Source organism: Vibrio pomeroyi, assembly GCA_041879425.1.
In the GTDB taxonomy this organism is placed as follows: Bacteria; Pseudomonadota; Gammaproteobacteria; order Enterobacterales; family Vibrionaceae; genus Vibrio; species Vibrio pomeroyi_A.
In genome coordinates this window covers 980,415-1,211,100 of record CP090854.1, presented here as the reverse complement: position 1 = coordinate 1,211,100, position 230,686 = coordinate 980,415, and the positions used below count along the sequence as shown (strand labels likewise).

Here is a 230,686-nt window from a genome sequence, read left to right as displayed (position 1 = left end):
GACAACCGGTTCGCTTGCGAATCAAACGAGGTTCATCACCCGAATGCTCAGCTGGCGTATTTTCATCTAGAACGAGGGGATAATTTGGCGCTTTAGCTCCATAACCTCGAGACACCACACCAGGTTTAAAACCATTGGCTTGCAGCATCTCAACCAACCAGATCACGACGGGTGTTTTGCCATTCCCACCAGCAGTTATGTTACCAACAACAATCACTGGCAGAGGTGGTCGATAGGTCTCTTTTTTACCAGAAAGGTACGCATCACGACGTTGACTACTGATCATTTTGAACAGCTGACTCAGTGGCCACAGAAGTGGCCAAAGAAGATATTTTAGCGGGTGATTGTTAAACCAAATCTTTTCGATCACAACAAAGACCTAATCTTATCCGCTGAACTGAATTCGATGCAGCTGCGCGTAAGCACCATCATGTTCAATAAGTTCTGCGTGTGCGCCTCTTTCTACAATTTGGCCATCATCAACCACTAAGATCTCATCGGCTTGCTCGATAGTCGATAAACGGTGAGCAATCACCAATACAGTCTTATCTTTTTGCAGTTCTTCCAATGCAGACTGAATCGCTCTCTCAGATTCAGTATCCAATGCAGACGTCGCCTCATCAAGAATCAGCACAGGTGCATCTCTTAATAGAGCACGTGCAATCGCAATACGCTGCCTTTGACCGCCAGAAAGGCTTGCGCCATTTTCACCCACAACAGTATCGATGCCATTTTCCATGCCTTCAATAAACTCACTTGCATGAGCAAGTTTAGCTGCATGTTCAATCTGTTCGCGAGTATATTGCTCTTCTGCTGCATACGCGATGTTGTTCGCGACCGTATCGTTAAACAGGTGAACATTTTGAGAAACAAGAGCAAAGTGCTCACGTAGGTTTCTCAATTCGTAATCACGAATATCGTGTCCATCCAGTTCGATAGAACCTGAGTCGACGTCATAGAAACGAGTAAACAGGTTAGCAATGGTACTCTTACCCGAACCTGAGCGGCCGACAAGTGCGACTGTCTTACCTTTCGGAATATTGAAACTCACCTTATCAAGTGCTGGTTTCTCTGCACCATCATAAGTAAACGTCACATCTTTTACTGCAACTTCACCGGTTACGGTTTCAGGTTTCAACGTGCCTTTGTTTTGTTCTGTATCTAGATCCATCAAGCCAAATAGCGTTGTACTTGCTGCCATACCGCGTTGGAATTCAGACGTTACATTAGTTAGCGCTTTTAGTGGACGCAACAAACCAAACATAGCAGAGAACACAACAGTGAATGTACCCGGTGTTAGTTCTGCTTTAATAGAGTCGACACTCGCCAAGAAAAGAACCACCACAATCGCAACCGAAGCGATCATTTGAATGATCGGGTTCGCAGCTGCTTGAGCGGTGATTAACTTCATACTTTGCTGACGCATCTGGTTACTTACTTTGTCAAAGCGGTGTTTTTCTAGATCCTGACCACCGTAAGTTAGAACAACCTTGTGGCCTTTCAACATTTGTTCGGCTGAAGAAGCAACGTGGCCCATGCTAGTTTGCATGTTTTTAGAAATCTTTCTAAATCGCTTCGATACGATGCTGATCGCCCACGCAACAAGAGGAGCAACCGCAAATAGAACCAAAGACAACTGCCAGCTGTTCCAGAACATCAAGGTCAATAAACCAATGATGCTTGCACCCTCACGTACAATGCTGACTAGTGCTTTACTGGTTGCAGCAGAGACTTGTTCTGAATCGTAAGTAATTCGAGAAAGCAGCGCACCCGTCTGTTCTTTATCGAAGAAAGACACAGGCATGTGCATGAAATGACTGAAAATTTTGCGACGAATTTCCATAACCACATTGCCAGAAACCCAGCTCAAGCAATAGGTTGAGACGAAACCACTGACACCACGAATGAACATCATGGCAAAGATAATGATTGGAAGCGTGCGTAAAAAGTCAGATTCAGCATTACCAAAACCTTCATCAAGTAACGGCTTTAGTAAGGAAATCATATAGGTATCAGAGACGGCATTTATAATAAGCGCAATAACCGCAACACCAAGGCCAGCCTTATATAGTCGAATATAAGTCCAAAGTCTTTTAAACGTGACCCAGGTAGTTTCATCTGTTTGTGTTGACATAGAATCGCTTAATTTTCTCACAATAATCTATCTATTCTACTCCCTTACGGAGCATCTGCCTATACCACTGCCTGCCTTGTTCCTCTCTAATCGTATGATATTGCCAACCTTCTTGAGTGAGAGTGATGGTTATTTGTCCGCTTTCTCCTGTATCAAGCCATGTGCTCCCTACATCTTGATAGCGTGCAATCACAGATTCGTTCGGCATTCCCCATTGATTCCCTTTAGCTAGAGAAGCTATCGCCAACTGAGGTGACACAGCTTTTATAAACGGCTTAATCGATGACGAATCACTACCATGATGCGGAACCAACATGGCATCACTCTTTAGCTGTTCTCCTTCGCGAGCAAGTAACCACTCACTTACCAGTTCAATATCACCCGTTAGCAGCATCGAAAACTCTGAGTCTGGTTCATATATTCTGACAACACACGAATGTGGGTTATATGCCCTCTTCACTTGTTGAGGAGGCCACAGCACCTCAAACTTAATGCCCTGCCAGTTCCAAGCCTCTCCAATAGTACATGCTTGAATATTAGACTGAACTTGAGTGGTAGATTGGGCCTGTTGGCTAATATTCTGACTGGTTCTTATCCACTTAGGATCGTAGATCTCAAGTAATGCCGGATAGCCACCAGCATGGTCGGAATCAAAATGGCTGATTATCACACCTTCGATATCTCTTATGCCTCTGCTATTTAAGGTAGGGATCAGCAAAGATTCGACAATCGACCCACCCGGCCATGCATTACCAAGGTCATAAATCACAACTTGATTGTTCTTTTCTAAAACCAAAGACAATCCATGCCCAACATCCAATACATCGATGGAGAAACTATCTGGTTTGGATTCGCCAAGTTCCCACCACAATACAAATACAGTGACGGTTAATATTGATAACTTCGATTGGATGTATCGACCGACAAAACCGAAAAACACGATCAGGAATACAATTAGCTCACTCGTGTGGTTATCCACCTGAATCCAAAACTGTCCAGAGAAAGGGAGACTGAAGACCAGAGGTTCCAGTGATAAATCAACCAGCTTCCACAACTTGAAAGCAAAGCCATGAATTAAAGTACTCGCTCCAAACAAAAATTCGGAGAATAAGCTGAAAAACATCGCCAGAAACAGCAATGGAATAGTCACTATCGACACCCAAGGCAACAGAAATAAGTTATAGAAAACAGAGACCAGACTCACCCCTTGGAAAAACAACATCGAAAAAGGAGCAATTAATAACGTCAACATGAACTGTATCTTGATGAGCGTGAACACTCTGCCGATAAAGGTGGGGCTTGAAGAAGACGAGTTATTGTTCAGAGCAATATAGAGCACCGCGCCCAGCGCACCAAAGGATAACCAAAAGCTACTCGATAATGCTGAAAATGGCCAAATTAACAAAACCACACACAAGCTCAATGCCACATAGCGAGTCAAACTGATACTTTGCCCACGCCATAAAAAGTAACTCGCGAGAACACACATCACCAGAGCTCTGAGTGTCGGTAAGGTAAATCCTGCCAACCAACTATAGAAAAAGGCCAAACCAAGACCAAACAGAGTTGGCAACCAAATCAATGAAGGCGACATCAATCGAACTACCTTCCCCAATTGATAGCCAACACCAAAAGCAATCCCAATATGGAGCCCTGAAATAGCCATCAAGTGAATTAGCCCACTACTTTTAAGCAAGTCCCACCGCTGAGGATGAATGAGCTCTCGATAACCAAAGCTCAGAGCCACAATAAGATCGGTGTTGGCCAGCCTATTTAGCCGTTGTAGGCTGTTCTCAAACCACTGAGAACGCAAGTTGGTGCTAGAGTGAATCCGATATCTTGTACCTGCTCGGTAAGTGACATTGGCCACAACACCCTCACTGAACAAATACTTTTCCAGGTCAAAGCCCGCCTCGTTGAGCTTGCCCCATATGGGCTTTATTGAAGCCGACAAATAGACTTCATCTCCGAGCGTTAACTTAAAAGGTGTAAACAACCGCAATTTTATCAATTGAGGAAAGATTAATTTTTCGCCGCCAATTGATCTGACTACTATTACGCTTTCAAAACCGTGGCTATTTTCACTAAAAAGGCTAACAACCGACGCATTTATGGTAGTATTCTGCCCTGATTGGAATAATCGATTCGTTTGTATTTCAATTGCATTCCCTAGGCAGATAACTAGTATCAATGCTGTTACTGGACCTCTTGCACTCCGGAAAACGCTATATTTTATTGATGCTATCAGTAACAACAGCATCAATGGTGCCCAAACCCAATGTGGCATCACAGGCCAAAAGCTGGCAGACACAACTGTCGCAGCGAATGAAATCAAGAACCAAGTGTTAAACAAGAGAGTAGCTTCCTCCTATGCCAAGAAAGTTTATCAAACGATTTATGCCTGACCATGAGCTCATCAAGCGTCAGAAAGCATTGAAAGTTTTTGGCAATGTTTTGTACAACCCCAACTTATGGTGCCTTAATCGTCGCTCTGCGGCTGGCGCGTTTGCTGTTGGGTTATTCATGGCGTTTGTCCCTCTACCAAGTCAAATGATTATGTCTGCAGGCCTCGCTGTCGCATGTGGCGTTAATCTGCCGTTGTCTGTCGCTCTTGTTTGGATCAGCAACCCGGTCACCATGCCTGTACTCTTCTACTTTGCGTATAAAGTCGGGGCGTTTGTGATGCATGTGCCACCTCAAGCCTTTCACTTCGAGCTGTCCTGGGACTTTATTTTGGCGCAAATGAGCACGATAGGACCTCCATTCCTACTAGGTTGTCTGATTTGTGGCGTGGTTTCAGCGATGATTGGCTACTTTGGTATTCGCGGCTTATGGCGTTACTCAGTAGTGAGAAGCTGGAAGAAACGAAAAGCAAGGTACTAAGCGACCTACTCTGTTTTTAGATCTACCTTTGGATCCAATCCGAGTGAAACGAAAACAAGCAAAAATCAGATGAACAGCTTACCTCTGCAACATTCGCATGTAAGAAAAGTCGTAAGAAATGCAGTTTGAATTCAATAAAAAAGGATCCCATTAGGGATCCTTTTTTGTATCTGGAGAAATAGGTTTTGTTGGTTATTAAAAACCAATGTGATTTAGAGCTACCATTATTTAGAACTTAACACCGAGGCAGGGTTCAACTTCGCCGCTCGTGATGCTGGGTACCATGTTGCCAGCAAGCTCAACACAATCGCTGTTCCTGAAACGACAATTACATCCATCATATTCAGTTGTGATGGCAAGAAGTCGACAAAGTAGATATCACCCGACAAGAACTGGTGATCGACCAACTTCTCAAGCCCTTTGATAAGCGTGGTGAGATTAAGTGCCACTAACACGCCTATTGCACTACCCACCAAGCTGCCTAACACCCCCGAGAATACGCCCTGCCAAACGAAAATACGTTTTACAAGGCCGTCCGACGCGCCCATGGTTCTTAATATTGCGATCTCTGATGCTCTGTCTTTTACTGCCATCATTAGAGTCGAGACAATGTTGAAACAAGCCACACCAATAACCAGTACCATCACCAGATACATAATGGTGCGAACCAGTTGGATATCTCGATATAAGAAACCAAATTTCTGTTGCCAACTGCGCAGATACACATACACATCTAGCTGATTACCCACTTCACGCACAATCGAATTGGCATTCAGTACATCGGTTACTTTTAAAGAAATCCCTGTCACAGCCTCACCCAAGTTTGCGTAAACCTGAGCATCACCAAGAGGGATCAAAGCCAAGCTGTGGTCAATCTGGCCATTAAGAGTCAGCAAACCCACCACTTTAACTCGAACACGCTTGGGCGCCTGAACCTTCACCGTACCATTCACAGTCGGAATCATCAGGGTTAGGTAATCGCCGACTTTTGCGCCGAGCACATTCGCGACACCAGAACCTAAGATGATCTGCTGTTGCCCTGCCTTAAATTCACTCCAAGCTTGTTTATCGATAAACTTAGACAGGCTTGATACTTCTTGCTCACGCTTAGGATCAACACCGCGCACTTCGATCGCTTTCAGCTCTTTGCCCTTTTCAGCAAGCGCTGTAATTTTCACATAAGGCGCTGCTGCCACAACCTTGTCGTGTTTCTCGGACTGTTCAATCACATGCTCCCAGCGAGTGACTGGTTCATTCACGCCCTCAAACTCACCGTGTGGAATAACAGAAAGCACGCGTGATTCAAGCTCACGCTCAAACCCATTCATGGCTGACAAGCCAATAATGATCACCGCCACACCAACCGCAATGCCAATTGTCGAAGACAAAGAGATGAACGACACCATCTTGTCTCGTTGTTTGGCTCGGCTAAAGCGGCCGCCTATCAATAAAGATAAAGAAGAAAACACTTAGCTCTCCTCTTTTTCTACGTTAACCAACAAGCCATCTTGCATATGAAGTTGACGATCCATCTTGCCTGCAAGTTCACCATCGTGGGTTACTACCAAGAAAGCAGTATCGTATTCACGGTTCAACTCACGCATTAAGTCGTAAATAGAAAGCGCTGTGTTGTGATCGAGGTTACCCGTCGGTTCATCAGCTAAAACTAAAGCAGGTTTATTTACCAATGCACGAGCAATTGCCACACGCTGTCTTTCACCACCAGAAAGCTCTGAAGGTCGGTGATCAACACGATGACTCAGCCCGACTTTATCAAGTAACAATTGTGCTTCTTGTTTTGCTTTCGCAGGTTTCTCGCCGCCGATAAGTAATGGCATAGCCACGTTTTCTAGTGCAGAGAAATCAGAAAGCAGATGGTGGAATTGATAAACAAAACCGAGATGCTGGTTACGCAGCTTGGCTTGCTTATTCGAACTTAAAGACGCTAAGTCTTGACCAAGAAAACTCACACTGCCCGCAGAGGCATCATCTAAAGCGCCTAATATATGCAGTAGCGTACTTTTACCTGAACCAGAGGTACCAATGATCGAGACCAGTTCCCCTTTCTCAATTTCAAAGCTAACACCTTTAAGGACTTCGGTATCCAACGAGCCTTCACGGTACGTTTTACGGATATCATTACATTGAAGAAAATTACTCATAACGAAGGGCCTCAGCAGGTTTCACAGACGATGCACGATAAGAAGGGAAAACAGTGGCAATCAAGCTAAGTGCAATAGCCAGAACCACAACAACGGCGATTTGAATTGGGTTAATCATGATTGGCAATTGCCCACCAAACGAGAACAGAGCAACACCCATCGCCTCTAAAATAGTATTCAAGTTCATGGCTAAGACAACGCCTAACACGCCACCCGATAGCGCGCCAATCACGCCGCTACTTGCGCCTTGAACCATAAAGATACCCATCACTTGACCATCGCTCATGCCTTGTGTTTTAAGAATCGCGACCTCAGATTGCTTTTCCATCACCACCATAATCAGCGCAGAGATAATATTGAATGCAGCAACACCGATGATCAGCCCAAGCATCAAGCCCATCATATTCTTTTCCATACGCACGGCTTGGAACAGCTCGCCGCGTTGGTCACGCCAATCACTCCACAACCAGCCATCTGGCAACGGTTGATTTGACAGTTCCGCGACTTCAAACGGGTCATCAAAAAACAATCGCCAGCCTGAAATCGTGTCCGACTTGTAACGCATCAATCGTCCTGCATCTTGGATGTTGCTGACCATTAGCTGAGCATCAATATCCGAACCCGTATTAAAGATACCGGCTACCGTGAAATTTCGTTGGCTTGGAATACGCCCAAATGGTGTGTATTGACTCGCGCTGGTCACCATTAAACGAACTTTATCGCCCATGGATACTTTCAAGTTTCTCGCCAAAGTATGACCAAGGAACAGCTGATATTGCCCAGCTTCGAGTGAAGACAAGCGGCCTGCAATTAAGTGGTCCTGAAGTGGGTCATCGGAATTTGGCTCTATACCGATTAAAAGGCCAGCCGACAATTGAGCCGGGCTCTGAATCACCGCCTCACTGCGTACAATCGGTTCGACGTGGCCATTAAGCGAGATTTGTTCTGCGAAGCTTGGGGCTTTTTCAGAAAGCGAGGTCGTGCCTCCTTGCTCATAAACCACAGCTTGAGGAAGAACGCCGAGAATTCGGTCTTTTAATTGCGCTTCGAATCCATTCATTACCGATAAAACAGTAATCAAAGACAGCACACCAATGGTGATACCTGCCGTCGACATGTAAGAAACAAAACGGCTAAAGCGATCACCTGAACGGCCTTTCAAATAACGCAGGCCAACAAACATTGAAATAGGATGAAACATACTTTGAACCATCAAAAAGGGATGCGGGTTAATGTAACGGGTATTGCTGTTACTGTGTAGGGGGTAATTGAAAATATAGAGTGAATTAACTCAATTAGTTAGGCCTAAAAAACAGAACCCTGTCAAAACACCAAATTTCAAACAACTATTTGATAGTTTCAATTAACTGACCTTGATTACTGCGGCCACATAGCGATAATCAATAGATCACTTCAAGGAACTAACGCATGACAGAACAAGAGTTTTTCACCGTTCACCACAGCCTTACCGCTAATATAGAACCAATGGAAAGTAACTTCACTTTACCTTCTCAAATTCAGTTCGAATCGGAGATCCCTGCCCCTTTCGTTGTGGCGAGTGAATTTAGCCAATTGGACCTGTTAGCCGACAGTGCTCGTGCTGAACTGAAAAACAGCGACTTGAAGAATGTCACCAGTTTATTGGATGCACAAAACTCTAAATTAAACCTGTTGTTGAGCTTTATGTTATCGCAGCAAGATGAAGAGAAGTTTCGCACTCACACCTACTCTTTCGGTGCGAGTCAATTTTCCTGTTTTTCAAAAACAGATATCGAAGCAGGACGTTTGGTAAAAGCTAAGCTGTTCCTCGAACACCCTGCCTCAGCCATTTATTGCTATGCGGAAGTGTTTGCGAGCCAACCTAAAGATTCAGGTTTCGAAATCAACTTCAAATACGCTCACCTTCGCGACACCGACCAAGACCTGCTAATCAAAGCGGCACTTCATCAACAACAGAAACTTTTGCGTCAACGCTCTCTAGAACGAGATAACAAGTAAATTAACATGACCAAACAATCTATTTTTACACTACCTACACTCAAAGGAGCCGGTGACAAAAAGCACATCGGTAACCTAGTCGGTTCGTCTCTCGCTCTAGCTATCGCTAAACTCGCAGAGCAGCATAACAGCCATACAGTACTTGCAGTGCCAGACCCACAAGTCGCACTTAAGCTGCAATCTGAAATTGAACAGTTTACGGCACATGAAGTCGCACTATTCCCAGACTGGGAAACACTGCCTTACGACAGCTTTTCGCCGCACCAAGAGATCATTTCCGATCGTATCGCGCGCCTTTATGCCTTACCTACATTAAAAGACGGTATTACGATCGTACCGATCAGCACGCTACTTCAACGTCAATCACCGCGTGACTTTTTGCTGCAACACACCCTAATGGTGAAAACGGGCGATCTCTACTCTTTAGAGAAACTGCGCCTGCAGCTTGAAAAATCTGGCTATCGTTACGTAGACCAGGTGTTTGGTCCGGGTGAATACGCGAGCCGCGGTTCTATTCTCGACCTTTTCCCAATGGGTAGTAAAGACCCGTATCGTATCGACTTCTTCGATGATGAGATCGATACCATTCGTACCTTCGATCCTGAAAACCAACGTTCTATCGAAGACATCTCTGAGATCCGCCTGTTACCTGCTCACGAATTTCCAACCTCAGAAACGGCGATTGAAGATTTCCGTATTCGTTGGCGTCAACAGTTTGATGCCCGTCGTGAACCAGAATCGGTTTATATGCAGGTATCTAAAGGTACATGGCCGGCTGGTATTGAGTATTGGCAACCACTGTTCTTCGATCACACAGAAACACTTTTTGACTATGTTGCCGATGAAGCGCAACTCTTGGTTCTCGGTGACGTAGAAACCGCTGTTGATTCATTCCTTGCTGATGTCGCTCACAGATACGAACAGCGCGGTGTTGATCCATTACGACCACTGCTGACACCTGAACAACTTTGGTTAAAGAAAGACGAGCTGTTCGCTCACTTCAAACAGAAGCCACAGGTCAACCTGAGTCTAGACTCGATTGAAGAGAAAGCAGGCCGCACTAATTTGCCTGTCGTATCATTACCTGACCTCAGCGTTCAACATCAAAATAAAGAGCCTTTAGCTAACCTAAGAAAGTTCACGGAAGCCTTCGAGGGCAAAGTGGTATTTTCGGTTGAATCAGAAGGTCGCCGTGAAGCTCTGAGTGAACTGCTTCGTGGTATTAAAGTTCGACCAAGCGAAGTTGAAAACCTCGATGCCGCAATTAAAGGCAAAGACAAGTTCAGCCTAATCCTTGGCTCAGCTGAACACGGCTTTATCCATGAAGAGCAAAACATCGCGCTTATCTGTGAAAGCGACCTACTTGGCGATCGCGTTGTTCAGCGTCGTAAGAAAGATAAGAAAAGCGTCAACAGCGACACCGTAATTCGTCACCTTGCGGAACTTAAACCGGGTCAGCCTGTTGTTCACATTGACCACGGTATTGGTCGCTACATTGGCTTGCAAACACTCGAAGCCGGTGGAATGAAAACCGAATACGTAACGCTTGAGTATCAAAACGATGCCAAGTTGTACGTACCTGTTGCTTCTTTGAATCTTATTGGACGCTACTCTGGCGGCGCTGAAGACTCTGCACCACTGCATAAGCTCGGTGGCGAAGCATGGCAGAAAGCGCGTAAACGTGCGGCAGAGAAAGTCCGTGACGTGGCCGCAGAATTACTGGATGTTTACGCCAAGCGTGAACTGAAACCGGGCTACAAATTTGTATTGGATCGCGGTCAATACGCAACCTTCAAATCTGGCTTCCCGTTTGAAGAAACCGACGACCAAGCGATGGCAATTAATGCGGTTATGTCTGACATGTGCCAAGCAAAAGCCATGGATCGCTTAGTGTGTGGTGATGTTGGTTTTGGTAAGACAGAAGTGGCGATGCGCGCGGCATTCGTTTGTACGGATAACAGTAAACAAGTGGCGGTGTTAGTTCCAACCACCCTACTTGCTCAGCAACACTTCGAAAACTTCCGCGACCGTTTCGCCAACTTGCCGATTCGTGTTGAAGTTCTGTCTCGATTCAAATCAGCCAAAGAACAGAAATTAATCATGCAAGATGTCGCAGACGGTAAGGTCGATATCTTGGTCGGTACTCACAAGCTGCTTTCTAGCGATATTAAGTTCAAAGACCTTGGCTTGCTGGTTGTCGATGAAGAGCACCGTTTTGGTGTACGTCAAAAAGAAAAAGTGAAAGCGATGCGTGCGGATGTAGACATCCTAACGTTAACCGCAACGCCTATTCCACGAACGCTAAATATGGCGATGAGTGGCATGCGTGACTTGTCTATCATCGCAACGCCGCCTGCACGACGCTTAGCAATCAAAACCTTTGTTCGTCAAAGTGATGATGCAGTGGTGAGAGAAGCGGTACTTCGTGAAATCATGCGTGGTGGTCAGGTGTACTTCCTGCACAACCAAGTCGATACGATTGAGAAAACGGCTGAATCACTACAGAAACTAATTCCAGAAGCGCGCGTGACTGTGGCCCATGGTCAAATGCGAGAGCGTGAACTAGAGCGCATCATGAATGACTTCTACCACCAGCGCTTTAACCTTCTGGTGTGTACAACCATCATTGAGACCGGTATCGATGTTCCAACAGCGAATACCATCTTAATGGACAGAGCCGATAACCTTGGTTTAGCACAGCTGCACCAATTACGTGGTCGTGTGGGTCGTTCTCACCACCAAGCTTATGCTTACTTGTTAACGCCTCACCCTAAAGCAATGACCAAAGATGCAATCAAGCGACTAGACGCGATTGCCTCTCTGGAGGACTTGGGCGCGGGCTTCACCCTAGCAACTCACGATTTAGAGATTCGTGGTGCAGGTGAGCTATTGGGTGATGAGCAGAGTGGTCAGATTCAGTCGGTTGGCTTTACCTTGTACATGGAGATGCTTGAACAAGCGGTTGAAGCATTGAAAGAAGGTCGCGAGCCTTCACTTGATGACCTATTGCGTGAGCAAACCGAGATAGAAATGCGCTTACCTGCACTATTGCCAGACGACTATATCCCAGACATCAACACGCGTTTATCAACATACAAACGTATTGCGAGTGTAAGTGATACCGATGAGTTGGCTGAACTTAAAGTTGAGTTGATCGATCGCTTCGGTATTCTTCCAGATGCCACCAAGAACTTGTTGTCAGTTTCTGAGCTTAAGTTAGCGGCAGCGTCTATTAAAGCGAAGAAAATTGAGGCTCACGATAAGGGCGGATTCTTAGAATTCTACCCGGATGCTGACATAAACCCGGCCTACCTTGTTAAACTGTTGCAATCTCAACCGCAAAAGTTTTCAATGGAAGGACCAACTAAGTTCAAGTTTACGATACCATTGGTCGACAGACGGAAACGAATTCAATTTGTTAGTGATTTATTGGGCGAATTCAGACAAAACTTGCTGCCTTCAGCATAAGACCCAATCCACTTGCACATATAAATTATCCAGCCGGTAGTTCGGCTGGAAGACGGAGTAAAAATGAAAAGACTGATCCCACTGCTACTATTGTTCGTCTCACTGCCAAGTTTGGCGCAGAGACAATTTGATATAGAAGTGATCATTTTTAAGCGCGCTGTTGATGCAGAAAAAGTAAATGAATCTTGGCCAAACACACAGCCTAAGATTTCACTTGAGCGCGTTGGTTCATTTCAAGATACCCAGTACCGAGCGAAGAAAGGCGTGCAGATGCTTCCTTACTCGGAATACAAGTTAACACCTCAGAAAGACAAACTACGCAAACACGCAGGCTTTGAAGTTCTGATGCACACTGCTTGGCGTCAAGGTGACCAAGGTAAGAGCTCAGCACCTGTTTTCCACATTCAAGCAGGTAAAGACTTCTCTAAACAGTTTAATGCCGACGGCTCTGAGAAAGGCGCTGTGACTGCTTCAAATCCAGATGGCTTCCAAGAAGAGACCATTGATAAGCCGCTTTACGAATTAGATGGCAAGCTACAAATCTACGTACAGCACTATCTATATGCTGAAACGACGCTGGATTTGAAAGCGCCAAGCGTTCGTGAAGTGACGCTTCAAGAACAGCAAATTGAACTAGATTCGCCAGTAAGTGGTGCAGAGAGCAATGTTCAGGTGGGTAACCTTACTGAGATCTCTCCGACCGTTGAAGTGCAAGAGTTCCTTAAAAGCTACCGCATGGAACAAAAACGTCGCATGCGCAGTACAGAGACTCACTACCTAGACCACCCACTTCTTGGCATGGTGATTCAAGTGCGTCGCGTCGCTCAATAAGCCACGTAATCAGTCTTCAGCTAGCAGCTCAACTATTCTTATAGAGAGTGGAACTTGATATAAAGAATTGAAGTTGTATTAAGCATTGAATACGCCCTCCATTGTGAGGGCGTTTTATTAGCCATTACATGTTATTTGGTGCGTCTTATGAGCCCTGACTTTCAGATCAATACTCAGAATCTAAGCCTCAAAATCATTGAAGCCTCAGATGCTCAAGAGTTTGCTCAGCTGATCAAATCTTCACCGAGCTTATTACCTTGGGTAGACTGGTGTCATGATGAGTTTTCTATCGTCGAAGCCGAAAAGTTCATTCTGGCAACTCGCCTGAACTGGGTGAAAGCCGATGCGTTTGGTTTTGGTATCTTTGAGCGAAAAACCGATAAACTGGTCGGAATGGTGGCCATCAATGAGCTTTACCACACCTTTAACATGGCGAGTTTAGGTTATTGGGTCGGTGACGAATTTCAAAGGAGAGGCATTGCCAAAGAAGCGATGCTGGCCTTGTTTGAGTTCTGCTTTGCTCAGCTTAAGCTAACGCGCTTAGAGATCGTTTGTGATACCGAAAATCTACCAAGCCAAAAGCTGATAGAAAAGTGTGGTGCAGAGCGAGAAACCATCGCTAAGAATCGATTTCTCTTTAACGGAAAACCGAAAGATGGCGTCGTTTACTCGGTATTACCACCAACGGCTTAACCGCTACAACTCAGTGATAAGCGCAAATATCACTTAACTGGGTAAATATCACTTAACTGGCACGATCAAAAAAGAGCTCCGAAGAGCTCTTTTTTATTATCAGCGTGAAGCCATTTATCAGGCTTACCTGATTAGTGAAGCTTTAGGTTTGGACGAAGTACACGGTTAATACGACCAACCAACATCATAAGTGATGTTTTGATCAAGCCGTGAAGCGCCATCTGGTGCATGCGGTACAAAGAGATGTAAACCACACGAGCAATACGACCTTCAACCATCATCGAACCTTTAGTCAGGTTACCCATCAAGCTACCTACAGTAGAGAAACGGCTTAGTGAAACCAGTGAGCCTTTATCTTTGTAGATGTAGTCTTTCAGGTCACGACCGTTTAGCTTAGCAATGATGTTGCTGAATGCGCAGCTTGCCATTTGGTGAGCTGCTTGTGCGCGTGGTGGAACAAATGAACCATCCGCTTGTGTACATTGTGCCAAGTCACCGATAGCAAAGATGTTGTCATCCAGTGTCGTTTGCAGCGTATTTTTCACGACCAGCTGGTTGATACGGTTAGTCTCAAGACCACCAATATCTTTCATGAAATCAGGCGCTTTAATACCAGCAGCCCATACCATGATTTGCGCAGAGATCTTGTCACCGTCTTTGGTTGTTAGACCATCAGCATCAGCTTGCGTCACCATAGTATTCGTACGAACGTTAACACCAAGCTTCGTTAGCTCAGAGTGCGCTGCGCTTGAAATACGAGGAGGAAGAGCTGGAAGAATACGCTCACCCGCTTCCACTAGGTTTACGTTCAGCTTGCTTGAATCTAGATCACCGAAACCGTAAGTGCGAAGCTCTTTAACCGCGTTATGAAGCTCTGCAGAAAGCTCAACACCCGTTGCGCCCGCACCAACAATCGCGATATCTACGGTACCTTGACCGTTCTTAGCATGAAGCTTTAAGAACTGGTTGTTCATTTCAGTACGGAAACGGTGCGCTTGTTCTGGGCTATCAAGGAAAATACAGTTATCACGAACACCAGGAGTGTTGAAGTCGTTCGACGTTGAACCGAGTGCCATAACAAGAATATCGTATTCAAGTTCACGGCTTGGCATCAGCAGTTCACCGTGTTCATCTTTCAGTTCGCTCAGTGCAATCACTTTACGTTCACGATCGATGTCGTTCAGGCTGCCCATTTGGAAGTCGAAGTAATGGTTTTTTGCGTGTGCGCGGTAGCTTAATGCATCAACACCTTCATCCAGTGAGCCTGTTGCTACTTCATGAAGTAATGGTTTCCATAGGTGGCTTGCTTTACGGTCTACCAGAGTGATCTGGGCACGTTTCTTACGACCTAAAGTTCGGCCTAGCTTAGTTGCTAGTTCTAAACCACCAGCACCGCCGCCTACTACGATAATTTTTGTCACAATGACAATCCTCTACAAAATGAATAAATGGGGTTCGGTCCGATTGCTCCAACCGATAAATTCTATGTATCTACTCGGCCTTGTTGATAAGGCTGTGACATATTGGATAACCGCGAAAAAGAATAACGACAGCTCACCGAGTAGTTAGAGGGATTACAAACAACAAACATTCGTTTGTCGCTCTGCTCACATGGATAAAAAAGGCGTCTAGCTGAGAGATAGAACGCAAATTATGGGCAAGTTTTTCACTCGCTCTCAATTTTTTTTGATATTTGTCAAAATATTTTGCTTGGGAACATTATATATAGCAAAAAGATGACCGCAACAAAAATCCTTACCCGCAATGAGGATTCGCGGCTAATTAGTTAACGTTTGCGCAAACTTATCTATAAATGCACAAACTGAGCAATAAAACATATACAACTGTTTTATCAATACCGATCCCCAAGATTCAGATGTGAAAAAGCAGCACCCAAATGAGCACTGCTTTTATAAAATAATCGGAATGATTAGGCGTTCTTAAACGCTTTCATTGCCTGAAGGTGCTGAGAGATCTTTTTGAATTTATGACTCTCTTTTTCGTCCCAGATGACATCGTAGTAATCTTCGAGCTCAGCGGCTGTTTTGCTATTGTCATGAATCTCATCTTCACGAGAAAGCACCACTAAACAGCGACCTTTGTTCTTCATACGATATTGAGCGACACACTTAGTGGCGATGTCTTCGTACTCTTCTGGACGGTCAATGCGACCCACCATGTTGTTCTCAGGATGCAGATTCGGGTTGAAGACCACCTGCTTAATACCACATAAGAAACCAATACGCTCAGACCAAAAACCACCTAAACCAACACCACAAATAATAGGATGCGGATCATCGGATTGCTCTATCACTTTATGCACTTCTTTTAGCAAATGCTGCATATCGTGTTTTGGATGCAAAGTACTGTAGTTAATGAAACGAACGTCATCATCAATGAATTGCAACTGCAGTATTTTTTCGTGATTGCCCGGGCTTGTTGAGTCGAAGCCATGTAGATAGATAATCATTGTACCTCCCCCGTTGAATATTGGTACGTTTTGATCAATCTAACACGAAAAACAAGGTTTTAAAGGGAAGACCACCGAAATTATATTTTTCACTTCCTAAACGTGATCCTAGCTACATAAAGTGTGACTTAGAGCCTCTGCTTCGCGCAGATAACTTTCATCACCCCATAGCTGGTGAGCGAGCAAATACCACAGCATCGCCATCATTTGGCTTCTTGGTAACCATGCTTCAACCCCATCGAGCCAAGGCTGAACATCATGAATGCCTCGCAGCTGACAATACTTGTTAACCGCTTCCGAAACTGGCACACCTGCAACCGCAATGGTTAAAGTTAGATCAAGCCTAGGGTCGGCTAGCGCTGCGTATTCCCAATCAATAATCTTAATCTCATCACTGCTTCTTACTAAGTTGTAACCACCTAAATCAAAATGGCACAAAGATAGATCAACGCTTGGAATACTTGGAGCGGTTCGCCATTCTCGATAAATCTTGGTGCAGGTTTCCGTCTTATGAATCGCATCAAGCTGCAGCCAGTAATGGTCAACTCTCGCTGTAAAACTGAAAGGTTGGAGCGGCAATCGCGCAGTGTTAACCAGATGCACAGAGATAAGCGTTTTCAATAGGTCATCAATGCCTAACCCTTCATAAAGAGTCTCACCATCAATCCATTCAACCAGTAGCCCGTGCTCATTCACTACCATCGGGCTTGGACCAATACCAAGACGCTCAATCGTCGAGAGCACTTGATACTCTTCATGACGAGAGATAAAGAAGGCTTTGGTGATCGGTGTGATTGGGCGCCACACATAGGCTGTGCCATCGGCTGAAACCAGCTTCCAACATCGATTGGTCAAACCGCCTGTCAGAGTCTGCGCCCTAACTGGGGGCTCAGAAAAGTAACCATCAAGCGAACTCAAACTGGTATCAAGAAGCTTAGCCTCAGACCAAGAAAAAATTGCCATTGCTTATTCCCTATAAACGTCTTTGTTTCCCTACAAAAAAGACACTGACCAAAAGCCAGTGTCTTTTCATTAACAGCACATCATGTACTGCATTGGCGTGTGACCAACCTATGCACTGTCAAGCTCAAACGCAGTCAAGATTAAGCGCAGTTCATATTGAGCGCTGCCAAGACTAGACACTGTCAAAGCTGGCTGCGCTCAGTTGGCAAGTAAGCGAAATTAAAGACCCAAAAGGCTCTTAGATTGTTGCTTACGGATTTCAGTCTCGTCAGCCCACTCAATCAAGCCAGACTCAAGATCCATTAGACGCATAGTCATTTTGTAGTATACGTCTTCATCGCTACCGTCTTTCTTAACGATGCTTGATAAGTTGCCGTACAACATGTACTGAGCACCAACCATTTTACCGAACTGGATTGCTGAGCTTTGGTTTACTAACTCATCATTGTTTTGGAAGTTAAGTTGGTCACGAACAGACTCTACACGGTCCATATCAACGAAACGGAACTTACCAGAGTTCAGCATTTTAGTACTGATTGTGTCAGTGATTGACTCAGTATCGATGTGCTCGCTTGTTTTGTTCTTGATACGCTCAACGAACACGATTGGACGCTGTTCACGAGTAATGTAAGACACTGAACCAGAAGCCATCATGCTATCGACCATTTCACCCGCAATCGTTTGAAGGTCAGTTGAACCGAAATCGATTGTCGTGGTTTCTACTGCTTGTGCATCACCGTAGCTTACCTTGTTCGAACAACCGCCTAAAATAACCGCTAAACCTAGTAGCGCAATGACACTCTTTTTCATTTTTTTTCCTCAACTTATCATTGAGTGGGGTTACCCACACTCTTAAATTCTTGTCTTTGCGAATCAATGAATCCGCTTTCTGAAACTCTATTCGATGTTAACTAAAGCCAGTTGTCACTAAATCTATTCTAATCGAGCTTACTGCTCTCGGAACTGAACTCGGAACTGAGTCGCTTTAGGGTTTACCGACACTTCCGACAACGAAAGACTTTCAAAACCACGAACAATCGCTTGTTTCCAAGGGCCTTGTTTTAGGTTGACCTCAAGCCCGGCATCGTCGTACCAGTAAAAACGATAAAGGATATGTTGGTCGCCTTTATAGTTACTGTTTAAACGCACGATTCCTCGCGTATGACCGTCGACTAGATCGGTGCGGATATCTTCAACCTGTAAACGGCTACCCAATACTTTGTCACCAAAGAAAACGTTCTGAGTCAGGCTATCAACCCTTACGCCAGCTGTATTATCAGCACAACCAGCCAGAGCCATAACCGCTGCTAAGCTCACTAACCACTTTTTCATTACAGCCTCCCTAGCTGTTTATGCCACATTGTTGCGTTATTCCCTTGTCGAGAAATCCAAACCAAGGTGGTCTGCCCTTCTCGAATATCAAAGTCATACGTTTTAGCGCCCGCTTCTAACGTATATTGACCGCTATTTGCTACAAACGTGCTGCTCTTAATCTCAGCAGGCAAAGATTGCCAACTGCGTGTGTCTGGTTGCTCTGTCAGTGTGTTCCACACATTGAACAAGATGTTACCGACATCATCGCCCTTGGTTGCCTCTTTACGAATGCGGTCTTTCGCGACCACACGCAGCGCTTGGCGAATAACAATTGTCGTCATGCGCTCAGATAAATCGTTCTGAGCCATCACGTTTACATCCGTAATCAAGTGTTCTTGTAACGGTTGTCCGCTGATTCGTAACGCAGAAAATCGCTCTACGTTTTGGCTCGGGTAATATGGCAGCGCAAGAGAATATATTGCCCCTTGATCGCGACTGTCATAAACAGGTAAATCCAATCGCCAACTGTCCATAGCTTGAACCGCGCTTTGCTCTTGAAGAACAATCACACGGCCTTGACCACTACCTAGCTTCGATGATTGCTTATAGCGCTTTTCAAGTGTCTCTAAATCTTGTCTCATTCCTAAACGAGCGGCTGTCGCCATCGTTCTGTCGATGATCTCTTGGTTCTCCGGCATAACCGCCAAGGCACGTCGATAGTCGACATATGCGCTGTTTAAATCGTTCGACGCCTCATATAGCAATCCCGACAAAAACATCAAATACGCATTTTGAACCGATTGCAGCTTCTTACCCGCATCCGGATAATTTGCAAGGATACTACCGACATTGGCAGACAAGCCTTGCTTCTTCGCATCGTTAGCGGCTCTTTCTAGCTCAGCTTCACGTTGCTTCTTTGCTTGTTCTTGAACTTGGTTGGCGCGACGCATTTCAATCACCGCACCTTCTAAATCGTTTTTCTTGAGGTAGTTCAAACCGAGATAGAGGTGAAGAAAGCCTAACTCGTAATCAGGCGGCACATACTCGGTAATGTTGTCGTTAAAAGCCAACGCACCTACGCTGGTTGCACTGTCTGAAATAGAGATCACGGCTTTGTTTTGTTGATCTTTTACGGCCTGATCAGCCAGTTCAAACGAAGACTTACTCTCAGGGTACTTTTGATCCAGCAGGTTAATTCTGCCTCTTTCAAAGTTATCAAGGATGTCGCCTGCTGCGTAATCTGGTAACTCTTGTTGAGCCTCTGAATAATCCCCAGATTTCACTGCTTGATAGATAGCTTTGTTTTGCGCGCTGTAATGACTGAACAGGCTGCCTGCAGACATACTCGCACAACCTGCAGTCAACGCCGATAACAGGGCAATGGAAGCGAATCTAAACTGTTGCTTCACTTATCGTCTCCGTGCATGTTTAAAATGCCAACTTTAGTTAGTTGTCTCATTATCAAAACGAAACGTGTTGTTAAAAGGATCTTAAGCAAGTGGATACCTTGCTTTTTAGGCTCTACCTAATCGATGCCGATATTCAGACAACAGATAAAACTTAAAGTTGGCATACAAACTACAAATTTTCCAACTAGCGATTTATGTTACTTAACTCGTTAGCTTTTTTGGCTAACTCATTAATTAACGTACTAGCTCATTAGCAGAGGGCCAAGCGGACGGCCGCCCACTAAGTGCATGTGAATGTGGTAAACCTCTTGGCCACCGTGAGAATTACAGTTCACGATAAGACGGTAACCATCTTCTGCGATGCCTTCTTCTTTTGCTAACTTACGAGCAACAGTAAACATACGTCCCATCATCGCTTCATCTTCTACTTCAACATCATTGGTCGTTGGAATCAGCTTGTTCGGGATAATTAGGATATGACTAGGAGCGCGAGGGTTAATATCGCGAAACGCCGTTACTAAGTCGTCTTGGTATAGCAGATCTGCAGGAATTTCTTTATTGATGATCTTACTAAAGATGGTTTCTTCAGCCATGTTTTTCTCCGATAAAACATTTACTTTTTAATGTTTTGAGTATGCGCTATGCCGCAACAAACCACAATAAATCCGCTTTAAAGCATAATAAAAAACACCGTTCAAATCAAAGAAAACCAGTGTTAGCTCTCAAGAATGGCATGTTGATTATAACTGAGGGTTATTTTTGCCGTATGCGTCATAAAATGCGTAAGCGGAGCTCAATAGAATGCTGACAATTTTGTTAGTTTTACTTTGACCTGACATTAGGTCTGCATTTTTATTAGGGAGAAAGCCATGAAGGGATCTGTGATCAAGCGTATGTACGCTGGCTTCGCACTGATCATCATCATGTTCGCAGTCACGATAACCATCATGATGAACAGCATGAATCAGATACACAGCAATTTTGAGAGTGTCTCAGAAACCTCATTACCGCTTGTTGCGCTTTCAAATCAAACAAGTGTTCAATTGCTCTCTGCTGACAAGTCATTCAAAGACTTCTTAACCACACAAAACGCTGAACGCATGTCTGCAATGCGCACAGAGTTTGCTGCATCACAAAACTCTTTTTCTGAAGTTCTAAGCAATCTAGAAGCGGCAAGCCAGAACGACTCAACACTCATCGAACGCATCGCACAATTACGAGCGATGGAAGAACGCTACTTTACAGAAGCAGACGAAGCGATGAACAACTACGTCGCGATGTTTGAAGCACAAGAACAAGTACAAAAAGCATCACGTGACTTCCAACGCCTGCATTCAGAATTAACGGTTGGCATGAAAGAGTACGTTGCTGACCAAAAAAGTATCTCTGTCAAAGTGATGGCCAAGAGCTACTTCATCAAACTGCAAGACGCTGAGGTAATCACTTCAGATGCGCTAGCAAGCTCGGATGTTGCCTTCGTACAGAAAGCCGTAAACCAAAACAAGAAAGCAGTGACTCACCTAAACTACGCCTACCGTGGCTTGGCGACACAGCTTCCTGCACTTAAAAATGTCTTCGATGAATCGGTTCAAAAATTTACTAAAGACGTCGGCCAAAAAGGCGGCGTGTTAGACAAACACAACAACTATCTACAAGCGAAACAAGCGCTGTACGTCAACATCGCAAACCTAGCGGTTGAAGTTGACCAAGCAATGGCGGTATTGGATTCATTCAACGTGACTGCCGAAGAGCAACTTAACGCTTCACTGGCAGACGCGAGCAGCATCTACGACAAAGGCCTATTCAACGCAATTGCGATTGGTATTGTTGTCACGGTATTCGCTGCTGCAATCGGCTACCACATTGCACACAGTGTAAGAGAGCCACTAACTCGTATTCTAGGGACATTAGAAGGCCTAACTGAAGGTGACATGACTCAGCGTATCGACATTCGTTACGACAACGAATTCAGCCGCGTGAGCCGTCACATCAACACCTTGGCCGATAACCTACACAATATCCTTGTGAAGTTGAATGACGCTTCAGATGACTTAACTAAGACCGCAAGCGTAAACCAGAAGACCTCTTCTGAAACGCAGGCTCAACTGAATAGCCAACGTGAACAAACCGCGACCGTTGCAACAGCGATGACAGAGATGTCTCATTCTGTGCAAGAAGTGGCGAACAGTGCGCAAAACTCATTAACCATGGTTCAACAAGTAGAATCAGCGTCTGAATCTGGTCGTCAGATCATGAACACCAACATAAGCACCATTAACCAACTAGAGGTTCGCTTAAACGAATCGGTAGGTGCGGTGGGTGAACTGCAACAGATGAGTAGCCAAATTGGTTCAATCCTAGATGTGATTCGTGGCATCGCGGAGCAAACCAACCTACTCGCACTCAACGCAGCCATCGAAGCAGCGCGTGCGGGTGAGCAAGGTCGTGGCTTTGCGGTCGTTGCCGATGAAGTTCGAGTGCTTGCTCAGAAAACGACGCAATCGACGTCTGAAATCGAGACCATGATCAGCAACTTACAATCAAGTTCGAAGACTGCAAGCAATGTGATTGAAAGCTGTATGAGCGATATGGACATGTCGGTTCAACAAGCATCAAGTGCAAACAGTGCAATGGAAGAAATCCAAGCATTGATTCTAGAGATTAGCCACATGAGTACACATATATCTCAAGCAGCCGCTGAGCAGAGTGAAACGTCTAGCGATATTGCACGCAACATCGAAGACATCAACCACATCGCAGATAAGAGTTACCAAGCGATGTCATCGATTGCAGAAGCGAGCCAAAACCTAACGATTCTGGCAAATCAGCAGGGTGATTTGGTACATCAATTCAAACTATAGATAAATGAAGAATCGATAGATATTTAGTGAGATTGTTGAGACTTCTTACCCAATAGTGGTAACTAATTGAGCTAGGGCAACTTTTATCAAGGGTTGCCCTTGTTTTTTATGAGCTTTGTCATTATATGATTATTAAGGCTTGCTGCTTCCCGTTTTTTCTTTCACCTTTATGAGCGAGCCGCTATTAAGGAATTTATATGGCTGTTCATGTTGGCATTATCGATCAAGACCCCATTCGCTTGCTCACCCCTTTACTTGATAACCGAACGGTCAGCACTCACATCGTGTTTATCGGCGACAAAAATCAAGTCAGTATGTACAAACGTTTAGACAGCGTTTTGCAGAAGCGCGACATTACCAGTGAGTTTTTCGAAATTCCGACCATCGTAAACACGTCCGTTATCAAAGAATCTATCCAAACCCTTGCCGAAGACCTCAAAGCACGCGGCCAAGAAGTGAAGCTCAACGCAAGTTGTGGCCTACGTCACCGCCTACTTTCTGTTTACGAAGTATTCCGCACTTACCACTGGCCAATCTTCGTGGTTGAACCAAACAGCGACAAGCTTTGCTGGCTTTACCCAAATGGCAAAGAAGACGCTCAAGTTCAAGACCGCATTACTATCGACGACTACCTAACGGTATTTGGTGCTCGTGGTGAATTCAGCGATGTACAGCTGTCTCCGCAACTTGATCAGAAACTTTATGAACTGGGTGAGCGTTGGGCAAGTAACGCACTCGAACTAGGCCCTGGCCTTGCGACCTTGAACTACCTAGCAACGACCTGCCGTAAAGAACAGAAACTTGATGTTGGACTATCTGAGAAGCAACAAGGCTACCGTGAACTGAACATGCTACTGAGCGATTTGGTTGAAGCTAAGATTGCGACTTACGACAACGGTATTTTGACCTTTGCCAACGAAGATGCACGCCGCTTCTCAAACGGTGAATGGTTAGAAACTCTGGTTCACAGCACAGTGAAACAAATTCAAGATGACATGCCTACGATCCAAGACCGTTCGTTGAATGTTCAGGTATACCGTCAACTTGGTGAGCGTGAGGTTCGAAACGAGCTTGATGTTGCATCAGTAGTGAACAATAAGCTACACATCATCGAATGTAAGACCAAAGGCATGCGTGATGATGGTGATGACACCTTGTACAAACTGGAATCGCTGAGAGACCTGCTAGGTGGCCTACAAGCCCGTGCAATGCTGGTGAGCTTCCGCCCTCTTCGCCATAACGACATCACTCGAGCAGAAGATCTTGGTCTTGCATTGATTGGCCCTGACGAACTGAAAGATCTTAAAACACACCTAACGGCATGGTTTACAGCGGCTGGCGGTAATGAAGATCTAGAGTACTAATAACCAATAGACTCTAAGAGTCATACTCTCTTAAGCAAATCTAAAAAAGGCGAATGACCATTAAGTCACTCGCCTTTTTTGTTGTCTGTTTTCTCTATCGATTACTTTCAGACGACACAAAAAAATGGCCGCATCATTCGATGCGGCCATTTTCAAAATTTGAAGTCAGTTTAAGACTTAATGCTCTCTAAGACTTAGAGCACTTTAAGACTTAAAGCATTTTACGAGCAGCTTCTACAACCACTTTGATTGAACGTGCTTCAGTTACTTTTAGTGTGTCGTGATCAGGCGTCTCTTTTTGAGTACGGTTGATGATTACACCCGCAACACAACCCGCTTTCAGACCAGAACTTGCACACATAGTTAGCAGCGTTGCAGATTCCATCTCGAAGTTTAGCACGCCCATATCTTGCCATTCTTGCATAGAACCTTGGAAACGCTTAACAACACGACCAGAGAACGTGTCGTAACGCTCTTGACCTGGGTAGAAAGTGTCACTTGAAGCCGTTACGCCCATGTGAACTGCAGCGCCAGACTCTTCAACGGCTGCTTTCATTGCTGTTGCCACTTCGAAGTCAGCTACTGCTGGGAACTCCATTGGAGCAAAGTGCAGGCTAGCGCCGTCTAGACGAACAGAACCAGTAGAAACAATCATGTCACCCACGTTTACGTGAGGTTGGATAGCACCAGTAGTACCAACACGAAGGAAAGTGCGAACACCCAGTTGAGCTAGCTCTTCTACAGCGATAGAAGTAGAAGGACCACCGATACCTGTTGAACATACAACAACTGGCTTGCCGTCTAGTTCTGCGCGGTAAAGTGTGTATTCACGATGGCTAGCAAGAAATACTGGGTTCTCCATCTCTTCTGCAATTTTTTGTACACGAGCAGGATCACCTGGGATGATCGCAAGAGTAGCACCGTTAAGATCTGCTTCAGTAACACCTAAATGGAAAACAGCTTGAGACATAGTTCGCTCCTTTTGGCTTATTGGGCTTTTTACCCTTATTTAAGCTCATAGTAAATTCGTGGGGTACGAACACACTCTAACCAAGCTCACCACAAAATGAAGTGACGCCCGTCACATGAATGATCGCAACAAGATTCCAAGTTTCACGAAAAACCGATTGGCATCACAAAAATAAGCAATCCATACGCCTGTGTTGCATACTAATGAGACAAAAAGCGCCTTTAACGTATTACCGCTAAAGGCGCTTTTTATATTAAGAATGCTCTATGTCGGTGAGCTCGATTTAATCGGCTTTAGATTTGAATCGCAGCAGGCGCAATGCGTTCAATGTCACCAATGCAGTTGCACCACTATCGGCTAACACCGCAACCCACAGACCGGTAATACCGAACAAGCTCGTCACCAAAAACACACCTTTCAAACCGAGCGCGAGAGCCACGTTTTGACGAATATTGTTCATGGTTGCTTGCGATAGCTCAATCATCGCTGGCAGTTCCGTTAAGCGGTTATGAGTCAGTGCTGAATCCGCCGTTTCCAAGGCGACATCAGTCCCCCCGCCCATCGCGATACCCACGTTGGCGGTTTTCATCGCTGGCGCATCATTGATGCCATCTCCGACCATCGCAACGTGCGATTGTTGAGACAGCTCTTCAACATAAGATACTTTGTCGCTTGGAAGTAGGCTCGCTTTGTACTGCATGCCAATCTTACTACTGATCGCAGCCGCACTGCGTGGGTTGTCACCCGTCAACATGATAGATTGAATACCCAAGTCGTTAAGTCGTTCAATCGCAACCTTAGCGTCACTGCGTAACGTATCTTGCCACGCAATCAAACCAATAGGTGTCACTTGATCTGCTGATTCTTCTTGATGCTTAAGCTCTAAGGCAATAACAACCGTTTTACCCTCGCCTTCTAGAGCTTCCACCTGAGACACAACATCAGTATCAAGTTCGAAACTTACTTTAGAAGGTGCTAGAACTTGGTATTTAACACCATCGACATCGCCTTCCACACCACTGCCAATCAGCGCCTTCTTGTTGTGCGATTCTGGGATATCAATATTCAGCTCGTTTACTTTCGCCACCAGCGACTGCGCCAATGGATGAGTAGAGCCCACTTCGATAGCACCAACCACACGAAGCATCGCGTCTTGTTGCCAACCCGATAGTGTCTGAATATCGGTTACCTGAGGTTTACCCTCAGTCAATGTACCCGTTTTATCAAAAGCGATGGTTTGAATCTTACCAAGCTGCTCTAGTGCTGCACCGCCTTTAATTAGTGCGCCACGTTTCGCTGCTGCAGCCAAGCCTGAAGTAATCGCTGCTGGAGTCGAGATAACCAAGGCACACGGACAAGCAATCAACAATAACGCTAGGCCGCGGTATACCCATGTTTCCCAAGGTTGAGCAAACAACAGTGGCGGCGTGATGATCACCAACAAAGCAACCAACATCATTAACGGTGTGTACCAACGGCTGAACTTATCAAGGAAGCGTTCCAGTGGTGCTTTACGAGATTCCGCCTCTTCAATCAGATGAAGAATACGGTCAATTGCGTTCTCGCCCTGTTTTGAAGTGATAGTGATACGCACAACTTTATCGACGACTACGGCGCCTGCCATGATGCTGTTACCTTCGATATGTTCAACAGGAACAGATTCACCCGTTAACGCGCTTTCATCAAAGCTCGCGGCATCAGTCATCAGCTTGCCATCAGCTGGCAAGCGAGAACCTGCAGCGACTTCAATCACATCACCAGGAACAAGTTCGCTTACCGCTACTTCAACACGCTCACCGTTGATAATCTTGGTCGCGTTCTCTGGCACTAATGCCATTAAAGCTTGAACGCCACTTCTTGCTCTTGATGACGCAAACGCTTCTAGGCGCTCACCAATCAAGAACAACAGCAACACCATCGCCGCTTCCGCAGTTTCACCAAGATACAAAGCACCGAGCGCAGCGACACTCATTAAGGTTTCGATGGCAAAAGGCGTACCCGAACGAGCCAATTGCACGGCTTTCTTAGCTACTGGGTATAAACCAAGTAAACAGGTAACAGTGAATAAGCCTTCACTTAATTGAGGATAAGTACTTTTCAGAAGCGCAGCGAACAGCATTGCAGCTGCAATCGCTATGATCTGTAAATTAGGTTGAATATGAGCTTGCCAAAAGGTCTCTGGTTGTTGTTTTTCTTTCTTAGAACCCACTTCCGTTAATGGGAAGCCAGTTTTGATAGAGACTTGTTCAATGGTGTCGGCAAGACTTTCATTATCGAATTTCACAACCAGTTTTTCGGTAGCAAAGAGAACCTTCGCTTGAATCACACCGTCAATGTTACTGATCGCGTTTTCTATTTTTCTTGCACAAGCTGGGCAGTCCATTCCGGCAACCAACCAACTTTTGGAAAATTGGGCATCGAGAGATAAGGTTGAGGGCTGACTGTCTTCTTCTCCACTGTCTGATCCACAGCAATCATCTCCAGACGACGATGACGCCGCGGCAGAAGAGCTGCAACATCCTGACGAAGTGCCAGCTGCAGTGATGCTTGAAATTTTAGGGCTAGAGCAACCAGCTCCCACCGCTTGAGGTTGAACGTCCACTTTTGCTGAGCGGCACGCTGCATGTTTTGCGCACATAATGTATCTCCTTAATACTCAAAAGCCTTGAGGCCGCTGCCGTTTAAGTACAACAGCGGAACCTTAAGTTCATCGAAAGTATAAACCTTGGAGGTAGCTCCAAGGTCAAGGAGAAGTTATCGTTTAATGCAATTTATTTAAGAGTCTCAAGCAAGTAGGCTGCTCTTATTGAGGCTTAAGCTCGGCACACTCTTCTCTATTTGCGGATACATCATCAATCAGAACGGCATCGTGTGAACAGAAAGGCTGTGTATTCAAACTCACAATAGACACATCATCTTCGACAGGGTCGACCTGAGATCCTTCCATCAACTCTGATATATGGTAACGAAGCACCAAGATACCCAACAAACCGAACAAGATATTACCCAGCGCTTGTCCGTACAACACGCCTAACGCGCCATACCATTGTGAACCCAAGTAAACGAATGGCAGAGTGCCCAGTGTCGCCTTACCTAAGTTCAACGCCGTTGAGTAAAGAGGCTTACCTAGATTATTGAATGAAGTGTTCGCGACAAACAGTGCACCGTTAAAAGTGAAGGTCAGCGCTACATAAGTACAAAACGCAGCAACAATAACGGCCGCATCACCTTGCAGGCTGAAGCCTTGAATCACATAGCCTTGCATGAAGTACAAAAGAATACACACAGCGATGATGTACACCGTGGTCACTAACAGCGAGTTATTCAGCGTCTCTTTGACTCTGTCCATGCGCTCAGCACCGAAATTCTGACCAATGATTGGCCCGACTGCGCCAGACAAGGCAAAAATCACAGCAAAACACACGGGCGTTAAACGGCCAATTACGGCAAAGCCTGCGACGAAGTCTTCACCGTATTGCGCAATACCCGTCGTCACAATCGCATTACCAATCGGAGTTGCAGTATTGGTGATAATTGCGGGAATAGCGATGGCCAGAATTGGACGAATATTGATGCGCCACTGCACCATCGAAGGCGGAGCCACCAGCTCATGACTGCGAATCAAAGGATAAAGCGAGAAGAAGAGAACCGAAAAGCGTGCAACGACAGAAGCGATGGCCGCCCCTTCGATGTTCCAACCAAAACCAAAGATAAAAAGAGGGTCCAAGATCGCATTCACAATGCCGCCAGACAAGGTTGCCCACATTGAACGCTTCGCATCACCTGCCGCTCTTAAGCCGGCACCCGCAGCCATAGCTAAGGCTAGGAATGGTCCACTAGGGAGCAAAATCTGTAAGTACGCTTGTGCACGTTCTGCCGCCAAACCTTTCGCACCAATCGCCGCGAGCAGTTCAGGGATGTAAGCATACATAATCGCAGTGACCGTCGAACTGATCACAAACGCGGTTAACATGATACTGGTGCTGAGATTTCTTGCGTGGTCTCTGTCTTTAGAGCCAATCGCCTTCGAAACCAACGCGCCCATTGCAATAGAGGTACCGATAGAAACGGAGGTAGAGAAGAAAGTGAGAGTACCTGCAAAACCAACTGCGGCGGCCAATTCGACTTGTCCCAACATACTGATAAACAGCATATCGAGTAAATCGACCACAAACAGTGCCATCAAGCCAACAGAGCCAGCACCCGACATCACCAAGATGTGGCGCATCGTTGAACCTTCTACAAACTTTGCAGTTTGGTTTGACATGAAACCTCCAAAAGCTGGAACACCACAAGTCAAAGCTTCGACGTTTGAGCTCTATGACAACAGATCTACAAAAACTCTACGAAGAAAAAGGCGCTAGTGCGCCTTTTGTCATTTATGGGTGTTGAGAAAAATAATCGTTCTTAACACGTCACTATACAGGATGTTTGAAGCATTCATCTAAGTTCTTGCCAATTGCTCTCAAAACATCTGTTCTGGTGATAATTCCAACCAACTTTCTGTTGTCGATCACAGGGTAAGCTTTTGGTTTACCTACTTGCATCATGTCTGCCAATTCAATAATGGATAGATCTGGCGATACCGATAACACCTCTTGGTACATGCAATCACCAACAATGTGTGTGTCTTGACAGAAGTAACTGACCTTAACCAGTTTTTCTAATAAATCTTGCTCTGAAAGGAAACCAATTACTTGCTCATTATCATCAATAACTGGGCCGCCCATGTGATGACTGCGCATCACTTTGTCTAGCGCTAGACTTAACGGCATATCAGGAGTGAATGTCACAACCTGCTGCGTCATGTAATCTTTCACTTTAATTGAATGCATTGCGTTCTCCCTAAAATACTTTTCGTGATGTCTTTATCTATCTCGTTAACTTAATTGTTGTCTAAAATCTTGATTTTACTAAATGGATTTCAACAATTTTATTGATAGGCAAAACCTAACAAGCCTTAAAAACGAGACAGCAAAAGGCTCGAGAGAGTTTTTGTGGCACAGAAAAAAGAAAAAAAAGAGCCCTTACAAAGCCTTACTTTCTCTTGCTTAGGCTTACTTAGCCGAACTAGCCTGAATAGATAAACCCTGTAATCTTCACCACACTAATAATTAGAAAGTCCCGATTTAGGTAGTTTATGCAACACGACAACAACATGTACGCGTACGTTTATTCAGGTAACGATGGTACAGAAAACACACTCATCGCCACTGTCGATAACCAAGAGCAGCCACTTATCTCAAGCTGTGTTCACGAGATAAAACGCATGTCGAGCTTAGCGATCGATTTGGCGGCGCAACACAACCTGAAAGTAAAGCTCATTAAATATCAGAGAGAGCAAGAGATCGACTTCGGTCTCTTCGTAAAGTAGTTCGTCAAAAGCACTCGTTTGCTGGAATGATCATAGGCAGTCGTTGTAGTTGCGCTAAAGCATTAGTTGCGCTAGCGATAACAATGGTGCGATAGCCACGGCTGCCTAATTCGGTCTGACAATCTTAACTGTGAAGCGTTATAATAAAGACAACGGTGCCTTTGCCGCTTTTCATTGTCTCAACACGGTTCATTATGCCCTCTCCAGCCTCAAATCAAACCTATGTCACTAAGTATCGCTCAAAGTTAAAGGCCTACTTCAACGAGTTATTGGATTTCCAATCGCGTATTTGGGTTGTGCATATTTTTGAAGATTCCATCACTGATCAATCATTTGTGATCAACGAAGATGGCTTTAAAGAACCGTTAGAGTGGATGAAAAAACGCGATTACCAAGCCAACATGCTTGATCGTGTTGATAAGATGAAAATCTCACAAGTGATTGAGATTCAGTTTGAAGATAAGATACACCGACTGATGCGAGTTAAATAACCTCTAGTTTCGGTTCATTGTCGGTAATGCCTATATCAGAAAGGTGCTCACGACCAATCATACGCAAATGAACCAGACACAAATGAATCAGGGACAAAAAAGGCCAGCACTCGCTGACCTTCTCTTAATAACTATCCGAACCGCTATACAATTATGACCGAGTGCTAGCGAGCACAGTACGCATCCCAAAGGCGGATGGCTTTTGTGTAGGCTTCGGTTTTATCGTGCGTTTCAGCGAAAAGAATCGCCGTCATGCTGTCGACAACAGTGTTTGCCATCAATTCCATCTCATCTTCCGGCGTGCCCAGAACACACTCACTCGGCAATGAAATATCAGAGTTCATCATCTCTTCCCAATAGAAAGATTCGACCTTATCAGGAGAACTCATCCACACCGTTTGGCTAACCTTAGGGTTGTATTCCGACTCGCCGTTCATGCCTTTAAATGAAATCACCGAGTGGGATTTATTGCCAATCACATTCTCTACTTCAGCATGAAGTTGTGGGAAACCAGGGTGGAAACTGCCACGCAAACCTAAACGACCGCCGCCAGGGTTTAATGCACGAACCACAGTGTTGATTGGCGTACGCAAACCGTAACGGTGTTTCCAGCCGATCATCGTTTGAGCTTCCGGCGCAAAGTTAGCGAGAGGTAAGTAAGCAATATCATCCTCTTCCAGAATTTGCTTGGCCTGTTGCGGATCAGCTGCACTGCGTACACCAACAAGATCGAGGTGAGTCTCTACGTGTGTACGTCCACTTGGCTTATCCATGTAGCCATGCATCAATACCTTGTAACCATCGTCAGCCAGTATCTTCGCTGCTAGCAAATTCCAAGGCTTACCACTCACAGTGTCGTTACGCTTACCCGCGTAACAAGGCCAATCAATGTCAGCTCCTAAGTCAGGCACACGAGATTGAAATGCTTTCACAAAGCCTGCAATTTCTTCATTGGTTTCATTCTGCACACGAATCAACATAAGTAGCATTGCCATTTGGTCGTCGCCGACCTCACCGCTTAAATACTCATCCATGATGCGATAGGCTTGTTCGAACGATAAAGGCTTGCGCCCTCTTTCCCCTCGTCCAACAGTACGAATACACTCTAAAATACTACTCATTGACTATTAATTCTCTTCCGTAGACATCAATAAAATTTAATACCTCTTCGATTCTATGACACCGATAGCGCGTTGCAAAGCGATTCAGGTACTTATCATCGCCATACCACTCCACTTCCTCAATCTAGCGGCAACTGAATTAGGAGTCGAAAAGGAAACGGACTGCGGTTCTAAAAGTAAACTTAGTGGTGTAAAATTGGCGTATGCAATACTAACCGCCAGATTGAGTAGTACCCAAATGACTGTCAAAAAAACACTGAGCCAGAAGAAACGTGAATCTATCGTTGCTGCCGCTATCGCAGAGTTTACCGAGCGTGGTTATAAGGCCACCAGCATGGATAAAATCTCTAGCCGAGCAGAAGTGTCGAAGCGCACGGTGTATAACCACTTCGCCAGCAAAGAGTTACTACTGGATGAGATATTAGACAGTATTTGGAGCAAAACACTCGCGGCGACTCATTTCCCATACCAAGCCGAACAACCATTGGCCGAACAGCTTGCGTCTATTGCTAATCAAGAGCTTGAGCTTTTAGAGTCCGAAGGCTTCATCGACTTATCTCGCGTGCTGTTCTCTGAGTATTTCCATAACGCTGAACTTGCTCATCAAGCAATGGAGAAATACTCCCAAGCCGAGAGTGGCCTAACGATTTGGATCAAAGCCGCCTTGGCTGATGGTCGTTTAGTCGAGCTCGACCCACTGTTTGCCTCAACTCAATTCATCGCCTTGCTTAAGTCGTTCGCCTTTTGGCCGCAGATCATCGGCCACGCTCCGTCACCGGACGCACAGCATAAGCAAGTGATCATAAACTCAAGTGTCGAGATGTTCCTTAAACAGTATCAAGCGTAATACTGGCGGTTGATGGGAATTCAACCACAATGAAACCATCACTGGTATCCGTGGTTATTTTCCCTATACTGCAACCCAATTTCGTGACTCACGATTCAACAATTTCAACTTTAGGTAGCCCTATGATTACTTTCACCACCAACTTTGGCGATATCGAGATTGAACTCAACCTTGAGAAAGCACCAGTAACCTCGAAAAACTTCCTGAAATACTGCCAAGATGGCTTCTATGAAGGCACGACATTTCACCGTGTTATCGAAGGTTTTATGATTCAAGGTGGCGGCCACACTATCGACATGACAGAAAAGCCAACGCGTGCACCTATTGTCAACGAAGCGAACCGTGGCCTAAAGAACGTGATTGGCTCTGTAGCAATGGCTCGTACCGACGCACCACATTCGGCAACGGCGCAGTTCTTTATCAACCTTGATGACAACGATTTTCTAGACCATACATCGACCACCAACGCTGGTTGGGGTTACGCTGTGTTTGGGAAAGTGTCGGCAGGAATGGATGTGGTAAACAAGATCGCAGCCGCGCCAACGACCATCCGTTGGGGACACGAAGATGTGCCATGCGAAGACATTGTGATCTCGAAAGTTACTATTAACGACTAAGTCGTACTCGAAGACCAAGAAACACCCCTCAAATGGTGGGAACCCTCCTCACCATTTTTACTGTCCATGTTATCAATTGCTCTTATTTTTGTACGGTATATTTCCAACACCTACCATTCCCCGGCTATTAATCAGTATTAGTGACGTGTTATTATCGCCGCTCGCCAAATATGAAAGTTGATTGCGATTCACGATACATTGGACGTAACACCAACCATGACTCGACTCTCTTTGTGGACAACAGCGCTCTTATCTTCTGTTGCCAATTTCTCTAGTTCAGCTTTCGAGGTTGATACTCGAGAATCACAAGAACCTGAACTGGATGACCAATTTCGTGTCATTGCGATCCCCTTTTACGATCCAAGTGTCGATACTGGGCTTTCTGTTATTCCCATCTATAACTTCTATGCAGATGGCGAAACCAAAAACGCATCAACGCTATCGGCCGACAAGGACGAAATGCTCAACGCGGTTTTGTAGCGGACGACCACATAGCCTCGCACATGACCAACCTTGAAATGGAATATCGCTACTCGATTTCTGGATCGTCTATTAACTTCTTGAACAACGTAGCCGTCGTTGGTTTAACGGGTGTAGGTAAGGTGTTTGGTGAAAGGCTTAACCCGAAAGACCCATATCATAGCTTTGACGATGGAGACCTTCTGACCATGGTTGGTCTCGGATTGCGCTATCGCTTAATACGCCAAGAACGCATAAATGTACGTATGGACTTCACCTACAACAACGAAGATGAAGTGCTGGCGTATTTTAGTTTGGGTGAGAACATTTAACCCAACCTATCTAACCTAAGCTCAAGCGTACGTGCTTAATTATTTGCATACCGTACCAAGCCTGTCGCGATTCGACTCGTACAGGCTTGATTGTTTTTAAAGCCTCTCAAGATGACTTACCAACGCGAACGATAAGTACGATGACACGCTCGGCATGTGTTGTTGGCCGCGTCTAAACCACGTTCAGCCTTTCTGAGGTCCTGCTCAATACTCGCTTGCTGTAACTCCGTAAAACCTTGGTTCATCTGTAACATCAGTTGGTTAAATTTCTCTGGCTTACTCCACACCGTTTCTTTTGCCTTACCGCCCATATCACTCTCAGCAAAACTACTGTCCAGTACAATTCCATGCTCAACCAAACTCTCACTCAACTCCCCAACCTTTTTCCAATCTGTATTTCGGTTTCCTAATTCTGAAGACACTTGTTTATTGAGTTTTTCAATGGAGCTGAAAGCCTGTTGGCGATTATTCACAGCTTCAGTTGCAGCAATCGCCATTACAGGCACGGCGATAAGCAAAGCGATAGTCAGTTTTTTCATAGTGTTACTCCTATTCATTGGTCGGTTGATTTGTTGATCTTTCAATCGCGAATCGATGAGATGCACTTAATTTACACAACAATAGTTGCACGCGCAACTATTGTTGTGTAAATTAATCTCACTTCGTAAACGACAACTGGGAAATGAACTATGAAAATTTGGGATCTACCAACTCGACTCTATCACTGGCTGCAAGCCGCTCTGTTTATTGGCCTTGCTGGTTCAGGCTTTAGTGGCAATGGCCCGCACATTTATCTAGGGCTAGCACTGTTTAGTTTGATTCTATGGCGCTTGGTCTGGGGAGTAATTGGTAGTGATACAAGCCGTTTTTCGCAATTTGTTAGCTCTCCTCGCTCTGCTTTCCAATATTTACGAGGCCGAGTTCAACCTAAGCCGGGGCATAATCCATTAGGGGCTTGGATGGTTGTAGGAATGATTGCAACCTTATTCATCCAATGCATCACTGGCCTTGCGATAGCAGGATTCTTCGACACATTGCCGTACTCAGAAATCATCATCACAGACGATGTTTTTGACCTACTCGGCACAGTTCATGCTATTGCTGCACGTATGCTAATTGCTTTTGTAGCACTGCATTTATTAGCTATCTTGGTCTACAAACTGCGCTCAAAGCCTTTAGTGCTCGCTATGATCACAGGTAAACAAAATCAATCGTTATCTACCGCTCATTTCGGAAATGGCACTCAATTGGCTTTTTCATCGAATAGCAAAGCGTTATTGGTGCTAATTGCGTCGGTATTAGTTACGATGGCAATAGTTGTTATGTCATAAAAATTAGGGACTAACCAATGCCAGAAGAGTTTGATAGACAGAATAGTTTTGGATGGATGATCAATGTGATCGCCAACAAAGCGACCAAAGATTTCGATCTTGAGCTAAAGAAACACGGCTTAAGCATCGCATTGTGGCCAACCCTGATGTGTTTATGGGAAGAAGAAGGCGTTACCCAGCGTGATATTGCCGCTAAGTCGAAAGTAGAAAACTCAACGACAACACGAACCTTAGATAAGTTGGAAAAGCTTGAACTGGTAGAACGCAGAGCGGACCCACACAGTCGCCGCTCTTTTAGAATCTACCTAACAGAGAGAGGCAAAGCACTTGAAGAAGTGTTAATACCCATCCCAGTTAAGTTGAATGAAGAGCTAATGGCAGCACTTGATGCAAAAGAGCAGCAACAGATGATCGGCTTGCTTAAGAAAATGGTCGCGGCTGTTTAGCTTGAAGCTAACTCAGCAACGACCACTCAGTACCCTAGTTCAATAAACCCTCGCCACAGGTGAGGGTTTATTTTTTCCGCGACGATTTGATGTAGCAAAACAGCGAAGCAATGATCACCGCTCCACCGATCAGTTTTTGCACCTCGACCGTTTCACCTAGCATGCTCACACTGAGTAACAGTGTCCATACTGGCTCTAGAATCATGATAAGTGCCGCCACTTCCATGTTCACAGAGTGCTGGCCTACCGTTTGTAATAGGTAGCGAATAGACGTCGCAACAACCGCCGACACGATGAACCAGAACACTAACGTTTTCGTGATTTCAAATTCCGGCTGTGTCGTCATAGAGGCAAACGCCAAACCGCTGACTCCGACTACGAAAAGCTGAATACAAATCGAGGCAATTGGCTTGATGTTGGTGATCACACGTTTGTTCATCACAAAATGAGTGGAGAGCAACATCGACGCTAACAAGAAGTAGATCTGGCTTTGCTCAACGTGCCAACCGTTGGTGAGAGTAAGCAGTAACATACCAAGGATCGCGATAGGAAATGACATCCAGAATGCACGATTTGGCTTAACTCGAAATAGAATCCAAGAGACAAATGGCGCAATGATCATTGCTAAACTCATAATGAAAGCCCCTTCCGACAGGCTCTCCGTGACCGAAACGGCAAACACCCACACCTGAAGTGAAGCAGACAAGAGTAAACCGACACCGCACAATGACAGGATCTGCTTAAATGACAGCTTGCGAATATGATGAATACAGAATGGCAGTAGAATCAGGCTCGCGACAACAAAACGCACACCAATGAACACAGGCCCCGGCATTTCCATGACCACCAGCTTAGATGCAATCCATCCTACCCCTGCCAGTAAAGTGGCACACAAGAGGTAAAGCTCGCCACGCATCGCTTTTACGTTCATCATTTTTATTCGTTCCAATAACAAAAAAGCAACCCGACTCTGCAAGGTTGCTTTTTATAAACTCTTAACAGGATCAAGATACTATCTTAATACTCTGTTTCAGGCAGCAGTTTTTAGCCTGCGTATTCTGGGTAATCCGTTAAGCCTTTTTCAGCACCGCCAAACAGCGTGTTTGGATCGTGCGGAGCGAGAGGGAAACCATTTTGAATACGCGCTGGTAAGTCTGGGTTTGCTACGAATGGACGCCCAAAGCCAACCATATCTGTCACGCCTTCTGCGACGGCTTGCTCGCCACGTTCACTGTCGTATTTACCTGCATAAATCAGTACACCTTTGAATGCTTCACGAACCGCAGCTTTGAATGCTTTTGGCGTTTCAGGCGCATCGTCCCAGTCTACTTCTGCGATGTGCAGGTAAACAATCTTGTACAGGTTTAGGTACGCTGCTGCCGCTGTGTAAGTTTCAACGGGCGTCGCGTCAACTGTGCCATTTAGCGAAGTAAACGGAGCAAGACGAACACCAACACGGTCAGCGCCAATCGCTTCAACCATAGCTTCAACCACTTCACCTAAGAAACGCAGGCGGTTTTCAGTTGAACCACCGTATTCATCGGTACGGTTGTTTGCTTCAGAATCAATGAATTGGTTAATCAGGTAACCATTTGCTGCGTGAAGCTCAATGCCATCAAAGCCTGCTTCGATTGCATTAATGGCTGCTTGGCGATATTGCTCAACCACTTCTTTGATGTCTTCTTTGGTCATTTCACGAGGTTCAACCACGTCAACAAACCCCGGCTCATCAGTGCCGTTATCGATGAAGACTTTTACGTTTTCCGCTTTGATAGCAGAAGACGAAATTGGCTGTTCACCACCGATGTTGTCTGGGTGTGTTACACGACCTACATGCCAAAGCTGAGCGAAAATAACACCGCCTTGTTCATGTACGGCATCGGTTACTTTTTTCCAACCCGCGATTTGTTCTTGAGAGTAGATACCCGGTGTCCAAGCGTAACCTTGACCCAATGGCGAAATCTGTGTGCCTTCTGCGACAATTAGCCCCGCAGAAGCGCGTTGAGCGTAGTAAGCCGCCATCATATCGTTTGCTGAATTACCAGGTTGTGTTGCACGAGAGCGAGTCATCGGAGGCATAACAATACGGTTTTTTAGTTCGATGTTACCAAGTTGAATTGGTTGAAATAGTGCGTTTGTCATTGTTATATCCTCGATTAACCTAGTTGAATCAGTTCGATTTGGTAGCCGTCTGGGTCAGTGATAAAAGCGATGTGTGTTGAACCGCCTTTTACTGGACCCGCTTCGCGAGTCACATTGCCACCCAGCGATTTAATCTCGTCACACGCCGCGTAAATATCTTCCACACCCAATGCTAAATGGCCAAAAGCGTTACCCATTTCGTATTCGTTGGTATCCCAGTTATGAGTCAGTTCGATGGTTGTGCCGCCTTGCTCGTAACCAACAAAAACTAACGTGTAGCGGTAATCGTTATTGTCATGGCGCTCAAGCTCTTTCATACCTAATACCTTGGTGTAGAACTCAATAGATTTATCTAGATCAGCAACTCTAATCATTGTGTGTAGGAATTTCATATTTCACCCTTTTTAGCCCATCAACGTGGGCCGATATAATCGTGAGTGGAGGTTATCCACTTCTTTCTTAGGGTTAATATACGGACTGACACCAAATAAATGAAATTATCAAAAATTCTCATTGTGATAATTTTTTGTTATTAACATATAGCTAGTACCAACTAAGCGACACAAAAAAGGGAAGCCAATGCTTCCCTTAGAGTTAAATTCTCAATTAAAACCGCAAGCGCCTATCTTTAAGCGCCTTCGACATTGCATCTGACGTACTGATGACTTGTTCTCTGAACCATTTATGAGCGGGGTCGCTGTTCTGCTTCTTCAACCAAATCAGGTAATGAGACATCGGCTGATATTCAAAGGGTGGCTTGAACAGCTGCAAACTTAACTTTTCTTGGAACTGCACGGCCATAGATAAAGGCACAACAGTAATGTAATCGGATTGGCTACACAGCAAGATATTACTGAACAGCGAGCGTCCATGAAACACGATTTTACGTTGGGACAGATCCAAAGAAGTATAGTGATTTAAACTGCGAACTTTGCGTCGTGTTCTGTCTAATACGGCATGCTTTTCACTTAGGAACTGAGCTTCACTGATTTCACCTTGGATTCGTGGGTGATCAGATCGACACACGATCACAAACTCGCCTTCATAAAGTGTTTCACTGACGATACTTGGGTGTTCAGGCACCACAATATCGATCATCGCATCAAACTCTTGAGTCAAAAGATCTTCGTAAATGCGCTCATCACTGTCTGGTTGATCAAAGACTTCTAACGACAAGTTTTGATTAGGAAGCGCTGCGAAACTATTGAGAAGCCCCCACTGCAGATGCTCAGGTGCAGAAATCACAAACTTACGTTCGGAGGCTTGCTCATCAAAATTCGCCATCGACTGAAACACACCATTGAGTTCATTGATCGGCGCTTTAATTTGTTCATACAAGCTTTGCGCATAAGACGTAGGCGCAACACCTCTTCCTTTACGGACAAAAAGCTCCTGGCCAATCTCTTTTTTTAAACGAGCTAACGCGGTACTGATGGTCGATTGGTTGGTACTGAGTTGATCCGCAGCTTTACTTAAACTGCCCTGCTCCATCACCGCAGAAAACACGGCAAGTAGATTGAAGTTGGGGATGTCATTACTCATATGTCATTACTCATATGTCATTACTCGTTAGGCGACCATGAGCACCATGCTATCGTAAAAACGATAGAATGAAATAAGAATCCCTCGTTTAAAGTCCAAAATTGAGACACTAACATCCCGCGTAACTAGTTTCTCAATAGGTTTCCCCATGAAAAAACACTACCTTGCCATCACTATTGCGATGATGACGAGTAACGCGATGATTTCAAACCCAGCACAAGCTGCGGCTCACCTTCTTCCTGAACTTGGTTCTCTCAACGCAAGTACCGCAGGCGCAGGGTCGGCAGCGTTAGCTGAAAGTGCGTTAACCGCATGGACTAACCCTGCTGCTATGTCTCAGCTAGAAAACCCTGAACTCACCGTCAATCTGGCAGGCCTCTACACAGACATCAACTATTCAGACACAGACCCCACAGAACGATTTGACAATAACATTGATGTTGGCGGTTGGGCTCCAGTAGGAAGCTTCTACTTTGTTGCCCCTATCAACGAAAAGTTTCACGCTGGTTTTGCTTTGGCTTCTCAAGGTGGTTCTGGAATCGATTATGGTGATAACTTTTCTGGGCAGCGTTTATTAAAGAATGTTGAATTCATGACAGTTCAACTGATGCCTTCGATATCTTACAAAGTGAATGAGCAGCTTTCGTTGGGTGTCTCTGTCAATGCGGAATACCTCACTGCGAACGGCGAGTTGAATCCTTTTATCGGCACTGGCGACATTGGATCTGAGCACTTATTCGAAGCAGACGCGGATGATTTCACGGTTGGCTACTCTCTTAGTGCCTTTTACCAACCAAACAAACAACACCGTTTTGGCTTTATGTACCGCTCTGAACTTGCTCATTACGGTGAGGGTGATCTTCAACATTCAGCTCGCGACACCAAGCGTGATGTTGGGCTCGACTTTATCATGCCTCAACACGTCCAAATTAGCGGCGTGCACGCCGTTAATGACCAATGGGACATGCTGTGGAGTGTGACTTGGTATGATCTATCAACATGGACAGACCTCACGCTAGACATCAATGATGACTCCGTGAAAGTTGTCGACCGTAGCTTCGACGATGTGTGGAACCTAGCCATAGGTACTCATTACCAAATGACCCCAACCTTGCGACTAGAAACAGGCATCAGCTACGAGACTTCTCCTCAAGATGACGCAACTCATCAATATATGGATCTTCCTGTAGGCGAAACCAAACGTATTGGCGCCGGTGCCACCTATGCGCTCAATAAGAACTGGGAGCTGCGCGCTTACTACGATTACATCGATCTGGACGAGCCTGAGCTCAATTACTCAAAGGGGCAAGTTATCAATGTTCAAGGCGCTTATGACAACAGCGCTCACTTCTTTGGCATGCAAGTGAACTATCGCTTCAAGTAACATTCAGCCCTGAATAACACTCACTCAGATAAGAATTAAATTTAGTCATCTGGCTAAATCTATATTACTTACCTGAAATTTTTAACTAAATATTAAGCTTAGTGCCCTACGCACTAAGCTTTTTTATTTGGGCTAAGCATTTCAATTAATTTTCTTTCTGCTCTCAATCGACAAGTCATTTATCGCCGTTTTGATTTACATTGATTATCAACCTAATAAACCCAACAAACAAGGGGTTATTGTCTCATTTTTCGTGACACTGTTTCACAGCCGCTTTCAGCTACTTAGTAAAGCTCTTTGTCTTTTTCACAGCGCAGGCTGAAAATTGTGCATTTCACAAAACACTGTTCTTTCAACTAAACCTATTAATTTTCGAGCGTTTTAGGCTTCAGCCCTTATTCAGCCTAATGAAGAGGTTTGGAGGAACGCTTTCTCCGCTCGCTATTTTCCTAAAGAACGACAAGCACATTAGTTCAAAAAGCAGCCCTTTATTTTTATAAAACTCACTACTAATGAATAAAGATCATTAGCTATCGTATTTGCGATGATTACAAAACGAAATATTACGTAGATTCATATTATTCACATCTTCTATATTTCTCACCAACGAATAAGCACTTCATGACTGTGAAGATGAAGTGAATGCCAAACAAGTTATGACTAAGAGTATAGATATGCTTAAAATTAAAAAGAATTTCCTTTCTGTTGCCATTACTGCAGCAGCATTACTTTCAACAACAGCAAGTGCACAAGAAAAATTATCAGTACAAGAAGCGGCAAAAAAATCAGCAAACCCAGTATCAGATGTATGGATGCTAATTACTCAAAATGATTATACTTTCCTAGAAAAAGAAGATGGTCACCATGAGATGCAAAACCGCTTCAGCTTTCAACCAGTAATGCCTGTACCTATCATGGATGGTGAATGGAACTTGGTGAACCGTTTGGTTGCCAACCACTACAGTTCACCAGGCGATCGTGAAAACGGTGACTTCTTTGAAGGACGTACAAACGGTATGGGAGACACTGTCTTTCTATCAATGGCAGCCCCTAACCGTGATGATGGGTGGATTTGGGGTGTTGGTCCAACGATGATCATGCCAACAGGTACTGATGGTTTAACGCAAGACAAGTGGCAAGTCGGCCCTGCAGCAATGGTCGCTCGCCTTGGTAAAGAAACAGGTAACCCAACCAGTATTGAAAGCTGGAACGTTGGTTTCTTAGCTCAGCAATGGTGGGACGTGGGCGGCAGTGACAGCGTTACTGAGTCAACTAATCAAGCGGACATCCAGTATTTCTTAAACTATCGTGTCAGCAACACCGCGTTAATTGGTATGACACCTAATATTCAAATTGATTGGACAAAAGATGGTTCCGACCAATTTACTGTACCTGTCGGACTAGGCTATATCGATATGTTTAAGGTTGGGCCAATGCCAGTTCGTTGGGGTGTAGAACTTCAATATTACGTAATGAAACCAGACGCAAATGTTAATACAACCAATCCAGCTGAGTATGTGCCATATGCACCAGATTGGAACCTGAAATTCTTTATTGCTCCTGTTACATTAAACCCGTTCAAATAATCGATTAAAATCCCCCTACAGGCTGGTCTAATTTATTTAATATTTTAGGCCAGTCTTTTTAGCACTTTTCATCGACTTCTATGATCCAAACCAAGTTAATGAACAATGTTTTCTATCTGTATATGAGCCTTTTCAAATAAATCGACCTACCGATTTAGAGTAATAGTGACTCATCGTAATTACGATATTATTAAATCGTAATTCTGGGTAGATACTGCTCAAAACTCTTCCTATTATCCTGCTAACAAATCAATTCTTAGCCCAAACAGAATGCTGACAAATGTTTTACAACACTATGTCAATTGCCATGGAAGATCCCCTCGACAGACGAGGTATTACACGTAAAGAAGACAATAGCTAAAAGAACGATCCTACTATTTCGTTCGACAGTGCATCGTCATTCAACCTGCGTTTCAGGCTAACAATAAGAATTGGTTTGTAGGGAAGCATATTCGCTTCTTGATACCGAGAATCGGTTGTCTGGACTGAGTAGTATCACTTTAAATACCATCTATTACTTTTGTTTATTATGCGCACCAATCTATCCACATAATAGACATCTACTTTTTAAGATGTCATTAAAAGTTAAACTTCTAGGCTGCAAATTCTCTCTTCTTATTGATGTAGGTTGAGATATGAACTTTATTAAAATCGTTTTCCAGAAAATCTGGGCCGTAGTGATGGTCTTGATTAAATTCTGCCTGTTTATGGCAGTGATGTTTGCTGGAGCCTGGGCTCTTGCACCATTAGGCACTATCCATTCTAAAGACATCGACATGTCTCAATTCAACAATCATCCCAATGAAATGATGATGAACTTCTTCCAGATGGAGTCCTTCTCTGGTTACTTGTTCTCAGTGACCATTGCTGTGGTATTAGCCGGTGTTTACGGCATGTGGCAGTTGCATGAACTGGGTGTGCATAAAGCAAAAGAGCACAAAAGCGCTCACGTTCAAATCGTGTTTGCACTGTCACTTTGCGGACTCTTCATCAGCAAAACATTCTGGGTTATCGCTTTGGTTATCGCATTGGCGAACTGGAAACATATTGGTCAATCACTGAGTGATGTAATTCGCCGTGGTGTACAGCCTAAACAAGACGCAACCAATACAGAGACTGCCGCAGTCCACGTATCACCTGAACAATCGGTAACAGAGCCGTCTTCAAAAGAAAAGACTCCAACAAAACCATCCGCTACAGAAAAAGAGGTCGCATAATGAAAGAGATGATGATTCCATACATCCTAATTGTATGGTCACTATTTGCGACAGGCGCACTTAAGAAGAACTTCAAGAACTACACATGGGCTGCCATTGGTGGCGTAACAATTCTTGCGGTGTTAGCGGTTATCTCTCGCTTGTGGGCACCCGTTGATTTAACCAACTCAACCACAGTGAAAGCACCACACGCGGTAATGTCACCAATCTTTGGCCAGCAGATCGACCAAGTGCTTGTTGATCACAACCAAATGGTTAAAGAAGGCGACGTAATTTACACACTCGTCGACATTGACTCAGCCGCAGACAAAGCAAAGATCGAATCTTCAATTGTTCAAAAAGAAGAAGAGATCAAGCAAATGGATCGCGACTTAGAGCGTGCTGAAACGTCACCTGAAATCTTCAATATGCGTGACGTAGAAAAGTACGACTCCGATCTTCGAGTGTTGCACGCTGAACTTGTGTCGTTAAAAGCCGATCTACAAAAAGTAAATTGGGCGCAAGAAAAGAAAACCATTAGAGCTGAATTTGACGGTCAGGTCTCGATAGTGAACATTGCTGAAGGTTCTGTTATGGGTAACATGCACCTCTACAACACCAGCAAAAAATTCCTTGAGATGCGCATTTCAGACCAAACTTATGGCTATGTTCAAGTAGGAGACTTCGCAGAGTTCTTCGTTGATGCCTACCCAGGGCATGTGTTCCGAGCAAAAGTACACAGCTTTAATGCCGGTACGGGTGAGTCGAGTATTTCTCCACTTCAGGGGCCACAAAGCGTCGGTCAACACGTAGTAAGAAACGGTAACGGTTTAGGCCGTACCATCGTACTTGAGATCATCGAACCAGAGGGTTACAACATCCCAATTGGTTCAACTGGCGCGGCTTGGATCTCGGCTGAGAAGCCACATCCGTTCTGGGGCTTCATTGATGTAATCGGCGCAGCAACGGTTCGTCTACAATCTTACAAGTCATACTTAGGTGCTTGGTAAGTACTAAGGTTCTCGGTAAACACTTATATAACACCCATTAATTCCAAATTAAATGCCCTGAATGTCAGGGCATTTTTGTATCTGTTACAAGCTCTAGTGACTAATTGATTTAGATCAAATTAAATCGTCAATATAATCATTAAATAAATTAAACATCGTAAATTCGATAGATTAAAATCCTATTAGCTCGTAGATAGCGACCTCTCCCACCTCTATCATTTGGCTCAAGAAATCCAATTCCTGTATCCAAATATAAGGTCACGACCATGACTAATACATTCAAAAAAATGGCACTTCCTGTCGCTATCGCGAGCGCTTTACTTGCTTCTGGCTTTGCATCTGCAACACCGGTTGTAGAAGCGACATCGAAAATAGGCCAAGAACTTCAGACATCAAATGCTGCGCAATACCAAAACATTGACCTTGATGCTCGCTACAAGAGCGAGGTTCTATTCGAACACAAATCAAACATGTTCTGGGGCAAAGGCGAGCGTATCCAAGTTGTATCTAAAACTGGTAACTCTCTGGCTTACACAGAAGAATCAGACCACGTTCATCCAACTCTAACTAAGCATGGCCGAAAAATGGACCAAGCAATCATCAAAGTAGATGACAACATTTACCTTGGTTACGGTTTTGGTCTCGATACACCAGTAATGATTGAAGGCACTGACGGTATCATCATTGTTGATCCAGGAGAGTCAGTAGAAATGGCTCAATCGGTTAAAGAACAGTTCCGTCAAATCACAGACAAGCCGGTTAAAGCAATCATCTACTCTCACAACCACATCGACCATATCTCAGGTGTTCGTGCATGGGTGACTGACGAAGAAGTGGCGTCAGGTGAAGTAAAAATCATCGCTGAAGAAGGCCTTACCGCGGCAGTGGCTAACTGGTCTTCAAACCTAGGTACTCTATTTGGTCACCGTACTTCTTACACCGGCGCTAAGCACGTAGAAGAAGGCGAGCACGGAACAGTAAACGACGGCCTTGGTCCACGCTTCATGCAAGGTGCTATCTCGTTCATTGAACCAAACCTGCTTGTGCCAAGCCAAAGCCACATCGAAATCGAAATTTCTGGCGTTAAGATGCACATTGAGAACGTGCCTTCTGAAACCAAAGATGAGCTAGTGGTTTACTTCCCAGAGCAAAAAATCCTGCACGCGGCTGAAGTACTTCAAGGTGAGAACTTCCCTAACCTTCACACCATCCGTGGTACCAAATTCCGTGACCCATCAATGTGGTTCAAGGGCATCGACGTAATGCGTAAGTTCGACACTGAGATCATGATTAACTCTCACGGTCGTCCTGTTGAAGGTAAAGAAGCGGTAGCTGACGTACTAACGGCTTACCGTGATGCGATTCAATACACCCATGACCAAACTATCCGTTACATGAACAAAGGTATGACGCCAGACGAGCTAGTTGAAGTGGTTAAACTTCCTAAGCACCTTGCAGAACACCCTTGGTTAGGTGAGCACTACGGCACTGTTGCACACGCCGTGCGTCAGATTTACGTAGGTTACAATGGTTTCTTCGAAGCGGATCCATGGCAGCTAGAGCCGATGGCTTACGAGCAACGCGCTAAAGCATTCGTAGAGGTCATGGGCGGTCGTGACAACATCCTTACTACTGCACAAGCAGCAATTAAAGCTGAGAACTACACATTTGCAGCAGAAATTCTTTCTTACCCAATCACGGTCAACAAGCAAGATATGGAAGCTCGCGAGATGAAAGCACAAGCTTACAAAGCATGGGCTGCAGACCAAGTGAACATCAACTGGCGTAACTGGGCGCTTAACGCGGCGGCTGAACTTGAGAACAAGCGTGACTTCTCTAACATGATCAGCTTCGCTTCTGTTGACGTTCTTACTGCGCTACCAAGCAAACAGATCTTCGACATGATGACTTCAACGCTTATCGCAGAAAACTCGTTAGACGTAAACATGATGCTAACGTACAACTTTTCTGATACGAACGAAGCATTCACTATCGAAATTCGTAACGGTATAGCTCAGTTACACGAAGAAGCAGTGAAAGGCGCAGACGTTCAAATCAACACCACTCGTGCAGTATTGAACCAAATCTTGATTGCGGGTCCAAACGCTCAACAAGTGATTGGTACTAACCTACAGTCTGGTGCATTTAAGTTCTCGAATGGCGACATCAAAGGCTTTGGTCAATTCATGAGCTACTTCGATAAGCCAATGACTCCAGAAGAGATCATGCTCATCGTTCGTTAATTGGATATACACTAATCAAAGGCAGCTAAGGATAGCGAGTCGATAACTTAGGGACCCATTGTGGTCCCTTTATCGTTTATTTATTGGTACAGCTCGCAACCTTCACTCAACGCTCTAGGTCTATTGTTGGAGTAAGGAAACTGCCCTACTTCGTTTAAGGTTCACACATGCTAAAACGTTTTGTTCTATTGCTTTCACTCAGTTCTTCTCTGGTATTCGCTTGCGAATTACACCAAGAAACCGGATTTAGCTTAGTGACAGAGCCCGGTTCACTAGAGATATTTGGCAATGTCATCACAGCAAGGCAAGATGACGAGTTCAGAAACCTAGATAAACCGGATCATTTCAAACTGTTTTCGATAAAGTCAGCACTCGCAAAGGCGCATCCGAGTAAGATTGAATTCAACTTATTTGAAGCGATTAAAGGTCACTACAGCCAAATCAGCATTGAAAAAGGCGTGAACGTTTCAGGAAGAGACACTTTGCCGATAGAGAACGATTTATTGCTTATTACAGAGCTCGATGTGTTCGATGCATTGGCGAACGGAACGATCTCTTGGGATCAAGCGACACTGAATGGATTAGTGGTAATCAATGGCCCTCAAGACAAGCGAGAGCAACTTGAAGATTGGTTTAGTGATATTTTCGAAGGGCTGTAGTTCTCAGCTGAACTGCAATATAGATGACAAGATAAACAGACAATCAGATAAAAGGTCGTTGAACCCTCGGATTTAAAAACATTGAGGGTTCAACGACAAAACTAAATCAAAAAAGCGTAGGCAGTGGAATCAGTTCTAGCCCGAGGACGCCGCTGATGCTCATCACCACCAGCAGAGAGACCTTGAAAACGGTCTTTGACCATTGGATGTAGTTAAGACAATCAACCTTACGGAACGTCACTTTGGTCCAGATAAAGCAAACGCCTGCCGACACGGCAAGGTATTCATAACCCGCCTCTCCGAGCAAAAATAACCCCAGAGCAACCGCACCAAACGCCACCACATAAGCTTTCATGTGCTGATGTGCTTTATCAACGCCCTCTTTCACTGGCAACACAGGAATGCCTGCATCTCGATAGTCTTGAAGGCGGAACATCGCGATCGCATACGAGTGTGGCATTTGCCATAAGCAGAACATGATGAACAGCAGAACGGCTTCTAAGCTCAAGTAATTCGTCACACCAAGGTAACCAACTAATGGCGGAACTGCGCCAGAGATACTGCCCACTAAGGTGCCGTAAACCGAATTGCGCTTGTACCACATGGTGTAGAAAAAGACGTAAAACACATAGCCAAGCAACACCACAACCGCAGACATCGGATTAACAAATTGAAACAGCAACGCTGTGCCTGCCAACAACATAACTAACGCATAGATAAATGCGACGTCTGTGTTGATATTGCCCTGAACCAATTCACGGTTCTGGGTACGTTTCATTTTCTGGTCGATATCTCGGTCAAAGATGTTGTTCACCACGCAACCTGATGCAATCACAAGCCCTACACCCGCTAAAGTTGTCAGTAACAACATCGCACTGGCTGGTTCTGTTTTTGCGGCGAGGAAGAACCCCGCCGCAACAGAAATCAGGTTGCCGAAAATGATGCCCGGTTTGGTAATAGACAAATATTTTTTCAGCATACCTTGGCCTACAACTTCATGTTGACGTTCATGTTGTAGATGATCCATACCGAGCCAGCGATAAGAATCAATACAACAATGGCAGTAAACATCAATGACACCAAGTTCCAACGCCCATCGGAAGATTTCGCTTCCATATGCAAGAAGTACTTAAAGTGCACAAAGATTTGCACCAGCGCACAACCAAACAAGATCACGTAAGTTTCCGTGCTTGGTAGCGCATGTGACCACACAATGTAGAACGGAATAATGGTCAGAATCAGTGACGCAATAAAGCCTTTCACATAATCCGTTGCACCGCTGTCTAGATGCTGTTCCATTACATCACCCCCATTAAGTACACGATGGTAAATACACAAATCCAAACGATATCAAGGAAATGCCAGAACAGGCTTAAGCACTGGAAACGCATCGACATGTTGTCATTCAAGCCTTTGGTTAAAAGTTGGTGATACGCCACCGCCATCCAAATCAGACCAAACGTTACGTGCAAACCGTGTGTGCCAACCAAGGTAAAGAACGCAGAAAGGAATGCGCTTTCTTGAGGGCCATAGCCTTCTGCAATCAAGTGATGGAACTCATACACTTCCATACAGATAAAGGCTAAACCCAATACGAAAGTAACTTTGATCCATCGCTTCAATCCGGTAACGTCTTTGCGCTTCATTGCAATCATGCCAAAGCCAAAGGTGATACTACTGAACAACAGCATCATAGTTTCGACAAACACGAACGGCAGTTCAAAGATGTCTTTGCCTGTAGGCCCTGCGATTGATCCACTCTCAAGCACGGCATAAGTCGCGAAAAGCGTGGCAAACAGGACACAGTCACTCATCAGGTAAACCCAGAAGCCAAACAACTTATTGCCCGCAGCTTCGTGGTGATGATCATGCGAGTGTGCAAGATCATAAGTGTGTGACGGAGTATTAGCTTGCATACGTCGTCTCCAAATCATCTTTATTGTCGTTGTTATCACTGTCAGCGCTGTTACCACGACCAGAGTTGTCGCCTTTCACTGACTGTTTCTTTGCTTCTTCAAGCTGCGCACGTCGAGCCGCTTCAATCGCTTTGATCTCTTCAACTTCCACGTAGTAGTCCACATCGTCGTTGTAGCTGTGTTGAATACACGTCACCACGATGCCCACTAGACTTGCTGCTGCTAACCACCAGATGTACCAGATCATCGCGAAGCCAAATGCCAATGCCCATGCAGACACATAAATGCCTGTCGGTGTGTTCTTCGGCATGTGAATACGTTCGTATTCTTCTTCCTGAGTTGGGTCAAACTCACCACTTTGCTTTTGATACCAGAACGAATCGATCTCATCGCCCTTAGGCAATTTTGCAAAGTTGTAGAACGGCGGTGGTGAAGACGTTGCCCATTCAAAGGTACGTCCGCCCCATGGGTCACCGGTTAGATCTCGGTTTTGGTCGCGGTCACGAACACTCACGTAAATCTGAACGAACTGACAAACAACACCCATCGCAATCACGCCCGTACCTGCAGCCGCAACCGCCAGTAGTGGGAAGAATTCAGGGTTGATGTCTTGGCTCAAACGACGCGTCATACCCATAAAGCCCAGAGCGTAAAGCGGCAAGAACGCCATCAAGAAACCGATGATCCAGCAATAGAATGCGCGTTTGCCCCAAAGCTCGTTCAGAGTGAAACCGGTCGCTTTCGGGAACCAGTAACCAATCGCAGCAAAACAACCGAAGACAACGCCACCGATGATTACGTTGTGGAAGTGCGCAATCAGGAATACAGAGTTATGCAGAATGAAATCTGCGCCCGGTACCGCCATCAATACACCCGTCATACCACCCACGGTAAAGGTAATTAGGAAGCCCACTGTCCACATCATTGGCGTGGTAAAGCGGATACGACCTTTGTACATGGTGAATAGCCAGTTGAAGATCTTAACCCCGGTTGGGATAGAGATAATCATGGTCGCAATGCCGAAGAAGGCATTCACATTGGCGCCAGAACCCATGGTAAAGAAGTGATGCAGCCAAACCACAAACGCTAAAATAGTGATAGCCACCGTCGCCCAAACCAGTGAGGTATAACCAAACAGCTTTTTACGAGAGAAGGTTGCTGTCACTTCAGAGAACACACCGAAGATAGGCAAGATTAGGATGTACACCTCAGGGTGTCCCCATGCCCAAATCAGATTCACATACATCATCACGTTGCCACCAAGGTCGTTGGTGAAGAAGTGCGTACCGATGTATCTATCCAACGTCAGTAGCGCGATGGTTACCGTTAGGATTGGGAAAGAGATGATGATCAGGATGTTGGCACACAGAGATGCCCATGTGAACACTGGCATCTTCATCATTGGCATAGACGGAGTACGCATGCGCAAAATAGTCGCGAAGAAGTTCACACCCGTTAATGTGGTACCCACACCGGATATTTGCAGCGCCCATATCCAATAGTCGACCCCGACTCCCGGACTGGCCTCAATGCCAGAAAGCGGCGGATACGCCAACCAACCCGTACGGCCAAATTCACCTAAGCCCAGTGACATGTTGGTTAGGATGATACCCACCACAAACAGCCAGAAACTTAGGTTATTCAGATAAGGGAATGCTACATCACGAGCACCAATCTGCAGCGGCACGATGATGTTCATCAAACCGATAACCAAAGGCATCGCAACGAAGAAAATCATGATCACGCCGTGAGCCGTGAAGATCTGGTCGTAGTGATGTGGCGGTAAATAGCCCGTCTCACCCGCTGCAGAAAGCAATTGCTGACTACGCATCATTACTGCATCGGCAAAGCCACGAACTAACATCACCATTGCCACAGCAATGTACATGAAGCCCAATTTTTTGTGGTCTACAGACGTAAACCATTCATTCCAAAGGTATTGCCACTTACCGGCTTTTGTTACCGCATACACCACTAAACCACCCACTAAAGCGATCATGGTTAACGTGACCAAAATAATGGGTTCGTGGTAGGGAATAGAGTCTAGAGTTAATCTTCCAAACATGACGATTATCCTTGGGTTTCCGGCAAACAGTTCATTGAACCAGGGTGCTGGGTCACGACATCGGTGAATAAAAATGGTGGGATACTGGAGAACAAAGTGACGGGTTCAGCCACACTTGGCGCTGCCAATGAACGGAACTGCTCCCAATCTTCAATGCGATCAGGGCTTGCTTTCACTTTTTCCACCCAGTTAAGAAATGCCACCTGATCAGGCATGGCTGATGCAGTGAATTTCATCTGTGAGAACCCTTTACCACTGTAGTTGGATGCAAAACCTTTGAAGTCACCTTCATGGTTAGCAATCAAGTTCAGCTTGGTCACCATTCCCGGCATCGCGTAGATCTGAGAACCAAGACGCGGGATAAAGAACGCGTTCATGATGTTGTCTGAAGTTAACTTAAACGTCACCGGTACATCTTTCGGGAATGCAACATAGTTAACCGTCGCAATGTTTTGCTCCGGATAGATGAACAGCCATTTCCAGTCCAGAGAGACCACTTCGATCACCATAGGTTGCACATCACTTTCCAGAGGCTTGGAAGGCTCTAGTTCGTGTGTGGTTCGCGAAGTGATGGTGGCTAGAATCGCGATGATGATGATTGGAATCGTCCATACCACCACTTCGATCTTGGTTGAGTGCGCCCAGTCAGGTGCATACTCTTCTGTGGTGTTGCTTTCACGGTATCTATAAGCAAAGTAGATGGTCATCAGGATCACGGGGATGACGACAATCAGCATCAGCAACAGAGCAGTAATAATCAGCTCCTTTTCCTGAACGCCAACGCTACCTTTTGGGTCGAGCAATGCGGAGTTACATCCTTCGAGCATCAGGACGGTTCCCACCAAACCAATCCTCGACAGATTTGCTCTCGATAAAATGCGTTTATATCTTGAAGCTTCCATTAACTTTCTCGATGGTTATCCAGTCTCAGAACAAACTCCCGAGTACTGGTTGTCATGGTCATTAGAATATTTATGTGTTGAGCATGTGAAACGACGCATCTCAAAGCGAAACGGAATTAGCCACGATTTTAAACAGTCGACCGTTGAACAGTTGAACTGACAAGTTAAAACGACAGTGCTGCGCAGCCGAAACATTGCCGCACGGTTAAAACCACACAAAAAATATGACTTAATTGTTACACTTTGAAATACATTGTTACATTTGGCGCATTATGAGGAGTTGAAATTGAAAGCTCACCAAACAAACTTGGAAACTAACCTTCCAGTTATGAAAGTAAGATGTGAGAAATTGTTGTAATTCAGACGCACAGCATGAACGTGCCACACGAGTTGAGCCATGTACGGAAAAGGATTAAAGCGAAACGGGAGAGATCAAAGTAAACACGCAGTAGAAACAACAATGATTGATTACATTAGAAAGAGCGAATTAAGCAAAGTGTGATGGCTATCAAATTTATGAATTCACATGCGATTTTAAAGGTATTTAGAAAAGGCATCACTTCAGACAGCAACCCATCAGATATTCAAATAACACCCTGCTTTTTATGATAATCATGTCAGTTATACGCAGCAGAAAACGAGCAGAAATGGGGATAAAAAGCCGATTTCATGAGTATTTTGATGTGTTTTAAGTGGGCCTTACTCCCCTCAATAGAGAGGAGTAAGTGTTACCAAAGAAGAGATTATGCTGTTGGCTCGACGACGGTTTTTCGCTGATTTTTAGTCATCAAATGATAAACCACCGGCACAAAGTAAAACGAAATAAGCGTGGTTAACACGGTACCGCCGACAATAGCGACCGCAAACGGAGGCCAGAAGCCACCACCAGCAATAATCAACGGCATGAAGCCACCAACAGTTGTGATTGTGGTTGAACTGATATGTCGAGTACACGACATAACAGCATCAACGACTGCATCAACATTCCCAGAGGAAGCCTCCTTGTCTAGCTTCAATTCGGTCAGAATGACAATGGCAGCGTTAATCGCTAAGCCCGCAATCCCGAGCATAGCGATGATCACCGTAAAGCCGAACGGATAACCGAAAATCCATACCGACAACAGCCCTAGGCCACCAGCCAATCCTGCTACCATGAAGATGATGCTACTCATTCGGAACGAGTTGAACGACATCACCACCACCAACACCATCAATACCACCACAACGGCGACATTCGAGATCAGGCTATTGACTGAATTGTCTCGCTCCGCGGATTCGCCACCAAAACCAATCGTGTAGCCTGATGGCATCTCATAGCTTGCTAAGCGTTTTTGGAATTCATTTAGCACAGTTTGAGGTAAGACACCCGCTTCAATGTAACCCTCGATGGTATTGACACGCTGCCCGTTACGACGAGTAATCGCACCACGACTCGTCGTCAATTCAAGCTCAGCCAGAGTCGACACATTGATGCCGGTTGAGTAGACATCTGAACTGATCGGCAAACGAATATTACTCAGGTGCGAAAGATCCTCACGAGCCTCATCCGCGACACGAACACGAATCGGCACCGATTCACTGCCCTCAATCACCGAGCCACTTTCACGACCAGTCAACGTGGTTTGCAACATGCCTGCGAACTGGTTCAATGAAATACCGTTAAGTTTTGCGGTGTCTTCATCGACTTTCAACCACACCTTAGGTGTACCCGGTTGCAGTGTTTCCCTTGTGTGAGTCACATGAGGAACACCTGCCAGAATCAAGCGCACATCCTCACCAATCGCTTTCAACTTATCAAGGTTTTCACCATACACACGCAGTTCAACGGGCGCGGTAAATGGAGGGCCTTGGTTAAGCTTTCTCACCAAGACTTGCGCCTGTGGTACTTCTTTATCTAGCACCTTTTGAAGTTCTGGAATTAGCGCATTGGCTTGATCAAAGTTTTCTGTTTTCACCATCGCTTGTGAGAAGTACGGCGCGTTGTTTTGTCTAGCTTGTAGGTTGTAATAGAACGATGGGAAGTTCGCGCCCACTAGCCAATCAATGCGCTCCACTTCTGGATAGCGATGAATGATGTCGTCTATTTTCTCAGAGGTGTTCTTCGTAGCATAAATGCTGGCTTGAGGCGGCATGTACACCTGAATCTCAAACATGTCTCGGTCCGATGGTGGGAAGAATTGCTCAGTCAGCTGAGACATACTCCAATAACCAGTAAACGGAACCAACAACACCAAAGCAATAGTAATGACTGGATGCGTGACACCAAAGCGAACAGAAGACGAGAACCAACGTGTTAATGCAGGAATTCTTAAGCCTGTCATATACCAGTGATGTTGGCCTTTCTTATCCACATCACTGAGTTGTTTCGGCAGTAACTTGGTCGCTAAACCTGCAATTAAGGTATGCGAGATCACATAAGAACCGATCAGTGAGAACGACACCGTAATCGCGATACCACCGACAAATTCACCCGATGCACCCGGCATCAGAATGATCGGCGCAAACGCCAATACCGTGGTTAATGTTGAACCCAGCAAAGGCACCCACAAGTGCTTCAACGCATTCATGGTCGCTTCCGCTCTTTGTTGCCCTTTCAAGCGATACGCCTGAATGGTATCGACCATCACCACCGCGTTATCCACCATGATCCCGAGTGCAACAATTAAGCCCGTCACCGACATCTGGTTGATTGGCACACCGGTCATCTTCATGATCGATAGCGTCAGCAATGAGGTTAATGGAAGAGATATCGCCACCAATATTGCGGCACGCACACCTAAGGTCACGAACAGAACAACCAAGATCAAGCCAAAACCGATCATCAAGCTTTTGCCTAAATCGTCTAAACGAGTTTCGGTATAGCCTTGTTGATTAAACAACACGGTGACATCGATATTGCTTGGCAGCTCTTGTTGAAACTTCTCAATAAGAGCATTCGCTCGTGACGTCCAGTTATCGACTCGGAGATCAGGATGCATTCTCGCTGCGACAATCACACCCGGCTCACCATCAATAATGGCAATCTGATCTTGTGGGGTTTTCTCGCCACGCCTCACTGATGCAATGTCTTCCATGCGGATGATGTGACCATTGCTGTCAGTCGCGATTGGGACTTGTTTAATACGCTCAATCGAATCAAGTTCCGATTCAATCTCTAAACCAAAACGAGAATAAGCACTGACCAATTCACCTGCCGAGTTCTTAGCGTCTGCCCCTTCCAGAGATTCGGCAATATTAGCACTCGAACGCCCAAGCGCTGCAGCATCAGCCGTTCGTAGACTTATCTGGATTTCTTCTTGTGGCATCCCGTATTCATCTACGAATTCAGTGCCCGAAAGGGTTCGTAGCCGCTTAGCCAGTTCTTTGGCATAACGCCCGAGGGTCAATCGGTCTGGCTCGCCTGCACCCGACCAAGTCAGGGATGCGATGGTGGTGAAAGCGTAGGTATGGTCGCTGTCGAGATCGGGAGAATGCGCACCCGCAGGTAAAATGGATTCGATGTCAGACAGTTTGTCACGCGCTTGCGACCAAACCGGTTCAGGCTCGGTGATGGTGTCATTCAATTCTAACGTGACAATCGACACGCTCGGCCTTGAAGTTGAGCTCACCAGTTTAACTTCACTCAACTCACGTAGCTTGCTCTCAATCACCTCAGTAACTAAGGTTTCTACACGTTCGGCACTGGCACCGGGAAAGCTGGTTGTGATGTTTGCATAACGGTTGATGATCACTGGATCTTCTGCGCGCGGTAACGTCATGAACGCAGAAATACCACTCACCATCAGCAGCGCAGTCATTAAGATGAGCAGTCGAGTATTGGAAATAGTCTCTATGATTTTCATACTATTTCCTATTCAGCCGTCACGTTGGCTGGCTTCACGGTTTGACCGGGAACCAAGCGATGTAAACCACTCGCGATCACCTGTTCGCCGTCCTCGATTACACCACTCACATACGCTTGTTGATTGTTGGCAAACAGCACTTGGACACTGCGGCGTTCAACCTTATTGTCTTCACCGACCACAAAGATGTTCCACACACCGCGTAGACCATCAATCAAACCCGTTAATGGCACCCAATAACCTTGGTCGTCGATTTGCTCGTCAAACTTAAGATACGCAAGTTGACCTTCTAAAACAGTCGCTTGTTCAGGGAAAAGATAACGTAAGCCAACACTACGAGATTGCGTGTCGACCATGGCACCCGGATTCAGCAGCGTCACTGCATAATCATCTCGCCCAACACGAATGCTTGGCGAAGAGAGTGAGGTTACCTTTGTCATCTGATGTGCAGGAATACCAATGAACGCTTCTTTACCTTCAGAGGCAAGCAGTGTCAGTGTTGGGTTGCCCACATTCACTACATCTCCCAAAGAGACAAAACGCGTTGCAATAGTGCCCGAATAAGGCGCAAGCACTGTCGATTTCACCAGCTTCAATTGATTGCCTTTTACCGAAGCATCAATGCGCAGTAAGTTGGCTTGCAACACGCGTTGTTCACTGGTTAACGAATCAATTTCCGCCTCAGCACTGAAGCCTTTTGCTTTCAATGAACGCTGACGCTTTAAGTTCGCGGCAACAAGGCTCAGTTGAGCTTTCACTTCTTCGGCTTGTGCTTTCAATTGACTAGACTCGGTTTCCAATAGTTGGGTATCCAATCGAATCAACGGCTGACCAATTGTGACTGTGTCACCGACATCCACCAGAATCTCGTTTACTTTGCCCGCCAGTTCGAAGCCTAAATTGGCTTGCTGACCCGCCTTAACCACACCCACATATTCACGCTGCACTGCATAAGATGAAGACAGCGCCAAGGCCATCGTTTCCACAGTTAAAATGGTTTGGACGCTCGAAGCCGTTTGATTGGTTGAATCAACCGACTCTTGGGCTTGTTCCTTTTCGCCACATCCAACAAGAAATGCCGACAACGCTACTGCCACTGTGCTTCCCTTCATCAGTTTATACATACTTCCTGTTCCTATGCGGTACTCAATTATGTTCTTTTTTTAGACTAACCAAATCAAACTAGACTGTCTAGTTTGATTGTGTTAAAAATAAGTTTCATGGTTAATGATTGATAAAACCATCACAAAAAGCATAATGCTTAGCGCTAAATGAGATACCTATAGCGGAGTATCAATAGGCACTAAGCAAAGAGACAAGCTAGGTAACGAACCAACACCAAGTAACGAGAAGCAAGCACGTGACTAAAATCATCAAGAGTGAACAGAAGAGATCGCAGATCTTAACCGCAGCAAGCCAGCTTTTCTCTGAGCATGGCTTCAAGATCAATATGGATCAGATAGCCAAAGCGGCGAACGTTTCCAAGCAAACGGTCTACTCTCACTTTAAAAACAAAGACGAACTTTTCGAAACCTGCATGCAAACCAAGTGTGCAGAGCGCGAACTTAGCCCTGCTGCCTTTGATATGAATGCAGCGGTGGGTGATGAGTTGGTGAAATTTGGTGTGAAGTTTCAGGATTTGTTACTTGATGAACAGTCTCGACAAACCTTTCAGAACGCGGTGAGTCAATCCAACACGCACCCAGAAATTGCCTCTATTTATTTAGAAACCGGTCCACAGAAGACCACTAAGTTACTCGCCGATTATTTACAGTCGAAAATAGATTCGGGTGACTTAACACTCTCTTCTACAAGCTCGCCAATCATAGCGGCGCGCCAACTGCTGCTGATGTTTCATGGCAAGTCGGCGTATTGGTCATTCTTCGGCCACGATAGCGGAGAATCCGAAGAAGAAAGACTCCACTACACTCGAGAATGTGTCGCGCTATTCTTGAATGGCAATCAGCCTCGTTAATTGCTCTTAGCTCATAAGTCATAGCTCATAAATCATAACTAAGTTTCTCGTAGCACTTAGTCCGTATTCTGGGCTGATTCAAGAAGCAGTTCATAAAAACGTTTTGCAGCTGGGCCTGTCTTCGCAGCTTTCGGCAGAGTCAGATGCAGTGGCACTTGATAGCCACTGCCATTTTCCACATTTAACACAGTGAGCTTGTCACTTCCTCGGCTATCAACAATATGTTTAGGTAGCCTGCAATACCCTACACCCTGCTCTACCGCACCAAAGGCATGGTCAAAATTATCGACCGTAATACGCTGGCTCGACTTCAACCAACCCACATCCTTCTTCTCTCCCAACTTTTCAACCGAGCCTAAATCTCTCACCACAATTTGTGGCAGCGACGACAGCTGATTAAGCGATATGGATGACATGCTAGCCAACGGATGCGAATTCGCCAAAACGGGCTCCATCTTAGTAAACCCAAAAGCTTCAGCCGAGTAATTGGTAATTGGCAAGTTGATGATGGCAACATCGGCACGTTCTTGAGTGACCATTTCAGTGGTCTTCGACAAGGATGTTTCAACCACTTGGATTGAGGTGGTGTTGTTCTCTGCCATAAACGCAGCCATCGGCTTATAAAGACGCTCAAGGCAGCACAAATGATCAACGGCGACCACAATTTCAGATTCGACACCCTTTGCTAACTGCTCACTGATCAGCTCAAGCTCTCGCGCTTGTTCCAGCATGCTGCTCGCCCTGCGCAATAAGGCTTTGCCATCTTCCGACAACACCGCCCTTCGACCTTCAACCTGCACCAAAGACACACCCAATTGATCTTCCAGTTTTCTCAACGCATAAATCAGCGTGGTGTGGCTCTTATTCAATTGCAGTGCCGCCGCCTGAATGCTGCCTGCGCGGTCTATCTCATAGAGTGTTTGCCATTGGTCTAGGGTGGTCTTTAATCTCATCGGTCTAAAATCCTGACAGTTAATGGCGATATTATGAACTTTTCTGTCTGTTTTTTACAGGTAATATCTATTTCAACAGGCAATATAAATCTCAACAACAAACGAGAATGGCTTGTTTGTCTTAAACACCTATTTTTTATAGCGGATTTTGTTAAACGAAATTTGTTAAACGGAGAAACACCATGAAACTACTACAAGTTGATTTTGAATTTAACGGCCCTTTCGGTGAAGAGATGTCGAACGCACTCGTTGACCTAGCTAAGTCCATCAACAACGAACCGGGCATGATCTGGAAAATCTGGACAGAAAACCAAGCCGCAAAACTGGGCGGTGGTGTCTACCTTTTTGAAGATCAACTCAGTGCTGAGGCTTATTTAGACATGCATGCCGCTCGCTTGAAAGAGATGGGCGTAGAAGAAGTACGTGGCGTGATTTTTGACGTAAACCAGCCGTTAACTACCATTAACAAAGGCCCAATCAACGGCTAATAGAATGAATCAAGAGTTAGCGAAAGGCACGAGATAGAGAGATAACAGATGAACAATAAAACGTTTTTAAGCCTACACGGCATCATTTACGCAGGGTTTGCCTTCGCGTTGTTTTTCCTACCAACGGTCATGTGGCCTATGTACGGCGTGGAAATTAATGACAAGTACGCTTACTTTCTCTCTCAACACACCAGTATCTTCCTTGGTGGTATTGCAGCGATAACATGGTTACTGCGAGATATTGAAGCAGGAATCAGTGCTAAGAAACTCATCCAAGGCTTGGTTGTCACCAATATGCTAGGTGCAATCATCACACTGTATGCTGCTTTCACCGGTATATTTGTTGGCTTTGGTTGGAGCGATCCTGCTTTCTTCCTTTCGCTATCAGTACTGAGCGTGTTGCAGGTTCGCAAGCAAGCTTAGTGCGTATGATTTATAGGTAGCACAAACAAAAAACACTCGGTATATGCCGAGTGTTTTTATATTCACCTTTCAACCAAGACCAAAGTTAGATTCGTTAAATAAGAGATAATCTTGATGTCTGATTTTGCTATTTACTAGCAGGCGATGAACGACCAAGCATGCGGCTCAGTGTGCCATCTTTGTCCACTAGTTGGTGTTTCAATGCACCCAAAACATGCAGAACAAACACCACTATAATCAAGTTCACCGCATTAACGTGAACGAAAGAAGCCGCAGACTGCAACCATTCCGTTTTCTCACCAGCAGCAATCAACTCAATGCCGAATAGCTCTAATGCTCGCCCACCAGCAACACTCATCACCGCACCAGAGATTGGCATCGCTAACGTCACTAATAACAAGAAATGATGAACGCCTTTCGCGGCAATCTCTTGTGCTCTTGTTAATACAGCAACACTCTCAATCGCCCCTTCTTTCAAACGCCAAACAAAGCGTGAAAGTGCGACAACTAAAACAATCAAACCTAACGATTTGTGCAGCCCCATTAACTCGCCTTTTTCGGGACCTCGAGGCATGCCTTCGAATTGAAGTCCAATAACAAACACAGCGATGAACAAAATGCCGGTAAGCCAATGGAAAATAACCGTCTGTTTCGATAATGATTTATTCATAATGACCACTCTATGTCTCTGACCTAGGTGTTATTTTGACTCATTATCATTACACTTAACATGGTCTTTACGTAAAGTTACGTAAAGACCAAGAAACCACTACATACCGTTATTTTGAGTGCTCCACATAAATCAGTTCATCGGTGTTAAAGCCACGCTCTTTCGACATCGCTTTAAACTTCTCCATAACCTCAGATGAGACTTCTGGGGTTCGAGAAAGCAGCCATAGGTAATCGGTATCTGGGCCAGAAACAAACGCGTATTGGTAGTTCTCTTTATCCAACTCGAACACTACATAAGCGCCATAGAATGGACCAAAGAACGACACTTTCAGATAACCCTGATCGCTGCCTTCAACAAAATACGCCTTGCCTTCCGCTTCATTCCATTCGCCATCTTCATCCGAATAGCCACGGTTAATCACCTTCACGCCACCATCATCACGCAGGCTGTATTCGGCGCTGATACTATTTAGACCACGCTCAAACGAGTGGTCCAAACGAGCCACCTCGTACCATTTACCTAAGTATCTATCCAATTCAAACTGTTGAACGGGCTTTACTGTTTCGGGCATGCCCACGCATCCACCCAACAGAATGACACTCAGCAGCAATAATATTTTCTTCATCCTAACCTCGACTTGTTTTCATAGTAGTTCGAGTAAGTCATGTGAGAGCCCTAACTTACATCCTTGGTAATACGTTAAATCCATTTTTATAGTTCATATAACAGTAAATTATTCATAAGCTTATGGGAATTGTTTCGTTGATGAATAAATCAGTGATGTTTCATTGCCGCGCGATATTGAGTCGGTGTTACCTGCTTATAGGATTTAAACTGGCGATTGAAATTAGCTTGGTTGTCGTAACCCACCTTCTCCAGAATCAAACTAATAGGTAGTGATGTGTTGAGCAGCAAATCACACGCCACGTTCAACCTAATTTTCTTTAACCGCTGGCTAAAACTCTCATTGTAGTGCTTTTGAAATAGCCGCCTAACACTACTCTCACTGATATAGAGATGCTTGGCTAAATCGTTAACTGAGATATCGCGAATAAAGTTGTTCACCAAAAAGGCTTCAACCTTGTCCAACTTATCGCTGACTTCATCTTCATCATCCGAATTAAAGGCAGGGTTTATCAACTGCGCCACGCCTTGATCCTCAAGCAAAAGCGCAAACAGAGAGAACAAGGTCAGCAGTTGTTGATGTGGCGACTGATCCATCACCTTGTTCAACAGTTCCGTCGCTTTCTCTGCAGTAACAAGCGAAAACTGCAGCCCTTTCTTTGAATCTTCCAACAATGCGCGCAGAGGTTCTAGCTCGCGGCAGCACGCGATTAATTGCTCTATCCAATCTTTGCGAAACCAAACCACATGCGTTTCACAGATTCTCGAATCATCTGCACTCTCTTCTGAATAGATAGCATGAGGTAAATCTGGGCCAACCAAAATCATATGGTTGTGAAACACATCGCTCTGGTGATGGCCAATAAAGCTGTGTCCAGCAAAGTGACGATGTATCGCTATCTCGTACTCTTCATGTCTATGCCAACCGTAGCTTTTACTGTTCTCGACAATTTTCTTATAGCGCCATGATGTGCCAATTCGTTGTGGCACTTTTTCCAAGTAACCCTTCATTGCGATGCTCAGTGACTTTTTAATATTGAAAGTATACGCATCAAACCATTCAAATGAGCACATTGACTGAAAAGTATTGAACATTGCGCTAACGATACTCATCCGGTGGTCACCGCTAAATATACTGCAGGTGAACTTAATCAGGAGAGCAACTATGGACACTTTATTATTAAAAATCCGCGCTATGATTCTTGCCACACGTCAACAGTGGATCGGAGAGATCACCTACAACCACAACATTAAGGGTGATCACACTTGGAAACTCTATGGCTATAACTCATATGACGAGTACAAAAAAGATCTGCGTAAAAGCTTAAGACAAGAGTCGTAACTAAAAGCTCGTTCAAACGACAGCTTGTTGATTAAACGCAGTTTTTATTTGTCATTCATGTAGAGTTTCACACTGGCCACTCGCTTTCTATACTTATTAAACAGTGGAACATGGAAGACAGAAGAATGAACAACAAGCTCACTTTGCCACGCACTGCATGGATCGCTTTACTCACTAGTTTAGGCGCTGTCTCGCCCGTATTTGGACAAGACAACACCGTTGTGCAACAGAAAACAACTGCCCAAAGCCAAACTGCTGATCAAATCTTTACTAATGCGGACATCTACGGACATCGTGAATCTGACTCGATCGTTACCCACAATGGCAAGATCATCTTCATTGGTAACCACTCGCAAGCGAAAGCTTTTCAAGGGCAGAATACCGATGTCATTGACTTAGAAAATGCCTTTGTTCTTCCGGGCTTCATTGATAATCATAACCATGTTTTCGAAGCTGCCTCTGAACTGGGTGGCAATTGTGAACTGGATTCTGAAGCCACATTAGAAGAACAAATTCCCTACCTAGAAGCGTGTAAGATCAATGCTGATACCAATGGCAGACGTTGGCTAATGGGTTATGGTTTTTCTTTGGAATCAACTCTCGACAGCGATTCTGAATACACACCACTAGAGATCATCGACAGTGTCTTCCCAAACCGCCCCGTGGTGATCATGGAGCAAACCTCGCACTCGATGTGGGTCAACTCTAAAGCACTGAAAATCGCACAAATCAGCCAACTATCTCCAGACCCACAAGGCGGTGTATATTTAAAGGATCCTGAAAGCGGAAAGCTTAACGGCATCTTATTGGATAACGCTGGCGACCAGGTCATGGAAATGGCGTGGAACAGTCAAAGCGAGTTGTTTGAGCAAAGTTACCAAGGCTTAATGTTCGGACTTGAACAAGCCGCTGCACACGGCATTACCACCATAGGTGACGGTCGGATGTATTGGAAACGAGGTTGGTATGACGTTTGGCTAGAGGCAGAACAAAACCAAGATTTAACAGCTCGAGTATCTTTGCGCCCTTGGGTTTACCCATCAATGGCGATCCCGTCTCAACTCGAAGTATTCGAAAAAATGTATTCCGATGACAAAAGCCGTCTGCTACTGGTCGATCAGGTCAAAATGTACAGCGATGGCATCTTCATTAATGGCACAGCAAAAACACTCGCACCCTACTTGGATACTTATCTGCCGCAGTCGCCGAATGGCTTGAACTACATTCCACCAGCACAGATGAAAGAGTGGCTCAGCGCGCTCGATAAAATCGGCTTTAGTGCGCACATTCATGCGATTGGTGATGGTGCGGTTCGTGAATCCCTTGATGCAATAGAAAGCGTGCGTCAACAAGGCTCTCAAAAACCTTATACCTTAACCCACGTTGAATTAATCAATGATGAAGACGTCCCCCGCTTTAAACAACTCAATGTCTCAGCAGATTTCCAGGTCGGGTCTGATTACATTGCAAGGCATCAACACCAATGGGCCGAAGCCTTCCTTGGCGCTCGCCGTGCCAAAGCCATGATGAACCTAGACGCGATACTCAAAACCGACGCCAACATCACTCTAAGTAGTGATTGGAACGTACACGACATAAACCCTTTAGTCGGTATCGCGAACAGCCTAATCATGGGCAAAACAGGCCTAACCGATATCTACACCGCAATAGATGCTTACACGATTAATGCCGCTAAAAGCCTTGGAATTGAAGACGTAACAGGTTCTATTGAAGTTGGTAAGTCAGCAGACTTCGCCATTCTCGACCGAGACATCACCACAGTATCGGCAAGACAAATAGCCAAGACTCAGGTGTTGATGACGGTGTTGCAAGGGGATGTGGTTTATGAGAAATAAACCAAAAGCGCATCGAATTAGTTATACGCCACACAAACGAAAACGAGCCAGTAATTAGCTGGCTCGTTTTTTATGTCAGTCTCGATTGGGCGATGGACTCGCCTTCAATTATGATTGCGCTACTGGTTTGCCTTCAGCGGCTTTATCATCAAGTGCAAAGTAGATCTTCGATACAATCACTTCAGCAATCAGAATCGTAAATACCACAGCGAAGAACGCCACCACACCATTCCAAGGGCCAGTAAAGCTCACCTTCTCACCAAACAATAAGTTAATCGCTTCTAGCATCACGAACTTTGAACCCACCAAGATGATGTAAGTAGTGATTGCTCGGTAAACCTTAGGGGCAGTGCCCGGCTTACTTTTGAAGTGCTCAGCAATCTTGTGTTCTAAACCAATAGAGAGCTTCAACAATAGCTGTAGCAATAACGCCGCTATCAAAGAAATAGTGAAAGACTCAATGTTTACGAAGTCCCAGTACTCATCGAAGAAGTTAAGGACCACTAAGTCCACCAGCACAGCTAACGTGTAACCTACGAATAAACGTTGTGGTGTATTGAATCCGTAAACTTTGTCTGATTTAGTCATTCTGTTTCTCTCTAATTGGATAAGTAGTCTCGATTTGAAATACATCTTAGCGCTCGAATCGGAGCAAAACTTACCATTTGATGACACCACCATACTTCGCTACTGGTCAATCATTTATTTTAAGTCTAAATAGTCAAACCTTAGGCTAGTTTCAGAAAATCGAAACAATCACTATTTAAAAATATGGAGTTACTTCTAAATAGTGATTTTTACCATGAAAGGTCTAGAAAGTTTACATTTCATTCGATACTGAAAGAGTAAAATCCCAATTATTATTGATTAAAAGTTGAATGGCCGAAAGGTCTCTTAAAACATAGTGCTTTCCATAAAAATCCCAGTCGAGCCAACCTTCAGTTTTAGAGTTATCTGGCCAACTAAAAGTAGCTTTATAAGTCAAGGAACCAGAAATCATCTCATTAGTACGCTGTCCGAAAAAGAACTTCTCATTAGAGTTAGTTCCAGAAATAGCACGCCCAACATAAATTTTATCAACAGGACTACTTAGATACTCTTCTCCCAAAGTTATCGAATTGTGACCCATTATTCCTTCTGAGTAACCTAGGTATTCGGTGTCAATACCGTTCACTTCATTAACATACCGTCCAGTTAAAACTGAAAATGTCATAGAATGAGGGAGCGTAACAGTCAATTCGGCACTGTCTTCAAAATTGTAATCATTTGATTGAAGCTTTGCAGTAACAGACGTAACTCCCACATTTACACCAGTGACCAAACCTTTAGTGGCAGTAGTATTAGATACATTAGCAACACTGGTGTCGCCTACAGCCCAAGAAAGGGTATCGGCGCTAGTCACGTCAATTCTTTCCTCGTCTGACATGACCATTTCTGCTTTAAATTGTTTTTTAGCCCCTGTCGGTATTTGAGGAGTATCTAAGCTTTGTTGTGGTTTCGGTGTGACAACGACTCCTACAACAATGGCTTCAGAAATATTGAGCGTAGCAGTACTTGTCACCTCGTGATTATTGACTTCAACAAATGCAGTTATAGTAGTGTCACCAATAGATACTCCAGTAGCGGTACCTTTATCTAATAATGAGTTAGATATAGTTGCTAAATCAGTATTACTGCTACTCCAACTGATCGCTCCATCGCTTGTTGCATCAACGATTGTTCCGTCAGACAGATGAGCAAATACGCTGAATGCTTTCTTCAGGCCGACAGGTACTGATTGATATTTTGGCTCGATCTCCAACGAGGTAATAACTGCTTCAGTTACATCCAAACGTGCTAGTCCATTCACATACTCACCGTTGACTAAAGCCGATGCCATGACATTGACTGAACCAACCTTAATCCCTGTAGCTTTTCCTTTTGAGCCTATGTCATTTGAAATAGTTGCAATATCAATATCACTAGTCGACCAAGTAATGGAGCCGTTGTTTGTTATATCAAGCCTTTCACCATCCGACATCAGAACCGTTGCTGAAAAGATCTCATCTAGCCCAACAGAAACACTGTGCCTACTTGGCGAAACATCAACTGCAACTGCAATTGCTTCAGTGACATTGAAAGTGACTGAGTCAGTAATAACCTGTTCGCCTTCAATATCGATAGAGGCCGTAATAATTGAAGAACCTATCGATTTTGCTTCGACAATACCCTTATTACTAGTATCTTCCGAAATTACCGCGATATTTACATCACTACTGCTCCAAATTATAGAGTCATCATTTGTTACATCAACTGTTTCTCCATTCGAAAAATTCGCCATTGCTTTGAACGAACTTGTCAGGCCTACAGGTGCCGAATCGATTTCAGGCATGACTTTAATAGACGTTATGATAGCCTCTGTAACATCAATAGTGACTGAGTCTGTAAAGATCTTTCCGTTAAAAGTAGCGATTGCACTTATCACAACACTACCCACTATTTTTTTGGTTGAAACCAGTCCATTATCATCAATAGTGGCAATCGAAGTATCAGAACTTATCCACTCCACATCGCCACTATCCGTTACATTAATAACCTTTCCTTTATCGAGTACTTTTTCTGCGGTGAGTTGAAGCTGTAAGCCTGCAGGGACACTCGAGTGCTTAGGTGTGACAACAAGTTCACTAACACCATGACAGCCACTAAGTACGAATAAACTAACAAACACTAAAATCATCGACCATGATATTTTAAAATTCACAACTTACCATCCTAATAATTTAATTTTTAATGGTTAATTATGACAATAAATAAAAATCCGGATACTGGCATTTATTTCCTATTATACGAGAAAATGCCTATTCAAGAGATGATGGTGTTATTAAGAATTGTAAAATAGCTAGAGGCTACCTTATAAAACAAAAAAAACAAAATGCCATTTACTTAACTCGTCACTTTTTAAATATTAAAGTCGTTATTTTATTAAATTTGGGTACAGCCAAAGAAATAACAATCTTAATTTCCATACCAAAGTAACATTAGGAGTACGATCTTGTTATCACTAAGAAAATCAATTACAACTAAAAGTATTTTATGTCTAGCCATGACGTCGTTTCCGTTGATTGCAGAGGATGTATTTGACCAACCTCATTCTCTTAACGTGAACCTATTTGATGCTAGCACCAGTTTACCAATTGATGATGGAATCCATTATATTGAGGTTGATATCATCGATAATTTTAGCGGTCTAAGTATCGGTAAGGAGAGCTCTCATTGTATGTTTTTGAATGGTCTTTGCTCAATTTCAATCCACGAAAATAATTTATCGGTTTTAGATAATTTACAAGGCATCTCATTCGTATTAAACGTTCCAGGTTTAATTGATGAGAACTCTATATCCTATGATGTGTCAAATGTGTCGTTGAGTGTCAAAGTCCCCAACCCTGACGGCTCGATTAATTATGAAGCAAAACCAGTTTTGTATGCTCGGGTCGCGGAATTAGCATCCAATGTTATCGGAGATATAACACCCAATTCTGTAGATACTTTATCTCTTAGTATAAAAGGTACGGAAGTCATTAATGAGAGTGGTGAATGGGTAGGTAACGGCGCAATTCAAGGGGAGAAAGGCGAAACAGGAGCTACCGGACCAGCAGGACCAGCAGGAGCTACCGGACCAACAGGAGCTACCGGACCAGCAGGACCAGCAGGAGCTACCGGACCAACAGGAGCTACCGGACCAACAGGAGCTACCGGACCAACAGGAGCTACCGGACCAAGAGGTTATAGAGGATATACAGGCCTTCGTGGTGCTACAGGGGCTACCGGACCAGCAGGGGCTACCGGACCAGCAGGACCAAGTGGAGACTCCAATATGGTTTGTTCAAGTAATACTAATTGGTTCGGTGTATCCGCAACAAATATATTTGGGAATACGCCTAAAGCTATGAGTTTAGAGTTTGTTGGTCGTTCTGGAGTCAATGGACAAGACTTTTATATCAAATTATTTATAGATAGTTTTTCAGTTACTGGCAATGGTGTTGAGAATATCCAACTACTAGAGTCATCAATATCTGGAATGGAAATTGAAGAGTTTTCTGGAGGTAATATACCTTCAATTAAATTTGATAGACTTGGCAGTCTCAGCTTTACATTCACCCCTCGAGGCAGCGGCACAAACAGAGTTTACGATATTAAAGCAAGTAGTACACGCTGGTTACAAGGTTGCTTCAAACCTTTTTCATGGTAATTGATGAACCAATAAGATCTTAATACGTCTTGAAAATTGACCATTTCCCCCAGTATCCGCCGCTTCAGAAGGCGGATATTTCATATCCTCGACAACCAATTTTCATTTAACTCCTTAAAAACATTCATTACCTTATAGGGGAATTATACCGCGAGTATATAAAGCACTCTTCATCGCTGTCACCAAATGGCCATTTTTCAGATGCTGCCCGCCATAAGATAACTCCATCAGCGACACACACTCATTTCCAAAAGGTGCAGACTATGAAAAAGCTAATCACTAACGCGAACGTATTTAACGGCGTTGATAACAACCTAATCGAGAACGTATCAATTCTTATTGAAGACAACTTGATTACACAAATTGGCGAGGTTGATGAAACGTTAGCGGATGAAACTATCGATGCTCAAGGTGGTACGGTAATGCCAGGTTTGATTGATGCGCACGTTCATATCACGCTATCTGCACCTTTCAATGTGATTGATACCATGACACGTGAAGAAGTGGCGATTCGCTCAGCAAAGATTTCAGAAGAGATGCTGATGCGCGGCTTTACCACCATTCGTGATGTCGCGGGTAACACGCTTGGCCTTAAGAAAAGTATCGATAACGGCTACGCAACTGGCCCACGTATTCTGCCTTCAATGGCGGCTATTTCACAAACCAGTGGCCACTCAGATTACCGCCAGAACCAAGCGCAAGAACGTTTGACTAACGGGCACGAAGACTCGCCAATGATGAAGCTTGGCGCAATGCGAGTGGCCGATGGCCGTTCAGAAGTTTTGAAAGCGGTGCGTGAACAACTGTTTATGGGCGCATCACAAATCAAGATCATGGCAGGTGGCGGTGCATCATCAACCTTCGACCCGCTAGACACATTGCAGTTTACTTCTGACGAAATGGAAGCCGCAGTGCAAGCCGCTTCAGACTACGGTACTTATGTTGCTGCGCACATCCACACTTCTGATGCGATGCGCAGGGCAGCGGAAGCAGGCGTGATGTCTTTCGAACACGCGACCATCATGGATGACGACATTGCCGAGATCATCAAAGAGAAAGGCATCTGGGTGATTCCGTCTTACTTTACCTCTTCACTGATTGCAGCGCGTAAGATTCCGCTACCAAACGAAGAGACATACCGCAAAACAGAGCGTGTAGGCAAAGCCATGTTCAAGTCGGCAGAGCTTATCAAGAAATACGATATCCAAAACATCGCCTTTGGTACCGACTGTGTGGGTGAAACCAATGTACATGCAACTCAGCTGAATGAGCTTGGTGCGATTGAACAAGTGTTCGATACCATCACAGCACTTCGTATGGCGACATCGAACTGCGGACGCTTGTTCGAGATGTCGACTTACCAACACCCTTACCAAGAAGGCAAGCTAGGTCAGATTGTTGAAGGGGCGTATGCCGACCTATTGATTATCGACGGTAACCCACTGGAAGGTGTAGCATGTGTGGCAAATACAGAGACACAAAAGCTGATCATGAAAGACGGCAAGGTGTATAAAAACAGCCTTTAATCGAAAGTCTAAAGATTAAAATAACAGCGGTGCTATGGCGAATTCGTCATAGCGCCGTTTTATTTAAAAATCATCGCTCAAAGCCGTTCAATTCTTGATTTTCCCCCTGATTATCCCGCGGCACACTCACCCGAATAGATCCCATCATAAACCGCCAAAATTCACCAAACATAGCCACCAAATTTAGCTCATTTGACTAAGACGATACAGCGCCTAAAAAGACGAAGAAATTGCCCGTCATTCTGAAAAATAGCTGCAAAACACACCCGGAAAAGCGCCCGTTTTTTAATTTGAAAATTAATTAAGATTTTTTGCCGTCTTTTTTTATCAAGCTCCGTCTTACAGGTATTCCTTCACTGGACAACGCTTCAAACCTTGTGCGCCTTTGGTAAAAACACCTCACACACATTCTGCGCCTCGATCCAGTGATTTTAATTAGCTGTAAATAATAGGAGCTAAAATGAGCTTAACCTTACTGGCACTGAGTGCCATTTTCCTCGGCTTTTACGTCGTGCTATCGCGCTTTAAAAAACAGAAGAAAAGCTTCAACTTCCGTGTGCTTAGCGCACTGGTTGGCGGCCTTTTGTTTGGTGGCATTATTCAAGTTGCACTAGGAACCGATAGCGCAGTTGGACTGCAGTTTTCTGATCTTATTTCTCTATTCGGGAACGGTTACGTCAAGTTGCTGCAGATGATAGTGATACCGCTGGTGTTTGTTGCCATGACAGCGTCCATCATGAATGTGGAAGGCACTAGCGCCCTCTCGAAAATCGCGCCTAAAGTCATCGGTGTGTTGATTTTTAGCGTGACGATCTCTGCGGTAATTGGTATTGCGAGTATCTACTTATTCAACATCGACGCGAACAGCTTAGTTCATGCGATGGGCACGAATACGGCCATTGAAGCGCGCAGTGATAGTTTGCTTTCGACTCAAGAACTGATGTCTAGCAACACCTTCACAAGCTTGGTGCTGTCTATCATCCCTGCCAATATTTTTGAGATGCTGACGGGTGCAGAAAGAACCTCAACGTTATCGACGGTTCTATTCGGTATGTTCCTTGGTTTCAGCATCTTGCAGGTGAAAAAGCGCAAGCCCGAAAAAGTACAAAGCTTTGTTGATTTCATCAATGCTGCGAAAGAAGTCGTTCTATCGATGGTTCGAGAAATCCTAAAGCTTACCCCTTATGGCGTGTTCGCTTTAATGACCAAGTTCATGATGAACAACGATTTGTTCGCACTCTCTGAAATGGGTCGATTCGTAATCGCAAGCTACGCAGCAATCGCAGTGATGTTTGTGGTTCACCTTGTACTTGTTGGTTTGTTTGGTTTGTCTCCAAAGACATTCGCAAAAAAAACTTGGCCTGTGTTGGTGTTCGGCTTCGGTTCTCGCTCAAGCATGGCCGCTATTCCACTAAACGTAGAAACACAGACTCAACGCCTTGGAGTGGACGAAGAAACAGCCAATATGTCGGCAACATTCGGTACCAGTATTGGCCAAAACGGTTGTGCCGGAATTTACCCAGCAATGCTCGCCATCATGGCCGCACAAGTCATGGGTATCCCAATTGACCTGAGCTTTCTTCTACAACTGATCGCCGTGATTGCCATTGCTTCATTCGGTATTGCAGGCGTCGGCGGAGGCGCAACCTTCGCAGCCGTTGCCGTGCTAACCATCATGGGCTTAGACATCACTATCGTTGCGATACTGGTCTCGATTGAAGCCTTGATTGATATGGCGCGTACCGCTCTTAACATCTCGGGTTCAATGCTCTCTGGTGTACTAACCGCCAAAACTAACGGTTCATTGAACGCTGAACAGTACAAAACACAAGCCCCATCGAATACAACCAATAGCGAGATTCCTGCTTAACGCAAATCGCTCAAGTTATTCAGATTCATTCAAATAAACACAGGGCGTGAAACAGCGCCCTCATAAGAAGATGTACCACTATGAAGATCGTAATTTTAGGTGGCAGTGCCGCAGGTATGAGCTTTGCTGCCAAATACAAAAGAAACCAACCCACTGATGACGTTATCGTGATCGAAAAACGCAGCTACCTGTCGTTTGGTGCGTGCGGCCTACCCTACTTTGTTGGTGACAAGTTTCAAACTACAGATCGCATGATCTCTCGCACACCACAGCAAGCCATCGATTCAGGGCTCGATATTCACATCAATACAGAAGTGATCGCGGTGAATGCGGCCGAGCAAATCATCACAGTCAGCACGCAAGGCGAGTCACAAGATATTCCGTTTGATAAGTTAATCATTGCGACAGGTGCGCGCCCTTTAATTCCAGATTTCGCGACCTCTTTTCGTGTGGGTAATCATGAGCGTGCTGATTCTAATAGCACCGAACACGTTTACACACTCACTAGCATGGAAGATGGCGTTGCCGTGAAACAAGCCATGCTCGCAGTAGATAAACCTCGCGTTGCAATCATTGGTGCAGGTTTTATTGGATTAGAGATGTTCGATGCGGCACATGACTTAGGAAAAGACGTCACCATTATTGAGCGCGAAGCGCACATCATGAGCCGCCAATTCAGCCCAGAGATGGTCTCCGACGTCGAAGATGCCATTCGTGACACTGGAACCAATCTGCTAACCAATACCCAAGTCGAACACATCGAGCGTTTTGCTTCAAAAGACAGCGGCGAAGGAAATAATAAGAAAACGAGTTATCTGCTTACGGTGAGCAAAACTCAATCCACGACCAATAACACCAACGAAGCCATTAGCTATACGGCAGAACCTGAATACACCACGATTCAAGCCGACATCGTAATTTTGGCGCTTGGCTTCAAACCCAATACCGAATTGTTTGATTTACCAAAGCTCCCCAACGGCGCTTTGTTAGTCGATAAGTTTGGGGCGACATCCGTAGCCAATATTTACGCCGTAGGTGACTGCGCGACGGTTCATCACTTAGCGCTCGATCAGCCCGTGTATTTACCACTTGCCACCACAGCCAATAAACAGGCTCGAATGATGGCCGACAGATTAGCAGGCAAAGAGACCTTCCTCGATGGTTTCTTAGGTTCATCGTCTTTGAAAGTGCTTGATTACGAGCTTGCTAGCACGGGCATTTCTCATTGGATGGCAAACCAATATGCAGTGCCAACCAGTACCTCTGTCATTAATGACAAGAACCAAACGGATTATTATCCCGGCCAAGAAGACATCAAGATAAAACTTGCTTACGACCCTGAATCTAAACGCCTTTTAGGTGGAGAAATTGTCGGCAAGAAAGGCGCTGTAGGTCGGCTAAATGCATTAGGCGTTGCGATTACTGCAGGCATGACGACTCAACAATTGGGTTACCTTGATTTCAGCTACGCTCCTCCTTTTGCACGAACATGGGACGCGCTGAATGTGGCGGGCAATGTTGCGAAATAACTGTCATCTAACTTAATAAAATGCACTTAATTTAATCACCATCACCCAATTTAATGAGAGAGAAAACCATGGCACAAACCATTACCAAAGGCATTAAAGCCCTCAAAGAAGAAGCCTACCAAGTCGTTGAGGATATGTCGGTCGAAGAAGCAATAGCGCTATTCAACGGCAGCGACGACAAGCAAAACACACTTGATGACTACGTGTTTGTCGATGTAAGAGAAGCCGAAGAAAGAAACAAGCTTGGCATTATTCCCGGCGCTTTTACTTGCCCAAGAGGCATGCTGGAATTCTTGATTGATCCAGAATGCCCCGTTCACAATAAAGTATTCAACCAAGACAAAACCTACGTGTTCTATTGTGCCCACGGTTTGCGTTCTCTTTACGCTGCCAAGATGGCCGCGGAGATGGGGTTAAAGCCTGTTAAAAACCTCGCAGGTGGCTTTGCTGCTTGGGCGGAGCAATCTGGTGACATTGAAATGCCAACTCAATAAACATCCAACTCAATAAAATCGTACTGAGTTAAATCGAGCGTAGCGCTCAACTGTCCTACGCTAATTCCTGCTACTCAGTATGTATTCGAGTATCGATCCTGCCCGGTGATACTAGACGTTATATTCTGTGCTTGCCTCGCATTCACAGAATGTAATGCCCGAATAACCCGCACATTCCCACTGTCTCATTATTATTTTTCAAATAACTTGTCTTACTTTCACTCTCTATCCCTCGCCTTACATGAATAGTTTAAGCTATTGATTTTTAGAAGTTAAAACAATTAAAGACACAACTACCCCGAAAGAAAACCATAAACTACAAGCACGCTTAACCGAGTCTATTTTCAATTAGCTTAAATATACACACTTGCACGATTGTGCATGTGTGTATATAATTCAACCTCTTTTCACTTGCTAGAGATTCCAATTGTGGATGCTAAATTAGTTATTGCGTTAAATGAGTTCTTTTATGTGGCCAAAGGTCTAGTCGTTATCATCGCTATTGTGTCGGTACTGACTGGCATCATGCGAGAGTATATTCCTCAAGATAAGCTCCAAGCGACGCTGACCAAACACGATAAATGGGGAACCTTGTTGGGCGCATTGTTCGGGATGCTGACTCCGTTTTGTAGCGCAGCTGTGGTTCCGGTGACCATGGCGATGGCGTCGATGGGTGCATCATTAGGTACGGTGATGAGCTTCATCATCTCCGCGCCACTGTGTAACTTCATCGTATTGGCGATGGTGTACGCCGCGTTCGGATTGAAGATCACCGTGGTGTACTTCTTGGTGACCTTTACCGCCGCGGTTCTTGGTGGTTACTTGATATCCAAGTCACCTTGGAGAAGCGAGATCAAACGCGGTGCTGAGCTAGAAGACACCAAAGGCAAAGGCTGCTCAGGTTCAAGCAATACCAAAAACACAGGCAACACCTGTGGCGCGGCTACTTCTTCAGCATCAAGAATGCGTAATGCAATGGGCGGAGCTTGGGCTTTGTTCAAGCGAATCATCCCGTATGTACTATTGGGTGCGGCGATAAGTGGATTCTCGGCGGCTTACTTGCCAGCAGACTTGGTAGAGAAATACGTGGGTGGTGATAGCTTCCAATCTATCGTAGTCGCTTCCTTGATTGGTATCCCGCTTTACCTACGTATCGAGATGGCAATTCCTCTGCTTAACGTGTTAATTGCTAAAGGAATGGGCTTAGGCGCGGCATTAGCACTTATTATTGGCGGTACAGGTGCCAGTTTGCCTGAAATCGCGCTAGTATCTGCAGTTCTAAAAAGAAAAGCCGTAATCGCGTTTGTCGGAATCGTCTTAACGACAGCCATCATTGGTGGCGCTATCTTCCAATACGTTGTGTAAAATCGGTTACTCAGAACAAAATAAAACTTCGCGCCGCTCATAAAGAGTGGCGCTACTCAGTTGGAAGGGTAAAACCATGATGGATGAAAAATACATTGATTCGCTAAAAGCCTTATCAGAACCTAATCGACTGCGATTGTTCTGGTTGTTCCTGCATGTGGATGAATGCATGGCAGTGGCTGAAGCAATGGACATCATTGGTGAAACTCAATACAACGTGTCTCGTAATCTAAAAATGCTCTACAAAGCTGGCCTACTCAACCATGAGAAGAAAGGCAAATGGGTGTTCTACACCTTAAAAGAGCAAACCGCTCCGCACTGCAAAGCCTTGGTCGATTCAGTAAGACACTTACCTGAAGACGATTTTAAAGAAGTGGTCAAACGCTGCCTGATTCGTTTATCAATGAGAGTCGATGGCGAATGTGTTGTCGGCCCAGACAGCGAGATTTGGCACAGCAAGATTAGCTAGCTCTCGATGCTCAATAGATAGAAGCTCGATAACAAAAGAGAGACAGCGAGACACACAACAAAGGGATGCCCAATATCAGTATCCCTGTTGAAAATGGTGGTGTGAACTATGAATACCTACACTCAGCAAGAGCTTGATTCTATTCTTCAACAACACAAGCTGTGGCTAGAAAACCAAGGCGGCGAAAGAGCGCAGTTACGTAATGCCGACCTAAGCAACTTAGCGCTTCAAAACCTAGACCTGCGTTGTGCCAACCTAATCCGAGCCAACTTTAGTGGCGCCGATTTATCAGGCACAAACATGAATGAGGCTGACATCACCTACACCAATTTCAGCCACGCGAACCTGAACAACGCGACATTCCGTGATGCTGATTTGCGAAACGCAGACATGAGCCACGCACAAATGCTCAACGTTGATCTGTATCGTGCGGATCTATTCCGTACCGATTTCAGTCACGCCAATCTCGATTATGATGCCCTCAACCGTATCGACCCAAGCCAAACGATCATCAAACTGCGTAACCCGAACCAAGAATGTTTCGCGGCCTCGTTAGGCAAACAATAAACCACGTAGCTTTATTAATGGAGGAAGCCGAGAAGCAACTCGACGCTGACGTTATCTTCGTGATGGGCGAACCGTTCCACTACGGCAACCGCTACAACACGCCACATAACGTGCTTCCACCAGTAAGAACACTTGCACCTTTAGAGTGCTGGTTCGCTAAAGCACTGACCCCTGGCGCACTAGACGGCGTGGGTGAATCAACATCAAGCGTCACTGGCCCTTACGCAAGCGAGCTAATGTGGGGACACCCAAGCGAGCAAGTTTAAGGTAAATCAGATACGAAAAATGGAACGCTCAGGCGTTCCATTTTTGTTTGGGTGAAGCGAAACTCGTGTCTGAGTTGAGAGAGTTGATATCGCATACGTTCGGGCTGATTTCGAACACCCTCCCCCTCTAACTCCCCCTCATGTTCAGTTCATCAACCCCTTTAAATTGACGACCGAGGGGGAGAATCTTCTTTGGCGCTGGATGTGTAACTGCACATATAACGTCCGACATTCTGTTCCTCCCCTTTTCAAAAACCACAATGAATCGAAGATGCAGATTAAGGGGAGGTTAGGAGGGGATTTAGTTATGAGCTAACACGGATTTGCCCAAAATGAGTTACGGAACTGAATTGTTACCGTTTAATTCTTACGTGCTACTCATTGTGTTGTACCTGAAATGCGAACCTAACTTTTTCGGATACGGTTTGGCAGAGTTTGAGTGCAGTCAATTGGTTATAACAAATGACTATAGATAAACGTTAAACAGCCATACGTCTGTACTCGTTTGAAATTAGTTAAATCTAATTAAGGTACCGAGAGTTGACGTAGTAAGCATAAACGATATTTTGCGAGTACTTTTCGTGGCAATTGTTACATCTGCTCTTGATGATTCCATCGCGTTGAGATATTTATCCGTATGCTATTAGTTTAAATTAATTAGGTTGCATAAAATGACGACTAAATCAACAGCAGTATTGGATCACCACGGACAACCTGAGACTTTGGCGTTTAATTACAAACGAAACAAAGCTAAAGCAATATTAACACTCAAAGGAATTCTGGATGGTATTCATGCTGATAAGCATTTGAGTGAACTCGAGGAAGTCTATCTTCGTGCATGGAAGGATAACGACGTATTCAACTTAACGGATGGAGATTTCATTGATATTCATGAACAAGTAGAAGATATCTTAGAAGACAGTGTGATAACAACATCTGAACTTATTGATATGCAGGAAATGCTGCAAGACATACTGAATTATGGTGACCTTGAAGATGGTGGCTATGAAGGCACTGTCAATCATCTTCTCGGGTTTCTAAGTGGTATAAGCGCTGACGACACTTTATGTGATGCAGAGATCGAAAAACTAGCAAAGCTACTTAGTAAAGATAAACACCTTGTCAGTAAGTGGCCTGCAAACGCAATAAAAAAGCGTCTTGATATGATACTGGAAGATGGGATCGTTGATGATAGTGAAAGATGTGACTTATTGAGTCTTATCAAGGCTATTTCCGGTCAGTCTCTGCTGGAAACAGGCCTTGCATATGGTATGTCAGCTGACTTTTCGACAACTCAAGATGGACGAATTTGCCTCAAGGGGAAACAAGTTTGTTTTACTGGTAAATTTTTAAGTGGTTCAAGAAAGGTTCAAGAGCAAAAAGCTTTATCTTTAGGCGCCCAAGTAAAAGGCAATATTGTGAAGAGCCTTGATATACTTGTGCTTGGTGCAGTTGCGAGTCGAGATTGGCGGTTCACGAGTTATGGTAGAAAAATTGAATCAGTCTTAACCTATCGCGTAGAAGGATGCAAAATTGAAATTATTAATGAAGAGCTGTGGAATGCACTAACAGTTTGTGATGAACAGTGATGCTCTTCTTGTACAGAAATTGGGTACAAAGCTAAGAGTTATAATGAAATTAAGCTATTGATATTAATTAAATTTAAATTCATCAACTTGTGCTCGCGAGTTCGAATGTATAAAGATGTCTATGTACTTTTTTGACACATTTTATGCACCGCTAACACATTTCTGTCCAACTCCAACTTAGACGCCCCAAAAAAAGGGATTGGTATCTCTACCAATCCCTCTCCCAAACTATCTTTATGCTTACAAGCTCTCAATTGCCTTTTGCACTGCAGGGCCAATCTGGCGCTTACGAGAAGTGACGCCTTCCAGAGTTAACATGTCGCTTGTTGGTTCAACGTTGAAAGCCGATTTGATAACTTGGTAATCGTTTTCATCCACCCACAATAGGTTAGCTTCTTTATTCTTAGTGTCTGTGATTGAGAAGAACAGATGATCTAAGCCGTTCTTTTCTTTATAAGACTTCATCGCAGCCAAAAGCTCGTCTTTACGGTCAATCAGTTGTTGAGCGGTTAGCGTTTCAGCAACGCCGATGCCCACCTGTTTGCCACCGTACTTAAAGTTTTTGTAATCCAGCGTCAGAATGGTTTCAGAAGAAAGATGGCTAAGATCTGATTTAGCAATCAACATTTGCTGACCGAAATCTTCGATATCTGAAATGCCTGCAACCTTCGCCAGCTTCTCTGCGTACTCACGATCGTGCTCAGTCGTCGTTGCAGATTGGAATACCACAGTGTCAGAAAGAATCGCACCCAAACCAACACAAGCAAGGTGTTTAGGTAACGTCACATCAAGCTTTTCAGCGTTATCAGCCAGAATAGTTGCAGCTGAACCCCAACCTCGAATATCCATCTCGACAATCTGTGGTGTGTTAATTGGAGAGCCACCAATCGCGTGGTGATCGACCACAGCCACAATAGATGATTGATCGATGGTTGGCGCTAGTTGAGTCACTTGGTTGAAGTCCACCAGCCCTACTCGGTATGAAGAGTAATCTGTCTCTACACGTGGTGATTCCGCATTACAGTAGTTCAAGATAAACGTCGATTCAGGATTTATAGGTTCAGGCACTGTCGCCGTACCGCCATAGATATGAGCCGCGAGCATCGCAGACATTACCGTGTCGCTATCTGGGCTAAGGTGCCCCGTCCATACGAGATCTTCACTGTTTTCATGGGCTGATTGTTGCAAGCTAAAAGCAAAACTTGCTGAGCTGAAAGACATGATTACGGCGGCAACGACAGGTGTTAGCTTCACGGGTATTTCCTTATTTGGATTCGTTTTAGAACCCCATACGCTAGCCCTCAAAAATTTCAAGACCGTTTCATCGATGTTTCAGATTTACTTCAATGAGTAACGAAATGTAATTCCCCTTTCCTTTCCCATTGTTAGCTAAGTTACACATCATTTAGGATTAGGTCAGCTTTTCATTATTTGACAATGAATTTTAATGAAGCTTGGTGAACTGACATTTAAACCACTGAACTAACGAGATATAAAAGACCCAATTAAAATTCTTAGAATTAGCTAATCTAATTAAAATGATACTAGGAAGGATCAAAAAAGGCTGCAAACGCAGCCTAATCAAGTAAGCATAAATGTACTGTACATTCCTCAAGGTCGACAGTCAGTTCCTCCCCTTTCCATTGCAGGTAAGGGATTGGAGATGTAAACCAAGGGGAGGCTAGGAGGGGATTCTAGTGCTTGTACCTAAAGGTATTACTGTCATCAACAATCTCGATTTTGACAGGCACGGTGCCTTGTTTAACATTGCCGATTTTTGCAAATGCCTTATGAGAAAGATCAATCACTCGGCCTTTTACGTAAGGGCCTCTATCGTTAATTTTTACATCAACAGACTTGTTATTGGCTGTATTGGTCACTCTCACGATAGTGCCAAAGGCTAAGGTTTTATGCGCTGCCGTATAAGCATTCATATTATACGTCTCACCACTTGCTGTGAGCTTTCCATGGAACTTATCACCATACCAAGAAGCTTTACCAGTCAAAGCATGTGACTTGGCATATTCCTTTGTTTTAGAACTGCCGACAGCCGACGTTGAGGTGCAACCAGCTAATATCATAAGGATAAGAGCGGTAAAGATAATATGTAATTTTTTCATGTGATTTGGGTGCGCTAATCTCTGCATGTTTCTCTGTTTTCGTTGTTATTGGTTAGCCATATCGTGCTGAGTATAGTCGCTGCTCAGCCAAGGCTACCATTCGGTATGATGGCGCAATGTTTTCATGAACAACGCTTTATTCCGTCATATTCATGAAAGGTTTTATCTTCAAAACGTCAACTTTAACAACGCCTTAAACCTGTATCTTTCTTAATCACTTCATATGGATAAGTCACTCAGCCAAGTATCCAAATACAAAAAAGGATTGGTATCTCTACCAATCCTTTTTAGGTCGCGCCTCAGTTTATACCTTATGAAATACAGATAACTTATTACTCGTAATCAGTCGAAGAATCTATTCGTAAGTGTAGGAACTACGCTTTACTGGTTTGTACTGTGTTCGTCATCGGTTTGGCTTTAGTTTCAGGTACCAAAGACATCAACCCCGTAATCACAAGAGCAGCGATACCCGACATGGTTACAGGTGAACCAAATATGCTTTGCGCTAACTTGGGCGCTTCTTTCAATAAATCCGGTACCAACATTACTCCAAGCCCTAAACCTAGTGAGATGGCAATCGTCATGATTCTGCGGCGATCTAGCTTTTCATTAGCAATAATTTTAATGCCCGCAGCGGCAACCGTACCGAACATCACCAATGTCGCCCCGCCCAATACAGGTTTTGGAATCGTCATTAATACCGCGCCTAAGATGGGAAATAGCCCTAACAGAAAAAGAATGGCTGCAATGAAGTAGCCAATGTAGCGACTCGCGATTCCGGTAAAATGAATCACACCGTTGTTCTGGCTGAAAGTGGTATTTGGAAAAGTATTGAATACTGCCGCGATAAGCGAGTTCACGCCGTCACCTAGCACGCCCGCCTTAAGTCGATTGATGTATTTTTGCCCCTTAATTGGCTGGCCTGAGAACATGCTATTGGCGGTCAGATCACCCGTCGTTTCAATAACCGTGATCAAGTAAATAAAAGCGATAGGCAAGAAGGCTTGCCAATCAAAAGCGAAACCATATTTAAATGGGACAGGAATACTCAATAACGGTTGAGATGCAAATGAAACCATAGACGCTTTACCCATCAAAATGGCAACACCCCAGCCAACAATCAACCCAACTAAAATCGACGACAACCTAACCATATTATTGTTACTCAGGTTAAGCGCGACTATGGTTCCGAGGACTATTGCACCTAGCATCAGGTTGCTTCCAGAGCCAAAATCTTCTGCGCCAACGCCACCAGCAATATCGGTGACACCGACTTTAATCAAAGAGATACCTATCGTGGTGATAACGATTCCGGTCACAACAGGCGTGATCACCACTTTGAGTTTTTCGATAAAACGCGATAGGACGATTTCAACAAACGCACCAAAGAAACAGACACCGAAAATGGTGGCGAGCATTTCATCCGGCCCGCCTCCATTCGCTTTAACCAGAAAGCCTGCACCTAACACTGAGCCTAAGAACGCAAAGCTGGTTCCTTGGACGCAAATCATCCCTGCGCCAACTGGCCCAATTTTTCGTGCTTGGATAAAGGTGCCGACTCCAGACACCATCAATGCCATGCTGATTAGATAGGGAATGTGCTCTCCCAATCCAAGGACACCGCCAATAATAAGCGTGGGTGTGATAATACCAACAAAGCTGGCTAATACATGCTGCAGTGCTGCGTAACTGGCTGCTTTAACTGATGGTCGATCGTCTAATCCGTAGATCAATTCACTGTTCTGTTCCATGTGACTTCCTTTATGTATTTTTTATTGTATACAATTTACATAAAGGCAATAGAGCAACATATATGCCAATGGTTTAACATTATATTTATCAATCAGTTAAGTTTTCCATCAAAAGAATACTGCACTAAAGAGCAACATTGTCGGCTTGTTTTAGTGCAACCGAAGGTTTATCCGATGTTCCTTAATATGTCCTACAAGCACAAAAAAGAGCTGGTATCTCTACCAATCCTCTTTAGGACCTTGAAACCTCAGTTAACAAGAGTTTGAACCAAACAATGTTACAGCAATATCTCCGCCGCTAGATTGAGAGTATCGCCTTTATCTCAGGCATCGCCTCTTTTGCCGCCAGATAACCCGCTTGTATTGCTTGTTCTTTTTCATTAAAAGCCGCACTTCCACTCGGCTCATAGTCCGGTCTAATGACAACATCGGCACTGTTTAGCTCTTGCTCGGACAGGCGGCAACTTTGCATGCGAAAAGCCGCAAGCGTAATCTTGCTCGCCGATATTTCCGGTGTAATTTGATTGTGGCAATAGATATCAACCGCTATCACTTTCTTTGCACCGAGATCTTTAGCCGCATAAACAGGCACAACACTAAAAATTCCGCCATCGACTAAGATATCACCTTGATTTTCAACGGGTACAAATGCGCCCGGAATGGTTGATGAGGTTTGAACTGCGTGCCCCGGGTTACCCGAACGAATAATAACAGTTTCTCTCGATGTCATATTGGTAGCGGTAAGCGCGACAGGCATTGGCATATCAGATAGATCATCATACGTCACTTGACTGTTTATCCATTCTGACAAGTTCTTGCCATTCACCAAGCCTTTTGAAGAAAATACAAAATCGGCGATGTCAGACATGCCAACTTTTTCAATTGCGATTTCCATCTCTTCATAACTCATCCCTGAAGCATATAAAGTGGCAGCAATCGAACCCGCAGAGGTACCGCTCACGACATCAGGAGCGATGCCCTCCTCCGCCAAGGCTTTGATCACGCCTAGGTGCATAAACCCACGAACGCCACCACCGCCAAACGCAATACCTAGATCATGATCACCCGTTTCCGTAGAAGGTATCGCATTGAGATCGTTATAAACATTAGGTGTTGAGCAGGCCATCAAAGACAGCGTAACTAATGTGAGAATGAAGCTTTTTAACATATTCTTTTTCCAACTCTTTATTTAAAACTACTTATCTCCACCAAGCCTTTTCGTTACAACGAACAGGCCTAGATTGAGCTTTTGATAAAGCACGAAAGCAGTTTGCATGCACCTATCAGCGGTAGTATTGTTGTCTGAAGTTACTATAACTCTCACAAAGATTCATAAATAGGCGAATTCATCTCAAAAATATGCCTATTTGTATCAAGTCGAATTTACGGTGCAGATTAATGAAGCAGAAAATTAAACAACTAGTAGAAAGTCGTGTGATCGAAGATGGCATGATCGAAACGGGAATAAAGGGAGTTCGCCTATTTAAGGTGACCCAGGCTATTCCGTGCGCTCCTGCCGTCTATGAACCAACGCTAATCGTGATTTTAAGCGGTAGTAAAGAAGCGATATTGGATGGCGATAAGTACATCTATGACAGCAGTCAGTACTTGTGCTGCTCAGTCTCCATGCCTGTTGAGGCGGGTACACCAGCAGCAACGCCTGAAAATCCGTTGTTAGGGATATCTATCTCACTCGATACCAAAGTGATGACCGAGTTAGCCATCGCAATGGAGAGTGTCAGCGGCGTGATCAAGATCCCTAAAGGCAGCCCACAACCTCAAGGGTTATCACTCGCCAATTGGGACGACACTTTCTCTGATGCTCTACTTAGACTCATTCAGTTAGGGAACGATAAAGCTGGAACAGCCATTCTCGGCGAGAATCGTTTAAGAGAACTCTATTACGCTGTGTTACAAGGTGAGGCAGGTCTTTCAGTGCGAGGCGCGTTTGGCATTGGTAATGAAATTGCCCGTTCGATAGAGTATTTATCGTTGAACCTGACAAAGAACGTCACGATTGATGAGCTCGCATCGCATGTGGGAATGAGCCGAGCGGTATTCCACCGAAAATTCAAACAAGCGACCCGAATGTCACCAATCCAATTTATGAAGTCGATGCGCTTGAATAATGCGGCGATGAAGATAGCTGCGGGTAAGAATGTCAATGAAGCTGCGATGGCGGTTGGGTACGTCAGCTCCTCTCAATTTAGTCGTGAGTTTAAGCGTGTATATGGCCAGTCACCTAAGCAGTGGAGCCAATCAAAACAGCTGATTGAAAACATCGCATAGTAATAAAACAGTTTGACTATCAAATCTCTCCGCCATATCAAATGAGATAAATAGGCATATTTTAGAGAGTATATCGCCTATTTTAAGCTCAACATGAGAGTTAAAGTAACCCCATAAGATTGCAACGGGTTATTCATCATGAAAAAGCTAATTTCATCTATAGGAGTCAGTATGGTTATTGCTGCCACATCATCGGCTAACGACATCAACAAAGAGTTACACCAAATGACGGATACAGTTCAAGACGCGGAAGGTAACACTTATCGCACCGTTAGTATCGGTGAACAGGTTTGGTTAGCGGAAAGCTTGAGAAGCACTCAGTTCCAAGATGGCAGCCCAGTAAGATCTGGCGCGATCCCAAAAGATGATCAAGAAAACCTATTAAAATACGGACGTTTATACAATTGGCATGACGTTTCAGATCAACGAAACCTTTGCCCAGTCGGCTGGCGAGTGGCCACCGATGAGGATTGGAAAAAGTTGGAGCTGGCCATCGGTATGCCTGAGGAAGAAGTACACCAAAATGGTTGGCGTGGCGGCAAGCAAAACTTAGGTTTGCAACTCAAAGAAGCTCAAGCAGATGGGCTCTTTTCCAAAGTAGACCCATCTATTGTCAATAAACAGAACTTCTTTGCTAGACCTGCAGGCGTAAAATGGAATGGTTGGTATATCACTGAAGGTGCTTACACCGAGTTTTGGACTGCGAGCAGCGCATCCGACAAAAAAGGGATTATCCGAACACTTGCTTACGCTTGGTGGAATACACATAAAGGTGAAATACGTAGAGCAACAAGTTCGAAAGACTATATGTTCTCAATTCGATGCGTAAAAATCGAAGACCAATAAGCGGTCATTGTGGCTGTAGTGCTCCCTGCCAACACTACATCTCCCCTTCCCCAATACCGCAGACACAAAAAAGGATTGGTATCTCTACCAATCCTCTTTAGGGGGTGTTTCGGTTTTTCTACCTTATAGAAGGCAGTAATGCGATTACTCGTAATCAGTCGCGTATGTATCTTCGTATGAGTGAGAGTAGAATTCGAACAGGTTGCCAAACGGGTCTTCTAGGTAAACCATTTGTGCTTGTTTTAGTTCGTCTTCTGGGTGGTAACGGTGAATATCCATGCGTACTTTACCGCCAAACTCTTCAACGCGCTTGATAGCTGAATGAAACTGCTCTTTTGGAAGCTGTAGACAGAAGTGGAAAATGCCTAGGCGAGAGAAATCAACGTTATGACGCTCTTCACGGTCAACCATTTCGAACAGCTCAACACCGATACCGTCTGAAGTTACTAGGTGAGCAATGTTGAAGCCTTTGAAGCCTTCGCCAAATACAGCGATACACATACGGCCGATTGCCGATTCGCGCTCTTCCATCACTTTAGTGTTGTTCATTACGATTCTTAGACCTAGAGCCTTAGTGTAAAACTCTACTGCTTGGTCCATGTCGCCTACCATGATGCCTACGTGATTCATTTTCATAACTTTCTCCAATTCGTTTTTTATTCTGTGCTTTTCGAAGCCTAGCTTCGGTATTTCGTTTCGATGAAGAGAGTATAGGGAGAGACCCTGATTAATTGAAATTATCATAAATTATATTAATGATAATATTTTGTTATTTAAAATTAATAGGGGATCTCAGCTCACTTAAAGAAACACTATCTACGTCGATGTTCACGCTATACATAGATACTCAAACTAGAAATAGACGTTAGCGCTAATAGAGATAAGCCAAATGTAGAGTACAGCCTAAAGAGCATAGCTCCTCAAATGGGTGAGGCTGATGTTTGATGGCTTTTGCCAATAGTTTTTGTTGATAGCTTTTATCGATAGCTTTCTTCTATCAAAGATAGGATTTGCCTATTGAATCTATAGAAATATCCGATTTCACTAATTTTCGGTGCCAATGCAATATATCTCCATCGACGCGGGATAGCGTTAAACACTACAAATTAGAAAGAGAGTCCAACATGATCAACACAGAAATCAAACCATTCAACGCAACAGCATTCAAAAACGGCGAGTTCGTAGAAATCACTGAGCAAGACGTTAAAGGCAAGTGGGCAGTGTTCTTCTTCTACCCAGCAGACTTCACTTTCGTATGTCCAACTGAGCTAGTTGACCTGCAAGAAAAATACGCAGAGCTTCAATCTCGCGGTGTAGAAGTTTACTCAGTATCAACTGACACGCACTTCTCTCACAAAGCTTGGCACGATACTTCTGACAAAATCGGTACTATCGAATACTTCATGGTAGGCGACCAAACAGGCACTATCACAAACAACTTCAACGTAATGCGTGAAGGTCAAGGTCTAGCAGACCGTGCTACGTTCCTAATCGACCCTGAAGGCGTTATCCAAGCAATGGAAATCACAGCTGAAGGCATCGGCCGTGACGCTGAAGACCTACTACGCAAGGTTAAAGCAGCACAATACGTAGCGGCTAACCCAGGTGAAGTTTGCCCAGCTAAATGGAAAGAAGGCGAAGAGACACTAGCACCATCTCTAGACCTAGTAGGTAAGATTTAATCTAAGCCTATCTAAAAAGAACAAATAAAACGGTTCTACAGGCGCGCTTCGGCCTCCCTCCTAAAGGGCAGTTGCGCGCCACCCTTTCAAACCATCAACACCACAATATTTGCCGACTTGCGCCCCCTTTTTATTTTCCTTTTTCAGCAAGAAGGTATTGGTCAATACCAAGACACAGAATTTAAGAGCAGGCACGATTATGTTAGATCAAGCAATGAAGCAGCAGCTAAAAGCATACCTAGAAAACCTAAAAACCAATGTTCAGTTAGTGCTGAGCCTTGATGACAGCGATACCGCAAACAAACTTCAAGACCTAGCGAATGATATCGCCTCTCTCACAGACAAAATTGAAGTGACTCGTGATGACAGCGCAAGCACTCGAAGCCCTATCATGCAGGTCGTGAACCAAGAGAAAGGCACTGCGATCGGTTTCGCCGGTCTACCAATGGGTCACGAGTTCACATCATTGGTACTGGCACTGCTTCACAGTGGTGGTCACCCTATCAAGCTTGAAGCTGACGTTATCGAGCAAATTAAAGAATTAGATCAAGAACTTAATGTAGAGATTTTCATCTCACTATCGTGCCAAAACTGTCCAGAAGTGGTTCAGGCGTTCAACATGATGTCGGCGATTAACCCTCTGGTTAAGACAACCATGATCGATGGCGCTGCATTCCAAGAGGAAGTGAAGTCTCGCGATATCATGGCGGTACCAAGCGTATTCATTAATGGTGAACTATTTGGTCAAGGCCGTATGTCATTGGCTGAAATCCTTAACAAAGTTGATTCAGGCGCAGCTGAAAAGAAAGCTGCAAACCTAAACCAACAAGCACCGTTTGATGTGTTAGTTGTCGGTGGTGGCCCTGCAGGTTCTTCAGCAGCTATCTACGCAGCACGTAAAGGCATTCGCACAGGTGTGGTTGCTGACCGATTCGGTGGTCAAGTAATGGACACCATGGCGATTGAGAACTTTATCTCAGTGAAAGCAACAACGGGTCCTAAGTTGGTGGCTAGCCTAGAAGAGCACGTAAAAGAGTACGGTGTTGAAGTGATGACTGAGCAGCGCGCTGCAAACATCATTGCGGCAGAAGACACAGAAGACGGTTACATCCACGTTGAGCTAGAGAGCGGCGCAACACTACGAGCTCGCACCGTCATCACAAGTACGGGTGCACGCTGGCGTGAAATGAACGTTCCGGGTGAACAAGAGTACCGCAACAAAGGTGTTGCTTACTGCCCACACTGTGACGGCCCACTGTTCAAAGGTAAGAAAACTGCGGTTATCGGCGGTGGTAACTCAGGTATTGAAGCAGCAATTGACCTAGCAGGCATCGTGGAGCATGTAACCGTGCTTGAGTTTGCAGACACACTGCGCGCTGACCAAGTGCTGATCGACAAAGCAAACGCAACGCCAAACATCGAAATCATCAAGATGGCTCAAACCACACAAGTATTGGGTGATGGCAACCGCGTAACCGGTCTGGAATACAAAGACCGCAATACGGATGAACTTAAACAGATCGAACTAGCAGGTATCTTTGTTCAAATCGGCCTAATGCCAAACAGCGAATGGTTGAAGGGTTCGAAAGTTGAGCTCTCACCACGCGGTGAAATTGAAATTAACGCTCATGGCGCAACATCAATGAAAGGTGTATTCGCAGCGGGTGACGTAACAACCGTACCTTACAAGCAGATCATCATTGCGATGGGTGAAGGTGCTAAAGCAAGTTTAGGTGCATTTGACCACCTAATCCGTAACTCAGCTCCGGTTCAAGAGGCTGAAACCGCTTAATCTTTTAAGCAAACATTCCTTAAAACGTTCTTGTTAACTTACGAGTTATTAGTAACTTACTAATTATTGTTAACCACTTAGTCGATTTTTAGACACCACTCCTATGGATTTAGGAGTGGTTTTTTTATTTGTAGCGACGCTTTATGCTGGTTGATAAAGCATAAAGGCAACCACCAGTGCGAGGCTTCCGCCCAAACAACGGTTTACCACCATCATCTGTTTTGGTGATTGAAGCAGCTTTTTAAGCATAGTGCCGCAATACGCCCACACCAACATGCACGGTACGCCCGTGATCACCATGCCTGCTATAATGGTCACCACTTGAATCAGATAGTCTGCGTTCGGAGTGATGAACTGAGAAAACACAGTTAACGAAGCAATCCAACCTTTAGGGTTCAACACCTGAACCAACACACCCGACACAAAGCCCGAACGGTTATCGGTGGTGCTCTCTTCGATTTGCATATTGGCAATCGACCATGCCATGAACAGCAAATAAGCTGCGCCCGCGTACTTCAAAATGTTGTATAGCTCTGGGTAAAGAGTGAATAGGCTCACCAAACCGACACTGGATCCTGCCAGTACGATGATGATGCCAAAAGCGTTTCCAGAGATAAAAGGCAAAGTTGCAGCAAACCCATAACGACTTGAAATCCCAAGTAATGCGATATTCCCTGCCCCAGGTGTAATTGCAATCGATGTTGAAAATAGCAAGAACGCCAGCATTAATTGAGAGCTCATTTCCTCTCACTCCTAGTAAGTAAAGTATTGATAGGGAGAGAGTTTACAGATTCGACTAGGAATTAAATTGCTATATAGGCTAATATCAATGCAAATATGAGCAAGATTTTTCTAAAATCACTATGAAACAGAAAGAATCCACTAAAGAAGTGTTAGATGACACAGATATCGCCATCTTAGGACATATCCAACAAGACGGTCGCATGAGCAACAGTAAGCTCGCCGAGAAGGTAAACCTCAGTGAAACCCCATGTTGGCGTCGTTGGAAACGCATGGAAGAAACAGGCTATATCGACGGTTATGCTGCCAAACTCAATCGCAAGAAATTAGGCTTTCATGTGGCAGGTTTTACCTTAGTCACACTAGGCAACCACGAGGTTGAAAACACAGAACCATTCGAAGAGTTTGTTGCCGTTACCGATTGGATTCCGATGTGTCACTGTATTGCAGGCGGTGCCGACTACATGGTGCAAGTGTTAGCAAAAGATTTGGAAGAGTACTTTGAGCGTATTAGCTCGATTCGACGAGTGAAAGGCGTGAGTGCCATTCAATCCAACATCTCAGTGAAAGAACTGAAAAACAGCTATCAACTCCCTCTTGAGGACTAATTTACATCTCTTGACTGCCCTGTTCTTTCAGCAAAACAAAAGCCCAGCTCCCTAGGTTTCTAAAACTTAGGGGCTGGGCTTTGTTTGAAACGAATATCGTTTAATTACGCTTTCTATTCACAAGGGTGAGCTAAATGAATCAGCGCTAAGCCGCCAAGAGAGGTTTCGCGATACTTCTTATTCATGTCTTTACCCGTTTGGTACATGGTCGCGATGACCTTATCCAACGAGATCAAAGATTTACTATTGCGTTTCAATGCCATGCGAGATGCATTAATCGCCTTCATCGCACCCATCGCATTTCGTTCAATACATGGTACTTGTACTAAGCCACCAATTGGGTCACACGTCATACCGAGTGAGTGTTCCATCGCAATCTCTGCTGCAATACAAATCTGCTCGTTACTGCCCCCACGCAGCGCAGTCAAGCCCGCAGCCGCCATAGAAGACGATACGCCCACCTCTCCTTGGCACCCTACTTCGGCACCTGAAATCGAAGCGTTGGTTTTGTACAAAATACCAATCGCACCCGATACCGCTAGGAAGTCTTTGAGTTGCTTGGTATCCAACTCTTTAATAAAGCGATGGTAATACATCAATACCGCAGGAATCACACCCGCCGCCCCATTGGTTGGTGACGTCACCACTTGGCCACCCGCCGCGTTTTCTTCACTAACTGCAAAGGCAAACAGGTTAATCCAATCCATGATTTCCATTGGATCGTTTTCGACGGCTGCATTCGCTTCTAGCTTTTTCAATAGGTTTGGCGCACGGCGAGTGACGTTCAAACCGCCATCTAGAATACCTTCAGTCTCAAAGCCACGTTCCATACAACGCGACATCACGCGCCAGATCTGGTCTGCCTTTTCTGCAATAGCATCTGCACCTTGGAAGGCCGACTCATTTTTCAGAATCATTCCACCTAGGCTCATGCCGTTGTCTTCAGCTTGTTTCAGCATTTCGTCGGCGTTCTTAAAAGGATAAGTCACCTTTACCGATTCAGTTTTGGTGCCGTTTTGCAGCTCATCCGCGGTTGCAATAAAACCACCACCAATCGAGTAATAGGTTTCATCGACAATTACCTTACCAGTTTGATCGAACGCGGTAATCATCATGCCGTTTTCATGCAGAGGCAGATTATCTTCGTGAAAGAGCATGTCGGTTTGGTAGTTAAAACCAATCGCGTGGCTGCCACTCAATTGCATTTCACCACTGTCGATAGCCCGTCGCATCGCTTCATTAGCGCTGGTGATCTTAATCGTGTCTGGCTTATTGCCAAGCAAACCCAAGATGGTCGCTCTGTCGGTGTGGTGACCTATTCCGGTTAACGATAACGAACCATAAAGATCGACCTGAACACGCACCACCTCTGTGATTCTGTCTGCGACTAATTGAGTGAAATGGAAACCCGCAATCATTGGGCCGTTAGTGTGTGAGCTCGATGGCCCCACACCAATTTTGTAGATATCAAAGATCGATAACATAGATATACCAGTAAAGAATCGGTCAATTAAGAAAGAGCGGCATAAAGCCAATCAGGGATAACAGTACAAGCAGCGATCGTCACAACCGCAAAGACCAACAAGCCGTAGTGACTCGCGGTAGGCTTAGCAAACAAATGCTTTTGCTTGGCAATAAATTCGTGTTGTTGCTGTGTCACCTCTCCCCAGAAACGGCTCACAACAACACCTAAAACTAAGAAAACCACCGTGCCAATTAAGGCAAACCAAGGCCAAGAGATGCCACTGTATTTGGCAATAAATACCACTGCGACACTGCCGATACTGCCTGCAATAACACCTTTTTCATTCGCTTGCTTGAAGAACAAACCAAGGATGAAAGAGCCAAGGCGAATACCAACAAAAATTGAAGTCAGGCTGGCAATAGTTTTGAGTACAGATTCGTTAGAGACCGCCAACAAAGCAGGTACAACTACTGACGCTGCGGCAACAAGGCTCATTTTTCTTGCCACCGATTCATAGTGCGCGTCAGAGGCTTTCTTACGGAAGAAGCGCTTATAAAAATCGAACGTTGCCACGGTCGCCATTGAGTTATAAGTGGAATCCAGTGTCGACATCGCCGCTGCCGACAATGCAGAAATCACAAGCCCAACAATGATTGGGTTAGTGTGGTTAAACACGAAATCGAGAATCACTTCATTACTGTTTTCAAAGCTGGAGTCTTGATAGAAGACACTCAACAGAACGCCCATCACAGCAAAAAACAGATAGATGAAGAACGCGCCGTAACCACAAAGCAGCATGGATTTTTGTGCTGTCTGAACGTTTTTTGTCGCCAGTGTTCTTTGGATAATCAGTTGGTTAGTGCCATATACGCTCAAGTGCAAAAAGCTCACTGCTACTACACCTGCCCACAATGTGGTGTCGACGCCAAGATCAAAATCGAGGTTGATGATATTCAGATGCTCAGGAGACAACACCTCCCCCGCATCAATCTTCATCAGTAATAAACCAAAGATCGCAATGCTGCCGATAATCAATACTGCCGACTGCAGCATGTCTGTCCATATGACGGTTGAGATGCCCCCCGCATAGGTATACAAGGCGGTAAACAGGCTGATGTAGATGATTGCCTCAGAGATACTCACGGGCAACACTTGCACTAAAATCAATGCCACCGCATACAGAATAACCCCTGCCGAAATACACTGAACCACAATAAACACGATGGAATTGATCGTGCGAGCAACAACGCCAAAGCGGTGTTCTAGGTATTCGTAAATCGAGGTCAGGCCGAGTTTGTAAAACACTGGAACAAAGAAAACCACAGCGAAAAAGATCACTACTGGGTAATTCAGATGAACGCTCATTGCTTCCATGCCTGAGCTATAAACCCAGCCCGGCATACCCACGAACGTCATCGCACTGATGTAGGTTGCAAGAATCGACACACCCGCCGTAAACCAACCAAATTGTTTTCCACCAGTCGAAAAGTCGCCACCAACGCTATAGCGCTTGTTTACTAAGTAGCTGATAAATAAAGTAGTTAACACATAAAGAGCAATAACCACAAAACTTGAGTACGTAACCATTTTGAGATTCCGTTTATTGTATTCTTCTAATCATTCGCCGCCAATAGTACTCAAAAATGGATATTTTCCCTCAAAAACCCACAGTAAGTGTGACTATTATCACTAAGATAGACGATTAAACACTCAAATCGCCCCACAAAGCACAAAAACGCAGTTAAATGAGATCAAGATCACCAAAATACACAAAATGGGTACGCACTCATTTTAAAATTGACTTTGATCACGGATCTAATAACCACAAAGATTCTATTATCTCTCCCGAAATGAAGACGGTGTGATGAAGCTAAATAATCAACACACAATAATTAAAACCAAAATCACCCTATATAAAATAAAGGTTTATCGGTCATGACCATTAAAAAACACATGAGCGAAGTTCCTATGATTCAAAGGGTAGCCGCATATCTAGCAATTCTAGTCGGCTACTTTTTCTATTGTTATAACTTTGTAATTATTGACTACGTACGCCCATACATCGTGGAAGAATATGCTGGTATTAGCCTTTCTGATACCGCTCAGTTCTACACTTGGCAGTCGGTTGGTGCTCTAATTGGTGCACTGAGCTGTGCATGGTTCGCAACCAAGTTCGGCAAGAAGTCCACACTAGTAGCAATTACGGCATTAAACGGTGGTGCAACCATCATCAATATGATGTTCACCGACTACGTCACTTGGGCTGCAATGCGTTTCATCATTGGTTTATCACTGGGTGGTTACTTCACTGTAGCAGTGAGCCTAATGATCGGCCTATTTACACCGACTGTACGTGGTAAGTTGACCGCATTTGCTTCTTCAATGTTCTCTGTTGCCTTAGTAGCAATGGGCGCTTACGCAGCCTTCATTACAAGTGTTGATGCACCTTGGCAGAGCCTAATGTGGGTAGGTGGTATTCCACCGCTTGTAGCAGCAGCGCTAATGATCTTTGTATTACCAAGCGACAAAACGGTGATCGCCTACGGTGAAGAAGATCAACAAACAACAACCAATGCAGCTGGCGAAGTAACCGAAGCTAAAAAAGGTTCTTGGGGTGAGATGTTAAGCAAGCCTTACCGCAAAATTACGATTACTTGTTTACTTCTTTCTGGTCTTAACTTCTACGGATTCCAATTCTTCGGTGGCTTTGTAACTACCTACCTGAAAGATGTTCGTATGTTTGATGGTGCAACCATCGGTTTGATCTTCTCTATATCAGCATTTGGTTCACTCTTCGGTGCATGGTTCTGGGGATGGGCAGCAGATAAGTACGGTCGTAAGATCAACGCATTCGGCTTCATCCTCGCAGGTATCATGGTTTCTATCTTCTTTGTCGCACCTGGCGACATGGTGATTGGTGGCCTAAACATGCTGGCTCTTCTAGGTCTTATCTACAACTTCGGCCTGTCTGCTTCTGCAGTATGGGGCGGTTACTTCTCTGAATTGTTCCCAGCACGCTTGCGTAGCTATGGTGCAGCTTTATTCCATGGCGGTCGTATTATCGGCATGTGGGCACCAATGGTTCTTATCTTTATCCAAGAACGTACCGACCTACAAACGGCAATGTGGGGTTCACCAATCGTATGGATTATCGCTGGCCTACTATGGCTAACACTGCCTGAAACTCTTAAAGGTGGCGTCTTCGATAAGAGCAAAAAAGCAGAAGCAGCAAAAGCTTAATTCGAAACTCATACGCTGAAATTCAAATACGAAAAATTTAAAGCCGGCTGAGTAGTCAGCCGGTAACAAAATCCAAATCGAGTCCTGTTCCGAATGTTGACTCGACAACACAAAGAGAAATTATTATGTCTAAATATCAAGAAGCTAAACGCATTGTTCGCGAATACTTTGATGCAATGGAAAACGCAACTCACGAGAACGTTGCTGAAGTTTTAAAAGCACACACTTCTGAAGATTACTTGTGGCGCGGTGTTTACCCATTCCGTGAGCAAGAAGGCGCTCAAGCTGCGGCTGACGTTTTCTGGGCTCCAATGATGAAATCAATGACTCGCATGCAGCGTCGTCAAGACATCTTCATCGGCGGTAACAACGAAGTTAACCCAGATGAGATTTGGGTAATGAGCATGGGTCACTTCATGGGTCTATTCGACGCTGAATACCTAGGCATGCGCCCAACTGGCAAGATCATGAACGTTCGCTACGCGGAATTTAACTGTGTGGTTGATGGCAAAATCACTAAGACTGGCCTGTTCCTAGATCTACTAGGCATGATGGATCAAGCGGGTTGTTACCCACTTCCACCATCAACTGGTAAGCACTTCGTATACCCTGGCCCACGTAACCACGATGGTCTGCTATTCGAAGATGCAGCTCCAGAAGAAGGTGTTGCAACGCTGGCTCTAGTAAACAAAATGGTTGATGACCTGTCTACTCTTAACGACAGCGGCGCGATGGGTTGCCCACCAGAAGTACTAGCGAAGAGCTGGTCAAAAGACATGATTTGGTACGGCCCATGTGGTATCGGCGCGTCTTACACAATTCCTCGCTACCAACAACAGCACCAACTTCCTTTCCGTAACAACCTGAAAGACAAGAAGTTCAACGGCCACGTTTGTCGTTTCGCTGAAGGTAACTTCTCTTGTTTCTTCGGTTGGCCAAACCTATCAAACACGCCAACAGGTGGCTTCCTAGGGATGACTGGCGGTGAAGTACGTGCAAACATGCAAGTAGTTGATGTTTACTACCGTGACGGTGACAAACTGTCTGAGAACTGGGTTCTTATCGACCTTCCTTACTGGCTACAACAGCAAGGTCTAGACGTGTTCGAACGCACTTCAACCATCATGAACCCAACACTGTAATCGAAACGCTTTAATCCAAAAGATTGAAACGAAATAGTGGCAACCTAAATAGACATCTGATTTAGGTTTCCACGCTTGCTGGGAGATCCTTCTCGCTCCTAGTAGGTGCTCCAACCAATTCATTATTGCTCCACTAATAACTGAATCTACTAGTGCCTCATGGATGGGGTACACCCTGCCAAACCATTACCTATAATAACGGGCTTGAAAGCACGGCGGCTTTCTACGGCCTGAATAAAGAGAATAACAATGAAAAAGTCGATTCTTTCAGCAGTGATCCTGACAGCACTTACTTCGGGTTCTGCTTTTGCTGCACACACTTTTACCAATGACGCGGGCGACAGCCTGACCCTAGATGGCCGTTTTGATGTTCGTTACCAAGACAAAGGTGGCGACCATAACGGCGAATGGAACAGTGGTAGTTCTCGTTTCGGCCTTAAAGGTCAAATGGGACTAGACAACGACTGGACTGGCTTTGGCCATGCTGAATGGGGTTACAACTCAGGTGCTAACGGCGACAATATTTATGACCGACTTCTATACGCAGGCGTAGAGCACGAAAAATACGGCAAGATTGCTGCAGGTACTAAGCAATGGTCGACCTTCTACGATGTGGCTTGGTTTACCGATATGGGCCGCGTATTTGGTTCACGTGGCTCTGGCTACTACAACCTATCTGACTGGGGTATTGCTTCTGGTACAGGCCGTGCCGAGAACTCAATCACTTACCGCAACAACATCAGCGACAACTGGAAATACGGCTTCACTTACCAAACCACTCGTGAAGATGTTGGCCTAGCTGACGGTTTAACCGCAACGCTGAAAAACGGTATGGGTGCATCAACGCTTTACACTGTGATGGATGGCTTAACCATTGGTTTGGCTTACCATCAAAATGAGTTTGATGATGTTGATGCTGGCGTACAAAACATCAAAGATGGCGATACACAGCGCATCGGTTTGTTGGGTGTGAACTACACTAATGATGGTCTATTTGTTGGTTTCACCTACAGCCAAGGTTCAAACTGGGAAACCACCAGCCAATCTGAATTCTACGACCACCGTGGTGCTGAGTTCTTCACGTACTACCACTTTGAAAACGGTCTGCGTCCAACCTTTAACGTTAACTACTTAACGGATACAGACGACAACGCTAACGGTTACGAGCGTCAGTTGATAATCCCTGGCCTTGAGTACCACTTTAAGAAAAACAAGTTCTTAGTGTGGACGGAATACCAATTTGATAACGGTAAAGATTCATACAACGGTGTGAAATACGAAAACAGCGACGACCAATTCGCTGCAGGTATTCGTTACTACTTCTAATGGCTGAATAAGGCGTTAGATAAGTAAGACTGAACAACACTGTCCAACTAAAGCTCTACAATATGCTTGGTATGTACGTAGAGCTTTCTTTTGGGTCATACCCAAGCTAATACCCAACAACCTCAATTAACCCTTATCTTTCATGACATTCTCATGCATTGCTTTTTTGAATACGTACCTATCTATGATACTCTGTAGGTCGTTAAATTGGCTTAAAAGCATGGTCTATGAACTCACCAAAACACTCCACGGCGTCAAAGCCAACCGTTACTTCAAAAGATGTCGCTAAGCTCGCTGGCGTTTCTCAATCTACCGTTTCTCGTGTATTTGTTCCGGGCAGTTCAGTGTCTGAAAAGACCAAGCAGAAAGTGTTCGATGCAGCAAAATCGTTGAATTATCGTCCCAATGCGTTTGCACGTAGTCTGACGACAAATGAATCCAAATTGATTGGCTTAGTTTTCCCTGATGCTGACTACCCAATTCACATGAAAACCCTGCAGCTCATCTCGACTGAGTTACAAAAACAGGGCTATTCTGCGGTGCTTATTCCGTGGCAAGTCGATGGTAATGACAACCACTCGATTCCTAACATCTTCCAGTATCGAGTTGATGGTGTGATTGCAGCTTCTGCAACCTTCAACAAGTCACTTTATGAAGAGTGTGAAGAGTTCGACATCCCAATTGTTCAATATGCACGCGTGGTTGAAGGTACTAAGAGTAGTCATGTGGTGAGCGACAACTATGCAGCAGGCCAAGTTGCTGCTCAGCATTTGCATAGCGTTGGAACAAAGTCAGCAGTTTACCTAACAGGTAACGTACCGACTTACACCAATGGCGAACGTGAAGCGGGCTTTTGTTCAGAGTTCGAAGACCTAACAGGCAAGCAAGCTCGTGTTATTGAAGCGGATTACGACTACCTCGATTCACTAGATACGATTCGCGCTCTGTTTTCAGAGCCAGAACAACCACAAGCGATTTTCTGCGCGACAGATAACCTAGCAATGGCTGTTATGGATGTAGCGCGCTTAGAGTTCAATCTGCGTATTCCTGAAGATCTGCAAGTGATTGGTTTTGATGACATTCCACAAACACAGTGGTTGAACTACCAATTGACCACCTTCAAGCAAGACTTCAGACGCCTTGCCCGCGAGTCAGTGAAAATTGTCGTTAGCCAAATTCAAGAGCAAGACACCAGTTTGGTTAAGTTGATGGTGCCAGTGAAGTTCATAGAGCGAAAAACAACGCTAAAATAGAGCCAAAGTTAAGACGCATTCCAATAAAAATCCCGCTCATATAGAGCGGGATTTTTTATGATATTTAACTAATTCCCCACACCACCGGTTTTCTCTGCCGGAGATTCAGGTGTGACTGGCGGCCACTCTTCGAAGGTTGCTAAGTGTTGCTGAATAGCGGCTTGAGCAGGACCAAATGCCCACATCTTCTGCCCCATCCATTTCAAGTACATTCCAGATTCTTCAGCTGCTCGCTCGTAAGGGTCACGACGCAAGTTGAACAGTAGTGGTGCGTTAAGTTCTTCTTTCGGGCCACTCCAACCGTGGTTCTGTACTACGAAGTGTGCTTTCCAATCTCCAACTCGAACGGCTTGTAGCTTGTCTCGTTCGTAGTAGTAAATCTCTTTACGATTCGACTCACCTTTTTCCGTCAACATATCGACTTGGTTGTAACCATCGAGGTGTGCTTTAAAACCATCGTGACCTTTCAGCATTTTCTCTTTCAGATCTGTTGGGCCACCCGCCGCTGCAATCAGTGTTGGTAACCAATCCATACCATCAAAGATGCCATTGCCGACACTGCCAGCAGGGATCTTACCCGGCCAACTCACCAATGCAGGAGCACGAACACCACCTTCCCATGTTGTGCCTTTTTCGCCATGGAACGGTGTCATACCGCCATCTGGCCATGTCATGATTTCAGGACCATTATCGGCCGTGAAAATGATGATGGTGTTATCTGCAATGCCGAGTTCTTCCATTTTGGCAAGCATCTCACCAACGTGATCATCGAGATCTTTCATCACCACTTCTTGCAGTCCCCAGCCGTTCTGCCCAAGCATGGCTTCGTACTCTTCAGAAAGATGCGTCCAAACGTGACCTCGTGATGGGCAATACCAAGTAAAGAATGGCTTCTCCGCTTCAACCGCTCTTTCGATGAAGTTGATCGCGTGTTTATTGACTTCATCATCCAGTGTACGCATACGCTCAATCGACAGCGCACCATCATCCTCAATGGTTTGTCCGCCCTTACCATCCGATCTTGAATAGATCACGTTACGAGGTGCAAAGGCATCGAGCGATCCATCTTTTGGCCAATCAGGGTCTTCGGTGTATTCCATCGCATTCAAGTGATACAACCAACCCCAGTACTCATCAAAGCCATGCATTGTCGGTAGGAACTCATCTCGGTCGCCTAAATGGTTTTTACCAAACTGCCCAGTCACATAGCCCATGCTCTTGAGCATTTCTGGAAGCGTTGGGGTATCCGCACTCAAACCTACAGGCCCACCTGGTAAGCCAACAGAGTGCATGCCCGTTCGTACTGGTAATTGCCCAGTTAAGAAGGCGGAACGACCCGCGGTACACGAAGGTTGAGCGTAGTAATCGGTAAGTAACATGCCCTTCTCGGCAATGCTGTCGATATTCGGTGTTTCACTGCTCATCACGCCATTGTGATAGGCACTCAGGTTTGAGATCCCCACATCATCAGTGAAGATAACAAAGATATTTGGCTGCTCTTGAGCTGACCATGCTGATAGCGAAAAGCTACTCAACACACTCAGGATAAGAAGATGGAAAATCCTTTTCATAGAATGTCCTTATACTGTTTCAGATTGTTCGTTATGAATCATTTTTAAACCGACTAAGCCAAAGCCCAGTTCCAAGATCAGATAGACGAAAAGTAGCCAATGCGGCATGCCATCCACCACCAAACTGATGACTCGTCCGGCAGCTAAACCCAACATGAAAACCACCAAACTATAGAGCGCTGGCAGTCGATATTTTTTGAACAGCGCGCCAAACACCCAAAACAACGCCAGAGCCAAATAAAGCCCCATCACTGCACGAAAGATATGAGTCACATTGATGGGGCTCGCATCTATCCCAAAAAGGTAATCAAGAGAGACAACTGGCGCATAGCCGTAAGACAGTGCAATGGGTGTTAGTCCCACAACTGCAACTAACAGGAAAACACTTTGTGGCTTCATATCCTTACTCTTTTAATTTGGCTCTTTTCAAAAAACATAGTCTACAATCAGCAATATACAAGTTGCATATGTGAAAAATGGGCAATTAAAACACACATTCACATTCGTGCTATTTCACATCGAAGATAAGGATATCAATATGGCTAAATGGCGTTATTTACTCGCATCAGCATTAGCTGCAAGTTCAACCGTCAATGCTCAGGAAGCAAGTGAACAAGCGGATACAAAAAAGTGGCAACATAGCTTCGAAATTTACGCGCTCGCACTCAACATCCGCGGAGACAGCACCATTGGTGATTTGTCTGCAGATGTCGATGTTGATCCTGCATTCATCATGGATCATCTTGATATGACCGCAATGGTGCGTTTAGAGGGTATCTATGACAATCAGTGGGGCTATTACATTGATTACAGCTTCATGAAGTTAAGCGGAAAAACAAACTCCGTTTTAGGTAGCAACCTAGAGGTATTGAAAGGCAATCTTGATATCCGACAAGGTGTTTTAGATGTGAAAGGGTTTAAGCGCTACCAATACGATTTTGGCACGATTGATTATCTGTTTGGGCTTCGTTGGTGGGATAACGACATTGATGCCAAGCTTTACACTTCAGTTGGCGACTTAAATAGAAGCAAATCATTAGATGAAGATTGGATAGATTACCAAATCGGTGTGAGATGGATAACGCAGATCAATAAGGATTGGAAGTTTCACGCTACCATTGATTCAGGGCTTGGCAGTGACACCGACTTTACCTCATCTCTTTTAACTGGTGTTCGATACCAGATAAACAGTTGGTCCGACCTAAATGTTGCCTACAAATCCACTTGGGTGGACTACGAAAACAAAGGAACTTTTGAGTATAACACGGCATCACAAGGTTTCTTGATTGGGTGGGCTGCTCACTTTTAATTCGATTCTCGTAACGCGTTAGAACCTAGGCCAACCCAACATCGGTCGTTTGGATTTAATTTCTATTAAAACGTAAGCCTCAAATGATTCATACCTCTGGAGGTGCTCTCTATTTCCAGAGGTTTTTCTTCGTGAAACATACACCGCCCTACCTCAAAGAAAATCCATAAAATCATAGAGTAACACCGGCACATCGTTCATTTAATCTATCTAAAAAATTGTAATTTTAGATCATGGAAATACACATTTATATCTTGAGATATTTAATCTTTATTTAATCTACTCCCACCACATTCGAACAGTGTTTTTTATTTTTAAAAGATCGTTAGAATCCTCTCCCGAAATTTACAAACCAGAGTAGAAACAATGAAAAAATTAGTCTTAGCGATATGCGTAATGGCATCAGCTCCAGCGTTAGCATCCAATGAAATGTATGCGTTGGGTGGTTTCGGTATGGATAGCGGGGACGTGGGCGGACAGTTCACTTTCGGCAGTCAAATCATGCAGAGTAATTGGTATGTTGAATCAACATTACTTGCCATCACAGTAAAGGACAGCTCGGTTAGCACGGACAGCAACAATGAGAAATTAACGAGGAAAGAGAAGTTCGATTCGTTAGTACTTTCACTAACACCAACATACAAGCACAGCTTCAATGATAACTTCTCTGTTTTTGGCAAGTTCGGCGCTTTGTACTCGCACTCAGACACAAAGTTAGAGTACATTTCCAATAAAGGATCTGAAGTAACAAAAGGCTCTCATGGTGATCTTGGCTTAACTTACGGTATCGGAGCCGAATACAAATCAATCAAACCAATCTTTGGCAACTCTAAACTACTGACTCGCGTAGGGTATGACTGGTATGAATACGGCGGTTCTAGCAGTTGGTACACCAACGACTCAGTATTGGGCGTACAGACAGGCTTTACCTTTTAAGCGTTATAAAACCATTAAGATAAATAAGCCTTGTGCTAAACAGGGCTTATTTAACGACACACTCTTTCTTCATTATAGTTAGACCAGCATCGAGAGTCTGCGCCCACGCTTGTTCAACTTGATCATTATAGTGCGGGTCGTATTTCTTGACGGTATTCAGTAATGAGTGAAACCACTCGTTGAGCTCTTGTTCAGAAATATCCATCCCGAGCTCTTTGTGTTGCTTACCAAGCCTTTTTACGGAGCTCCGCACACTGGGTAAACCAGAAGAGTTATAAATCAGGATGATTGAGGCTTTGAGCATCTTGGTTTGTTGCTCTAGTCCTATGTTTTCAAAACGCTCTGAAAACCTAGGATTATGCTCACAGAAATCAGCCAAGAATGTTTCTAGGAATTCTTGGTCTATTCTGCAACGCTCAAAGCTCTCATAAAACAGTTCGTTTGGTGTCATCTAGCCAATCCTTTGCAATGGTTCGTTCGCCCTGAACAACCGAGATGACTTAATTATACGTCACTGTGGCATAAAATGAACTGAGGCATATCATGAACTAAGGCATAAAGTGAGTTGCACAGATCTTGTTTCCATCAGGATCTCGCAAGTAAGCCATGTAAAGTCGACGTTCGTCAGAACCTCTCGCACCAGGTCCGTTTTCAATGCTCTTGCCACCATTTTCTACGCCAACACGATGCCACTCATCCACCAGCTCAGGAGAAGATGCTAAGAAGCCGATCGTCATACCATTACCGTGCGTTGCTGGCTGACCATCAATCGGTTTGGTTAAACCTAATACACCGGTTTGGCTCACGTAAATGCAGCGGCCTTTAGGGTCGACAGAACCTTCGCTGTAGCCAAGCACCTTCATGATTGGGTCATAGAAAGACTTCGCGCGTTCAATATCTTCGGTTCCAAGAAAAACATGGCTGAACATAACTAACCTCTTCTTTTAGTGAAAGAACTTCCTAAACTAGCCCCTTCAACCTCATTTGTCTAGGCGTTCTCTAACTACAATTGTTGCTTTATCCACTGAGCAAAAACCTGAAACTTGGTTCGTTGATCCATCCCTTTCGGGCACACCAAATCGTAGCCCTTACCAGACTCAATACTCATCATTGGAGCCACTAACAACCCCTGCTCGATTTGCGGCTTCATAAACTCTAAGCGCCCTAGTGCAACGCCCATTGAGAGTATCGCAGCATCCATGGCCAAACGATTATCACTGTAGTAATCACACATCAACGTGCAATCCACTTCGCTTTGAGCTTCAGCTAACCACCGCTGCCACGCCGTCACGTTTCCACTATGAATAAACTGTACATCAGCTAATTGATGTACTCCCTTATCGAGACTAAACCTCTTGGCATACTCTGGGCTGCACACAGGAGTTCTGATCCCTGAAAAAAGTCGCTCGCTGTTATGGTTAGGATAGTGACCCTCGCTATAAAAAATCGCCACGTCATAAGGTTCAAATTGGAAGTCAGATTGGTTCTGTTTGGTTTGCAGCTTAAGGCTCAAGTTCGGATAGAGTTTTCTAAATTCCGGCAGTCGTGGCATCAACCAAGAAGATGCAAAATAAGGAGAGGTTGCTATATATAGCTCACCACTCAATTCACCCGTTTGAATGTCCATCAGTTCAGAAAATATCGACTCAAAAGAGACATTCAACATCGAAAGAACTCGCTGTCCTTCTGGGGTCAATTCGAGCTTTCTCGTTTTACGTACAAACAGACTAAATTTCAGCTGTTGCTCCAACTTTTTAATACGATGACTGACACCGCCCTGTGTCAAAAACAACTCTTCAGCAGCCAAAGTAAAACTCAAATGTTTAGCCGCAACACTGAATGTATGCAGCAGTGATAGTGTCTGTTGCCTATTTTCAAATAAGCTCATGGATTATTCTCACTAATTTATAACTCATCAATTCTGGTTTGTCGGTGCGCCAACTCATCATATAGATTAAATCACGTAATCTAAAAGTCTAATGGTGAATAACATGAAACAAGAACAAAAATTAAAAGTCGTCGTGATCGGTGGTGGTTCAAGTTACACCCCTGAGTTAGTTGAAGGCTTATTAAAACGTCATCACGAATTACCTATTACTGATCTGTGGTTAGTGGATATCGAGGCTGGGTTAGAAAAAGCCCAGATCATTGCCGACCTAACCAAGCGTATGATTAATAAAGTGAACTGCGAAATTAATGTTCACCTAACCACGGACCGACAATTGGCTCTGAAAGACGCCGATTTCGTGTGCTCTCAATTTCGAGCAGGTCGACTAGAAGCAAGATTACGTGACGAACGTATCGCCTTGAAATATCGAATGATCGGGCAAGAAACTAACGGGCTGGGTGGTTTCTCAAACGCCTGTCGAACTATCCCGATTGCATTAGAAATCGCGAAAGAGATGGAAGCATTGTGCCCGAACGCATGGCTACTCAACTTCACCAATCCATCAGGCATGGTTACCGAAGCTCTGCTTAAACACTCGTCGATTAAAACCGTTGGCCTGTGTAACGTTCCAGTCAACATGGAGCTTGGTGCAGCCAAAATGCTTGGCGCAAAACGTGAAGACATTACGATGCAAATTGCAGGCTTGAATCACTTAGTGTGGGCTCGCAAGGTGCTACATGAAGGGCAAGACAAACTTGGTGAGGTCATCAATCAACTTCTTGGTGGCAACGATCAAATGATGCCAAAAAATATCCCTCCCTTTGAATGGGACGGCGAGTTGATTCGCTCACTCAACATCATTCCATGTGCATACCTGCGTTACTACTATCAGTCTCGAGATATCTTAGATAAAGAGTTTGAGGCGTCGAAGAACAACGCTAACCGCGCCGACTTGGTGGCTCAAGTTGAGAAGCAACTGCTTGAGATATACAAAGACCCAATGTTAGACACCAAACCTCAACTGTTAGAAGAGCGTGGCGGTGCCTATTACTCTGAAGCGGCTTGTGAGTTGATGAGCAGTATTTATAACAACAAGCGCTCTATCATGCATGTAAACACCCGTAATAACGGCGCAATACAAGGGTTGCCAGATGACTGCGCGGTCGAAGTCAGCTCTGTGATCACCAGCAGTGAAATCATCCCACTCAACGTCGAGCCTTTTGACAGTGACACGCTGCGCTTGATCCAACAAATGAAAGAGTTTGAAACCCTAACCGTAAAAGCTGCAATCACGGGAGATATCGCCACAGCGAAACGTGCCCTGATCCTAAACCCAATCGTCGATACAGGCTCGCACATTGATGAAGCTCTACTAGAAACGATTCGCGAAAACTTAGAGTTCATGCCTGCGTTCGCTCATCGGCTCACATAGTGTGATAACTCCCTCAGTATAACTCACTGTTTTCGGTACATTAGCTCAGCAAATGCTGAGCTAATTCAAAACTAAAAGTCCACACCTTCTCATTAGAATGAGGCCAACCATGAAATTGATATTGAACGCCGATGATTTCGGTCTCACAGAAAGCGTAAACCTTGGCATTGTTGATTGTTTGAAAGCCGGCATGGTGAAATCAACCACCATTATGATGAACCAACCAGGTACACAACATGCCATCGAGCTTTACCACCAAGGCTTAGTTCCTGAAGTTGGATTACATTTTACGGTCACGGCAGGCAAACCCATTAGTTCACCAGAGCTCATCCCCAGCCTTGTCGATGATCAGGGTTATTTTTTAGATAAAACTACCCTGCTCAACAAAGCAGATGTTGCTGAAGAAGAGGTGGTACTTGAGCTTAATGCGCAATACCAAGCTGCGCTTGATGCTGGTTTAAAGATCAATCATATCGACAGTCATCACTTCGGCGGCGTTTTCCAGCCTCTTAAAGCTGCATTTACTCAAACCGCCAATGATATCGGCCTGCCTGTGAGACGAATCGACAATATTGTGAGCGGGCAAGATTCACTTTTAGTGCCAACGCCAGATGCGTTTGATATGCGATTTTTTGATGACGGGGTTTCACTAACCGGCTTGCAAGATTTGCTGTTAAGCCACCAAGCCATGACGCCTAACGGCACGGTCGAATTGATGTGCCATCCCGCGCTTTTTGCCAGTGACGAACTGAGGTCATTGTCTAGCTATCTCACTAAGCGAGTGGAAGAACACGCCTTATTGACGAGTCCGGTCTTACAACAATGGCTCTCTGACAATGGTATTGAATGCATTGGATTCGATCAGCTTTAGCTAAATCCTAAAACCAATCTAGTCGACGATACGCTGAGCACCCTGCCCTTGGTCATGCAGAATATCTTCTGGGTTTAATAGATGGCACTTCTGCATGCTCAGACAGCCACAGCCAATACAGCCTGTGAGATTTTCTTGTAGTGAACGGATCTGTGCCATCTTACTGTCGAGTTGCCCTTGCCACTTCTTCGCAACTCGCTCCCAATCACGCTTGGTTGCGGTGTGGTTCATCGGCAAACTAGACAACTCTTCGGTGATCTCTTCAAGCGTGAAACCTATCGACTGGGCGACTTGAATAAGGGCAATTCGCCTTAACATCGCAGATTGATAACGTCGTTGATTACCATTGGTTCGGATAGAGGCAATCAATCCTTTGGTTTCATAAAAACGCAGAGCCGAGGGTGCGACACCACTGCGCTCCGAGAGTTGACCAATCGTTAAATACACGATGTTTTTCATGTTGTTACTTCCCTTTCCGAATATCCAATACGTGCCAGACTAGTATAGTCAACAATAGAGTTCACTTTAACTTTAGGTATACGTCTGAATTTTGGTAAAAACTCACGAGACTTTGAAGCCTCATATCTGTGATGACTGATTATGACTTTTCGATTTGATTACCATACATCTCATCAAAGCCCGCAATACCCTGCTCCCAGGTCGGTTGTTCTTCCCCGACTATCGATTTCAACGTATCAATGAACAGCTTGGTTTTTATCGGCGCATCTCGATGAGGATAAACCGCATAGAAGGTACCAAAATCATCCAATGCCAAATGCGTCATGATAGGCACTAACTCGCCCTTTGATATTTCATCAGTGATCATTTGTGCCGTGACTACAGCTAAAGTATTGCCTGTTAACGCACTCTTCGGAATCATCTCCACATCATTCACCTTATAGGTCGCATTAAGCTGAAAGTGCTGTGTATTGCCCTCTTCGTCACGGTAAGAGAATTTGTCAATCACCAGGCCCGGTGCGGCATAAATAGTGGCAGGCAGTGACTCTAATTTTTCGATAGTGTCAATTGAACCGTGCCTCTCGATGAATTCAGGTGACGCGACAATCAAGAGTCTGCTTCTCGCTATCTTGCGACTGATTAAGCTAGAGTTTTTAGGCTTGCCAATACGAAAGCCAATATCGAAACCTTCTTTGACCATATCAACAATGCGATCTTCGAGTCTCAGTTCGAAATCGACATCCGGATACTGTTGCTGAAACACTGATATGGCTTGCTGAACATACTGCCTCCCAAACATGGTAGAGCTCGTAATCCTTAAAAGACCTCTAGGTTCGGAATGGTAGTTCTGTGCCAAACGTTGTGTGTCATTAAGCAAAGCACGCAATTGATGGGCTTGGTTGACCATCTCGTTACCTGCTGCTGTGAGCGACAACGAGCGAGTGGTTCTGTTCAACAGTCGCACATCGAGCTCTTCTTCAAGACGACTGATCTGTTTAGAGATCACAGAACGGTTAACGTTCCTCTGCTCCGCAACTTTGACGAACGAGCCAAGTTCAACTACTTCCAAAAGCAATAATAAACGACTTGATGTATCCATAACGACCTTTGTTGCATTTAAAGCACCAATTAAGTGCCAATATGACTATTTTTCTCATCTTATTACAAATCTATAGTAGCTGCACATAACGGAGACAACATTCAGTCCCAAATAATTAGAGGAAACAAAGATGACACTACTATCAATTACTAATCAAAATTGCATTGCTACTGTATCAATCAACAATCCACCAGTGAACGTATTAACTTTCGATTTAATTAATGAAATCAATGAGTTTGTTCTATCGCTAAAAGATGACCGCGATACTAAAGTGGTGGTATTCAAATCACTACATGCTGAATTCTTCCTAGCTCATTTAGATCTTAATGTGATCAACGGCACTCAAGGTGGACAGGCTGGCTCAATCGAATTCAACCACATGATTGAAAACATCAAAGCGATGAAACAAGTGTCTGTTGCTGTTGTGGATGGTGTTGCTCGTGGAGGCGGTAATGAGTTTGTGATGGCATGTGACTTAGCTTATGGCACTGAAAATTCAGCGTTCGCGCAACCAGAAATTCATGTAAACATCCCGACAGGTGGTCAAGGCGCGGTACAGTTTGCAAGACGTATGGGTAAAAACAAAGCACTACAAGCACTATTGCTAGGTAACGATTTTACGGCGCAACAAGCTGAAAGCCGCAATATCATTACTCAGTTCGTGCCGAAAGCAGAACTTGAAGATTTCTTAGCGACAACGCTAGGTGTGATCAGCCAATTAGAAGTGCGTGACATCGTGATGTACAAAGAGATCATCGCGACCTCAATCAAAGATGAGCAAGCGGGCGCAGAGCTAGAATTACGTTACTTCTTAGAGCGTGCAAAAGAGCAAAAAACAGCGGCCATCATTGCTGCATTCCTAAAGCACGGTGGTCAAACTGAGCGCGAAGCAAAAGACATTCAAGGCATCTTCGTTGATACCGCCGCTGAGTTATCAAACTAATACAGCACCTAAGGCAGCCATAAGGTTATGGCTGCCTTGTGCGTTGAAGTCTACCCACTCATAACGTTAACCAAAGCCACTTAGCCAACCTTATTCATGATCACCTTAAGATTCTCGATCATATCTGCGTTAGTCATCTCGCCCGTCTCCATATCGAAGTTGTCGTAGAAACTAGGAACAGACATCGATCCTTTCACATCGGCATCGAAGTAAGGCGCAGAGTTAACCGCAGAAGACAACACCGAAGTCGCACCACCGGAGCCCGGAGAGGTAGCCAGCATCACCACAGGCTTACCTTGATACACTTTCATATCGATGCGTGATGCCCAATCGAACACATTTTTAAACGCCGCTGTGTATGAGCCGTTGTATTCCGCAAAGGAGATGACAACCGCGTCTGATTCTCCGATTTTGTCAAAGAAACGTTGAGCGTGTTGATGAATGCCCGAGTCTTGCTCTCTTTTCTCGCTATAAATCGGCATCTCGAAATCATTGAGGTCGAGCACCTCAACTTGCGCGCCTTCGACTAAACCTGCGGTGTATGCTGCAAGCTGTTGGTTGATTGATGTTGTACTGTTGGTTGCGCCAATCGCTAATACTTTCATTATTTATCCTCAAATTTGGTTAGAAACATTTCTTTATAAGTGAAAAAGGTACGTTGAGTGTGAGCCCAAAATAGGTTTGTAAAGCAGCAAAGTAAGACGCCTCATCTTCTAATAACCACTCTTCGGTAATGCCGTTTTTGGTCACCTTGATGGTTTGATTCAGTAGCGTGACAATCCCATCTTCAATAGGCAGCGCCGCAATACAGTTCGATGTAAAAATCGATTTCGGGCTGTTAGATGTAAAGAAGTTGCTCGACTCTAAATCGTTCGCACACACGTGAGTCATGTCTAGGCTGTATACCTTCATCCACTCTTCGCCCTGCTTGATTTGCAGTAGCAAGCCGTATAGCTCGTCTTCTACGAAGCGGAAGGTTTGTAGATCATTAGACTGTTCAACACCGGTTTCTAGCAACAATGGAGCACGTGGCGTGAAGGTGCCAAAGCCCGCATCCACCAGCCACTGCTTGTCATCAATGGTCACCATGGTGACTCGATGACTGCGCCCTGTCGGCTCGCCTGCTAGGTGAACACGGCCAAGCAGGCTTCTCGCTTCAAAGCCCAAGTGCGTCAGCACGTTCAACAACTGTCCATTTAACTCTTGGCAGTAACCACCTCGCTGATTCACCACCAGCTTTTCATACAGTGCCTCTGCTGAAAGCTGAATCGGTAAGCCCTGAACCACATCAAAGTTTTCAAACGGGATACTTCTGTGTTGATGTTGATGAATCGCCTTTAGGCTTTCGATTGTGGTGTCGCTTGGCTGAGATAAGCCGATTCTTGAAAAATACTCGGTGATCTGACGCTGTTCCATACCTAACCCCTGATTCGTTTTCATCACCTAATGACTGGCGTCTTCCATGCTTACAATGCTCAAAAATGACAAGGTGATTGTTTAATGTTTTTAGATTGGGGATGATGATAAAACCTCAAGTTAACTTGAGGTAAAGCGATATTTTCAAAAAATAGAAAATAATTTAAAAGCGATTATAAATCAGCTAATTATGATGAGTGGAGTATGACGCTGTATGACACAGGCAAAAATAAGCACACCCACAAATGCAGTAGGTGTGCTTTATTGAAAGGTTATTTACTTAAGTTTATTTAATGAACTGAAACCCGAATAAGCAACGCCCGATAGCTCCGCCATTTCGCGATTCCATGTTGCTAAATCATGAGGGTTAAATTGATTCAAATGATCATGCCCACACGCCCTCGCCATCACTTGCATTAATTCTGTCGAGGCCTCGAAGAAGTTCTTAAGCTGATTCGATGCCTTTTCGACATTTAAACGCTGGCGTAAGTCGGCCTTTTGAGTCGCAATACCCGCCGGACAATTATTAGTGTTACACATTCTCGCCGCTACACAACCTATCGACTGCATAGCACTGTTTGAGATAGCGACACCATCAGCACCAAGCGCCATCGCTTTCACAAAGTCCATCGGCACACGCAAACCGCCCGTGATGATCAATGTGACTCTGTCACTGACCCCTTGTTTATCGAGATACGCTCTAGCACGAGCGAGTGCTGGAATAGTGGGGACGCTGATATGGTCACGGAACATTTCTGGCGCAGCCCCTGTACCACCACCACGCCCATCTAAGATGATGTAATCGGCACTGGCATCAAGCGCGAATTGAATGTCTTCTTCGATGTGATTGGCACTTAACTTAAAGCCGATCGGGATACCGCCTGTCACCTCTCGAACACGATCAGCGAACTTTTTGAAATCCTCGATCGTTTTAAGGTCAACAAAGGTGGGTGGAGAAATCGCAGCCGTGCCCGCTTCAATGCCACGCACTTCCGCGATTTTTCCTATGTTCTTCGCGCCCGGTAAGTGCCCGCCCGTTCCTGTTTTTGCACCCTGCCCGCCTTTAAAATGGAAGGCTTGAACGTTTTTGAGCTTAGCTTCATCGTAACCAAACTGAGCACTGGCTAATTCATAAAAGTAGCGAGAGTTCGCCGCTTGTTCTTCGGGTAACATACCGCCTTCACCAGAGCAGATGCCTGTTCCTGCGAGTTCAGCCCCTTTCGCCAATGAGACTTTTGCTTCTTCAGATAGCGAGCCAAAGCTCATATCAGACACAAACAAAGAGATGTCCAATTTAAGCGGCTTCTTCGCTTTGGGACCAATAATCAGTTCAGTTCCAACTGGCACGTTCTCCAGCAAAGGCTTGGTGGCCATTTGCGCGACCATCACTTGAATATCATCCCAGTGAGGCAATAGGTGTCTTGGCACGCCCATAGAGGTCATTGGCCCATGATGTCCGACCTTGGATAAACCATCACGCGCCAGTTGATGAATAAACTCGACGGTCGGCTCTTCTTTGGTTGCGCTCGCAGCAGGAGACAAATCTGGCGCAGCCGCTTGAATGTGAACCTCTGGGCCTTCTTGCCCAACTTGTTCCGCAGTAAACTGTTTATGAGTGCCATCGCAAAAAGGCAGGTTGTTGGAATACTTACAACGACACAGGTAGGCGTCTCCGCTTTCTTCGGCGACAAAACTTTTCGGTTTGAAACCCGTACCGGCATGGGAACCGTCACAAAAGGGCTGACTTTTAGATCGGCCGCAGGTACAAAAGTAATACTCTTCTCCCTCTGTCAGCTCGACTTTGACGGGTTTGTTATCCGCGATTACTGGACTCTTCATAGTTCGTTCACCTTTTCTTTTTTATGATTTGATGACTGAAGCGATGACTTGCTCACAAGAGTAAAGTAAAGGTGAGATACGCAGCTAATTCAATAAATGAGACTGATAGACAAGGTGAGTAAACCGAATAAAAACAGTCATGACCGACTCAACACAAACAAAAATGGCTACCTATTAGGCAGCCATTATGGGTGAGAGCTTAGTCAAAACTAATGCACGGAGGGTCAATCGAACAGTTCGATGACCAGCTTATTATCTCTGATCACTAGATTCGGTTCCGACGACTTAATCAACGACTCTTGAACCTTTGCATTGGTATTCGCCAGAACAGACACTCGCTCGGCATCAGCTCGACCAATTTGCACCGCTAAGTCATCAACAGCCACTTGCGCATACATAACGTTTTGCACACCGACTTCTTGTTCTAACATCACCGAGTCTTGCAGGTAGTTCGTCATTTCTTGTTCAGTAACGCTGTAGCTCACACAACCACCTAATATCAGTGCAGAAGCCGCTAAAATGAACTTTTTTGCTACGTTAATTATCATCTATATCAGCTCTTTATCGTTAGTGATTAGCGCGGAGTTTACTGTGTGGTCATCAATAAACAAAACAGTAAAGACACGATATTCGTGAATACCTTTAATTAATAAGCATAAATATCAGTAAGTAAAGCACCAGATTAGCTTTCCCGCTTGAGATAATGACACTTTTCAGCCAAACGCCATCAAATTTGTGTGCTCGAATTAATTGAATTTTGCTTCTAAGCTTATGGATATTTAGGGGGCTTACTGAAGGTTTCATCATGGAGTCGAAACATGAAGAGTGAGCACAATGCCATCAAAAAGAGTATCACCTGAGCCAATAACTCGTTCTGTGATTCTGTTATGCAACACCGCATGCCTGCACCATAGTCAGTGGGTAGGAGAGTTGCGTCTCCATAACTGGGAAGCTCAAGTTGCAGAAACGACAGAACAGGCCATTCACTTACTTGATAGACGCAGCGAAAGCTACGCACCAATTGTCGTTTCTTGTCTAACATCATCCTCAATCGACAAACAGTGTGAGCAAATATCAGCGTTAAAGGTTCACTCTCCAAGTTTAAAAGCAATCGCTATCTGCAACCAACCACCAAGCCGCAACTTATCGCTCATTAAGCAAACCTTTTGGGATTATTACCACCTCCCTATTGATACAGAATGGCTTTGTCGAAATTTAGGGCATGCGTATGGCATGGTCGACACCAAGCAAACTAAGCCTAAGCCTGCCTCGTGCCATGAATGTCAATTGGTAGGGCAATCCAGAACCATCCAACAGCTTAAAAAGAAGATAGCCAAGATCGCTAACAACGATTTTCCAGTGCTGATTCAAGGGGAAACCGGAACAGGAAAAAGCCTATGTGCGCGTTTAATACATGAGGCCTCAGCCCGCAGTCAGAAACCTTTCATCGCAGTAAATTGTGGTGCAATTCCACAATCACTGATTCACTCCGAGTTATTTGGCTTTGAAAAAGGCTCATTCACGGGAGCAAACAAACGCTACGTCGGACACGTGGAAAGAGCGAATGGTGGCACACTATTTTTGGATGAGATCGGCGACCTTGAGCTCTCACTACAAACTTACCTGCTCCACTTTCTTGAAAATAGTTCGATAGAACGACTCGGCAGTAATAACCAATTGCCCGTAGATTGCCGTGTAATTTTCGCCACCAACGTCAATATCGAACAAGCCGTTGCTGCGGGTAAATTTCGAAAGGATCTCTTTCATCGCATCAATGTACTTCCATTAGACCTAGTACCACTCAATGATCACAAAGAAGACATTGAAGATTTGGTTCGATTTGAACTGAAGCACAATTACGCATCCAAAACCAAACTGCCTAGTGACACCCTTGAGCAAATGAAACAGTACCATTGGCCGGGCAATGTCAGAGAATTATTTAACTGCATAAAAAGAGCGATTGTTCTTTCTAACTCAAGCGCCCTCTCTACTCGTCATATGGGAATTCAATTAAAAGACGCTTCGCCCGATACTGAGAGTGACACTCGACTTTCTTCAAAAAATGTTCGTCGAGTGATTCAGCAACACCACTACAATATTTCCCAATCTGCTAAAGCGTTGTCTATTTCCCGAACAACCTTATACAAGCTGATTAAAAAACATCAGATAGTAATTTAAGTCGCCTAGCTAGCTAACTAACTAACTAACTAATAAAGCAGCCTAACGAATTAGGCTGCTTTAGAGTTTAGTTGTACTCAATTAATGAAAGTACTTATGGCTCAGGTACAGTAAATGGACAAACATCACAGGTTGCAATGTTCGATGTTTCCATAAATGCTTCTTGTAAGAACAGCGAGTCAAACGTTGCTGTCACTTGATTAGATAGCATCCCTGCAGTTCCGGTTGGTAACACATTTGGTGCATAAGTTTTACTTACTTGTGTACACACTTGACCAATCGCATCACCAAAGTTCGGTATCCACTCTCCTTCACCCGTTTTACAAGCAAATAGCTCAGGGTCGGCACTTAATGCACTACACATATTGCCAGCACCACATGTGGTCACATCCTCAAGATCATCACAAGGTAAAGCAAAGTCGAGGTAATAACTGCTGTTGACTACTTCAGTAGGTAAATCAGAACGGCTCAAAGAGTCATCCTTAGAATCCACCAGCGATTCAATGGCCAATGGGATATCACCGGTATTACATATTTCAACATCATAGGTTTTCTTAAGCACAACTTGACCACCATCAACCTCTAAGAAGCTATTACACACCTTAGAAATCTCAACCATCGGGCTCAAGTCTATTGGTGGACAATTGTAGGCCACTGGCGCTTGAGCATTCACGATAAGCCCATCAAGATCCACCGAACCATCTATGACACCGACAGCACCATTATTTACAGACAAGTAATTACCCATGAATGAGAATGACTCACCGACACTCCACACTTCATCACCATTACCAACCACTGGAAGCGCGCCTAAGATTGGTGACTCCGATAAAAAGGCCACTTCGTAATCACCGTTGGTGCCTAACGAACCTGGACCAGTATTGGTTACCATCACGGTGTAATCGATGTTAAACATGCCATCAACCGTAAAGCTGGTTGTGTTACAAGTTGCCGCTATGCTGATGCTACATAAACTGAATGAACCGACAACGAAGTCAGCCAAAGATGCATCAATCGAACGAGAAGCTCGTGACTCAACTAAGAAGCTACTGAAACATGGAATATCTTCAATACCAAACTCATCGTTCAACAACGCAGATAAATTCAGACGTCCTTCAACAAAGCTCTCTGTCGGAATAGAGGTTGTTTCACCCGTTTTCGCGAGGTATTCCCAACCTTGTACATTCGGTAGCGGTATTGCCCCGATAGAGTCATCATTGGAAATCGCACATATCTTATCGACACCGACTGCGCCACTGCCACATCTTGCACCAACGAAATCATTCGATTTAGGGTCTCCAGCCGTCTGGAACAGTCTGGTCATGTTGTCGGTGACATCACCATTATTTAAATCCCACTGCAACACTTCTATATACGGATTACCGCCACTCGCTTGTGGGAATGAAATCAGCACAAGGATGTCTCCATTGACATGTTGCCCAACAAAGTCGCCTTTGGTTTGTCCATCCGGTAACCCTACTTGGTCTTGTAAAAACCAAAACCCAATGTACATATCACCATTGTTCGCATATCGGTCTGCACCAAAGTAAATCAGCAAATCACCTTCGCTTTCAAAGGCAGCGGCATACGCATTAGTAAAGTCATCTTTTGGTTGTGGTGACGCGGTACGGAACGCCCAATCTGTAATGTCGGAATCATCTTTTGATCCACCTTTCCAAAAGATTTGGTCGATACCGTTACGGTCTTTTTCGAAAAACTCTGCAATCCCAACCATGCTGTTGGGATCATTTACATCATCCCAATCAATACCGCTATTATCACTGGTCGCATTACCATCAAGTTCCATCACATCAACAGTAGCCCACGCCAACTGGGGGCTACCAAACAACAAAAGCACACTAAGTAAATAATTTATAACCTTCATGTTCTCTCTCCATTTGTTCATACTTATGCTTTTAGGGTTTTCTGCCTTGCCCAAATTAGAGAAAATCCTTTAGCAATTCGTAGGTTCGATAGAGCATATTCCAAGCCAAGTTCAACTTGTTGAATTTATTGATGTTTATATATTGAAGGCACACCTTTATTGGACGTTTTGTTATCATTTGTCCACAAACCCGAGATTTGACCAAACAATCAAGGACTTGAAAGGATGAACAAAGTGTCTAAGTCAGACATCTTTAGAGCTTTGATACGAGGAGAGTGATCTTTAAAAGGTACAATCACGTAGCCATTGCTAGATTATTGAATAACAAGCGGTTGAATTGACGGGTAACGGGAGGTTCAGATCGTGAAATGACAGGTGAACAGACGATGACACAACTTACGATATTCTACGATGGGACGTGTCCATTGTGCGCAAAAGAGATGGCGGCACTTGCCAAGCATGATACCGAGAATAAGATTCAAACCATCGATATCTACAGTGAAGCCTTTTCAGACTACCCTCAGATTGATGCCGACGCAGCCAACACCATTTTGCATGCACTGGATGAGAATGGAAAACTGCTGCTAGGTTTAGACGTGACCTACCAAGCGTGGCGCTTAGTAGGAAAAGGTTGGCTATACGCCCCTTTACGTTGGGCGATATTCAAGCCAGTGGCAGATTGGTGTTATTTACGATTTGCCAAGAACCGATATAAAGTCTCGTTCTGGTTAACCGGAAAGTCGCGCTGCGATGGTAACAGCTGCACAAAATAGTATTTGGTTAAGACATACCACTTGCGACTTTGTAGTAAACGATGCCAAACAGTGCTGTGAACACCAATACAGTAACGGCCACTTTCAACAAAAAAATTTCATGCTTTGTCCTTTTAATTCTGTTTACTGTTCCACGCGACAAGTTATCACAACAAAACATAACGTTGTGTAATGATTGATAGAACTTTGTAGTGAACCCAGATTCCCAGAGAGAGACTTTATGTCGGCAAAAGAGAGAAACCTTCCCACACATCGAATTTCTAGATTCAGTAAGTTTGCCTCGCTGGCGACAAGGGTCGCGGGTAATGTGCTCACGGAAGGCACCAAGCAAATTGCACAAGGCAACAGGCCCAAAGCAAAAGACTTACTGTTAACGCCACAGAATATTGCTCGTCTGACCGATCAACTCGCCCACTTGCGCGGCGCTGCGATGAAGTTAGGACAAATGCTGTCAATGGATGCGGGCGATGTCCTAGAACCTGAATTAGCCGACATTCTTTCTCGCCTGCGCTCAGACGCCGACCCGCTGCCAACCAAACAACTCAATCAAGTGTTAGAAAGCTCGCTCGGGAGCCATTGGAAAACCGAATTCCTTTCCTTCAACTTTAAACCGATTGCCAGTGCGTCTATCGGCCAGGTTCACCAAGCCTATAGTGATGCTGGGGACAAACTCGCCGTCAAAGTCCAATACCCTGGCATTCGAAAAAGCATCGACAGTGATGTAGATAATGTAGGCACACTGCTCAATATTGTTGGCTTGATACCAAAGTCGGTCGACTACAAAGGCTTGTTAGAAGAGGCAAAGAAACAGCTCCACGATGAAGCGGACTATGCTCGTGAGGCTGACTACGCGACTCGTTATCATGATGCATTAAAGGATCACTCTCACTTCGTCGTACCCAAGATTCATCCCCAAGTATCCTCAGAATCGGTGCTAGCCATGGACTTCATTGAGGGCGTCCCGATAGAGCAAATAGAAGGTTACGATCAAAGCACCCGTGACTTTGTAATGCACAGCTTGCTCGAGCTTTTGTTCAGAGAATTGTTCGATTTCAAAATGGTGCAAACCGACCCCAATTTCGCCAACTATCTTTACGTTGAAAACACTCGCCAGATTGGGCTATTAGACTTCGGAGCAACCCGTGAATACAGCAACCGCTTCAGCGAGGGTTATCGCTTAGCCTTTTCGTCAGTGATTAATAACAATGAACAAGGGCTCAACCAAGCGTTAGAGCAAATTGGATTCTTCAGCGAGACTATTCTTCCCGATCAACGCCGAGCGATTCTAAACCTCGTAAAAATGGCCTGTGAGCCGATGTTGGTTGACGAAGAGTACGACTTCAAAGCGAGTGGATTGGCACAGCGACTCCGTGAAGCAGGCACCATATTGAGCATGGAGCAAGAGTATTGGCATACCCCACCTGCCGATGCGCTGTTCCTACACCGAAAAATTGGTGGCATGTATCTACTCGCAGCTCGCCTTGGTGCGAAAGTGAATATCAGTCGCTTGGTCGATCCATACCTCATCGCAGAGAGCAAAAGCACAACTAAGAACGATAGGGAAAACGACGGTAAATAACGAGCAAAGTGATCATTTCAACGTGCTCAAGAGTAATAACCATTACGCCAACTAAAACGAGCCAAACCTATGAAATGTTCACTACTTTGCTCAACTGCATTGATTACCAGCCTAACAAGCTCTATCGCTTTTGCAGCGAGCTGTCCCGAGATACTTAATGGCAAACAACGTTTGTTAAACTCAACCGAAGAAATCGCCTTGTGTGATGAATTTCAAGGCAAGACTCTCTTAGTAGTTAACACTGCGAGCCAATGTGGCTTCACTCCGCAATTTGAGCAGCTCGAGCAACTTCATCAAACCTACAAAGACCAAGGCTTCACGGTTATCGGCTTTCCAAGTAATGATTTTCGCCAAGACAAAGGAAGCGAAGAGAGGTCGGCTAAAGTGTGTTATCTCGACTACGGTGTGACCTTCCCTATGATGGCGCGAGCTTCGCTGTCTGGCAGTAGCGCCAACCCAGTCTTTGCCGAGATACAGCAGCAAGCGGGCGTAACGCCTAAGTGGAATTTTTACAAATTCTTGATCAGTAAAGAAGGCAAAGTGGTCGCCACCTTCCCTAGCTCAACATCACCAGTGAGTGCCACGCTCAAAAACGCGATTGAGCAGCAGTTATGAGGGCGGATTACATGGCTACAACTCAAACCCGTAACACCATGGCGAAGCTGGGGTACATGGGATTAGTCCCTTTTCTATTCGGCCTACTGCTGTCTCTGACCGACAGCCAATTCATCGGAATAAGTGGGGAAACGCTCTTCATCACCTACAGCGTGGTTATATTGAGTTTTCTTTCGGGTATCTTGTGGGGAAATGGCATCGAAAACTTCGAAAGCCAATCAAGCAACAAAGCGCTGATTCTTAGCAACGTAATTGTGTTAGTCGCATGGTTGGCGGTGTTACTGGGAGAGCAAAAAGAGTTTGTCACTACCTTGATTCTTATTATTGGCTACATTACGGTTTGGCGAGCTGAAAGAACGATGAGAGAAGAGAACCAGATCCAAGGCCCAGATGGCTACTTTGATATGAGAACTCGGCTCACCTCTAGCGTCGTATTGATACACGGTATCGTGATGCTAACGTAGCCCTGTGAGAGTTTATTTGAAGTGTGAGCCTTTAATTTAGTTGAGAGCCTTTGAGTAAAAACCGTTAACAAGAATCTAGATGATGAGCTGCATCACCAACCTTGGCTCATCATCACCAAAGTAGTTTTCTTCTTGTTTAATCGTAGCGAATCCCATCGATGCATAAAGCGCACAAGCCGATGCGTTATTTGGGTTCACGGTGAGTAATAACTTAGATTCTTGAGGAAGTTGAGCTATTGCATGCTGCATCAGTTTCCGGCCAATTCCCATACCACGATAGTTCGGGTCTACTGCTAATGATAGGACCCAAAACTCATTCTGCTTGTCTGTGGTTGTCGTTAAGGCATAGCCCGCAATCTTTGAGTCTTGCTTAGAAACTAATAAGCCTTTTCCCCAGCAATCAAATGCCTGACGAATGAAAAATTGCGGATAGGCATGGTCACCAAACAAAGCATGTTCAAGCTGGTAAATTTCAGCCAGTTCCTGTTTTTCCGCACAGACAATATTCATAAATAGACCTTTATAGATTTGACTCCAACCTTGTTATAGCTGACCTTCCACAGTAGCTAGCCAAGTTGGCAATTGCTCCCTAAACCAGTGGATGTATTTCGAAGCTTCAGGGTTGTTACGCGAGACTAATATATTCGTGACTTCGATTACGATCCAGCTTTTCGCGATGATCAATTGCCTTATTAAATCTTCTCGGGAAATTAAATTGTTATGAAGTAGGTACTGGTCAACAATAAACTCATAGTCAGACAAAGTACCCATACGAGAAACGAGCGGTGCCAAATCGATAGCTGGGCTGCCATAACCAAAACGCTCCCAATCAAATAACACCAGCTGACCGTTATCTCGTCTTCCCCAATTTCCTTCGTTCGCATCACCAGAGACCAAGGTTCTATGGTCGAACAAAGCACCACTCAATTGCTGAATACGCAGTAAGCTGTCTTGTGTTACTAGAGGTAGTTTCAGAGAAGCCAATGCAGTTTCGGTATCACAGCAGCTCCAACTGTGCTCTTTCACTGAAAAACTCGGCGAGTATTGAGAACGATGAATACGTGATAGTTTCTGATACACCTCTGGGGAGGCTTGAAGTTCATTTAATGTTAAAGAATGCGGAATATGCTCGATAAAGAGATCATCGCCTTCCACAGCTAATAACTTAGGGCTATTTACCCGAGACAACTGTTGCGCTGCATGTTGATAAAAAGAAATCTCAACCTCATCCACTCCCTGCTTACGAATACAAGGTACGCCATTACGATTTACAAGAGTTACCTTAGCCGAACCCATTTTAGATAGGTCTTTGTTGCTCATTGAATACCGTCCTCACTCCGTCTATTACAAACTGTTCTAATCCCGAGAGTTACTGTCGACTCACCAGCAGATTAGCACCAGATAGAGCAAGAAAAACCGAGCACGCTTTGTTGAAACGCTTAGCCATTAGCGGTTTGGAGAACCAGTTTTTTAGGTATAAGCCAAAAGCCGCGTAGATAGAAATCGCGAGCATTTCTAACACTAAGAATGTGCTTCCTAGGATGAAGAATTGCGTGTTTACATTCGCGGTGACATCTACAAATTGAGGTAGGAATGCAGTGAAGATAAGTATCGCTTTGGGATTGCCAGCTGCGAGTGCAAACTCTTGTTTAACTAGACCAAACCAGTTTTTATTGCGTTCGATGCCTACGACAGGGCTAGCTTGAGAGCGCCATAAATTAAACGCGATCCAAAGCAAATACATGGCACCAAACAACTTGATAAGAAAGAACAAGGTCTCGGAAGTATAAAGTACAACGGCCAAGCCAGACGCCGCCAACGCAATCATTCCAGAGAAAGCAAAGATTCTGCCTAACCCTGCAATAAATGCAGCTTTAAAGCCATAGCAACGGGCATTATTCATCGACAAAAGATTATTTGGGCCAGGCGTCATGTTCAGCGCAAAGCATGCTGGAATAAACAGCAGCAACTTCCATATTTCCATCGGGGTGTCCTAGTCGTCATGTATTACGTAATCGAATCATTAAATGCGATAGAAGCTTTTATAACAGCATTTTATGTACTTTGTAATAGGACGAAAAAGAAGCGCCTCTCGGTATATAACCTTTCAGCTAGTTCTCAAAAAATTGTTCATATTCTGGAGTCGATAGGTTTTCAGCAACGCCCATTTCGCCCACGAAGTAGATTGCGCTGGTTATCGTATCTATCGTTGGATTAGATTCACGTTCAGGAAAATGCCCCGCAGAAGAAACTAATTGTGGTTCGGATATCGAATTACAGACAAGACTGTTACAAACGCTGTGTTGCGTTTCCAAAGATGGGAGCTCTGGGGCATCAAGATGGTGAGACAATAAATCTTGGCTGACAACCTCAGCAGAAGCATAAGACAGAGTTGAGCAAAACGCTGCAAGTACAATCCACTTATTCATATATCTTTCCATATTAGCATTCATTGAATTTATAAATACTATCTAATTCAGCCAATAATGAACAGTGTTTTATTTAGTTGGCGTGTGACTGTTTTCCCGGTGTCAGTTTATCAAGAAGAGCCTGAGGAATAACGATCACCGAATATTTCACAAAGGCCACCAACGTAATCAATGCGACAACGGCTCCTAAAACAAAATCATGGACATCGACCAGCATCAGCCCTAGAACACGGTCACAAACAATAGCAACAATGGCGATGCTGATTGCAGTTATCCATCTGCGATGATCATAAGGCAAATGCTCCATCGATTGGCTAACAAAATACAGAAGCAGTAGCCTCAAAGTATAAATAGCACACAGAACGGCAATCACGCCCCACACTCCGTATATTGGGGTAATGGTAAAATAACCAATTGCTGCCAATATCGCACAACCGCCTTGGATCCACATCTGAGATTGACTTGAGTCACCGCTGAAGCAGCCTAAGTTGAGGTAGTCGCCCGCACTTTTAATCACAGCGATGGCCAACAATGCGACCACTATCACCCCAGCCTGATGATAGCTGCTTGGTAAGATAAGAGAAATGAAGCCCGGAACAGTTAAGATCATCAAGCCTCCTAACACTATGGCTAGGTTAACTCCGATTAACGCTCTGTCTGCACACATTTTGCTGCCGTCAGGTTTCTGAAGCATGGCGACTCGGTTTGGAAACCACCAAAGCGCGTAAGGTTGCAGCAGCAAGCCTAGAATTAACGCAAACTTACCACTAACCGCATAAATGGCCAGCTCCTCTACTCCAACCAAACTTGCCATCACCCAGCGATCTAGCCCAGTGATCATGTAAATGGATGCCCCTCCAACCAAAGTTGGTAACCCAAACTTCAAGATCTTCGCTGAATATTGAAAACAACCTAAACTGCCCATCTGCTGCCACTGATAACTCACCAGACAAAGCATCAATAGCAGACTAGAAGCAGCGGCAGAAATCAGCACGCCATCAATGCCATAACCCGCTTCAAGCAAGACAAACGTCATAATCGCCTGAACACCGGCTTTCAATACGTTGAGTTGGCAGAAACGTTTCGCCATTGCGTTCATGCGCATCAAAGTAAGCGGGATGGATATTGCCCCGTCAAGCATCGTAGGAATGAGTAGAAGAACGATCTGATAAGGTTTGAACTCGACAGGCAACATCAGTAGCAACAGAGGCATGCTGAGCGCGATGAGCACGCCGCCAAGTACACACACCACTAAACTGAGCGTAAAGCAGTTAGATATCAGCTTGCGCTTTTCATCGCCTTCAGCGACGCCAACGTAACGATACATCGATTCAACAATACCGAAACTAAACAGGATCGTACCGATGTCCGCCAGTAATACGATCGCTTCTAATGATCCATATTCTGCCAACGTCATTTTATGAGTAATGTAAGGGATCATCACCAATGAGATCCCTTTCATCATCAATATGCCAATAGCGTAATAAGCTGACTGTTTTAATGAACCCATACGAGTCACCGATCCCTTACCAAGCCGGCTTTAGGAAACTCTTACAGTCGCCTATCAAATGTCGCAATGTACGTTTTTGAGGGGCCATTACTAAAGAACGGAAGCTGTAGAGAATAGCCTGTCTGTTCTGTTGTAAGCCTCGATAATAGTCTGCATAGCCCTCTAATATTCTCGCCTTTGCAACTTTAAAACTAGACTGAGGTACATTCCAACGCTGGTTGTTGTTTTGATAACGCTGAAGAATGGTCTCTATAGAAGCTAGGTTTCTGAGCTTGAGGTCTTCAGTTTGAGTCACTGATGTTGCTCTCATTAAGTAGCCCACCTCCACAGAGTTCAACACACCAATCTGGTGATTTTCACTCATTCGAAGCCACAACTCCCAATCTTCGCCATACTTGATGTCTGCATTAAAGCTATCGGTTTGAGAAAACACATCGGCTTTCACCATGACGGTCGACGTACCAATCACGTTGTTTTCAATGATGAACTCTAATGGGTTATCGATGTTGATGAACTGCTCTTCTCGATTTTGAAATTGCGACCAATAACTAAAGCAATCAACAATGACTTCATAGTCTTCTGTTAGGTGCTCGTAGTTAGTAAAACTCATCGCCATGTCAGGGTATCGTTGGTGGAATTCGAGTTGGCGCTCAATTTTTTCAGGGAACCAAAAATCGTCCGCATCTAAAAATGCGATGTATTCTCCGGCCGCTTTCTCAATACCAAGGTTTCTAGCTTGAGGTGCGCCAACACCCAAGGTAGACAACTTAATAATGCGTTCGTCATGTATCGTCGCAAGATAGGTCGATGTCCCATCGTTGCTGTTGTCGTCAATAATGATCAGTTCGACGTCTTGATGGGTCTGGTTAAGTACACTACCGATCGCTTTCGGTAGATAGTCTAAACAGTTGTAGGTAGGAATAATGATACTTACTTTAGCCATAATGACGCTCTCGCAGTTATACGTTATATGACCAACATTGCATGTTCTGTGCCGATCGCTTATCTCTACTGGACTGCTTTTATATCAATAACCTACAAGCCTATTCGCAAAATGACGACGAGACGTAAACAACGGAGAAACTCAAAATTCCAATTTGATTTCCATTTTGAGAAAACCAGCCCTTTTTAAGTGATAACCGCAGGAAAATCATCCCTATCCTTTCTAAAACGCCCTCTAAAACCCCATTCAATCTTGGTTCGTATTTTGCTTTATTCCTTTTAATCACATGGATTTGAGGAGTAAGGAATGAAGAAAGTAGCATTTGTAGCGCCAACCTACCCAGTACTCAGTGAGACATTCATTCAAACAGAAGTCGAGTCTGTGAAAGCTTGTGGGCATGATGTCTGTGTCGTGACATTCAAGGTTGAACAGAGTGAAAAGTCGTTCGATTACGACATTGTCAAAATAGGTAAAGATGTTCGTTTGGGTAAAATAGCCAGCATCAACTGGTTTGGATTTATCAAAGCACTATCATTCGTTTCAAAGCAAAACAGCATGCCGAAGAAGTCACTGTTTGCATACGGGTTTAAACTCGCACTGCAATTGGCGGAGAGAGACATAGACCACGTTCATGCACACTTCTGTCAGCATACCACTGCACACGCCATTGTCGCTGCCAAACTGCTCAACATTACTTGCTCGTTTGTCGCCCACGGACACGATGTCTATGAATTCGCCTACGACATCGAACAAAAGATCTCTTCGAGTGATTTCGTGGTTGCCGTTTGTAAAGACATGCTCAACGACTTCAATAGCATGGCTAAAGGGAATGTGAAGCTGCTCCACTGTGGTGTGAACACCAAGCAGTTTAAGCTACAACCTAAAAACGACACTAAACTCCTGCGCCTAATTTTTCTCGGTCGCCTGGTTGAACAAAAAGGCGTTCATCACTTGATCGATGCTCTAGCTCCCATCGCACAACCGCTCAACATTCATTTGGACATCATCGGAACTGGCGACTTAGAATCTCAACTCAAGATGCAAGTAGAGCATCAGGAACTTACCCGAAACGTGACTTTCCATGGTGCACAAACCCATGAGTGGGTGAAGAAGAACTTACCTAACTACGACAGCTTAGTGGCGCCTTTCTGTTTTTCAGAAACAGGCTGTGTCGATACCGGGCCCTTAGTTCTGAAAGAAGCGATGGCCGTTGGTGTTCCCGTTATCACCACAAACATCATGGGTTGCAAAGAGATTGTCACCCCAGAGACTGGCTTTTTAGTGAATGAGAAAAGTGTTGATGAGTTAAGAGAAACTATTGAGCGTTTTGCTCAATTAAGCAGTGATGAAAGAGCAGAAATGGGGATGAGAGCCAGAGCACGAGTTGAGACTAAGTTTAACTCTCTCAAGCAAGCCCAGCAGCTATCTAACTGGATAGAGAACCCCGCTTAGAGCCAGCTAAAGCTGTCGAGTAGAATAGAACATAAAACAAAGCGTTACATTGCTAAAAGCGGTAACGCTCTAGATAGATCGTACTCTCACGAGCAGATCTTGTTAACCTGCACGTAGCGCTAAGATCTCTGCAAGATCGTCCGTTTCGGTATAACGGCTCAAACCTTGCTCTTTCGAAGAGATCGCCACAATAGACATGCGGTCAGCAAGCTCATTGCCCTCAATGCCGACGTGACCATTTACGTGATAAATAGTGATTTGAGGAGCAAGCTCTTGATAAAGTGCATAAGCAGATTTAATGATATCGAGGTTTTTTATCTCACCGCCAGACTTCGTCCAACCTTTTTTCTCCCAGCCTGATGCCCACTTAGTGATGCAGTCTATCGAATATTTTGAGTCGCTATAAATCGCAACAGACAGCCCAGCTTTCAGCTTCTCTTTCGCGAGAATAAAGGCCTGTTCTAAACCTTGTAGCTCAGCAGTATTGTTAGTCCCCATCGGTTGGTACAAGCCATACCAAAGTTCAGTCAGATTATTCTTCAAATAAACCGCTAAACCCGTTCCCGCTTCGCCTGGGTTAGGCTCACAAGCACCATCAGTAAAGATTTTGATGTCAAAAGGCATGTCAGTAATTTGCTGCTGAGAAAGAGGCGGAACCTTCGCTTTAGTGGCTGTACGTGGCTTCGCAAATGCCGGCTTAGCACCTGAATTCGACTGAGATGCAGAAGACGCTTTACCACCGAAAGCAGACTCAGCTTCACCTAATGTTGGAAACGATTTATATCTCGCGCCTGCAAAACCATCGACCTGAGCTTTACACTCGTTCCAAGTGGTAAAAATACCCGGTGTGCGACCTTTCCAAACCACATAATATTTCTTAGCCAAATTAACTCCTTACCAAAACCCAAATACACGATACCCACACCTAAAATGATTCAGCTGTGGGGTAGTAATTATGCCTGATTAAGCTTGAAACACATAAATCATTGCATGAAATACAGCGTGTGTTTCAAGAATATCTACGTTCTCGACCAAGTATAGAGCGTTATTTCAAATCACAAACCTGACAGCTTCTGATCAGGAACCTCTATGGGTTTCAAGGTCTTGTTTTAGTTTGGTCGTTAACTTTTGAACTTTAGGTAGGACTTGTTGCATTAACGACTGAGTCATGATCATTGACTCTGTCGTCACGGTTGGCATCTTTTTCAGAATACTTTTTCCATGTTCTGTTTTGTAGAAATCGATCATTGCACCGAGCTCTTCTTCAGTGAATTGATTGCTGTAAATCGTTACAATTCCGGGCTCTAGCTTTTGCCAACTGACCTCCTCTTTCATCAACTCGTTCATACTTTGATAGTAATCATCAAAGATAGCTTGTTCTGACTCCGAAACCTCTAGATCTTTAGACATTTTAGCCATCATGCTATCCATTTGAACGTATACCGCATCCAACGTGGAATCGACATACATGATCTGAAGAAGCTCTTTTATCAGGGCTTGCCTGTTATCTTGTGCCGCTGATAATTGCAGCGGTACGAGTAGAAATAAAATTGCGAAAAATCTGTACATTTTGAGGTCCCTTTAGCTTTGTAAAACAGATGAAATATCTTGTAAAACATCTCAACACATTGAATTATTTGCAAATTTACTCACTTTTAATCCATAAGTAAAACGAATTAAACGGTGCAAGATAATATAAAATCGATTGCACTTAAATGTAAGGAGTTTATTGGACAGATATGAAGAAGACTAAGAGAGGAACAGAGCGCTTTTAAATAAAAGAACTACAAGAGAACTAGAGCCTAAGAGCACTCGTTTCAAGTAATAACTTACACACTTGAAACGAGGGTAACTAATGGCGTGACACGCCGTGTCAATTGAGCTGCGTATTAATGAAAAAGATAATCAACCGCGACAAGATTGTAGAACAAGAACACCGCCATGCTGATACCGATCGTTAGTAACACATTACCCGTTTTCCATATCAACAGACCTGTCACCACCGCGCCAATCAAGTAAGGGTTCTCGAGACTTGGCCAAAATGTCTGCTCTGGAGCAAACACTATCGGCCCCCAGATCGCAGTCAGTACCGCTGGACTTGAATAACGCAATAGACGTCGAGCGGTTTGGTTGAGTCGAAGTGGAATGGCAGGCTCAAGAAACAGATACCGGCTAAAGAACACAATTGCCGTCATGAGTAATATCGTTAACCAAATCATCTCTATTTCCCCCCCGCGATGGGCTTGTTGCCATTGTGTCGCTCTTGAAACGACTCACTGAAAAAGCCGGCTAATATGCCAGCAATCGCTGCTATCATTAGCCCACCTTCAACGTTGTTCACCGACATAGCAACCGAAGTAACCAGTGAAACCACAACACACACGACAACGGGCAAAGTTCTGATTAATGGAAAAACCAAAGCGATAAAGGTCGCGGCTACCGCAAAGTCGAGGCCAATTTCATTAAGTGATGGAATTTGGCTTCCAGCGACAATACCAACGAAACTCGCTATGTTCCAAACCAGATAAAAACCACCGCCAACACCAGCTGCGTACCAACGATTAAACTCTTGCTGAGATTGCCCGCTGCATATCGCAAACAGTTCGTCGGTGAGCCAAAAACCAAGCAATAACCGCCAACGAGCCGGAAGATGACTGATTTTGTCGCGCATCGATACGCTGTATAAAAAATGCCTTGAGGTGATGAACAGCGTGGTCAGCAACATAGTGCCAAGGCCAATGCCCGCTTTGAACATACCCGCGGCGACCAGTTGCGCCGAGCCAGCAAATAGAATTGCTGACATCGCTTGTGCTTGCAGTTGATTCAATCCGGCGTCTATCGCGTATGAGCCCGCAAGAATCCCCCAAGGGATCACGGCGATACTCAGCGGCATTCCAGCTAAAACGCCCTTCCATAACTGAGTGCGCCTATCCATCTTTTGATTATCCATATTGTTCTTTTCTCTCTTCACATTGGCTATTCAATGTAAAAACACCTGAGTGGGTTCGATTGTACAAGCTTGCTCGATTTGAAGACCGAAGTAACGCGTCCGATTTAGAGCATTTTGATGTATTGCCCCGGCGTGTAGCCATTGGCTTTTTTAAAGTGTCGATGAAAATGGCTTTGGTCGTGAAAACCACACTCTTGAGCGGTATCTGAAATGGTATGCCCTTGCTTCAATAACTTGCGAGAAAGCCTCAACCGAGACTGAATCTGATACGCATGTGGCGGAAGACCAAACTCTTTTTGGAAAGAGCGCACCAAATGAAACGGACTTAAGGCGGCCAGTTTAGAGAGTTCTTCCAGAGAGACATCGGCCTGCGGAAAATCATCCAAAAACTCTTTCACCAGAACAAGCTGACGCTGAGTTTTTCCGTCCAGTTGAGGTTTAAGGCTTGATTTCCCATGTCGACTAATCAGCTTAACCAACATTCCGTACATCAAGGTTTCGCGTAACAGACGATTGTCTGATTCATCAATCGCGTTGAACACCAGCCTTAACTGATTAGCGAGTTCAGGATCTTCAACCACCGCTCTAGGGAAGTAAGGTGCCCCGTAATTGGGTAAGTTAAGCTCTTGAGTGATTTTGGCGAGTTGCTCAGGAAGTGGATACATTGCGCGATACGCCCAACCACCTTCAGTGGCAGAGTGTCCGCTATGAACTTCGTCAGCATTGACCAGAATAATGGCATCTTGTGGTGCGATATGATGCCCGCCCGTTCGATAGAAACGTTGAGCACCCTGCTCGATAACACCAAGTGTGTAGCCCTCGTGACTATGGCGTGAGAAGTTCTGCTTTTCGTATTCAGCATTCAGGATTTCAAGGCCACCGAGTTCTTCTGTGATCTTATATTCGGCCTTTTCTTTAGAACGTTTCTTGTTCTCCATAACAATTCCCAAGCCTGTTAATTATCGAGCGACTTATCAGTCTACTCTATAGGCTCTTTCAGCTTTTGTACAAAATTGCGCATTTGGCAGTTAATACGCTTTTTGACTGAGAAATTAAACGGCTCAATAACGTGTTCTAATTGCGAGCAAGATCGTGCTCTGTAAGCAGTTGGCGAAGAATTGACAAATCAATGGCTTAATCATGCTCATAATTCCCGCCAACCATTGGTAACTGTTCAGAGGTATGATGAAGAAAGCCTTAGCATTGATCTTTTTCTTGAGCCTTACAGGCTGCACGCACAATCAATCCAAAGCACTAAGCATGAACTCCTCGTCGGTTAATACATACCCACAATCGATGTCGAACCTGCAACTGTGCGACACCTTGTATTACGGACGTTCGAGCAATCAAACGCTGGCGGCAATTGGCAGTGAGTTTAATCGAAGAGGATTATCAAAAAGTTGGTGTGATACCGAAACCAATAAACTTTATCTAACAAAGACAATTGATTGGGTAGCTGAGCAAGTCGAAGACAAAGAAGACTCAGAAGAAGCGTCGGCAGTGGTGTTGCCTGCTAATTAGAGTGAGCACTCAAGGCTAACGGCTAACGGCTAACGGCTAACCAGCCCATTTTATCCAGCATGCATTAAGAGTGGACATGGCAATTGTCGTTACTCTTCAATGATCACTTCACTTAGCCGATACCAACCATCAAGCTGTTTCCCTATATTTGCCAAATTCAAAGGCTTACTGTCACGACTTTCACTCACTGCTATTTCGATATAATAATGACCGACATTTAGGTCTGTCGGCAATGAGAAGTTCGCAATAGATTTATAATCTCCAGGGAGCCAAGCTTCGCTACTTGTACTATCTTTTGCAAACGAAACCACCTGATCGTTGCTGTTTACTAACCGATAATACGCATAATAAGGTTGGTATGTTGGTGCCACGCCATCGTTAAAAATATGAGCTTCCAGGGAAAGGTTTTCCCCCGTCGACAGGTAAGCTGAATGACGAATCGTATCAACTCGAAAGCGATACCCAATTTTTAACAAAGCATTATCTAACAAATCGCGATACTGCTCGGGAATCGGCTTCGATTTCAAGTTTAGGCTACTTGCATGCTGACTAATCGCCCAATCTAATGAGGCAGCCACTTGAGCTCTTGTGTATTGTTGTGTGGCTAGCCAACCATGCATGTCACCACAGACTTCAAAACTAACCGGCTGGCGCTGCCAAGCCGTATCAAACATTGGTGTTTGCGAGTTAGCTTGTTGAATTCGATACGGGTAGTCATCGTTCATATGACTCCAAGTAGGGCCAAAATTATGCCAATCACCCCAGCAATCGGCACGCCATCCGGCACCTTTTTCAATTGCGTATACGAGAGAATCTCCCCCACTAATAAGCATTAATTTTGCAGTATTTGGAAACGCTGAAAAATGCAGATCAACGAACTTATTTAACTGCTGATATGAATACTTACTAAGTAGTGGCTCAAGCTCCGGAAAGTTGCTGTTATGCCACTCTCCCCAAGAACCCACCATACCAATGTCAATCTGAGCAAGCCGCGAGTCATTATCGTAACGTTGCCCAAAAGCATTAAGTAATTTTTCTACATAGTATAAATAAGTTGGGTCATCGAGATCGGCTACGAAAGTTTTTCCATTTTCAACCCACTGCCCTTCGATGCCTTTATCGATGAGCCATTGTGGAATTTTTGTTCCTGAGAATGGTTCATCAAGTGCCATAAAACGCAAAGCTACTCGCTTTGATTGCTTGGCATTCTGTTCAAGCAAGTCATCAATGAGAGAAAAGTTGTATTCACCTTCGCTTGGCTCAAGTTCACTCCAATAATACCGGTAGTATCCCATTCCCGAGACAGGATATTGCTCAAGAGTTAGTACGGTACCCCACCCGTCGTGAAACGTTTCAACCCCCATACCTGGATTAGAGATAGGTGTATTGAGTGCCGTGATTGACGTCACTTTATCCCCTACTTCGTCAGCATAGGCGTATGAGGTAACAAAGAATACTAACGATAATAGGTATAGCCATGAGCACTGCCAGTTAATGACTTTTTTCACTTGTTTATTTCCTATCATTTATCACTCGAGTTCAACCCTTATAGTGATTGAAACCAGTCCCATATACCTAGTGAAAAGCTCTCGAACAGATCGATACCCAGTGCAGACTTTAACAAATACAATGCCAGTAGAGCGAGCATCCCCCCCGCAAGGACAAAGGTAGTTAGCAATACCGTTGTAGCATAGACTAACCATTTAGACTCACCTTGACGCTCTGCTGTACGACGATCACGCCCACTCAACAGCACGACATAGTAGCGCTTGCCAAACCAAGGAAAGCTTTTACGGATATCAACGGAATGTTTTGCGACTAAGCCAACTTGATTAACTGCTTTTTCAATAGCTTGCCTTTGTTCTTCACTCAAGCTTTGTTGCGTTTCTTGCTGTAAAACTCGGTAAAATTGAGTCACTGCCCGGCTCTTATTAGGCTCATCCGTATCATTGTTTTTATTAAGACGATTAGTCACGCTTGCTTCCCAACATGTTATTGTAAACATCCACCGTTTGATCAGCGATTTTATGCCAGTCATATCGTTCTAAAAAGTGCTGATAGTCTTGTAGAGGCATCACACTCCTTTTCTTTATTGCCTGTGATAATTCATCTATATTTTTGACTGGGTAATAGCAATCAGATTCAAGTCCAACCTCACTGTTTGGCGCAATATCGCTAACCACCACTGGTAAGGAATATGACATCGCTTCTAGCAGTGCAATAGGCAGCCCTTCATGATAAGAAGGCATTACGAATAACTTAGCTTGAGAAAATACAACTTGTAGTTCCTCCCCTTTGAGAAAACCGGTCAGTATCACGCCTGGGGTGTCTTTCGCTGCTTGTTTTAATGAGCGACTGTATTCACTTTCATGATCGGAATCTCCAATTAGTACGAGCGGCATATCAAGCTTGGATTTTGCGTAGGCTTGAAGAAGATCATGGAAGCCTTTTTCTTCAACAAAACGTCCTACCGCGACAATATATCCTCGCGCACTTAACTGGTAGCGCTCTAATATAGATGATACGACATCAACAGGCAGAGACTTAGCCGGGTTAACTCCATTATAAATAAGATGTGCATCATCTCTTTGATAAGATTGCTTAATAAGGTCATTAATCACCTCTGATATGACAATGACTTCATTGGCATATTTAACGGCAAAACGCTCACCGAGCTTCAAAACAATCTTTGCTAGCTTCCCCCATTTCTCACGCTGATAATCTGGACCATGATGGGTGAATACCACTTTCTTTCCAATCAAACGTAACAGTGGCACGACTAACCCAGGGCCGATCGCATGAACATGCACCACATTCGAGCCATCCGTTAAGGTAGAAAATGCCGCAATAGTCGAGTGAACGATAGCTTCTAGCGATGTCTTTTTCGGAGCCCACAGTGCTTTGGCCTCGACCCCTTTATAACTCCTCGTTTTATAAGCGACATAAGGAGAACGAGCGATAACCTCTACCTCAAATCCTTGCTTAACAATAAGAGGGTAAAGGTGCTGACAGTGAGTTTCGACTCCTCCTAATACATCAGGAATACCACGCGTCCCTAGTACGGTTACTTTCATGATTGCTCACCCAATAAATTTTGATACAAATCGACCAACTGCTGATGATGTGCTCTCAAGGAATAGCGCGACTCTAAGCGTTGTCTTGCTTGTTCACCATAGTACTTTGTAAGCTCTGGCCTTATCGCAAACTCATCCATCACACTGGCAAGATCATGAGCATTACCCGCTTCAAATAAACGTCCCTCTTTTCCATCACGAACTTGCTCGGGGATACCTCCAATATTTGCGCCGATAATAGGCTTCCCGTACGACATAGCTTCAAGCACTGACATAGAACAGTTTTCATAGCATTCCGAAGGGACAATAACTGCACTAGCTTGTTTTATGAGTAATTGTAAATCCGGCCCCATTTTAAAACCTAGCCACTCGACCTTACTCTGTTTCCCTGATAGGGAGTCTGCAAGTGGTCCTGTACCGGCTATTTTTAATGGTATCGATTGGTTAGACAACTCGTAAGCCGCTACCATTGTCGCCACGCCTTTTTCCTGACTCAACCGCCCTAAATATAAAAAATATCGATGATCTGCCACATCTTGCTGATCAACGTTCTCGTCAATGCCATTCACTATGACCTCAATTCTATTATTAGGGAGCTTACGACGAATGATATTGGCTAAAAACTGACTAGGTGAAACTATCATATCCAGTGATTGATAGTTCTGAGCAAGCGATTGATACAACGCCTCCACAACAAGCAAGCCACTTTTAAACCATGATCCTTGTTGGCAGCGATATCTTAAAGCGTTAAAAACACTTCCTTGTAAACACGCTTCACAGGTGTGTCCATCACGATACATGGTATAACTAGGACAGGCTATTTTAGTATCATGAGCGGTGAGCACCGTTTTACATCCGGCTTGCTTAGCAACCTTGATAATTGAGGGAGTCAGCTGGTGATAAATGTTGTGAAAGTGAACGATATCGGGTTGCTCAGTAGTAATCAACTCAGAAAGCTTTTCACACGCTTCTGCGTTATGTACAAACCGCATTGCCGTTTTCAACGCGCTGAGTAAAGTAGCATTGGCGTGATAATCCACATTATCGACGAAACTAGCACTGTAATCAGATGCCAAGTTGTCATTGTGAGCCATTGAAAAGTCGATAACCGAAAACCCTCGATCCATCAACATTTCTCTTTCTTGAAAAAAGACCGTTTCAGCGCCCCCCTTTAAGAAAAAAAACTTATTCACCACCAATACTTTCATGACACATCTCGCTCTAACACTTTATGTGACGGTGGTTGGTTTGGGTCTTTAATGGGCAACAACAAACCATTTACCAATCCAGTTGAAAATACGGTCAAATTAATAATGCTCTGCGCACCGTCCTTTATTGAGCGGTTTTTCAACGCTTTAGCAGCAAAGAAAAGCATCAATGGCAACAGGCTAATAGTCAACAACGAAACATTACCCACCAGCAAGGCCAAAATTAACCAAGCAAGATAGCAAGCAAAGATCAACTCATTACGCACCACACTCACAGCTTTTCGAAAGTACGCTTTACCAAACGCGCTCTTTAGCAATTCGCCTGACGCAAACAAATAACCACGATTCCATCGGTAGCGCAGTAACGTTAACGTCGGCATATCATAAGAAGTATGATGGAAAAACGGGGTATCCAAACGATGCAATTTGTAACCAGCATGTTCGAGTCTCATACCAAGCTCGGCCTCTTCATAGGCATGCAATGTGCGATGTGTAAGATAACCTATATCATTGATTGCACTCGCCCGATACAGCCCTCCCCCGGCTAAATGACTACAATCACCAGTAGGGTATATTTTGTGATGCCTTTGTTGGCGAGATTTAAATTCGTAGCTATTCGCTTCATCCATTTCAACCGTCCCCGCCACCGCGGCGTAAGTCGGCTCTTTTTCCAGAAATGCTATCGCCGCATCAATGAACCCGTCTTGTAAACGCATATCACCATCCAATAACAATAGATAGTCACCAGTGCTGTATAAATAGCCAAGTTGATGGCCTACGCCGCAGCAACGATCATTAGCGTTGATTAACGTCACGACTTTAGCGCCATTCTCTAACGCAATTTTTTGCGTATCATCATCAGATAAGCTATCGGCAACAATGACATCATATTGATAATTCTTTAGCTGACTTTGAACGCTTTTAATCGTCGCAGCAATACCACCTTGTTCATTGAGTGTTTTTATAATCACGGTGATTCTAGGTAAAGAACTCATAACCTTGCCCCCGATTGAATAACAGTCTTGCGTATGATTAGACTTCCGCCAAGTGAAAAATAGAAAAGGAACTGCAACATAGGCACCAACATTAAAATTTGGCTGTAAGGTAAGCTTAATAAACCTGCAAAACTAAATGCAATAAACGCAGGTTGCCAAGAGAGCAATTGAATGTCTTGCATCGATAACTGCTCACGTTTTAGCACTTCCTTGGGCATTGACACCTTTAGCGCCAATAAAATTGGACATAAAAATAGGACTAATCCAACGACACCAAATTCCCACAACATCATGCTTAGTGACGTAGAATCTAGAAGGACATTAAATATTTGATTCAAGAAACCTGGAGCTACCGAACTACCGTGGTTGGTTGCATTTAACCCATAACCAAACCACACGTTAGACCATCCATAAAGCTGACTATTATCCAACCAGAAAAATAGCGTGGTCATCCGCCCTAATTCTCCCGTTGGTAAGATGTAATTTGAGTCATATATATACTCTAAAGAATCCCAAAACACCTTTAAAGCACTGTGGTCAGGGTCGGTATCAAAAGCGCTTGCGTAAGAGGCAGCAAGGACAACTATTGCCAATAAAACTAATAATCCCATGGTACAAACCATAAGAAGCACTTTCTTAATATCCTTTTGCCTAACGCCGTAAACATAACTAGGACACAGCCAAACAAAAATTAAAAGTATAGGAGCAAGCAAAATGACGAACTTAACTTCACCAAGAACGCACAAAATAAACGCGGCAACAATATGCAGTATCATGTTAAGCCGACTAACTACACCATGCCTAAATTCAGACAATTTAAGGAGCATTACAAGTAAACAGAATAACCCTAATGCTGCCGTGTTTCCCCCGCCCATAGGGTCACCACCGAAAGTCCCTACCACAGAGTCCCACTTTTCAAATTCACCTTTCAAAGCGACACGTTGCGGGACAACAACTAAAATCTGATACAAGATAACTGGGAATTGTAGATAGAAAATCCAATATAGCATCTGCACCACGCGGTAAAGCTGCGACTCTCGGATAAACCCCAATAGTAAGCATAGAAAAATAAGCGACAATGCAAGTTCGTTCTTCCAACCTACAATGGTCACCGTCAGCCCATTTTGTAGAACTGTCGACGCTAAGATCAACGTATAGGCCCCCACCAACAACAATGTGAGTACTGTTTCTATATTATCTAACTTAGCCTCCTCGTAATTGGTTTGTATCAATAACAACAAAACCATCGCAAAGGCAGCAACAAATGGCAGCCAAAGCACTGCGCCGACACCAGTCAGATACTGTACTAGCCCACAAGCAACTAACGTTACAAACGTGTATACCTGCAAAAACAGACCATTATTTATCTTCAAGTAACCTCCATCGTTCGACGAAGTCGCACAGCCGTTTTATTCACTTCAAAATAAATAAACAGGTATCGAATAGAAGACAGTAGGGCGAAGGCAATAACCGAGTATGCATAATCACTTATAAAAAATGGCAGCGCACCAAAAGCCAATACCACCACCATAAGTTGCTCAAGCTGAATGCGAAGGAAATACTTTGGAGATCCATAAACCAACTCAAGAACGGTCAATGGGCACACCGCTAGCGCCATAAACAAATACGGTAGCATATAGCGAGAAGTTGGCACTGAAGCGACCCATTCAGCGCTAAACCCTAATTGCATCACTATGGGGTAGAAAATGAAAACTCCAAGCACCGCCGAAGTCCCCATAGCAAAGAGTAACCGCCGCACCTTGGAAAATTCAGCGTAATTAAACTGATTGCGTCTAAAGTCGACAGACCAAGTGGAAAAAATAGAGTTTCTTACAGCGTTACCAATGATAACAATAGGCGCTAAGCAAAATCGGCTAACTACGGCGTAATAACCGGCTACAACAGGACTGAACCACACGTTAATAAGGATAACGGGTAAATTATTATTCACCATCGCCAAAATCTCAGCGCTCCCAACTTTGACAATATGATGTTTGTGCTTACGGAAAAACAGTGACAAGGATGAAAGCGAAAATTGCTGTAGATTCATCACATTTCTTGGTAGAGAGTAACCAATACATAGCAACATACACACTAGCAACGATGCTCCCCAAGCCCAATAGAATGCACTTAAGTCTTCACTGACAACAATTAGTAACAACACTAACATCGAAATCGATGTTCGCTGTAAAGCTAGTGACTTCATTTTTTGATCTCTCAGCAGTAGATTCTCAGAGATCAAAACCCATGCATGTGCCAACGTTAACATCAGAATTTGAAGAATGGGACGGTCAAAGAAACATGCAATGCCCATAGAATAAATGACCGACGCACAAACACTAAATAACAAGCAAAAAGAGACATTTTGCCCTAGCTCGTTACTCTGTTGTTTTGGCAATAGCAGCTGTGATGCAAACGTACAAACTTGTGCTCCGATTAAGGCAATACTGTACGTTAACGCGTATGAGCCGACTTCCGACATCCCGTACCAATGCGAAATCAACCATATCGAACCAGCCCCAATTAACTGAGACAATATCGATGATGTCGCAATAGTGGAAATGCTTTTAAGCAAGCTCACTAAGAGCCCTCGATATTGAGTAAATCCATACTACCTTGAGCAATAAAACGCAGAGACTCTTCACCCACAACTCGGTCATCACTCACTTGATTGAGTACTCCAAAAGCTGGCTGGTCCAACAACGGCGACAACTTATTTAGTTGATGCTTGATTTCATTCGCCGTATGTTGTTCAGATTTGACCACAACAATCAGGCTATCCAAAAAGCGCAATAGGAGCTGTGCATCCTTACTATCATTCAGAGCTGGAAGCTTTATGATGACAGATTCAAAACGCTGACAAAGTGCCAACAATGCAGATTCACACTCTGGGCGAGCAAAAAAAGTTAATGGTGATTCAGCCAGAGTACCAGGGGCGATATAAGACAATCCCTGTGATATTGGCATTATGACTTGCTCAATATCGAGTTGTAGTGCTTCTTGTAATGATGAAGATTTGTTTTCATTACCTATTTGTACCGAACTCAATTGGCTAAACACCAAATGACTAAACCCAGCAATTTGCTCCTGTACGTTAAACTTAGGGGTACTGCAGTGACTGTCCGCAATAATATCTCTTGTAAATTCGCCTTCTCCACGATAATCCAAATCAAGCAGTAAAGTTGGTTTCACTTCACTGACCGCACCAGCTAATAATAACGCCGTCGTCGTTGCCCCTTCTTGTCGGTATGATGATACGACACCGACACACTGACTACTTGGGCGAGCTAAAGATAATGCGGTATAAGCGCCATTTCCGATCTCGTTGGCATATTGGTTGGAACGAATTTGCTTACCTAACATCCATGTCGACATCGGTTCACTTGTAAATGAAGGCATGTCAGTTAGTGGAATTAATCCAAGCTTTGCTTCCAGCTGTGCAAGAGTTGTTATTGTTTGCTTTGTGGCTGCTCGAATAATGACAACCAAAGCACTAACTAGCATTGTCATAATACTTATCATCACGACTAACAATGGCTTGTTGGGTTTCGCTGGACGCTCACTAGCCACCGCGGGATCATAAATTCGTGCATCTTGCTCTCTATACGTCGTATTAAGAGCATGCTCAGTAGTTCGTAGATAAAGCTGCTCATACAGCGATTGCTTTTGAGTAAGATCTGCCATCAAGCCATCATAATGCTCACGCTTATCTGCAAGTGCAAAGAAGTCTTTTTTATGCAGAGCTAAGAGCGCTTTATAATGATTTTCTTTGATAAGTTCTGCTTGATATTTTTGCTGAAGCCCTAATTTTAGCTCATCAAGTAGGCGTACAGTTTGCTTGTGAATCACCTCAATTTCAGCATTGGCCTCAAGAACTTTAAGGTGTTTAGGTCCATATCGTCGATTAAGATCAGATAATTTCCGTTTTGCTTGTATAAGTGCAATTCTAAGATCTTGTAGCTGAGGGTGGGAGGAGAAGTCAGGTAACGAGGTGAGAGTCCCTGTATCACCTTTCATATATTGGCTCACCAATTCATAATTAGCTTGAGCAGCTAGGCGCCTCTCTTTTGCATCCGCCAATTTATTGGTAATAATCCCAAGTTCTTCTGTTTCAAAACCATCAACACCTCGGAAGGTCAGTAACCCCTCGCTTTGCAAAAATGCGTCTATTTCTTTCTTTTGCTGACTAATTTGTTGTTTGAGTACACCTAGCTGTTGCGTATTCCATTGTTTAGCTTGCTGGGTTTTTGCAATTTTTTGCTCCACCGTATAATCAATAAAAGCTTGTGCCACTGCATTTGCGATTGTTGAAGCTTGTTGTGCGTTCGTAGATTCATAAGACACATAAACTAATTGAGTTAAGCGGACTGAAGTAAATGTTAGGTGTCGCTTCAACTCTTTAACCGCATGGTTAATGCGTAGCTCTCGAGACAGTGTCCAATCGCCATTGCCAGTTAATGTTGAACCATTAAACTCTTCATTTTGTTGTAGTTCTAACGCTTCAACAGCTTTAACCAACACGACTCTGGATTGCATTAGGTTAAATTGCGTTTCATAGTACTGTGAGCGAGCAGAGTCATAATCTTCGATCGGATCAATCGGAGATACATTGTCCGGTTGCGCTTTAATCAATACTGTCGCAGTCGAGACATACTTAGCCGTCATCGACCAAATCACTGGCAGGCTTAACCCCGTTACAACTACTGTAACCAGCAATAGCTTAAGCCCATGAATTTTCAGAGCAGCCAAAAACGGTGCAAAGTTAACGTTACTTTCTAAAGGTTTACCACGTTCTACCATTACTTTTATCACCTTAGAAAAAGCTCTTCTCAACAATAACAACATCGCCGGGATAGACAGAGTGTGTCATCTCGACTTTTTTTATCATTTCTTTTTTCCCTGAAGGGCGAATGTTAATATCACCTCTATCAGCCCGATCAGTGAAGCCACCGGCCATAGCAATCGCTTGTTCTACCGTAAGTTGGGGCTCATATTCGTAGCCATTAGGGTTTTCAACTTCCCCAAGAAGGTAAAATTTACGGAACCCTTCCATAGTAACGGTCACCATTGGCGAACGAATAAACCCAGCTTTCAAACGAGTTTCAATATCATGCTCTATCGAGTCTGTCGTTTGTCCTGAGAGCTGTACTCGACCTATATAAGGAAAATTAATATCACCACGCTTGCCTATCTTTAAAGACATCGACATTTCTTTCTCCCCATACACCCAGATTCGTATCTGGTCCCCTGGCCCCAAAAGGTACTCTCGAGCCTCACTGTTAGCCGGATGATGGCTATTTTCAAGAGTCATGGAAGTAGTATTTGTCACTTCTTTTTCAGGTGCTATCGTGTTTGCGGCTGCAGCAAAACTAATACAGCCCATCAACACACAGTAACCTAATAACAGTAGCTTTATTTTTTTCATCTCTAGATCTGTACCTTTAGTGCCAATCCAATTGTGTTTTTGTCATAGCCAAGTTTACGACTCACCGAGGATTGGGAGTTATCTCCGATGAAAAACACGACTTCATCCTCGCTCGAACGTTTGCGGGCGAACTGATAGTTCAACTCAAGCCTAATAGAAGGCCGAAAATCATATCCTAACGTGACTGACGCAACGTCTAGATCATCCTTTCTATCATTCTGTTCTACCCGATAGTCATCGACTTCTCTTCCATAATCAACCGTAGTACTTAACCTCTCGACCCACCAATGATGTTCCCACGATAGACCGACCTTAGTGTTAAGAATATAACCACCTTCTTCCGTTGGGTCTTTGACTCTACGCCAACCATATAAAGACCACTTCGAATGCTTGAGTGGTTGCCAGTTAATATTGGCGTCCCAATTTAAACCACTGAACGATTGCGCCTCTCTGTTATTCGGAAAACGCTTGTACAACCAAGCTAAATCAGTCTCTATTAACAGCTTTCCCGTTCTTTGGGACTTCAAACCGATAAGCGCATAATGTTCACTCGAATCCTTAGCCGAATTCGCTTCATAGCTTCGTAGGTTACTAATTAGACTGTATCGAAAACGAGTCCGCGATGAATACTGGTCGAACAATTCAGCAGTTATAGTATTTTCGTTCCATTCCTGTTCTTTTATATAATGGTAGAAGTCACTGGATGCGCTTTGAACTTCGTCCAACTCATCAAACGCTATATCTTTAACCTGCCACGCGAGGTCTAATTTCCCCCGCCCCTCAGGCGCTCCGTAGCTATATCGTATCTCACTATTCAAGAACCGGTTTTGTAACGGTGTATTCACTCCAAAAGACGTAAACTGAGTAGGATTGAAACCTTCCGTTAACTCTGTCCCCCGTTCTTCATGTCCCCAATCTTGCTGGATAAACCAATCAAGACCGTGCTTAAGCCCAAACCTCAACGAAGATTGAAACATTAAAAAATGGTCAGTGTAATCATCATCGCTTGCACTGTCGTAGCGAGAATAATCACCAGAATACACCAACACATAGCGGTCCTCTCCGCGCTCACCTACTGCACGCAAGTACGGTGTTAATTTGGTGTAAGCTGATTCAATCTCGTACATAGGGTTAACTTGGTATGTCACATTTGAATCCTGACCATACTCAGCGCCAACTTCTGACTGAACATCGATACCCGCTACTGAGATATGCGACTTGGGAGTAAGCTCTGCATGACAAACTTGGCTAACAAAACCAAATAAAACTACAGCGCTAATACTTAGTAGGCTAGTACGCCTTTTCACTAACAAACCCTTTAAATACCGTTAGAAACACTATTTTAATGTCCAACCAAAGCGACCAGTTCTGTAAGTAAACGATGTCATACTGAACCCGTTTACTCATTTTATCGACGGTTTCTGTCTCTCCACGATAGCCATTAATTTGTGCCCAGCCTGTTATACCCGGCTTGATTTTGTGTCTAATCATATAGTTAGAGACAATCTTCCGATATTGCTCATTGTGAGCAACTGCATGAGGTCTTGGCCCTACAATAGACATTGATCCTTGTAGCACATTGAAAAATTGCGGAAGTTCATCTAGTGATGTTCGACGAATAAATGCACCAAACTTGGTCACTCTAGGATCCGATAGCGTTGCCTGCTTAAAATCATCACCATTCTCCATCACATTCATAGAGCGAAATTTCCATACTTTTATCTTTTTACCACCTAGACCATAACGATCTTGTTTGAACAAAACGGGGCCTTTGGAGCTTAATTTGACTCCACTAGCCACCACACAAAGAACGGGAGAAATAAGCAATAATATGAGGCTTGCTAAGACAATATCTTCTATTCGCTTGATCACTCCGCCTATCCCATCAAATGGAGTACCAAAGATACTTAACGTTTGTACATTACCAACAGACTTGAATTGAGAGGCCGAGAGGTTATAGCTGTATAGATCGGGGACTATAAAAGTATCAACGGTAGTATCAGACAAAAGTTCCAGACATTGAATAATTCGCTCTTTTGCGACCATAGGTAAGGCAATGTAAACCTCATCAATCTGGTTGTGTTGCGCTTGTTCAACCAAAATATCTACCGTTCCAATATAAGGAGATTTAATCATGTACCCAAACCGCTCTTCCTTACGGTCGTCATACAACTCAATCTCTATGTCTTGGCTCCTGTAATAAATCAGTAATTGCTTTTCCAAAGCAATCGCTGCTGGTGATAGTCCGACAATCGCTATTCTCTTTACCTTTTTGTACTTTTTAAAACACGATCGATAGATCGCAAACGCAATAACTCGAATTAGAATGGTTGACAACATAGCGCTCGCAAACCAAATATAATACAAGCCATTGTGAAAATGACTTAATTGACTTCCGACTAAGTCCTCTACGTTATATTTAACGATCTCCATTGCGATCAAAGTAAAGAAGGCTGTCGCAACAATTCGAACAATAGAAGAGTCCAGGCGTCGACGAACATGAATACGATATAAATGGCAATACTCGCCGAATAACAGAAAGAATGTCGCGACAAAAAACGCCGCTGCCACATCAATTGCGGTTTCATCAACAAATACGGTATTGATAACAACTGCTAAAGACAGATTTATTAGTAAAAAATCTGTTGCTTTAAATAATGGTGCATAGCCGTCTTCTGCAATTTTCAGAGCTTGTTTTGTATTCATAAACGAAAAAGACACCTCGAGACATATCGTTAACTGTATTCATTTGATATTAGCTAATTTCTCTCCAGTTTATGTGGTCTAAACATAAATCTACGAGTTGCTCGTATGGAATTATAGTAAACACGCTACAGTCTAATTAAAGATCCATGATGTTCATATTTAACGTCTATCAAACTCTCTCTCAGTAAAGGGTACACTATGCACCATAGCCATTAAAGAGCACTTTCAATCGTATATTGGTTTTATTCGCGCGATCTTAAAAAATTGACAATTTACTAACTAAAACTTTGAAGAATTTCGCGAGATATAACCTTAAGAGTATCAATAGACCATTAATTTATATTTGCTAAAAATATAACGCCTATTAATTAGCATCTATATAAAAGCTTTAGATCTATCAAATAAAGTCCAAGTACAAACAAGAGAGACGGGAACGTTACATAAACTTCAGATAGCAAAAAGCCGCTCATTAAGAGCGGCTTTTTTAATGGGTGGAAGCCCCAGCCACATCCCGGCACACACGTCGCCTGCTGCGGCTGCTCCCTTCCAGGCCTGACCGAGTTCACAAGTTAGTGTTGCGGGAGGACCAGAGCCTCCATAGATTCTTTTTCTAAGAGGCTTGCCTCAAAGAGTGATTGGATTATTAAGCATCGCAGCAACCATTGCAAGCACAAAGCGACTCTTTTTAAACAAATGTGGTTCAAGTGATTACCCTTTACCCAACACACAGTAAAACTGTCGGATAAAGCATCACCTTTGTCTTTGTTTCATAACACATTCATTCAAGTTGCGTGTGCTTAGCTCTGTTCATGAAAAACGAACCATTATCGAATCACAACTAGAGGTCGGCGTCTTCACTCTCTTCCGTTCGAATGATGTAGTCTGTCATCCATGCGGTACCCAACAAACACAACCACACCACAAACACAGGGCTTGGCACTTCAATGCTTGGGGTTATCACCAGAGCAGCAAAGCCAACCGTGGGCAAAGTCCAACACAGGAGTTTGTTCCAACGGAAAGTTTTCAATCGATTAAGCGTTTCCATCGATGCCATGATGCCCGTGACACACAAGGCCACCAAAGCCGCATAAGGTAAGTCGGCTATCCATAATGGCAAGATTAATCCTAATGACCACCAGCTATGTCGACTCGCGGGTTTCAGATGTTTTGCGGCCCACCAAATCACGATGATAGACAAAGTTTGCAGTGTGGTGATCCAAGGGGCACCATCAAGCTTTCCTGCCGATTGCGTGACCATAATCCCAACCTGTAAGGTGGTGACAATCAAACCTGAAATAATCACGACGGACAAACTGCTGCGTCTTGAGAAAACAACCATAAGCAGTGGGAATAGCACCCATGCACTGACTGAAAGCGTGATTGGCTGTAAAGGAAGGGTTAAACCGTAAGTCGTCATGGCTGCAAGCAAAGCTAAACCTGCGATACCACCCTGCGGAAGAATCCATAATGCAGGAATGACCATAGCAAGCACTGGGATGTCCCCTTCACTTAAACTGATTGCTCTAGCGCAAACAACGGCTAATAATGTTGTAATTAGAAATTGAAATGTCGAAAAAACCATAGCTCTCTCCTTCTACCGATCCGTGGTATTAATGAACTAGGAACATTTAGTATGGACCAATTTTTGAGCCAAATCTTTGCTGTGATTCACCAAATTCCATATGGGAAAGTAACAACTTATGGAGACATAGCACGTTTTTCAGGATTTCCGGGCTATGCGCGGCATGTAGGAAAAGCGCTGGGTAATTTACCAGAAGGAAGCAAACTGCCTTGGTATCGTGTGATCAACAGCAAAGGCGAGATCTCTTTGAAGGGCGATTCGTTCGATCGTCAGAAGAAGCATCTGGTTGAAGAAGGGATAGAAGTAAGTGATGCAGGAAAGGTCAAACTCAGAATATACAAATGGCAGCCCTAGAGCTGCCACTTATCACCGAGTTAGCTAAAAGACGAATTAGCTAATCAAGATGCCTTAACAGTGGCATCTATTTTAATTAACGAACACCAACCAAGCGTAGGTCTGCTTGTTGCGTGTTTTCTACGTCTGTAATCACTGACTTAATGGTGTCAGTTGTGAAACGCAGTTTGCCGTCAACATGAATCGATGCGCGCATGTTGTAACGGTGGTTAGGTTGAATTTTGTTGTTGTCGTAACTCAGTTTGAATGCGAACGGTACTTGCTTACCGTCAGTGGTGAATTCTTGAGTTGCGATAACAGTAGATGGTGCGTCAGCCAGTGAAATATCTTCTAGCGTAACGGTAACCACTGCATTCTCTGGCAATGCAATTCTTTCGCGATAGCTTACTGTTCCTGAAATCACTTGAGTGTTCTCTGCAACCACTTCCTGAGAAGCGTTCGTTTCTGATGTTGCTTGGCAGCCAACAAGTAGGCCAAACGATACTAAAGACGTAATAAGAATTAGAGCCTTTTTCATATTCAATTTCTCTCAACATGTTTGCCGGACTCGGCAAATCTACCCACCAATTATAAGAGAGCTTTCATATTCTGTCTTGAAACCCTATGATTTATTGACAGATATCTGACTAATCTTAATGATTAACACCATAATCTGACATCCATTTTACGAAGAGGAATGCTGGCGATGAGTCAACCTTTACAAGAATTACTAAGTTTACTTCAGCTAGAGAAACTGGAAGAAGGTTTATTCCGTGGGCAAAGTGAGAACCTTGGTCTGCCACAAGTTTACGGCGGTCAGGTATTGGGACAAGCGCTTTCGGCTGCTCGTTATACTGTTCAAGATGACCGTAGTGTTCACTCGTTCCACAGTTATTTTCTGTTTCCCGGCGATCCTGAAAAACCAATTATTTACGATGTTGAGAACCTAAGAGATGGACGCAGCTTCAGCACACGCCGTGTTAAAGCGATTCAAAATGGCCGCCCTATTTTCTATCTCACGGCTTCTTACCACGGTGATGCACCAGGTTTTGAACACCAAAATGAAATGCCAAACATCCCTGGGCCAGAGAACTTTGCTTCTGAAACTGAGCTAGCGAGCCACATTGCGGAATTCTTACCTGAGAAGCTACGTAAGACCTTCTGTGGTGAAAAACCGATCGAGATGCGCCCTGTTACTGTCGTTAACCCACTTAAACCTAAAAAGACTGAAGCAAAGCAGTACCTTTGGGTGAGAGCGAATGGCGCGCTGCCTGATAACCAACTTATTCACCAATACCTGCTTGCTTACGCATCGGATTGGGGGTTCTTGGTGACGGCGCTACATCCTCATGAAGTGTCTATCATGACGCCAAACTTCCAAGTTGCGACGATTGACCACTCAATCTGGTTCCACCGCCCGTTCAAGATGGATGAGTGGTTGCTTTATGCGATTGAAAGCCCGACAGCGGCGAACACTCGTGGCCTAGTGCGCGGCGAGATCTATAACCAAAAAGGTGAGCTAGTAGCGACCGCCGTTCAAGAAGGTGTGATGCGCTTTACTAAGTAACCAGTAGGCTTTTTTTACAAACACAACACACGCACGCCAAACAATAAGGGGCTAGGTATCATACCTAGCCCCTTTTTTTCTAACATCAACGGAGAACCGTTGTTCAAAAATCAATAGTTCTATTCAGTTTCTAGCGTAGGCTCGAATTCACTTTGAACTCGCGTTTTAATGCCGTCTCCCGCATCTCTAAGCAGGTTGAATGGTGACAGCACTACCCCTTTCACAGCACCTTCGGCAGCGCCCTGAGCGAGTGCTTTACTCTTATCTGCTAGTAGGTTTGCTTGATCCAAGATACCCGGCACTTCGGCTCTCAGCATTTCAGATTCAGCCACAACAACAGGGATAGTTTGTTCGCGGTAAGACTTACTTTCCGCAAGCATTGGTGGCATCACATCGACACGATAGCGCTTCAATTCCGTCAATGTTGGTGGGATAACCTCTGTTCTTACCTGCTCAACTTCGGTGCGAACGTTTTTCACTTCATCCAAAATCGCGGGAATTTTGCCATCAACAGACGAAACGGTTTGGTTAACTTGATCGATGGTTTTTCTCACTTCATCAACCGTGTTTAATACCTGAGGAGCCAATTCACTGACATGCTCAGCAAACGCTAACATCTCTTCGACTTTTAATCCTTTGGTGAGGCCCGATAAGTCTTCAATAACCTGCGGATAGGTGTCGACGATTTCACCGACTTTATTGGTGAACGAGTAGATGGTGTAGCCCAAATAAAAAATGGAGACAGCTAACACCAGTTGGATAGCGGTAGAGACTTTTGAAAACATGAATAATCCTTTTCTTTATCGCAGAGGCGATGTCTAAACTGAGACAAGATGTAGCTTGGTGCTAAGGCTAATTATAGTGGCAACGCTGTTGTGTATTTCAATGGTTCCATAGCAAATGTTGAGGTCACATTAGAAATCCCATCAATGCTGTTAACTAAGCGCTTATAGAAGTCATCAAAGCACTTCATGTCTTTAACCTGCACCTTCATCATATAATCATACTCACCGGCCATGCGATAGAACTCCATCACTTCTGGAAAGTCCGACACAGTATTCACAAAGCGCCCATACCACTCATGAGAATGATCACTGGTCTTAACCAATACGAACGCGGTAAAAGAAAGATCTAACTTCTCAGGGTTCAGCAACGCCACCCTTTTTTCGATAATACCGTTCTCTTCAAGACGCTTGAGTCTTTTCCAGCAAGGCGTTGTCGTGAGGTTAACTGCTTCAGAAATATCGTTCAGTGACAGCGTGCTGTCTTCCTGTAACAACCCTAATATTTTTTTATCTACGGCATCTATCACACTTTCACCAAATCGCATTTAAATAGAATAATTTTCTACATTTTAGTCAAAATAAAGCAAATATGGCAAAGTTTTTCTCTCCAGTTCTAGCTAAATTATAACCATACCAATTACAAAGAATTCCTACACAAGATCAGGAGAACGCTTATGTGCACTGACCATCAATGGATTAACAACGCGATTCGTAAAATTGAAGCCGACTACCAACGCTCAGCGGATACGCACCTTATCAAACTAGACCTTCCAAGCATCGAAGGCATTGATATCTACCTTAAAGATGAAAGCACACACCCAACAGGCTCTTTGAAGCACCGTTTGGCGCGTTCTCTGTTCTTATACGCTATCTGTAACGGTTGGGTTGGCCCAGAAACAACGATCATTGAATCTTCATCTGGCAGCACGGCTGTGTCTGAAGCGTACTTTGCTCGTCTACTTGGTCTTCCATTTATTGCGGTAATGCCAAAATGCACAGCGAAGAAAAAGATTGAGCAGATTGAATTCTACGGCGGCCAAGCACACCTTGTTGACCGTTCAGATGAAATTTACGACGAGTCTCGCCGTTTAGCGACGGAGCTTAATGGCCATTACATGGATCAATTTACTTACGCTGAACGCGCAACAGACTGGCGTGGTAACAACAACATCGCGAACTCGATTTTCAATCAAATGCAGATGGAAGATCACCCGGTTCCAACTTGGGTAGTAATGAGCCCGGGTACGGGTGGTACTTCAGCAACGATCGGCCGTTTTATTCGTTACCAACAGCATGAGACTAAGCTTTGTGTTGTCGACCCTGAGAACTCAGTATTCCATGAGTACTTCAAAACGGGTAATACGAACGTGAAAGGCAACACATTCAGCAAGATTGAAGGCATTGGTCGCCCACGAGCAGAACCAAGCTTCATCCCTGGTGTGGTTGACGAAATGCGTAAGATTCCAGATGCAGCAAGCATCGCTACCACACATTGGTTATCTGACATTCTTGGCCGCAAGGTTGGCGCATCTACGGGTACCAACATGTACGGTGTGCTTCAACTGGCAAGCGAGATGAAAGCGCGCGGTGAGAAAGGCTCTATCGTGACTTTGCTTTGTGATAGCGGCGAGCGTTACCTAGACACTTACTTCAATGACGAGTGGGTGAACAACAACATTGGTGACCTACAACCTTACGCAGCGAAGTTGGAAGCTTTCTCTCAAACCGGTGAGCTAGCGTAAGCCCGAGAAGAAGCACCCGTACCAAAATAGAAAAGAGCCCTTTATGGGTAATGCCAGTCAGTTAAGCTGACTGGCATTTTTTCTGTTCGTTGCATATTTTTTGGGTTTCAGTTTCACCCAACGAGGGTAACTTCTATCTTCTCTTCGAGGTGGCAGGGTAAACATGGATATTTGCTTGAGTAAGACTTCATAATGTTTAGGAAGTTTTCCAGGACTCGTTAAAGGTAAAGCCGCGAAGTATTGAGTCACAGCCATAGCACTACTCGTAAAGCTTAATTGATTTGGCCAGACGCTATCTAACTTAATCGCAGCCTTTGTCATAACTTGTCTTATAAGGTTATAGGCGAGCAAAATCCCCCAGAGCTCCTGCTTGACCATATCTGGGCGCTTACTTCGTAATGTATACTCACTATCAAGCAAGGTTTGCTTCATTTCCCGATAGCCTAATTCGATTTCCCAACGATAGCGATAAAGCTCTACGATGTCTTCACCAGGAAAGCGCAACCCATCACGCATTGATGTAAGCACCTGATATGTCTTTCCTTTGATAATTTTCGACACTAACCTTGCTTCTATTGTCTCAGGGAGATCACTGAACTTCTTTCTTGCCTGATGTGTCGTTTTTATATCAACGATAGCGTCACTCTGACTGTATTTATGAACGACTTCATACTGGAAGTCTTTTTTCACAGGGAGCATCCAATGCCTTTCTTTGCCTACCTTATTCCAGCGATTAAGTAGCCCTAGAGAGTAGTATCCTTTGTCAAAAATAGTCAACGAATGATCGGGGGTTTGTTCAATGAGTTCTTCTGCAAGGCGCATTTCGCTGGTGCGATAGTCAGAGAATGTACTATCGATTAGTTGATGACTTGTAAGCTCCATCAAGCAAACCATACGTACCTTAGGGTAAATATTCTCAGATGATTGATTGCTTTGTGCTTTAAACTCTTGATGATTTTCAGGTGTATCTGTCGTTCTCCAAACGACACCATCGACGGATAGAAGGTTTAGTCCACACCAAGTTTCGAAGTTAGACGATTGATAGCTATGCGCAGCCATCTTCTTAAAGACTTGCTTAACACCTTCTTCGCCTAATCTCTGTCTCGCTTGAACAACAGCACTTGGGGCAACAAAGCGCTGTTTGTCTGGCAGAACAAAATCGAGTTGGTTAGCGATATCCCAAACAGATTGTTGACGAAAGAGACTCATTCCAACAACGGACCAAAGTACAGCCTCCAAAGGTAACCGTCTTCTTCTAACGGTTGCGACGCCAGCTTGCTCAAAACCCTGCTGGATAAGCTCTGGACTAAGAATTTCAGAGTATTTTTCAAAGTGGTGAAAGGTATTACATGACTGAAAAGTATTGGCAAGTTGGCTTTCTAAAGACATAAAAAAATCCGATATTAGTTTCCTAATATCGGATTCTGAAGCCTTTTGAGGATCGGTCAAATGATCTCACAAATTTCTTAACTGATCGGCATTACCCTTTATGGGCTCTTTTTGTGTGTCATCGGTTACCAATAACACGAAATTATTCTGGTTTTTGCTTCGCTTCAAAAGCTGCCAGTTGTTCTGGTGTTGCTTTTGGTTGATGGTTTTGTTTCCACTCATCGTAACTCATGCCGTATACACGCTCACGAGCGTCATCGATATCAAGATCTAGTCCTTTTTGCTCAGCTTCCGCTTTGTACCATTTACTGAAGCAGTTACGGCAGAAGCCAGCCAAGATCATCAGGTCGATGTTTTGTACGTCTTTGTTGTTGTCTAGGTGTGCTAACAGGCGACGAAAGGTTGCTGCATCCAGCTTGTCTTGTTCTTCTTGAGAAAGATCTTTGTATTTAAATTCAGCCACTTTGGTGTCCCTTAATAGTTTTCATTTTTTAATGTGTTGAGCAGACATTGTTATACAAAAAAAGCCCGCATTTCGCTAGGAGCAAACGCAGGCTTTTCAAAACATTCATCAATAAACCAATACCAAGCCTATTGCACCTTGTGTGATGGGCATTTTTTGTCACTACACCGATAAACCGGAACTCCCATGAAACGATTTCAAGCCGTAGTTTTCTTATTAGCATCTATCATTTTTAGCTCAGTCACTTATGCATCTCCTACTGAAGGCGAGCAATACACACTTCTAGAGAATCCTTATTCAACAGACCATCAGATAGACAAGTTTTTCTCATTAACCTGCACACCTTGTTGGCAGATGACTGAGCTACTCAAAGATAAAGAAGCTTCTGGCGAACTAACATTGCATCGTACTCACGTTATTTTTAATGAATCGACACAACAAGCGGCCAGCCTTTACTACGCGGTATTGGTTCAACAGCCGAACTTATCTCATGATGTGCTCAATGAACTGTTTTTGATGGTTCAAACCAAGAGCCCACTCCAACCCACCGACATCAATACCTTCTTCAAAAAGCATAAGCTTGTGAAGCTAGAAGATATGACGGAAAGCCAACAGCAACAATGGGCTAAGTTGATGGAAGACGCAGCAACGAAAACAGAACAAACCGCCATTGCTAGCATTCCGACTTTCATCGTAAACGGCCGCTACATGGTGAACTTGAGAGGTCATCGCTCAATGGATGAACTGCTTGAAACCCTTCAATACCTTAGCGACTTATAGGGTTCAATAGATAAGCTTGTCTTTCTAAACTTATATCTCATAAGCAACAAAAAGCCCGACAACGAGTAAGTTGTCGGGCTTTATTAATTAGTGTTGCTGCTAATCAGCGTTACTAGGCAATTAGATTAACCGTGGCTGGTTCTGCCCACGTTGTCATGGCTTAGCTCTTTGTTTAGAAGCGCTTCTACGTGACCCGGAGAACGTGTTGTACCAGAAATCAATCGATACATCGCTGGGATTACGAACAGAGTAACCAAAGTCGCAAAGCCCATACCGAAGAAGATAACCGTACCCACCGCCACTCGGCTTTCATAGCCCGCACCCGTTGAGGTAATCAATGGGATTGCGCCTGCTAGCGTAGTAAATGCTGTCATCATGATTGGACGTAAACGTCGAGCCGAAGCATCAATGATCGCCTTTTCAAACTCGATACCACGGTCACGCAGTTGGTTAGCAAACTCTACGATCAAGATACCGTTTTTGGTTACCATGCCGATCAACATGATCATACCGATCTGGCTGTATACGTTGAGACCTTGACTCATCAGCACCAAGCCTAAGAAACCACCAAAGATACCCATCGGTACGGTGAACATCACCACCAGCGGGTTAATGAAGCTCTCAAACTGCGCCGCAAGTACCAAGTACGCCACCAACATTGCTAACGCAAACACTACTAAGATGCTCGATTGGTTCTCTTTGAAGTCTTTAGACTCACCAGAGTAGCTCACTGAGATATCACCCGGCAGTTGCTCGATCGCTTGTTCATCAAGGAAATCTAGCGCATCACCCAGCGTGTAACCTTCCATTAGGTTCGCTTTGATGGTCACCGACTTTTGCTTATTGTAGTGCGACAAACGAATCGATGATGCCACTTCTTCAATGTGCGTCAGTGTATCAAGCGTAACTAATTCGCCAGATTGAGTCCGCATGTAGATTTGGCTTAAATCGTTCGCGTTGTTGAAGCTGTTCTCATCACCACGCAGGTAAACATCGTACTCTTCACCACGGTCAACGAAAGTGGTTTCACTGCGGCCGCCCAGCATGATTTCCAAGGTGTCTGAAATATCAGAAACACTCACACCTAACTCTGCAGCACGCTGCTTGTCTACAGTAACCAATAGCTCTGGTGTTTTCTCAGAGTAATCGATGTCCGCGCCTTCCATCATTGGAGAGTCTTCAGCCGCTTGCTTTAAGAGCTCTGCCCACTTCTGAAGTTCAGAGTAATCAGAACCACCAAGTACGAATTGGACTGGCTCACTTGAACCACCTTTGAAGCCAGGCATGAACGGGAATACACGCACATCAGGAATACCATTCAACGATTTACGAACTTCGTTCAAGGCTTCTTGCGCCGTCACATCACGTTCGTCCCAGTCTTCTAGGATCATGATAACGAAGCCTGTTTGGTCACCCGCATTACCACCAAATGCTGGTGATTGAATGCTGAATGATTTCAAGAAACCTTGACCAAGTAACGGCATTAGGCGCTCTTCAACGATGTCCATGTTGGCAGACATACGGTTATAACTGGTTGCATCAGCACCACGAACGAACGCAAAGATAACACCACGGTCTTCTTGTGGAGTCAGTTGCGAAGGCACTTGTTGCATCAAACCATAACTACCGCCCATACATGCGATAATGATGATTGGAGCTGCCCAACGCCAGTTTAGAGCACGGCGCAATACCGCTCTGTAACCTTTTTCAAGCTTGCCGAACACGCGCTCAATGAATAAGTTGAAGCGGTTAGGTTTCACATTCGCTTTTAGGATCTTACTGCCTAGAACTGGCGTTAACGTTAATGCCACGACAGACGAGAAGATCACCGACATCGCCAACAATACCGAGAACTCAGTAAACAGAAGGCCTACCATGCCATCCATGAACGAGATTGGTAGGAATACCATTACCAATACAAGCGTCGTTGCGATTACCGCAAAGCCTACTTCACGGGTACCTTTATAAGCGGCAAGCAATGGCGATTCGCCGCGCTCAATATGGTGGAAAATATTCTCTACTACTACGATGGCGTCATCTACAACCAAACCGATAGATAGGATAAGAGCCATCAAGGTAATCAGGTTAATAGAGAAACCAAAGTAGTATGCTGCGATAAACGACGAGATCAAAGATACAGGAACCGTTACTGCTGGGATCAACGTTGCACGGGCTTGACCAATAAAGACGTAAAGCACAAGGATAACCAAGCCACCCGTAATAAAGAGTGTGCTGTATACCTCTGAGATAGAACGATCGATAAAGACCGTTGAGTCATAATCAACAGCCAAACGCGTACCGTCAGGCAGGAATTTCTGAATCGCTTCGACTTCTTTATGGACTAAGTCAGCCACCTCAAGTGGGTTTGCATCTGATTGAGGCACAATACCCATACTTACGTTAACAACGCCGTCACTCTTAAAGGTCGAGTTTTCGTTCTCGGCACCGATGTAAACATCCGCTACATCTTTCAAGTAAATAGGTGTGTTATCAGAAGCACGTTTTACAACGAGGTATTCGAAATCTTTAGCTTCAGCATAAGAACGCGCAGTACGAACCGACATCACGATCGCATCGTTACGTACTTCACCACCCGGGCTTTCAATGTTCTCACTGTTCAGCGCTGCAGTAATGTCCGACGCAGTCACACCACGTCCAGCCATCAGAGCAGGTTTCAGCTTCACGTACATTACTTTGTACAAGCCACCCGAGATATCCACTGAGCTCACGCCTGAGATCAAACTAAAGCGGTCAATCAACACACGCTCGGTGTAGTCAGTTAACTGCGTTCGGTCCATCTCGGTTGAACTTAGGTTGATATAAACCGATGCTTCACCGCTACCGTTGTTCTTATAAACAATCGGATCGTCGGCTTCATCAGGCAAAGAACGCTGCGCACGAGCTACCGCATCACGAACATCACTGACACCTGTATTAAGGTCGTAACCCAGTTCGAAAGTAATCGTGATACGCGACATACCGTTACGCGTCGTGGATTCGATCTCATCGATACCACTGATACCGGATAACTGGTCTTCAAGATTGGAGGTTATTTGGCTTTCAATGATGGTAGCCGATGCACCCTCGTAACGAGTACTGATCGAAACCACTGGGCTTTCAATATCTGGCATCTCACGCACGGCGAGCTTATTGAAAGAGACAATACCAAACACAACCAATAGCAGGCTCAATACGACAGCCGCTACTGGTCTCTTTACAGAAACATCAGATAACAACATTAGTTAGCACCTTCTTGTGCTTTTTTATCGCTTGCGGCATCCGCAGGGCGATTAACAGCGAGCTCTTGAACCAACACACCGTCACGCATATTCACAATGCCTTGCACAACGATTTTCTGGCCAATCTCGATGCCCTTTTCGATCACAACTTCGTTATCGATACGTGCGCCAAGGAAAACTTCGGTACGAGTCGCTTTGTTATCTTCGTCAATAACATAAACGAAACGCTTCGTACCTGAATACTCAAGCGCTTGAACTGGAATGATTGGCGCTTCCACTGGTGGGAAGTCCATATCCGCTGCCACTAACATGCCTGGCTTTAGGTAATCGTTATTGTTGTCGAAGTGAATTCGAACTCGCAGGTTCAGGGTTTCAGCGTTGATACGAGAATCAATGCCAACCACTGTACCGGTAAACTGAGTATCACCCCACGCACTGGTGCGAGCCGTTACTGTCATGCCTTTAGACAGTTTCGAAAGGTAACGCTCAGGGATTTGAAGGTCTAGCTGCATCACAGACAGATCATCTAGAGTCACCAGTTCAGTACCTGATGTCACCATTTTGCCTCGGCTAAAGTCGATAAAACCGACCGTGCCAGAGAAAGGCGCGCTAATGTGCAGATCTTTTAGGTTGGCATTTGCCGCAGCTAAACGAGCATTTGCAATTTCAACATTGGTTTTCTGTGCATCGATTTCCGTTTGAGTGATCGCGTTACGTTTCACTAGGCGTTGAAATTCCGCTAGCTTACGTTGTTCGTCTTTTAGATATGCTTGAGCTTCTGCGACGGCTGCTTTCGCTTTGTCGTCGTCTAGCTGAACCAACATCTGTCCTTTGGTGACATCTTGGTTCGCTTTGATCTTGATAGAGTCGACTCGGCCAGCCACTTCAGAAGTGATCATTACAGATTGTTCGGCTTCTAACTTACCGACCAAAGAAAGAGATTGGCTAACTTGGTGAATATCAACCTGCTCAGTAACAACAGTGACAGTGCTAGGGCCCATTCGTTTAGCAAGTGCGGCTGGAGACGCCATAAGAATAGACAAGCTAAGCAGGGTTATAACAGATTTATGCTTCATAATAATGGTCTGCAAGTAAGGTTATACCAATCACAGTGAGCAAGTGGTCAGAAATAGCGTAGGAAAAAGGCTTGAGAACAAGACAGGATTTTCGATAAGTAGTTATTCTACAATCAAAAATTCTAACGCCGTTATCGAGCATTTTAACAAGCTAGGATGACACCTGGATTTACTACGATTGGTATTATTATCTATAAATGAAATTAACCGTATTCTATCAACTAATGAATACTGTAACGTCAAGAAGTGTAAATCTAGATTAAATTCCATTTACGTTTCATCACGCTTTAGACACATTGAACACAATACAGAAAGCCAATCACCTCAAGGTGTTACCCCTCAGTACGTAAACCTTAGTACAGATGTTCACTTCACGAGCAATATGCGTACTTTTCGCCATCTTTGCCCAAAAAGGCAGCATTTAACACAAAACCATAAGAAAAACCCTTTACACGTTTAACGTGTTTGCTATGATGCGCTCCGCACTTGAGAGATGCGTTGGGAAAAACATCTCTTTAGCCTATCCATTATGAGTTAGGAAAAAACACCCTGGAGGGGTTCCCGAGTGGCCAAAGGGAGCAGACTGTAAATCTGCCGGCTCCGCCTTCGATGGTTCGAATCCGTCTCCCTCCACCATATTTCTTCTTACCTCTTTTAAGAGTTAAGAGAACAACCTGATTGATGGGCTTATGGGAAAACATCAATTTAGGCTTACTTTGTGAAGAGTAAGACACACCCTGGAGGGGTTCCCGAGTGGCCAAAGGGAGCAGACTGTAAATCTGCCGGCACTGCCTTCGATGGTTCGAATCCGTCTCCCTCCACCATATTCTTCTTACCTCTTTTAAGAGTTAAGAGAACAACCTGATTGATGGGCTTATGGGAAAACATCAATTTAGGCTTACTTTGTGAAGAGTAAGACACACCCTGGAGGGGTTCCCGAGTGGCCAAAGGGAGCAGACTGTAAATCTGCCGGCACTGCCTTCGATGGTTCGAATCCGTCTCCCTCCACCATATTCTTCTTACCTCTTTCGAGAGTTAAGAGAACAACCTAGTTGATGGGCTTATGGGAAAACATCAATTTAGGCTTACTTTGTGAAGAGTAAGACACACCCTGGAGGGGTTCCCGAGTGGCCAAAGGGAGCAGACTGTAAATCTGCCGGCACTGCCTTCGATGGTTCGAATCCGTCTCCCTCCACCATATTCTTCTTACCTCTTTCGAGAGTTAAGAGAACAACCTAGTTGATGGGCTTATGGGAAAACATCAATTTAGGCTTACTTTGTGAAGAGTAAGACACACCCTGGAGGGGTTCCCGAGTGGCCAAAGGGAGCAGACTGTAAATCTGCCGGCACTGCCTTCGATGGTTCGAATCCGTCTCCCTCCACCATATTCTTCTTACCTCTTTCGAGAGTTAAGAGAACAACCTAGTTGATGGGCTTATGGGAAAACATCAATTTAGGCTTACTTTGTGAAGAGTAAGACACACCCTGGAGGGGTTCCCGAGTGGCCAAAGGGAGCAGACTGTAAATCTGCCGGCACTGCCTTCGATGGTTCGAATCCGTCTCCCTCCACCATATTCTTCTTACCTCTTTCGAGAGTTTAGAGAACAACCTGATTGATGGGCTTATGGGAAAACATCAATTTAGGCTTACTTTGTGAAGAGTAAGACACACCCTGGAGGGGTTCCCGAGTGGCCAAAGGGAGCAGACTGTAAATCTGCCGGCACTGCCTTCGATGGTTCGAATCCGTCTCCCTCCACCATATTCTCCTTAATCGGAAAATCGAAAAGCCAACTCATTGAGTTGGCTTTTTTCGTTTCTGAACGCTTTATTGGTAAGCTCTGCCCTATTAAGGCTAAGCTTGAAAGCACTTCTGTCTAAGTTCAACACTTCAAACATCTATCCGTAGATCTCACAACAAGATTGAATCTCTTAAAGATCACTGAGTGCTCAGTCTCTCCAGACTTCCATGTGGCGTTCACATACCAAGTAAGCAGCGCAACCTAAGCAGTTTGTAGATACATGCTCCTCACACTCACCCGCTATTTGTTGTTTCTGCTGTAGTGGTATTTCAGGCTCTAGTATCGGCTCGAAAAACTCAGTAGTCACGATTAACACCCCTATCTTAGTTAAATACCCCTATTGAATATCTAAATAGAATGAGTAACTTGCGTTCAGCCTAACTCACCATTAGCGCAAAGTATCACTCTAAATAATTGTCGTGATGATACCGTTTTCTACCAACGCGAATATCGACAGAACCGCATCTTCTGTAAGCCGAAGGTAAACGCCCTTCTTAAAATTTACAGTTCCAAACAACCGGACACAAAAAAGCCCCTACAGATTTCTCCGCAGGGGCTTCAATAATCAAAGTAATATCTCGTTAACTCATTTTTGGTTAACTATCGAGATTAACCTTGAATACCAACAATTAGCCAAGGCGCATTGTCAGTAGTTAGATCGCGCTCTAAGTGCCAGATATCAATGATATCTTCTTCGATGCCATCCGCTGTATCACGGTAACGACCACTAAACTGTAGGCTTAGTTGTGCTTTGCTACCATCGTGGTCAGCACGAACGATTTCAGCATCAACGTACATTACGTCTGTGTGCTGATCACCATCTAGCTTGTTACGCTCAGCTTTTAGGTCTTCAAACAGGCTTGGAGACACGTACTCTTCAATCGTGTTTAACTCGTTGTGGTTCCATGCACCTTGCAGTGTACGGTAGTGCTCACGAGAGCCATTGATGAAGGCCGCTTGATCAAAGCCTGGTGGGTAGTTATGTGGAACATCGCTTTGTGCACCAAAACCGAAACCACCAGCAGTACCTTGTGATTGAGGTTGTGCTTGCTCGAAGTTATGAACGTTTGGCTGTTGCTGCTTTGGCTGTTCAAACTTGTTCTGACCCATGCCGCCGAATGCTGGCTGTTGACCACGTGCATTCTGCTGATTCATAGAGCCCTGCTTAGCACCCAACATTCCGCGTAGGAATTTAAACGCTAGGAAAGCGATCAGACCCATAATCAGAATATCCATGAACTGGATACCTTCAAATGCGCCACCAAAGAACGCCGCTAATAGACCACCAGCAAGTAGACCACCTAGCAGACCGCCCATGAGGCCTTTCTTGCTAGAGTTAGCCGCTGTGTTCTTACCCGTTTGATCTTGACGGATCGAATTCGTATTTTGTTGTTTTGGTGCTGGAGCCGTTTTAAAGCTTTTGCCAAATGACTTACCACCACCAAACTTTTTCGCTTCCGCGATTGGCGTCACCGCGACTGTTACCAACAGGATCGCGACTAGTGAGAAAAATCGTTTCATTATTATCCTTTATAGGTTTCTTTATCTTTCGACACCTTAATCATACTCGTTAACAAAGAACAATGAAATATTCACGGTGTTTACACATGTATCATAATATTGCGGCTATTAATTGGTTACTTAATTAGCGGAAGGATTGACGGCTATCGGGGAGGGCATTAAAATATTGAACGATGTTCATTTACTAGAAACTAATCATGGCACGCAGAAACGATCACACTCGAGAACAATTAGTTCAGCTGACTTTAAAGACAGTGACAAACTTTTTAGACCAGCACTCTTATCACGAGTTAAGTCTACGTAAAATTGCCAATATGATTGGTTACGTTCCTAGTACATTGGTGAATGTATTCGGCAACTACAACCTACTGCTATTGCACGTTGTTGCTCAAACATTAGATGAACTGGCGTCTGAATCAGCAGCCGCAGTTGAACAATCGAGCAATCCTCAACAAGCTCTATTCAACCTTGCTTACTGCTACCATGACTTTGCACAGAAACACCCTCACCGTTGGCAGCTTATTTTTGAGCACAACATGAACGGTGAAAACCTTCCTGAATGGCAATCGAACCGTATCGATAAAATGACCGGTATGCTTGAGCAGCTTCTGGTGGCTATTGCTCCTGAACATACAGAAAGCGAAGTCGTTAAAGCCAGCCGTGTATTATGGTCTGGAGTACATGGAATTACTCTACTTAGCGTTGATGATAAGTTTTTTGCTTCTGAGCCTATCGATGGTAAAGAACTGATCAATAACCTAGTCTCAAACTACCTAACCAACTGGTAAGCATCCAAGGAAAGAGAATGAACAACAGCAGCCAATCTTCGCTGTTAACGCAAAAAAGGTTCCTACCCTACTTTATTACCCAATTTCTGGGAGCCTTTAATGACAACATCTTCAAAAATGTTCTGTTACTGTTTGTTGCTTTCGCAAGCGTAGACACGCTGCCTATCTCCAGTAATTTATTCATAAATTTGGCTGCAGGCCTGTTTATTCTGCCCTTCTTCCTATTTTCTGCTTTGGCCGGTGTACTGGCTGATAAATACGAAAAATCTGGGTTTATCCGAAAAGTTAAGCTCCTTGAAGTGGTGATCATGTCACTGGGTGCGATCGGATTTATCTATGAAAGCTACGGAATATTGCTGTTACTGCTGTTTCTGATGGGGACACAAAGTGCCTTCTTTGGCCCAGTGAAATACGCCCTACTTCCACAACAACTAAAGACAAAAGAGCTCGTTTCTGGCAATGCTCTGGTTGAGACCGGTACATTCCTAGCGATTCTGATTGGTACTCTTGGTGCTGGCATTATTGCTTCAGAAGAAGGCGCTAAGCTTATTGCTGCGGTGTGCATCGTGTCATTCGCGGTTCTTGGTTACGTATCAAGCTGCTTTATCCCTGAAGCGCCAAGTAACGCCCCTGATTTGAAAGTGAAGTGGCAGCCAGTAAAGTTAACCCGAGCAACACTTGCGATTGCCAAAAAAGACCGCCCAACCTTCCAAGCGCTGATGTCTATCAGCTGGTTCTGGTTCCTTGGCGCGGCTTACCTCACTCAATTCCCTAACTTCACTAAGCTGCACCTAAATGGCACTGAGAGTTCGGTCGCCTTTTTATTGGCCCTGTTCTCGATAGGCATTGCCATCGGTTCTTTAGCGTGTGACAAGTTATCCAATCACCGAATTGAAATTGGCATAGTGCCGATGGGCAGCTTGGGGATTTCAGTATTTGGCCTATTGATGGCGATATCGATTCCTGAATCGCTGCCCGATTTCGGCTCGTTCCACCAATTCGTCACCCACTCAGAACTTTGGCCACTGTTTGCTTGCTTGCTACTTCTTGGGATATCTGGCGGTATCTTTATTGTTCCTCTGTACTCCTTGATGCAGTTACGAGCCAAGCCAGACGAACGAGCGCAAGTGATTGCCGGACTCAACATCTACAACTCACTGTTCATGGTGGGAAGTGCGGTACTAGGCATCGTTTGCCTAAGTGTACTCGAGCTTTCCATTCCACAGCTGTTTGTATTGTTGGCGGCGGGTAACACTTTGGTGATGCTGTACCTGTTTTATCAGGTGCCTATCTATGCGTTCCGCTTTTTCACTTGGGTGGTGACTCACACCATGTATCGCGTGAAACATAAGAACCTGCATCACTTGCCTGAGAAAGGCGGCGCGCTAATCGTCTGTAATCATGTGAGTTATATGGATGCATTGTTGCTGAGTGCGGTTTGCCCACGTTTGATTCGCTTTGTGATGGAAGAAGATTACACCAAGTTACCGCCGATTCGACGCTTCTTGAAAAGAGCTGGGGTTATTCCAATCTCCGCGACCAATCGTGGCTCTATTCGTAACGCTTTCAAAGAAGTGGAACAAGCGCTTCATGAAGGTCACATCGTGTGTATCTTCCCTGAAGGTAAACTCACCTCTGATGGTGAAGTGGCAGAGTTCATGCGTGGCATGGAGCTGATTATTAGACGCTCTCCTGTCCCAGTGATTCCAATGGCACTTAAAGGCCTTTGGGGCAGCTACTTTAGCCGCTTCAAAGGACGAGCATGCAAAGGGCTACCAAGCCGTTTCTGGACTAAGCTAGAGATTGAAGCTGGTGAGCCCATTCCACCGAAGGAAGCGACGTGCGAGACGCTTCGTCAATCAGTTGCTGAGCTCCGTGGATCGCTACGATAGCTCGTTAAACTCACGCTTTGTTACGCCAAATTCATAGCCATGAACAAACGTTTAGTTTTTCTTAACGTTTGTTCAATTCATTTAGACTTACTTATCATTAAGTTAAGCGTATAGTCTTCGCTATGCTGCCATAACCAGAAACGACAAAAACAATATAATGAAAATGAATAAGTCCATTCCGTTTTATCTTGCTGCTCTATTTTGCTTAACCCCATGGGTAAGCTCCCCTACTGCACTGGTTATCGGCTTTCTGCTTGCGAGCTTAGGCTTGGTGCCTGAGAACATAGAGGTTGGCAAATTGACTAAAAAACTTCTGGCCTACTCGATTGTCGGCTTAGGTTTTGGTATTCAATTTGAGAAAGCATTAGCAGTAACAGGCGACGGTATTGGCTTGATCATCACAACCATCATCGGCACGCTAGTGATTGGCTGGTTCTTAGCGAAACGCATGGGGCTAGATCGCACCACGGGCTATCTTATCTCTTCTGGCACCGCTATTTGTGGTGGTAGCGCCATCGCAGCTGTAGCTCCAGCCATCAAAGCAGAAGATGAACAGATTGGTTTGGCGCTGGCTACCGTATTCGTACTGAACTCAGTGGCGCTGTTCTTATTCCCGATGATTGGCCATGCGCTTGAATTAAGCCAACAGACTTTCGGTACCTGGGCGGCAATCGCGATTCACGATACCTCTTCGGTTGTTGGTGCAGCTTCTGCTTATGGTGAGGAAGCACTAACTACCGCGACAACACTTAAACTCGCACGTGCACTTTGGATCATCCCAATTGCTTTGGTCAGCGCAATGATCTTCAAGAGCGATCAAAAGAAGATTACCGTTCCCTACTTCATTTTCTTCTATTGTGCGGCTATCGCGGTGAGTGACTTATTGCCACAGTTTGAGATGGTGTATCAGGGGATCTTTGATGTGTCTAAGCGTGCGTTGGTTGTGTGTCTGTTCTTGATTGGTTGCGGCATCTCTGTAGAGAAACTGAAAGCCGCCGGACCAAAGCCATTGATGTTTGGTACTTCGATGTGGGTGATGATTTCTACAGGTTCGTTAGCTTGGTTAACCCTCGCTTAATCTACCTAAAACTTAGCCGCTCGTAAAAATGGCGAACAACAAAACAAAAAGGCAAAGCTCGTATGGGCTTTGCCTTTATCGTTTGTCATCTATATTGACCAAAATACTATTCAAACAGGGGCTTATCACTCTTCTTGCTCTCTCTTTTCATCAAAACCAATACCACAACTAACACGAACGCGGTGAGCTCAGCTAACGAGCGTGTCAGCCCTGACGATGTTATCGCTTGGCCTATCTGCAGTAATACCGCAATGATGAGCGCAATTTTCATAATAAGACCTTATTCTATAATCCGTTATTTATATGGCTTATTATGATGGATGGTTATAAAGATAATAAATTCTGTTTTGAACTATCTAATTGCTAAATTAACTAACCTAGTTCAACTGCCCTTCTAACCACTTAATAAAGGTTCTGACTTTAGGTCGCTTTTCAGTGCCTAATGGACAAATAAGGTCATACCCTTTGTCTGTCTCCATGCTCGGATAAGGCGTAATCAGCTCGCCTGTCTCTATGTACTGCTTAACAAAATGATAGCGCCCCATCGCGACGCCTAGGTCATGAGTTGCTCCTAAGAAACCCATTTCTCGGTGACTCACACAGTAAAATTGTTTGAAAATATCAACGTCCAGATCCATATAATTGACCCAACGTTGCCAAGCATCTGATCCCAAAGCATGAATGAAGTTGATACGCTTTAGAGACTCTAACCCATCCTCATAAATATTATGTTGCTTCGCGTATTTAGGTGAACATATCGGGATATATTTCTCGCCAAACAACCGCTTTCGATACACATTTGTGTGATGCTCTGAGTCGAAGTAGATAGCAACTTCAATATCATTAATGTGGAAATCCTGCTGCTCCTCATGAGCAAACAAATTGATATTGAACTTCGGATACCTCTGCTTAAAATCAGCCAACCTTGGCAGTAACCAACTATTAGCAAACGCTGGGCTGGTGCCGATATTGATCTGCCCATAGAGATCGGTATTGGTAATGTCTTCAATCTCACCAAAAATCGAGCTCAACGACTTGGACAAGGTTCGTTGGAAACGCTGACCTTCTTCCGTTAACTCCAGTTTACGAGTGCCTCGAACAAACAAGCTGAAACCAAGTTCACCCTCTAACACCTTGATTCGATGACTCACCGCGCCTTGTGTCAAATGCAGTTTTTTCGCAGCCAGCGTGAAGCTCATTTTCTCAGCGGCGACATTAAAGGTATGAAGATTTCTAAGTAAAGACTGATGGTTGGCCATAAGCACTCATGCATTAAAAATTTTAATTCATAGTACTACCCGTTTCGTTTGTTTGCATTAAGAAATAAGTTTCTAATAGCCGCAGTTACTTAAAATACTGCATTGATCAATATTTGGTTCCAAGTCTTGACATGCGGGAACATTAAAAAAATTAATTTCAAAATTTAGGGGCACGTATGAATATACTCGGGTATATGCAAAAAGTAGGCAAGGCATTGATGGTTCCAGTCGCCACACTGCCAGCTGCAGCAATCCTTATGGGGATAGGCTACTGGTTGGATCCTGTTGGGTGGGGTTCAGAAAATGTTCTAGCCGCATTCTTGATCAAATCCGGCGGTGCGATCATCGACAACATGGCGGTTCTATTCGCAGTAGGTGTCGCATTTGGCTTGAGCCGAGACAAAAACGGCTCTGCTGCGCTATCTGGCTTTGTGATGTTTCTTGTCGTTACCACGCTACTTGCACCGGGCTCTGTGGCTCAGCTAATGGATGTCGAGTTAAATGAAGTACCCGCCGCTTTTGACAAAATCAGTAACCAGTTTGTGGGCATCATCGTTGGTATCATCTCAGCTGAAATCTACAATCGCTACTCAACCGTTGAACTTCCTCAAGCTTTAGCGTTCTTCAGCGGTAAGCGTTTGGTTCCAATCCTGACCTCAATCGCAGGTATGGCTCTCTCTTTTGCTCTACTTTACATCTGGCCAGCTGTTTACGACGCTCTGATCGTTCTGGGTATTAAACTAGAGAGCATGGGCGCATTGGGTGCCGGTCTGTTTGGTTTCTTCAACCGCTTGTTCCTATCTGTAGGTATGCACCACGCTCTTTACCCTGTGTTCTGGTTCGATGTTGTAGGTATAAACGACATTCCAAACTTCCTAGGTGGCGCTCAATCTATTGCTAACGGTACTGGTATTCCTGGTAAAACAGGTATGTACCAAGCGGGTTTCTTCCCAATCATGATGTTTGGCTTACCAGCGGCAGCACTGGCGATGTACCACTGCTCTGATGCGAAAAACAAAAACCAAGTATTCGCAATCATGCTTGCAGCGGCAATGGCTTCGTTCTTCACTGGTATCACAGAGCCGCTAGAGTTCAGCTTCATGTTCCTTGCTCCGGTACTGTTCCTACTGCACGCTGTGTTAACGGGTCTATCACTTTACATTGCGGCAAGCATGGAGTGGATGGCAGGCTTCGGATTCTCAGCAGGTTTTGTTGACCTAGTATTGTCTAGCCAAAACCCTCTCGCGGTGAACTGGTACATGCTATTAGTTCAAGGTGTTGTGTTCTTCGCGCTTTACTACGGCATCTTTCGCTTCGCTATCATCAAGTTCAACCTACGTACTCCAGGTCGTGGTGAAGAGATGGAAACAGAAAGCGAGACTGCATCTCCTGAAGGGTTAGTTAACCTAACTAACAACTACATCGAAGCGATTGGCGGTGCGGACAATATCCTTGAAGTTGATAACTGCATTACTCGCCTGCGTCTAACGGTAAAAGACTCATCTATCGCTGACAGTGACAAACTGAAAAAGCTAGGTGCTGCAGGTGTGGTTCCTGTAGGCAAAGGTGGACTGCAAGTTATCATTGGCTTAGGGAAAGTGGATAAGGTCGCAGATCAAATGAAGAAGGCACTCGCTTAACACGGCACCTTTAATGACAAGATAAAGTACTAAGAATTTGTGATGGCTTCACCACCATCACAACCCCCTGAAGCGCAATTACGACTAGTCACCGTGTATTGCGCTTCGTTTTATTTAGAACGAACCTCTTGTAACCACTGTGCTAATCCCGCTCTAGATACCTTAATACCCTGTTGGTCTTGTTCTGGCATGCGGTAGTACTCAATAGGAAACTTAAATCGCTCTAGGCTTCCTTGTAGCTGCTCTGCAAACCACTCTTTGGTTGACACTTGATCACAGTCCACAATAGCAACTGGCCTAAAACCAAATTCGCTGTCTTCAACGGGTACGATAAAAGCTTGCTTAACTTCCGGCAGCTGATTGAGTGCACGCTCAATTTCTTCACAATGAATATTCTCACCGCCAGAAATAAACTGGTTGTCGGCTCTGCCAATAATCGACACTTGCTCGCCATTCCATTGACCAAGATCTTTACTATCAAACCAGCCATTCTCATCCACTAATGGGGTTAAAGCGCCCTGATAGTAGTAGCCAGAAGCGAGGGTATTGCCTCCAATATAGATACGTTGGTTTTCTATTTTCAATTGGCGATGATTCAGCACAAAACCGGCAGTGCTGCTCGCATCAACAGGCTTTGCTGTCACCGTTGAGGCAGCTTCCGTCATGCCATAACCAAGCCAAGTCTCAATCCCCATTTGCTGAGCTTTAAGCCCTAGCGCTTCTGGAATATGGCTCCCACCCAACAACACATGGGTCAAAGTAAGTACTTGCTTACCCTTTAATAACCTATGCAGCTGAGTGGCGACCAAAGAAGCATGGCTGCAACCTTCGATGTCTGATTCAAGCTTACCAGAGCCTATTTTGATAGAGCCACCAGCAGCTAGCCAACGATGAACAATTGCCAACCCTGACACATGGTACATTGGCAAACTAAGCAGCCAAGTATTCGTAGCTTTAAATTGAAATTCATCCAACAATCCAACGGCAGAACATAGGTGTTGATCAAGTGTATGAGCCACCGCTTTCGGGTTTCCTGTAGAGCCGGAAGTAAATACGATGCTTGCAAGGTTTTGAGGATTAAAACTAGAAGGTTCTGACGTTGCTATTAGCTTGTCATTACCATCTAGATCATTCAAACAAGGTAAGGTAAGCAACTGGGTATTGAGGTCTGCAACATCAGACAGGTCTAAGCCGCCATTTTCTAACAACCATAGATAACGTCTATCCGATGGACTATACAGCGATTCAAGCTTTTGCATTAATCGAGCAGTAGGCTGAGGCATAGTAAACGCACAAACCACACCTAGATTAAGTGCCGCAAGATAAACGGGGATCACTTCAGCTTGGTTTTTACCAACAATGGTCAGCACATCCCCTTCAGAGAGGCCCTGAGCAGATAGCCGTTGTTGGTAATCACTCACTAACGCTGAAACTTGCAGCCAAGTGTAAGCACGATTAGGAGTGACTAACGCAGTTTGATGTGGGTTTTGCTGCGCCCACTGTACCCAGAGCGGGTGATGATTAGATTGTGGGCGCATCATAAGATAACCAAGTTAGAGATCGAAAACTGACTAAGCCAACCGAACAGTCAGCCTAAGAAGACCAAATCAGTTGCTGCTGTTCAAGAGTAGCAACGGGAAGTTGGCAACCCGGCCATGGTACTTCTAGCTGTTGTTGATACAAGCCAATCGTATCCAATCCCGGAACTTCATTAGGTAAGTATTGCTGTGCCAATCGCGCAATCTGAGTTAAGCCAAGGCTCGACTCGATGCTTGAGCTTAATACTGGCTTAATACCAAGTTGCTGTGCGCGTTCAATGATTGCCACACAGCGCTCTACCGAGCCAATCAAGGTTGGTTTAATCACAACCGCTTTAACACCAGTCAGATCGCTGAGATCAAACTCAGGGCTTCTTACCGCTTCTTGCAGGGTTTCATCCCACGCAATCGCAACGCCGTGGTCGATGGCAAATGCCAAGCTGTCTTCTGGCTTTTGGCAAGGCTCTTCAATGAAGCTAATACGCTGACGCAGTGACGGCGAGATGTACTTGATGAACTGCTTCGCTTTTTCAGGCTTCCACGCGCGGTTAGCATCAAGTCTTAGGGTTAAATCAGGAATCGATTCAAGGAATAAGCTCACCAGCATGCCATCACGGATCGCTTCATAAAGACCAACTTTTACTTTAGCGACCTTCTCACCTTCCATCTCATTAAGCACAGGAATAAGTTCATCAGGGTCACCGGTACATAAAGGTGCAGCTCGGTAGTTACCTTCCGCGTTAAGTTCACCTCGCAGCTCCATCAATGCCATTGAAAAGCCAAACGCCACTGACGGATATAGCTCATCGAATGAGGTGTGAGGTTTGTTGTGGCTCCAAAGCTCTAGCTCGTTTTGCAACTGAATGCCGGCTTGCTCAGCATCTTCTTGGCTAAAGCCTGGCAAAGGCGCAACTTCACCAAAACCATTCTTACCATCACACTCAAGGTGGATGATATAACCAACGCGCTCGTTCAGCTTATTGTCACGCAGCACTACACCGCTATCCATAGGTAATTGATAACGGTAGAGTTTAGCGTGACGCTGGGAATTCATTGAATTCATAAGATTTCCTAAAAAACGGGAACATCAAAACAAAACGAGCCGCTATTTAGCGACTCATTTTTAAGAGGATAATGCTATGGGTTACGCGGGAATTTGTCGAAATCAGGTCGACGTTTCTCGTTAAACGCATTGCGGCCTTCTTGGCCTTCCTCTGTCATGTAGAACATCATAGTTGCGTTACCTGCTAGCTCTTGCAGACCCGCTTGACCATCACAGTCAGCATTAAGAGCGGCTTTCAAGCAACGTAGAGCCATTGGGCTGTGCTGCAGCACTTCACGACACCAACGAACGGTTTCTTTCTCTAGGTCAGCAACAGGAACAACCGTGTTCACCAAACCCATATCCAATGCTTCTTGAGCATCGTAGAAACGACATAGGAACCAGATTTCACGCGCTTTCTTCTGACCAACGATACGAGCCATGTAAGAAGCACCCCAGCCGCCATCGAATGAACCCACTTTAGGGCCAGTCTGACCAAATTGTGCGTTTTCAGCAGCAATAGTAAGGTCCGCCATCATATGAAGAACATGACCGCCACCTACAGCCCAGCCAGATACCGCTGCGATAACTGGTTTTGGACAAGTACGAATTTGACGTTGGAAATCAAGCACGTTCAAGTGGTGTGTACCTGAATCATCTTGGTAGCCGCCGTAATCACCACGGATACTTTGGTCACCACCAGAACAGAACGCCTTCTCACCAAGGCCCGTCAAAATGATTACGCCAACTTTCTCGTCATAACGAGCATCAGCCAATGCATTGATCATCTCTTTTACGGTTTGTGGACGGAACGCATTGTGTACTTGAGGACGAGCAATCGTGATTTTCGCAATACCGTCGTCAGACTTGTGGTACTGAATATCTTCAAATTGACTGCTTTCATCGCGCCAGTTAACGGCTGCGTAAAGTTCTTCTTCTGTGATGCCTACTGTTTTAGCCATGGTGATTCCCATTGTTCTATTAGAGACCACGACTAACGAATAGTCGTGACGGTGTTGCTCTGCTTTTGATAGTGCTTGATATGAGAGAATCGCTCAGTCAGTTTAGCGACGACTGGCGATACATTGGATAATCAGATTTGAAAACAACTCTGGTTGCTCGAAATGAACATTATGACCAGCGTAATCAACCTGACTATATTCAAAGCCACTATTCTCAGCTAGCTCCATGAATTTACGATCTTTTTCACCACACACATAATGCAATTGATGCTCATGAGATTTCAATGTGGCACGTAAATCCGGTTGCTTAGCTAACGAAGTAGATAACAACATATTTGCTACGGATACTCCAAGGTTACCACTACGCTTTATGACCAAAGTTTGTCTTTGCTCATGATTTAGTGAAGAAAAGACGCTTTGTTGATACCAATCGTCTAAAACATCTTCAATCGACTGCTGCGCGAAGCGGACGGCCCATTGCGTATCATGTACTAACCTTTGTGCTCTTTCTTCATCACACTCCAAGCCAAAGTTGCCACCTTCGATGATGACTTTCTCTAGGTTAAGAGTTTCGAAGCAAGGGCTTGTTACCCCATACATGGCAAGCCTTCCACCCATTGAATACCCAATCAACACGATAGGATAATCGGCAGGAAGATCATTCGCTGCCAATTGATAAGTGGTGCACTGAACTATCTTGGTACAGCAATGATCAAAGCCTACAGGGTCGATAAAGCGACTTTGTCCGTGTCCGGGCAAATCTATGCAAAGACGAGGAAAATCCTCGAGGAAGGGGTGACATGCACTCCAATCATCCCCGCTTCCGAGTAAACCATGTAAAAAAACAAGCAAAGGTTTTTCAGAAGATTCTTGTACTGCTGGGTAATAATTGGAGTAAAGCATGTAAAGTCCTTAGGCTAATGCCTCGGTGAGCATTGAGCTGAATTGCTTCAGCAAAGTAGACGCTTGTTCGGGAGGCGTCTTAACTTCTACGAGCAAGGTACCCTGACCTTGTTCGAAATGTTGTTCGATGAGCGTTTGATAGCAATTCAAGGTTTCTGGCGCCGCATAACCAAGCTGGAATTGCGCAGCAGCATGTTCAAAACTGAAACCATGAGGCATCTGATATAGAGATTGTTTTTGTTGCTCAGGAACCGGCAACAAATCAAAGATTGCCCCGCCATCGTTATTGGTGACCACAATAACCATTGGCGTTGTGTTATGAGTGAGTAGCGCCAGCGAATTTAGGTCATACAACAAAGAGGTGTCGCCAATCAACATCATCAAAGGATTCTGGTTGGCTTTTATCACGCCCGCAGCCGTCGCCACCAAGCCATCAATGCCTGACGCACCACGGTTGCTGTACACTTGAGTCGCAGATATTGATGACAACATATCCACCAGCCTTACCATCAAGCTATTTCCCACAAACAGCTCTCTGCCCTTAAGTCTAGACGACAAGTCAACGGCAACGCTCAACTCTGTCAGTTGGTTGTTATTAGAGATTTGCGCCAACGCTAACTGCTGAACCGTATTCGCCACTTCGACTAAAGGCATCGCCCATCCAGCATGTTCACCCAGTAAGCTTGGCAAATGCTGCTCTGATAGCCATTGTTCGATGTTTGCGACGATATGAGTTTGAGGCAGATGGTCTTGATTAATACGGTGCGAATCCGGTGAAACCACAACGTATTGCAATGAATTAAACAGAGCGGCTTGCGCCTTTATCCATTGGTTAAGGCGCTTAGAAACGATACGCTCGCCAAACTGAAGAATAAAATCACACTGGCTAAGCTGCGCTTTGGCTGCATCACTTTGCATCCATAAATCATAGTGTTGCCAATCACTGCTGATACCCGATTGAGGGTCACAGAAGATAGGCCAGCCCAGAGCTGAAGCAAGCTGCTTAGCTTTGGTTGCGGCTTCGTTATCGATAGAGCCAATAACCACCGCACCTTTTTGTGCAACATAATCACTCAGCGCAACAGGCTGCACATTCAAATGATTGGCTAGATATGTATTGGAATAAAGGCTTGTTGAGGCTCTCCACCCTGCCACACTCTTGATGTAGTCCGCATACATATCAGCGCTGTTGGCTGAATAAAGTGGCTCTGGAAACGGACAGTTGATGTGAATGACTCCGCCAACACTGCGTTGCTTCGCAAGTGCGTTATCAACTGAAGTCAGAAGCCAATTCAAAGAAACTTGTGTGGTTGGGCTTGGGAGGTTTAGCGCCTTTTCAACATGGGACGAAAAGATACCCTGTTGCAGAATCGCTTGGTTAGCACCACAGTCGACTAGATCGATAGGTCGATCTGAGGTCAATAAAATCAGCTTCTCTCGTGTTAACCCAGACTCAGCGGTCGCTGGCAGAAGGTTAGCCACCGCAGTCCCAGAAGTCACAATCACCGCTACGGGTTTGTTGCTCGCCTTGGCTAAACCTAAAGCAAGAAAGCCGAGCCCACGCTCATCAAAGTGCGTGTGTAAGGTTAGCTTAGGGTTGGCTTCAGCTTCGAGTGTTAATGGTGTTGAGCGAGAGCCCGGCGCGATACAAACATGTTCAACACCGCTGCGTGCAAGCTCTTCAAGTAATGTGTTACACCAAACTCTGTTTAATACGGCTTGGTCGTGATTCATGATGCGACACCCAATGGTGGGTGATCTGAAATTAGGCTCAATAGAGTCGACATTTTCTTGTTCAACTCTTGCCACTCATGTTCGGCAACCGATCCTGGCACGATCCCCGCGCCCGCAAACAGTTGTACTTGATCGTTTACAACCAATGCACTTCGAATTGCCACACAGAACTCCGCACGTTGATGGCTAATATATCCTACTGAACCTGCATACCACCCTCTCGCAAACGGTTCGTGTTCCAGAATGAAGTCCATTGCTTCTTTACGTGGTAAGCCTGCGACAGCCGCAGTTGGTTGTAATGCAGCAAGCAACTGGACGCCGTTAACACCATTATTAAGCTGTGCGTGAATATTACGTTTAAGATGCTGCACCTTACGCAGACGCACCAGACGCGCTTCTTTCTCTACGTGTACCGATTGTGAATGGGGAGTGAGACGCTCAATGATGTCATCAACCACATACTGGTTCTCATTGAGGTTTTTGGTGTCTTGTGAAAGCCAGTTCGCTAGCTCCATGTCTTCAGTCGCGTTTTCTCCGCGACCAATGGTTCCAGCGAGCGCTTCGGTATCAAGCTCAGTGCCATGACGGCTATATAAGCGCTCTGGCGTCGAACCAATAAAGCTGTGTTTAGAATCCAACACCAACATAAAGTGAAAGCTGTGGTGGTTTTGTAGATAGCTAGCCTTAAGGAGTTGAGCCGCACAAATAGGCGCATCTAGCTGAAGCGTGGTTTTACGCGCTAAAACGACCTTCTTGTACTCTTCATCGCTAATGCCTTTCAGAACTTTATCTACCAAGCTGCCCCATTGTTCTCTTTCTGGAGCGTGGTTAATCTCTTCGATATGAGCAGATAACGGCGCCAATATCGCCGCTTCAACAGAAAGCTTATTTAAGGCGTTAATAGAAGCAACGCGATCAGGAGACAAGTTAACGGCCAGCGACCAAGTGTTGTCAAAACGGATCAATTCGACCTGAGGAAGGAAGAAAAACGATTCCATGCAGCGGCGATTCTTTGCGGTGTGCCCGTCAAATGAACGACCACCCCAGATGCGTTGGTCTTCACCTAAAATCGCATACGCGGGTGCTGGATCTGAAAATGTATGTAACTGCCCGAGCGCAACAACCTCTTCACGAGTGTCACGCGACTGCCAGTAGAACTTAGGAAAGAGCGGTTGAGCATGAAGCCATTCAATAAATGCAAACGATGGTTTTTGCGTTAGAACTTCAACACAACGAACTTCGCTTGCTTGGGCATTTTGTACTCGCTCAATCAAAGCGGAGATAGTTTGCTGGAAATGTGACAAATCGACCTCGTTCACATCTAAATTATTATTATATTAGTTTGATACTTTAAGGAGAGCACCCACTTAGATCAAGAATGTACTGTATCTTTTCAACATTCCTGTGATTTTAAGCGATCCTACCCCTTTATTCATTTTAGCCAATAACCAAGAAAGCGATTAATTAAAATTTAGAAAACCGTGACAACAAAAAGACCAAACGTGACACTGAAATGCGACATTCATCAGATTTTTATTCTATCAAACGCCATTTTGCGGTACTTTAATAAAGTATTTAAATTAATTTCAGGAAATCGGCAATGCAAAATATCGGGATGTCGTCAAAACTCAACAGCGTATGCTACGAAATCAGGGGGCCTGTACTCAAACATGCTAAGCGCATGGAAGAAGAAGGGCATAAAATACTAAAGCTTAATATTGGTAACCCCGCCCCATTTGGTTTTGACGCCCCTGATGAAATCCTAGTTGACGTAATCCGTAACCTACCGACATCTCAAGGTTACTGCGACTCAAAAGGCATCTACTCAGCCCGTAAAGCGGTTGTTCAACACTACCAGAAAAAAGGCCTACGTAACCTTGACGTAGAAGACGTTTACATCGGTAACGGTGCGTCTGAGCTTATCGTTATGTCTATGCAGGCGCTACTGGATAATGGTGATGAAATCTTAGTTCCCGCTCCAGACTACCCACTATGGACAGCATCAGTGGCACTTTCTGGCGGTACTCCGGTTCACTACATGTGTGATGAAGATGCCGATTGGTATCCAGACCTTGATGACATGCGCGCGAAGATCTCTCCAAAGACTCGCGGCATCGTTCTTATCAACCCGAACAACCCAACAGGTGCGGTTTACAGCCGTGATTTCCTACTGCAAGTTGTCGAGATTGCCCGTGAACACGGCCTAATTATCTTCGCTGACGAAATCTACGACAAAGTACTTTACGACGGTGCAGTACACACGTCAGTCGCAACGCTAGCTGAAGACGTATTAATGGTCACGTTTAACGGTCTGTCTAAGGCTTACCGTGTATGTGGTTTCCGTGGTGGCTGGATGTTCTTAACTGGTCCTAAACACCTAGCAAAAGGTTATGTCGAAGGACTAGAGATGCTGGCCTCGATGCGTTTGTGTGCCAACGTACCAATGCAGCACGCCATTCAAACGGCATTAGGTGGCTATCAAAGTATCAATGAGTTGATTCTTCCTGGTGGTAGGCTGCTTGAGCAACGCGACCGTGCGTGGGAGCTGATTAACAAGATCCCTGGCGTTTCTTGTGTGAAACCAAAAGGCGCGATGTACCTGTTCCCTAAGATCGATACCAAGATGTACAACATCAAAGACGATCAGAAATTCGTACTCGACTTCCTGAAACAAGAGAAAGTTTTATTGGTTCAAGGTACTGGCTTCAACTGGCCTAAGCCGGACCACTTCCGTATTGTGACTTTGCCACATATTGAAGACCTTGAAGTGGCAATTGGTCGCCTAGAGCGCTTCTTGCAAACTTACAGCCAAGACGATCTCGTCGACGCTAAATAAACATTACGAGAGGTGGCTACAATTTGCTGTTTTAAAAGACTTTAACTTGTATTCAATCACTTCTATGCTTAAAAGGCTCCTGTTTAGGAGCCTTTTTTGTATCCGCTGTCTCGTGCAGTTTGTGGCAAACACAAGGTACGAGTGGAGCACTCTCTAGATAGGACACTTATGAAACAGAGCCATTTCTTCGCCCATCTCGCACGCATGAAGCTTATCCAGCGCTGGCCTTTGATGCGCTCAGTCTCAAGCGAGAACATTTCAGAACACAGCCTACAAGTTGCTTTCGTTGCCCACGCCTTGGCGCTTATCAAAAACAAGAAGTTTGATGGCAAACTCAACCCAGAACACATTGCTCTGCTCGGTATGTACCATGACACCAGTGAGGTGCTTACTGGCGATCTGCCAACGCCGGTTAAATACTACAACCCAGACATCGCCCAAGAGTATAAAAAGATAGAGGCAGCAGCAGAGCAAAGACTACTTTCGATGCTGCCAGAAGAGTTTCAAGACGACTTCGCCCCCTTCTTAATTTCAGGAACAGCAAGTAAAGAAGAACAAAGCATCGTAAAACAAGCCGATACTATCTGTGCTTACCTCAAGTGTTTGGAGGAGCTCAGTGCGGGCAACCATGAGTACGAGCAAGCCAAGCGCCGACTGGAAGAGACTCTCGAACAGCGTAAAAGCCCAGAAATGGACTATTTTCTCACCACATTTGCGCCGAGCTTTGAATTATCACTAGACGAGATAAGCTAGCTGGGTATAAGTTGTTTTTAATTAGCTAAATAAAATCAATTTGATAGGTGCTATTTTGAATTCTCTACTCGAACCACCCTTTGTACTCGAACAAGAATGGCAACATCGAAATGACGATGAACATAAAATAAGACGTGACGATCACCGCAGCCCGTACCAACGAGATCGTGCGCGCGTGCTTCACTCTGCTGCTTTCCGTCGCCTACAAGCTAAAACCCAGATTCATGGCACCACAGTGAACGACTTTCACCGTACACGCCTCACCCACTCACTTGAAGCAGCGCAGCTTGGCACCGGTATTGTCGCTCAGCTTAAGAAAAAGCAGCCCGAGTTTCGAGACCTGTTACCCTCAGACAGTTTGATTGATTCTTTGTGTTTGGCGCACGATATTGGTCACCCGCCCTATGGGCATGGCGGCGAAGTCGCACTCAACTACATGATGCGCGATCACGGCGGCTTTGAAGGCAATGCCCAAACATTTCGTATTGTCACTCAGCTAGAGCCTTACACTGAACATCACGGGATGAACCTGTCTCGACGCACGCTACTCGGGCTAATTAAATACCCTTCTTTGCTCAGCCAAGTCCAAGCGAGATTACAGTCTGAACCCGTAAAGCATCAACGCCAGTTAAGAGCAAAAGATTGGATGCCAGCAAAAGGCATCTACGATCATGACGAAGAGCTGTTCAATTGGGTGCTTGAGCCACTCTCAGCTAACGACCAACAGCTTCTCAAACAGAAAAGAAAATCACATACCGAACCTCTTGAGCACAATAAAACCAAGTACAAGTCACTCGACTGTTCGATCATGGAGCTGGCTGATGACATCGCTTATGGCGTGCACGATTTAGAAGATGCGATTGTGCTTGGTTCAGTGACCAAAGCGCAATGGGTTGAATCGGCTTATCCTCAACTGAAAGAGATGGCTGATCCTTGGATTTGCGAGCACCTAGATTCAATTACCGAAATGCTGTTTTCTGGAGAGCAATACCGCCGTAAAGACGCCATTGGCGGAATAGTTAATGCGCTGCTGACCAGCATCTCGATTAAGCGAGTGGATGAAGATTTTGAGAATGTGCTGCTTGCCTACAATGCCGTGCTTGAACCAAGCATGGACGCCACGCTTGATAAGCTGAAACACTTTGTCAGCGAGTTCGTGATTCAGGTACCACAGGTTCAGGTGATCGAATACAAAGGTCAGCAGATCATCATGGATATGTTTGAAGCATTCAGCGCCGATCCTGAACGTTTGTTGCCACTACCGATCAAAAAGCAGTGGCTACTGCATGACGGTGAATCGAGAAAGATGCGCGTTATCGCCGATTACATCTCATCGATGACCGATGATCTTGCGCAGAAAATGCATCAGCAACTGTTCTCAGCACATACCGAGTTTTAGTTACTGATTCATTCGACTAAAGCAGTTTAATCTAGGTAGTTTTTCTCAAATACACCGGGCGGCATTTGATTGATTTGAAATTGAATCATTTGGTCAAATGCCGTTAGCAGCGGACTGAAATCTCGCTCGCTCTCTAACAAACTCAGCAAGTGGTACCCAGCCTCTACCGTCGACAAGCTGTTTTCACTCGGTGCCTTACGAATACGATAGTTACCTTTAAGATCTTTGGGTAGGTGAACGGTTTCCAGCTCGTGCAAGTTACTCGACACCTGCCATATCTTGAATGCCTTCTTCCACGTACCATCCAATAAAATCACACGCATTTTTTTGCTTGGGCGTGTTGCAGACTCAACAGACACAGAGTGCTCACTTGGGTACAAAATCACGTGTTGGTAATCTTCATCGGCCAGCAGTTCGTTCAGTTTTGTATTATCTGAAAAGTCTTCCCCAACAAGCGTCACGCTGTTTTTTAGAGATAACGAGAGAATACGTGCGGTTCCCATCGGGCGATGCTCTTCTGATGGGTGCTGAAGAATGATAAGCTCAACATTCGATTCTAGTGGCGTAACCCACTGACAAATACAAGCTTTCAAAGCCTTGCTGCATTGGCGGCAATAACGAGACATGGATTTAATGTGTACCCTGTTTTAATTTTCACTTCACTTTTATGCGTCTTATTCCAACTAGAGCCTGTGCAGGCTTGGGTAGTTTGGGATAACAGTGCGATTGCCGACGGGCAATGGTGGCGAATCCTAACAGGAAACTTTTCACATACCAACTACTCGCACCTTGTGATGAATGTAGCAGGCTTGTGGATCATCAGCTATCTGTTTCAACCGAGCAAAAAACAGCTTGTTGTTGCTTTGCTTGTGATTAGTTTAGTCACGGGATTAGCGCTGTTGCTGTCGAGCATTCAAATTTATGTGGGTTTGTCGGGGACTTTACATGGGCTGTTTGGTTTATTCGCACTCAGAGAGGCGTTAAACGGCAGAAAATCGAGTTGGCTGTTAGTATCAGGATTAATGGCTAAGATAGCGTGGGAGCAGTTTGTCGGCCCTTCTAGTACGACTGGCGAACTGATCAATGCTCGCGTTGCGATTGAAGCCCACCTAGCAGGAGCACTGGCTGGAGGCTTCATGGCTATCGCTTCATTTGTAATGAATAAGAAAACCGATCAAAGCTGAATTCTTTCACGGTTCTTCTCAACCGTAGCCTCACCTATCCCTTTCACGTTAACCAAGCTGTCTGCGGATGAGAATTCTCCGTTCTTCTCTCTGTAATCGACGATCTCTTTCGCTTTCTTGTCACCCACACCCACCAATAGTGCTGATAGCTCTTCTGCTGTCGCTGTATTGATGTTTACCGTGATCTCAATGCCATCGTAAAGCTCAGCCTTGGTTGGGCTATCTGCAAACACGGCAGGGCTTAAAAGCATCAGAAATGAAAGAAGTAATGTTGAGTATATCGTGCGCATAAATCGGTTCCTTTGTTCAAAAAAGGTAACTTATGCATTTGCCGCGCTAGATAACACAATCACCAGACAAAAATAAAGCGGGCCACCTAAGTGACCCGCTTTGTTATACATCTTGTTTTCATCAGTTCGTTTGTTAGCTCACAAATCTGATTTATCGAATAAAAAAAATTTGCAAAAACAACAACCATCGCATGTTGACTCTCGGTAGTCAGTCACCAAACAGGCTTAACTGCCGAGCTAAGCTAACTCAAGCTAACCTGAGCTTACTGACCTTGACCCACTACATAATATTCAACGTCTGCGTTTTTACGAAGTACGTTTAGTACGTTAGTCAGATCTTGTTGGTTGCCAACTCGCTCCAATTGTGCACCAATTTGAGTGCTGTAAGCTGGGTTAATTTCAGCCGTTACTTTAGAAAGCTCAACAACAACGATGTTACCGTCTTGGTCTTTAGATTGACCGAACACAGCTTGGCCTGCTTCTGGTTTCGCTAGAGCGAATACAGATGCTGCTAATGGAGAGTTACGGTCAATCGTTTCAAGCTCTGTGAACTCAAGGTTGTTGTCCGCTAGCACTGCTTCGTTACCAGCTTTAAGGTCGTTAACTAGAGAAACACCTAGCTCAACAGCTTGCTCTTCTGCTTTTACAGCAGATAGTGCAGCCACAACTTGATCTTTAACTTCTTCAAGAGGAAGAACTGTCTCGTCGCGAGTCTCTTCTACACGAACAACAATCACGTGCTCAGGAGCCACTTCGATGACTTCAGAGTTTAGACCGTCTTCTTTCACTTCAGGGCTCAAGATAGCTTGCATAACTGCAGGCGTCATCAGAACTTCTGGAGCGTCAATTTGAGAGATGAAATCTGTTGTTGTGATCTTCGCATTGATAGCTTCTGCAGAATCATCTAGAGAATCTGGGAATTCAAACGCGACTTTTTCTAGCTCAGTTTGTTGCTCGTAGAACTGGTCTACAGCGTGCTGGTCTAGAAGCTCTTGCTTAATCTCTGCCGCTACTTCAGTGTAAGGCTGAGCTTGAGACGCTTTTAGTTCGTCTAGCTTGATGATGTGGTAGCCGAAATCAGATTTAACTAGGCCAGTCGTGTCACCAATATTCTCAAGAGCGAAAGCCGCGTCTTCGAATGCTGGGTCCATCACATCGCGCTCAATCCAACCTAGGTCACCGCCAACGTCTGCACTACCGAAGTCGTCAGATTTCTCTTCCGCTAGCGTAGCAAAATCAGCGCCTGCATTTAGCTCGTCTAGGATTGACTGAGCTTTCGCTTCGTCATCGCCTTGAACTAGGATGTGGCTAACTTTACGTTGCTCTTCAGTTGAGTATTTGTCTAGGTGCTCTTGGTAGTATTTCTGTGCTTCTTCATCGCTTACTTCAAGCTGAGACTTAAGCGCTTCAGCAGAAAGCTCAATGTAAGATACCTTCGCTTGCTCTGGGCGAGTGTAAGCTGCAGGGTTCTCTTGGTAGTACTGTTCGATTTGCTCGTCAGTTAACTCGATGCCTTTTGCTAGGTCAGCAACAGACAGTGTCACCGTGCGAATGTCACGAGTTTGTGCGATAAGCTTGCTCTGAGTATCGATTTCGCCTTGAAGAACGAATTCACTGCCTTGAAGTGCAGTCACAAGCTGGTTGCGCATTAGGTCACGACGCATGTATTCAGCGAAGCTCTCTGCGCTAAAACCTGCACGACGTAGTGCCGATTGGTAAACTTCTTGGTCGAATTGACCAGCTGTTTGGAACTGAGGCATTTCTAGAATCATGGTACGGATTTGAGAATCACTGATTCGTAGGCCTAAAGACTCAGCTTGCTGCTCAAGCAGTACATCGTTGATCATGCGATCAAGTACTGATTTACGGAAAGACTCTACGTATGCAGGGTCTGCAAGCATTTGAGCGAAGTAATCGCCAAGTTGAGACTGCATGCGATTACGTTCGTTTTGGTAAGCCTGTTCGAACTCACCACGAGCAATTTCTGTGTTGCCAACTTTAGCTGCTGCGTTGTTACCGCCACCGGTGATGTAGCTGCCCACACCTGCGAATACGAATGACAGGATAATCAACCCAAGGATAATTTTTACCGCGATGCTATTCACGCCTTCGCGTAATCGATCCATCATAATTTAAGTGCTCTCCGGATATGAAGCATTGGCTTCAAAATAAAAATCTATTCACGCGATATTATCAGAAAAAGAAATGCGCATCAGTAGGATGCGCATAATTTAAATAAGTTCAATGTGCTTTGTACACATACTGTTTAAGAATGAAACATCATTTTTCAAACAGTAAACGCATTTTACAGCCTTCCCCTCGCAAAACCGAGGTTTCAGCCGTAGAAATTAGTTACATGCGTCTTTAAGTGCTTTACCCGCCTTGAAGCCAGGTACTTTAGCTTCTGCGATTTGGATCTCTTCACCAGTTTTTGGGTTACGACCTGTACGAGCAGCACGAGTACGAACACTGAAAGTACCAAAGCCAACAAGTGCAACTTGGTCGCCTGATTGTAGCGTTGTGCCAACTGCTTCGATGAAAGCGTCTAGAGCGCGACCAGCTGAAGCTTTAGAGATGTCTGCGTTTTCTGCGATTGATTCTACTAGTTGTGTTTTATTCACTGTTTTTCCCCTATGTGTCATCTGTGACTACTTCTCGATGACTGTACGTTCCATTTTGGTTTTAATTTAGCCGCAAGCCTTATTGCAAAAGGGCTGCCGCTTTAGTCAAATAACTTAGCGTCCAAAAAAAACGCTGACAAGCCTTTTCGAGCCTATCAGCGTAATTCTTTACTTATTTTTGCTATGCATCACTATTTTTTCACGTCAAACTCGACCCCTGACGGATCTCGTTCTAGCGCGACTTTCAGTACTTCATCAATCCATTGGACCGGGATCACCTTCAGGTCAGCGATTACGTTGTCTGGAATCTCTTCCAAATCACGCTCATTGTCCTTAGGAATCAGTACAGTTTTGATGCCGCCACGGTGTGCAGCAAGCAGTTTTTCTTTCAAGCCACCGATAGGTAAAACTTCACCACGAAGGGTAATTTCACCTGTCATACCGACCTCTGCTTTAACCGGGTTACCCGTCAAGCTAGAGACAAGTGCAGTACACATTGCGATACCCGCACTCGGGCCATCTTTCGGTGTAGCACCTTCCGGTACGTGAACGTGAATGTCGCGTTTTTCGTAGAAATCTGAGTTGATACCCAGCTTTTCAGCACGAGAACGAACCACGGTCATTGCCGCTTGAATCGATTCTTTCATCACGTCGCCAAGTGAGCCAGTTTGCGTTAGCTTACCTTTGCCCGGCATTGCTTCGGTCTCGATAGTCAGTAGATCACCACCCACTTGAGTCCACGCTAAGCCAGTTACTTGACCAATACGGTTGCTTTCATCCGCTTTACCGAAGTCGTGACGTTGAACACCTAAGTACTCTTTCAGGTTATCAATGTTAACCGTTACAGACTTAAGGTCGCTATCTAGCAAGATGTTCTTCACTGCTTTACGACAGATCTTAGAGATTTCACGCTCTAGGCTACGTACACCCGCTTCACGCGTGTAGTAACGAATGATGCCGATGATTGCAGAGTCTTCAATCTCAATCTCATGAGGCTTAAGACCGTTGCGTTGAACTTGCTTGTCCAGTAAGTGGCTCTTAGCAATGTTCAGCTTCTCATCTTCTGTGTAACCAGATAGACGAATCACTTCCATACGGTCCAGTAGCGGGCCAGGAATGTCCATCGAGTTCGATGTTGCTACGAACATAACATCTGACAGATCGTAATCTACTTCTAGGTAGTGATCGTTAAATGCGTTGTTTTGCTCTGGATCTAGTACTTCTAGAAGCGCTGAAGATGGGTCGCCACGCATATCAGAAGACATCTTATCGATTTCATCTAATAGGAACAGTGGGTTCTTAACACCAACTTTAGACATCTTCTGAATCAGCTTACCCGGAAGTGAACCGATGTAGGTACGACGGTGACCACGAATCTCAGCTTCATCACGAACGCCACCCAGTGCCATACGTGTGTACTTACGACCCGTTGCCGCAGCAATCGAACGACCTAGCGAGGTTTTACCTACACCAGGAGGACCAACAAGACAAAGGATTGGGCCTTTTAGCTTGTTGATACGGTTCTGCACTGCCAAGTATTCAAGAATACGTTCTTTAACGCGCTCTAAGCCGTAGTGATCTTCGTTTAAGATCTCTTCCGCTTTCGCTAGATTCTTTTTAACTTTTGAACGCTTAGCCCAAGGAACGCCCACCATCCAATCAATGTAGCTACGTACTACTGTTGCTTCAGCAGACATTGGCGACATCATTTTGAGTTTTTGCAATTCTTGCTCGGTTTTTTCACGAGCTTCTTGAGGCATCTTCGAGTCTTCGATCTTCTTCTTCAGAGTCTCGAATTCATCAGGTGCATCGTCCATCTCGCCAAGTTCTTTCTGAATCGCTTTCATTTGCTCATTCAGGTAGTACTCACGCTGAGATTTTTCCATTTGCTTCTTAACGCGGCCACGGATGCGTTTTTCAACTTGCAGGATGTCAATTTCTGACTCCATTTGGCCCATCAAGAATTCCAGACGTTCAGTCACATCTAAGATTTCTAGAACGTGCTGCTTGTCTACCAGCTTAAGTGGCATGTGTGCAGCAATCGTATCAGCAAGGCGAGCTGCCTCATCAATACCGTTCAGAGATGTTAGAACCTCTGGTGGGATCTTTTTGTTCAGCTTAATAAAGCCTTCGAATTGATTGATCGCGCTGCGAACAACCACTTCTTGTTCTTTTTCGTCAAGTTCTGAGGTGACAACGTATTCTGCGTCCGCTAAGAAAAACTCACTTTCTTTGAATTGGTGAATTTTTGCACGCTGCTGACCTTCGACAAGCACTTTAACAGTACCATCAGGGAGCTTTAGTAACTGAAGAATGGTAGCGACAGTACCTACTTTAAATAGGTCGTCAATTGAAGGCTCATCAGTGTCCGCTTCTTTCTGCGCTACAAGTAGTACTTGTTTGTTAGCTTCCATTGCCGATTCAAGGCAAGTAATCGATTTTTCACGACCAACAAACAATGGAATAACCATGTGTGGGTAAACCACTACATCACGTAGAGGTAGCACGGGGATTTCGATACGCTCGGAACGTTCCAAGTTCATATATTTCTCTCTTCCGCTTTAACTTATAAAGCAGTATATGGGGCTTAAACGACTGGATTCAATGGAAGAATAAAAAAAAGGAGGTAATTGCTTACCTCCTTTTTCAATTTGAGTGACTTGTCTAAAAAAGACCTACTCTGCAACCGCTGCTTGGTTATCTGAGTTGCTGTAAATTAATAGTGGTTCTGACTCACCATTAATTACCGACTCATCAATCACAACCTTGCTTACATCAGTTGAAGATGGCAGTTCGTACATAGTTTCTAGTAGAACACCCTCCAAGATAGAACGTAGACCACGAGCACCTGTTTTACGGTTCATTGCTTTCTTAGCAATGGCACGTAAAGCGTCTTCACGGAATTCTAGCTCTGTATCCTCAAGCTCAAATAATGCAGCGTACTGTTTTGTCAGTGCATTCTTTGGCTCACAAAGGATTTGGATTAGCGCTTCTTCATCAAGCTCTGTCAGTGTTGTTGTAACAGGTAGACGACCAATGAATTCTGGAATTAGACCATACTTCACTAGATCTTCAGGTTCTACTTGAGTGAACAATTCACCGATAGTTTTGGTTTCGTCTTTTGAACGCACTTCTGCGCCGAAGCCGATACCTGAACCTGTTTCTACACGTTGTTCAATCACTTTATCTAGGCCTGCAAATGCACCACCACAGATAAATAGGATCTTAGACGTGTCCACTTGCAAGAATTCTTGCTGTGGATGCTTACGACCACCTTGAGGTGGAACTGAAGCAACTGTACCTTCAACAAGTTTTAGTAGAGCTTGCTGTACACCTTCGCCAGACACGTCACGCGTGATTGATGGGTTTTCAGCTTTACGAGAAATCTTGTCGATTTCATCGATGTAAACAATGCCGCGTTCCGCTTTCGCTACGTCGTAATCACATTTCTGAAGCAACTTCTGGATGATGTTTTCAACATCTTCGCCCACGTAACCCGCTTCGGTTAGTGTTGTTGCGTCTGCCATTGTGAAAGGAACGTCTAGGAAACGAGCCAGTGTTTCAGCAAGTAGTGTTTTACCACTACCAGTAGGACCGATAAGAAGAATGTTACTCTTACCTAACTCTACGCCTTCAGCCGTTGTATCACCATTGCGTAAACGCTTGTAGTGGTTATATACCGCAACTGCTAGCACTTTTTTCGCGTATTCTTGACCGATTACATAGTCGTCAAGATGCTCACGAATCTCACGCGGCGTTGGCAGCGATTCAGATTCTTTCTTAGGAAGAACATCTTTAATTTCTTCACGAATAATGTCGTTACATAGATCGACACATTCATCACAAATGTAAACAGAAGGACCTGCGATTAACTTGCGAACTTCGTGTTGGCTTTTGCCACAGAAAGAGCAGTAAAGCAGTTTACCGCTACCACCCTCTTTGCTTTTATCTGTCATTCGCTAACCTCTTAGCCTTTACTCTCTATGCTTGAGTGTATATCAATTTGAATCACTTTGCGTTAAACAATTGCCCTGCAATTATTGACCGCGGTGATTAAGAACTGAATCCACTAAGCCGTATTCTACTGCTTGATCAGCAGACATGAAATTGTCACGATCAGTATCACGCTCAACAACTTCTAGAGGCTGACCAGTGTGCTCTGCCAATAGTTTGTTTAGCTTTTGTTTGATCGTTAGGATCTCTTGCGCGTGAATTTGAATATCAGACGCTTGGCCTTGGAAGCCGCCAAGTGGCTGGTGAATCATTACACGTGAGTTTGGAAGCACGTGACGCTTACCTGGAGTACCACCCGCTAGTAAGAATGCACCCATAGAGCAAGCTTGACCCATACATACTGTGCTCACGTTTGGCTTGATGAACTGCATTGTGTCGTAGATAGACATGCCTGCTGTTACGCTACCGCCAGGTGAGTTGATGTAAAGATAGATATCTTTGTCTGGGTTTTCTGATTCCAAGAAAAGCAGTTGAGCCACGACAAGATTTGCCATGTGGTCTTCCACTTGACCTGTTAAGAAAATGATACGTTCTTTTAATAGACGAGAATAAATATCGTAAGAACGTTCACCACGGGAAGTCTGTTCAACCACCATAGGAACTAGTGCGTCCATAATCGATGGCATTGTATTTTTTTCTTGGTAGCTCATATTCTTATGTCCCTAAAATAAATGGCCCGAATGATTAAATCATACGGACCATTGTTAGCAGAATTGTTGACCGTACGTCAACCTTCTACGTCAGATATTACTATATTAAGCAGGTTGCTGATTCATTAGCTCGTTGAAGCTAACTTCTTTATCAGAAACTTGAGCTTTAGCGATGATTGCATCAATAGCTTGCTCTTCTAGAGCAACGTTGCGCATGTTGTTCATCATTTGCTCGTTTTGCTCGTAGTAAGCAATAACTTCTGTTGGATCTTCGTATGCTGTAGCCATCTCTTCGATGATAGCTTTAACTTTCTCGTCGTCAGCTTTTAGCTCTTCAGTCTTGATTACTTCACCAAGAAGAAGACCTACAACTACGCGACGTTTAGCTTGCTCTTCGAACAGCTCACGTGGAAGTTGGTCAGCAGCTTCAGTGTTGCCACCGAAACGTTGAGCAGCTTGTTGACGTAGAACACCGATTTCTTGATCGATAAGAGCAGAAGGTACGTCGATGTTGTTTTCGTTAACTAGACCGTCGATAGCTTGCTCTTTGATGCGGTTCTTAACAGCTTGCTTAAGCTCACGCTCCATGTTCTTACGAACTTCAGCTTTAAGACCTTCAACACCGTCAGCAGCGCCGAACTTAGAAACGAATTCTTCGTTTAGTTCTGGAAGTTCACGAGCTTCAACTTTGTTCAGCTTGATAGAGAACTTAGCTGCTTTACCTTTTAGGTTTTCAGCGTGGTAATCTTCTGGGAAGTTTACGTCGATTTCGAATTCCATACCTGCTGTTTTACCAACGATACCGTCTTCGAAGCCAGGGATCATGCGACCAGCACCCATCTCTAGTGGGAAGTTCTCAGCTTTACCGCCTTCGAACTCTTCACCGTCGATAGAACCAACGAAGTCGATAGTTGCACGAGAACCAGCGTCAGCTGCAGCTTCAACTTCAGTCCAAGTTGCTTGTTGCTTACGTAGAGTTTCGATCATCTCTTCAACGTCTGCGTCTTTAACTTCTACTGCTGGTTTCTCAACAGTGATGTTTTCTAGACCTTTCAGCTCAACTTCTGGGTAAACTTCAAAAGTTGCGTTGAATACTAGGTCAGCGCCTTCGTTGTTTTCAACTGGTGCGAAAGTTGGTGCGCCAGCTGGGTTGATTTTCTCTTTAACGATCGCTTCGATGAAGTGACGTTGCATTACTTCGCCCATCACGTCTTGACGTACTGCTTTGCCGTACATTTTAGCAACCATCTTCATTGGCACTTTGCCTTTACGGAAACCATCGAAACGACGGTTTTTCGCGATGTTGCGTAGTTCAGCTGTAACTGCATCTTCGATGTTAGCAGCAGGAACAGTAATATTAAGACGGCGCTCTAGGCCTTCTAGCGTTTCAACAGTAACTTGCATTATATAAACCTCAAAACTGGCTCAGTAATCTGAGCATATGAGCCGTAACTTAGCTTTAATTCAAAAGCCGACGTTGTTGGCTGCATCCTTGTGTAGTGCTCTATCCGAACACCTAATTTAAAATCGAGCATTGATGTCTGAATTGATTATTCAACCAAACACCAGACTAATCAGCGATATCTTCGTTCTTCACGCGCCAATTAAAACGCAACAAAGCTTGTTTTCAGAAACAAGAAAGGTATCTCCGATTAGCCTCAGGACAGAAATTTTAGACGCGACATTCTAGCGATCTGTTTAATCTCTGTCGAGCCGTTCACCTCTGCTTGATGATGAATGCTCTAAATTCGTCCAACTAAATGATACAAAAACGATCAAAACATCACTTAGCACAACAGAAATGGGGACAATAGCGACTTTTTCAAGGGAATCGAGGGCTTTTTTTCCTAAAAACCTTAAAAAGAGATCTTGCTCTTGTTTTACCCCTCAGAGTCGATAACTTTTTCAACAATCTCCGTTACAAAGCCTTAACCTAAACCTATCTACTGGCTCTCTATTTTCAGTAAAAACTACCGCTAATTACTGTGATGAATGAGAGAAAGCAGGCTTTGTATTGTTAGCCCGATTTAGCGGAGAACCACCATGTTTCAAGCTTTGAGAATTCGTATCCTGTTGTTGGTCACCTACAGCTTGCTGATGATCGTTGGCGGCCACTGGGTATGGAACACAAGCCATCAAAGTTTGTTAAATGATCATCAATCTAACTTAGACCGTTTTTCCGTCCACGTTGCCAGCCAATTGGACAAGTTCGCCCACATCCCGGAGCTGCTTTCAAAAGATAAAGAGCTGATCGATGCCCTACACTCGCCAAGCAATTCTGCCCAGATAGAGCTAACCAACCGCTATCTAGAGCACGTCAACACAGTGATTCTGGCGTCCGACACCTATTTATTGGATAGTATCGGTACCACTATCGCGGCCAGTAACTGGAACCTAAAACACTCGTTTGTCGGGCGTAACTTTGCGTTTCGTCCCTATTACCAACAAGCCATTCAAGGGCATGAAAAACAGTACTTTGCCTTGGGCTCAACCTCGGGCAAGCGTGGGTACTATTATTCTTACCCTGTTTCCTATGCCGCTGAAATAATTGGTGTAATTGTGGTAAAAATGGATTTGTCTTTGATTGAAGCAAGCTGGCAAGGCAAACAGAGCTTTTTTGTCGCTGATGATAAAGACCAGATTATTTTCATGTCGAGCAATCCAGAGTGGCTATTCAAAAGTCTTCAACCTCTTGATGCAGCACAGCAAACTCGTATTCGAGATAATCAGCAATACCTCGATACTCAAATTGAGAGCCTGCATTTCTCTGGCGACCTAGAAAGTGCCACCAGCAGTATTCGCTCCTCGCACCCGTTAGTTAAAGAGAAGTTTTTCACCTCTTCACGCTTTCTACCTGATCCTGGGTTAACAGTCAGGGTCTTCTCTCCCACCCACTTGGTTTGGTGGGACTTGGTCGCCTATATGGTGGTGCTGAGCTTGGTCTTTGCGATTATTTATCTGGTCATCCAACTTAATCTGCACCGTCAGCATAGGCGCGCTCAGATCGATAGGCTGCAGTCAGAAGCTAATCAGAAGCTAGAATTTCAAGTGCTCGAAAGGACCTCTGAGTTGCACGTTGAGATCAAGCAGCGTATCGAAACCGAGCGGGTACTCAGACACACCCAAGACGAGCTCATCCAAGCGGCCAAACTGGCTGTATTAGGCCAGATGTCAGCAAGTATTAGCCACGAACTGAATAACCCGCTCGCTGCGATTCGTAGCTACGCCGACAATGGCCGTCTGTTTCTAGCCAAAGAGAAAACCGATCGTGTCGACGACAACTTATCGCGTATTTCAGCCCTCACCGATCGCATGGCGAAAATTAGCCACCAGCTTCGCTCCTTTGCTAAAAAGTCGACCGCGGAAGAGCTGCACATATTACAGATCCTCCCTGTATTGCATTCATCTAGGGAGTTGATGAAGCCACAACTCAAGAGTGAGCGAGTCAAGACCAATGAGCTACCTGAAACCTTTGACGCATGCATACTCGCCAATGCCATCCAGCTCGAGCAGGTCATTATTAATCTACTAACCAACGCAATTCAGGCGATGGAAAGCCAAGACGACAAGCAGTTGGCTATCCTATTAGAGGTTAGAGAAACGGATGAAGCAAACACGCTGCTGATCCACGTTGATGATAACGGCCCCGGTTTTACTTCCTCTTCGAGCGGAAACTTTTTCGAACCCTTCCATACGACCAAGAAAAACGGGCTTGGATTAGGGCTATCAATTTCTCAACAGATAATCAGCGGAATTAACGGCAAGCTCACGACAGGAACCAGCCCGCAAGGCGGTGCTCGATTTAGCATAGAGTTACCCGTTATTAAGCAACAGTAAGAGCAACAGAAAGAACAAGAACAGCAAAGACAAAAAGAATAAAACCCAGCACACGAAGCAAAAATAACAGACTGAGATGAGTCCGTTCAAATACGGCCTAACCAACCAACTCAGCGATAATCAGTATAAAAGAGTAAAGGAATAACTATGTGTCACGTCTACTTCATTGATGATGAATCTGACCTAAGAATGGCGATTGAACAGAGCTTCGAACTCGCGGATATTGATGCCGAATTCTTTCCCGATGCAGAATCGGCTCTGCTTGCGATTCAACAGAATGGATTGCCTCACGTGATCATCACTGATATCTGCTTGCCGGGTATCTCGGGGCACGATCTGCTCAACACCTTGATGCACAAAGATAAAGAACTCCCAGTCATCATGATCACTGGTCACGGTGACATCTCCATGGCGGTGCAAGCCATCCAAGACGGCGCCTATGATTTCATTGAAAAGCCATTTGCCAATGAACGCCTTATCGAAACTACCAAACGCGCAATAGAAAAGCGCCAACTGACCTTGGAAAACCTTGAGCTTAAGCGTTCGCTCAAAGCCAGCAAAGCACTCGGCCCGAGAATCATTGGTGATACTCAATCCATGACCGAGTTACGTTCCATCATCACCCATGTTGCCGACACCAATGCAGACATCTTGCTATTTGGCGAAACAGGCACAGGTAAAGAGCTGGTCGCGCGCTCCCTACATGAGCAAAGCAGCCGCAGAGAACAAAACTTTGTCGCTGTAAACTGTGGCGCCGTTCCTGAAAACCTAATTGAAAGTGAGCTCTACGGTCATGAAAAAGGCGCATTCACAGGCGCCGAGAGTAAACGTGTGGGTAAATTCGAGTTTGCTCAGGGCGGCACCCTATTTTTAGATGAAATCGAATCCATGCCGATGCAGGCACAAATTCGTTTGCTGCGTGTATTACAAGAACGTGTCATCGAAAGAGTAGGCTCGAACGGGTTAGTCCCCTTAGATATCCGCGTAATTGCGGCAACCAAAGTCGACTTAAAGAAAGCGGCTGAAGAAGGCACTTTCCGCCAAGATCTCTATTATCGACTCAATGTCGTCACCCTAGATTTACCTCCATTAAGAAGCCGACAAGAAGACATTCCTGCCCTTTTCCACCACTTCTTATTGGTGGCAGCGGCTCGTTACGGCAAGACAGCCCCAGCACTTCCTCAAAAAGAACTGCACGCGCTCCTAGCTCATGATTGGCCGGGAAATGTTCGAGAATTACGAAATACGGCAGAGCGTTTTGTGCTTTTAGGTAAGCTTTCTCACTTATCAGACAGCACCGTTGAAACGGCTCAAGAGCTGTCCTTAGCTGAACTAGTATCTGACTTCGAAAAAAACACGCTGAAGCAAGCACTTATTGAATGTAATGGCAGCATCAAAGAGACCATGGAGAGGCTGCAATTACCAAGGAAAACCCTCTACGATAAGATGCAAAAACACCAGCTCACGAAAGAATCTTATAAGGTAGAACCAAACTAAATTAGATTTGGGAGCAAGATCACCTATACTTATTTCAATAACAGGATGTTATGCAATAAATATAATAAGGACGTGGTTATGGGTGAGAAAACGAGAGTACCATCGATTACTGATACTTTTGAGGTAGATGGCATTTACTATACTGATCAGCATGTCGATTTAAACACGCCGGAATTGGAAGCGAAAAGAGCATTATACGAGCAGATCAATCCTCAGGCTAAACGAGGTAGACATATAGATGAGGAGGTCTAGCGACCTCCTCATTTTTTATGGATTAAATTCCATGTCAGTGAATGACTCAAATAACTACTTGGATCAAATAGCTGCTTGGAATAACTACGTGGAATAGCTACTTGGTTATGATTTCCGGCCCCATCAAGGTGGTTGGTAACCATGTAGAAACCCAAGGCACGTAGGTTACGATAATCAAGAACAAGAACATTACGCCTACCCAAGGCAGTGCCGCTTTGACCACGTTCATCATCGACATCTTCGCGACCCCTGCAGTCACAAACAAATTGAGCCCAACTGGCGGGGTTATCATCCCTATCTCCATGTTCACCACCATCATGATACCAAGGTGAATTGGGTCGATACCCAGTGCAATTGCAATTGGGAAAACCAACGGAGCAACGATGATCAGCAAGCCTGATGGCTCCATGAACTGCCCACCAATCAAGAGTAGAACGTTCACCACAATCAAGAAGGTGATTGGACCTAAACCTGCAGACAACATCGATTCCGTGATCATCTGAGGAATACGTTCTTCTGTCAGTACATGTTTAAGAATCAGAGCATTGGCAATGATAAACAGCAACATGATGGTCAGCTTGCCCGCATCATAGAGCGTGTCTTTGGTGTCTTTATGGAAAAACGTTTGGAACACTTTCACCAAAGCAGGCTTTGTATTCTTCTTGTCCGCAAACGGCCCCATATCTTTGTAGATAAAGTTGGCAATGAAGAACGCGTAAACCGCTGCAACAGCCGCCGCTTCTGTCGGAGTAAAGATACCGCCGTAGATACCACCTAAAATGATAACAATCAGCAACAAGCCCCAGCTCGCATCCTTGGCAGCTGCGAACATCTCACCCCAGCCCACAAATGGCTGTGCAGGAATTTTTTTAATACGTGCTGCAATGTAGATAGCGATCATCAACATCACACCCGCCAACAGGCCAGGAATCACGCCGCCTAAGAACATACGACCGACAGATACATCCGTCGCCGCCGCGTATACTACCATCACGATTGAAGGCGGAATCAAGATCCCCAAAGTACCCGCGTTACAGATAACCCCAGCTGCGAACTCTTTTGAGTAGCCGTTCTTGATCATACCCGCGATAACGATACTACCGATCGCCACTACCGTTGCAGGTGATGAACCAGACAGCGCTGCGAACATCATACATGCCACAACGGATGCCATCGCCAGACCGCCACGGAACCAACCTACCATCGCAATCGCAAAACGGATAATACGTTTCGCCACACCACCTGTAGACATGAAGCTAGAGGCCAAGATAAAGAAAGGAATCGCTAAGAGTGTGTAGTGGCCTGCAAAAGCATTAAACAGCGTTTGTGCGACTGAAGCTAATGACGCATCTGAGTGCATCAATAAGAATATTACGCTCGATAAACCTAGGGAAATCGCAATTGGTACACCGACCAACATGAAAGCAATTACCATTAAAAATAGAAATAACATTGCCATGATTAGTCTTCCTTACCGTTAGATTTTGTACCCGATTCACTCGCCTTGTTTGGCTTCGTCGAATCCAATACCGCTGTCGCGTCTTCATCAGAACCCGCTAGCACGTCCGCTTTCAATGCATCCAGCTCTTCTTCGGCTTCGTGACCAGCAATCATGCGGTCAAGTTTGCCTGTTACGACTTGGTAAGCAACTTGAGCAAAACGGAACGTAAGCATTGCCATACCAATCGGCAGTGCCATGTAAGGAATAAAACGTGGAAGTTTCTCGTATCGCTCACCTTCATTCAGCCAGTCAGCAAGAAACTGAAGCATCTCTGGCATTGGAATATCGTCGGTCTCGTACCATGCGCGATCGGTCGCGAATGGGTACCAATAGTTCCAAGAACCGATAAGCAGTAAGATTGAAAATGCTAGACAGCTGGTCACCGCGATTAACGCATACACTTTACGTAGCTTTTCAGGGGCAAGGTTGATAATGACATCAACACCAATGTGGAAGTGTTTTTTAACACCGTAAGATACGCCGACCAACACCATCCATGCAAACATGAATACCGTCAGTTCCAATGCCCATAAAATGTTGTCATTGAATGCGTATCGAAATACCACATTGGCAAAAGTAAGTAGCGTCATTGCGCCAAGGAAAAATGCGATTAATGACTCTTCAATCGCATCCGTAACTCTTCCGACTTTGGAAAAAAGAGAGGGTTCCAGTGCTGATTCGCTAGAATTTGGTTGTTCCATTTGAGGCTTTTCCATAATTGACTCCGCTTATAATTGTTTTAATAAAGGGCAGCAGTAGGGAGCCGCCACCCTATAGCGGTGTTATTGGTTTGAAGCTAATGCTGCATCGATAAGATCTGAACCGATGTCTTTTTCAAACTTCTTCCATACTGGTTGAAGTGCCGTTACCCAAGCTTGACGCTGTTCAGGTGTCAACGTACGAACCTCACCACCAGCTTCGATGATGTTGTTTTTGTTCGCTAGGTTAACTTTTGAAGATTCCGCGTTACGCGTCTCAGACACTTCTTGAACGATAGTGCCAAGCTGCGTGCGTACATCTTCAGGTAGGTCTTTCCAGAAGTCGTTTGAGGTTACAACTAGGTAATCTAAGATGCCGTGATTGGTTTCAGTCACGCCGTCTTGTACTTCAAAGAACTTCTTACCGTAGATGTTTGACCATGTGTTTTCTTGGCCATCGATAACCTTAGTTTGCAGGCCACCGTATACTTCTTTGAAAGACATCTTCTGTGGGTTAGCGCCTAGTTGTTCAAACTGAGCTACCAATACATCTGATGCTTGAACACGGAATTTCAAACCTTCCGCATCTTCAGGGTTGATAAGAGGTTTGTTCGCCGACATCTGTTTCATGCCATTGTGCCAAAACGCTAGACCCTGTAGGCCACGACGTTTCATTGCGTTCTTCAGTTTTTCACCAGACTCTGAGTTTTGGAAACGGTCAACGGCGTCTACATCTTCAAATAGGAACGGAAGGTCAAAAATGCGGTATTTCTTAGTGAACTTCTCAAATTTAGACAGCGAAGGTGCCGCCATTTGAACATCACCATTTAACAGGGCTTCCAGTACCTTGTTATCATCGTAAAGCGTCGAGTTAGGGAAAACTTGCATACAAGCTTTACCATTCATTTCAGTGTTTACTCGCTCTTCTAGTAAAGAAGCGGCAATGCCTTTCGGGTGCTTATCGGTATTAGTTACGTGACTGAATTTAATCACGATTTCACCAGGATCACAGTTTGCAGCAGCATTAAAACTTGTGAGCGCCAGAGCAGATACAGACAGCAGGGTAAGAGGCTTAAACATTATTATTCTCCTTAGTAAACAAAGCAGCCCTTCAATGGGAACTGCGTGCTTTCACTAAGGCAATTAGCGCGCCATATTGATACAAAGCATTAACAACCCTTTAACCACAAGGCTTCATCATAGTTGCCGACATGAGTCGCCAGCGCTTTGCAAAATTTAATGGGTGGAAAATGACACATAGAATATTTATAAATGGGTGGGAGTTGACCAAAGCATCAGTGATAAATGAGGTCTGACCAAAAGCCCCTTTCACGATGATGCCTTGAAGTAATTTCAACCTATCCTGTAGAGTGCTGCACAACTTAGTCAGATTTACTGATCCACTACTTACCAAGAGTTGCTACCCATGAGTCAGATCTACCATCACCCAGTACAGATTTACTACGAAGATACCGATCACTCAGGTGTGGTTTATCACCCTAACTTCCTTAAATACTTTGAGCGTGCGCGCGAGCATGTGTTGGGTAGCGATAAACTGGCAACATTATGGAATGAGCATGGACTGGGGTTTGCGGTGTATAAAGCCAATATGACCTTTCAAGACGGCGTTGAGTTCGCAGAGATCTGCGATATCCGAACCTCTTTTGAGCTCGATGGCAAATACAAAACCTTATGGCGACAAGAAGTGTGGCGTAAAGATGCGACCAAACCTGCTGTGATTGGTGATATCGAGATGGTCTGCCTAGATAAAGACAAACAACTTCAGCCTGTACCCGCTGAAGTATTAAAAGCGATGCTTGGCGAAACGAGTTAACTAAGATTGTTAGTGGCTGAAAGTGCGAGTGGTTGAGATTGCGCCTTGTTCCAGATTAGAAGCTCAAGGTTCTAGTGTAACGAGCGTAAACTCAGCCAAGTAGCTTCGATTTGGGGAAGCACTTCATCTCTAATTGCATTGGAAGTATTGCCCCGCCAAGAGTCACGGAAAATCGAAACTGGTCATCCAACCGTCCTAAACTGCATTGCCAATCTGTTGAAGCATCGACTTGTTCAGCAACATCCAACCCAACTCTGTTATATACAATGATTTCATCATGTAACTCTGGTTGTAAACCCGACGAATGAACTGGCAGTGTTTGTTGAGTTAGATTGGAAAAGTCGAACGAAAAACTTTTCAATGATGTGGCCAATCCCTTTCCTGTCGCTTTGATGTACGACTCTTTCAGTGCCCACAAATCAAAAAAACGCTCTCTTTGAGATACATCATCCAGTTCGAGTAAGTCGTTAATCTCAAATTCCGAAAAGTAATGCTTCATGATCGCCGCGATATTGGTCGAGCTTCTTGCATGTTCTATATCCACCCCAAGCTGTAGTGGTTCCCCTTTCGTGTGGCAGACAGCAATCAGCAAATGCTCTTGGCTGTGGCTAATATTGAAATTCAGTCCGGTTTTGTGTTGCTGCTCTGCAATCAAGCTTGGTTTGCCTTTTTCACCATACTCAAATCGCCACTCTTCAGCCGTCAAATCAGAGTAGATCGACAGAACCTCTCGTAAGTAGTTACGAACATAGAGCGCTTGGATATGAGATGAAGGCATTCGATAACGCTCAACCTTGGCGACTTCATCGTCGGTCAGTTTCTGTTTAAGGCGCGACACATGATCAGTACCTTCATCCAAATCGCTTAAAGAACAAAGCCACAAATCAACGACTGGTGTTTCCATCTTTCTAGCACTCACTTATTAAAAACCACTCTTCATAAAGCCATCAATAAAACATCAAAACGAACAAATTTAACTCACCTATGTTTTGAGAGAAACATAGAGAATTTGGGCAGGAAACACCCTTCATATACGGACTTAAAACTAATTTTTCAAATAATAACAAATTAAAACACAGATCACACTTAGCCTTACGGAACAGGCATCTATTAAATGTTACTTACAAAAATCTGACATAGATCTCACCAAGTCAAAATATAGAGTATAAACACTAAAAAACAAGTCATACCCATTAATTATCAATAAGTTAATTGCATTAAAAATACAAAATTCAAAAACACACAAATTTCATCTGGTCTGAACAGATCATAGTGGCCTCTGGGAGCATTGTATCGGCAACTCACCTCGGGTAGCCTGCTCAACCATTAAACAAATTCACACGTTTTCATTGCGGATAACTGCTTTCCGTTAAGCAGTACTTTGGACAGGATTTAAATGGACATTACCCTCACATTCAAATACCCCCTTCTCGCATGAAACACGTTCTCAACGTCTGCAAGTCAATGAACTTCGCACTCCCTATTTCAGTCAGGTGGCCAACTTTCGGCAGCCTTACTCTTCAGCTGCGTTTGCCCAAATCTGTTTCAGATTTATTTTCGATTCAATTAAAAGCGCAGCCTCAAAACACGACATCGCCCTCAGTGATTTCAAGTGGAGACTCATAATGAGCCAACCCGAAAAAAATACACCGGAATCAGTCGACGACACTCGACTTAATAAACGTCTTAAAGACATGCCTATTGCTATCGTTGGTATGGCAAGCATGTTTGCGAACTCTCGTTACTTAAACAAGTTCTGGGATTTGATCAGCGAAAAGATCGATGCAATTACCGAAGTGCCTGATACGCACTGGCGTCCAGAAGATTACTACGATTCAGATCGTACAACGCCAGACAAGTCTTACTGCAAGCGCGGCGGTTTCATCCCTGAAGTCGACTTCAACCCAATGGAGTTCGGCCTTCCGCCAAATATCCTAGAACTGACTGATACGTCACAGCTGCTTTCTCTGATCGTGGCAAAAGAAGTACTTGAAGATGCAAAACTTCCAGAAGGCTACGACCGCGACAAGATCGGTATTACCCTCGGTGTTGGTGGTGGTCAGAAGATTGCTCAAAGCCTGAATGCTCGTCTGCAATACCCTGTTTTGAAAAAAGTATTCAAGAGCAGTGGCATCAACGACGAAGACAGCGAAATGCTAATCAAAAAATTCCAAGACCAATACATACATTGGGAAGAGAACTCATTCCCTGGTTCATTGGGCAACGTAATTTCAGGTCGTATTGCTAACCGCTTTGACCTTGGTGGCATCAACTGTGTAGTAGACGCTGCGTGTGCTGGTTCTCTAGCAGCAATGCGTATGGCTCTAAGTGAACTGGTTGAAGGCCGCAGTGAAATGATGATCACTGGTGGTGTGTGTACTGATAACTCACCAACCATGTACATGAGCTTCTCAAAAACGCCAGCATTCACCACTAATGAAACCATTCAACCTTTCGACATCGACTCAAAAGGCATGATGATTGGTGAAGGCATCGGCATGGTAGCTCTTAAGCGTCTTGAAGATGCAGAGCGCGATGGCGACAGAATCTACTCCGTGATTAAAGGTGTCGGTTCTTCTTCGGATGGTAAGTTCAAGAGTATTTACGCGCCTCGCCCTGAAGGACAAGCAAAAGCACTAAAACGCGCTTACGACGATGCTGGTTTCGCACCGCACACACTGGGCCTGCTAGAAGCGCACGGCACAGGTACAGCAGCAGGTGACGTTGCTGAATTTGGTGGCTTAAACTCAGTGTTCAGTGAGAACAATGAAGAGAAGCAACACATTGCATTAGGCTCTGTGAAATCTCAAATTGGTCACACCAAATCAACCGCAGGTACTGCTGGTTTAATCAAAGCAGCATTGGCATTGCACCATAAAGTACTGCCGCCAACGATCAACGTGTCGAGCCCGAATCCTAAACTGGACATCGAGAACTCACCGTTCTACCTAAACACACAAACGCGCCCTTGGATGCAGCGTGTCGACGGCACACCACGCCGTGCAGGTATCAGCTCATTTGGTTTTGGTGGCACGAACTTCCACGTAGTATTGGAAGAATACACGCCAGAACACGCACGCGGTGACAAATACCGTCAGCGCCAAGTGTCGCAAACTCTGTTATTCAGCGCTGAATCTCGCCAAGCACTGCTCAACGAGTTAAAACAGGTTTCAACTCAAGCTGCCGATGCTGCGTTCAAACTGGAAGCACTTGCAGAGCAACATGGCTTGCGTGAAGTTAACGCTAAGCATGCTCGTATTGGTTTAGTCGTGACTGACCAAACAGACCTTCAAGCGCAACTGAATCAAGCGGTTTCAATGCTTGAAAGCCAAACCAAAACACATTGGCAGATGCCAAACGGTACTAGCTACCGTGAGTCTGCACTGATTGCTGAAAACGGCGCAGGTAAAGTAGCGGCACTATTTGCTGGTCAAGGTTCGCAATACCTAAACATGGGTCGCGAGCTTGCTTGTCATTACCCTGAAATGCGCCAACAGCTTGCTCAAGCGGATCAAGTATTTGGTCAGCACAAGAAAACGGCTCTGTCGCAAATTCTGTTCCCAATTCCAACCTTCACACCGGAAGCAACCAAAGCTCAAGAAGCTGTGTTAACCAACACGGCCAATGCGCAGAGTGCGATTGGTACTGTGTCTATGGGTCAGTTCGACATCATGACTCAAGCAGGCTTCAAAGCAGACATGGTCGCAGGCCACAGCTTTGGTGAGCTAAGTGCACTATGTGCATCGGGTGTTATCTCGCAAGACGATTACTACCAGCTAGCTTTCGCTCGTGGCGATGCTATGGCGGCGACACCAGAACAAGGCGACAGCGGTACTATGTTTGCGGTCATCCTAGACGCAGACAAACTTCCAGCCGCTGAAAGCTGCATCAGCCAATTCGAAGGCGTGAGCATTGCCAACTACAACGCTCCGACTCAACTGGTTATTGCAGGTCCAACTGCGACGGTTCAACAAGCAGCACAAGCGCTAACTGAACAAGGCTTCAAAGCGATTGCTCTGCCAGTGTCTGGTGCTTTCCACACACCGCTTGTTGCTCACGCTCAAAAACCATTTGCTGTTGCAATTGATAAAGCTTCATTCAGCGCTCCAACGCTGCCGCTTTACTCAAACGCAACGGGCAAACTGCACAGCAAAGACGCGAAAGCGATCAAGAAAGCGTTCAAGCAACACATGCTGCAATCGGTTCGTTTCAGCGAGCAAATTGAAGCGATGTATGAAGCGGGTGCGCGTGTATTCGTTGAGTTCGGTCCTAAAAACATTCTTCAAAAGCTGGTTGAAAAGACATTGGCTGATAAGAACGAAGAACTTTACGCAATCAGCATCAACCCAAGCCCTAAAGGCGACAGTGACCAACAACTTCGCTTAGCTGCGGTTCAACTGTGCGTGGCTGGTGTTTCATTAGACAACATTGACCCTTACCAAGCTGACATTACTGAACCTGCAAAGGCATCACCAATGAACATCAAGCTGAATGCAACCAACTACATCAGCCCTGCTACTCGTAAGAAAATGGATCAATCATTGGCTTCGGGCAACGTCACCGAAAAGACTGAGATTGTTGAAGTGAAAGTTGAAGTCGAGAAAATCGTGGAAAAAGAAGTGATTAAAACAGAAATCGTTGAAGTACCTGTGGCTGCTCCTCAAGCTTCAAATGTACAACAGTCAGTTGCTCCAGCACCAAGTGCACAAGTAGCAACAGCTGCTCCACAATCACAAGTGGTTCAGACTGCCCCAGCAGCTCAAGTAACAGTTGATGAATCTTCACTGCAATCGTTCTTCAATGCTCAGCAACAAGCAGCAGAAGTACATCAGCAATTCTTGGCGATTCCTCAGCAATACGGTGACACGTTCAACACCCTAATGTCTGAGCAAGCGAAAATGGCAACAGCAGGCGTAGCAATTCCTGAGAACCTACAGCGTTCTATGGAAATGTTCCACCAGCACCAAGCTGAAACGCTCAAAGCGCACGCTCATTACCTAGAAATGCAAGCGCACAGCAACAGCTCTGCACTTAATATGCTGACGCAAGGTTCAGTACAAACCGCACAACCCACCTTCGTTGCGCCAGTAAATGCTCAGCCAGCGATTCAAGCTACTCCAACAGCTATCGTTGAACAGCCTGTAGCTCAAGTACAAGCGACTCCTGTACAAGCCGCGCCAGTTCAAGCTCAGTCTGTTCAAGTTACACCTGTACAGAAAACCGCTCCTGCTCCACAAGTAGCGGCTCAAGCGGCAGCGCCTGTTGCAGCTCAACCTGTGCCAGTTAAAGCGCAACCAGCTCCTGTGGCTGCACCAGTAGCAGTGCAATCAGCAGATGCTGAAAAAGTGATGCTAGAAGTAGTTGCTGAGAAAACGGGTTACCCAACGGAAATGCTTGATCTAGAAATGGACATGGAAGCAGACCTTGGTATCGACTCAATCAAGCGCGTAGAGATCCTTGGTACCGTTCAAGATGAAATGCCGAACCTACCTGAGCTGAACCCTGAAGATTTAGCTGAGTGTCGTACTCTTGGTGAAATCGTTACCTACATGAACAGCAAGATGCCAGCATCAGCGCCTGTGGCAGCACAGCTAAGCGCAGCCGCTCCTGTTCAAGCCACTAACGGTCTTGATGCAAAAGTCGTTCAACAAACCATGCTAGAAGTAGTTGCTGAGAAAACCGGTTACCCAACGGAAATGCTTGATCTAGAAATGGATATGGAAGCAGACCTTGGTATCGACTCAATCAAGCGTGTTGAGATTCTAGGCACGGTTCAAGATGAACTGCCTACTCTTCCAGAGCTAAACCCTGAAGACTTAGCTGAGTGTCGCACTCTAGGTGAAATTGTTGCCTATATGAACAGCAAGCTTCCGGCTTCTGCACCAGTTGCAGCACAAACGGAAGTAGTTGCTCCAGCAGCAGCTAACAATGGACTAGATGCAACTGTTGTTCAGAAAACCATGTTAGAAGTGGTAGCAGAGAAGACGGGCTATCCGACTGAAATGCTAGATCTAGCAATGGATATGGAAGCTGACCTTGGTATCGATTCAATCAAGCGTGTTGAAATCCTAGGTACAGTTCAAGACGAGCTACCGACTCTTCCAGAGCTAAACCCTGAAGACCTCGCAGAGTGCCGTACTCTAGGCGAGATAGTCGACTACATGAACAGCAAGCTTCCGGCTTCTGCTCCAGTAGCAGCTACAGCATCTGCACCAGTACAAACAGTATCAAACGGTTTAAACGCAGAGCAAGTTCAAAGCACAATGCTGAGCGTAGTAGCCGATAAAACGGGCTACCCAACAGAAATGCTCGACCTAGCAATGGACATGGAAGCAGACCTTGGCATCGACTCAATCAAACGAGTTGAGATCCTTGGTACGGTTCAAGACCAGCTACCAACATTGCCAGAGCTAAATCCTGAAGATCTCGCTGAGTGTCGTACTCTGGGTGAAATCGTTGACTACATGAACAGCAAACTAGGCGCTAATGCAACACCTGCTCCAGAAGCAACTGCAACCGCTGCAGAAAGCGTAAGCAACGACCTAAACCACTTCCATCATGTTCAATCCACAATGATGGAAGTGGTTGCCGACAAAACAGGTTACCCAGCAGAAATGCTCGACCTAGCGATGGACATGGAAGCAGACCTTGGTATCGACTCTATCAAACGTGTTGAGATTCTAGGTACGGTTCAAGACCAGCTACCAACGCTGCCAGAACTAAACCCTGAAGACTTAGCTGAGTGTCGCACGCTTGGTGAAATCGTTACTTACATGCAAAGCAAGCTTTCCGCGGCTGCACCTGTAGCGACTGCTAAAGCTGAATCAGTAACGCCTATCGCAGAAACAGCGACAGCGGAACTTCCTCCACACAATGAGGTGGCGCTAAAAAAGCTACCAGCGGCAGATAAACTCGTCGATTGTTTCTCAAAAGACGCTTGTGTCGTGATCACAGATGATGGTCACAACGCCGGTGTTCTAGCAGAAAAGTTGACCGCTAACGGCATTCAAGTTGCTGTAGTGCGTAGTGCTCTTTCTGCCGCGTCACCTTTAAACAGTGAAATCGCAAGCTACACACTCAACAGCGTCGATGATGCGGGTGTGACTGCGGTTATTAAAGACATCGAAGCAGACCTTAAAACGTCGAACAAAGTGATTGCTGGCTTCATTCACCTACAAGCTATCGTTGATGCAAAACAAAGCAACGAGCAAGCGGTTAACTTGAATGCAGATTCAAGAGCTTCGCTAACCACAGCGTTCTTGTTCGCGAAGCACCTAAATGGCCAACTGAATGCGGTTTCTGGTCGCAGCGTGTTCTTCACGCTAAGCCGTATCGACGGTGGCTTTGGTTACCTAGATACTAAGCAACTAGCGAATGCAGAACTTAACCAAGCCGCGTTATCTGGTCTAACTAAGACACTGAGCCATGAATGGTCAAACGTATTCTGCCGCGCATTGGATGCTGACGCTTCTATTGATGCTCGTCACCTAGCTGAAGCTATCACAGGCGAACTGTTCGATATCGATACCAACACGGTTGAAATCGGCCTTAGCCATGCGGAAAACGGCGAATCTGGTCGTGCAACATTGATTGCGGCAACACCGGGTGCTGCACAAACGAAGAATACAGGCGCTCAACTCACCAAGAGCGACAAAGTTCTCGTAACTGGTGGCGCTAAAGGCGTGACGTTTGAATGTGCACTGACGCTTGCTAAGCAATGTAAGTCTCACTTCATTCTTGCAGGTCGTAGTAAGCATATTACTTCAGCTGAGCTACCTCAGTGGGCACAAGGCAAGCAAGAGAAAGAGCTAAAACCAGCGGCTATCGCTCACCTACAAGCAACAGGTGACAAACCAACGCCTAAGAAAGTTGATGCTCTGCTAAAACCTGTATTGAGCAGCTTTGAAATCAACGCAGCACTTGCCGCTTTCAACGAGATTGGCGCAAGCGCTGAGTACCTAAGCCTAGATGTGTCGAACCATGAGTCAGTAGCGAAAACGCTGGCGAATTTCGACGGTATCACGGGGCTTATCCACGGCGCAGGCGTACTGGCTGACAAACACATTCAAGACAAAACGCTTGATGATCTAAACATGGTTTACGGCACGAAAGTGGGCGGACTAGAAGCGGTTCTTAGTGGTCTTGATAGCAGCAAGCTAAAACTGATTGCGATGTTCTCTTCGGCGGCGGGTTTCTATGGAAACACTGGCCAAAGTGATTACTCGATGTCTAACGAGATCCTAAACAAAGCGGCTCTACAACTATCTGCTCGTAACCCTCAAGCGAAAGTGATGAGCTTCAATTGGGGACCGTGGGACGGTGGCATGGTAAACGCAGCACTGAAACGTATGTTCACAGAACGTGGTGTGTACGTAATTCCTCTTCAAGCAGGTGCAGAGCTGTTTAGCTCTCAACTACTGAACGAAACTGGCATTCAATTGCTGGTTGGTACGAGCATGCAAGGTTCTGACAACAAGGAAGCTGCTGTAAAAAAGCTTAATGCGGAGTCTGTGCATCTTGCAAAGAGTCCGCTGAATACAAGCATCACTGTGACACGTCATCTTGATCCTAAGGCATTGCCTTTCATTCAAGATCACTGCATTGCCGGTAACCCAGTGTTACCGACAGTGTGTGCCATCCAATGGATGCGTGAAGTCGCAGAGCAACTGTTAGGGGTGAACGTTAGCGTTCACAACTACAAACTGCTTAAGGGTGTGATTTTTGATACCGATGAAGTGCAAGAGCTGAAACTGGTTCTTTCTTCTGACGCTAAAACAAAAGATCAGCTAAAAGCGGTGATCAGTTGCCAAGGGCGACCACAGTATCAAGCTCAGTTGCAAGTGGCCTCTGTGCAAGTGTCTGAAGATGTTCAACAAGCGTCAGAAAAGCGTTTTGAAGCCAACACTTCAGCACCTGTAACAACGGCGCAAGCTCTATACAGTGACGGCACTCTGTTTCACGGACCAAGATTACAAGGTATTACCTCAGTCGAACGCTTTGACGACTTAGGCTTATTGGCTCAATGCCAGTTGCCTCAGATTGAAAACAGCGACTGCGGATCATTTATTCCTAAGCAAGGTTTTGGCGATAGCCAACCATTTGCTGAAGATTATCTGTTACAAGCCATGCTGGTATGGGCTCGATTGAAATACGGCGCGGCAAGCCTACCGTCTGCAATTGGTGAGTTTATTTGTTACGCACCGATGCACAATGGTGACCAAGGTTGGCTAGAACTGAGCGTGATAAAAAGCACGGCTCGTTCTCTGCAAGCTGATATCTCGCTTTTCCACCAAGATGGTCGTTTAAGTGCGGTAATGAAAGGTGCAAAAGTCACCATCAGCAAGAGCTTAAACGACGCATTTTTGCCGAAGTCTAGCTCAGCAGTATCAAAGAAAGAGGCGACTAAGAACGCAGAAAAGGAGCAATTGTCATAGTGACTGTTCCTACTAATAAAGCGATGCCATTGCGCATCGCTCTTTTAGCTCAGCCAGCAAACGCGGCTGAGCTTTCTGCCGACTTATCACCTTCGCTGCCAGAGATAGTTACTGTTGTGGTTGATGGCAATTTTAATCAAGCACTTGCTCACGCCATCGAGACCGTCAATCAAGGTAATGTTGTTAAGCTTTGTTTGGATTCTCACTCACCATCATTGTTGATGTTGAGTGCGCTGAATGCTGCTAAGAATAAGATTCACCCACACGCGAATTTAGCGGGCTTTGCCGAAACTCTCGATCTAAATAATGGAGATAGCGTTCAGCTTGCTCTAGAGATGTCACGCCGCCCCGCTTCAGATTTAAGCCATCAACAACAATATTCTGCACTCTCTGCTTCGAAGCAGTTTGATGAATTGTTGAATATGGTTAATGCGATATCGAGCCGTTCATTGCCGAGCCATTCATTAGCTAATAATTACTGGTTCACTGAGCCGAACAAAGCACGTGTTGCTTCATTGACCTTTAATGACGATAGCCAAAACGCAACCAGCCTGATACTGACTCAAGCGACCGGTTTGCAAGAACCAAAACCATTGCTATCGAGCGAACGTTTGATGTTTGTGGTTTCTGGCAATGGCCAAGCTGAATTGGTTTCTCAGTTAACCTTGTTAAGCGCAGAGCTTAAATGCGTTAACGAATCGGCAGACCGTGAACTTGCTATCGCCAGCGTGATGCATTCAAACCTAAGCCACTTTCAAAGCGTTCAACACAATGCTGGCCGTGGTGCGAATATCGTGATTCAAGCCGCCTCAATTGAGGCTGCACTACAAGAGATCACAGCGCTAGAAAATGCGTTGCCAAAAGTAATGGCTGACAATAGCCAATACAAAACCCCAGCGGGCAGTTGTTTCTCACCGATGCCTCAAAGCAAAGGTGGCGTTGCATTTGTTTACCCTGGTGTTGGCACGGTTTATCCCGGCATGTTGCGCGAGTTTCACCACCATTTCCCACAGTTATTTGCTCGTTTAGAACGTGAAGGTAACTTGAAAGAGATGCTGCAGGCTGACAAAACCTACGCTGAAGACTCGCAAGAAATGTCGCTCAGTGAATTGGCCATAGCAGGCGTGGGCAGTAGTTATCTGTTAACACAACTGCTATGTGATGAATTCAAAGTACAGCCAGACTTCGCTTTGGGTTACTCCAAAGGTGAAGCTTCCATGTGGGCGAGCTTAAATGTTTGGAAAAACCCACATGCGCTGATTGAGATGACTCAAACCAGTCCTATCTTCACCACGGCTATTTCTGGCGAACTCACCGCAGTGCGTCAAGATTGGCAGCTGAACGGCGACGAAAGCATCCAATGGAATAGCTTTGTGGTTCGAAGTGATGCACAAGCGATTGAGGCTCTGTTACCAGAATTCCCACGCGCTTATCTCGCTATCATCCAAGGTGACACTTGCGTACTGGCAGGTTGTGAAAGCACCTGTCGTGCATTGCTCAAGAAACTGGGTAAACGTGGCATTGCCGCTAACCGTGTTACCGCAATGCACACTACACCAGCCTTGAGTCAGCACAGCCAAGTGCAAGAGTTTTACACTCAACCATTGTTTGACGAGTTGCCAAAGCATATCCGCTTTATCAGCGCCGCAGGTCTACCGATTGGCGCACCAATCAATATCGACCGCGACAGCATCGCCCTTTCGATTGCCGACACCTTCTGTTCAACGCTGGATTTCACCGCGTTGATCCAGAGTGCGCGTCAGCAAGGTGCTCGTCTGTTTGTTGAAGTGGGTGCCGATCGTCAAACCAGCACATTGATCGACAAGATCAACCGCAGCGACAACGTAGCAGACCAATACTGCTCAATAGCTTCCAATGCCAAGGGTGGGGACGATGTTGTCACGCTCATCAAGTGCATTGGTCAGCTCATTACTCATCAAATCCCACTGTCTGTCGAGCCACTTATTCAAGGGCTAGAACAACAGATCACCGCCGCTAAGCAATTAAGTGGTGTGTCTCAAGGCAGCGCAGTGAATCATCAAGGAGAGCTAGTATGAGTTCTCAATATCAGGTTCAAGCCAAGACTAAGCAGCAAGTGAAGTGTAATAAGATCGCGATTGTCGGTATTGCGAACCAATACCCAGAAGCTGATACGCCAAAAGACTTTTGGCAAAACTTGCTGAATAAAAAAGATTCTCGAACCACATTAAGCGCTGAAAAGTTAGGCGCTAAACCTGAAAGCTATCAGGGCGTTCAAGGTGAATCAGACCGCTTTTACTGTGATAAAGGCGGCTACATCGAAAACTTCAATTTCGACAGTAATGGCTACCGCTTAACAGCTGATTCATTCAAAGGTGTCGACCAGAGTTTCCTTTGGGCTTTGGATACCAGTCGCAAGGCTTTAGTAGACGCAGGCGTTAGTTTAAATGCCGATGTTTTAGAGCGCACAGGTGTGATCATGGGTGCCCTTTCGTTCCCAACCACACGTTCAAACGACCTGTTTCTACCGATGTACCACTCGGTGGTCGAGAAAGCACTACAAGCTAAATTGGCTAATGACCAGTTTTCACTGCTACCAACCAATGAAACCGCGCAAGACCTCAACCCGATCAACGGTGCGGCAGCACACAACGCCTCTAAGTTAGTCGCTGATGCGCTAGGTTTAGGCAACGTGCAACTTAGCCTAGATGCGGCATGTGCAAGTTCAGTGTATTCATTGAAGTTAGCGTGTGATTACCTGAACACAGGCAAAGCCGACATGATGTTGGCAGGCGCGGTATCCGGTGCTGACCCATTCTTCATCAATATGGGTTTCTCAATCTTCCACGCTTACCCTGATCACGGTGTGTCGGTTCCGTTTGATAGCAACAGTAAAGGTCTGTTTGCTGGCGAAGGTGCCGGTGTGTTAGTCCTAAAACGCTTAGCTGATGCAGAGCGTGATGGCGACAACATCTACGCGGTCGTCAGCGGCATTGGTCTATCAAACGATGGCCGTGGCCAGTTCGTATTAAGTCCAAACAGCAAGGGACAAGTCCAAGCCTTTGAACGCGCTTACGAGGCTTCAAACCTATCACCAGACAGCATTGAAGTGATTGAGTGTCACGCAACCGGCACACCATTAGGTGACAAGGTTGAGTTAACCTCAATGGAGCGTTTCTTTGCTGACAAACTGAATGGTTCTAACCCGCCATTGATTGGCTCTGCGAAATCAAACCTCGGTCACTTACTGACTGCGGCGGGTATGCCAGGGATCATGAAGATGATCTTCGCGATGAAAGAAGACGTGCTTCCGCCAAGTATTAATTTGGATAAGCCGCTATCGTCACCAGAGGGTTTATTTGGTTCACAAACGCTACCAACACAGGTTCAACCTTGGCCAAGTAAAGCGGATAACCAAGAGCGCTGTGCGGGTGTGTCTGTATTTGGTTTCGGTGGTTGTAACGCTCACTTACTGCTTGAAGCGTATTCTGACAAGAGTAATGTAAATCAGACTCTAGAGTCAGCGTCTCCAAGCCTACAATCGCCTAATTTAAGCATTACTGGCCTCGCATCGCACTTCGGTTCTCTGCAAAGTATCAACGCGCTCAGCGCTGCAATTGAGACCAACAATGATGCTTTCATTGCCTTGCCTAAGAAGCGCTGGAAAGGCTTAGACCAACATCCAGAACTACTGAATCAGTTTGGTTTACACGGCATTCCGAACGGAGCTTACATCGATCAATTCGATCTCGATTTCCTACGTTTTAAAGTGCCGCCTAATGAAGATGACCGTTTGATCTCTCAGCAGTTGCTACTGATGAAAGTTGCAGACGAAGCCATCAAAGATGCCAAGCTTGTGGCAGGCCAAAAGGTAGCAGTACTGGTCGCAATGGAAACAGAGCTTGAGATGCACCAGTTCCGTGGACGTGTAAACCTACATAGCCAACTGGCTGACAGCTTTGCCAACATGGGTATTGAACTAACACAAGACGAATACCAATCGCTAGAAACCATTGCGATGGACAGTGTGATGGACGCAGCCAAGCTGAACCAATACACCAGTTTCATCGGCAATATCATGGCTTCGCGTATCTCTTCATTGTGGGACTTTAACGGCCCTGCCTTTACGATTTCAGCCGCTGAACAGTCGGTTGCTCGTTGTATCGATGTTGCACAAAACCTAATGTCGCAAGAATCCATGGACGCAGTCGTAATCGCAGCCGTAGACCTAAGTGGCAGCGCCGAACATGTGATTCTGAAGAACAGCGTGAGCCCTGTATCACTTGCTCCAAAATTCGACCAGCCACAAGACGGCAGTTGGAATGTGGGCGAAGGCGCGGGTGCAATCGTTCTTGTTGAAGAGAGTCGAGTAACAAGCAACCAAGATACGGCTTACGGCAGCATCAATGCATTGGCCTTTGGATCAAGTGAGCGTAACAACGCCGTTACCGATGAATTACTGACTCAAGTCGGTATGAGCTCGAACGATGTTTCTCTGCTTGAGCTTAACCATGCACCTGAGTCTTCATCTCATCAGTTTTCATCACATGAAACTTCGCCTGTCAGCCTACGGAACACAAAGACGACTCAAGCGAGTCAACGTGTTGGTCACTGCTCTGCAGCTTCTGGCATGGCGAGCCTACTACACGGTCTCCTTAACCTGAACCTTGAGTCTCTGAATCCAAGCATCAGTTCTAAGAACGCGATTGTTGCCAGCATCAGCGAAGGACAATGTTCACAGCTGCTACTAAGCCAATCGAGTGTCGAATCTCAATCACTTTCTGTTCGCTTAAGTAGTGAACTGGCAAGTGATGCTAAGCGTCAATTGGTTAAACAAGTGACTCTCGGTGGTCGCGATATTTATCAACATATCGCAGAGACACCAATCGCTAACCTAGCGCACATTCAACAAAAAGCCTCTGGTAAACAAGCAGCAAGAGTGGCGTCGGTTCCAACGACAGCAAACATCAAAGCAGCCCTTGCGCAAAAAGAGTTAGAGAAGAAAGCACTAGCGCAAAACACGGTAGAGCCAGTCATCGAAACTCCTACATCAGTATCCCCTACTCTGGCGCAAGATCGCCACAGTCAGCTAACAGGTAACCACAGCAATATGACTCATGTCCTATCCGCTAAAAATGGCGTATCAAACATCAACGCTAATACGGATGCAGTATCACAGCCATCTGTAACACCACACAACCAAGCCTTTGCTCAAAATCAGCAGGCGGCGCAGCAAGTTCACAAAGCCTTTTTACAAACACGTGCACAAGGTCTGCAGATTGCCGATGCTTTATTGAAAGCACAGCTAAACGCAGTGACATCTGGTTTAGATAGCAATGCCCTTTCTCAACAAACGAATGGCCAACAAACGGCAGCTCAGTCTATTCAAACTCAACCAGCTCAGGTTCAGGAAGCACCAGTCAACGTACTTGCAACGCCAGCACCAGTAAAACCTATCCGTAAGCCGTGTATCTGGGATTACGATGATCTGGTTGAGTATGCGGAAGGTGATATTGCGAACGTGTTTGGTCCTGACTACGCGATCATTGATAGCTACTCGCGCCGCGTTCGTTTGCCAACTACCGATTACCTATTGGTATCTCGTGTTACTAAGCTCAACGCGACAGTGAACGAGTACAAGCCAAGCACCATGACCACAGAATACGACATCCCAGTTGATGCGCCGTATCTTGTAGATGGTCAGATCCCTTGGGCTGTTGCAGTTGAATCTGGTCAGTGTGACCTAATGCTGATCAGCTACTTAGGCATTGATTTCGAAAACAAAGGCGAACGTGTTTATCGCCTGCTTGATTGTACGCTGACCTTCCTTGGCGACTTACCTCGTGGTGGCGATACGCTGCGTTACGATATCTCAATCAACAGCTTTGCTCGCAATGGCGACACGTTGCTGTTCTTCTTCTCGTACGAATGTTTCGTTGGCGACAAGATGATCCTGAAAATGGATAACGGTTGTGCAGGTTTCTTCACTGATGAAGAGCTAGCTGACGGCAAAGGTGTGATTCACACTGAAGATGAAATTAAGGCTCGTAAGCTTGCTACTAAGCAACGCTTCGACCCAATGTTGCACTGCCCTAAAACGCAGTTTAACCACCAAGAACTGCGCCACCTACTGACTGCAAACATTGCAGAGTGTTTTGGCCCTACTCACCAATCTGATCGCCACCAGCCTTCTTTATGCTTCAGCTCAGAGAAGTTCATGATGATCGAAAAGGTCAGCCGTGTTGAACCGCAAGGCGGTACATGGGGACTTGGTCTGATTGAAGGTCATAAGCAGTTAGAGCCTGAGCACTGGTACTTCCCTTGTCACTTCAAAGATGACTCAGTAATGGCTGGCTCTTTGATGGCTGAAGGTTGTGGTCAACTGCTTCAATTCTTCATGATGCACCTTGGCATGCACACGCTTGTTCAAAATGGTCGTTTCCAACCGCTTGAAAATGCGCCTCAACAAGTGCGTTGTCGTGGTCAAGTTCTACCACAATCGGCAGAACTGACTTACCGCATGGAAGTGACCGAGATTGGTCTAAGCCCTCGTCCATACGCGAAAGCTAACATCGATATTTTGCTCAACGGCAAAGTGATTGTTGATTTCCAAAACTTGGGTGTGATGATCAAAGAAGACGACGAATGTACTCGTTACCTGCCTTCTTTAGAAACGGCTGTTGCGACCCCTATTATCGAAAACTTGGGCCATACACCAGCAGTGAATCAACAGGCTTCAGCGAATGCACCACTGATGGCGCAAATTGAAGACCTAAAAACTGCGCCAAACAAAGGCGTGATTCCTCTTCAACACGTTGAAGCTCCGGTGACTCCAGATTACCCGAACCGCACACCCGATACGGTTCCATTTACGCCATACCACATGTTCGAATTCGCGACTGGCGATATCGAAAAATGTTTCGGCCCTGATTTCTCTATCTACCGTGGAATGATCCCACCACGTACTCCGTGTGGCGACTTGCAGTTAACCACTCGTGTTGTTGAGATCGACGGTAAGCGTGGCGACTTCAAGAAACCTTCATCGTGTATCGCTGAATACGAAGTGCCAGAAAACGCATGGTATTTCGATGAAAACAGCCACCATACCTTGATGCCTTATTCGGTATTGATGGAGATTTCATTGCAGCCAAACGGCTTCATCTCTGGCTACATGGGCACCACTCTGGGGTTCCCAGGTGAAGAACTGTTTTTCCGTAACCTGGATGGCAGCGGCAAAATGCTGCGCAATGTCGACTTACGTGGCAAAACCATCACCAACGATTCTCGCCTGCTTTCAACCGTAATGATGGGCACTAACATCGTACAGAGCTTTAGCTTCGAACTGAGCACTGATGGCGTGCCGTTCTATGAAGGTACAGCGGTATTTGGTTACTTCAAAGGCGCTGCACTGAAAGACCAACTGGGTTTGGACAACGGTAAGGTGACTCACCCTTGGCACGTTGATAACAACCGTACGCCGGATGTAAACATTAACCTGCTAGACAAAACGACGCGTTACTTCAATGCACCAGTCTCGTCTACTGGTGAGGTACAAGAGCACTACAAATTGGCTGGCGGTCGTTTGAACTTTATCGATACCGTGCAGATCACCAGCGACGGTGGTAAAGACGGCCTTGGCTACCTATACGCTGAGCGTACGATTGACCCGAGCGATTGGTTCTTCCAGTTCCACTTCCATCAAGATCCAGTAATGCCAGGTTCTCTAGGTGTCGAAGCAATCATCGAGCTAATGCAAACCTATGCACTAAACAAAGATCTTGGCGCTGGTTTCCGCAATCCGAAGTTTGGTCAAATCCAATCTGAAGTGAAATGGAAATACCGTGGTCAGATTAACCCTCTGAACAAACAGATGTCTCTGGATGTACACATCACAGCGATTAAAGACGAAGACGGCAAGCGCATCATCGTTGGCGACGCAAACCTGAGCAAAGATGGCCTGCGTATTTACGAAGTGAAAGACATCGCGATTTGTATCGAAGAAGCCCCTGCTAGCGATAAAGCTTCTGGTATCAAGAAAGCATAAGCCGCCATTAGAGACAAAGAATTAGGAAAGAATTTAGTATGACAACTCAAACTACTATTAATAATGAAAAGCTATCTCCGTGGCCTTGGCAGATTGAAGAGAACACAACTCACTTTGATAGTGCGGCAATGTCGACCATCTTAAAAGACTTAAGCCTTGCTTGTTACGTAGTGAACCACCCAGAAAAAGGCTTAGGCGTAAGCCAACAAGCTGAAATTACCTCGGGTGATTCAGCAAGTGCCGCAAACAGCCAACCTGTTAGCGCATTTGCTCCTGCACTCGGTACACAAAGCTTGGGCGACGAAGAGTTTCGTCGCTGCCATGGCGTAAAATACGCGTATTACGCAGGCGCAATGGCCAACGGCATCTCATCTGAAGAGCTTGTAATTGCATTGGGTCAGGCTGGCATTCTTTGTTCATTTGGCGCGGCGGGCTTAATCCCGTCTCGCGTTGAACAAGCGATCAACCGTATTCAAGCAGCACTACCAAACGGACCTTACGCGTTTAACTTGATTCACAGCCCAAGTGAACCTGCACTAGAACGCGGCAGTGTAGAGTTGTTTTTGAAGCACAAAGTGAAAACGGTTGAGGCTTCAGCCTTCTTAGGTTTAACACCACAAATCGTTCACTATCGTGCTGCCGGCCTTAGCCGTGATGCAAAAGGCGAAATCCAGATCGGTAACAAAGTCATCGCAAAGGTGAGCCGTACTGAAGTTGCAAGCAAGTTCATGCAGCCTGCTCCTGTGAAAATGCTGCAAGCCTTGGTTGATGAAGGCCGAATCACAGCAGAACAGATGGAACTGGCACAGCTGGTTCCTATGGCAGATGACATTACTGCAGAAGCCGATTCTGGTGGTCACACCGATAATCGCCCTCTGGTTACCCTACTGCCAACAATTCTTGCGTTGAAAGAACAGATCCAAGCTCAGTACCAATTCAAAACACCGCTGCGTGTTGGTTGTGGTGGTGGCGTCGGCACACCTGACGCAGCTCTAGCGACGTTTAACATGGGCGCGGCATACATTGTTACTGGTTCAATCAACCAAGCGTGTGTTGAGGCTGGGGCGAGCGAACACACACGTAAACTGCTTTCGACAACTGAAATGGCTGACGTGACTATGGCTCCAGCGGCAGACATGTTCGAAATGGGTGTGAAGCTGCAAGTAGTCAAGCGCGGTACTTTGTTCCCAATGCGTGCAAACAAGCTTTACGAAATCTACACACGTTACGACTCAATTGAAGCGATTCCAGCAGAAGAACGCCAAAAGCTAGAGAAACAGGTATTCCGCTCAACATTGGATGACATCTGGGCAGGTACAGTCGCGCACTTTAACGAGCGTGACCCTAAACAAATCGAACGCGCTGAAGGCAATCCGAAGCGTAAAATGGCACTGATCTTCCGTTGGTACTTGGGGCTTTCGAGCCGCTGGTCAAACACTGGCGAACAAGGTCGTGAAATGGATTACCAAGTATGGGCTGGCCCTGCACTTGGAGCATTCAACGCATGGGCAAAAGACAGCTACCTAGATGATTACCAACAGCGTAATGCGGTCGACCTTGCTAAGCACCTGATGCACGGTGCGGCTTACTTAGCACGTGTTAACCTGCTGACTTCGCAAGGTATCAAACTTGACCCAGAACTAGCACGTTGGAAGCCAACTCAAAGAATGGCGTAAATGGGCTAGTTGACGAGTAACCAATTACTCAGCGACAGGAAACAAAAAAGCGACCTTATCGGGTCGCTTTTCTTTTAGTTGTTCTTTTGAGGCTCGCTACAAAATTAAGACTTCTGCATACGCTTTTTCAAGCGCGCTAAATCAATTGCACTTGAGCGTACAGTCAACTTGATGCACTCGTAGTCGTACTCTTCCTTCACCACACTCATGTTTGAGCGAATCTCACCGATGATGCCCTGTCCAGAATAAGGGATGGTGATCTCTTCTTCGATCATGCCTTGTTCAGCCACACCCACAATGTACTTGTGCAGTTTGGTGATATCGAGCGGGTCACGAGTTGACGTCAGCATTGCATCTGGGAATTCTTCAATCAGCTCTAACTGCTCTTCTTCGCTCAATCTATCGCACTTGTTCAGTACCAATAGTTTTTCGCTGCCTTCAACGCCCACTTGTGCTAATACTTCATGTACCACCTCAAGCTGTGCGCGGAATGAAACGTCAGAAGCATCAACCACATAAAGCAGTAACGAAGCATCGTGCGCTTCTGCTAGCGTTGAGTGGAACGAAGCAACCAGATCGTGTGGTAGTTTCTTGATGAAACCCACCGTATCTGACACTAGGATACGCGGCTGAGTGATCGGCTGAAGAGCACGAACCGTGGTATCTAGGGTTGCGAAAAGCTTATCTTCACCGCTCACTTCGGTTGCGGTCATAGCGCGCATCATCGAAGATTTACCCGCGTTGGTATAGCCAACCAGAGCAACAGTGAAAAGCTCCGAACGCTGTGTGCGTCGGTTCTTCATTTCGTCTTGCACGCTAACCAGCTCACGCTTAAGCGCAGCAATTTGATCTCGAACTTTACGGCGGTCTAGCTCTAGTGAAGTTTCACCAGCACCCTGACCCATTTGACGTTCTTTATCACCGTCGGCCGTTTCACGCAGTCGAGGCACCAGGTAGTTTAGGCGAGCGATTTCAACTTGCAGACGTGCGGTACGAGTGCGAGCATGGCGGCTGAAGATTTCGATGATGATACCAGTACGGTCAAACACTTCGACACCCAAGTGAGCTTCTACGTTACGCAGTTGAGATGGGCTCAAATCACAGTCGAATACCACTACGTCAGCAGTACCAAACTCCACGTCTTCAGATGGAAGATCATCAAAATCTAACTCATCGATACCAGCGCGAAAATCAAAAGACTCATCGATAAAGTCTTCATCTTCGGCTTCTTCAATCGAACCTTGGTAACCGGTTAGGTGTGCAATTTCTGCAAGCTTACCTGCGCCCAACACGTTTTGTCGTTGTGTTGAACTGTGGTGCTGTGATTGTGTACCGACCACTTTAAACCCTAGGGTTGTTACTAAGCGAGCAAGTTCGGCAAGAGACTCTTTTGCTTCGTCACCTTTGAAGTCCGGTGTCGTAATAGAAATAAGTAAAGCGTTACTAGCTGAGGGTTTTGCTGTTAGTTTCATGTATTCTTCTGTTTATGCACTAATGTGCAACCTAGTATTTGGTCTAAAGTAGCGCGATCCTACGCTGTTCTCGGTCAGCTTTATAGAGCTAACAGAGGCTATTTGGCGATATTATTGCAGTTAATCCATTTATCTCGTTTATCCCTCTGTTTTCGTGAGGAAATAAAACAGGCTAAAACAACAAAAAAGACAGCATCACGTTACTTATTATAAGTTAGTGATACTGTCTTTGTTTAAGCTTAGCCTCTCATTGAGCTACTGTCTCAAAAAACTAGAAATCAATTCTCGCTTCAGTCTGAGCATCAAAGAATACCGCCTTTGATAAATCAAAATGCAGCGGCGCCATTTGCCCAACTGACACTTCAAATTCCGGTGACAAACGACATGCCACTTCTTGGTCGTTCACTTTCACCATCGCAATCGTATCTGGCCCTGTTGGTTCTAGCACTTCTAACTGCAAGTCTAGCTTGGTCGTTGCCGACACATCTTCACTTTCCTGCTCGGTTATGTGTTCAGGGCGCAGGCCAATCACCACTTCTTTGCCATCTTGCTCACGCATACTTTGTGGTAAACGAATGTGGTGCTCTTGCTCAGCCGTACCCGTTACTTTGATGATCGGATTCTGTTCCTCATCCAAATCCACCATAGTCTTAATGAAGTTCATGGATGGTGACCCCATAAAGCCCGCCACGAACATATTATTTGGCTTGGTGTAGATCTCTTGCGGTGTGCCAAGTTGCTGCAATTCACCATCTTTCATTACTGCGATACGATCAGCCAGAGTCATTGCCTCGATCTGATCATGAGTCACGTAAACAATGGTGGTGTTCAGCTTTTGGTGAAGGCGTTTAATCTGGTGACGCATCTCAACACGCAGCTTGGCATCCAAGTTAGAAAGTGGCTCATCGAACAGATACAGCTTAGGACGACGCGCTAGTGCACGTCCCATCGCGACACGCTGGCGCTGACCACCAGATAACTGTGATGGTTTACGATCAAGCAGTTGCTCAATTTGCAGCATCTCAGCGACTCGATTCACTTCTGCATCGATTTCGTCTTGTGGCATCTTGCGGATCTTCAAGCCGAAGGCGATATTGCCGCGTACCGTCATGTTTGGATATAACGCGTAAGACTGAAATACCATCGCGATGTCGCGGTCTTTAGGTTCAACCTGAGCCACGTCAACACCATCAATCACGATTTCACCCGAGCTAATATTTTCTAGCCCAGCAATGGTGTTCATTAGGGTGGATTTTCCACACCCCGAAGGGCCGACAAGTATCAAAAATTCCCCCGAATCGATACTGATGTCGATGCCCTTTAACGTTTCGTTGTCCGCGTTGCGATAGGTTTTACGGATCTGTTTTAAATCTAATGTTGCCATGGGTAATTATCCTTTTACTGATCCTGCCGTTAGGCCACGAACAAAATATTTTCCTGCGAAGACATACACCAACAACGTTGGCAGTGCGGCGATAATCGCGGCAGCCATATCGACGTTGTATTCTTTAACGCCCGTGCTGGTGTTGACTAAGTTATTTAATGCCACGGTGATTGGTTGAGTCTCTGAGCCTGAATACACCACCCCGAACAGGAAATCGTTCCAGATTGCAGTGAACTGCCAGATCACCGTCACCATGATGATAGGTGTAGAGATCGGCAATAAGATCTTGAAGAAAATGGTAAAGAAGCCTGCACCATCCAGTTTTGCTGCTTTGATCAATTCATCCGGAATCGAGATGTAGAAGTTACGGAAAAACAGAGTCGTAAACGCCATGCCGTAGATAACATGCACAATCACCAAACCGATGGTCGTGTTTGCTAAACCCATCTTGCCGAGCATGGTCGCCATTGGCAGAAGCACAACTTGGAACGGAATAAAACAGCCAAACAACAGCAAGCTAAAGAACAGGTTTGAACCTCTGAATTGCCACTTGGTTACCACGTAGCCATTGAATGCACCGAGCAATGTTGAGATCGCAACCGCAGGTATCACCATTTGAAATGAGTTCCAAAAGTAGCCTTTGATGCCTTCACATTTAACGCCAGTACACGCGGTGTCCCACGCTTTATACCAAGCATCGAATACCCACTCTTTTGGTAAACTCATCAAGTTTCCCGCCTTGATATCAGGCAGAGTTTTGAATGACGTCAGTACCATCACGAACAGCGGCATTAGGTAAACCAAGCAGAAGAAAAGCAGTGCTGAATAGATAAACATTCGAGCAAAGTTGATGTTATTCATCATGACTTTTTCTCCCTAAGTTCAGAGTAAAGGTAAGGCACGAGAATCGCTAAAATACCCGCAAGCATCATCATCGCACTGGCAGCACCAAGGCCAATCTGTCCACGCGTAAACGAGTGTGCGTACATGAATAGCGCAGGAAGATCCGATGAATAACCTGGGCCACCCGCTGTCATCGCGGTCACAAGGTCGAAACTCTTAATCGCAATGTGTGAGGTGATGATCACCGCACTGAAAACCACAGGACGCAAGCAAGGCAGAATGATTTTGAGATAAATAGTGGGTAAGCTTGCCCCATCAATTTGAGCGGCTTTGATGATTGAAGAATCAATGCCACGAAGACCTGCTAGGAACATCGCCATCACGAAGCCTGAAGACTGCCAAAGCGCCGCAATCACTAAGGTGTAGACCGACATTTCAGAGTCGACCAACCAATCAAATTTAAAGTCGGTAAAGCCCCAATCTTGCATCAGTTTTTCAATGCCAAGACCCGGGTTCAGAATCCATTTCCAAGCTGTACCCGTCACGATGAATGACAAGGCCATTGGGTATAAATAGATGGTACGAATCGCGCCTTCTTGGCGGATGTTCTGGTCAAGCAATACCGCTAAACCCACACCTAGCAAGATAGCAATTGCCATGAACAGAAAACCAAACACACCGAGATTGGTGATTGAGGTTATCCAGCGATCGTTGTCCATCAGCTTTTCATATTGAGCTAAACCGACAAAGTTGAAACTCGGTAAAAATCGAGAATTCGTAAACGACAGCGCCGCCGTCCAGAATATATAGCCGTAGATACACACCACAGTCACTAACGCGGTCGGCGCCAGTACAATCTTGGGTAACCAATGTTGCAACCTGTCAGCAAAGCTAGGCTTGGGCGCAGGCTGGCTTCTTGTGGGTTTTGGAGTCGACTCAGTCAAAACATGCTCCATAACTTATCCTTGTTGCACAATCGAGCCGATGGCTTGCCTCTCGGCACCACATCAGCATCACGCATATTAGAATTGGGAATGAAGAGCAGATAGGCTCCCTACGAGCCTACCCACCCTGGGGGTTTGGTGTTAAACCAAATGAGATTAGATAGCCGCTTTCACTGCTTTCGCTAACTTAGCTGCCGCTTCTTTTGGATCGGCATCTTTCTCATTGAAGAAGTTGGTCACAACGTCATAGATAGCGCCTTGAGCGTAGCTTGTCGTCGCTAGGCCGTGAGCCATACTCGGAACGAGATCGCCAGATTCTGCACTTGCTTTGAAGGTTGCCATTGAATCCAACGCACATTGGTCGAACTTAGACATGTCCATATCGAGACGTACTGGTATTGAGCCTTTGTTCAGGTTGAATACTTCTTGGAAATCTTTGGTAAGAATGGTTTTCGCGAGATCTTGCTGCGCTTTTTGGTTCTCTTTGTCACTCAACTCAAAGAACGCAAAGCTATCGATGTTGAAGGTAAATTGGCCGTCAGTACCCGGAGCCGGTGCACAGATGTAGTCTTTACCCGGCACTTTGCCTGCTGCAGTAAACTCACCTTTCGCCCAGTCACCCATGATTTGCATTGCAGCTTCGCCATTGATAACCATTGAGGTTGCGACGTTCCAATCACGACCTGGCGAGTTGCTGTCGATGTAGTCGCGCATCTTTTTGAACTTGGTGAACACTTCCACCATTTTGTCGCCAGATAAAACGTCCATATCAAGATCAACGAACGCTTTGTTGTAGTCTTCACTGCTTAGGACATCAAGTGCTACCGCTTCAAAGACTGTCGCGTCTTGCCAAGGTTGGCCACCGTGAGCCAGAGGAATAAAACCTGCCGCTTTGATCTTATCTGCCGCCACGAAGAATTCGTCTAATGTGGTTGGAACGGTAACGCCTGATTTTTCTAAAACAACAGGGTTAGCCCAAAGCCAGTTAACACGGTGAACGTTAACAGGAACCGCTACATACTCGCCGTCCCACTTCATCACTTTAGTGACCACTTCCGGCAGTAGTTCATCCCACTGTTCTTGTTTCGCCGTTGCATCGAGAGACGTTAGAAAACCTAAACCACCCCACTCTTGAATATCATGACCTTTGATCTGCGCGGCAGACGGTGGGTTGCCTGATACTGCTCGCGTTTTCAAAACGGTCATCGCACTTTCACCGCCGCCACCAGCCACTGCAAAGTCTTTCCATGTATGGCCTTGTTCTTCAATCATCTCTTTCAGTACCGCAGCGGATTTTGCTTCGCCACCGGCAGTCCACCAGTGAAGCACTTCCACCTCACCAGCTTGAGAAAATGTTGAGGCAGCAAGAAGAGATAGAGTAAGTAGGGTTTTATTGATTTTCATTATTATCTTCCATGTTTAGCGGACTCGACGTCCGGTTCAATAAAGAGTCTACTTATTTTGATTTTTAGGATTGAAACAAAAGGTAAGCCCAATGTAACACAATTGTTACATTACACTTCTAGGCCTCTTGGTATATAGACTTTGGCTTCTAGGCCGCCTTGAGGGGAGTTACGAATAATGAGATCTCCGCCGTGTCCGTGCAGGATATTTCGGCAGATCCCGAGCCCTAAACCGTGTCCTTGGTCGTCGGTCGCAAGCCTGAAGTAAGGTTCAAACACTAGTTCAAGTTTGTCTTCAGGAATACCCTTGCCGTGGTCTTGAATCGTCACGATAACCCACACCGAATCACTGCTGATATCGACCTTAGCTGATGTGCCGTATTTCACCGCGTTATCGATAAGGTTGGTGAGCACACGTTTAATCGCTAGTGGTTTGGCAACTAACGGTTCAACCACTATGGGTTCAAACTCAACCAAGGTTTGATGTTGGTTGTGCAGTTCAATTACAGAAAGCATCATCTCGTTGAGATCGATAATGGCGTTGTTTTCGTGAAGGTCAGTATCTCTTACCGCTTGTAATGCGCCCTTCACCATCATCTCAAGCTCATCTAAATCCTTGTTGAACTTGTCTTTCTTGACCTCATTTTCCAATAGCTCAGCTCGAAGCCTTAAACGGGTAATTGGCGTCTTCAAGTCATGAGAGATAGCTGAGAACAAATGCTCTCGGTCAGCAACATAACGACGAATCCGCTGCTGCATGCGATTAAAGGCTCGGGTTGCCGTGACCAGTTCCGTTGCCCCTTCTTCTTTAAGCGGAGGCTGCTGAATATCCATGCTCATTTCATTGGCTGCTCTTGCAAGTTTCTTGAGCGGGCGCACTTGGCGACGAATCATTAAGTAGGTCAACACCAATAGAATGAGTGTTGAAGAGAGCAAGAAGATCACCTGTTCACGACCAAGAATAGTGTCATCCAGTTTTACGTAAGGTGCAGGTAACAGTGCTGCAATGTAGACCCATTCATGACTGGCTAATTCAATCTGCACAACCAGAATCGGCGGATTAAGAGGTTCTAAGGTTAAGGTGTGATGCGCCCACGATCGAGGGAGATCGCTCAAGTAGATGTCATTTTTAAGTAATCGAAGATGCTCTGGGCGAGAGAAATCGACACGTACTGATTCCACTTTATTAAGCTTGCTACTCAACACACTTTCTATGGCCTCTATCGAGGCGGTTTTTAAGCGAGTATCGGGTATCGGCTCGACAATCAATGCCTCTTTGTTGAAAGAGACGAAGAAGCGCGTACCGCCCATATTGCGGATCTGATCCAACACGATATGACGATATTTGACGGGCAAAGACTGAAAGAAAGTCACCGTTGAAGCAAACATGTTCGCCATGCTCGATGAGGCCGAACGAATCCCTTCCAACTCCTTATGCTTAGATTCGCTATACCAAATAGAGGTTGCGATACCCTGAGCAATGACCACCGCCAACAAGGTCAGTAACAAGGTTCGAGCAACCAAGGAATTTGGCTTTAAACTTCTCAACCACTTCATACGGACTTCTTACTCAGTGTTCATACTGAACAGGCACAGCAAGAATGTAACCGTTGCCGCGCATGGTTTTGATGTAGTGAGGATATTTACCACTGTCACCCAATCGGCTTCTCAGGCGACTAAGCTGCACATCAATGCCACGTTCAAAAGGCAGCGCTTCACGGCCTCTAGTGGCGAAAGAGATGGTATCTCGGTCTAACACTTCATTAGGGCGAGTAAGGAACAACATTAACAATGAGAAATCACTGCCCGATAAGTCCATCTCTTCTGAGCTTTCATTGTGGGAAATTCGATGTGCGAGCGTATCGAGCGTCCAATCACCAAAGATGATCTGCTTTGGCAGTGCATCATTGGGTTTGTCATCGACGACTTGAACACGGCGTAGCAGAGCTTTGATACGCGCCATTAACTGACGAGGGCTAAACGGCTTGGCGATGTAGTCATCCGCACCAATTTCTAAGCCGATGATCTGGTCGGTTTCATCCGATACCGCAGTCAGCATGATAATAGGCACATTCGATTGTTTGCGGACGCGTTGACACAAGGTAAAACCGTCGTCACCGGGTAGCATCACATCAAGAAGCATCAGGTCTGGGTAACCTTGGCTTTGCAGGTGAGTTTCGAGTTCAACACCGTCTCCAACTGAAAAGACATCGAAACCCGATTTTGTGAGGTACTCTTCCAGCAGCTCGCGGATTTCTTGATCATCATCCACCACGAGAATTCGAGTATTTGTTGGCATCGCCCAAACCTATTAAATTTACAACTTATTCACATAGTCTATAGACAGGTTGAGCATTTGATTATTGATATGTTTGTAAAATTAGAAGAACAAACAGACAGAGATCACAACTAAGTGACCTCTATCCACTCGTTTGATTAAGCGAATCGATTTACGACGAGCAGCTGATCTCCATCGCTTTGCCCCACTCTGGTGGTAACGCGGCAAGATGTTCGTATTCAGGGTGTTCCGCATAAGGATCGGCCAACACCACCATTAATGCGTCAATATCACTGCTATCACCACGCTCAGCTTTATCTATCGCAAGCTGGGCTAGGTAGTTTCTGAGGATGTATTTCGGGTTTACTTGTCTCATCTTTTCACAACGCTCGGCCACTGAACTCTCTTCCAATTCACAGCGTTGCAAGTAGTTATCCAACCATAGCTTTGCTGCATCTCGGTCGATAATCAAATCAATTACGTCTTGCGGCGGCAATGTATCTAGGTTCGACAGTGTTCTAAAGAACCTTGGGTAATCGACTTTGTTTTGCGACATCAGCTCGAACAACGATTCAAACAAGCGACTGTCACCTTCGTGTTTCGAAAGCAATCCTAACTTACGACGCATCAACTGGCTGAAGTAACCATTCATTTGCGGCTCGTACTGTTCTAACGCAGCCTCTAAATCGGCTTTATCCACCAGCGGCGAAAGAGAATGAGCCAGAGCTGACAAATTCCACAATCCAATTCTAGGTTGCTGATTGAACGCATAACGACCTTGGTAGTCGGAGTGATTGCAGATCAATCTCGGGTCATACTCATCTAGGAAAGCGAACGGACCGTAGTCAAACGTCTGTCCAATAATCGACATGTTATCGGTATTCATCACCCCGTGGGCAAAGCCATTCGCTTGCCACAACGCAATCATCTCCGCGGTACGGTCAACAATCTGATTAAACATAGCAGCGTAAGGCTTGTCTTCATTGAGACATTCAGGGAAGTGCCACTCGATGACTTTATCGGCCAGCAATTTATGCTCAGCCAACTGATTGGTATAAAACAGATGTTCAAAGTGACCGAAACGAATATGAGATTCAGCAGCACGCACCAACAATGCGCCCCACTCTTGTTTCTCTCGATAAACTGGCGTGTCACTGGTCATCATCGCCAACGCACGTGTGGTTGGGATATTAAGCCCAGCCATCGCTTCGCTACATAAATACTCACGAACGGTTGAGCGAATCACCGCGCGCCCATCACCCATGCGCGAATACGGTGTTTTACCTGCACCTTTTAGGTGTAAATCGAACGTTTCACCACTTTTTGCGACAATTTGAGCTAGTAACAAACCTCGACCATCACCAAGGTCAGGGTTATAAGAACCAAATTGATGGCCTGCGTATTTCATTGCTACAGGTAAAAATTGCTCTGGTTCAACGTTGCCCGATAAAGTTTCAAGCAACTCCTCAGAGACGTCCTCAAATGACGGAAAGCCGAGTTCACTCGCAAGGTTTTGGTTCCATGCAAGCCATTGGACATTGTTTAAAGGTGTAGGTTGAATTGGGGTATAGAACCGTCGAGGTAACGTCGTAAATCGATTGTTAAATGAAATTGAATCCCAGACAGACATGAGAAATACACTGTAGGTAATAGATAACTTAAGATTATCACAGTTTGATAACAACTTCAGATCAGGTTAAACAATGTATCTATTTGAAGAAATGGGGTAACACGTCAAAGCGATGATTCAGAGAATAGTGGTCAATCAGAGAAAGGTGCAGCGAGAATAAGTTAAGTGGCTAGCCTGATGAGAAAAGCCACGTTTATGAGATAAAGAGTTCTGACTTTGAAGACTTTTTAACAAGTGATTTCATAATAAAAACTGAAAATATAGAGCCATGAAGCTGACTACATTAGAGCAAGAATACCCACTAGAGAAAGGGTAGAGAAAATCCAAGTGCGGCTGATAACGCCAAAGTTACTGTGTTGAATCATTTCTTGATGCTGCATATGTCTCTCCTTGAGAACGTGATGGTGTAACTACAATATATCGGCTTTTCACCAAAAGCAGCAAGCACATTAATATTAACCTTTTATGACAGCATTAAGAATTTTCTGTAACTATTCAGTCCTTCGATAAATCAAAAAGTTATGCTCGGCTTGTTGTCGAAAGCAGCGCACCAGCACCAATAAACACGCCCCCTGTTACACGATTGAAAACCTTAGCTCTGCCTTTCGCGAACAGCCAGTTTGACGACTTCGCACCTAAATACGCGTACACCAATAGCCAAGACAACTCCATCACAGCAAAGGTTAAAGCAAACACCGCAAACTGGGGAAGCAGAGCGAGTGACGGGTCGATAAACTGAGGGAAAAGTGCGGTAAAAAATAGAATCGCTTTCGGGTTACTCGCGCCAACAATAAAACCACTTAAGTAGTGTTGCACCGCGCTTTCTTTAACAAGCTGAGAATCGGTTTGTTGACTGGATAGATCGTCGTAATCTTGCTGGTTAGAACGTAAAGACTTCCAGCCAAGATAGATAAGATACGCAGCGCCTGTCCATTTAATGACATTAAACACCACTTCCGATGAAGCAATGATCACCCCTAAGCCTGTGAACGATAACGTTAAGATTCCAGTGATCGCCGTTAAGCTGCCCAGCGCAGTAAATATTGATAATTTAAAACCCGATTGCACACCTTTGGTCATGCACAATAAAGAACTGGGGCCCGGCGATGCCGTTAAAATCAGTACTGCCAACAAATAATAAATCCATGTATCAAAGCTCATCGCGAATTCTCCTTAACTCACTAAAACGGCTAAACATTAGCCACCAATATGTAATAGCTATTCATATTAGGCAACTAAATATTGAACATTATTTATTCTGCGTTGATGACTTAACCCCCAAACTAAGGCAATAAAAAACGCCATGCATTGCTGCATGGCGTTTAAATTAAAACGTTTCAAATAGAACGTCTTACCAAGTACTAAGCTAAAAACTAGCCATCATTACCTAGTCTTTGTAGATAGAGAACTCGTCAGCGCAAGCCACTAGCTGCTCGCGAGTGATCATGAATACACCGTGACCACCGTTTGAGAATTCAATCCAAGTGAATGGAATCTCAGGGTACTGATCCATCATATGAACCATCGAGTTACCCACTTCACAGATCAGAATACCGTCATCAGTTAGGTAGTCTGGTGCGTTAGCTAGGATACGGCGAACCAATTTCAGACCGTCAGTACCCGCTGCTAGGCCAAGTTCTGGCTCATGAGTAAACTCATCTGGCAGGCTGTTCATATCTTCTTCGTCCACGTAAGGCGGGTTAGATACGATCAGGTTGTATTTCTCTTTCGGCAGATCACGGAAAAGATCTGAACGGATTGGGAACACTTGTTGCTCCATGCCGTGATCTTGAACGTTCTGCTCAGCAACTTGAAGCGCGTCAGTAGAGATATCAATTGCGTCTACTTCAGCATCTGGGAATGCGTGCGCACAAGCGATAGCAATACAACCACTGCCCGTACACATATCCATGATGCGAACTGGCTCTTCAGTCAACCAAGGTTGGAATTGAGCTTCGATCAGCTCACCAATTGGAGAACGAGGCACAAGAACGCGCTCATCTACGAAGAACTCAAGGCCACAGAACCAAGCTTTGTTGGTCAGGTAAGCCGTTGGTGTACGATCATTGATACGCTTGATCACACGCTCAACGATACGTAGACGTTCGCTGCTCGTTAGACGAGAGTTCATTACATGCGAAGGAACATCAATCGGCAGATAAAGAGTAGGTAAGATAAGTTGTACTGCCTCATCCCACGCGTTATCAGTGCCGTGACCATAAAATAGGCCAGCTGCGTTAAAGCGGCTAACAGTCCAACGAATCACATCTTGAAGCGTGTGTAGTTCTGATACCGCTTCTTCTACAAAAATCTTATCCAAAATTGTCTCCGAAAAGCGCTACAATACTGCTAATTACGTTTCTAATTAGAATTCATAACCTGATGAGCAAAAAAGACACCGACTTCGATGACGATTTCGCCCTATTCAACGATGCAGTAAAGGGCGTTAAAAAGTTGCAACAGGATACCATAGTCCAGCAGCCAAAAAGAAATGCCAAGCAAAAAGAAATTACTCGAACGGCAAGACAAGCGAGTGATAGCGAGTTTTATTTCTCAGATGAGTTCATTCCGCACCTTAGCGAAGACGGCCCAACACGTTATGCGCGTGATGATGTCTCTAAATATGAGGTGAAGCGCCTGCGTCGTGGTGTCTACGTACCTGACGTGTATCTTGATATGCATGGTATGACTCAGCAAGAAGCCAAACGTGAGCTTGGCGCGATGATTGCGCACTGCGTAAAAGAGAGCGTAGCGTGTGCCTGCGTTCAACACGGTATCGGCAAACACATCCTTAAACAGAAGGTGCCTTTGTGGTTAGCACAGCACCCCGATGTGATGGCTTTTCACCAAGCGCCATTAGAATTTGGCGGCAACGGTGCGTTGTTGGTACTGCTCTCTATTCCTGAGAAGTAATGCTGGTTTGCGAATCACTCCATCACCGAAAACAAAAAGGGCATCTCAAAAAATTGAGATGCCCTTTTCATTTTAGTCTTCCAATTAAAAGGTTCTCTTCACCTTCACTATGGATTGATGTTCCAAAGTAACTCACCTTTTTGTGTTTCAAGGTTAAAGTCGATGCAGGCTAGGCCTGACGTTGGAAACATTGGCGGAGCCATACCAGTGGCAAATTCTGCTGTTAGGTAGCCCACTAGAGGTAAATGAGAAACAAATAAAATGGTCTCTAGTTTTTCTACTTCAGCCATTGCCAAGGTCAAATCAAACACATCGTCGGACATACCATAAGGCGTAATATCATCACAGGTTTCTACTTTCGTGCCAGAAAACGCCTGAGAGATCTCTAACCACGTTTCTTGAGCCCTTAAATATGGACTCACCAGCACTTTATCGAATTGACTAATCCCCTGCTCATTTGCAGCTTGTGCCACTGCAAGAGAAGCCATTTTCCCGCGCTTGGTCAACGCTCGTTCTGCATCCGAATCCGCAAAATGTTCTGCTTCACCGTGGCGCATAATGAATATTTTCATGTTCAATCCTGTCTTCGTAACATGTCGAAAGTCGATATATCCCATATATCAGCGAAACGCTACTTAGGTTTGGCTCTCAATCCAGAGAAACCGCAGTCAATATAAATAATTATATCAAGTCACTTGCCAAAGAGTTCGACTTTCTTAACAATCTTGTTAAAAGAAAATAAATTACTGATAAAAATCGATAAAAGTGATTTAGAAATCGCCAAAAAGCACTTCATATCCCAAAATATGATTACAAGGTTTGCACGCCGAATCATCGGGTACATAATTTAAAAACCACCTTCTCTGGAGATGCTCCTGTGCACTTAAGCCCAAATGATGAACATCAATACCGTTACATAACCTTAAATAACGGGTTACGCGTACTGTTAGTTCAGGACCAAAATGCTCAAAAAGCAGCAGCCGCATTAGCCGTTAATGTGGGGCACTTTGATGACCCTACAGACCGAGAGGGTTTAGCTCACTACTTAGAGCATATGCTATTTTTGGGAACTGAAAAGTATCCAAAGGTCGGAGAGTTCCAAAGTTTTATCAGCCAACATGGCGGTAGCAACAATGCTTGGACGGGAACAGAGCACACCTGCTTCTTTTTTGATGTTGAATTGAATGCGTTTGAAACCGCACTCGATCGCTTCAGCCAATT

General features: G+C 44.9%; 196 protein-coding genes, 7 tRNA genes, 1 other RNA gene and 1 pseudogene (2 of these 205 only partly in view). 86 read left to right on the top strand and 119 right to left on the bottom strand.

Translation table 11 applies throughout. From position 1 onward, the window contains the following. The 3 genes in view from lpxK to L0992_05475 are tightly spaced (at most 31 nt apart) and all read right to left on the bottom strand, a layout consistent with a single transcriptional unit that may run on beyond the window. Positions 1–370: the start of a tetraacyldisaccharide 4'-kinase gene (gene lpxK, locus L0992_05485; protein XGB68140.1), read on the bottom strand. The gene continues 638 nt to the left of window position 1, outside the view; the window shows 370 of its 1,008 coding nt (coding positions 1–370); it begins with the start codon at positions 368–370; its stop codon lies beyond the left edge, outside the window. A gap of 15 nt (positions 371–385) precedes the next feature. Further along, positions 386–2,134 (bottom strand): lipid A ABC transporter ATP-binding protein/permease MsbA, encoded by a 1,749-nt coding sequence (msbA, locus tag L0992_05480; protein ID XGB68139.1) that lies wholly within the window; start codon positions 2,132–2,134, stop codon positions 386–388. Positions 2,135–2,165: 31 nt separating this feature from the next. Next, positions 2,166–4,487 (bottom strand): DNA internalization-related competence protein ComEC/Rec2, encoded by a 2,322-nt coding sequence (locus L0992_05475; protein XGB68138.1) that lies wholly within the window; start codon positions 4,485–4,487, stop codon positions 2,166–2,168. Positions 4,488–4,504: 17 nt separating this feature from the next. On the opposite strand from L0992_05475, the gene L0992_05470 reads away from it, so the two are divergent. Then, positions 4,505–5,017, top strand: a complete 513-nt coding sequence (locus L0992_05470) for a DUF2062 domain-containing protein (GenBank protein ID XGB68137.1) — start codon at positions 4,505–4,507, stop codon at positions 5,015–5,017. 224 nt (positions 5,018–5,241) lie between these two features. Here L0992_05470 and lolE read toward each other — a convergent pair whose 3' ends face one another. Genes lolE through lolC form a run of 3 tightly spaced genes read right to left on the bottom strand, consistent with a single transcriptional unit; the run spans position 5,242 to position 8,380 of the window. Continuing rightward, a complete protein-coding gene (gene lolE / locus L0992_05465) occupies positions 5,242–6,486 on the bottom strand; it encodes a lipoprotein-releasing ABC transporter permease subunit LolE (GenBank protein ID XGB68136.1) in 1,245 nt (414 codons plus the stop codon). After that, entirely contained in the window at positions 6,487–7,179 is a 693-nt protein-coding gene (gene lolD / locus L0992_05460; GenBank protein XGB68135.1) for a lipoprotein-releasing ABC transporter ATP-binding protein LolD, read from the bottom strand. Then, entirely contained in the window at positions 7,172–8,380 is a 1,209-nt protein-coding gene (gene lolC, locus L0992_05455) for a lipoprotein-releasing ABC transporter permease subunit LolC (protein XGB68134.1), read from the bottom strand. Before lolC ends, lolD begins: the two co-directional genes overlap by 8 nt. 227 nt (positions 8,381–8,607) lie before the next feature. Here lolC and L0992_05450 point away from each other — a divergent pair, with 227 nt between their 5' ends. The 4 genes from L0992_05450 to L0992_05435 all read left to right on the top strand — a co-directional run bounded on the left by L0992_05450 (position 8,608) and on the right by L0992_05435 (position 14,169). After that, positions 8,608–9,177 (top strand): PilZ domain-containing protein, encoded by a 570-nt coding sequence (locus L0992_05450; protein XGB68133.1) that lies wholly within the window; start codon positions 8,608–8,610, stop codon positions 9,175–9,177. A 6-nt stretch (positions 9,178–9,183) separates the two neighbouring features. Then, positions 9,184–12,645: a transcription-repair coupling factor gene (gene mfd, locus L0992_05445; GenBank protein XGB68132.1), complete on the top strand. Its 3,462-nt coding sequence runs from the start codon at positions 9,184–9,186 to the stop codon at positions 12,643–12,645. Between the two features lie 63 nt (positions 12,646–12,708). Then, positions 12,709–13,476 carry a peptidoglycan binding protein CsiV gene (locus tag L0992_05440; GenBank protein XGB68131.1) on the top strand — a complete coding sequence of 256 codons (768 nt, stop codon included), beginning with the start codon at positions 12,709–12,711 and terminating at the stop codon, positions 13,474–13,476. A 147-nt stretch (positions 13,477–13,623) separates the two neighbouring features. Then, positions 13,624–14,169: a GNAT family N-acetyltransferase gene (locus tag L0992_05435; protein ID XGB68130.1), complete on the top strand. Its 546-nt coding sequence runs from the start codon at positions 13,624–13,626 to the stop codon at positions 14,167–14,169. Between the two features lie 131 nt (positions 14,170–14,300). Here L0992_05435 and L0992_05430 read toward each other — a convergent pair whose 3' ends face one another. From L0992_05430 to hinT, 7 genes are all read right to left on the bottom strand, one after another. Further along, complete coding sequence (locus tag L0992_05430; GenBank protein ID XGB68129.1) at positions 14,301–15,590, bottom strand: NAD(P)/FAD-dependent oxidoreductase; 1,290 nt, start codon at positions 15,588–15,590, stop codon at positions 14,301–14,303. 509 nt (positions 15,591–16,099) lie between these two features. Beyond that, positions 16,100–16,639 carry an alpha/beta hydrolase YcfP gene (ycfP, locus tag L0992_05425; GenBank protein XGB68128.1) on the bottom strand — a complete coding sequence of 180 codons (540 nt, stop codon included), beginning with the start codon at positions 16,637–16,639 and terminating at the stop codon, positions 16,100–16,102. A gap of 108 nt (positions 16,640–16,747) precedes the next feature. Beyond that, the gene (locus tag L0992_05420) at positions 16,748–17,602 is read right to left on the bottom strand and encodes a phosphotransferase (GenBank protein ID XGB68127.1); all 855 of its coding nucleotides are present in this window, start codon (positions 17,600–17,602) and stop codon (positions 16,748–16,750) included. A gap of 219 nt (positions 17,603–17,821) precedes the next feature. Then, positions 17,822–18,412, bottom strand: coding sequence for a penicillin-binding protein activator LpoB (gene lpoB / locus L0992_05415; protein XGB68126.1), 591 nt, complete (start codon positions 18,410–18,412; stop codon positions 17,822–17,824). Positions 18,413–18,550: 138 nt separating this feature from the next. Beyond that, the gene (locus L0992_05410) at positions 18,551–18,934 is read right to left on the bottom strand and encodes a YcfL family protein (GenBank protein XGB68125.1); all 384 of its coding nucleotides are present in this window, start codon (positions 18,932–18,934) and stop codon (positions 18,551–18,553) included. Next, a complete protein-coding gene (locus L0992_05405; protein ID XGB68124.1) occupies positions 18,934–20,325 on the bottom strand; it encodes a hypothetical protein in 1,392 nt (463 codons plus the stop codon). Before L0992_05405 ends, L0992_05410 begins: the two co-directional genes overlap by 1 nt. Before the next feature lie 242 nt (positions 20,326–20,567). Next, positions 20,568–20,918: a purine nucleoside phosphoramidase gene (gene hinT, locus L0992_05400; protein ID XGB68123.1), complete on the bottom strand. Its 351-nt coding sequence runs from the start codon at positions 20,916–20,918 to the stop codon at positions 20,568–20,570. Between the two features lie 276 nt (positions 20,919–21,194). On the opposite strand from hinT, the gene L0992_05395 reads away from it, so the two are divergent. Both L0992_05395 and L0992_05390 read left to right on the top strand, forming a co-directional pair. Beyond that, entirely contained in the window at positions 21,195–23,186 is a 1,992-nt protein-coding gene (locus L0992_05395; GenBank protein XGB68122.1) for a methyl-accepting chemotaxis protein, read from the top strand. Positions 23,187–23,383: 197 nt separating this feature from the next. Further along, complete coding sequence (locus tag L0992_05390) at positions 23,384–24,550, top strand: DUF1887 family protein (protein XGB68121.1); 1,167 nt, start codon at positions 23,384–23,386, stop codon at positions 24,548–24,550. Between the two features lie 211 nt (positions 24,551–24,761). On the opposite strand, the gene udp is transcribed toward L0992_05390, so the two are convergent. The 4 genes from udp to L0992_05370 form a co-directional block, all read right to left on the bottom strand. Continuing rightward, entirely contained in the window at positions 24,762–25,520 is a 759-nt protein-coding gene (gene udp, locus L0992_05385; protein XGB68120.1) for a uridine phosphorylase, read from the bottom strand. Between the two features lie 283 nt (positions 25,521–25,803). After that, complete coding sequence (locus L0992_05380; protein ID XGB68119.1) at positions 25,804–28,158, bottom strand: zinc/cadmium/mercury/lead-transporting ATPase; 2,355 nt, start codon at positions 28,156–28,158, stop codon at positions 25,804–25,806. Between the two features lie 165 nt (positions 28,159–28,323). Continuing rightward, positions 28,324–29,787 carry an MATE family efflux transporter gene (locus L0992_05375; GenBank protein ID XGB68118.1) on the bottom strand — a complete coding sequence of 488 codons (1,464 nt, stop codon included), beginning with the start codon at positions 29,785–29,787 and terminating at the stop codon, positions 28,324–28,326. A gap of 151 nt (positions 29,788–29,938) precedes the next feature. Beyond that, positions 29,939–30,355, bottom strand: coding sequence for a CBS domain-containing protein (locus tag L0992_05370; GenBank protein XGB68117.1), 417 nt, complete (start codon positions 30,353–30,355; stop codon positions 29,939–29,941). A gap of 305 nt (positions 30,356–30,660) precedes the next feature. Between L0992_05370 and L0992_05365 the strand changes: the two genes are divergently transcribed. Together L0992_05365 and L0992_05360 are read left to right on the top strand one after the other, a co-directional pair. After that, on the top strand, positions 30,661–30,894 hold the full coding sequence (locus L0992_05365; protein ID XGB68116.1) for a hypothetical protein: 234 nt from the start codon (positions 30,661–30,663) through the stop codon (positions 30,892–30,894). 194 nt (positions 30,895–31,088) lie between these two features. Next, complete coding sequence (locus L0992_05360) at positions 31,089–31,385, top strand: hypothetical protein (GenBank protein XGB68115.1); 297 nt, start codon at positions 31,089–31,091, stop codon at positions 31,383–31,385. 164 nt (positions 31,386–31,549) lie between these two features. Here L0992_05360 and L0992_05355 read toward each other — a convergent pair whose 3' ends face one another. Beyond that, the gene (locus tag L0992_05355) at positions 31,550–32,506 is read right to left on the bottom strand and encodes a glycosyl transferase family protein (protein ID XGB68114.1); all 957 of its coding nucleotides are present in this window, start codon (positions 32,504–32,506) and stop codon (positions 31,550–31,552) included. A gap of 238 nt (positions 32,507–32,744) precedes the next feature. On the opposite strand from L0992_05355, the gene L0992_05350 reads away from it, so the two are divergent. From L0992_05350 to L0992_05335, 4 genes are all read left to right on the top strand, one after another. Further along, the gene (locus tag L0992_05350) at positions 32,745–33,353 is read left to right on the top strand and encodes a TetR/AcrR family transcriptional regulator (GenBank protein ID XGB68113.1); all 609 of its coding nucleotides are present in this window, start codon (positions 32,745–32,747) and stop codon (positions 33,351–33,353) included. Positions 33,354–33,475: 122 nt separating this feature from the next. After that, a complete protein-coding gene (locus L0992_05345; protein ID XGB68112.1) occupies positions 33,476–33,970 on the top strand; it encodes a peptidyl-prolyl cis-trans isomerase in 495 nt (164 codons plus the stop codon). Between the two features lie 177 nt (positions 33,971–34,147). Next, positions 34,148–34,450, top strand: a complete 303-nt coding sequence (locus L0992_05340; GenBank protein ID XGB68111.1) for a hypothetical protein — start codon at positions 34,148–34,150, stop codon at positions 34,448–34,450. A gap of 23 nt (positions 34,451–34,473) precedes the next feature. Continuing rightward, positions 34,474–34,761, top strand: a complete 288-nt coding sequence (locus tag L0992_05335; GenBank protein XGB68110.1) for a hypothetical protein — start codon at positions 34,474–34,476, stop codon at positions 34,759–34,761. 116 nt (positions 34,762–34,877) lie between these two features. Here L0992_05335 and L0992_05330 read toward each other — a convergent pair whose 3' ends face one another. Next, positions 34,878–35,300: a cytochrome c gene (locus L0992_05330; GenBank protein XGB68109.1), complete on the bottom strand. Its 423-nt coding sequence runs from the start codon at positions 35,298–35,300 to the stop codon at positions 34,878–34,880. A gap of 150 nt (positions 35,301–35,450) precedes the next feature. Between L0992_05330 and L0992_05325 the strand changes: the two genes are divergently transcribed. Further along, a complete protein-coding gene (locus L0992_05325) occupies positions 35,451–36,092 on the top strand; it encodes a cytochrome b/b6 domain-containing protein (protein XGB68108.1) in 642 nt (213 codons plus the stop codon). Positions 36,093–36,109: 17 nt separating this feature from the next. Beyond that, positions 36,110–36,538 (top strand): MarR family transcriptional regulator, encoded by a 429-nt coding sequence (locus L0992_05320; protein XGB68107.1) that lies wholly within the window; start codon positions 36,110–36,112, stop codon positions 36,536–36,538. Between the two features lie 67 nt (positions 36,539–36,605). Here L0992_05320 and L0992_05315 read toward each other — a convergent pair whose 3' ends face one another. The 4 genes from L0992_05315 to L0992_05300 form a co-directional block, all read right to left on the bottom strand. Further along, entirely contained in the window at positions 36,606–37,472 is an 867-nt protein-coding gene (locus tag L0992_05315; protein XGB68106.1) for a DMT family transporter, read from the bottom strand. 110 nt (positions 37,473–37,582) lie between these two features. Then, positions 37,583–38,680, bottom strand: a complete 1,098-nt coding sequence (locus tag L0992_05310) for an alkene reductase (GenBank protein ID XGB68105.1) — start codon at positions 38,678–38,680, stop codon at positions 37,583–37,585. 14 nt (positions 38,681–38,694) lie between these two features. Further along, on the bottom strand, positions 38,695–39,072 hold the full coding sequence (gene gloA / locus L0992_05305) for a lactoylglutathione lyase (GenBank protein ID XGB68104.1): 378 nt from the start codon (positions 39,070–39,072) through the stop codon (positions 38,695–38,697). Between the two features lie 214 nt (positions 39,073–39,286). Then, positions 39,287–40,222: a LysR family transcriptional regulator gene (locus L0992_05300; protein ID XGB68103.1), complete on the bottom strand. Its 936-nt coding sequence runs from the start codon at positions 40,220–40,222 to the stop codon at positions 39,287–39,289. Between the two features lie 148 nt (positions 40,223–40,370). On the opposite strand from L0992_05300, the gene L0992_05295 reads away from it, so the two are divergent. From L0992_05295 to L0992_05270, 6 genes are all read left to right on the top strand, one after another. Then, positions 40,371–41,606 carry an outer membrane protein transport protein gene (locus tag L0992_05295; GenBank protein XGB68102.1) on the top strand — a complete coding sequence of 412 codons (1,236 nt, stop codon included), beginning with the start codon at positions 40,371–40,373 and terminating at the stop codon, positions 41,604–41,606. Positions 41,607–42,280: 674 nt separating this feature from the next. Then, positions 42,281–43,192, top strand: a complete 912-nt coding sequence (locus L0992_05290; GenBank protein XGB68101.1) for a hypothetical protein — start codon at positions 42,281–42,283, stop codon at positions 43,190–43,192. Between the two features lie 635 nt (positions 43,193–43,827). Continuing rightward, positions 43,828–44,409, top strand: coding sequence for a magnesium transporter (locus L0992_05285; protein XGB68100.1), 582 nt, complete (start codon positions 43,828–43,830; stop codon positions 44,407–44,409). After that, the gene (locus L0992_05280; GenBank protein XGB68099.1) at positions 44,409–45,398 is read left to right on the top strand and encodes a biotin/lipoyl-binding protein; all 990 of its coding nucleotides are present in this window, start codon (positions 44,409–44,411) and stop codon (positions 45,396–45,398) included. Before L0992_05285 ends, L0992_05280 begins: the two co-directional genes overlap by 1 nt. A 266-nt stretch (positions 45,399–45,664) precedes the next feature. Continuing rightward, a complete protein-coding gene (locus L0992_05275; GenBank protein XGB68098.1) occupies positions 45,665–47,641 on the top strand; it encodes an MBL fold metallo-hydrolase in 1,977 nt (658 codons plus the stop codon). Positions 47,642–47,808: 167 nt separating this feature from the next. Beyond that, the gene (locus L0992_05270) at positions 47,809–48,300 is read left to right on the top strand and encodes a hypothetical protein (GenBank protein ID XGB68097.1); all 492 of its coding nucleotides are present in this window, start codon (positions 47,809–47,811) and stop codon (positions 48,298–48,300) included. A gap of 106 nt (positions 48,301–48,406) precedes the next feature. Here the strand turns inward: L0992_05270 and cyoE are convergent, their stop codons facing one another. The 7 genes from cyoE to L0992_05235 form a co-directional block, all read right to left on the bottom strand. Beyond that, positions 48,407–49,279 carry a heme o synthase gene (cyoE, locus tag L0992_05265; GenBank protein XGB68688.1) on the bottom strand — a complete coding sequence of 291 codons (873 nt, stop codon included), beginning with the start codon at positions 49,277–49,279 and terminating at the stop codon, positions 48,407–48,409. 8 nt (positions 49,280–49,287) lie between these two features. Continuing rightward, positions 49,288–49,599: a cytochrome o ubiquinol oxidase subunit IV gene (gene cyoD / locus L0992_05260; GenBank protein XGB68096.1), complete on the bottom strand. Its 312-nt coding sequence runs from the start codon at positions 49,597–49,599 to the stop codon at positions 49,288–49,290. Then, a complete protein-coding gene (cyoC, locus tag L0992_05255; GenBank protein ID XGB68095.1) occupies positions 49,599–50,234 on the bottom strand; it encodes a cytochrome o ubiquinol oxidase subunit III in 636 nt (211 codons plus the stop codon). Before cyoC ends, cyoD begins: the two co-directional genes overlap by 1 nt. Next, on the bottom strand, positions 50,206–52,281 hold the full coding sequence (gene cyoB, locus L0992_05250) for a cytochrome o ubiquinol oxidase subunit I (protein XGB68094.1): 2,076 nt from the start codon (positions 52,279–52,281) through the stop codon (positions 50,206–50,208). Before cyoB ends, cyoC begins: the two co-directional genes overlap by 29 nt. A 5-nt stretch (positions 52,282–52,286) precedes the next feature. Beyond that, the gene (cyoA, locus tag L0992_05245; protein ID XGB68093.1) at positions 52,287–53,183 is read right to left on the bottom strand and encodes a ubiquinol oxidase subunit II; all 897 of its coding nucleotides are present in this window, start codon (positions 53,181–53,183) and stop codon (positions 52,287–52,289) included. Between the two features lie 743 nt (positions 53,184–53,926). Continuing rightward, on the bottom strand, positions 53,927–57,025 hold the full coding sequence (locus L0992_05240) for an efflux RND transporter permease subunit (GenBank protein ID XGB68092.1): 3,099 nt from the start codon (positions 57,023–57,025) through the stop codon (positions 53,927–53,929). 8 nt (positions 57,026–57,033) lie between these two features. After that, positions 57,034–58,149 carry an efflux RND transporter periplasmic adaptor subunit gene (locus L0992_05235; protein ID XGB68091.1) on the bottom strand — a complete coding sequence of 372 codons (1,116 nt, stop codon included), beginning with the start codon at positions 58,147–58,149 and terminating at the stop codon, positions 57,034–57,036. A 236-nt stretch (positions 58,150–58,385) separates the two neighbouring features. Here L0992_05235 and L0992_05230 point away from each other — a divergent pair, with 236 nt between their 5' ends. Further along, on the top strand, positions 58,386–59,000 hold the full coding sequence (locus tag L0992_05230; protein XGB68090.1) for a TetR/AcrR family transcriptional regulator: 615 nt from the start codon (positions 58,386–58,388) through the stop codon (positions 58,998–59,000). Between the two features lie 56 nt (positions 59,001–59,056). Here the strand turns inward: L0992_05230 and L0992_05225 are convergent, their stop codons facing one another. Beyond that, positions 59,057–59,953 (bottom strand): LysR family transcriptional regulator, encoded by an 897-nt coding sequence (locus tag L0992_05225; GenBank protein ID XGB68089.1) that lies wholly within the window; start codon positions 59,951–59,953, stop codon positions 59,057–59,059. Positions 59,954–60,135: 182 nt separating this feature from the next. Between L0992_05225 and L0992_05220 the strand changes: the two genes are divergently transcribed. Next, positions 60,136–60,441 (top strand): monooxygenase, encoded by a 306-nt coding sequence (locus tag L0992_05220; protein ID XGB68088.1) that lies wholly within the window; start codon positions 60,136–60,138, stop codon positions 60,439–60,441. Positions 60,442–60,489: 48 nt separating this feature from the next. Then, a complete protein-coding gene (locus L0992_05215) occupies positions 60,490–60,864 on the top strand; it encodes a hypothetical protein (GenBank protein XGB68087.1) in 375 nt (124 codons plus the stop codon). A 127-nt stretch (positions 60,865–60,991) separates the two neighbouring features. Here the strand turns inward: L0992_05215 and L0992_05210 are convergent, their stop codons facing one another. The 3 genes from L0992_05210 to L0992_05200 form a co-directional block, all read right to left on the bottom strand. Beyond that, entirely contained in the window at positions 60,992–61,534 is a 543-nt protein-coding gene (locus L0992_05210) for a cytochrome b (protein ID XGB68086.1), read from the bottom strand. A gap of 109 nt (positions 61,535–61,643) precedes the next feature. Next, positions 61,644–62,162: a lipocalin family protein gene (locus L0992_05205; protein XGB68085.1), complete on the bottom strand. Its 519-nt coding sequence runs from the start codon at positions 62,160–62,162 to the stop codon at positions 61,644–61,646. Between the two features lie 149 nt (positions 62,163–62,311). Continuing rightward, positions 62,312–63,274, bottom strand: coding sequence for an AraC family transcriptional regulator (locus L0992_05200; protein XGB68084.1), 963 nt, complete (start codon positions 63,272–63,274; stop codon positions 62,312–62,314). Between the two features lie 52 nt (positions 63,275–63,326). Here L0992_05200 and L0992_05195 point away from each other — a divergent pair, with 52 nt between their 5' ends. After that, complete coding sequence (locus L0992_05195; GenBank protein XGB68083.1) at positions 63,327–63,503, top strand: hypothetical protein; 177 nt, start codon at positions 63,327–63,329, stop codon at positions 63,501–63,503. Between the two features lie 125 nt (positions 63,504–63,628). After that, positions 63,629–65,359 carry an amidohydrolase gene (locus tag L0992_05190; GenBank protein ID XGB68082.1) on the top strand — a complete coding sequence of 577 codons (1,731 nt, stop codon included), beginning with the start codon at positions 63,629–63,631 and terminating at the stop codon, positions 65,357–65,359. Between the two features lie 108 nt (positions 65,360–65,467). Here L0992_05190 and L0992_05185 read toward each other — a convergent pair whose 3' ends face one another. Next, the gene (locus tag L0992_05185) at positions 65,468–65,947 is read right to left on the bottom strand and encodes a hypothetical protein (GenBank protein ID XGB68081.1); all 480 of its coding nucleotides are present in this window, start codon (positions 65,945–65,947) and stop codon (positions 65,468–65,470) included. Between the two features lie 232 nt (positions 65,948–66,179). Then, positions 66,180–68,099, bottom strand: coding sequence for an Ig-like domain-containing protein (locus L0992_05180; protein ID XGB68080.1), 1,920 nt, complete (start codon positions 68,097–68,099; stop codon positions 66,180–66,182). 867 nt (positions 68,100–68,966) lie between these two features. Here L0992_05180 and L0992_05175 point away from each other — a divergent pair. From L0992_05175 to L0992_05130, 10 genes and pseudogenes are all read left to right on the top strand, one after another. After that, positions 68,967–69,203 (top strand): annotated as a pseudogene (locus L0992_05175) (collagen-like protein). Positions 69,204–69,850: 647 nt separating this feature from the next. Beyond that, positions 69,851–71,113 (top strand): amidohydrolase family protein, encoded by a 1,263-nt coding sequence (locus tag L0992_05170; GenBank protein XGB68079.1) that lies wholly within the window; start codon positions 69,851–69,853, stop codon positions 71,111–71,113. 460 nt (positions 71,114–71,573) lie between these two features. After that, positions 71,574–72,983, top strand: a complete 1,410-nt coding sequence (locus tag L0992_05165) for a cation:dicarboxylase symporter family transporter (GenBank protein ID XGB68078.1) — start codon at positions 71,574–71,576, stop codon at positions 72,981–72,983. 80 nt (positions 72,984–73,063) lie between these two features. After that, on the top strand, positions 73,064–74,512 hold the full coding sequence (locus L0992_05160; protein XGB68077.1) for an FAD-dependent oxidoreductase: 1,449 nt from the start codon (positions 73,064–73,066) through the stop codon (positions 74,510–74,512). 68 nt (positions 74,513–74,580) lie between these two features. Next, complete coding sequence (locus tag L0992_05155) at positions 74,581–75,006, top strand: rhodanese-like domain-containing protein (protein XGB68076.1); 426 nt, start codon at positions 74,581–74,583, stop codon at positions 75,004–75,006. 429 nt (positions 75,007–75,435) lie between these two features. Continuing rightward, on the top strand, positions 75,436–76,371 hold the full coding sequence (locus L0992_05150) for a permease (GenBank protein ID XGB68075.1): 936 nt from the start codon (positions 75,436–75,438) through the stop codon (positions 76,369–76,371). Positions 76,372–76,447: 76 nt separating this feature from the next. Then, positions 76,448–76,840: a metalloregulator ArsR/SmtB family transcription factor gene (locus tag L0992_05145; GenBank protein ID XGB68074.1), complete on the top strand. Its 393-nt coding sequence runs from the start codon at positions 76,448–76,450 to the stop codon at positions 76,838–76,840. 108 nt (positions 76,841–76,948) lie between these two features. Then, a complete protein-coding gene (locus L0992_05140; protein ID XGB68073.1) occupies positions 76,949–77,407 on the top strand; it encodes a pentapeptide repeat-containing protein in 459 nt (152 codons plus the stop codon). Between the two features lie 17 nt (positions 77,408–77,424). Further along, entirely contained in the window at positions 77,425–77,673 is a 249-nt protein-coding gene (locus tag L0992_05135) for a hypothetical protein (protein ID XGB68072.1), read from the top strand. A 671-nt stretch (positions 77,674–78,344) separates the two neighbouring features. Beyond that, positions 78,345–79,262, top strand: coding sequence for a BRCT domain-containing protein (locus L0992_05130; GenBank protein XGB68071.1), 918 nt, complete (start codon positions 78,345–78,347; stop codon positions 79,260–79,262). Between the two features lie 240 nt (positions 79,263–79,502). Here the strand turns inward: L0992_05130 and L0992_05125 are convergent, their stop codons facing one another. The 4 genes from L0992_05125 to L0992_05110 all read right to left on the bottom strand — a co-directional run bounded on the left by L0992_05125 (position 79,503) and on the right by L0992_05110 (position 84,301). After that, positions 79,503–80,516 carry a manganese-dependent inorganic pyrophosphatase gene (locus L0992_05125; protein XGB68070.1) on the bottom strand — a complete coding sequence of 338 codons (1,014 nt, stop codon included), beginning with the start codon at positions 80,514–80,516 and terminating at the stop codon, positions 79,503–79,505. A gap of 440 nt (positions 80,517–80,956) precedes the next feature. Continuing rightward, entirely contained in the window at positions 80,957–81,409 is a 453-nt protein-coding gene (locus L0992_05120; GenBank protein ID XGB68069.1) for a septal ring lytic transglycosylase RlpA family protein, read from the bottom strand. Between the two features lie 347 nt (positions 81,410–81,756). After that, the gene (locus L0992_05115; protein ID XGB68068.1) at positions 81,757–83,133 is read right to left on the bottom strand and encodes a purine permease; all 1,377 of its coding nucleotides are present in this window, start codon (positions 83,131–83,133) and stop codon (positions 81,757–81,759) included. A 298-nt stretch (positions 83,134–83,431) separates the two neighbouring features. Beyond that, positions 83,432–84,301: a patatin-like phospholipase family protein gene (locus tag L0992_05110; protein XGB68067.1), complete on the bottom strand. Its 870-nt coding sequence runs from the start codon at positions 84,299–84,301 to the stop codon at positions 83,432–83,434. A 230-nt stretch (positions 84,302–84,531) separates the two neighbouring features. Between L0992_05110 and L0992_05105 the strand changes: the two genes are divergently transcribed. After that, the gene (locus L0992_05105) at positions 84,532–85,422 is read left to right on the top strand and encodes an AraC family transcriptional regulator (protein XGB68066.1); all 891 of its coding nucleotides are present in this window, start codon (positions 84,532–84,534) and stop codon (positions 85,420–85,422) included. A 171-nt stretch (positions 85,423–85,593) separates the two neighbouring features. Continuing rightward, a complete protein-coding gene (locus L0992_05100) occupies positions 85,594–86,268 on the top strand; it encodes a fibrobacter succinogenes major paralogous domain-containing protein (protein XGB68065.1) in 675 nt (224 codons plus the stop codon). Between the two features lie 144 nt (positions 86,269–86,412). Here the strand turns inward: L0992_05100 and L0992_05095 are convergent, their stop codons facing one another. Then, positions 86,413–86,904, bottom strand: coding sequence for a VOC family protein (locus tag L0992_05095; GenBank protein ID XGB68064.1), 492 nt, complete (start codon positions 86,902–86,904; stop codon positions 86,413–86,415). A 488-nt stretch (positions 86,905–87,392) separates the two neighbouring features. Between L0992_05095 and ahpC the strand changes: the two genes are divergently transcribed. Further along, a complete protein-coding gene (gene ahpC / locus L0992_05090; GenBank protein XGB68063.1) occupies positions 87,393–87,950 on the top strand; it encodes an alkyl hydroperoxide reductase subunit C in 558 nt (185 codons plus the stop codon). 199 nt (positions 87,951–88,149) lie between these two features. Then, positions 88,150–89,742, top strand: a complete 1,593-nt coding sequence (gene ahpF / locus L0992_05085) for an alkyl hydroperoxide reductase subunit F (protein ID XGB68062.1) — start codon at positions 88,150–88,152, stop codon at positions 89,740–89,742. Between the two features lie 141 nt (positions 89,743–89,883). On the opposite strand, the gene L0992_05080 is transcribed toward ahpF, so the two are convergent. Next, positions 89,884–90,483 carry a LysE family translocator gene (locus L0992_05080; GenBank protein XGB68061.1) on the bottom strand — a complete coding sequence of 200 codons (600 nt, stop codon included), beginning with the start codon at positions 90,481–90,483 and terminating at the stop codon, positions 89,884–89,886. A gap of 122 nt (positions 90,484–90,605) precedes the next feature. Between L0992_05080 and L0992_05075 the strand changes: the two genes are divergently transcribed. After that, positions 90,606–91,091, top strand: coding sequence for an Lrp/AsnC family transcriptional regulator (locus L0992_05075; GenBank protein XGB68060.1), 486 nt, complete (start codon positions 90,606–90,608; stop codon positions 91,089–91,091). Between the two features lie 113 nt (positions 91,092–91,204). Here L0992_05075 and L0992_05070 read toward each other — a convergent pair whose 3' ends face one another. Together L0992_05070 and L0992_05065 are read right to left on the bottom strand one after the other, a co-directional pair. Further along, positions 91,205–92,575 (bottom strand): L-serine ammonia-lyase, encoded by a 1,371-nt coding sequence (locus L0992_05070; GenBank protein XGB68059.1) that lies wholly within the window; start codon positions 92,573–92,575, stop codon positions 91,205–91,207. A 26-nt stretch (positions 92,576–92,601) separates the two neighbouring features. Next, entirely contained in the window at positions 92,602–94,143 is a 1,542-nt protein-coding gene (locus L0992_05065; protein XGB68058.1) for a sodium/solute symporter, read from the bottom strand. Positions 94,144–94,491: 348 nt separating this feature from the next. On the opposite strand from L0992_05065, the gene L0992_05060 reads away from it, so the two are divergent. From L0992_05060 to L0992_05045, 4 genes are all read left to right on the top strand, one after another. Further along, positions 94,492–95,796, top strand: coding sequence for an MFS transporter (locus L0992_05060; GenBank protein XGB68057.1), 1,305 nt, complete (start codon positions 94,492–94,494; stop codon positions 95,794–95,796). A 125-nt stretch (positions 95,797–95,921) separates the two neighbouring features. After that, positions 95,922–96,938 carry a nuclear transport factor 2 family protein gene (locus L0992_05055; protein ID XGB68056.1) on the top strand — a complete coding sequence of 339 codons (1,017 nt, stop codon included), beginning with the start codon at positions 95,922–95,924 and terminating at the stop codon, positions 96,936–96,938. Positions 96,939–97,187: 249 nt separating this feature from the next. Beyond that, positions 97,188–98,264 (top strand): porin, encoded by a 1,077-nt coding sequence (locus tag L0992_05050; protein ID XGB68055.1) that lies wholly within the window; start codon positions 97,188–97,190, stop codon positions 98,262–98,264. Positions 98,265–98,491: 227 nt separating this feature from the next. Next, complete coding sequence (locus L0992_05045) at positions 98,492–99,517, top strand: LacI family transcriptional regulator (protein ID XGB68054.1); 1,026 nt, start codon at positions 98,492–98,494, stop codon at positions 99,515–99,517. 68 nt (positions 99,518–99,585) lie between these two features. Here L0992_05045 and L0992_05040 read toward each other — a convergent pair whose 3' ends face one another. Then, positions 99,586–101,088 carry an arylsulfatase gene (locus L0992_05040; protein ID XGB68053.1) on the bottom strand — a complete coding sequence of 501 codons (1,503 nt, stop codon included), beginning with the start codon at positions 101,086–101,088 and terminating at the stop codon, positions 99,586–99,588. Between the two features lie 9 nt (positions 101,089–101,097). Next, positions 101,098–101,487 (bottom strand): DUF4345 domain-containing protein, encoded by a 390-nt coding sequence (locus L0992_05035; protein XGB68052.1) that lies wholly within the window; start codon positions 101,485–101,487, stop codon positions 101,098–101,100. Positions 101,488–101,626: 139 nt separating this feature from the next. On the opposite strand from L0992_05035, the gene L0992_05030 reads away from it, so the two are divergent. Further along, entirely contained in the window at positions 101,627–102,397 is a 771-nt protein-coding gene (locus L0992_05030) for a DUF481 domain-containing protein (protein XGB68051.1), read from the top strand. Between the two features lie 366 nt (positions 102,398–102,763). After that, positions 102,764–103,333 carry a porin family protein gene (locus tag L0992_05025; GenBank protein XGB68050.1) on the top strand — a complete coding sequence of 190 codons (570 nt, stop codon included), beginning with the start codon at positions 102,764–102,766 and terminating at the stop codon, positions 103,331–103,333. 46 nt (positions 103,334–103,379) lie between these two features. Here L0992_05025 and L0992_05020 read toward each other — a convergent pair whose 3' ends face one another. The 3 genes from L0992_05020 to L0992_05010 form a co-directional block, all read right to left on the bottom strand. Continuing rightward, positions 103,380–103,784 carry a globin gene (locus L0992_05020; protein ID XGB68049.1) on the bottom strand — a complete coding sequence of 135 codons (405 nt, stop codon included), beginning with the start codon at positions 103,782–103,784 and terminating at the stop codon, positions 103,380–103,382. Positions 103,785–103,881: 97 nt separating this feature from the next. After that, the gene (locus L0992_05015; protein XGB68048.1) at positions 103,882–104,262 is read right to left on the bottom strand and encodes a VOC family protein; all 381 of its coding nucleotides are present in this window, start codon (positions 104,260–104,262) and stop codon (positions 103,882–103,884) included. 74 nt (positions 104,263–104,336) lie between these two features. After that, the gene (locus L0992_05010; GenBank protein ID XGB68047.1) at positions 104,337–105,221 is read right to left on the bottom strand and encodes a LysR substrate-binding domain-containing protein; all 885 of its coding nucleotides are present in this window, start codon (positions 105,219–105,221) and stop codon (positions 104,337–104,339) included. Positions 105,222–105,324: 103 nt separating this feature from the next. On the opposite strand from L0992_05010, the gene L0992_05005 reads away from it, so the two are divergent. Both L0992_05005 and L0992_05000 read left to right on the top strand, forming a co-directional pair. Next, the gene (locus L0992_05005; protein ID XGB68046.1) at positions 105,325–106,653 is read left to right on the top strand and encodes a 6-phospho-beta-glucosidase; all 1,329 of its coding nucleotides are present in this window, start codon (positions 105,325–105,327) and stop codon (positions 106,651–106,653) included. 109 nt (positions 106,654–106,762) lie between these two features. Next, positions 106,763–107,524, top strand: a complete 762-nt coding sequence (locus tag L0992_05000) for a carbohydrate deacetylase (GenBank protein ID XGB68045.1) — start codon at positions 106,763–106,765, stop codon at positions 107,522–107,524. A gap of 18 nt (positions 107,525–107,542) precedes the next feature. Here the strand turns inward: L0992_05000 and soxR are convergent, their stop codons facing one another. Together soxR and L0992_04990 are read right to left on the bottom strand one after the other, a co-directional pair. After that, a complete protein-coding gene (gene soxR / locus L0992_04995; GenBank protein ID XGB68044.1) occupies positions 107,543–107,983 on the bottom strand; it encodes a redox-sensitive transcriptional activator SoxR in 441 nt (146 codons plus the stop codon). Between the two features lie 139 nt (positions 107,984–108,122). Further along, entirely contained in the window at positions 108,123–109,082 is a 960-nt protein-coding gene (locus L0992_04990; GenBank protein ID XGB68043.1) for a LysR family transcriptional regulator, read from the bottom strand. 130 nt (positions 109,083–109,212) lie between these two features. Between L0992_04990 and L0992_04985 the strand changes: the two genes are divergently transcribed. Further along, entirely contained in the window at positions 109,213–110,025 is an 813-nt protein-coding gene (locus tag L0992_04985) for an enoyl-CoA hydratase/isomerase family protein (protein ID XGB68042.1), read from the top strand. Between the two features lie 80 nt (positions 110,026–110,105). Here L0992_04985 and L0992_04980 read toward each other — a convergent pair whose 3' ends face one another. From L0992_04980 to L0992_04965, 4 genes are all read right to left on the bottom strand, one after another. Then, positions 110,106–110,630, bottom strand: coding sequence for an NAD(P)H-dependent oxidoreductase (locus tag L0992_04980; GenBank protein XGB68041.1), 525 nt, complete (start codon positions 110,628–110,630; stop codon positions 110,106–110,108). 19 nt (positions 110,631–110,649) lie between these two features. Beyond that, complete coding sequence (locus L0992_04975) at positions 110,650–111,441, bottom strand: arylamine N-acetyltransferase (protein ID XGB68040.1); 792 nt, start codon at positions 111,439–111,441, stop codon at positions 110,650–110,652. Between the two features lie 276 nt (positions 111,442–111,717). Beyond that, the gene (locus L0992_04970; protein ID XGB68039.1) at positions 111,718–113,280 is read right to left on the bottom strand and encodes a glutamate synthase-related protein; all 1,563 of its coding nucleotides are present in this window, start codon (positions 113,278–113,280) and stop codon (positions 111,718–111,720) included. A 224-nt stretch (positions 113,281–113,504) separates the two neighbouring features. Then, on the bottom strand, positions 113,505–113,828 hold the full coding sequence (locus L0992_04965) for a DUF1439 domain-containing protein (GenBank protein XGB68038.1): 324 nt from the start codon (positions 113,826–113,828) through the stop codon (positions 113,505–113,507). A 286-nt stretch (positions 113,829–114,114) separates the two neighbouring features. Here L0992_04965 and L0992_04960 point away from each other — a divergent pair, with 286 nt between their 5' ends. Beyond that, positions 114,115–115,458 (top strand): sigma-54 dependent transcriptional regulator, encoded by a 1,344-nt coding sequence (locus L0992_04960; GenBank protein ID XGB68037.1) that lies wholly within the window; start codon positions 114,115–114,117, stop codon positions 115,456–115,458. Between the two features lie 94 nt (positions 115,459–115,552). On the opposite strand, the gene L0992_04955 is transcribed toward L0992_04960, so the two are convergent. Beyond that, entirely contained in the window at positions 115,553–117,343 is a 1,791-nt protein-coding gene (locus tag L0992_04955) for a hypothetical protein (protein XGB68036.1), read from the bottom strand. 386 nt (positions 117,344–117,729) lie between these two features. Here L0992_04955 and L0992_04950 point away from each other — a divergent pair, with 386 nt between their 5' ends. From L0992_04950 to L0992_04935, 4 genes are all read left to right on the top strand, one after another. Continuing rightward, on the top strand, positions 117,730–118,116 hold the full coding sequence (locus L0992_04950; GenBank protein XGB68035.1) for a DUF393 domain-containing protein: 387 nt from the start codon (positions 117,730–117,732) through the stop codon (positions 118,114–118,116). Between the two features lie 220 nt (positions 118,117–118,336). After that, positions 118,337–119,695, top strand: a complete 1,359-nt coding sequence (locus L0992_04945) for an AarF/ABC1/UbiB kinase family protein (protein XGB68034.1) — start codon at positions 118,337–118,339, stop codon at positions 119,693–119,695. A 69-nt stretch (positions 119,696–119,764) separates the two neighbouring features. After that, positions 119,765–120,310: a glutathione peroxidase gene (locus L0992_04940; GenBank protein XGB68033.1), complete on the top strand. Its 546-nt coding sequence runs from the start codon at positions 119,765–119,767 to the stop codon at positions 120,308–120,310. Then, positions 120,307–120,774 (top strand): DUF3429 domain-containing protein, encoded by a 468-nt coding sequence (locus tag L0992_04935; GenBank protein XGB68032.1) that lies wholly within the window; start codon positions 120,307–120,309, stop codon positions 120,772–120,774. The genes L0992_04940 and L0992_04935 overlap by 4 nt, the downstream gene beginning before the upstream one ends. Positions 120,775–120,849: 75 nt before the next feature. Here L0992_04935 and L0992_04930 read toward each other — a convergent pair whose 3' ends face one another. The 6 genes from L0992_04930 to L0992_04905 all read right to left on the bottom strand — a co-directional run bounded on the left by L0992_04930 (position 120,850) and on the right by L0992_04905 (position 125,656). Beyond that, positions 120,850–121,284, bottom strand: a complete 435-nt coding sequence (locus L0992_04930) for a GNAT family N-acetyltransferase (GenBank protein ID XGB68031.1) — start codon at positions 121,282–121,284, stop codon at positions 120,850–120,852. 33 nt (positions 121,285–121,317) lie between these two features. After that, positions 121,318–122,094: a choline kinase gene (locus L0992_04925; protein ID XGB68030.1), complete on the bottom strand. Its 777-nt coding sequence runs from the start codon at positions 122,092–122,094 to the stop codon at positions 121,318–121,320. 49 nt (positions 122,095–122,143) lie between these two features. Then, a complete protein-coding gene (locus L0992_04920; GenBank protein XGB68029.1) occupies positions 122,144–122,758 on the bottom strand; it encodes a LysE family translocator in 615 nt (204 codons plus the stop codon). A 127-nt stretch (positions 122,759–122,885) separates the two neighbouring features. Beyond that, a complete protein-coding gene (locus L0992_04915; protein ID XGB68028.1) occupies positions 122,886–123,203 on the bottom strand; it encodes a hypothetical protein in 318 nt (105 codons plus the stop codon). 73 nt (positions 123,204–123,276) lie between these two features. Continuing rightward, the gene (locus tag L0992_04910) at positions 123,277–124,713 is read right to left on the bottom strand and encodes an oligosaccharide flippase family protein (protein ID XGB68027.1); all 1,437 of its coding nucleotides are present in this window, start codon (positions 124,711–124,713) and stop codon (positions 123,277–123,279) included. A 16-nt stretch (positions 124,714–124,729) separates the two neighbouring features. Further along, positions 124,730–125,656, bottom strand: coding sequence for a glycosyltransferase (locus L0992_04905; GenBank protein XGB68026.1), 927 nt, complete (start codon positions 125,654–125,656; stop codon positions 124,730–124,732). Positions 125,657–125,962: 306 nt separating this feature from the next. Here L0992_04905 and L0992_04900 point away from each other — a divergent pair, with 306 nt between their 5' ends. Next, entirely contained in the window at positions 125,963–127,108 is a 1,146-nt protein-coding gene (locus L0992_04900; protein ID XGB68025.1) for a glycosyltransferase family 4 protein, read from the top strand. 102 nt (positions 127,109–127,210) lie between these two features. Here the strand turns inward: L0992_04900 and L0992_04895 are convergent, their stop codons facing one another. The 5 genes from L0992_04895 to L0992_04875 form a co-directional block, all read right to left on the bottom strand. Then, positions 127,211–127,993, bottom strand: a complete 783-nt coding sequence (locus L0992_04895) for a ribonuclease H family protein (protein ID XGB68024.1) — start codon at positions 127,991–127,993, stop codon at positions 127,211–127,213. Between the two features lie 192 nt (positions 127,994–128,185). Continuing rightward, a complete protein-coding gene (locus tag L0992_04890; GenBank protein XGB68023.1) occupies positions 128,186–128,677 on the bottom strand; it encodes a DUF2059 domain-containing protein in 492 nt (163 codons plus the stop codon). Between the two features lie 320 nt (positions 128,678–128,997). Then, the gene (locus L0992_04885; protein ID XGB68022.1) at positions 128,998–129,327 is read right to left on the bottom strand and encodes an AzlD domain-containing protein; all 330 of its coding nucleotides are present in this window, start codon (positions 129,325–129,327) and stop codon (positions 128,998–129,000) included. A 2-nt stretch (positions 129,328–129,329) separates the two neighbouring features. After that, positions 129,330–130,058, bottom strand: a complete 729-nt coding sequence (locus L0992_04880; GenBank protein XGB68021.1) for an AzlC family ABC transporter permease — start codon at positions 130,056–130,058, stop codon at positions 129,330–129,332. Positions 130,059–130,162: 104 nt separating this feature from the next. Next, positions 130,163–130,996 (bottom strand): AraC family transcriptional regulator, encoded by an 834-nt coding sequence (locus L0992_04875; protein ID XGB68020.1) that lies wholly within the window; start codon positions 130,994–130,996, stop codon positions 130,163–130,165. 247 nt (positions 130,997–131,243) lie between these two features. Here L0992_04875 and L0992_04870 point away from each other — a divergent pair, with 247 nt between their 5' ends. Continuing rightward, complete coding sequence (locus tag L0992_04870; protein XGB68019.1) at positions 131,244–131,579, top strand: hypothetical protein; 336 nt, start codon at positions 131,244–131,246, stop codon at positions 131,577–131,579. 89 nt (positions 131,580–131,668) lie between these two features. Here the strand turns inward: L0992_04870 and L0992_04865 are convergent, their stop codons facing one another. The 13 genes from L0992_04865 to L0992_04805 form a co-directional block, all read right to left on the bottom strand. Beyond that, positions 131,669–133,087: a DUF4832 domain-containing protein gene (locus tag L0992_04865; protein XGB68018.1), complete on the bottom strand. Its 1,419-nt coding sequence runs from the start codon at positions 133,085–133,087 to the stop codon at positions 131,669–131,671. A 38-nt stretch (positions 133,088–133,125) separates the two neighbouring features. Continuing rightward, positions 133,126–133,497, bottom strand: coding sequence for a hypothetical protein (locus L0992_04860; protein XGB68017.1), 372 nt, complete (start codon positions 133,495–133,497; stop codon positions 133,126–133,128). A 49-nt stretch (positions 133,498–133,546) separates the two neighbouring features. Beyond that, complete coding sequence (locus L0992_04855) at positions 133,547–134,653, bottom strand: glycosyltransferase family 4 protein (GenBank protein XGB68016.1); 1,107 nt, start codon at positions 134,651–134,653, stop codon at positions 133,547–133,549. Then, on the bottom strand, positions 134,650–135,861 hold the full coding sequence (locus L0992_04850) for a glycosyltransferase family 4 protein (protein ID XGB68015.1): 1,212 nt from the start codon (positions 135,859–135,861) through the stop codon (positions 134,650–134,652). Before L0992_04850 ends, L0992_04855 begins: the two co-directional genes overlap by 4 nt. Continuing rightward, complete coding sequence (locus L0992_04845) at positions 135,858–136,856, bottom strand: glycosyltransferase family 2 protein (GenBank protein ID XGB68014.1); 999 nt, start codon at positions 136,854–136,856, stop codon at positions 135,858–135,860. Before L0992_04845 ends, L0992_04850 begins: the two co-directional genes overlap by 4 nt. Further along, positions 136,853–138,229 (bottom strand): capsular biosynthesis protein, encoded by a 1,377-nt coding sequence (locus tag L0992_04840; protein XGB68013.1) that lies wholly within the window; start codon positions 138,227–138,229, stop codon positions 136,853–136,855. Before L0992_04840 ends, L0992_04845 begins: the two co-directional genes overlap by 4 nt. Then, positions 138,226–139,437 (bottom strand): oligosaccharide flippase family protein, encoded by a 1,212-nt coding sequence (locus L0992_04835; GenBank protein XGB68012.1) that lies wholly within the window; start codon positions 139,435–139,437, stop codon positions 138,226–138,228. The genes L0992_04840 and L0992_04835 overlap by 4 nt, the downstream gene beginning before the upstream one ends. Further along, on the bottom strand, positions 139,437–141,656 hold the full coding sequence (locus L0992_04830; protein XGB68011.1) for an exopolysaccharide transport family protein: 2,220 nt from the start codon (positions 141,654–141,656) through the stop codon (positions 139,437–139,439). Before L0992_04830 ends, L0992_04835 begins: the two co-directional genes overlap by 1 nt. Before the next feature lie 13 nt (positions 141,657–141,669). Further along, a complete protein-coding gene (locus tag L0992_04825; GenBank protein XGB68010.1) occupies positions 141,670–142,281 on the bottom strand; it encodes a polysaccharide export protein in 612 nt (203 codons plus the stop codon). Between the two features lie 2 nt (positions 142,282–142,283). Continuing rightward, positions 142,284–143,588 carry an outer membrane beta-barrel protein gene (locus L0992_04820; GenBank protein XGB68009.1) on the bottom strand — a complete coding sequence of 435 codons (1,305 nt, stop codon included), beginning with the start codon at positions 143,586–143,588 and terminating at the stop codon, positions 142,284–142,286. Then, entirely contained in the window at positions 143,572–144,987 is a 1,416-nt protein-coding gene (locus L0992_04815; protein XGB68008.1) for an undecaprenyl-phosphate glucose phosphotransferase, read from the bottom strand. Before L0992_04815 ends, L0992_04820 begins: the two co-directional genes overlap by 17 nt. Positions 144,988–145,482: 495 nt before the next feature. Beyond that, positions 145,483–145,579, bottom strand: an RNA gene (ffs, locus tag L0992_04810) — signal recognition particle sRNA small type. 246 nt (positions 145,580–145,825) lie between these two features. Further along, positions 145,826–146,569 carry a hypothetical protein gene (locus L0992_04805; protein XGB68007.1) on the bottom strand — a complete coding sequence of 248 codons (744 nt, stop codon included), beginning with the start codon at positions 146,567–146,569 and terminating at the stop codon, positions 145,826–145,828. A 51-nt stretch (positions 146,570–146,620) separates the two neighbouring features. Between L0992_04805 and L0992_04800 the strand changes: the two genes are divergently transcribed. Further along, positions 146,621–146,923 carry an MGMT family protein gene (locus L0992_04800; protein XGB68006.1) on the top strand — a complete coding sequence of 101 codons (303 nt, stop codon included), beginning with the start codon at positions 146,621–146,623 and terminating at the stop codon, positions 146,921–146,923. Positions 146,924–146,999: 76 nt separating this feature from the next. Here the strand turns inward: L0992_04800 and L0992_04795 are convergent, their stop codons facing one another. Then, positions 147,000–147,440, bottom strand: coding sequence for a YbaY family lipoprotein (locus L0992_04795; protein ID XGB68005.1), 441 nt, complete (start codon positions 147,438–147,440; stop codon positions 147,000–147,002). A gap of 168 nt (positions 147,441–147,608) precedes the next feature. On the opposite strand from L0992_04795, the gene tesB reads away from it, so the two are divergent. After that, positions 147,609–148,469 (top strand): acyl-CoA thioesterase II, encoded by an 861-nt coding sequence (gene tesB / locus L0992_04790; protein ID XGB68004.1) that lies wholly within the window; start codon positions 147,609–147,611, stop codon positions 148,467–148,469. Positions 148,470–148,588: 119 nt separating this feature from the next. On the opposite strand, the gene L0992_04785 is transcribed toward tesB, so the two are convergent. Together L0992_04785 and L0992_04780 are read right to left on the bottom strand one after the other, a co-directional pair. Beyond that, positions 148,589–149,254 (bottom strand): hypothetical protein, encoded by a 666-nt coding sequence (locus tag L0992_04785; protein ID XGB68003.1) that lies wholly within the window; start codon positions 149,252–149,254, stop codon positions 148,589–148,591. A 71-nt stretch (positions 149,255–149,325) separates the two neighbouring features. After that, complete coding sequence (locus tag L0992_04780) at positions 149,326–149,781, bottom strand: Lrp/AsnC family transcriptional regulator (protein ID XGB68002.1); 456 nt, start codon at positions 149,779–149,781, stop codon at positions 149,326–149,328. A gap of 147 nt (positions 149,782–149,928) precedes the next feature. On the opposite strand from L0992_04780, the gene L0992_04775 reads away from it, so the two are divergent. Beyond that, a complete protein-coding gene (locus L0992_04775) occupies positions 149,929–150,996 on the top strand; it encodes a PLP-dependent cysteine synthase family protein (protein XGB68001.1) in 1,068 nt (355 codons plus the stop codon). A 57-nt stretch (positions 150,997–151,053) separates the two neighbouring features. Here the strand turns inward: L0992_04775 and L0992_04770 are convergent, their stop codons facing one another. Both L0992_04770 and L0992_04765 read right to left on the bottom strand, forming a co-directional pair. Beyond that, positions 151,054–152,385, bottom strand: a complete 1,332-nt coding sequence (locus L0992_04770) for an IS4 family transposase (GenBank protein XGB68000.1) — start codon at positions 152,383–152,385, stop codon at positions 151,054–151,056. A 142-nt stretch (positions 152,386–152,527) separates the two neighbouring features. Beyond that, the gene (locus L0992_04765; protein XGB67999.1) at positions 152,528–152,848 is read right to left on the bottom strand and encodes a DUF1244 domain-containing protein; all 321 of its coding nucleotides are present in this window, start codon (positions 152,846–152,848) and stop codon (positions 152,528–152,530) included. Between the two features lie 186 nt (positions 152,849–153,034). On the opposite strand from L0992_04765, the gene L0992_04760 reads away from it, so the two are divergent. Continuing rightward, the gene (locus tag L0992_04760; GenBank protein XGB67998.1) at positions 153,035–153,628 is read left to right on the top strand and encodes a thioredoxin domain-containing protein; all 594 of its coding nucleotides are present in this window, start codon (positions 153,035–153,037) and stop codon (positions 153,626–153,628) included. Positions 153,629–153,753: 125 nt separating this feature from the next. On the opposite strand, the gene vexH is transcribed toward L0992_04760, so the two are convergent. Further along, the gene (vexH, locus tag L0992_04755; protein XGB67997.1) at positions 153,754–156,867 is read right to left on the bottom strand and encodes a vibriobactin export RND transporter permease subunit VexH; all 3,114 of its coding nucleotides are present in this window, start codon (positions 156,865–156,867) and stop codon (positions 153,754–153,756) included. Beyond that, entirely contained in the window at positions 156,867–157,943 is a 1,077-nt protein-coding gene (locus L0992_04750) for an efflux RND transporter periplasmic adaptor subunit (protein ID XGB67996.1), read from the bottom strand. Before L0992_04750 ends, vexH begins: the two co-directional genes overlap by 1 nt. A 551-nt stretch (positions 157,944–158,494) precedes the next feature. Here L0992_04750 and L0992_04745 point away from each other — a divergent pair. From L0992_04745 to L0992_04715, 7 genes are all read left to right on the top strand, one after another. Further along, positions 158,495–158,579 (top strand) — tRNA-Tyr (locus L0992_04745). A 103-nt stretch (positions 158,580–158,682) separates the two neighbouring features. After that, positions 158,683–158,767, top strand: a tRNA-Tyr gene (locus L0992_04740). A 102-nt stretch (positions 158,768–158,869) separates the two neighbouring features. Next, a tRNA-Tyr gene (locus L0992_04735) sits at positions 158,870–158,954 on the top strand. 102 nt (positions 158,955–159,056) lie between these two features. After that, positions 159,057–159,141: transfer RNA gene (locus L0992_04730), tRNA-Tyr, on the top strand. Positions 159,142–159,243: 102 nt separating this feature from the next. Further along, positions 159,244–159,328: transfer RNA gene (locus L0992_04725), tRNA-Tyr, on the top strand. A gap of 102 nt (positions 159,329–159,430) precedes the next feature. Further along, positions 159,431–159,515 (top strand) — tRNA-Tyr (locus tag L0992_04720). A gap of 102 nt (positions 159,516–159,617) precedes the next feature. Next, a tRNA-Tyr gene (locus L0992_04715) sits at positions 159,618–159,702 on the top strand. 649 nt (positions 159,703–160,351) lie between these two features. Here L0992_04715 and L0992_04710 read toward each other — a convergent pair. Next, the gene (locus L0992_04710; protein XGB67995.1) at positions 160,352–161,263 is read right to left on the bottom strand and encodes a TIM44-like domain-containing protein; all 912 of its coding nucleotides are present in this window, start codon (positions 161,261–161,263) and stop codon (positions 160,352–160,354) included. A gap of 197 nt (positions 161,264–161,460) precedes the next feature. Here L0992_04710 and L0992_04705 point away from each other — a divergent pair, with 197 nt between their 5' ends. From L0992_04705 to L0992_04695, 3 genes are all read left to right on the top strand, one after another. Next, complete coding sequence (locus L0992_04705; protein ID XGB67994.1) at positions 161,461–162,051, top strand: WHG domain-containing protein; 591 nt, start codon at positions 161,461–161,463, stop codon at positions 162,049–162,051. Between the two features lie 17 nt (positions 162,052–162,068). Next, positions 162,069–163,943, top strand: coding sequence for an MFS transporter (locus L0992_04700; GenBank protein ID XGB67993.1), 1,875 nt, complete (start codon positions 162,069–162,071; stop codon positions 163,941–163,943). Positions 163,944–164,100: 157 nt separating this feature from the next. Continuing rightward, positions 164,101–165,021, top strand: coding sequence for a putative sulfate exporter family transporter (locus L0992_04695; protein ID XGB67992.1), 921 nt, complete (start codon positions 164,101–164,103; stop codon positions 165,019–165,021). A gap of 106 nt (positions 165,022–165,127) precedes the next feature. On the opposite strand, the gene L0992_04690 is transcribed toward L0992_04695, so the two are convergent. Further along, positions 165,128–165,292, bottom strand: a complete 165-nt coding sequence (locus L0992_04690) for a hypothetical protein (protein XGB67991.1) — start codon at positions 165,290–165,292, stop codon at positions 165,128–165,130. Positions 165,293–165,398: 106 nt separating this feature from the next. After that, positions 165,399–166,280, bottom strand: a complete 882-nt coding sequence (locus L0992_04685) for a LysR substrate-binding domain-containing protein (protein XGB67990.1) — start codon at positions 166,278–166,280, stop codon at positions 165,399–165,401. Positions 166,281–166,474: 194 nt separating this feature from the next. Between L0992_04685 and nagE the strand changes: the two genes are divergently transcribed. Further along, positions 166,475–167,920 carry an N-acetylglucosamine-specific PTS transporter subunit IIBC gene (gene nagE, locus L0992_04680; GenBank protein XGB68687.1) on the top strand — a complete coding sequence of 482 codons (1,446 nt, stop codon included), beginning with the start codon at positions 166,475–166,477 and terminating at the stop codon, positions 167,918–167,920. Between the two features lie 110 nt (positions 167,921–168,030). On the opposite strand, the gene menE is transcribed toward nagE, so the two are convergent. The 6 genes from menE to L0992_04650 all read right to left on the bottom strand — a co-directional run bounded on the left by menE (position 168,031) and on the right by L0992_04650 (position 175,403). Then, a complete protein-coding gene (gene menE, locus L0992_04675; GenBank protein ID XGB67989.1) occupies positions 168,031–169,461 on the bottom strand; it encodes an o-succinylbenzoate--CoA ligase in 1,431 nt (476 codons plus the stop codon). A gap of 52 nt (positions 169,462–169,513) precedes the next feature. Then, positions 169,514–170,521, bottom strand: coding sequence for an o-succinylbenzoate synthase (gene menC, locus L0992_04670; protein XGB67988.1), 1,008 nt, complete (start codon positions 170,519–170,521; stop codon positions 169,514–169,516). 74 nt (positions 170,522–170,595) lie between these two features. Continuing rightward, on the bottom strand, positions 170,596–171,462 hold the full coding sequence (gene menB / locus L0992_04665) for a 1,4-dihydroxy-2-naphthoyl-CoA synthase (GenBank protein ID XGB67987.1): 867 nt from the start codon (positions 171,460–171,462) through the stop codon (positions 170,596–170,598). Between the two features lie 102 nt (positions 171,463–171,564). After that, positions 171,565–172,365, bottom strand: a complete 801-nt coding sequence (gene menH, locus L0992_04660) for a 2-succinyl-6-hydroxy-2,4-cyclohexadiene-1-carboxylate synthase (GenBank protein XGB67986.1) — start codon at positions 172,363–172,365, stop codon at positions 171,565–171,567. A gap of 9 nt (positions 172,366–172,374) precedes the next feature. After that, a complete protein-coding gene (gene menD / locus L0992_04655; GenBank protein XGB67985.1) occupies positions 172,375–174,099 on the bottom strand; it encodes a 2-succinyl-5-enolpyruvyl-6-hydroxy-3-cyclohexene-1-carboxylic-acid synthase in 1,725 nt (574 codons plus the stop codon). Further along, a complete protein-coding gene (locus L0992_04650; GenBank protein XGB67984.1) occupies positions 174,096–175,403 on the bottom strand; it encodes an isochorismate synthase MenF in 1,308 nt (435 codons plus the stop codon). The genes menD and L0992_04650 overlap by 4 nt, the downstream gene beginning before the upstream one ends. A gap of 296 nt (positions 175,404–175,699) precedes the next feature. Here L0992_04650 and L0992_04645 point away from each other — a divergent pair, with 296 nt between their 5' ends. The 3 genes from L0992_04645 (at position 175,700) to L0992_04635 (ending at position 179,087) form a co-directional block, all read left to right on the top strand. Next, entirely contained in the window at positions 175,700–176,935 is a 1,236-nt protein-coding gene (locus L0992_04645) for a pyridoxal phosphate-dependent aminotransferase (GenBank protein ID XGB67983.1), read from the top strand. Between the two features lie 168 nt (positions 176,936–177,103). Then, the gene (gene yfbR, locus L0992_04640; protein ID XGB67982.1) at positions 177,104–177,688 is read left to right on the top strand and encodes a 5'-deoxynucleotidase; all 585 of its coding nucleotides are present in this window, start codon (positions 177,104–177,106) and stop codon (positions 177,686–177,688) included. 55 nt (positions 177,689–177,743) lie between these two features. Further along, positions 177,744–179,087, top strand: a complete 1,344-nt coding sequence (locus L0992_04635) for a deoxyguanosinetriphosphate triphosphohydrolase family protein (protein XGB67981.1) — start codon at positions 177,744–177,746, stop codon at positions 179,085–179,087. A gap of 26 nt (positions 179,088–179,113) precedes the next feature. On the opposite strand, the gene L0992_04630 is transcribed toward L0992_04635, so the two are convergent. Next, the gene (locus L0992_04630) at positions 179,114–179,713 is read right to left on the bottom strand and encodes a DTW domain-containing protein (GenBank protein ID XGB67980.1); all 600 of its coding nucleotides are present in this window, start codon (positions 179,711–179,713) and stop codon (positions 179,114–179,116) included. Between the two features lie 9 nt (positions 179,714–179,722). Between L0992_04630 and rrtA the strand changes: the two genes are divergently transcribed. Continuing rightward, a complete protein-coding gene (gene rrtA, locus L0992_04625; protein XGB67979.1) occupies positions 179,723–180,271 on the top strand; it encodes a rhombosortase in 549 nt (182 codons plus the stop codon). On the opposite strand, the gene L0992_04620 is transcribed toward rrtA, so the two are convergent. The 7 genes from L0992_04620 to tig all read right to left on the bottom strand — a co-directional run bounded on the left by L0992_04620 (position 180,262) and on the right by tig (position 189,250). Then, on the bottom strand, positions 180,262–180,561 hold the full coding sequence (locus L0992_04620) for a ComEA family DNA-binding protein (protein ID XGB67978.1): 300 nt from the start codon (positions 180,559–180,561) through the stop codon (positions 180,262–180,264). The two genes, rrtA and L0992_04620, sit on opposite strands and share 10 nt — an antisense overlap. A 263-nt stretch (positions 180,562–180,824) precedes the next feature. Continuing rightward, complete coding sequence (ppiD, locus tag L0992_04615; protein XGB67977.1) at positions 180,825–182,690, bottom strand: peptidylprolyl isomerase; 1,866 nt, start codon at positions 182,688–182,690, stop codon at positions 180,825–180,827. A 219-nt stretch (positions 182,691–182,909) separates the two neighbouring features. Beyond that, complete coding sequence (locus L0992_04610) at positions 182,910–183,182, bottom strand: HU family DNA-binding protein (protein XGB67976.1); 273 nt, start codon at positions 183,180–183,182, stop codon at positions 182,910–182,912. Between the two features lie 191 nt (positions 183,183–183,373). Further along, positions 183,374–185,725 (bottom strand): endopeptidase La, encoded by a 2,352-nt coding sequence (gene lon / locus L0992_04605; protein ID XGB67975.1) that lies wholly within the window; start codon positions 185,723–185,725, stop codon positions 183,374–183,376. Between the two features lie 132 nt (positions 185,726–185,857). Then, positions 185,858–187,138 (bottom strand): ATP-dependent protease ATP-binding subunit ClpX, encoded by a 1,281-nt coding sequence (gene clpX, locus L0992_04600; GenBank protein ID XGB67974.1) that lies wholly within the window; start codon positions 187,136–187,138, stop codon positions 185,858–185,860. Between the two features lie 81 nt (positions 187,139–187,219). Next, positions 187,220–187,846, bottom strand: a complete 627-nt coding sequence (gene clpP / locus L0992_04595) for an ATP-dependent Clp endopeptidase proteolytic subunit ClpP (protein ID XGB67973.1) — start codon at positions 187,844–187,846, stop codon at positions 187,220–187,222. Positions 187,847–187,951: 105 nt separating this feature from the next. After that, positions 187,952–189,250: a trigger factor gene (tig, locus tag L0992_04590; protein XGB67972.1), complete on the bottom strand. Its 1,299-nt coding sequence runs from the start codon at positions 189,248–189,250 to the stop codon at positions 187,952–187,954. A gap of 639 nt (positions 189,251–189,889) precedes the next feature. On the opposite strand from tig, the gene L0992_04585 reads away from it, so the two are divergent. From L0992_04585 to L0992_04575, 3 genes are all read left to right on the top strand, one after another. Further along, positions 189,890–191,683, top strand: a complete 1,794-nt coding sequence (locus L0992_04585; GenBank protein XGB67971.1) for an ATP-binding protein — start codon at positions 189,890–189,892, stop codon at positions 191,681–191,683. Between the two features lie 147 nt (positions 191,684–191,830). After that, positions 191,831–193,180: a sigma-54 dependent transcriptional regulator gene (locus L0992_04580; GenBank protein XGB67970.1), complete on the top strand. Its 1,350-nt coding sequence runs from the start codon at positions 191,831–191,833 to the stop codon at positions 193,178–193,180. 78 nt (positions 193,181–193,258) lie between these two features. Further along, the gene (locus L0992_04575; protein ID XGB67969.1) at positions 193,259–193,432 is read left to right on the top strand and encodes a hypothetical protein; all 174 of its coding nucleotides are present in this window, start codon (positions 193,259–193,261) and stop codon (positions 193,430–193,432) included. A gap of 97 nt (positions 193,433–193,529) precedes the next feature. Here L0992_04575 and L0992_04570 read toward each other — a convergent pair whose 3' ends face one another. The 3 genes from L0992_04570 to L0992_04560 form a co-directional block, all read right to left on the bottom strand. After that, positions 193,530–194,891 carry a TRAP transporter large permease gene (locus tag L0992_04570; protein XGB67968.1) on the bottom strand — a complete coding sequence of 454 codons (1,362 nt, stop codon included), beginning with the start codon at positions 194,889–194,891 and terminating at the stop codon, positions 193,530–193,532. Positions 194,892–194,893: 2 nt separating this feature from the next. Further along, a complete protein-coding gene (locus tag L0992_04565; GenBank protein ID XGB67967.1) occupies positions 194,894–195,649 on the bottom strand; it encodes a TRAP transporter small permease in 756 nt (251 codons plus the stop codon). Between the two features lie 66 nt (positions 195,650–195,715). After that, positions 195,716–196,711, bottom strand: coding sequence for a TRAP transporter substrate-binding protein (locus L0992_04560; GenBank protein ID XGB67966.1), 996 nt, complete (start codon positions 196,709–196,711; stop codon positions 195,716–195,718). A gap of 346 nt (positions 196,712–197,057) precedes the next feature. On the opposite strand from L0992_04560, the gene L0992_04555 reads away from it, so the two are divergent. Beyond that, positions 197,058–197,465 (top strand): thioesterase family protein, encoded by a 408-nt coding sequence (locus L0992_04555; GenBank protein ID XGB67965.1) that lies wholly within the window; start codon positions 197,058–197,060, stop codon positions 197,463–197,465. Positions 197,466–197,556: 91 nt separating this feature from the next. Here L0992_04555 and L0992_04550 read toward each other — a convergent pair whose 3' ends face one another. Further along, a complete protein-coding gene (locus tag L0992_04550; protein XGB67964.1) occupies positions 197,557–198,369 on the bottom strand; it encodes a 4'-phosphopantetheinyl transferase superfamily protein in 813 nt (270 codons plus the stop codon). 721 nt (positions 198,370–199,090) lie between these two features. Between L0992_04550 and L0992_04545 the strand changes: the two genes are divergently transcribed. From L0992_04545 to pfaD, 4 genes are read left to right on the top strand one after another with little or no spacing between them, the layout of a single operon-like run. Next, a complete protein-coding gene (locus L0992_04545) occupies positions 199,091–206,899 on the top strand; it encodes a phosphopantetheine-binding protein (GenBank protein XGB67963.1) in 7,809 nt (2,602 codons plus the stop codon). Further along, positions 206,899–208,956, top strand: coding sequence for a PfaB family protein (locus L0992_04540; GenBank protein ID XGB67962.1), 2,058 nt, complete (start codon positions 206,899–206,901; stop codon positions 208,954–208,956). The genes L0992_04545 and L0992_04540 overlap by 1 nt, the downstream gene beginning before the upstream one ends. Next, a complete protein-coding gene (locus tag L0992_04535; protein XGB67961.1) occupies positions 208,953–214,922 on the top strand; it encodes a 3-hydroxyacyl-[acyl-carrier-protein] dehydratase FabA in 5,970 nt (1,989 codons plus the stop codon). Before L0992_04540 ends, L0992_04535 begins: the two co-directional genes overlap by 4 nt. Positions 214,923–214,960: 38 nt before the next feature. Next, the gene (pfaD, locus tag L0992_04530) at positions 214,961–216,598 is read left to right on the top strand and encodes an eicosapentaenoate synthase subunit PfaD (GenBank protein XGB67960.1); all 1,638 of its coding nucleotides are present in this window, start codon (positions 214,961–214,963) and stop codon (positions 216,596–216,598) included. A gap of 104 nt (positions 216,599–216,702) precedes the next feature. Here the strand turns inward: pfaD and hflX are convergent, their stop codons facing one another. The 10 genes from hflX to prmB form a co-directional block, all read right to left on the bottom strand. After that, complete coding sequence (gene hflX, locus L0992_04525) at positions 216,703–218,070, bottom strand: GTPase HflX (GenBank protein XGB67959.1); 1,368 nt, start codon at positions 218,068–218,070, stop codon at positions 216,703–216,705. A 271-nt stretch (positions 218,071–218,341) separates the two neighbouring features. Further along, positions 218,342–219,454, bottom strand: a complete 1,113-nt coding sequence (ugpC, locus tag L0992_04520) for a sn-glycerol-3-phosphate ABC transporter ATP-binding protein UgpC (protein XGB67958.1) — start codon at positions 219,452–219,454, stop codon at positions 218,342–218,344. A gap of 6 nt (positions 219,455–219,460) precedes the next feature. Next, positions 219,461–220,318 (bottom strand): carbohydrate ABC transporter permease, encoded by an 858-nt coding sequence (locus L0992_04515; GenBank protein XGB67957.1) that lies wholly within the window; start codon positions 220,316–220,318, stop codon positions 219,461–219,463. Beyond that, the gene (locus L0992_04510) at positions 220,315–221,253 is read right to left on the bottom strand and encodes a sugar ABC transporter permease (GenBank protein ID XGB67956.1); all 939 of its coding nucleotides are present in this window, start codon (positions 221,251–221,253) and stop codon (positions 220,315–220,317) included. Before L0992_04510 ends, L0992_04515 begins: the two co-directional genes overlap by 4 nt. 144 nt (positions 221,254–221,397) lie before the next feature. Beyond that, complete coding sequence (locus L0992_04505; protein ID XGB67955.1) at positions 221,398–222,645, bottom strand: ABC transporter substrate-binding protein; 1,248 nt, start codon at positions 222,643–222,645, stop codon at positions 221,398–221,400. A 110-nt stretch (positions 222,646–222,755) separates the two neighbouring features. Beyond that, a complete protein-coding gene (locus tag L0992_04500; protein XGB67954.1) occupies positions 222,756–224,201 on the bottom strand; it encodes an ATP-binding protein in 1,446 nt (481 codons plus the stop codon). A 13-nt stretch (positions 224,202–224,214) separates the two neighbouring features. Continuing rightward, entirely contained in the window at positions 224,215–224,943 is a 729-nt protein-coding gene (locus L0992_04495; protein XGB67953.1) for a response regulator transcription factor, read from the bottom strand. 151 nt (positions 224,944–225,094) lie between these two features. After that, positions 225,095–226,552: a YdiU family protein gene (locus L0992_04490; protein XGB67952.1), complete on the bottom strand. Its 1,458-nt coding sequence runs from the start codon at positions 226,550–226,552 to the stop codon at positions 225,095–225,097. 519 nt (positions 226,553–227,071) lie between these two features. Next, positions 227,072–227,713: a LysE family translocator gene (locus L0992_04485; protein ID XGB67951.1), complete on the bottom strand. Its 642-nt coding sequence runs from the start codon at positions 227,711–227,713 to the stop codon at positions 227,072–227,074. Positions 227,714–227,939: 226 nt separating this feature from the next. Then, positions 227,940–228,872 (bottom strand): 50S ribosomal protein L3 N(5)-glutamine methyltransferase, encoded by a 933-nt coding sequence (prmB, locus tag L0992_04480; protein XGB67950.1) that lies wholly within the window; start codon positions 228,870–228,872, stop codon positions 227,940–227,942. Between the two features lie 62 nt (positions 228,873–228,934). Here prmB and smrB point away from each other — a divergent pair, with 62 nt between their 5' ends. Beyond that, positions 228,935–229,465 carry an endonuclease SmrB gene (gene smrB, locus L0992_04475; GenBank protein ID XGB67949.1) on the top strand — a complete coding sequence of 177 codons (531 nt, stop codon included), beginning with the start codon at positions 228,935–228,937 and terminating at the stop codon, positions 229,463–229,465. A gap of 107 nt (positions 229,466–229,572) precedes the next feature. Here smrB and sixA read toward each other — a convergent pair whose 3' ends face one another. Next, positions 229,573–230,037 carry a phosphohistidine phosphatase SixA gene (sixA, locus tag L0992_04470; protein XGB67948.1) on the bottom strand — a complete coding sequence of 155 codons (465 nt, stop codon included), beginning with the start codon at positions 230,035–230,037 and terminating at the stop codon, positions 229,573–229,575. 305 nt (positions 230,038–230,342) lie between these two features. Here sixA and L0992_04465 point away from each other — a divergent pair, with 305 nt between their 5' ends. Next, positions 230,343–230,686: the 5' portion of an insulinase family protein gene (locus tag L0992_04465; GenBank protein XGB67947.1), read on the top strand. 2,434 nt of this gene lie beyond the right edge of the window; 344 of the gene's 2,778 nt are visible here — the first part of the coding sequence; its start codon is at positions 230,343–230,345; the stop codon falls past the right edge of the window.

Excerpts from the sequence above, each read along its gene's own strand:
- msbA (XGB68139.1), bottom strand. The coding sequence starts at position 2,134 with ATGTCAACACAAACAGATGAAACTACCTGGGTCACGTTTAAAAGACTT.
- L0992_05470 (XGB68137.1), top strand. The coding sequence starts at position 4,505 with ATGCCAAGAAAGTTTATCAAACGATTTATGCCTGACCATGAGCTCATC.
- lolD (XGB68135.1), bottom strand. The coding sequence starts at position 7,179 with ATGAGTAATTTTCTTCAATGTAATGATATCCGTAAAACGTACCGTGAA.
- lolC (XGB68134.1), bottom strand. The coding sequence starts at position 8,380 with ATGTTTCATCCTATTTCAATGTTTGTTGGCCTGCGTTATTTGAAAGGC.
- L0992_05450 (XGB68133.1), top strand. The coding sequence starts at position 8,608 with ATGACAGAACAAGAGTTTTTCACCGTTCACCACAGCCTTACCGCTAAT.
- mfd (XGB68132.1), top strand. The coding sequence starts at position 9,184 with ATGACCAAACAATCTATTTTTACACTACCTACACTCAAAGGAGCCGGT.
- L0992_05440 (XGB68131.1), top strand. The coding sequence starts at position 12,709 with ATGAAAAGACTGATCCCACTGCTACTATTGTTCGTCTCACTGCCAAGT.
- L0992_05435 (XGB68130.1), top strand. The coding sequence starts at position 13,624 with ATGAGCCCTGACTTTCAGATCAATACTCAGAATCTAAGCCTCAAAATC.
- ycfP (XGB68128.1), bottom strand. The coding sequence starts at position 16,639 with ATGATTATCTATCTACATGGCTTCGACTCAACAAGCCCGGGCAATCAC.
- L0992_05420 (XGB68127.1), bottom strand. The coding sequence starts at position 17,602 with ATGGCAATTTTTTCTTGGTCTGAGGCTAAGCTTCTTGATACCAGTTTG.
- lpoB (XGB68126.1), bottom strand. The coding sequence starts at position 18,412 with ATGAAAAAGAGTGTCATTGCGCTACTAGGTTTAGCGGTTATTTTAGGC.
- L0992_05410 (XGB68125.1), bottom strand. The coding sequence starts at position 18,934 with ATGAAAAAGTGGTTAGTGAGCTTAGCAGCGGTTATGGCTCTGGCTGGT.
- hinT (XGB68123.1), bottom strand. The coding sequence starts at position 20,918 with ATGGCTGAAGAAACCATCTTTAGTAAGATCATCAATAAAGAAATTCCT.
- L0992_05395 (XGB68122.1), top strand. The coding sequence starts at position 21,195 with ATGAAGGGATCTGTGATCAAGCGTATGTACGCTGGCTTCGCACTGATC.
- L0992_05390 (XGB68121.1), top strand. The coding sequence starts at position 23,384 with ATGGCTGTTCATGTTGGCATTATCGATCAAGACCCCATTCGCTTGCTC.
- udp (XGB68120.1), bottom strand. The coding sequence starts at position 25,520 with ATGTCTCAAGCTGTTTTCCATTTAGGTGTTACTGAAGCAGATCTTAAC.
- L0992_05380 (XGB68119.1), bottom strand. The coding sequence starts at position 28,158 with ATGTGCGCAAAACATGCAGCGTGCCGCTCAGCAAAAGTGGACGTTCAA.
- L0992_05375 (XGB68118.1), bottom strand. The coding sequence starts at position 29,787 with ATGTCAAACCAAACTGCAAAGTTTGTAGAAGGTTCAACGATGCGCCAC.
- L0992_05370 (XGB68117.1), bottom strand. The coding sequence starts at position 30,355 with ATGCATTCAATTAAAGTGAAAGATTACATGACGCAGCAGGTTGTGACA.
- L0992_05365 (XGB68116.1), top strand. The coding sequence starts at position 30,661 with ATGCAACACGACAACAACATGTACGCGTACGTTTATTCAGGTAACGAT.
- L0992_05360 (XGB68115.1), top strand. The coding sequence starts at position 31,089 with ATGCCCTCTCCAGCCTCAAATCAAACCTATGTCACTAAGTATCGCTCA.
- L0992_05355 (XGB68114.1), bottom strand. The coding sequence starts at position 32,506 with ATGAGTAGTATTTTAGAGTGTATTCGTACTGTTGGACGAGGGGAAAGA.
- L0992_05350 (XGB68113.1), top strand. The coding sequence starts at position 32,745 with ATGACTGTCAAAAAAACACTGAGCCAGAAGAAACGTGAATCTATCGTT.
- L0992_05345 (XGB68112.1), top strand. The coding sequence starts at position 33,476 with ATGATTACTTTCACCACCAACTTTGGCGATATCGAGATTGAACTCAAC.
- L0992_05335 (XGB68110.1), top strand. The coding sequence starts at position 34,474 with ATGACCAACCTTGAAATGGAATATCGCTACTCGATTTCTGGATCGTCT.
- L0992_05330 (XGB68109.1), bottom strand. The coding sequence starts at position 35,300 with ATGAAAAAACTGACTATCGCTTTGCTTATCGCCGTGCCTGTAATGGCG.
- L0992_05325 (XGB68108.1), top strand. The coding sequence starts at position 35,451 with ATGAAAATTTGGGATCTACCAACTCGACTCTATCACTGGCTGCAAGCC.
- L0992_05320 (XGB68107.1), top strand. The coding sequence starts at position 36,110 with ATGCCAGAAGAGTTTGATAGACAGAATAGTTTTGGATGGATGATCAAT.
- L0992_05315 (XGB68106.1), bottom strand. The coding sequence starts at position 37,472 with ATGATGAACGTAAAAGCGATGCGTGGCGAGCTTTACCTCTTGTGTGCC.
- L0992_05310 (XGB68105.1), bottom strand. The coding sequence starts at position 38,680 with ATGACAAACGCACTATTTCAACCAATTCAACTTGGTAACATCGAACTA.
- gloA (XGB68104.1), bottom strand. The coding sequence starts at position 39,072 with ATGAAATTCCTACACACAATGATTAGAGTTGCTGATCTAGATAAATCT.
- L0992_05300 (XGB68103.1), bottom strand. The coding sequence starts at position 40,222 with ATGAGTAATGACATCCCCAACTTCAATCTACTTGCCGTGTTTTCTGCG.
- L0992_05295 (XGB68102.1), top strand. The coding sequence starts at position 40,371 with ATGAAAAAACACTACCTTGCCATCACTATTGCGATGATGACGAGTAAC.
- L0992_05290 (XGB68101.1), top strand. The coding sequence starts at position 42,281 with ATGCTTAAAATTAAAAAGAATTTCCTTTCTGTTGCCATTACTGCAGCA.
- L0992_05285 (XGB68100.1), top strand. The coding sequence starts at position 43,828 with ATGAACTTTATTAAAATCGTTTTCCAGAAAATCTGGGCCGTAGTGATG.
- L0992_05280 (XGB68099.1), top strand. The coding sequence starts at position 44,409 with ATGAAAGAGATGATGATTCCATACATCCTAATTGTATGGTCACTATTT.
- L0992_05275 (XGB68098.1), top strand. The coding sequence starts at position 45,665 with ATGACTAATACATTCAAAAAAATGGCACTTCCTGTCGCTATCGCGAGC.
- L0992_05270 (XGB68097.1), top strand. The coding sequence starts at position 47,809 with ATGCTAAAACGTTTTGTTCTATTGCTTTCACTCAGTTCTTCTCTGGTA.
- cyoE (XGB68688.1), bottom strand. The coding sequence starts at position 49,279 with ATGCTGAAAAAATATTTGTCTATTACCAAACCGGGCATCATTTTCGGC.
- cyoD (XGB68096.1), bottom strand. The coding sequence starts at position 49,599 with ATGGAACAGCATCTAGACAGCGGTGCAACGGATTATGTGAAAGGCTTT.
- cyoC (XGB68095.1), bottom strand. The coding sequence starts at position 50,234 with ATGATTTGGAGACGACGTATGCAAGCTAATACTCCGTCACACACTTAT.
- cyoB (XGB68094.1), bottom strand. The coding sequence starts at position 52,281 with ATGTTTGGAAGATTAACTCTAGACTCTATTCCCTACCACGAACCCATT.
- cyoA (XGB68093.1), bottom strand. The coding sequence starts at position 53,183 with ATGGAAGCTTCAAGATATAAACGCATTTTATCGAGAGCAAATCTGTCG.
- L0992_05240 (XGB68092.1), bottom strand. The coding sequence starts at position 57,025 with ATGAAAATCATAGAGACTATTTCCAATACTCGACTGCTCATCTTAATG.
- L0992_05235 (XGB68091.1), bottom strand. The coding sequence starts at position 58,149 with ATGTATAAACTGATGAAGGGAAGCACAGTGGCAGTAGCGTTGTCGGCA.
- L0992_05225 (XGB68089.1), bottom strand. The coding sequence starts at position 59,953 with ATGAGATTAAAGACCACCCTAGACCAATGGCAAACACTCTATGAGATA.
- L0992_05220 (XGB68088.1), top strand. The coding sequence starts at position 60,136 with ATGAAACTACTACAAGTTGATTTTGAATTTAACGGCCCTTTCGGTGAA.
- L0992_05215 (XGB68087.1), top strand. The coding sequence starts at position 60,490 with ATGAACAATAAAACGTTTTTAAGCCTACACGGCATCATTTACGCAGGG.
- L0992_05210 (XGB68086.1), bottom strand. The coding sequence starts at position 61,534 with ATGAATAAATCATTATCGAAACAGACGGTTATTTTCCATTGGCTTACC.
- L0992_05205 (XGB68085.1), bottom strand. The coding sequence starts at position 62,162 with ATGAAGAAAATATTATTGCTGCTGAGTGTCATTCTGTTGGGTGGATGC.
- L0992_05200 (XGB68084.1), bottom strand. The coding sequence starts at position 63,274 with ATGAGTATCGTTAGCGCAATGTTCAATACTTTTCAGTCAATGTGCTCA.
- L0992_05195 (XGB68083.1), top strand. The coding sequence starts at position 63,327 with ATGGACACTTTATTATTAAAAATCCGCGCTATGATTCTTGCCACACGT.
- L0992_05190 (XGB68082.1), top strand. The coding sequence starts at position 63,629 with ATGAACAACAAGCTCACTTTGCCACGCACTGCATGGATCGCTTTACTC.
- L0992_05185 (XGB68081.1), bottom strand. The coding sequence starts at position 65,947 with ATGACTAAATCAGACAAAGTTTACGGATTCAATACACCACAACGTTTA.
- L0992_05170 (XGB68079.1), top strand. The coding sequence starts at position 69,851 with ATGAAAAAGCTAATCACTAACGCGAACGTATTTAACGGCGTTGATAAC.
- L0992_05165 (XGB68078.1), top strand. The coding sequence starts at position 71,574 with ATGAGCTTAACCTTACTGGCACTGAGTGCCATTTTCCTCGGCTTTTAC.
- L0992_05160 (XGB68077.1), top strand. The coding sequence starts at position 73,064 with ATGAAGATCGTAATTTTAGGTGGCAGTGCCGCAGGTATGAGCTTTGCT.
- L0992_05155 (XGB68076.1), top strand. The coding sequence starts at position 74,581 with ATGGCACAAACCATTACCAAAGGCATTAAAGCCCTCAAAGAAGAAGCC.
- L0992_05145 (XGB68074.1), top strand. The coding sequence starts at position 76,448 with ATGATGGATGAAAAATACATTGATTCGCTAAAAGCCTTATCAGAACCT.
- L0992_05140 (XGB68073.1), top strand. The coding sequence starts at position 76,949 with ATGAATACCTACACTCAGCAAGAGCTTGATTCTATTCTTCAACAACAC.
- L0992_05135 (XGB68072.1), top strand. The coding sequence starts at position 77,425 with ATGGAGGAAGCCGAGAAGCAACTCGACGCTGACGTTATCTTCGTGATG.
- L0992_05130 (XGB68071.1), top strand. The coding sequence starts at position 78,345 with ATGACGACTAAATCAACAGCAGTATTGGATCACCACGGACAACCTGAG.
- L0992_05120 (XGB68069.1), bottom strand. The coding sequence starts at position 81,409 with ATGCAGAGATTAGCGCACCCAAATCACATGAAAAAATTACATATTATC.
- L0992_05115 (XGB68068.1), bottom strand. The coding sequence starts at position 83,133 with ATGGAACAGAACAGTGAATTGATCTACGGATTAGACGATCGACCATCA.
- L0992_05110 (XGB68067.1), bottom strand. The coding sequence starts at position 84,301 with ATGTTAAAAAGCTTCATTCTCACATTAGTTACGCTGTCTTTGATGGCC.
- L0992_05105 (XGB68066.1), top strand. The coding sequence starts at position 84,532 with ATGAAGCAGAAAATTAAACAACTAGTAGAAAGTCGTGTGATCGAAGAT.
- L0992_05100 (XGB68065.1), top strand. The coding sequence starts at position 85,594 with ATGGTTATTGCTGCCACATCATCGGCTAACGACATCAACAAAGAGTTA.
- L0992_05095 (XGB68064.1), bottom strand. The coding sequence starts at position 86,904 with ATGAAAATGAATCACGTAGGCATCATGGTAGGCGACATGGACCAAGCA.
- ahpC (XGB68063.1), top strand. The coding sequence starts at position 87,393 with ATGATCAACACAGAAATCAAACCATTCAACGCAACAGCATTCAAAAAC.
- ahpF (XGB68062.1), top strand. The coding sequence starts at position 88,150 with ATGTTAGATCAAGCAATGAAGCAGCAGCTAAAAGCATACCTAGAAAAC.
- L0992_05080 (XGB68061.1), bottom strand. The coding sequence starts at position 90,483 with ATGAGCTCTCAATTAATGCTGGCGTTCTTGCTATTTTCAACATCGATT.
- L0992_05075 (XGB68060.1), top strand. The coding sequence starts at position 90,606 with ATGAAACAGAAAGAATCCACTAAAGAAGTGTTAGATGACACAGATATC.
- L0992_05070 (XGB68059.1), bottom strand. The coding sequence starts at position 92,575 with ATGTTATCGATCTTTGATATCTACAAAATTGGTGTGGGGCCATCGAGC.
- L0992_05065 (XGB68058.1), bottom strand. The coding sequence starts at position 94,143 with ATGGTTACGTACTCAAGTTTTGTGGTTATTGCTCTTTATGTGTTAACT.
- L0992_05060 (XGB68057.1), top strand. The coding sequence starts at position 94,492 with ATGACCATTAAAAAACACATGAGCGAAGTTCCTATGATTCAAAGGGTA.
- L0992_05055 (XGB68056.1), top strand. The coding sequence starts at position 95,922 with ATGTCTAAATATCAAGAAGCTAAACGCATTGTTCGCGAATACTTTGAT.
- L0992_05050 (XGB68055.1), top strand. The coding sequence starts at position 97,188 with ATGAAAAAGTCGATTCTTTCAGCAGTGATCCTGACAGCACTTACTTCG.
- L0992_05045 (XGB68054.1), top strand. The coding sequence starts at position 98,492 with ATGAACTCACCAAAACACTCCACGGCGTCAAAGCCAACCGTTACTTCA.
- L0992_05040 (XGB68053.1), bottom strand. The coding sequence starts at position 101,088 with ATGAAAAGGATTTTCCATCTTCTTATCCTGAGTGTGTTGAGTAGCTTT.
- L0992_05035 (XGB68052.1), bottom strand. The coding sequence starts at position 101,487 with ATGAAGCCACAAAGTGTTTTCCTGTTAGTTGCAGTTGTGGGACTAACA.
- L0992_05030 (XGB68051.1), top strand. The coding sequence starts at position 101,627 with ATGGCTAAATGGCGTTATTTACTCGCATCAGCATTAGCTGCAAGTTCA.
- L0992_05025 (XGB68050.1), top strand. The coding sequence starts at position 102,764 with ATGAAAAAATTAGTCTTAGCGATATGCGTAATGGCATCAGCTCCAGCG.
- L0992_05020 (XGB68049.1), bottom strand. The coding sequence starts at position 103,784 with ATGACACCAAACGAACTGTTTTATGAGAGCTTTGAGCGTTGCAGAATA.
- L0992_05015 (XGB68048.1), bottom strand. The coding sequence starts at position 104,262 with ATGTTCAGCCATGTTTTTCTTGGAACCGAAGATATTGAACGCGCGAAG.
- L0992_05010 (XGB68047.1), bottom strand. The coding sequence starts at position 105,221 with ATGAGCTTATTTGAAAATAGGCAACAGACACTATCACTGCTGCATACA.
- L0992_05005 (XGB68046.1), top strand. The coding sequence starts at position 105,325 with ATGAAACAAGAACAAAAATTAAAAGTCGTCGTGATCGGTGGTGGTTCA.
- L0992_05000 (XGB68045.1), top strand. The coding sequence starts at position 106,763 with ATGAAATTGATATTGAACGCCGATGATTTCGGTCTCACAGAAAGCGTA.
- soxR (XGB68044.1), bottom strand. The coding sequence starts at position 107,983 with ATGAAAAACATCGTGTATTTAACGATTGGTCAACTCTCGGAGCGCAGT.
- L0992_04990 (XGB68043.1), bottom strand. The coding sequence starts at position 109,082 with ATGGATACATCAAGTCGTTTATTATTGCTTTTGGAAGTAGTTGAACTT.
- L0992_04985 (XGB68042.1), top strand. The coding sequence starts at position 109,213 with ATGACACTACTATCAATTACTAATCAAAATTGCATTGCTACTGTATCA.
- L0992_04980 (XGB68041.1), bottom strand. The coding sequence starts at position 110,630 with ATGAAAGTATTAGCGATTGGCGCAACCAACAGTACAACATCAATCAAC.
- L0992_04975 (XGB68040.1), bottom strand. The coding sequence starts at position 111,441 with ATGGAACAGCGTCAGATCACCGAGTATTTTTCAAGAATCGGCTTATCT.
- L0992_04970 (XGB68039.1), bottom strand. The coding sequence starts at position 113,280 with ATGAAGAGTCCAGTAATCGCGGATAACAAACCCGTCAAAGTCGAGCTG.
- L0992_04965 (XGB68038.1), bottom strand. The coding sequence starts at position 113,828 with ATGATAATTAACGTAGCAAAAAAGTTCATTTTAGCGGCTTCTGCACTG.
- L0992_04960 (XGB68037.1), top strand. The coding sequence starts at position 114,115 with ATGCCATCAAAAAGAGTATCACCTGAGCCAATAACTCGTTCTGTGATT.
- L0992_04955 (XGB68036.1), bottom strand. The coding sequence starts at position 117,343 with ATGAAGGTTATAAATTATTTACTTAGTGTGCTTTTGTTGTTTGGTAGC.
- L0992_04950 (XGB68035.1), top strand. The coding sequence starts at position 117,730 with ATGACACAACTTACGATATTCTACGATGGGACGTGTCCATTGTGCGCA.
- L0992_04945 (XGB68034.1), top strand. The coding sequence starts at position 118,337 with ATGTCGGCAAAAGAGAGAAACCTTCCCACACATCGAATTTCTAGATTC.
- L0992_04940 (XGB68033.1), top strand. The coding sequence starts at position 119,765 with ATGAAATGTTCACTACTTTGCTCAACTGCATTGATTACCAGCCTAACA.
- L0992_04935 (XGB68032.1), top strand. The coding sequence starts at position 120,307 with ATGAGGGCGGATTACATGGCTACAACTCAAACCCGTAACACCATGGCG.
- L0992_04930 (XGB68031.1), bottom strand. The coding sequence starts at position 121,284 with ATGAATATTGTCTGTGCGGAAAAACAGGAACTGGCTGAAATTTACCAG.
- L0992_04925 (XGB68030.1), bottom strand. The coding sequence starts at position 122,094 with ATGAGCAACAAAGACCTATCTAAAATGGGTTCGGCTAAGGTAACTCTT.
- L0992_04920 (XGB68029.1), bottom strand. The coding sequence starts at position 122,758 with ATGGAAATATGGAAGTTGCTGCTGTTTATTCCAGCATGCTTTGCGCTG.
- L0992_04915 (XGB68028.1), bottom strand. The coding sequence starts at position 123,203 with ATGAATAAGTGGATTGTACTTGCAGCGTTTTGCTCAACTCTGTCTTAT.
- L0992_04910 (XGB68027.1), bottom strand. The coding sequence starts at position 124,713 with ATGGGTTCATTAAAACAGTCAGCTTATTACGCTATTGGCATATTGATG.
- L0992_04905 (XGB68026.1), bottom strand. The coding sequence starts at position 125,656 with ATGGCTAAAGTAAGTATCATTATTCCTACCTACAACTGTTTAGACTAT.
- L0992_04900 (XGB68025.1), top strand. The coding sequence starts at position 125,963 with ATGAAGAAAGTAGCATTTGTAGCGCCAACCTACCCAGTACTCAGTGAG.
- L0992_04890 (XGB68023.1), bottom strand. The coding sequence starts at position 128,677 with ATGTACAGATTTTTCGCAATTTTATTTCTACTCGTACCGCTGCAATTA.
- L0992_04885 (XGB68022.1), bottom strand. The coding sequence starts at position 129,327 with ATGATTTGGTTAACGATATTACTCATGACGGCAATTGTGTTCTTTAGC.
- L0992_04880 (XGB68021.1), bottom strand. The coding sequence starts at position 130,058 with ATGGATAATCAAAAGATGGATAGGCGCACTCAGTTATGGAAGGGCGTT.
- L0992_04875 (XGB68020.1), bottom strand. The coding sequence starts at position 130,996 with ATGGAGAACAAGAAACGTTCTAAAGAAAAGGCCGAATATAAGATCACA.
- L0992_04870 (XGB68019.1), top strand. The coding sequence starts at position 131,244 with ATGAAGAAAGCCTTAGCATTGATCTTTTTCTTGAGCCTTACAGGCTGC.
- L0992_04855 (XGB68016.1), bottom strand. The coding sequence starts at position 134,653 with ATGAAAGTAACCGTACTAGGGACGCGTGGTATTCCTGATGTATTAGGA.
- L0992_04850 (XGB68015.1), bottom strand. The coding sequence starts at position 135,861 with ATGAAAGTATTGGTGGTGAATAAGTTTTTTTTCTTAAAGGGGGGCGCT.
- L0992_04845 (XGB68014.1), bottom strand. The coding sequence starts at position 136,856 with ATGAGTTCTTTACCTAGAATCACCGTGATTATAAAAACACTCAATGAA.
- L0992_04830 (XGB68011.1), bottom strand. The coding sequence starts at position 141,656 with ATGGTAGAACGTGGTAAACCTTTAGAAAGTAACGTTAACTTTGCACCG.
- L0992_04825 (XGB68010.1), bottom strand. The coding sequence starts at position 142,281 with ATGAAAAAAATAAAGCTACTGTTATTAGGTTACTGTGTGTTGATGGGC.
- L0992_04815 (XGB68008.1), bottom strand. The coding sequence starts at position 144,987 with ATGAATACAAAACAAGCTCTGAAAATTGCAGAAGACGGCTATGCACCA.
- L0992_04805 (XGB68007.1), bottom strand. The coding sequence starts at position 146,569 with ATGGTTTTTTCGACATTTCAATTTCTAATTACAACATTATTAGCCGTT.
- L0992_04800 (XGB68006.1), top strand. The coding sequence starts at position 146,621 with ATGGACCAATTTTTGAGCCAAATCTTTGCTGTGATTCACCAAATTCCA.
- L0992_04795 (XGB68005.1), bottom strand. The coding sequence starts at position 147,440 with ATGAAAAAGGCTCTAATTCTTATTACGTCTTTAGTATCGTTTGGCCTA.
- tesB (XGB68004.1), top strand. The coding sequence starts at position 147,609 with ATGAGTCAACCTTTACAAGAATTACTAAGTTTACTTCAGCTAGAGAAA.
- L0992_04785 (XGB68003.1), bottom strand. The coding sequence starts at position 149,254 with ATGTTTTCAAAAGTCTCTACCGCTATCCAACTGGTGTTAGCTGTCTCC.
- L0992_04775 (XGB68001.1), top strand. The coding sequence starts at position 149,929 with ATGTGCACTGACCATCAATGGATTAACAACGCGATTCGTAAAATTGAA.
- L0992_04770 (XGB68000.1), bottom strand. The coding sequence starts at position 152,385 with ATGTCTTTAGAAAGCCAACTTGCCAATACTTTTCAGTCATGTAATACC.
- L0992_04760 (XGB67998.1), top strand. The coding sequence starts at position 153,035 with ATGAAACGATTTCAAGCCGTAGTTTTCTTATTAGCATCTATCATTTTT.
- vexH (XGB67997.1), bottom strand. The coding sequence starts at position 156,867 with ATGTTGTTATCTGATGTTTCTGTAAAGAGACCAGTAGCGGCTGTCGTA.
- L0992_04750 (XGB67996.1), bottom strand. The coding sequence starts at position 157,943 with ATGAAGCATAAATCTGTTATAACCCTGCTTAGCTTGTCTATTCTTATG.
- L0992_04710 (XGB67995.1), bottom strand. The coding sequence starts at position 161,263 with ATGAAACGATTTTTCTCACTAGTCGCGATCCTGTTGGTAACAGTCGCG.
- L0992_04705 (XGB67994.1), top strand. The coding sequence starts at position 161,461 with ATGGCACGCAGAAACGATCACACTCGAGAACAATTAGTTCAGCTGACT.
- L0992_04700 (XGB67993.1), top strand. The coding sequence starts at position 162,069 with ATGAACAACAGCAGCCAATCTTCGCTGTTAACGCAAAAAAGGTTCCTA.
- L0992_04695 (XGB67992.1), top strand. The coding sequence starts at position 164,101 with ATGAAAATGAATAAGTCCATTCCGTTTTATCTTGCTGCTCTATTTTGC.
- L0992_04690 (XGB67991.1), bottom strand. The coding sequence starts at position 165,292 with ATGAAAATTGCGCTCATCATTGCGGTATTACTGCAGATAGGCCAAGCG.
- L0992_04685 (XGB67990.1), bottom strand. The coding sequence starts at position 166,280 with ATGGCCAACCATCAGTCTTTACTTAGAAATCTTCATACCTTTAATGTC.
- nagE (XGB68687.1), top strand. The coding sequence starts at position 166,475 with ATGCAAAAAGTAGGCAAGGCATTGATGGTTCCAGTCGCCACACTGCCA.
- menE (XGB67989.1), bottom strand. The coding sequence starts at position 169,461 with ATGATGCGCCCACAATCTAATCATCACCCGCTCTGGGTACAGTGGGCG.
- menC (XGB67988.1), bottom strand. The coding sequence starts at position 170,521 with ATGAATTCAATGAATTCCCAGCGTCACGCTAAACTCTACCGTTATCAA.
- menB (XGB67987.1), bottom strand. The coding sequence starts at position 171,462 with ATGGCTAAAACAGTAGGCATCACAGAAGAAGAACTTTACGCAGCCGTT.
- menH (XGB67986.1), bottom strand. The coding sequence starts at position 172,365 with ATGCTTTACTCCAATTATTACCCAGCAGTACAAGAATCTTCTGAAAAA.
- menD (XGB67985.1), bottom strand. The coding sequence starts at position 174,099 with ATGAATCACGACCAAGCCGTATTAAACAGAGTTTGGTGTAACACATTA.
- L0992_04645 (XGB67983.1), top strand. The coding sequence starts at position 175,700 with ATGCAAAATATCGGGATGTCGTCAAAACTCAACAGCGTATGCTACGAA.
- yfbR (XGB67982.1), top strand. The coding sequence starts at position 177,104 with ATGAAACAGAGCCATTTCTTCGCCCATCTCGCACGCATGAAGCTTATC.
- L0992_04630 (XGB67980.1), bottom strand. The coding sequence starts at position 179,713 with ATGTCTCGTTATTGCCGCCAATGCAGCAAGGCTTTGAAAGCTTGTATT.
- L0992_04620 (XGB67978.1), bottom strand. The coding sequence starts at position 180,561 with ATGCGCACGATATACTCAACATTACTTCTTTCATTTCTGATGCTTTTA.
- ppiD (XGB67977.1), bottom strand. The coding sequence starts at position 182,690 with ATGATGGATCGATTACGCGAAGGCGTGAATAGCATCGCGGTAAAAATT.
- lon (XGB67975.1), bottom strand. The coding sequence starts at position 185,725 with ATGAACTTGGAACGTTCCGAGCGTATCGAAATCCCCGTGCTACCTCTA.
- clpX (XGB67974.1), bottom strand. The coding sequence starts at position 187,138 with ATGACAGATAAAAGCAAAGAGGGTGGTAGCGGTAAACTGCTTTACTGC.
- clpP (XGB67973.1), bottom strand. The coding sequence starts at position 187,846 with ATGAGCTACCAAGAAAAAAATACAATGCCATCGATTATGGACGCACTA.
- tig (XGB67972.1), bottom strand. The coding sequence starts at position 189,250 with ATGCAAGTTACTGTTGAAACGCTAGAAGGCCTAGAGCGCCGTCTTAAT.
- L0992_04585 (XGB67971.1), top strand. The coding sequence starts at position 189,890 with ATGTTTCAAGCTTTGAGAATTCGTATCCTGTTGTTGGTCACCTACAGC.
- L0992_04580 (XGB67970.1), top strand. The coding sequence starts at position 191,831 with ATGTGTCACGTCTACTTCATTGATGATGAATCTGACCTAAGAATGGCG.
- L0992_04575 (XGB67969.1), top strand. The coding sequence starts at position 193,259 with ATGGGTGAGAAAACGAGAGTACCATCGATTACTGATACTTTTGAGGTA.
- L0992_04570 (XGB67968.1), bottom strand. The coding sequence starts at position 194,891 with ATGGCAATGTTATTTCTATTTTTAATGGTAATTGCTTTCATGTTGGTC.
- L0992_04565 (XGB67967.1), bottom strand. The coding sequence starts at position 195,649 with ATGGAAAAGCCTCAAATGGAACAACCAAATTCTAGCGAATCAGCACTG.
- L0992_04560 (XGB67966.1), bottom strand. The coding sequence starts at position 196,711 with ATGTTTAAGCCTCTTACCCTGCTGTCTGTATCTGCTCTGGCGCTCACA.
- L0992_04555 (XGB67965.1), top strand. The coding sequence starts at position 197,058 with ATGAGTCAGATCTACCATCACCCAGTACAGATTTACTACGAAGATACC.
- L0992_04550 (XGB67964.1), bottom strand. The coding sequence starts at position 198,369 with ATGGAAACACCAGTCGTTGATTTGTGGCTTTGTTCTTTAAGCGATTTG.
- L0992_04545 (XGB67963.1), top strand. The coding sequence starts at position 199,091 with ATGAGCCAACCCGAAAAAAATACACCGGAATCAGTCGACGACACTCGA.
- L0992_04535 (XGB67961.1), top strand. The coding sequence starts at position 208,953 with ATGAGTTCTCAATATCAGGTTCAAGCCAAGACTAAGCAGCAAGTGAAG.
- pfaD (XGB67960.1), top strand. The coding sequence starts at position 214,961 with ATGACAACTCAAACTACTATTAATAATGAAAAGCTATCTCCGTGGCCT.
- hflX (XGB67959.1), bottom strand. The coding sequence starts at position 218,070 with ATGAAACTAACAGCAAAACCCTCAGCTAGTAACGCTTTACTTATTTCT.
- ugpC (XGB67958.1), bottom strand. The coding sequence starts at position 219,454 with ATGGCAACATTAGATTTAAAACAGATCCGTAAAACCTATCGCAACGCG.
- L0992_04515 (XGB67957.1), bottom strand. The coding sequence starts at position 220,318 with ATGATGAATAACATCAACTTTGCTCGAATGTTTATCTATTCAGCACTG.
- L0992_04510 (XGB67956.1), bottom strand. The coding sequence starts at position 221,253 with ATGGAGCATGTTTTGACTGAGTCGACTCCAAAACCCACAAGAAGCCAG.
- L0992_04505 (XGB67955.1), bottom strand. The coding sequence starts at position 222,645 with ATGAAAATCAATAAAACCCTACTTACTCTATCTCTTCTTGCTGCCTCA.
- L0992_04500 (XGB67954.1), bottom strand. The coding sequence starts at position 224,201 with ATGAAGTGGTTGAGAAGTTTAAAGCCAAATTCCTTGGTTGCTCGAACC.
- L0992_04495 (XGB67953.1), bottom strand. The coding sequence starts at position 224,943 with ATGCCAACAAATACTCGAATTCTCGTGGTGGATGATGATCAAGAAATC.
- L0992_04490 (XGB67952.1), bottom strand. The coding sequence starts at position 226,552 with ATGTCTGTCTGGGATTCAATTTCATTTAACAATCGATTTACGACGTTA.
- L0992_04485 (XGB67951.1), bottom strand. The coding sequence starts at position 227,713 with ATGAGCTTTGATACATGGATTTATTATTTGTTGGCAGTACTGATTTTA.
- smrB (XGB67949.1), top strand. The coding sequence starts at position 228,935 with ATGAGCAAAAAAGACACCGACTTCGATGACGATTTCGCCCTATTCAAC.
- sixA (XGB67948.1), bottom strand. The coding sequence starts at position 230,037 with ATGAAAATATTCATTATGCGCCACGGTGAAGCAGAACATTTTGCGGAT.